The sequence below is a fragment of the Microbacterium cremeum genome (assembly GCF_015277855.1).
Classification (GTDB): domain Bacteria; phylum Actinomycetota; class Actinomycetes; order Actinomycetales; family Microbacteriaceae; genus Microbacterium; species Microbacterium cremeum.
This window is the reverse complement of the sequence record NZ_CP063812.1, coordinates 1,481,959-1,708,589: the sequence shown is the minus strand read 5'-3', so window position 1 is coordinate 1,708,589 and position 226,631 is coordinate 1,481,959. Positions and strand designations below refer to the sequence as shown.

The 226,631-nt window shown below is 70.8% G+C and carries 217 protein-coding genes, 7 tRNA genes and 1 other RNA gene (2 of these 225 only partly in view); 86 read left to right on the top strand and 139 right to left on the bottom strand.

From position 1 onward, the window contains the following. The 3 genes from pyrH to rpsB all read right to left on the bottom strand — a co-directional run. On the bottom strand, nt 1–76 hold the 5' portion of the coding sequence (pyrH, locus tag IM778_RS07670; RefSeq protein ID WP_194411426.1) for a UMP kinase. It extends 644 nt beyond the left edge of the window; only the first 76 of its 720 coding nucleotides appear in the window; the start codon lies at nt 74–76; its stop codon lies beyond the left edge, outside the window. Between the two features lie 82 nt (nt 77–158). Continuing rightward, nucleotides 159–992, bottom strand: a complete 834-nt coding sequence (tsf, locus tag IM778_RS07665; protein ID WP_194411425.1) for a translation elongation factor Ts — start codon at nt 990–992, stop codon at nt 159–161. A gap of 91 nt (nt 993–1,083) precedes the next feature. Beyond that, entirely contained in the window at nt 1,084–2,046 is a 963-nt protein-coding gene (gene rpsB, locus IM778_RS07660) for a 30S ribosomal protein S2 (RefSeq protein ID WP_194411424.1), read from the bottom strand. Nucleotides 2,047–2,344: 298 nt separating this feature from the next. Here rpsB and IM778_RS07655 point away from each other — a divergent pair, with 298 nt between their 5' ends. Then, nucleotides 2,345–2,896, top strand: coding sequence for a murein hydrolase activator EnvC family protein (locus tag IM778_RS07655; RefSeq protein ID WP_194411423.1), 552 nt, complete (start codon nt 2,345–2,347; stop codon nt 2,894–2,896). A gap of 6 nt (nt 2,897–2,902) precedes the next feature. On the opposite strand, the gene IM778_RS07650 is transcribed toward IM778_RS07655, so the two are convergent. After that, nucleotides 2,903–3,808: a tyrosine recombinase XerC gene (locus IM778_RS07650; RefSeq protein ID WP_194411422.1), complete on the bottom strand. Its 906-nt coding sequence runs from the start codon at nt 3,806–3,808 to the stop codon at nt 2,903–2,905. Nucleotides 3,809–3,977: 169 nt separating this feature from the next. On the opposite strand from IM778_RS07650, the gene IM778_RS07645 reads away from it, so the two are divergent. Beyond that, entirely contained in the window at nt 3,978–4,346 is a 369-nt protein-coding gene (locus IM778_RS07645; RefSeq protein ID WP_194411421.1) for a YraN family protein, read from the top strand. Continuing rightward, on the top strand, nt 4,343–5,803 hold the full coding sequence (locus tag IM778_RS07640; protein WP_194411420.1) for a YifB family Mg chelatase-like AAA ATPase: 1,461 nt from the start codon (nt 4,343–4,345) through the stop codon (nt 5,801–5,803). Before IM778_RS07645 ends, IM778_RS07640 begins: the two co-directional genes overlap by 4 nt. 187 nt (nt 5,804–5,990) lie before the next feature. Here the strand turns inward: IM778_RS07640 and IM778_RS07635 are convergent, their stop codons facing one another. The 12 genes from IM778_RS07635 to IM778_RS07585 all read right to left on the bottom strand — a co-directional run bounded on the left by IM778_RS07635 (nt 5,991) and on the right by IM778_RS07585 (nt 14,279). Next, nucleotides 5,991–6,542 carry a hypothetical protein gene (locus tag IM778_RS07635; RefSeq protein ID WP_194411419.1) on the bottom strand — a complete coding sequence of 184 codons (552 nt, stop codon included), beginning with the start codon at nt 6,540–6,542 and terminating at the stop codon, nt 5,991–5,993. Nucleotides 6,543–6,786: 244 nt separating this feature from the next. Continuing rightward, nucleotides 6,787–7,125, bottom strand: a complete 339-nt coding sequence (locus tag IM778_RS07630) for a hypothetical protein (protein WP_194411418.1) — start codon at nt 7,123–7,125, stop codon at nt 6,787–6,789. Then, nucleotides 7,122–7,406 carry a hypothetical protein gene (locus IM778_RS07625; RefSeq protein WP_194411417.1) on the bottom strand — a complete coding sequence of 95 codons (285 nt, stop codon included), beginning with the start codon at nt 7,404–7,406 and terminating at the stop codon, nt 7,122–7,124. Before IM778_RS07625 ends, IM778_RS07630 begins: the two co-directional genes overlap by 4 nt. Then, entirely contained in the window at nt 7,403–7,525 is a 123-nt protein-coding gene (locus IM778_RS17880) for a hypothetical protein (protein ID WP_273541858.1), read from the bottom strand. The genes IM778_RS07625 and IM778_RS17880 overlap by 4 nt, the downstream gene beginning before the upstream one ends. Before the next feature lie 62 nt (nt 7,526–7,587). Further along, nucleotides 7,588–8,160 (bottom strand): hypothetical protein, encoded by a 573-nt coding sequence (locus tag IM778_RS07620; protein WP_194411416.1) that lies wholly within the window; start codon nt 8,158–8,160, stop codon nt 7,588–7,590. Further along, the gene (locus tag IM778_RS07615) at nt 8,153–8,545 is read right to left on the bottom strand and encodes a hypothetical protein (protein ID WP_194411415.1); all 393 of its coding nucleotides are present in this window, start codon (nt 8,543–8,545) and stop codon (nt 8,153–8,155) included. The genes IM778_RS07620 and IM778_RS07615 overlap by 8 nt, the downstream gene beginning before the upstream one ends. After that, nucleotides 8,535–9,311: a hypothetical protein gene (locus IM778_RS07610; protein WP_194411414.1), complete on the bottom strand. Its 777-nt coding sequence runs from the start codon at nt 9,309–9,311 to the stop codon at nt 8,535–8,537. The genes IM778_RS07615 and IM778_RS07610 overlap by 11 nt, the downstream gene beginning before the upstream one ends. Further along, a complete protein-coding gene (locus tag IM778_RS07605) occupies nt 9,308–11,365 on the bottom strand; it encodes a bifunctional DNA primase/polymerase (RefSeq protein ID WP_194411413.1) in 2,058 nt (685 codons plus the stop codon). The genes IM778_RS07610 and IM778_RS07605 overlap by 4 nt, the downstream gene beginning before the upstream one ends. Next, a complete protein-coding gene (locus IM778_RS07600) occupies nt 11,362–11,712 on the bottom strand; it encodes a hypothetical protein (RefSeq protein WP_194411412.1) in 351 nt (116 codons plus the stop codon). The genes IM778_RS07605 and IM778_RS07600 overlap by 4 nt, the downstream gene beginning before the upstream one ends. Next, on the bottom strand, nt 11,709–11,855 hold the full coding sequence (locus IM778_RS07595; RefSeq protein ID WP_194411411.1) for a hypothetical protein: 147 nt from the start codon (nt 11,853–11,855) through the stop codon (nt 11,709–11,711). Before IM778_RS07595 ends, IM778_RS07600 begins: the two co-directional genes overlap by 4 nt. 623 nt (nt 11,856–12,478) lie before the next feature. Then, nucleotides 12,479–12,748: a hypothetical protein gene (locus IM778_RS07590; RefSeq protein ID WP_194411410.1), complete on the bottom strand. Its 270-nt coding sequence runs from the start codon at nt 12,746–12,748 to the stop codon at nt 12,479–12,481. A gap of 16 nt (nt 12,749–12,764) precedes the next feature. Then, a complete protein-coding gene (locus tag IM778_RS07585; protein ID WP_194411409.1) occupies nt 12,765–14,279 on the bottom strand; it encodes a recombinase family protein in 1,515 nt (504 codons plus the stop codon). 123 nt (nt 14,280–14,402) lie between these two features. Here IM778_RS07585 and dprA point away from each other — a divergent pair, with 123 nt between their 5' ends. After that, the gene (gene dprA / locus IM778_RS07580) at nt 14,403–15,587 is read left to right on the top strand and encodes a DNA-processing protein DprA (RefSeq protein ID WP_194411408.1); all 1,185 of its coding nucleotides are present in this window, start codon (nt 14,403–14,405) and stop codon (nt 15,585–15,587) included. A 53-nt stretch (nt 15,588–15,640) separates the two neighbouring features. Here dprA and IM778_RS07575 read toward each other — a convergent pair whose 3' ends face one another. The 5 genes from IM778_RS07575 to IM778_RS07555 form a co-directional block, all read right to left on the bottom strand. Next, on the bottom strand, nt 15,641–15,964 hold the full coding sequence (locus IM778_RS07575; RefSeq protein WP_127818250.1) for a DUF2469 family protein: 324 nt from the start codon (nt 15,962–15,964) through the stop codon (nt 15,641–15,643). Between the two features lie 65 nt (nt 15,965–16,029). Further along, nucleotides 16,030–16,689, bottom strand: a complete 660-nt coding sequence (locus IM778_RS07570) for a ribonuclease HII (RefSeq protein ID WP_194411407.1) — start codon at nt 16,687–16,689, stop codon at nt 16,030–16,032. Beyond that, the gene (lepB, locus tag IM778_RS07565; RefSeq protein ID WP_194411406.1) at nt 16,686–17,468 is read right to left on the bottom strand and encodes a signal peptidase I; all 783 of its coding nucleotides are present in this window, start codon (nt 17,466–17,468) and stop codon (nt 16,686–16,688) included. The genes IM778_RS07570 and lepB overlap by 4 nt, the downstream gene beginning before the upstream one ends. A 135-nt stretch (nt 17,469–17,603) precedes the next feature. Further along, complete coding sequence (rplS, locus tag IM778_RS07560) at nt 17,604–17,951, bottom strand: 50S ribosomal protein L19 (protein WP_194411405.1); 348 nt, start codon at nt 17,949–17,951, stop codon at nt 17,604–17,606. Between the two features lie 167 nt (nt 17,952–18,118). Further along, the gene (locus IM778_RS07555; protein WP_194411404.1) at nt 18,119–18,613 is read right to left on the bottom strand and encodes an MFS transporter permease; all 495 of its coding nucleotides are present in this window, start codon (nt 18,611–18,613) and stop codon (nt 18,119–18,121) included. 122 nt (nt 18,614–18,735) lie between these two features. On the opposite strand from IM778_RS07555, the gene map reads away from it, so the two are divergent. Then, entirely contained in the window at nt 18,736–19,518 is a 783-nt protein-coding gene (gene map, locus IM778_RS07550; RefSeq protein ID WP_194411403.1) for a type I methionyl aminopeptidase, read from the top strand. Between the two features lie 10 nt (nt 19,519–19,528). Here the strand turns inward: map and glgX are convergent, their stop codons facing one another. Next, complete coding sequence (gene glgX / locus IM778_RS07545; RefSeq protein ID WP_194411402.1) at nt 19,529–21,727, bottom strand: glycogen debranching protein GlgX; 2,199 nt, start codon at nt 21,725–21,727, stop codon at nt 19,529–19,531. A 293-nt stretch (nt 21,728–22,020) separates the two neighbouring features. Here glgX and nirB point away from each other — a divergent pair, with 293 nt between their 5' ends. From nirB to IM778_RS07525, 4 genes are read left to right on the top strand one after another with little or no spacing between them, the layout of a single operon-like run. Continuing rightward, on the top strand, nt 22,021–24,600 hold the full coding sequence (gene nirB / locus IM778_RS07540) for a nitrite reductase large subunit NirB (RefSeq protein WP_194411401.1): 2,580 nt from the start codon (nt 22,021–22,023) through the stop codon (nt 24,598–24,600). Further along, complete coding sequence (nirD, locus tag IM778_RS07535) at nt 24,597–24,980, top strand: nitrite reductase small subunit NirD (protein WP_194411400.1); 384 nt, start codon at nt 24,597–24,599, stop codon at nt 24,978–24,980. The genes nirB and nirD overlap by 4 nt, the downstream gene beginning before the upstream one ends. Further along, nucleotides 24,977–25,750, top strand: coding sequence for a uroporphyrinogen-III C-methyltransferase (gene cobA / locus IM778_RS07530; RefSeq protein WP_194411399.1), 774 nt, complete (start codon nt 24,977–24,979; stop codon nt 25,748–25,750). Before nirD ends, cobA begins: the two co-directional genes overlap by 4 nt. After that, the gene (locus IM778_RS07525; RefSeq protein ID WP_194411398.1) at nt 25,747–26,922 is read left to right on the top strand and encodes a uroporphyrinogen-III synthase; all 1,176 of its coding nucleotides are present in this window, start codon (nt 25,747–25,749) and stop codon (nt 26,920–26,922) included. Before cobA ends, IM778_RS07525 begins: the two co-directional genes overlap by 4 nt. Nucleotides 26,923–26,937: 15 nt before the next feature. On the opposite strand, the gene trmD is transcribed toward IM778_RS07525, so the two are convergent. Next, entirely contained in the window at nt 26,938–27,627 is a 690-nt protein-coding gene (gene trmD / locus IM778_RS07520) for a tRNA (guanosine(37)-N1)-methyltransferase TrmD (protein ID WP_194411397.1), read from the bottom strand. Between the two features lie 182 nt (nt 27,628–27,809). Between trmD and IM778_RS07515 the strand changes: the two genes are divergently transcribed. Next, nucleotides 27,810–29,237, top strand: coding sequence for an MFS transporter (locus IM778_RS07515; protein WP_194411396.1), 1,428 nt, complete (start codon nt 27,810–27,812; stop codon nt 29,235–29,237). Nucleotides 29,238–29,375: 138 nt separating this feature from the next. Here IM778_RS07515 and IM778_RS07510 read toward each other — a convergent pair whose 3' ends face one another. From IM778_RS07510 to rpsP, 4 genes are all read right to left on the bottom strand, one after another. Then, complete coding sequence (locus tag IM778_RS07510; RefSeq protein ID WP_194411395.1) at nt 29,376–33,461, bottom strand: bifunctional nitrate reductase/sulfite reductase flavoprotein subunit alpha; 4,086 nt, start codon at nt 33,459–33,461, stop codon at nt 29,376–29,378. A 104-nt stretch (nt 33,462–33,565) separates the two neighbouring features. Next, on the bottom strand, nt 33,566–34,234 hold the full coding sequence (gene rimM / locus IM778_RS07505) for a ribosome maturation factor RimM (RefSeq protein ID WP_194411394.1): 669 nt from the start codon (nt 34,232–34,234) through the stop codon (nt 33,566–33,568). A gap of 1 nt (nt 34,235) precedes the next feature. Further along, complete coding sequence (locus IM778_RS07500; RefSeq protein ID WP_127819708.1) at nt 34,236–34,466, bottom strand: RNA-binding protein; 231 nt, start codon at nt 34,464–34,466, stop codon at nt 34,236–34,238. Between the two features lie 4 nt (nt 34,467–34,470). Then, nucleotides 34,471–34,899, bottom strand: coding sequence for a 30S ribosomal protein S16 (gene rpsP, locus IM778_RS07495; RefSeq protein WP_194411393.1), 429 nt, complete (start codon nt 34,897–34,899; stop codon nt 34,471–34,473). A gap of 192 nt (nt 34,900–35,091) precedes the next feature. On the opposite strand from rpsP, the gene IM778_RS07490 reads away from it, so the two are divergent. Continuing rightward, the gene (locus tag IM778_RS07490) at nt 35,092–36,252 is read left to right on the top strand and encodes a glutamate--cysteine ligase (protein ID WP_194411392.1); all 1,161 of its coding nucleotides are present in this window, start codon (nt 35,092–35,094) and stop codon (nt 36,250–36,252) included. 63 nt (nt 36,253–36,315) lie between these two features. Here the strand turns inward: IM778_RS07490 and ffh are convergent, their stop codons facing one another. From ffh to IM778_RS07470, 4 genes are all read right to left on the bottom strand, one after another. After that, nucleotides 36,316–37,881: a signal recognition particle protein gene (gene ffh / locus IM778_RS07485; protein WP_194411391.1), complete on the bottom strand. Its 1,566-nt coding sequence runs from the start codon at nt 37,879–37,881 to the stop codon at nt 36,316–36,318. A gap of 338 nt (nt 37,882–38,219) precedes the next feature. After that, entirely contained in the window at nt 38,220–38,726 is a 507-nt protein-coding gene (locus tag IM778_RS07480; protein ID WP_194411390.1) for an RNA polymerase sigma factor, read from the bottom strand. Continuing rightward, nucleotides 38,723–39,331 carry a hypothetical protein gene (locus tag IM778_RS07475; RefSeq protein ID WP_194411389.1) on the bottom strand — a complete coding sequence of 203 codons (609 nt, stop codon included), beginning with the start codon at nt 39,329–39,331 and terminating at the stop codon, nt 38,723–38,725. Before IM778_RS07475 ends, IM778_RS07480 begins: the two co-directional genes overlap by 4 nt. A gap of 185 nt (nt 39,332–39,516) precedes the next feature. Beyond that, a complete protein-coding gene (locus IM778_RS07470; protein ID WP_194411388.1) occupies nt 39,517–40,509 on the bottom strand; it encodes a TetR family transcriptional regulator in 993 nt (330 codons plus the stop codon). A 100-nt stretch (nt 40,510–40,609) separates the two neighbouring features. On the opposite strand from IM778_RS07470, the gene lipB reads away from it, so the two are divergent. Together lipB and lipA are read left to right on the top strand one after the other, a co-directional pair. Then, nucleotides 40,610–41,248, top strand: coding sequence for a lipoyl(octanoyl) transferase LipB (lipB, locus tag IM778_RS07465; protein ID WP_194411387.1), 639 nt, complete (start codon nt 40,610–40,612; stop codon nt 41,246–41,248). Continuing rightward, nucleotides 41,245–42,273: a lipoyl synthase gene (gene lipA, locus IM778_RS07460; protein ID WP_194411386.1), complete on the top strand. Its 1,029-nt coding sequence runs from the start codon at nt 41,245–41,247 to the stop codon at nt 42,271–42,273. The genes lipB and lipA overlap by 4 nt, the downstream gene beginning before the upstream one ends. A 78-nt stretch (nt 42,274–42,351) precedes the next feature. On the opposite strand, the gene IM778_RS07455 is transcribed toward lipA, so the two are convergent. The 3 genes from IM778_RS07455 to smc form a co-directional block, all read right to left on the bottom strand. Then, nucleotides 42,352–42,852 (bottom strand): DUF2004 domain-containing protein, encoded by a 501-nt coding sequence (locus tag IM778_RS07455; RefSeq protein WP_194411385.1) that lies wholly within the window; start codon nt 42,850–42,852, stop codon nt 42,352–42,354. Between the two features lie 130 nt (nt 42,853–42,982). Beyond that, entirely contained in the window at nt 42,983–43,855 is an 873-nt protein-coding gene (ftsY, locus tag IM778_RS07450; RefSeq protein ID WP_194411384.1) for a signal recognition particle-docking protein FtsY, read from the bottom strand. A 21-nt stretch (nt 43,856–43,876) separates the two neighbouring features. Further along, nucleotides 43,877–47,425 carry a chromosome segregation protein SMC gene (gene smc, locus IM778_RS07445; protein ID WP_194411383.1) on the bottom strand — a complete coding sequence of 1,183 codons (3,549 nt, stop codon included), beginning with the start codon at nt 47,423–47,425 and terminating at the stop codon, nt 43,877–43,879. Between the two features lie 522 nt (nt 47,426–47,947). Here smc and IM778_RS07440 point away from each other — a divergent pair. The 3 genes from IM778_RS07440 to IM778_RS07430 all read left to right on the top strand — a co-directional run bounded on the left by IM778_RS07440 (nt 47,948) and on the right by IM778_RS07430 (nt 50,484). Next, a complete protein-coding gene (locus tag IM778_RS07440; RefSeq protein WP_194411382.1) occupies nt 47,948–48,226 on the top strand; it encodes a hypothetical protein in 279 nt (92 codons plus the stop codon). Nucleotides 48,227–48,308: 82 nt separating this feature from the next. Next, a complete protein-coding gene (locus IM778_RS07435) occupies nt 48,309–49,391 on the top strand; it encodes a GNAT family N-acetyltransferase (RefSeq protein WP_194411381.1) in 1,083 nt (360 codons plus the stop codon). Then, nucleotides 49,384–50,484: a GNAT family N-acetyltransferase gene (locus IM778_RS07430; protein ID WP_194411380.1), complete on the top strand. Its 1,101-nt coding sequence runs from the start codon at nt 49,384–49,386 to the stop codon at nt 50,482–50,484. The genes IM778_RS07435 and IM778_RS07430 overlap by 8 nt, the downstream gene beginning before the upstream one ends. A gap of 22 nt (nt 50,485–50,506) precedes the next feature. Here the strand turns inward: IM778_RS07430 and mutM are convergent, their stop codons facing one another. The 6 genes from mutM to IM778_RS07400 form a co-directional block, all read right to left on the bottom strand. Further along, the gene (gene mutM, locus IM778_RS07425; RefSeq protein ID WP_194411379.1) at nt 50,507–51,424 is read right to left on the bottom strand and encodes a bifunctional DNA-formamidopyrimidine glycosylase/DNA-(apurinic or apyrimidinic site) lyase; all 918 of its coding nucleotides are present in this window, start codon (nt 51,422–51,424) and stop codon (nt 50,507–50,509) included. Then, complete coding sequence (rnc, locus tag IM778_RS07420; protein WP_194411378.1) at nt 51,417–52,118, bottom strand: ribonuclease III; 702 nt, start codon at nt 52,116–52,118, stop codon at nt 51,417–51,419. The genes mutM and rnc overlap by 8 nt, the downstream gene beginning before the upstream one ends. A gap of 16 nt (nt 52,119–52,134) precedes the next feature. Further along, nucleotides 52,135–52,344: a 50S ribosomal protein L32 gene (gene rpmF, locus IM778_RS07415; RefSeq protein WP_194411377.1), complete on the bottom strand. Its 210-nt coding sequence runs from the start codon at nt 52,342–52,344 to the stop codon at nt 52,135–52,137. A 32-nt stretch (nt 52,345–52,376) separates the two neighbouring features. After that, a complete protein-coding gene (locus IM778_RS07410) occupies nt 52,377–52,859 on the bottom strand; it encodes a YceD family protein (RefSeq protein WP_420488856.1) in 483 nt (160 codons plus the stop codon). Nucleotides 52,860–52,975: 116 nt separating this feature from the next. Further along, nucleotides 52,976–53,473 carry a pantetheine-phosphate adenylyltransferase gene (gene coaD, locus IM778_RS07405; protein ID WP_194411376.1) on the bottom strand — a complete coding sequence of 166 codons (498 nt, stop codon included), beginning with the start codon at nt 53,471–53,473 and terminating at the stop codon, nt 52,976–52,978. A gap of 41 nt (nt 53,474–53,514) precedes the next feature. Next, a complete protein-coding gene (locus IM778_RS07400; RefSeq protein WP_194411375.1) occupies nt 53,515–55,677 on the bottom strand; it encodes an ATP-dependent DNA helicase RecG in 2,163 nt (720 codons plus the stop codon). 44 nt (nt 55,678–55,721) lie between these two features. On the opposite strand from IM778_RS07400, the gene rsmD reads away from it, so the two are divergent. Beyond that, the gene (gene rsmD, locus IM778_RS07395; RefSeq protein WP_194411374.1) at nt 55,722–56,294 is read left to right on the top strand and encodes a 16S rRNA (guanine(966)-N(2))-methyltransferase RsmD; all 573 of its coding nucleotides are present in this window, start codon (nt 55,722–55,724) and stop codon (nt 56,292–56,294) included. A gap of 1 nt (nt 56,295) precedes the next feature. Here rsmD and thiL read toward each other — a convergent pair whose 3' ends face one another. After that, nucleotides 56,296–57,291: a thiamine-phosphate kinase gene (thiL, locus tag IM778_RS07390; protein WP_194411373.1), complete on the bottom strand. Its 996-nt coding sequence runs from the start codon at nt 57,289–57,291 to the stop codon at nt 56,296–56,298. Nucleotides 57,292–57,345: 54 nt separating this feature from the next. Between thiL and IM778_RS07385 the strand changes: the two genes are divergently transcribed. Continuing rightward, nucleotides 57,346–57,828 (top strand): DUF3515 family protein, encoded by a 483-nt coding sequence (locus tag IM778_RS07385; RefSeq protein ID WP_194411372.1) that lies wholly within the window; start codon nt 57,346–57,348, stop codon nt 57,826–57,828. Between the two features lie 7 nt (nt 57,829–57,835). Here the strand turns inward: IM778_RS07385 and IM778_RS07380 are convergent, their stop codons facing one another. From IM778_RS07380 to IM778_RS07350, 7 genes are all read right to left on the bottom strand, one after another. Next, a complete protein-coding gene (locus IM778_RS07380) occupies nt 57,836–58,930 on the bottom strand; it encodes a D-alanine--D-alanine ligase family protein (protein WP_194411371.1) in 1,095 nt (364 codons plus the stop codon). After that, entirely contained in the window at nt 58,830–59,966 is a 1,137-nt protein-coding gene (locus IM778_RS07375) for an NAD(P)H-dependent glycerol-3-phosphate dehydrogenase (protein WP_194411370.1), read from the bottom strand. Before IM778_RS07375 ends, IM778_RS07380 begins: the two co-directional genes overlap by 101 nt. Then, nucleotides 59,956–60,705 carry a lysophospholipid acyltransferase family protein gene (locus IM778_RS07370; RefSeq protein ID WP_194411772.1) on the bottom strand — a complete coding sequence of 250 codons (750 nt, stop codon included), beginning with the start codon at nt 60,703–60,705 and terminating at the stop codon, nt 59,956–59,958. The genes IM778_RS07375 and IM778_RS07370 overlap by 11 nt, the downstream gene beginning before the upstream one ends. A 22-nt stretch (nt 60,706–60,727) precedes the next feature. Next, complete coding sequence (murA, locus tag IM778_RS07365) at nt 60,728–62,110, bottom strand: UDP-N-acetylglucosamine 1-carboxyvinyltransferase (RefSeq protein WP_194411369.1); 1,383 nt, start codon at nt 62,108–62,110, stop codon at nt 60,728–60,730. A gap of 71 nt (nt 62,111–62,181) precedes the next feature. Next, nucleotides 62,182–62,778: a 3-isopropylmalate dehydratase small subunit gene (gene leuD, locus IM778_RS07360; protein ID WP_194411368.1), complete on the bottom strand. Its 597-nt coding sequence runs from the start codon at nt 62,776–62,778 to the stop codon at nt 62,182–62,184. Nucleotide 62,779: 1 nt separating this feature from the next. Further along, the gene (gene leuC / locus IM778_RS07355) at nt 62,780–64,252 is read right to left on the bottom strand and encodes a 3-isopropylmalate dehydratase large subunit (RefSeq protein ID WP_194411367.1); all 1,473 of its coding nucleotides are present in this window, start codon (nt 64,250–64,252) and stop codon (nt 62,780–62,782) included. A gap of 248 nt (nt 64,253–64,500) precedes the next feature. Then, complete coding sequence (locus tag IM778_RS07350) at nt 64,501–65,532, bottom strand: TerC family protein (RefSeq protein ID WP_194411366.1); 1,032 nt, start codon at nt 65,530–65,532, stop codon at nt 64,501–64,503. Nucleotides 65,533–65,789: 257 nt separating this feature from the next. Here IM778_RS07350 and IM778_RS07345 point away from each other — a divergent pair, with 257 nt between their 5' ends. Genes IM778_RS07345 through IM778_RS07330 form a run of 4 tightly spaced genes read left to right on the top strand, consistent with a single transcriptional unit; the run spans nt 65,790 to nt 68,334 of the window. After that, on the top strand, nt 65,790–66,359 hold the full coding sequence (locus IM778_RS07345) for an RNA polymerase sigma factor (RefSeq protein ID WP_194411365.1): 570 nt from the start codon (nt 65,790–65,792) through the stop codon (nt 66,357–66,359). Further along, a complete protein-coding gene (locus tag IM778_RS07340) occupies nt 66,356–67,582 on the top strand; it encodes a DUF4349 domain-containing protein (RefSeq protein ID WP_228484801.1) in 1,227 nt (408 codons plus the stop codon). The genes IM778_RS07345 and IM778_RS07340 overlap by 4 nt, the downstream gene beginning before the upstream one ends. 36 nt (nt 67,583–67,618) lie before the next feature. Further along, complete coding sequence (locus IM778_RS07335; protein WP_194411364.1) at nt 67,619–67,981, top strand: YidH family protein; 363 nt, start codon at nt 67,619–67,621, stop codon at nt 67,979–67,981. Beyond that, nucleotides 67,978–68,334 carry a DUF202 domain-containing protein gene (locus IM778_RS07330; protein ID WP_194411363.1) on the top strand — a complete coding sequence of 119 codons (357 nt, stop codon included), beginning with the start codon at nt 67,978–67,980 and terminating at the stop codon, nt 68,332–68,334. The genes IM778_RS07335 and IM778_RS07330 overlap by 4 nt, the downstream gene beginning before the upstream one ends. A gap of 52 nt (nt 68,335–68,386) precedes the next feature. Here IM778_RS07330 and IM778_RS07325 read toward each other — a convergent pair. Both IM778_RS07325 and IM778_RS07320 read right to left on the bottom strand, forming a co-directional pair. Next, nucleotides 68,387–68,459, bottom strand: a tRNA-Glu gene (locus IM778_RS07325). Nucleotides 68,460–68,499: 40 nt separating this feature from the next. Then, nucleotides 68,500–68,575, bottom strand: a tRNA-Glu gene (locus tag IM778_RS07320). A gap of 118 nt (nt 68,576–68,693) precedes the next feature. Between IM778_RS07320 and IM778_RS07315 the strand changes: the two genes are divergently transcribed. After that, nucleotides 68,694–69,332, top strand: coding sequence for an MBL fold metallo-hydrolase (locus tag IM778_RS07315; protein ID WP_194411362.1), 639 nt, complete (start codon nt 68,694–68,696; stop codon nt 69,330–69,332). A gap of 81 nt (nt 69,333–69,413) precedes the next feature. Here IM778_RS07315 and IM778_RS07310 read toward each other — a convergent pair whose 3' ends face one another. The 4 genes from IM778_RS07310 to IM778_RS07295 are packed head-to-tail and all read right to left on the bottom strand — an operon-like array spanning nt 69,414 to nt 73,523. After that, entirely contained in the window at nt 69,414–69,683 is a 270-nt protein-coding gene (locus IM778_RS07310) for an HPr family phosphocarrier protein (protein WP_194411361.1), read from the bottom strand. A gap of 47 nt (nt 69,684–69,730) precedes the next feature. After that, nucleotides 69,731–71,773, bottom strand: a complete 2,043-nt coding sequence (locus IM778_RS07305; protein WP_194411360.1) for a PTS fructose transporter subunit IIABC — start codon at nt 71,771–71,773, stop codon at nt 69,731–69,733. Nucleotides 71,774–71,805: 32 nt separating this feature from the next. Next, a complete protein-coding gene (locus IM778_RS07300; RefSeq protein ID WP_194411359.1) occupies nt 71,806–72,747 on the bottom strand; it encodes a 1-phosphofructokinase family hexose kinase in 942 nt (313 codons plus the stop codon). After that, nucleotides 72,744–73,523, bottom strand: a complete 780-nt coding sequence (locus tag IM778_RS07295) for a DeoR/GlpR family DNA-binding transcription regulator (protein ID WP_194411358.1) — start codon at nt 73,521–73,523, stop codon at nt 72,744–72,746. Before IM778_RS07295 ends, IM778_RS07300 begins: the two co-directional genes overlap by 4 nt. Before the next feature lie 95 nt (nt 73,524–73,618). Here IM778_RS07295 and IM778_RS07290 point away from each other — a divergent pair, with 95 nt between their 5' ends. Together IM778_RS07290 and IM778_RS07285 are read left to right on the top strand one after the other, a co-directional pair. Further along, a complete protein-coding gene (locus IM778_RS07290) occupies nt 73,619–74,542 on the top strand; it encodes an aminoglycoside phosphotransferase family protein (protein WP_194411357.1) in 924 nt (307 codons plus the stop codon). 61 nt (nt 74,543–74,603) lie between these two features. Next, nucleotides 74,604–75,551, top strand: coding sequence for a proline dehydrogenase family protein (locus tag IM778_RS07285; RefSeq protein WP_228484800.1), 948 nt, complete (start codon nt 74,604–74,606; stop codon nt 75,549–75,551). 260 nt (nt 75,552–75,811) lie between these two features. Here the strand turns inward: IM778_RS07285 and IM778_RS07280 are convergent. From IM778_RS07280 to IM778_RS07270, 3 genes are all read right to left on the bottom strand, one after another. Continuing rightward, a tRNA-Gln gene (locus IM778_RS07280) sits at nt 75,812–75,883 on the bottom strand. A 69-nt stretch (nt 75,884–75,952) separates the two neighbouring features. After that, nucleotides 75,953–77,482, bottom strand: a complete 1,530-nt coding sequence (gltX, locus tag IM778_RS07275; protein WP_194411355.1) for a glutamate--tRNA ligase — start codon at nt 77,480–77,482, stop codon at nt 75,953–75,955. Nucleotides 77,483–77,570: 88 nt separating this feature from the next. Then, the gene (locus IM778_RS07270; RefSeq protein WP_194411354.1) at nt 77,571–78,515 is read right to left on the bottom strand and encodes a LysR family transcriptional regulator; all 945 of its coding nucleotides are present in this window, start codon (nt 78,513–78,515) and stop codon (nt 77,571–77,573) included. Between the two features lie 81 nt (nt 78,516–78,596). Between IM778_RS07270 and IM778_RS07265 the strand changes: the two genes are divergently transcribed. Further along, nucleotides 78,597–79,667 (top strand): aminotransferase class V-fold PLP-dependent enzyme, encoded by a 1,071-nt coding sequence (locus tag IM778_RS07265; protein WP_194411353.1) that lies wholly within the window; start codon nt 78,597–78,599, stop codon nt 79,665–79,667. A 27-nt stretch (nt 79,668–79,694) separates the two neighbouring features. Here the strand turns inward: IM778_RS07265 and IM778_RS07260 are convergent, their stop codons facing one another. The 5 genes from IM778_RS07260 to IM778_RS07240 form a co-directional block, all read right to left on the bottom strand. Then, complete coding sequence (locus IM778_RS07260) at nt 79,695–80,954, bottom strand: MFS transporter (RefSeq protein WP_194411352.1); 1,260 nt, start codon at nt 80,952–80,954, stop codon at nt 79,695–79,697. Beyond that, entirely contained in the window at nt 80,947–81,714 is a 768-nt protein-coding gene (locus tag IM778_RS07255; RefSeq protein WP_194411351.1) for a fumarylacetoacetate hydrolase family protein, read from the bottom strand. The genes IM778_RS07260 and IM778_RS07255 overlap by 8 nt, the downstream gene beginning before the upstream one ends. A gap of 108 nt (nt 81,715–81,822) precedes the next feature. After that, nucleotides 81,823–82,929 (bottom strand): branched-chain amino acid aminotransferase, encoded by a 1,107-nt coding sequence (locus tag IM778_RS07250; protein WP_194411350.1) that lies wholly within the window; start codon nt 82,927–82,929, stop codon nt 81,823–81,825. 66 nt (nt 82,930–82,995) lie between these two features. Then, nucleotides 82,996–84,048, bottom strand: a complete 1,053-nt coding sequence (locus IM778_RS07245) for a 3-isopropylmalate dehydrogenase (protein ID WP_194411349.1) — start codon at nt 84,046–84,048, stop codon at nt 82,996–82,998. A 7-nt stretch (nt 84,049–84,055) separates the two neighbouring features. Beyond that, the gene (locus IM778_RS07240; RefSeq protein ID WP_420488847.1) at nt 84,056–85,597 is read right to left on the bottom strand and encodes an MFS transporter; all 1,542 of its coding nucleotides are present in this window, start codon (nt 85,595–85,597) and stop codon (nt 84,056–84,058) included. A 63-nt stretch (nt 85,598–85,660) separates the two neighbouring features. Here IM778_RS07240 and IM778_RS07235 point away from each other — a divergent pair, with 63 nt between their 5' ends. Then, complete coding sequence (locus IM778_RS07235; protein WP_194411348.1) at nt 85,661–86,206, top strand: TetR/AcrR family transcriptional regulator; 546 nt, start codon at nt 85,661–85,663, stop codon at nt 86,204–86,206. Nucleotides 86,207–86,236: 30 nt separating this feature from the next. On the opposite strand, the gene IM778_RS07230 is transcribed toward IM778_RS07235, so the two are convergent. The 6 genes from IM778_RS07230 to IM778_RS07205 all read right to left on the bottom strand — a co-directional run bounded on the left by IM778_RS07230 (nt 86,237) and on the right by IM778_RS07205 (nt 91,143). After that, nucleotides 86,237–86,749, bottom strand: a complete 513-nt coding sequence (locus IM778_RS07230) for a DUF2867 domain-containing protein (RefSeq protein WP_194411347.1) — start codon at nt 86,747–86,749, stop codon at nt 86,237–86,239. A 3-nt stretch (nt 86,750–86,752) separates the two neighbouring features. Further along, on the bottom strand, nt 86,753–88,357 hold the full coding sequence (gene serA, locus IM778_RS07225; RefSeq protein WP_194411346.1) for a phosphoglycerate dehydrogenase: 1,605 nt from the start codon (nt 88,355–88,357) through the stop codon (nt 86,753–86,755). Nucleotides 88,358–88,485: 128 nt separating this feature from the next. After that, the gene (locus IM778_RS07220) at nt 88,486–88,860 is read right to left on the bottom strand and encodes a bacitracin resistance protein (RefSeq protein ID WP_194411345.1); all 375 of its coding nucleotides are present in this window, start codon (nt 88,858–88,860) and stop codon (nt 88,486–88,488) included. Beyond that, nucleotides 88,857–89,459, bottom strand: coding sequence for a DNA polymerase III subunit gamma/tau (locus IM778_RS07215; protein ID WP_194411344.1), 603 nt, complete (start codon nt 89,457–89,459; stop codon nt 88,857–88,859). Before IM778_RS07215 ends, IM778_RS07220 begins: the two co-directional genes overlap by 4 nt. A 49-nt stretch (nt 89,460–89,508) precedes the next feature. Next, nucleotides 89,509–90,348, bottom strand: coding sequence for a peptidoglycan-binding domain-containing protein (locus tag IM778_RS07210; RefSeq protein WP_194411343.1), 840 nt, complete (start codon nt 90,346–90,348; stop codon nt 89,509–89,511). A 78-nt stretch (nt 90,349–90,426) separates the two neighbouring features. After that, entirely contained in the window at nt 90,427–91,143 is a 717-nt protein-coding gene (locus tag IM778_RS07205) for a copper homeostasis protein CutC (RefSeq protein WP_194411342.1), read from the bottom strand. 67 nt (nt 91,144–91,210) lie between these two features. On the opposite strand from IM778_RS07205, the gene IM778_RS07200 reads away from it, so the two are divergent. Then, the gene (locus IM778_RS07200; protein WP_194411341.1) at nt 91,211–92,596 is read left to right on the top strand and encodes a pyridine nucleotide-disulfide oxidoreductase; all 1,386 of its coding nucleotides are present in this window, start codon (nt 91,211–91,213) and stop codon (nt 92,594–92,596) included. 100 nt (nt 92,597–92,696) lie between these two features. Here the strand turns inward: IM778_RS07200 and ilvC are convergent, their stop codons facing one another. Genes ilvC through IM778_RS17735 form a run of 6 tightly spaced genes read right to left on the bottom strand, consistent with a single transcriptional unit; the run spans nt 92,697 to nt 100,138 of the window. Then, a complete protein-coding gene (ilvC, locus tag IM778_RS07195; RefSeq protein WP_194411340.1) occupies nt 92,697–93,722 on the bottom strand; it encodes a ketol-acid reductoisomerase in 1,026 nt (341 codons plus the stop codon). Between the two features lie 50 nt (nt 93,723–93,772). Further along, nucleotides 93,773–94,282 (bottom strand): acetolactate synthase small subunit, encoded by a 510-nt coding sequence (gene ilvN, locus IM778_RS07190; RefSeq protein ID WP_194411339.1) that lies wholly within the window; start codon nt 94,280–94,282, stop codon nt 93,773–93,775. Between the two features lie 17 nt (nt 94,283–94,299). After that, nucleotides 94,300–96,102 (bottom strand): acetolactate synthase large subunit, encoded by a 1,803-nt coding sequence (locus tag IM778_RS07185; RefSeq protein WP_194411338.1) that lies wholly within the window; start codon nt 96,100–96,102, stop codon nt 94,300–94,302. A 44-nt stretch (nt 96,103–96,146) separates the two neighbouring features. Beyond that, nucleotides 96,147–97,853 carry a dihydroxy-acid dehydratase gene (ilvD, locus tag IM778_RS07180; RefSeq protein ID WP_194411337.1) on the bottom strand — a complete coding sequence of 569 codons (1,707 nt, stop codon included), beginning with the start codon at nt 97,851–97,853 and terminating at the stop codon, nt 96,147–96,149. A 48-nt stretch (nt 97,854–97,901) separates the two neighbouring features. Continuing rightward, nucleotides 97,902–98,696 carry a trehalose-phosphatase gene (otsB, locus tag IM778_RS17740; protein ID WP_228484799.1) on the bottom strand — a complete coding sequence of 265 codons (795 nt, stop codon included), beginning with the start codon at nt 98,694–98,696 and terminating at the stop codon, nt 97,902–97,904. After that, complete coding sequence (locus IM778_RS17735; protein ID WP_228484798.1) at nt 98,693–100,138, bottom strand: alpha,alpha-trehalose-phosphate synthase (UDP-forming); 1,446 nt, start codon at nt 100,136–100,138, stop codon at nt 98,693–98,695. The genes otsB and IM778_RS17735 overlap by 4 nt, the downstream gene beginning before the upstream one ends. 135 nt (nt 100,139–100,273) lie before the next feature. Here IM778_RS17735 and IM778_RS07170 point away from each other — a divergent pair, with 135 nt between their 5' ends. Then, nucleotides 100,274–100,528 (top strand): cytochrome c-type biogenesis protein, encoded by a 255-nt coding sequence (locus IM778_RS07170; protein ID WP_194411336.1) that lies wholly within the window; start codon nt 100,274–100,276, stop codon nt 100,526–100,528. Nucleotides 100,529–100,547: 19 nt separating this feature from the next. Here the strand turns inward: IM778_RS07170 and IM778_RS07165 are convergent, their stop codons facing one another. Genes IM778_RS07165 through IM778_RS07155 form a run of 3 tightly spaced genes read right to left on the bottom strand, consistent with a single transcriptional unit; the run spans nt 100,548 to nt 103,155 of the window. After that, nucleotides 100,548–101,732 (bottom strand): acetyl-CoA C-acetyltransferase, encoded by a 1,185-nt coding sequence (locus IM778_RS07165; protein ID WP_194411335.1) that lies wholly within the window; start codon nt 101,730–101,732, stop codon nt 100,548–100,550. Continuing rightward, nucleotides 101,729–102,382 carry a CoA transferase subunit B gene (locus IM778_RS07160; protein ID WP_194411334.1) on the bottom strand — a complete coding sequence of 218 codons (654 nt, stop codon included), beginning with the start codon at nt 102,380–102,382 and terminating at the stop codon, nt 101,729–101,731. Before IM778_RS07160 ends, IM778_RS07165 begins: the two co-directional genes overlap by 4 nt. Next, the gene (locus tag IM778_RS07155) at nt 102,382–103,155 is read right to left on the bottom strand and encodes a CoA transferase subunit A (RefSeq protein WP_194411333.1); all 774 of its coding nucleotides are present in this window, start codon (nt 103,153–103,155) and stop codon (nt 102,382–102,384) included. Before IM778_RS07155 ends, IM778_RS07160 begins: the two co-directional genes overlap by 1 nt. Nucleotides 103,156–103,280: 125 nt before the next feature. Between IM778_RS07155 and IM778_RS07150 the strand changes: the two genes are divergently transcribed. After that, a complete protein-coding gene (locus IM778_RS07150) occupies nt 103,281–104,069 on the top strand; it encodes an IclR family transcriptional regulator (RefSeq protein WP_194411332.1) in 789 nt (262 codons plus the stop codon). 20 nt (nt 104,070–104,089) lie between these two features. Here IM778_RS07150 and IM778_RS07145 read toward each other — a convergent pair whose 3' ends face one another. The 10 genes from IM778_RS07145 to IM778_RS07100 all read right to left on the bottom strand — a co-directional run bounded on the left by IM778_RS07145 (nt 104,090) and on the right by IM778_RS07100 (nt 113,154). After that, nucleotides 104,090–105,034, bottom strand: coding sequence for an alpha/beta fold hydrolase (locus IM778_RS07145; protein WP_194411331.1), 945 nt, complete (start codon nt 105,032–105,034; stop codon nt 104,090–104,092). Continuing rightward, entirely contained in the window at nt 105,031–105,783 is a 753-nt protein-coding gene (locus tag IM778_RS07140) for a 3-hydroxybutyrate dehydrogenase (protein ID WP_194411330.1), read from the bottom strand. Before IM778_RS07140 ends, IM778_RS07145 begins: the two co-directional genes overlap by 4 nt. Then, the gene (locus IM778_RS07135) at nt 105,780–106,475 is read right to left on the bottom strand and encodes a TetR/AcrR family transcriptional regulator (protein WP_194411329.1); all 696 of its coding nucleotides are present in this window, start codon (nt 106,473–106,475) and stop codon (nt 105,780–105,782) included. Before IM778_RS07135 ends, IM778_RS07140 begins: the two co-directional genes overlap by 4 nt. Next, a complete protein-coding gene (locus tag IM778_RS07130) occupies nt 106,472–108,100 on the bottom strand; it encodes a class I adenylate-forming enzyme family protein (protein WP_194411328.1) in 1,629 nt (542 codons plus the stop codon). Before IM778_RS07130 ends, IM778_RS07135 begins: the two co-directional genes overlap by 4 nt. Continuing rightward, nucleotides 108,097–109,227, bottom strand: coding sequence for a branched-chain amino acid ABC transporter permease (locus IM778_RS07125; RefSeq protein WP_194411327.1), 1,131 nt, complete (start codon nt 109,225–109,227; stop codon nt 108,097–108,099). The genes IM778_RS07130 and IM778_RS07125 overlap by 4 nt, the downstream gene beginning before the upstream one ends. Beyond that, entirely contained in the window at nt 109,224–110,099 is an 876-nt protein-coding gene (locus IM778_RS07120) for a branched-chain amino acid ABC transporter permease (RefSeq protein ID WP_194411326.1), read from the bottom strand. The genes IM778_RS07125 and IM778_RS07120 overlap by 4 nt, the downstream gene beginning before the upstream one ends. Beyond that, entirely contained in the window at nt 110,096–110,845 is a 750-nt protein-coding gene (locus IM778_RS07115) for an ABC transporter ATP-binding protein (protein ID WP_194411325.1), read from the bottom strand. The genes IM778_RS07120 and IM778_RS07115 overlap by 4 nt, the downstream gene beginning before the upstream one ends. After that, nucleotides 110,842–111,657 carry an ABC transporter ATP-binding protein gene (locus IM778_RS07110; RefSeq protein ID WP_194411324.1) on the bottom strand — a complete coding sequence of 272 codons (816 nt, stop codon included), beginning with the start codon at nt 111,655–111,657 and terminating at the stop codon, nt 110,842–110,844. The genes IM778_RS07115 and IM778_RS07110 overlap by 4 nt, the downstream gene beginning before the upstream one ends. Before the next feature lie 19 nt (nt 111,658–111,676). Continuing rightward, a complete protein-coding gene (locus IM778_RS07105) occupies nt 111,677–112,876 on the bottom strand; it encodes a substrate-binding domain-containing protein (RefSeq protein WP_194411323.1) in 1,200 nt (399 codons plus the stop codon). A 202-nt stretch (nt 112,877–113,078) separates the two neighbouring features. Further along, nucleotides 113,079–113,154: transfer RNA gene (locus IM778_RS07100), tRNA-Lys, on the bottom strand. A gap of 94 nt (nt 113,155–113,248) precedes the next feature. Between IM778_RS07100 and IM778_RS07095 the strand changes: the two genes are divergently transcribed. The 4 genes from IM778_RS07095 to IM778_RS07080 are packed head-to-tail and all read left to right on the top strand — an operon-like array spanning nt 113,249 to nt 116,620. Continuing rightward, entirely contained in the window at nt 113,249–114,076 is an 828-nt protein-coding gene (locus IM778_RS07095) for an inositol monophosphatase family protein (RefSeq protein ID WP_194411322.1), read from the top strand. Between the two features lie 37 nt (nt 114,077–114,113). Then, a complete protein-coding gene (locus IM778_RS07090; protein WP_194411321.1) occupies nt 114,114–114,689 on the top strand; it encodes a hypothetical protein in 576 nt (191 codons plus the stop codon). 28 nt (nt 114,690–114,717) lie between these two features. Then, the gene (locus IM778_RS07085) at nt 114,718–115,257 is read left to right on the top strand and encodes a YaeQ family protein (RefSeq protein ID WP_194411320.1); all 540 of its coding nucleotides are present in this window, start codon (nt 114,718–114,720) and stop codon (nt 115,255–115,257) included. Nucleotides 115,258–115,267: 10 nt separating this feature from the next. Next, entirely contained in the window at nt 115,268–116,620 is a 1,353-nt protein-coding gene (locus IM778_RS07080; protein ID WP_420488846.1) for a flavin monoamine oxidase family protein, read from the top strand. Between the two features lie 7 nt (nt 116,621–116,627). On the opposite strand, the gene IM778_RS07075 is transcribed toward IM778_RS07080, so the two are convergent. Both IM778_RS07075 and IM778_RS07070 read right to left on the bottom strand, forming a co-directional pair. Continuing rightward, on the bottom strand, nt 116,628–117,095 hold the full coding sequence (locus IM778_RS07075) for an SRPBCC family protein (RefSeq protein WP_228484834.1): 468 nt from the start codon (nt 117,093–117,095) through the stop codon (nt 116,628–116,630). Nucleotides 117,096–117,100: 5 nt separating this feature from the next. After that, nucleotides 117,101–117,835, bottom strand: coding sequence for a hemerythrin domain-containing protein (locus IM778_RS07070; RefSeq protein ID WP_194411318.1), 735 nt, complete (start codon nt 117,833–117,835; stop codon nt 117,101–117,103). Between the two features lie 358 nt (nt 117,836–118,193). Here IM778_RS07070 and IM778_RS07065 point away from each other — a divergent pair, with 358 nt between their 5' ends. After that, nucleotides 118,194–118,757: an RNA polymerase sigma factor gene (locus IM778_RS07065; protein ID WP_194411317.1), complete on the top strand. Its 564-nt coding sequence runs from the start codon at nt 118,194–118,196 to the stop codon at nt 118,755–118,757. Continuing rightward, the gene (locus IM778_RS07060; RefSeq protein WP_194411316.1) at nt 118,750–119,550 is read left to right on the top strand and encodes a hypothetical protein; all 801 of its coding nucleotides are present in this window, start codon (nt 118,750–118,752) and stop codon (nt 119,548–119,550) included. Before IM778_RS07065 ends, IM778_RS07060 begins: the two co-directional genes overlap by 8 nt. 413 nt (nt 119,551–119,963) lie before the next feature. On the opposite strand, the gene IM778_RS07055 is transcribed toward IM778_RS07060, so the two are convergent. After that, nucleotides 119,964–120,626: a DUF4304 domain-containing protein gene (locus tag IM778_RS07055; RefSeq protein WP_194411315.1), complete on the bottom strand. Its 663-nt coding sequence runs from the start codon at nt 120,624–120,626 to the stop codon at nt 119,964–119,966. Nucleotides 120,627–120,809: 183 nt separating this feature from the next. Beyond that, a complete protein-coding gene (locus tag IM778_RS07050) occupies nt 120,810–121,052 on the bottom strand; it encodes a hypothetical protein (RefSeq protein ID WP_194411314.1) in 243 nt (80 codons plus the stop codon). 290 nt (nt 121,053–121,342) lie between these two features. Here IM778_RS07050 and IM778_RS07045 point away from each other — a divergent pair, with 290 nt between their 5' ends. Both IM778_RS07045 and IM778_RS07040 read left to right on the top strand, forming a co-directional pair. Next, nucleotides 121,343–122,047, top strand: coding sequence for a hypothetical protein (locus tag IM778_RS07045; RefSeq protein WP_194411313.1), 705 nt, complete (start codon nt 121,343–121,345; stop codon nt 122,045–122,047). Between the two features lie 555 nt (nt 122,048–122,602). Next, nucleotides 122,603–123,181 (top strand): site-specific integrase, encoded by a 579-nt coding sequence (locus IM778_RS07040; RefSeq protein ID WP_237684672.1) that lies wholly within the window; start codon nt 122,603–122,605, stop codon nt 123,179–123,181. On the opposite strand, the gene ssrA is transcribed toward IM778_RS07040, so the two are convergent. Further along, nucleotides 123,142–123,512: a transfer-messenger RNA gene (gene ssrA / locus IM778_RS07035) on the bottom strand. The two genes, IM778_RS07040 and ssrA, sit on opposite strands and share 40 nt — an antisense overlap. Before the next feature lie 287 nt (nt 123,513–123,799). On the opposite strand from ssrA, the gene IM778_RS07030 reads away from it, so the two are divergent. Together IM778_RS07030 and IM778_RS07025 are read left to right on the top strand one after the other, a co-directional pair. Beyond that, nucleotides 123,800–124,405, top strand: a complete 606-nt coding sequence (locus tag IM778_RS07030; RefSeq protein WP_194411312.1) for a hypothetical protein — start codon at nt 123,800–123,802, stop codon at nt 124,403–124,405. Between the two features lie 10 nt (nt 124,406–124,415). Continuing rightward, entirely contained in the window at nt 124,416–125,087 is a 672-nt protein-coding gene (locus IM778_RS07025; RefSeq protein WP_194411311.1) for an SIMPL domain-containing protein, read from the top strand. 67 nt (nt 125,088–125,154) lie between these two features. Here IM778_RS07025 and smpB read toward each other — a convergent pair whose 3' ends face one another. The 4 genes from smpB to prfB all read right to left on the bottom strand — a co-directional run bounded on the left by smpB (nt 125,155) and on the right by prfB (nt 129,018). Continuing rightward, the gene (smpB, locus tag IM778_RS07020) at nt 125,155–125,631 is read right to left on the bottom strand and encodes an SsrA-binding protein SmpB (RefSeq protein ID WP_194411310.1); all 477 of its coding nucleotides are present in this window, start codon (nt 125,629–125,631) and stop codon (nt 125,155–125,157) included. A gap of 98 nt (nt 125,632–125,729) precedes the next feature. Further along, nucleotides 125,730–126,644, bottom strand: a complete 915-nt coding sequence (gene ftsX, locus IM778_RS07015) for a permease-like cell division protein FtsX (protein WP_194411309.1) — start codon at nt 126,642–126,644, stop codon at nt 125,730–125,732. Continuing rightward, nucleotides 126,641–127,777: a cell division ATP-binding protein FtsE gene (gene ftsE / locus IM778_RS07010; protein WP_194411308.1), complete on the bottom strand. Its 1,137-nt coding sequence runs from the start codon at nt 127,775–127,777 to the stop codon at nt 126,641–126,643. The genes ftsX and ftsE overlap by 4 nt, the downstream gene beginning before the upstream one ends. 131 nt (nt 127,778–127,908) lie before the next feature. After that, nucleotides 127,909–129,018 carry a peptide chain release factor 2 gene (gene prfB, locus IM778_RS07005; RefSeq protein WP_194411307.1) on the bottom strand — a complete coding sequence of 370 codons (1,110 nt, stop codon included), beginning with the start codon at nt 129,016–129,018 and terminating at the stop codon, nt 127,909–127,911. Nucleotides 129,019–129,101: 83 nt separating this feature from the next. On the opposite strand from prfB, the gene IM778_RS07000 reads away from it, so the two are divergent. After that, nucleotides 129,102–130,322, top strand: a complete 1,221-nt coding sequence (locus IM778_RS07000) for an MFS transporter (protein WP_194411767.1) — start codon at nt 129,102–129,104, stop codon at nt 130,320–130,322. Nucleotides 130,323–130,326: 4 nt separating this feature from the next. Here IM778_RS07000 and IM778_RS06995 read toward each other — a convergent pair whose 3' ends face one another. Next, nucleotides 130,327–131,346, bottom strand: a complete 1,020-nt coding sequence (locus IM778_RS06995) for a transcriptional regulator TrmB (RefSeq protein WP_228484796.1) — start codon at nt 131,344–131,346, stop codon at nt 130,327–130,329. A 79-nt stretch (nt 131,347–131,425) separates the two neighbouring features. Between IM778_RS06995 and IM778_RS06990 the strand changes: the two genes are divergently transcribed. The 5 genes from IM778_RS06990 (at nt 131,426) to IM778_RS06970 (ending at nt 140,635) form a co-directional block, all read left to right on the top strand. Further along, entirely contained in the window at nt 131,426–135,277 is a 3,852-nt protein-coding gene (locus IM778_RS06990) for a S8 family serine peptidase (RefSeq protein WP_194411306.1), read from the top strand. Between the two features lie 105 nt (nt 135,278–135,382). Next, nucleotides 135,383–135,733, top strand: coding sequence for a hypothetical protein (locus tag IM778_RS06985; RefSeq protein WP_194411305.1), 351 nt, complete (start codon nt 135,383–135,385; stop codon nt 135,731–135,733). A 144-nt stretch (nt 135,734–135,877) separates the two neighbouring features. Beyond that, nucleotides 135,878–138,967: an NPCBM/NEW2 domain-containing protein gene (locus IM778_RS06980; RefSeq protein ID WP_194411304.1), complete on the top strand. Its 3,090-nt coding sequence runs from the start codon at nt 135,878–135,880 to the stop codon at nt 138,965–138,967. Nucleotides 138,968–139,076: 109 nt separating this feature from the next. Beyond that, nucleotides 139,077–140,147 (top strand): substrate-binding domain-containing protein, encoded by a 1,071-nt coding sequence (locus IM778_RS06975; RefSeq protein WP_194411303.1) that lies wholly within the window; start codon nt 139,077–139,079, stop codon nt 140,145–140,147. 248 nt (nt 140,148–140,395) lie between these two features. Next, nucleotides 140,396–140,635, top strand: a complete 240-nt coding sequence (locus IM778_RS06970) for a response regulator transcription factor (RefSeq protein WP_228484795.1) — start codon at nt 140,396–140,398, stop codon at nt 140,633–140,635. Between the two features lie 9 nt (nt 140,636–140,644). Here the strand turns inward: IM778_RS06970 and IM778_RS06965 are convergent, their stop codons facing one another. The 4 genes from IM778_RS06965 to IM778_RS06950 are packed head-to-tail and all read right to left on the bottom strand — an operon-like array spanning nt 140,645 to nt 142,187. Continuing rightward, nucleotides 140,645–141,082 carry a pilus assembly protein TadG-related protein gene (locus IM778_RS06965; protein ID WP_337905424.1) on the bottom strand — a complete coding sequence of 146 codons (438 nt, stop codon included), beginning with the start codon at nt 141,080–141,082 and terminating at the stop codon, nt 140,645–140,647. Beyond that, on the bottom strand, nt 141,079–141,603 hold the full coding sequence (locus IM778_RS06960) for a TadE/TadG family type IV pilus assembly protein (RefSeq protein ID WP_194411301.1): 525 nt from the start codon (nt 141,601–141,603) through the stop codon (nt 141,079–141,081). The genes IM778_RS06965 and IM778_RS06960 overlap by 4 nt, the downstream gene beginning before the upstream one ends. Continuing rightward, nucleotides 141,578–141,988: a TadE/TadG family type IV pilus assembly protein gene (locus IM778_RS06955; protein ID WP_228484794.1), complete on the bottom strand. Its 411-nt coding sequence runs from the start codon at nt 141,986–141,988 to the stop codon at nt 141,578–141,580. The genes IM778_RS06960 and IM778_RS06955 overlap by 26 nt, the downstream gene beginning before the upstream one ends. Before the next feature lie 4 nt (nt 141,989–141,992). Further along, nucleotides 141,993–142,187, bottom strand: a complete 195-nt coding sequence (locus IM778_RS06950) for a hypothetical protein (protein ID WP_194411763.1) — start codon at nt 142,185–142,187, stop codon at nt 141,993–141,995. Nucleotides 142,188–142,325: 138 nt separating this feature from the next. Between IM778_RS06950 and IM778_RS06945 the strand changes: the two genes are divergently transcribed. The 7 genes from IM778_RS06945 to IM778_RS06915 all read left to right on the top strand — a co-directional run bounded on the left by IM778_RS06945 (nt 142,326) and on the right by IM778_RS06915 (nt 149,258). Next, a complete protein-coding gene (locus tag IM778_RS06945) occupies nt 142,326–143,771 on the top strand; it encodes a recombinase family protein (RefSeq protein ID WP_194411300.1) in 1,446 nt (481 codons plus the stop codon). A 100-nt stretch (nt 143,772–143,871) separates the two neighbouring features. Then, nucleotides 143,872–144,252 carry a helix-turn-helix domain-containing protein gene (locus tag IM778_RS06940; protein ID WP_194411299.1) on the top strand — a complete coding sequence of 127 codons (381 nt, stop codon included), beginning with the start codon at nt 143,872–143,874 and terminating at the stop codon, nt 144,250–144,252. 14 nt (nt 144,253–144,266) lie between these two features. Further along, nucleotides 144,267–144,338 (top strand) — tRNA-Arg (locus IM778_RS06935). A gap of 402 nt (nt 144,339–144,740) precedes the next feature. Then, on the top strand, nt 144,741–145,274 hold the full coding sequence (locus tag IM778_RS06930; RefSeq protein ID WP_194411298.1) for a sigma factor-like helix-turn-helix DNA-binding protein: 534 nt from the start codon (nt 144,741–144,743) through the stop codon (nt 145,272–145,274). A gap of 73 nt (nt 145,275–145,347) precedes the next feature. Then, a complete protein-coding gene (locus IM778_RS06925) occupies nt 145,348–147,171 on the top strand; it encodes an ATP-binding protein (RefSeq protein ID WP_194411297.1) in 1,824 nt (607 codons plus the stop codon). Between the two features lies 1 nt (nt 147,172). Next, complete coding sequence (locus IM778_RS06920) at nt 147,173–149,065, top strand: Druantia anti-phage system protein DruA (RefSeq protein WP_194411296.1); 1,893 nt, start codon at nt 147,173–147,175, stop codon at nt 149,063–149,065. After that, the gene (locus tag IM778_RS06915) at nt 149,037–149,258 is read left to right on the top strand and encodes an HNH endonuclease (protein WP_194411295.1); all 222 of its coding nucleotides are present in this window, start codon (nt 149,037–149,039) and stop codon (nt 149,256–149,258) included. The genes IM778_RS06920 and IM778_RS06915 overlap by 29 nt, the downstream gene beginning before the upstream one ends. Here the strand turns inward: IM778_RS06915 and IM778_RS17980 are convergent. From IM778_RS17980 to IM778_RS06870, 11 genes are all read right to left on the bottom strand, one after another. Then, complete coding sequence (locus IM778_RS17980) at nt 149,249–149,707, bottom strand: XF1762 family protein (protein ID WP_420488845.1); 459 nt, start codon at nt 149,705–149,707, stop codon at nt 149,249–149,251. The genes IM778_RS06915 and IM778_RS17980 overlap by 10 nt on opposite strands. After that, nucleotides 149,704–150,363 (bottom strand): recombinase family protein, encoded by a 660-nt coding sequence (locus IM778_RS06910; protein WP_194411294.1) that lies wholly within the window; start codon nt 150,361–150,363, stop codon nt 149,704–149,706. Before IM778_RS06910 ends, IM778_RS17980 begins: the two co-directional genes overlap by 4 nt. Nucleotides 150,364–150,811: 448 nt before the next feature. Next, nucleotides 150,812–151,378, bottom strand: coding sequence for a hypothetical protein (locus IM778_RS06905; protein ID WP_194411293.1), 567 nt, complete (start codon nt 151,376–151,378; stop codon nt 150,812–150,814). After that, nucleotides 151,375–151,674 carry a WhiB family transcriptional regulator gene (locus IM778_RS18015; protein ID WP_475587846.1) on the bottom strand — a complete coding sequence of 100 codons (300 nt, stop codon included), beginning with the start codon at nt 151,672–151,674 and terminating at the stop codon, nt 151,375–151,377. The genes IM778_RS06905 and IM778_RS18015 overlap by 4 nt, the downstream gene beginning before the upstream one ends. 159 nt (nt 151,675–151,833) lie before the next feature. Next, nucleotides 151,834–153,786 (bottom strand): bifunctional DNA primase/polymerase, encoded by a 1,953-nt coding sequence (locus IM778_RS06900; protein ID WP_194411292.1) that lies wholly within the window; start codon nt 153,784–153,786, stop codon nt 151,834–151,836. After that, complete coding sequence (locus IM778_RS06895) at nt 153,783–154,187, bottom strand: hypothetical protein (RefSeq protein WP_194411291.1); 405 nt, start codon at nt 154,185–154,187, stop codon at nt 153,783–153,785. Before IM778_RS06895 ends, IM778_RS06900 begins: the two co-directional genes overlap by 4 nt. Further along, entirely contained in the window at nt 154,184–154,327 is a 144-nt protein-coding gene (locus IM778_RS06890; RefSeq protein WP_194411290.1) for a hypothetical protein, read from the bottom strand. Before IM778_RS06890 ends, IM778_RS06895 begins: the two co-directional genes overlap by 4 nt. Then, the gene (locus tag IM778_RS06885) at nt 154,324–154,542 is read right to left on the bottom strand and encodes a hypothetical protein (RefSeq protein WP_228484793.1); all 219 of its coding nucleotides are present in this window, start codon (nt 154,540–154,542) and stop codon (nt 154,324–154,326) included. The genes IM778_RS06890 and IM778_RS06885 overlap by 4 nt, the downstream gene beginning before the upstream one ends. A gap of 612 nt (nt 154,543–155,154) precedes the next feature. Beyond that, nucleotides 155,155–156,078, bottom strand: a complete 924-nt coding sequence (locus IM778_RS06880) for a type II secretion system F family protein (RefSeq protein WP_228484792.1) — start codon at nt 156,076–156,078, stop codon at nt 155,155–155,157. A 5-nt stretch (nt 156,079–156,083) separates the two neighbouring features. After that, on the bottom strand, nt 156,084–156,941 hold the full coding sequence (locus IM778_RS06875; protein ID WP_194411288.1) for a type II secretion system F family protein: 858 nt from the start codon (nt 156,939–156,941) through the stop codon (nt 156,084–156,086). Continuing rightward, the gene (locus tag IM778_RS06870; protein WP_194411287.1) at nt 156,938–158,086 is read right to left on the bottom strand and encodes a TadA family conjugal transfer-associated ATPase; all 1,149 of its coding nucleotides are present in this window, start codon (nt 158,084–158,086) and stop codon (nt 156,938–156,940) included. Before IM778_RS06870 ends, IM778_RS06875 begins: the two co-directional genes overlap by 4 nt. A 103-nt stretch (nt 158,087–158,189) precedes the next feature. Here IM778_RS06870 and IM778_RS06865 point away from each other — a divergent pair, with 103 nt between their 5' ends. Beyond that, nucleotides 158,190–158,402 carry a PLDc N-terminal domain-containing protein gene (locus IM778_RS06865; RefSeq protein ID WP_228484791.1) on the top strand — a complete coding sequence of 71 codons (213 nt, stop codon included), beginning with the start codon at nt 158,190–158,192 and terminating at the stop codon, nt 158,400–158,402. 63 nt (nt 158,403–158,465) lie between these two features. Further along, nucleotides 158,466–158,547 (top strand) — tRNA-Leu (locus tag IM778_RS06860). A gap of 213 nt (nt 158,548–158,760) precedes the next feature. Here IM778_RS06860 and IM778_RS06855 read toward each other — a convergent pair. Then, nucleotides 158,761–160,230, bottom strand: a complete 1,470-nt coding sequence (locus tag IM778_RS06855) for an ATP-dependent nuclease (RefSeq protein ID WP_194411285.1) — start codon at nt 160,228–160,230, stop codon at nt 158,761–158,763. Nucleotides 160,231–160,491: 261 nt separating this feature from the next. On the opposite strand from IM778_RS06855, the gene IM778_RS06850 reads away from it, so the two are divergent. Then, nucleotides 160,492–161,277, top strand: coding sequence for a DedA family protein (locus IM778_RS06850; protein WP_194411284.1), 786 nt, complete (start codon nt 160,492–160,494; stop codon nt 161,275–161,277). Between the two features lie 29 nt (nt 161,278–161,306). Here IM778_RS06850 and ku read toward each other — a convergent pair whose 3' ends face one another. Continuing rightward, nucleotides 161,307–162,221, bottom strand: coding sequence for a non-homologous end joining protein Ku (ku, locus tag IM778_RS06845; protein WP_194411283.1), 915 nt, complete (start codon nt 162,219–162,221; stop codon nt 161,307–161,309). Between the two features lie 63 nt (nt 162,222–162,284). On the opposite strand from ku, the gene IM778_RS06840 reads away from it, so the two are divergent. Continuing rightward, nucleotides 162,285–164,945: an ATP-dependent DNA ligase gene (locus IM778_RS06840; RefSeq protein ID WP_194411282.1), complete on the top strand. Its 2,661-nt coding sequence runs from the start codon at nt 162,285–162,287 to the stop codon at nt 164,943–164,945. Between the two features lie 137 nt (nt 164,946–165,082). Here IM778_RS06840 and IM778_RS06835 read toward each other — a convergent pair whose 3' ends face one another. Then, a complete protein-coding gene (locus tag IM778_RS06835; protein ID WP_194411281.1) occupies nt 165,083–165,994 on the bottom strand; it encodes a cation diffusion facilitator family transporter in 912 nt (303 codons plus the stop codon). Nucleotides 165,995–166,097: 103 nt separating this feature from the next. Here IM778_RS06835 and IM778_RS06830 point away from each other — a divergent pair, with 103 nt between their 5' ends. Next, complete coding sequence (locus IM778_RS06830; RefSeq protein WP_228484790.1) at nt 166,098–167,726, top strand: CocE/NonD family hydrolase; 1,629 nt, start codon at nt 166,098–166,100, stop codon at nt 167,724–167,726. Between the two features lie 12 nt (nt 167,727–167,738). Here the strand turns inward: IM778_RS06830 and rdgB are convergent, their stop codons facing one another. Genes rdgB through murI form a run of 3 tightly spaced genes read right to left on the bottom strand, consistent with a single transcriptional unit; the run spans nt 167,739 to nt 170,024 of the window. Next, entirely contained in the window at nt 167,739–168,371 is a 633-nt protein-coding gene (rdgB, locus tag IM778_RS06825; RefSeq protein WP_194411280.1) for an RdgB/HAM1 family non-canonical purine NTP pyrophosphatase, read from the bottom strand. A 16-nt stretch (nt 168,372–168,387) separates the two neighbouring features. Then, nucleotides 168,388–169,143: a ribonuclease PH gene (gene rph / locus IM778_RS06820; protein WP_194411279.1), complete on the bottom strand. Its 756-nt coding sequence runs from the start codon at nt 169,141–169,143 to the stop codon at nt 168,388–168,390. 29 nt (nt 169,144–169,172) lie between these two features. Next, nucleotides 169,173–170,024 (bottom strand): glutamate racemase, encoded by an 852-nt coding sequence (gene murI / locus IM778_RS06815; RefSeq protein ID WP_194411278.1) that lies wholly within the window; start codon nt 170,022–170,024, stop codon nt 169,173–169,175. 41 nt (nt 170,025–170,065) lie between these two features. Here murI and IM778_RS06810 point away from each other — a divergent pair, with 41 nt between their 5' ends. Beyond that, nucleotides 170,066–171,508: a nicotinate phosphoribosyltransferase gene (locus tag IM778_RS06810; protein ID WP_194411277.1), complete on the top strand. Its 1,443-nt coding sequence runs from the start codon at nt 170,066–170,068 to the stop codon at nt 171,506–171,508. Between the two features lie 36 nt (nt 171,509–171,544). Here the strand turns inward: IM778_RS06810 and IM778_RS06805 are convergent, their stop codons facing one another. The 3 genes from IM778_RS06805 to IM778_RS06795 are packed head-to-tail and all read right to left on the bottom strand — an operon-like array spanning nt 171,545 to nt 174,513. Then, nucleotides 171,545–171,811 (bottom strand): DUF3039 domain-containing protein, encoded by a 267-nt coding sequence (locus tag IM778_RS06805; RefSeq protein WP_194411276.1) that lies wholly within the window; start codon nt 171,809–171,811, stop codon nt 171,545–171,547. Between the two features lie 51 nt (nt 171,812–171,862). After that, a complete protein-coding gene (locus IM778_RS06800; RefSeq protein WP_194411275.1) occupies nt 171,863–173,428 on the bottom strand; it encodes a hypothetical protein in 1,566 nt (521 codons plus the stop codon). After that, complete coding sequence (locus tag IM778_RS06795; RefSeq protein ID WP_194411760.1) at nt 173,404–174,513, bottom strand: ABC transporter ATP-binding protein; 1,110 nt, start codon at nt 174,511–174,513, stop codon at nt 173,404–173,406. Before IM778_RS06795 ends, IM778_RS06800 begins: the two co-directional genes overlap by 25 nt. Before the next feature lie 426 nt (nt 174,514–174,939). Between IM778_RS06795 and IM778_RS06790 the strand changes: the two genes are divergently transcribed. The 6 genes from IM778_RS06790 (at nt 174,940) to IM778_RS06765 (ending at nt 180,507) form a co-directional block, all read left to right on the top strand. Then, nucleotides 174,940–175,632: a phosphocholine cytidylyltransferase family protein gene (locus IM778_RS06790; RefSeq protein WP_194411274.1), complete on the top strand. Its 693-nt coding sequence runs from the start codon at nt 174,940–174,942 to the stop codon at nt 175,630–175,632. A gap of 64 nt (nt 175,633–175,696) precedes the next feature. Then, a complete protein-coding gene (locus IM778_RS06785) occupies nt 175,697–176,647 on the top strand; it encodes a hypothetical protein (RefSeq protein WP_194411273.1) in 951 nt (316 codons plus the stop codon). Nucleotides 176,648–176,750: 103 nt separating this feature from the next. After that, complete coding sequence (locus IM778_RS06780) at nt 176,751–177,053, top strand: hypothetical protein (protein ID WP_194411272.1); 303 nt, start codon at nt 176,751–176,753, stop codon at nt 177,051–177,053. Between the two features lie 30 nt (nt 177,054–177,083). Next, complete coding sequence (locus tag IM778_RS06775) at nt 177,084–177,311, top strand: hypothetical protein (protein WP_194411271.1); 228 nt, start codon at nt 177,084–177,086, stop codon at nt 177,309–177,311. A gap of 238 nt (nt 177,312–177,549) precedes the next feature. Next, a complete protein-coding gene (locus IM778_RS06770) occupies nt 177,550–178,992 on the top strand; it encodes an HNH endonuclease signature motif containing protein (protein ID WP_194411270.1) in 1,443 nt (480 codons plus the stop codon). Between the two features lie 99 nt (nt 178,993–179,091). Next, nucleotides 179,092–180,507, top strand: coding sequence for a maltokinase N-terminal cap-like domain-containing protein (locus IM778_RS06765; protein WP_194411269.1), 1,416 nt, complete (start codon nt 179,092–179,094; stop codon nt 180,505–180,507). A gap of 19 nt (nt 180,508–180,526) precedes the next feature. On the opposite strand, the gene IM778_RS06760 is transcribed toward IM778_RS06765, so the two are convergent. Then, the gene (locus IM778_RS06760) at nt 180,527–181,807 is read right to left on the bottom strand and encodes a CDP-glycerol glycerophosphotransferase family protein (protein ID WP_194411268.1); all 1,281 of its coding nucleotides are present in this window, start codon (nt 181,805–181,807) and stop codon (nt 180,527–180,529) included. A gap of 129 nt (nt 181,808–181,936) precedes the next feature. Here IM778_RS06760 and IM778_RS06755 point away from each other — a divergent pair, with 129 nt between their 5' ends. Next, nucleotides 181,937–182,962: a glycosyltransferase gene (locus tag IM778_RS06755; RefSeq protein ID WP_194411267.1), complete on the top strand. Its 1,026-nt coding sequence runs from the start codon at nt 181,937–181,939 to the stop codon at nt 182,960–182,962. 23 nt (nt 182,963–182,985) lie between these two features. Here the strand turns inward: IM778_RS06755 and IM778_RS06750 are convergent, their stop codons facing one another. From IM778_RS06750 to IM778_RS06740, 3 genes are all read right to left on the bottom strand, one after another. After that, nucleotides 182,986–184,437, bottom strand: coding sequence for a CDP-glycerol glycerophosphotransferase family protein (locus tag IM778_RS06750; protein WP_194411266.1), 1,452 nt, complete (start codon nt 184,435–184,437; stop codon nt 182,986–182,988). Continuing rightward, entirely contained in the window at nt 184,434–185,732 is a 1,299-nt protein-coding gene (locus IM778_RS06745; RefSeq protein WP_194411265.1) for a CDP-glycerol glycerophosphotransferase family protein, read from the bottom strand. Before IM778_RS06745 ends, IM778_RS06750 begins: the two co-directional genes overlap by 4 nt. 63 nt (nt 185,733–185,795) lie before the next feature. Then, the gene (locus IM778_RS06740; protein WP_194411264.1) at nt 185,796–187,424 is read right to left on the bottom strand and encodes a S1C family serine protease; all 1,629 of its coding nucleotides are present in this window, start codon (nt 187,422–187,424) and stop codon (nt 185,796–185,798) included. A gap of 118 nt (nt 187,425–187,542) precedes the next feature. Between IM778_RS06740 and IM778_RS06735 the strand changes: the two genes are divergently transcribed. Then, the gene (locus IM778_RS06735; RefSeq protein ID WP_194411263.1) at nt 187,543–188,742 is read left to right on the top strand and encodes an aminotransferase class I/II-fold pyridoxal phosphate-dependent enzyme; all 1,200 of its coding nucleotides are present in this window, start codon (nt 187,543–187,545) and stop codon (nt 188,740–188,742) included. A gap of 7 nt (nt 188,743–188,749) precedes the next feature. Here IM778_RS06735 and IM778_RS06730 read toward each other — a convergent pair whose 3' ends face one another. Both IM778_RS06730 and IM778_RS06725 read right to left on the bottom strand, forming a co-directional pair. Beyond that, nucleotides 188,750–189,556, bottom strand: coding sequence for a carbon-nitrogen hydrolase family protein (locus IM778_RS06730; protein ID WP_194411262.1), 807 nt, complete (start codon nt 189,554–189,556; stop codon nt 188,750–188,752). Continuing rightward, a complete protein-coding gene (locus IM778_RS06725; protein WP_194411261.1) occupies nt 189,553–190,074 on the bottom strand; it encodes a DUF6328 family protein in 522 nt (173 codons plus the stop codon). Before IM778_RS06725 ends, IM778_RS06730 begins: the two co-directional genes overlap by 4 nt. A 93-nt stretch (nt 190,075–190,167) precedes the next feature. On the opposite strand from IM778_RS06725, the gene IM778_RS06720 reads away from it, so the two are divergent. Continuing rightward, nucleotides 190,168–190,241: transfer RNA gene (locus tag IM778_RS06720), tRNA-Met, on the top strand. Between the two features lie 55 nt (nt 190,242–190,296). Here the strand turns inward: IM778_RS06720 and IM778_RS06715 are convergent. Continuing rightward, nucleotides 190,297–190,725 carry a MarR family winged helix-turn-helix transcriptional regulator gene (locus IM778_RS06715; RefSeq protein WP_228484788.1) on the bottom strand — a complete coding sequence of 143 codons (429 nt, stop codon included), beginning with the start codon at nt 190,723–190,725 and terminating at the stop codon, nt 190,297–190,299. Between the two features lie 125 nt (nt 190,726–190,850). Between IM778_RS06715 and idi the strand changes: the two genes are divergently transcribed. From idi to IM778_RS06680, 7 genes are read left to right on the top strand one after another with little or no spacing between them, the layout of a single operon-like run. After that, nucleotides 190,851–191,402, top strand: coding sequence for an isopentenyl-diphosphate Delta-isomerase (gene idi / locus IM778_RS06710; RefSeq protein ID WP_194411259.1), 552 nt, complete (start codon nt 190,851–190,853; stop codon nt 191,400–191,402). Then, complete coding sequence (locus IM778_RS06705) at nt 191,399–192,454, top strand: polyprenyl synthetase family protein (protein ID WP_194411258.1); 1,056 nt, start codon at nt 191,399–191,401, stop codon at nt 192,452–192,454. Before idi ends, IM778_RS06705 begins: the two co-directional genes overlap by 4 nt. Then, on the top strand, nt 192,451–193,332 hold the full coding sequence (locus IM778_RS06700) for a phytoene/squalene synthase family protein (RefSeq protein WP_194411257.1): 882 nt from the start codon (nt 192,451–192,453) through the stop codon (nt 193,330–193,332). Before IM778_RS06705 ends, IM778_RS06700 begins: the two co-directional genes overlap by 4 nt. Beyond that, complete coding sequence (gene crtI / locus IM778_RS06695) at nt 193,329–194,894, top strand: phytoene desaturase family protein (protein ID WP_194411256.1); 1,566 nt, start codon at nt 193,329–193,331, stop codon at nt 194,892–194,894. The genes IM778_RS06700 and crtI overlap by 4 nt, the downstream gene beginning before the upstream one ends. Before the next feature lies 1 nt (nt 194,895). Continuing rightward, on the top strand, nt 194,896–195,249 hold the full coding sequence (locus IM778_RS06690; RefSeq protein ID WP_194411255.1) for a lycopene cyclase domain-containing protein: 354 nt from the start codon (nt 194,896–194,898) through the stop codon (nt 195,247–195,249). Next, nucleotides 195,246–195,563: a lycopene cyclase domain-containing protein gene (locus IM778_RS06685; RefSeq protein WP_194411254.1), complete on the top strand. Its 318-nt coding sequence runs from the start codon at nt 195,246–195,248 to the stop codon at nt 195,561–195,563. Before IM778_RS06690 ends, IM778_RS06685 begins: the two co-directional genes overlap by 4 nt. Continuing rightward, nucleotides 195,560–196,450, top strand: a complete 891-nt coding sequence (locus IM778_RS06680) for a prenyltransferase (RefSeq protein WP_228484787.1) — start codon at nt 195,560–195,562, stop codon at nt 196,448–196,450. Before IM778_RS06685 ends, IM778_RS06680 begins: the two co-directional genes overlap by 4 nt. 92 nt (nt 196,451–196,542) lie before the next feature. On the opposite strand, the gene IM778_RS06675 is transcribed toward IM778_RS06680, so the two are convergent. Then, nucleotides 196,543–197,133: a hypothetical protein gene (locus IM778_RS06675; RefSeq protein WP_194411253.1), complete on the bottom strand. Its 591-nt coding sequence runs from the start codon at nt 197,131–197,133 to the stop codon at nt 196,543–196,545. Nucleotides 197,134–197,259: 126 nt separating this feature from the next. On the opposite strand from IM778_RS06675, the gene IM778_RS06670 reads away from it, so the two are divergent. Further along, nucleotides 197,260–198,273, top strand: a complete 1,014-nt coding sequence (locus IM778_RS06670) for an AraC family transcriptional regulator (protein WP_194411252.1) — start codon at nt 197,260–197,262, stop codon at nt 198,271–198,273. 40 nt (nt 198,274–198,313) lie between these two features. On the opposite strand, the gene IM778_RS06665 is transcribed toward IM778_RS06670, so the two are convergent. Both IM778_RS06665 and IM778_RS06660 read right to left on the bottom strand, forming a co-directional pair. Further along, the gene (locus tag IM778_RS06665; protein ID WP_194411251.1) at nt 198,314–201,238 is read right to left on the bottom strand and encodes a UPF0182 family membrane protein; all 2,925 of its coding nucleotides are present in this window, start codon (nt 201,236–201,238) and stop codon (nt 198,314–198,316) included. A gap of 79 nt (nt 201,239–201,317) precedes the next feature. Then, nucleotides 201,318–202,442, bottom strand: coding sequence for a YlbL family protein (locus IM778_RS06660; RefSeq protein WP_194411250.1), 1,125 nt, complete (start codon nt 202,440–202,442; stop codon nt 201,318–201,320). Between the two features lie 214 nt (nt 202,443–202,656). Between IM778_RS06660 and IM778_RS06655 the strand changes: the two genes are divergently transcribed. Then, nucleotides 202,657–204,030 carry a zinc-dependent metalloprotease gene (locus tag IM778_RS06655; protein WP_420488855.1) on the top strand — a complete coding sequence of 458 codons (1,374 nt, stop codon included), beginning with the start codon at nt 202,657–202,659 and terminating at the stop codon, nt 204,028–204,030. A gap of 762 nt (nt 204,031–204,792) precedes the next feature. On the opposite strand, the gene IM778_RS06650 is transcribed toward IM778_RS06655, so the two are convergent. Then, nucleotides 204,793–206,580: an ATP-dependent helicase gene (locus tag IM778_RS06650; protein ID WP_194411249.1), complete on the bottom strand. Its 1,788-nt coding sequence runs from the start codon at nt 206,578–206,580 to the stop codon at nt 204,793–204,795. Then, nucleotides 206,577–207,491, bottom strand: a complete 915-nt coding sequence (gene nudC / locus IM778_RS06645) for an NAD(+) diphosphatase (RefSeq protein ID WP_194411248.1) — start codon at nt 207,489–207,491, stop codon at nt 206,577–206,579. Before nudC ends, IM778_RS06650 begins: the two co-directional genes overlap by 4 nt. A gap of 76 nt (nt 207,492–207,567) precedes the next feature. Between nudC and IM778_RS06640 the strand changes: the two genes are divergently transcribed. Further along, nucleotides 207,568–208,899, top strand: a complete 1,332-nt coding sequence (locus tag IM778_RS06640) for a phosphotransferase (protein WP_194411247.1) — start codon at nt 207,568–207,570, stop codon at nt 208,897–208,899. A 5-nt stretch (nt 208,900–208,904) separates the two neighbouring features. On the opposite strand, the gene IM778_RS06635 is transcribed toward IM778_RS06640, so the two are convergent. Further along, nucleotides 208,905–212,222, bottom strand: a complete 3,318-nt coding sequence (locus IM778_RS06635) for an ATP-dependent DNA helicase (protein ID WP_194411246.1) — start codon at nt 212,220–212,222, stop codon at nt 208,905–208,907. Next, nucleotides 212,219–215,413, bottom strand: coding sequence for an ATP-dependent helicase (locus tag IM778_RS06630; protein ID WP_228484785.1), 3,195 nt, complete (start codon nt 215,411–215,413; stop codon nt 212,219–212,221). The genes IM778_RS06635 and IM778_RS06630 overlap by 4 nt, the downstream gene beginning before the upstream one ends. 190 nt (nt 215,414–215,603) lie before the next feature. Between IM778_RS06630 and IM778_RS06625 the strand changes: the two genes are divergently transcribed. Together IM778_RS06625 and IM778_RS06620 are read left to right on the top strand one after the other, a co-directional pair. Then, entirely contained in the window at nt 215,604–215,828 is a 225-nt protein-coding gene (locus IM778_RS06625) for a DUF3107 domain-containing protein (RefSeq protein ID WP_127820200.1), read from the top strand. Nucleotides 215,829–215,835: 7 nt separating this feature from the next. Further along, entirely contained in the window at nt 215,836–216,126 is a 291-nt protein-coding gene (locus IM778_RS06620; protein WP_194411244.1) for a hypothetical protein, read from the top strand. 25 nt (nt 216,127–216,151) lie between these two features. Here the strand turns inward: IM778_RS06620 and IM778_RS06615 are convergent, their stop codons facing one another. Continuing rightward, on the bottom strand, nt 216,152–216,862 hold the full coding sequence (locus tag IM778_RS06615; RefSeq protein ID WP_194411243.1) for a ferritin-like fold-containing protein: 711 nt from the start codon (nt 216,860–216,862) through the stop codon (nt 216,152–216,154). 174 nt (nt 216,863–217,036) lie between these two features. Here IM778_RS06615 and IM778_RS06610 point away from each other — a divergent pair, with 174 nt between their 5' ends. Beyond that, entirely contained in the window at nt 217,037–218,557 is a 1,521-nt protein-coding gene (locus tag IM778_RS06610) for a DEAD/DEAH box helicase (protein WP_194411242.1), read from the top strand. Nucleotides 218,558–218,682: 125 nt separating this feature from the next. After that, complete coding sequence (locus tag IM778_RS06605) at nt 218,683–219,102, top strand: SHOCT domain-containing protein (RefSeq protein WP_194411757.1); 420 nt, start codon at nt 218,683–218,685, stop codon at nt 219,100–219,102. Nucleotides 219,103–219,134: 32 nt separating this feature from the next. Here IM778_RS06605 and IM778_RS06600 read toward each other — a convergent pair whose 3' ends face one another. Next, a complete protein-coding gene (locus IM778_RS06600; protein WP_194411241.1) occupies nt 219,135–219,998 on the bottom strand; it encodes a PHP domain-containing protein in 864 nt (287 codons plus the stop codon). A gap of 74 nt (nt 219,999–220,072) precedes the next feature. On the opposite strand from IM778_RS06600, the gene IM778_RS06595 reads away from it, so the two are divergent. From IM778_RS06595 to IM778_RS06585, 3 genes are all read left to right on the top strand, one after another. Then, complete coding sequence (locus IM778_RS06595; protein WP_194411240.1) at nt 220,073–221,095, top strand: endonuclease/exonuclease/phosphatase family protein; 1,023 nt, start codon at nt 220,073–220,075, stop codon at nt 221,093–221,095. Nucleotides 221,096–221,134: 39 nt separating this feature from the next. Next, a complete protein-coding gene (locus tag IM778_RS06590) occupies nt 221,135–222,586 on the top strand; it encodes an aminopeptidase P family protein (protein ID WP_194411239.1) in 1,452 nt (483 codons plus the stop codon). Nucleotides 222,587–222,669: 83 nt separating this feature from the next. Further along, nucleotides 222,670–224,430 (top strand): gamma-glutamyltransferase family protein, encoded by a 1,761-nt coding sequence (locus IM778_RS06585; RefSeq protein WP_194411756.1) that lies wholly within the window; start codon nt 222,670–222,672, stop codon nt 224,428–224,430. A gap of 24 nt (nt 224,431–224,454) precedes the next feature. Here the strand turns inward: IM778_RS06585 and IM778_RS06580 are convergent, their stop codons facing one another. Together IM778_RS06580 and IM778_RS06575 are read right to left on the bottom strand one after the other, a co-directional pair. Further along, complete coding sequence (locus IM778_RS06580) at nt 224,455–225,135, bottom strand: alpha/beta hydrolase family protein (RefSeq protein WP_194411238.1); 681 nt, start codon at nt 225,133–225,135, stop codon at nt 224,455–224,457. Next, nucleotides 225,132–225,806, bottom strand: a complete 675-nt coding sequence (locus tag IM778_RS06575; protein WP_228484783.1) for a YflT domain-containing protein — start codon at nt 225,804–225,806, stop codon at nt 225,132–225,134. Before IM778_RS06575 ends, IM778_RS06580 begins: the two co-directional genes overlap by 4 nt. Nucleotides 225,807–225,846: 40 nt before the next feature. Here IM778_RS06575 and IM778_RS06570 point away from each other — a divergent pair, with 40 nt between their 5' ends. After that, on the top strand, nt 225,847–226,631 hold the 5' portion of the coding sequence (locus IM778_RS06570) for a magnesium transporter MgtE N-terminal domain-containing protein (RefSeq protein ID WP_194411237.1). The gene runs 511 nt beyond the window's last position; the window shows 785 of its 1,296 coding nt (coding positions 1–785); the start codon lies at nt 225,847–225,849; its stop codon lies off the right edge, out of view.

The window sequence follows — 226,631 nt, the reverse complement described above, 5'->3', positions numbered from 1 at the left end:
CGAGCTGTCCTCCGCCGAACGCCTCGCCCGACAGCTTCAGGAGGACGCGGCGGCGTCCGGTGTTCTCATTGATCACGACGATCCTCTCGTTGACGACAAACTACCGAAGGGCATGAGAAAAGGCCCGCACCATGAGCGGTGCGGGCCTTCTCGGCCTGTCAGGCGCCGACCTTGAAGCGGGCGAAGCCCGTCAGCGTCAGACCGGCGTCCGCGGCGACCTTGGCCACCGACAGCTTGTTGTCCTTCGCGTAGTCCTGGTCCAGGAGCGCGACCTGCTTGAAGAACGCGTTGACGCGGCCCTCGACGATCTTCGGGAGCGCGGCTTCCGGCTTGCCCTCGTTGCGCGAGATCTCGGTGACGATCTCGCGCTCCTTGTCGACCTCGGCCTCGGGGACCTCGTCGCGGGAGAGGTACGTCGGGTTGGCGAACGAGATGTGCTGCGCGAGGCTGCGGGCGGTCTCGGCGTCGTCACCCGTGTAGGCCAGCACCACGCCGACCTGCGGGGGCAGGTCCTTGCTGGTCTTGTGCAGGTAGATCTCGAACTTGTCGCCCGAGAGGGTGCGCACGCGACGCAGCTCGACCTTCTCGCCGATGATCGCGGCCTCGTCCGAGATGAGCTCGGCGACGGTCTGCCCGGCCTCGCCCGACGGGGCGGCCAGGGCGGCCTCCGCCGAGTCGGCGCCCGCCGCAGCGGCGGCGTCGAGCACCTTGCCGGCGAGGGCGATGAACCGCTCGTTCTTGGCGACGAAGTCGGTCTCGGTGTTCAGCTCGATGATCGTGACCGCGCCGTTGTGCTCCTTGGCGGCGACCAGGCCCTCGCTCGTGGAGCGGTCGGCGCGCTTGGCGTTGCCCTTCGCGCCCTTCAGGCGCAGGATCTCGACGGCCTTCTCGAGGTCGCCGTCGGCCTCCTCGAGCGCCTTCTTGGTGTCGACCATGCCCGTGCCGAGCTGCTCGCGCAGCGCCTTGATGTCGGCGATCGTGAAGTTTGCCATGGGTGGCGGCTCCTTGATTGTGATGAATTCCGGGATGCCTCGGCGGGGCCGCGTCGCGACCCCGCCGAGGCGTTGCTGTGGAGGAGACCCGTTACTTGTCGGCGTCCGACGCCTCGGCGGCGTCGGCGACGGCCTCGGCGTCGACGGCGGAAGCCTCGGCCTCGGCCTCGGCGACGGCCTCGGCGGTCGTGCCGGCGGCGTCGGCGACGGCCTCGTCGTGAGCGGCGGCGCCGGCGGCGTCGGCCTCGGTCACGGTCGCGGCCTCGGAGACGGCGGCGTCACCGGTGACGGCAGCGCCCTGCTCGAGCAGCTCGCGCTCCCAGTCGGCCAGGGGCTCGGCGTCGGCCGCCTCGTCGGTCGGCTGGTGACGCTGGATGAGGCCCTCGGCGGCGGCGTCGGCGATGATGCGGGTGAGCAGGCTCACCGAGCGGATCGCGTCGTCGTTGCCGGGGATCGGGTACTGGAACTCGTCGGGGTCGGCGTTGGTGTCGAGGATGCCGATCACCGGGATGCCGAGCTTCGAGGCCTCGTCGATCGCGAGGTGCTCGCGCTTGGCGTCGACCACCCAGATCGCCGACGGCGTCTTCTGGAGGTTGCGGATGCCGCCGAGCGACTTGTGGAGCTTGTCGAGCTCGCGCTTCTTCAGCAGGAGCTCCTTCTTGGTGAAGCCGCTCGCCGCCGGGTCGTCGAAGTTGAGCTCCTCGAGCTCCTTCATGCGCGCGAGGCGCTTGGACACCGTCTGGAAGTTGGTGAGGAGGCCACCGAGCCAGCGCTGGTTGACGTAGGGCTGGCCCACGCGCGTCGCCTGCTCGGCGATGACTTCCTGGGCCTGCTTCTTGGTGCCGACGAAGAGCACGGTGCCGCCGTGGGCGACCGTCTCCTTGACGAACTCGTACGCCTTGTCGATGTACGTCAGCGACTGCTGCAGGTCGATGATGTGGATGCCGCTGCGCTCGGTGAGGATGAAGCGCTTGACTTTCGGGTTCCACCGGCGGGTCTGGTGTCCGAAGTGGACGCCGCTGTCGAGCAGCTGGCGAATGGTGACGACGGCCATGGCCGTTCTCCTGTTCCGGCGCGTTCGCGCCTGTTCCGGTTGTTCGGCCGGCGGGTTGCCGGCGAGCCTGGTGCCCGGCGCACGCCCGCCCCTCGCTCGTGACGGACGAGAGGACCGATGGGAGTGGATGCCGCGCTGCAACTGCAGCGCTCTGGGCACGCGGAGTCACCCCGACGAGCGGAGTGCAGGCTCCAGTGTACCAGCCGCGCCTCCTCCCCCGCGCGATGTGGCGCCCGCTTGTCCACCGATGCGACCGTCTCGCCGCCGCGGGGACGCCGGGGCGCGGCAGGCTCGGACGATGACACATGCTCGTCCGGCACGACGAGGTCGCCGAGCCCGGGCGGTCGCCCTCGGTGCGGTGCTCGCGGCATCCGTCCTCCTCCTCGCCGGCGCGGCGCACGCGAGCGCGGCGACGGCTTCCACGGCGCCGCCGGACCTCGCCGCCGCGGGCTGGATATGGCCGGTGCGCGAGTTCCGCATCGATCGCCCGTTCGTGGCGCCCGCGCACGACTACGGGCCCGGGCACCGCGGCATCGACGTCCGTCCTCTCGCCTCGCCCGAGGTGCGCGCCCCGGCGTCGGGGGTCGTGGCCTTCGCGGGGCAGGTCGCGGGGCGCGGCATCCTGACGATCGATCACGGCGGCGGGCTCGTGACCACGCTCGAGCCGATCGCGTCGGAGCTCGTCGCCGGCACGCCCGTCGACCGCGGTGCCACGGTCGGGTCGGTTGCTCTCGGAGGGCATGCGGAGCCGGGCGTGCTGCACTTCGGGGTGCGCCTGGACGGCCGGTACATCAACCCGATGCTGCTCCTGGGCGGGGTGCCGCGGGCCGTGCTGCTGCCCTGCTGCTGACGCGCGTCACGCGCGGGGATGCGCCAGGCGGTAGGCGGCCGCCAGCCGCTCGCTCGACACGTGCGTGTAGATCTGCGTCGTGCCGAGGCTCGCGTGGCCCAGGATCTCCTGCACGGCGCGCAGGTCGGCGCCGCCGTCGAGGAGGTGCGTCGCGGCGGAGTGCCGCAGCGCGTGCGGCCCGGCCGCGCCGCCGAGCTCCGGGCCGAGTTCGCGTGCCACCAGGTCGTACACGGCGCGGGTGCCGAGGCGCGCCCCGCGCACTCCCAGGAACACCGCGCGCCCCGGACTCCGGCCCTCGCCCCGCGCGGCCAGCACAGGACGCCCGCGCACCAGGTAGGCGTCGATGGACCGCAGCGCGGGACCGCCGAAGGGCACCACGCGCTCCTTCGCACCCTTGCCGACCACCCGGGCGGTGCGCCGGTCGCGGTCCAGATCGTCGAGGTCGAGGCCGCACAGCTCCGACACGCGGACCGCGGCGCCGTACAGCAGCTCGAGGATGGCGTGGTCGCGCAGCGCCACCGGGTCACCGTCGGCGGCGGCGTGCTCGAGCCGCGCGAGCACCGCGCCCAGCGTGTCGGCGGTGGCCACCTGCGGCAGCGTGCGTCCGCGCTTGGGCGCGACCAGACGCAGGCTCGGGTCGGCCGTGACGCGTCCGCTCTCGAGCGCCCACGCGAAGAAGCCGCGCACCGCCGCCGTGCGGCGGGCGATCGTCGCCCGGCTGTCGCCGCGCTGCACGGCCTGCCACAGCCAATCGCGCAGGTGCTCGAGGTCGACGTCGGCGAGCCCGGTCCCCTCGCACGCCCGGGCGAGGCTCGCGAGGTCGGACCGGTATGCCCGCACCGTCGCCGGCGACAGGCGCCTGACCTCGGCCAGGTGCTGCGCGTACGCGCCCGCCGCGTCGTCGATCCTCACCGCTCCAGCATGCGCCGGAACGGGCGCGGCGAGCACACGACGCTCCGGGGCGGGCGGACGTCGTGCCGGCTCCTCCCCAGCCCCGGGAACCTGCGCGTCCCGATCGGAGTTTGCACGGATGCCGCCCCCGGCGCTCCGCGACGTGCCTCATCCGCCCGACGATGCCGTCATGGCAGACAAGGACGAACTGGGTCGCGCCGGCGAGGAACGGGCGGCGCGCTACCTCGAGCGCCTCGGGTTCACGGTGCTCGACCGCAACTGGCGCTGTCGCGCGGGCGAGATCGATCTGGTCGTCGCCGACGCGCGCTCGGTGGTGGTCGTCGAGGTCAAGACGCGCCGCGACGAGGGTTTCGGGCATCCGTTCGAGGCGATCGACGCGCGCAAGCGCGCGCGACTGTGGCGGTTGGCGGTGGCATGGGCCGCCGAGCACCGCGACCGCGTGCAGGGCCGGCGCCTGCGCATCGACGCGATCGGCCTGACCGGGCGAGATCCCGGCACCGCCCGGCTCGAGCACCTCGTCGACGTGGAGGTGCCGTGAGCGTCGCCCGCACGTGGTCGGTCGCGCTCGTGGGAGCCGAGGGCGAATGCGTCGAGATCGAGGCCGACCTGTCGAACCAGACGCCGGAGTTCCGCATCATCGGGCTCCCCGACAAGGCCCTCGCCGAGGCCGTGCAGCGCGTGCACAACGCGTGCGCCAACAGCTCCACGCCGCTCCCCCGCCGGCGGCTCACGGTGAACCTGTCCCCGGCAAGCCTCCCGAAGCAGGGCTCCGGCTTCGACGTCGGCATCGCGATCGCGTCGCTCGCCACCGAGGTGGGGATGGATGCCGCCTCCGTCGCGCGGACGGTCCACCTGGGTGAACTGGGGCTCGATGGCCGCCTGCGACCGGTTCCGGGGGTGCTTCCCGCCGTGGTGGCGGCGCGGCGCGCCGGTCACCGCCGCACCGTCGTCCCGCACGCGAACGGACCCGAGGCGGCACTCGTCGAGGGCGTGGAGGTGCTGGCGGCGGTGAACCTCGCCCAGGTGGTCGCCTGGCACGGCGGGGTCGTCGAAGTGCCGGACGAGGCACCCGTCGCGCTGGCGGACGAGGAGGCGGCTCCTCCCGAGGCGCTGGACCTCGTGGACGTGATCGGACAGCGGGAGGCCGTCGAGGCGCTCATCGTCGCCGCGGCAGGCGGCCACCACCTGATGATGTGCGGTCCGCCCGGAGCGGGGAAGACGATGCTGGCCCGCCGGCTGCCCGGGATCCTCCCCGCGCTGGACGACCAGGCGGCGCTGGCGAGCGCCTCGATCCGCAGCCTTGCGGGCGCGCGCGTCGTCGAGCTCTCGCGCACGCCGCCGTTCGAGGCCCCGCATCACAGCGCGAGCGTCGCGGCCCTCGTGGGCGGCGGCTCGCGCGTACTGCGCCCGGGCGCCATCGCGCGGGCGAGCGAGGGCGTTCTGTTCCTCGACGAGGCCGGCGAGTTCCCGGCGAGCGCGCTGGACGCACTGCGACAGCCGCTCGAGACGGGATCCATCACGATCCACCGGGCGGGCGCCAGAGCCGAGTATCCGGCCCGCTTCCAGCTCGTGCTCGCGACCAACCCGTGTCCGTGCGGCGACTACGGCATCCGCGGCGGAACGTGCACGTGCCCGCCGGCGGCGATCCGCCGATACCTGGGTCGGCTGTCGGGACCGCTGCTGGATCGCATGGACATCGAGCTCACCCTGTCGCGCGTCTCGGTGGCGCAGCGCGACTCCGGTCCCGCCACCACCACCGCTGCGGCTCGCCACCGCGTGGCCGAAGCCCGCGCTCGCGCGTCCAGGCGGCTCCACGACACGCCGTGGGCCCGGAACGCCGAGGTGCCGGGCACCTGGCTGCGCGAGGGACCGGCGGCACCGTCGCCGGTGGTGCGGCGACCGCTCGATGCCGCGCTCCACCGTGGCGCGCTGACGCTGCGCGGCTACGACCGGGTGCTTCGCGTCAAGAAGAGGGGGCTAGAACGTATCTCATAGCCGCACGTAGTCGCACGATGGGCAGTACCAGCGCGCGTGCGGGCCGCGGCCTTCCACCTCGAGCGAAACGAGGCAGCGCGGGCATTTCGGCGTCGCGTCGTCGAGCACATCGTCTTCCACGCTTCGAGCGTGCCACAACGTGAGACGCCGCCCCGCGGATTGTCCACAGGGCGGCGTCTCGCTGCGCTCATCTCAGGAAGAGCACCGATCCGGCGACCGCGGCCCGTGGAAGCGTGTACGTACCGGGGAAGCTCACGCGCGCGGCGACGCTGATCGACGAGCCCGCGGTGAGCCCGTCGAGCACGACAGCACCGGGGGCGGACGCGCCGCCGTACTTCTGCCCGTCGATGCTTGCCCATTGGTTATAGAAGCTCGCCCCGCCCGAGGGCGTCACGATCGCCGCGACGTTCATCAACGCCCAGCCGCCGGCGGCATCATTGGACCGCAGCGTCGCTGACGCTGTGACGTCGACGATCGCGCGTGTGTACCCCTCTGGCACCACGACGGAAACGGTCGCGAAGTCGCCCGCGACTGACGTGATTGCGGGTGCCGTGTCGAGCCGGTAGATCGAGACGGGGCTCACCGCGTTGGCGACGAGCGCTTGCAGTTTCGCGACCGTCGACGCCAGGCTCTCGCCTGAAGGCGCCTCGAGAATGCGGAGTCGACGGAAGATGTCGTCGAGATCGTCGATCAGTTCGCCGATCTCGCTCGGGATGGCGCCGACTCGTGAGCTACGCATCGCGCACCTCGCGCCATCCGCTCGTGCGTCGCGCCAGGGACGCGGCCTGTCGCTCCGACGCGCTCATTTCGGCCTCGTCACGCTCCTCGTCTGCCGCAGCGCGCGCTCGGCGTCGCTTGTCCGCTCGGATGATTGATCCGGCCTGTCGGCTCGAGTGCGCCGACGCGTCCGACCGCATCGACCGCCGTTCGAGCTCCGCCTCGATCTCGGCCGCGCGGTCTTCATCTCGTGTACTCATGGTTGGCTATTTCCCTTCTTCGGTGGTTGTCGCGGGGGTCGGTCGCTTCTTGCCGTGGGCGACGAGCCACACGGCGGCGGCGGCGCGGTCGGCGCCGAGCATGTAGCCGTGCTCGTACAGGTCGCATCCGTCGACGTCACAGTCGGGATAGACGGCGTCATGGCTCGCGGCGCCCTCTCTGCAGCGACCACACACCATCGGCCCGGTCTTCGCCGCGCGCTCCTCGCTGCTCGCGCGCTTGAGGGCTGAGATGGCCGTCAAGACGACATGAGTTCGACGGGCGGCGATCTCCTTCTCGCACACGACGCAGAGGAAGGGCGCGTGCGCGTACGGGTTCGTCTTCATCGGGTCGCCTCCTTGCGCTGCCTCTCGGCGCGGTATGCGGCCATGAGCTCGTCGACTTCGCGCTCTTCGTCCGGCGTCCAGGCGCGCTCGAGCTCGATCAGCTCGACGATGCGGGCGCGAAGGGCGCCCATGTCGCTCAGGAGCTCGATGCGTCGCCAGGCGGCGACCCGTTCGCGGACGGCCGACCGCGCCGGCCACAGCGCGTCGAGGTGCTCCGCGCAAGCCCGCCACCATTCGACGTCGCTCCCGAAGTCATCGCGGCGAGGGTGGTTCTCGCTCATGGCTTCATCCCTTCTTCGATTCGGCGGTCAAGTTCGCCGAGCTTGTGGTCGATCTCCGCGCAGCGACGGTCGATCTCGTCGCAACGTCGGACGGCTTCGGCATACTGGCTGGTGGTCACTTCGGTGCCTTTCCGCCGCCGGCTCTTCTGGTTCGCCCCTCGGAGCCGGCGGCATTCTTCGTCTATCTCTCGTCGTCGTCGTAGATGGGTGCGCGCATCGTGCCGTCGGGCATTCGCACGGCGACAACGCCGTACCGCGGCCCGCTGCGCCTCTTACGTCGCCTCGGCGGCTCGTCGGGCGCCGCCGGCGCTTCCGGGGCGGGAACGGGCGCCGTGGCGCGGCGCGTCGCACGTTCTGCGGCGGCCCCTGCGGCCCGCTGCGCCTCGGCTTCCGCTCGCTTCGCGCTCTCGCGCTTCCACGTCTTGGCCCGCTTCGCGTTGTCCTTCTCGCAGACGGTGACGACCGCGTAGAGGCCCGGGAGCTCAGACTGCTTCGGCATCTGCGCGTTTGGGTTGTAGCCTCTGCGCTCCTCCGCGAGGTAGGCGTCTGCCCACGCCTTCCGCTCGAGCACCGGCATCACGCGCCACGCCGCCTCGGCCTTCGCCAGGCGTCGCAGGAACTTCTCGCGGTGACGCTCGCTCTCCGCGACTTGCTCCGGTGTCTTCGGCGGCATCCGCCGCCGCATCTCGTCGAGTTCTTCGCGCACCGGGTCGTAGACCGGGCCGTCGTCGATCTGTCGCCTGACCCTAGGCATCGTCGCCACCTTTGAAGTTCAGCCCTAGAAGCCGCGCCCGCTGCGCCTCGACGCTCGCGAGGAAGCGATACAAGCCGGTCCGCTCGCCCTGCGACTCGGTCATCGCCAGGTCGACGTGCGCCTTCCGCACGAGCGCGTCGAGCCGGTCTTCGACCTCGACGCGGAGTTGGTCGGCTTCGGCCTCGCCGAGCCGCGCGTACGCGACGCGCGCAAGCTCCTCGGCCTCGATCTGCGAGACGCCGAGCCGATGCGCGATGTCGCCCCACGACAGCCCCTCGCGACGCATCACGACGGCGCGCAGCGCCCGCTCGACCGCGCGGTCGGCCTCGACCTCGGCGGCGACGGTCGCCCGTTCGAGCTCGGCGGCCTTCTTCTTACCGCCCATCGTCGCCGCCGTCCGTGTCATCGTCGTCGTCGTCGAGGTCCGGTGACGCTTCGACCTCGGCATCGAACTTCTCCCGCTTCGCCGCTTCGGCTTCGGCGGCCTTGAGGTCGCCCAGGATCCGTGTCGCGTATGCGATGGCTTTTGAGAGGTTGGTGCGGGCGATTGCGACATAGACGCCCGGCACGCCACCCTCGCCGAAGTCATCGGCCATCTCGCGACGCGCCTTCTGCGGCTTCGGCGTGAACTCGCCGCCTGCCTTCGTCTCGGCGAGAGCGGCGAGGATCGCGAGGGAGTTCGTCACCTGAGTCTCTGCGCGCTTCGCCGTCTGCGACGCGCTGGCGAGTGCAAGGATGCTCGCGTCTGCGGCGCCCTTCGCCTCGGCGGCGAGTGCCGGCACGTGGTGCTCCACGGCCGCGAGATACGACAGGCGGCGGCTGCGGAGCTTGCCGTTCGCGGCCTCCCACTCGAGGTCGAGCTCTTCGAGATGCTCCTCGGCCTCCCTCACCTTCTTGCGCAGCTTCTTCGTGTCGACCGTCTTCCCGGCGCGGCCCGCTTCCTTTGCAGCGACCTTCGCTTCGTGCGCGAGACGCCGCGGGTCGTCCTGCGCGGCGGTGCGCTCGCGGTTGATCGCCTTGAACTCGGCGTGCGCTTCGATAAGTTCCTGGCCTGCCGCGGCGATCGCCTTGACCTCGGTCGTCTCCGGGTCGATGACGTGCACGCGGTTGTGTCCGTTGCCGTCGGACCATGTCAGTTCGTTCGTAATCACTTCTTCGTCTCCTTCGTGTTGGTGATGGTGGTGGGGGTGGGTGCCGCGATCGACGAGACATCGATCCCGTCGGCGAGCGTGTAGCGCCATGTCGTCGTCTCTTTGAGCGCGAGGCCGACCGTGGCGACCTCTTCGTCGACCGTCAGGAGGCCGAGAAGGTGGAGCGCCTGCAGTTGCCGATCGACAGTGCTGCGCGGCTTCTGCACGCGCTTGACGACATCGCGGAGCGGTGTCCACGGATTCATGGCAACGTCTTCGAGAATTTCGAGACGCAGCGGCGGCATGGAGTCGCGTGCGACGCGGATCGCCAGGGCGAGCGCCGCTTCGCGGGAGAGTCCGATAGCGACACCGCCGCGGAAGACCTGCGCGAGTTGCTTCGCGAAGCGAGTCGGCATCTCGGGCGCGTGGGAGTCGACGACGTTCCCGCGATAGTCGACGTCGACGGCCGTTCGCGCGAGCGTCACGAGATCAGCCGCCGCAAGGATGCGCGCCGTCTCCTCGCCGTTCGGACCGTCGGCGGCCAGGTTCGCGCCGGCGAGGACGCCCGCCGCGGCGGCGGCGAGCTCGGTCCGCATCGCCTCTTCGCTGCCGGTGTTTCCGATCGCCTTCCAGCCCGCGGCGATGCGCCCTGTCGTCGAGTCCATGCGGACGACGACGAATCGATCACCGAAGGCCGAGATCGTGTCGGCGTGCGCTCGGTCCCACGCGGTCGTTACGGCGCCGATGATGACGAGGCGCCCGGCCCATTCGATCGAGCGACCTCCATCGGTGCCGACGCTGCGCGTCCACGAGCCGTCATGCACCTCACGCAGCGCCGCGAGAACCTCGGTTCGAGCTTCGCGACTCATCGAGAGGACCGACGTCACGTCCTTGAGCACCATGACGCCGCGGGTGCCGATCTCGTGGAGAAGGCCGCCGGTCGCGTTGGCCGAGCGCTCGCCCTTCGACGTGCCGGACAGGAGAGCGCCGGCCGATGCGATCTGCGACACGACGCGAGCGCCGGCACCGGCGAGCGACTGCACGGTCTCCGTCTTCGCGTTGCCACTGCCCGAGATGAGCAGGAGCCACGCCGGATCGCCGTCCATCCGCTCGATGACGGCGGCGGCGAGAACGGCGTTCAGCGCGCCGAGGTCGTAGTCGACGCCGAGCCACCCACGGAACGCCTCGTGACAGGCGGTCAGGCTAATCGGCGTGATAGACGCCTTGCGCCGGTCCGCGCGCTCGCGGATACGGCGGCGGGCGGCTTTCGAGAGCTTGAACGTCACCGGGGGAAGGCCGAGGCGCCGGATCGAGCCGGCGAGCGCGAGATCCCAGTCGCGAGGACGGTCGGGGTGGTCGCCGACGTAGCGCTCGCGCGTCTCGTCGAGAAGGCGGCCGATACCGCGTTCGCCGCGGATGCCGTAGCCGACGAGCTTCGTAACCGTCTCGAGCATCGGCTCGTGTGCGGCGCCGGCGGGGAACTTCACGGAGCGGATCTCGCGCCGGATGCTCTTCCGCGGCTTGCCGTCGCTGAGTCGAGACCGGAAGGTCCCCTCATCGGCGCCGGGTGCTCGGTCGCTGCGTGGCGACCGGGCCGTCTCGCTCGACACGAGCCAGTCGGGAGCGGGTGCGAGCTCGTCGAGGGATACGGGCGGGTGGTCGTAGAGAACGGCGTACGACTCGCCGGTGCGGCGGTCGATGCCGCTGCCCTTGTCGAAGAGGTCTGCTACGCCGTTCGGCATGTCAACGCCCGCGGGCGCGGCGTAGAACGCGTGCGTGCCGTTGTTCTGCGTGCGCTGTTGCCAAGTCGTCGGCAGCGAGTACCCGAGCCGGTCGAGCGCCGCGAGGCCGTCCTTGTCGCCCTTCACGTCGAAGTCTGCGATCGCGAGGCCCGACGGTCCGGCGACCACCGCGGCGAGCGCGGCGGGATGCTTCTTCCACCACGCGCGGATCTGTGCGGGATCGGTCGTCGCATCCTTGAGGCCGTGCTTCGTGAGCGGACGCTTATCGGCGCTGCACGGGATGACATGCCAGCCGAGATCCGCGGCGGCGAGTGCGTGATCGAGGGCGCTCATGCGCTGCCGCCGCTCGTGCGACGCATAGCGTCGGCGATCGTCTCGGCCAGCGCGGCGCGGTAAAGGATGATCGCTTGGCGCCGGCGCGCTTCTCGGTGCGGCCACTCGCGATCGGGGAAGCGACGATCGGTCTCTTCCAACCACGGCTCGAGCTCCTCAGCGGAGGGCTCGGGTAGGTGCTTCTTCGTCGGCGGGAGCCCTGCGGCGGCACGGCGCTCATTCTCGCGGCGCCAGCGCTCCTCGGCAGCGGCACGGCCGCGCGCGCTGCGCGCCTCTGGCGACATGCCCGCGGCGGCGCGAAGACCGCCGAGAGAGGACGCGGAGCGGTTCGGCTGGCGGTCGCTCACGACGCACCGCCGAAGATCGCGGCGAGCTCGGCGACGAGCGCCGGGCGCAGCGGGGGAGCGGAATCGACGACGCGCGAGATGACTACGCGCTCATCGACGGAGAGAGGCGGAACGGGTGCGGCAGAAGCCGGGGTATCGAGCATGACGGCAAGTCCTCAAGTAGAGGTCTTGGTCGATTTGGCTCGATACCACGGCTTCTTCGAGAGGCCGCCGCGCTTCTAACGCTCTGCCGGCACCTTCGCCCGACGGTTCCTTACGGCCTGTCGGATCAGGGGAGGGTTGCCATCCCGGTACTCCTTGAGAGGCAATCTAGCACGCGGCTTAGCATTTAGCAAGCACTAAACCGGTGCTGATCTGCGCTTTTCACCTAGTGGTCGAGAGAGGCTAACCAGATTTGTCAGAAGGGGTGCAAGGTCCGCTCGACGCTTCTTCGTGGGGGTAGGGGGGTACTGACATTTCTGGTGAAGATCGGGGACGCTATTTCGACTCGCGAGGCTCGCTAAGGGCGTTACGGCGTTCACTTCTTCGTGGGGGTAGGGGGTACTGACATTTCTGGTGAAGATCTAGAGCCTTAGATCGCCGAGCGGCTCGACTTAGCAATGACGGCGCAGCGCGCCGGGGCGAGAGGGGAAAGAGAGAGCCGCCCGCCGATACGACTGTCGCAGCCACCGCCGCCGGCCACGATCAGCGCAGCGCGCCGCGTCTTATCAGCGGAGTTACGCCCCGCTAATGCACGCGAGCCGCTGCGCTCGACACGAGGCATAGCTCACGGGATGAGGAGAAGGCTCGCGATCGCCGCGAGCGCGACGCCGAGCCCAATGAGGACGAGCTCTCCCGCTCTCCACCACGCGTCGCCGCGCAGTCGGCGACGCACCTCATCGGCGTCGTTGTTGCGGTCGAACCAGTCGAAAGTACCGGCGTCGCCCTTTTCGCGGTTGTACCGCATGAAGGCGCGGATCACGGCGACGAATGGGCCAGCGACGGCGAAGAGCGCCCCGAGCACGAACAGAAGTCGCGCCAGATCGTTAGTCGTCACGCGTCGAGACTAAGGCTCAGAGCCAGGTCAGCGCGAGAGTCGCCTCGGTGTGCGCGAGCCGTCCCGCCGCGTCGCGAGGCGCTCGCGAGCCCTTACCCGGTGACCGCATCTCGACGGCGAGGAGCTTCCGCACGATGGCGCGCTGTCGGTCGATGTCGAGCGCGGCCCACGCCTCGGCGACCGCCGCCCACCGCGCGTCGTAGGCGTCGCCGGCCGCCTCTGCCTCGGCCACGAGGTCGCCGAACACGTCGACCCGCCCCGCGTCGCTGAGCGCCGCCTCGAGCCCCCCGATCCGCTCCCGTACGTCGCGCAGTGTCGCGGCTGCCTTGTCGACGGTCGTCAGCCCGCGCCCGACGAGGCTGAGCACGCTCTCTTCGGCTTGCTGCGCTTCGAGGAGCTCGGCGCGCAGCTTGCCGACGTCAGGCGCGTCGTCGCGGCGCAGGAGCGCGGCGGCGTCCGGTTGTGAGAGGCGTTCGAGCACGACGTGCGTGATGAAGTGGTCGGCGTCGTCGCGTTTGCGGCTGAGGTGCGCCGACTCACTACAGCGATACGACCGAATGTCGCGGATGACGCCCGCTTTCATGGCGCCGCCGCAGATCCCGCACGTCGCGATGCCCGACAGGAGCGACCGCGGCGCGGCTCCGGGCGATGAGCGTCGCACGGGGTCGGCGAGGAGGTCGCGCGCCGCCGCCCATGTCTCGGGCGCGACCAGCGGTTCCCACGAGCCGACGGGGAGGTCGCCGAGGCCGAGATTGTGCGTCGTCATGACGTCGGTCGCGGATCGCGGGGGAGCGACGAGTCCCGCGTTGCGCGGGTTCGCGAGCACGGCGCGCACGCTGTACGCCTCCCACTCGTGCCCGACGGTCGTCGTCAGGCCTTCGGCGTTCCATGCTCGCGCGATCGACCGCAGAGTCGCCCCGGCGAGAAGCATCGCGTATCCGCGGCGTACGGCGGATGCCTCGGGCTCCTTCGGCTCGTGGCCGTAGTCGGGCCATTCGCGGCCGTCCGCCCCGACCCGCTTCGGCCAGTCCGCCGACGCGCCCGCCTTGAGTCGCGTGTACCCGAACGCGCGCCGGCCTCCCGCGGGCAAGCCGCCTTCGCGTCGGTGCGCGTTCGCCCGCCTTTGCCGCTCGCTCTTGCGCTGAACCTCGAACCGAGCGAGCCCCGCGGCCAGGGTCGCCCTGAACTCGCCGTCAGCGGTCGTGAGGTCGAGCTCGCCGTCGACGGTCGCGATCCGTGCGCCGACGTCGAGGAGCGTCACGAGGTCGCGGATGCCGCGGAGGATGCGGTCTTGATCCACGGCGACGACGACATCGACGCGTCCGGCCTTCGTGTCCTCGATCATGCGATGCCACGCCGTGCCGACCCCGCGCGGCTTGGAGGCGCTGACGTCGTTGTCGACGTACTCCTCGACGATCGTCCATCCTCGCCGCTCGACCTCGGCGCGGCATCGCGCCCGCTGTCGATCGATGCCTTCCTGACGGTGGTCGCGGTCGAGCGACTGGCGGAGGTAGAGCGCTGCGCGGGTCATTCCATAAGTATGTTCCAAAGCTATGCAATAGGTGGCGTGGTCGCTGGCCGACCTCGAGGGGTGCACCCAATTGGGCGTCGAGCACATCGGCCGCGCCCTGTACCTGAAGAAGGGAATCGCCCTGTGACCGCGATCGATCTGTCGCCGAAAGCCGCCCGGAGCGGGCTCGGGCCACTGGCGCCTCCCTCGGGAGATGACGCGATCGTGGAGCGGTTCGCGACGGTCGTCTGGTCGCACCTCATCGAGCCCGGGGACTCCGTCGCGGGGAGGATGATCGCCACGCTCGGGGCCGCCGAGGGCCTCCGCGCCTTCCTGGAGGACCGGCGGCCCGCCGACCTCACGCCCAAGGAGTTCGCAGACGCCCGCAAGCGCTGGACGCCGCGCGTCTCGGCCCAGGCGATCGGCGACGCCCTGCGTGTCGCCCGCGCGCGGGGCGTGTCGCTCGTCACCCGCGCCGATCCCGCCTGGCCGGCACAGGTGGACGACCTCGGGCCCCATGCCCCGGTGTGCCTCTGGGTGCGGGGTCGTCCCTCCGCGCTGCAGGAGCTGCGGCCGTCGGTGGCGATCGTCGGTGCCCGCGCGGCGACCCGCTACGGCGATCACGTCGCGATGGAACTCGCCGCGGATCTGGCCGGAGGGGGCACGCCGGTCGTCTCGGGCGGTGCGTACGGCATCGACGGCGCGGCCCATCGCGCGGCGCTGACCGTCGGCGGCCTGACGGTCGCGCTGCTGGCAGGCGGCGCCGATCGTGCCTACCCGGCCGGGCACACGCAGCTGATCGACGACATCGCGCAGCACGGCGCCGTCGTGAGCGAGGTGCCGTGCGGGTCGGCCCCCACGAAGTGGCGGTTCCTCCAGCGCAACCGGCTCATCGCGGCCATGACCGACGCCACTGTCGTGGTCGAAGCCGGATGGCGCAGCGGATCGCTCAACACCGCCGGCCACGCCGCCGCGCTCTCGCGCGGGCTCGGGGCGGTGCCCGGTCCGGTCACCTCGGCCGCGTCGGCCGGAAGCCATCGCCTCCTGCGCGAGTGCGGCGCGGAGTGCATCACGAGCGCCCAGGATGTGCGCGAACTCCTCGGCGTGACGGTCTCCTCGGGCGCGTCGGCCGACAACGCGCCCGCGACGGACGATGCCACACGCGTGCGGGACGCCCTCAGCACCCGCGCGTGGCGGATTCCGGCCGACGTCGCACGCCGCGCGGGCATGGCTCTCGACGAGGTCGAGGCGATCCTCGGTCTGCTCCGTCTGGAGGGCGCCGTGGAACGCGCCGACGGAGAGTGGAGACTCACGAGGTCCCCGGCGTGAGGGGCTCGTGCCCGCCTCCCGCCGACGCGGTGCCGACGGCACCGCCGAGCGCCTCAGGTGTCGAGCGAGAGCTCTTCGGGGAGATGGAAATCGCGGCGTGAGAGCTCTTCGACGTTGACGTCCTTGAAGGTCAGCACGCGCACGGCCTTGACGAAGCGGTCGGCTCGGTAGATGTCCCACACCCAGACGTCGGACATCGAGATCTCGAAGTAAAAGTCGTGCTCGGTGTCGCGGCGCACGACGTTCACCTCGTTGGCGAGGTAGAACCGGCGCTCGGTCTCGATCACGTACTGGAACTGCGAGACGACGTCTCGGTACTCGCGGTACAGAGCGAGCTCGAGCTCACGGTCGTAGTCTTCGAACACGTCGTCGTCCATGGTGGTTCCATCCTACGGGCGCGGGCGGATGCCGAGACCAGGGCGTGGTCCGGCCCGGCGCCGCCTCAGAACAGCGTCGGAGCGTCGGCGATCGACCACGAAGCGCGGTGATGCCTGCTGATGCCGTGCTCGCGGATCGCCTCGCGGTGGTCCGGGCTGGCGTACCCCTTGTTGCGTGCCCAGTTGTAGGCGGGCAGCTCGTCGTGGAGCTCGGTCATCAGCCGGTCGCGCGCGACCTTCGCGATGACGGATGCCGCCGAGGCCGACGCGCAGTCGCGATCGGCCTTGATGATCGGCCGCACGTGCAGGCCCCACCCTCCGGCGGGAGTGATGTAGTCGTGGTTGCCGTCGAGGATGACGATCGCGTCCTCCGGCACGACGCCGTGCGCTCGCAGATCGGCCAGCGCGCGCAGCGACGCCAGGCCCAGCGCCCGGATGATGCCGACCTCGTCGATCTCGGCCGAGCTCGCCCAGCCGACGGCGCTCGCGGCCACCCACGCGGCCGCGCGTGACGCGACGTCGGCGCGCTTGGGCTCGGGGACGAGCTTGGAGTCGCGCAGCCCCGCGGGGACGCGCTTGCGCGATCGCGGCGCGTCGATCACGGCGGCGCCGACGGCCACCGGGCCGGCGAGGGCTCCTCGCCCCACCTCGTCGCACGCGATGACGAGCGCGTGCTCGCGCAGGAGTCGACGCTCGAGCGTGAGCTTCGGCTCCGCGACGGTCATCGCGACGCGTCCTGCGGCTCGGGCGACGGGACGCTGCCGAAGACGTCGTGGTGGAAGTCGAGCATCCCGAAGCGGTCGAGGGGCCACGTCACGAGGAACGCGCGGCCGACGACGTTGTCGAGCGGGACGAATCCCTTGCCCGGCTGGTCGGTGTTGTACCGCGAGTCCTTCGAGCGGTAGCGGTTGTCGCCGAGCACCCAGAGGCTCCCGTCGGGAACGACGACGTCGAAAGGGTCGCCGGATGCCGCGGCATCCGTCGACGGGACCTCGATGTAGTCGCTCTCGTCGACGGGAACGTCGTTGACGGTGATCTGGCCGGCGGCGTTGCAGCAGACGACGTGGTCGCCGGGCAGCCCGATGATCCTCTTGACCAGGTGGTCGTCGCTGTCGGGGGCCGCCAGGCCCACGAGCGAGAGCACCCATTCCCCCGCTTCCACGATGGGCGGGCGCGGGGGCGCGGGGTTCGGCGGGAGCCAGCCGCCCGGGTCCTGGAACACGACGATGTCGCCGCGCTCGTAGCCTCCGAAGCGGGGCGTGATCTCGTCGACGAGGATGCGGTCGTTGATGAGGAGCGTGTCCTCCATCGAGCCCGACGGGATGTAGAACGAGCGCACCAGGAACGTCTTGACGAGGAACGACACGACCACCGCGATGAGGATGATGACGACGACGTCGCGCAGGAACACGACCCATCCCCGCTTGCGGGGCTGGATGGCGGCCGCGCCCCCGGACCGGGGAGTGGGCGCCGACTCGGCGGGGGCCGACTTCTCGGTCGTCATGCGGGATCCTTCACAGGCCCTCCGGCGGTCGGCGAGCCTGCCTTCAAGGGTCGCACATTCCGGGCCGCCACGAGAACGACGAAGCCCCGGACCATCGGGTCCGGGGCTTCGGTGGTGCAGGCGTGCGCGAGCGCGTCAGTTGTCGCGCTTCTCCTTGATCTTGGCCTTCTTGCCACGGAGGTTGCGCAGGTAGTAGAGCTTGGCGCGGCGCACGTCACCGCGCGTGACGACCTCGATGTGGTCGATCACCGGGGAGTGCACCGGGAAGGTGCGCTCGACGCCGACCTGGAAGCTGATCTTGCGGACCGTGAAGGTCTCGCGCACACCGTCGCCGGAGCGGCCCAGGACGACGCCCTGGAAGACCTGGATGCGCGAGCGGTTTCCTTCGGTGATGTTGACGTGCACCTTGACGGTGTCACCGGGACCGAAGTCGGGGATGTCGGAGCGGAGCGAAGCCGCGTCGACGGCGTCGAGGATCTGCATGATCGTCTCTCTCTGCGGCCGCCACAGGTCGACCGCGGGAATGGATTCTGAAGGATGGTGTGCCGAAGGCCTCCGGCGTGACGCCGTACAGCTGGTTCCCCTGAGGCAGAACCGGTCAGGGCACAAATGTCCATTCTGCCATGGATGGCGCACCCGGCCAAAACGGGTCAGCTCGCGGGCGGCACCTGCTTCTCGGTGACCACGATGACCTCCGGGTCGGCGGCCTGGCGCTGCTCGGTCGGCGGCGGGATGTACGCGAAACCGTCGGTGGACTGCAGGAGGAAGCGGGACGGACGCGCCTCGCTCCACAGCTGCCACAGCGCGAGCCAGAACAGGCCCACGCCGGCGAGGATCGCGAGCACCATGACCGGCGCCCACCACGCCTCGGCGAAGAAGCCCAGCGAGATCACCAGCAGGTGCCACACCGTGAAGCCCAGCACGTCCCACCACGACACCGCGCGGTGCGCCCGCACGGTGCCGCGGGCGCGCACCAGCAGGGTCAGCAGCAACTGCCAGAGGAACACCCCGGGGATCGCGAGGAAGAGCACCCACAGGAACGCCCAGCCGCCGGCGTTGAAGACCGCCCAGCCGACGAGGAGCCACAGGGGCAGGACGAACGCGGCCGGGATGAGCCAGCCGAAGAACGCGCGACGCAGCCACATGCCTCCGATGCTACGCCGTGCCGGCCGCGCGCGGACCGGTTCGAGGTGCGGCGCGGAGCATGTTCACAGCCGCGTGGCGGATGGTCCGACAGAATGGATCCGGACGAGAGGATTTCCTTCACATGATCGAGCTGCGCACCCCTGCCGAGATCGACGCGATGAGGCCTGCCGGGCGATTCGTGGCCGAGACGCTCGCGACGCTGCGCGACGAGACCAAGGTGGGCACGAACCTCCTCGCGATCGACCGCCGCGCACACGATCTCATCCGCCGCGCCGGTGCCGAGTCCTGCTACATCGACTATCACCCGTCGTTCGGTGCGCGCCCGTTCGGCAAGGTGCTGTGCACGTCGGTCAACGATGCGGTGCTGCACGGCCTGCCCTTCGACTATGCGCTCCGCGACGGCGACCTCGTCTCGCTCGACTTCGCGGTCTCGGTCGACGGCTGGGTGGCGGACTCCGCGCTCTCGTTCGTCGTCGGCACGCCTCGCGACGAGGACCTCGCGCTCATCGAGACCACCGAGCGCGCGCTCGATACCGCGATCGCCGCCGCCACGGTCGGCAATCGCATCGGCGACATCTCGGCCGCGATCGCCGGCGTGGCGCACGGCCGCGGCTACTCCATCAACACCGACTTCGGCGGGCACGGCGTGGGGCGCGTCATGCACGGCGACCCGCACGTGCCCAACGACGGGAAGGCCGGGCGAGGCTATCCGCTGCGTGCCGGACTCGTGGTCGCACTCGAGCCGTGGTTCCTGCAGACGACCGACCAGCTCGTGACCGACCCGGACGGCTGGACCCTGCGTTCGGCCGACGGCTCGCGGGGCGCCCACTCCGAGCACACGGTGGCCGTCACCGAGTCGGGGCCGATCGTGCTCACCGACCGTTCGTGGCTCGGCGTCGACTGACCCGCCGGTCCTAGCCGCGCGCCTCGGCGCGCGGCGCGTGCGCGGGTTCCGCCGACAGCGCGGTCAGCGAGGCCGCCACCGAGTGGTCGAGCTCCTGCGGCACGCGGGGATGCTCGCTCAGCACGAAGAGGGACTTCGCGGCGAGCCTGACGACGTCGCCGGGCTTGACCGGTCCGGTGTCGGCGCGCTCCCCCGCCGTGTCGATGACCACCTCCCAGTCCGGACTCGATTCCACGACCGGGATGTGGAAGTCGATGATGTCGTCGCCGGCGTTGAACAGCACGATGAAGTGGCGGTCGACGATCTGGTCGCCCCGGCGGTCGCGCTCGCGGATGCCGGCGCCGTTGAGGAAGACCCCGATGGCACGCCCGAACCCGGAATCCCAGTCCTCGGGCTGCATGAGTGTGCCGTCCGGCCGCAGCCACGCGATGTCGGGCAGCGGCGTGCCGCTGTCGCGACGGACGGGCCGTCCGTCGAAGAACCGCCGACGGCGGAACGTCGGGTGGCTCCGCCGCAGCCGCGCCAGAGCCGCCGTGAACTCCAGGAGCGGCAGGTCGGCGGCATCCCAGTCGATCCAGGTCGTCTCGTTGTCCTGCGCGTAGCCGTTGTTGTTGCCGTGCTGGGTGCGGCCGAGCTCGTCGCCGTGCAGCAGCATCGGCACCCCCTGCGACAGCAGCAGCGTCGCGAGGAAGTTGCGCTGCTGGCGTGCCCGCAGCGTCAGCACCGCCCGGTCATCGGTCGGCCCTTCGACGCCGAAGTTGTCGGAGCGGTTGTCGTCGGCGCCGTCGCGCCCGTCCTCGCCGTTGGCCTCGTTGTGCTTGTCGTTGTACGACACCAGGTCGCGCAGCGTGAACCCGTCGTGGGCGGTGACGAAGTTGACGGATGCCACGGGCCGGCGCCCGGAGTGCTCGTAGAGGTCGGCCGACCCGGTGAGCCGGGACGCGAACTCGCCGAGGGCCTGCGGCTCGCCGCGCCAGAAGTCGCGCACGGTGTCGCGGTACTTCCCGTTCCACTCCGTCCACTGCGGCGGGAAGTTGCCCACCTGGTAGCCCCCGGGACCCACGTCCCACGGCTCGGCGATGAGCTTGACCTGCGAGACCACCGGATCCTGCTGGACGAGCTCGAAGAAGGCCGACAGGCGGTCGACGTCGTAGAACTCGCGCGCCAGCGCGGCCGCGAGGTCGAACCGGAAGCCGTCCACATGCATCTCGAGCACCCAGTAGCGCAGCGAGTCCATGATCAGCTGCAGGGCGTGCGGATTGCTGACGTTGAGGCTGTTGCCGGTGCCCGTGTAGTCGGTGTAGTACCGCAGGTCGTCGGCCTCGAGCTTGTAGTACGCGGCATTGTCGATCCCGCGCATCGAGAGCGTGGGACCCAGGTGATTGCCCTCCGCGGTGTGGTTGTAGACGACATCGAGGATGACCTCGATCCCGGCGGCGTGCAGCGCCCGCACCATGCCCTTGAACTCCTGCACCTGCTGGCCGCGGTCGCCCGAGGCGGAGTAACGGTTGTGCGGGGCGAAGAACGACACGGTGTTGTAGCCCCAGTAGTTCGACAGCCCCTTCTCCTGCAGGACGGCGTCGTCGACGAACTGGTGCACCGGCATGAGCTCGATCGCGGTCACCCCCAGCTTCGTGAGATGGTCGATGATCGCGGGGTGTGCGAGCGCACTGTAGGTGCCGCGCATCGCGGCGGGGATCGCGGGATGCCGCGCGGTGAGCCCGCGCACGTGGGCTTCGTAGATGAGCGTCTCGGAGTACGGAGTGCGGGGACGGCGGTCGCCCGCCCAGTCGAAGTACGGGTTGACCACGACGCCCTTCATCATGGCCGCCGCCGAATCGTCGTCGTTACGGGAATCCGGGTCGCCGAAGTCGTAGCCGTAGACCGGCTGGCCCCACTGGACCTCCCCTTCGACCGCCTTGGCGTAGGGGTCCAGCAGCAGCTTCGCCGGGTTGAACCGCCGTCCGCTCGCGGGGTCGTACGGTCCGTGCACGCGGTACCCGTAGCGCTGCCCCGGCTGCACGCCGGGCACGTACACGTGCCACACGTACGCATCGACCTCGGCCACCTCGACGCGCGTCTCTGCTCCGCGCTCCCCGAACAGGCACAGCTCCACGCGCTCGGCGCCCTCGCTGAACAGCGCGAAGTTCGTGCCGCTCCCGTCGAACGTCGCCCCGAGCGGATAAGCCGATCCCGGCCACGTGTGCATCGCCGACCCCCATGTGCTTGTGGCATCACCCTAACGGGACGGATGCCGCCGGCTCCGGCATCCGCCCTCACATATGCCGCCGGACCGGTGTGAGCGAAACGTTCGCTCGAGGTAACCGGACGCGATGCGGGGGTGAAACACCGCGCTCGTAGCGTCGCACGCACCGAGAGACCTCTCGTCGATCAGGAGAAGCCATGACGCACCGCGACAGCAGCGAAAGCCGACAGAGCAGTGTCAAGAGCCCGAAACATGGCGCTGACGCCCCCGCAACATCGCCCGCGTACGGTGACGGCATGAGCACCACCCCTGCCCTCGGCACGCATGTCGTGGTCGTGGGCGCGGGAATGGTGGCGCATCGCTTCGTCGAGAGCCTGCTGAGCCGTGCCGGCGACCAGTGGCGCGTGACGCTCATCGGCGAGGAGGACCGGCACCCGTACGACCGGGTCGGTCTCACCGGGTTCTTCGGCGGGGCCTCCCCCGACGACCTGACGCTCGAGCAGAGCGTGCTGGCGGACGACCGCGTGCGGTTCCTGCGCGGCGATGCCGTGTCGCGCATCGACCGGTCGGCTCGGCGCGTCACGACCCGCAGCGGCGTCAGCGTCCCCTACGACCGCCTCGTCCTCGCGACGGGATCGTACGCCGCCCGGCTCGCGGTCGACGGGTTCGGGCTCGAGGGCTGCTTCGTGTACCGCACACTCGACGACGTCGAGAAGCTCCAGGAGTTCGTGCGCCGCCGCGAGGCGGAGCTCGGCCGCCCGCTCACCGGCACCGTGATCGGCGGCGGGCTCCTCGGGCTGGAGGCCGCGGGCGCCCTGCAGGGGCTGGACGTGGACTGCACCGTCGTGCAGTCGTCGGACCGGCTGATGTCGGCGCAGCTGGACCTCCCTGCGGGGAACGCCCTGCGTCGCCTCATCGAATCACGCGGCATCGCGGTCAAGACCCAGACCATCACGACGCGGCTCGATCCCGACCGCACCGGACAGGTGACCGGGCTGGAGTTCCGTGACGGCAGCTACGAGCGCACCGACGTGGTGGTCTTCACCGTCGGGGTGCGGCCCCGCGACGAGCTCGCCCGCAGCGCGGAGCTCGACGTGCACGAGCGCGGCGGCGTGCTGATCGACTCGGGGTGCCAGACCTCCGACCCGCGCATCCTCGCGATCGGCGAGGTGGCCAACTACGACGGGATGTGCGTGGGTCTGGTCGCGCCCGGCTACGCGATGGCGGAGGTCGCCGCGACGCGGCTGCTCGGGGGCGAGGCATCCTTCCCCGGCTACGACCTGTCGACCAAGCTCAAGCTCTCGGGCGTCGACGTCGCGAGCTTCGGCGACGCGTTCGCCGAGACGCCGGGAGCCCTCGACGTCACGTACGCCGACCCGGTCGCGGGCGTCTACAAGAAGCTCGTCCTCTCCGACGACGCCAAGACGCTCCTCGGCGGCATCCTCGTCGGCGACGCGTCGGCATACGGCTCGCTGCGCCCGCTCGTCGGCGGAGCTCTCGGCGGCGACCCGGCCGCCTACCTCATGCCCGAGGGCGGCGTGGCGGCGCCGACCGGCGACCTGCCCGATGAGGCGCTGGTGTGCTCGTGCAACAGCGTCACCGCCGGCAGGATCCGCCACGCCGTGCACGAAGAGGGATGCACCGATGTCGCCGGCATCAAGGCATGCACCAAGGCCGGCGCCGCCTGCGGCTCGTGCGTCACGATGGTCAAGAAGATCGTGGGCACCGAGCTCGCCAAGTCCGGCACTGCCCTCAGCGACGCGCTGTGCGAGCACTTCGGGATGTCGCGCCGGCAGCTCTTCGACGCCGTCCGCGTGTCGGGACTCACCACCTTCAGCGCGGTGATCGAGCGATTCGGCACCGGTCGCGGCTGCGACATCTGCAAGCCCGCGCTCGCGAGCATCCTCTCGACCCTGGTGCGCGGCCACGTGCTCGACGGTGAGAACGCCACGCTGCAGGACACCAACGACCACGTGATGGCGAACCTGCAGAAGGACGGCAGCTACTCCGTCGTGCCGCGCATCCCCGGCGGCGAGATCACGCCCGAGGGGTTGCTCGTGATCGGCCAGGTCGCCAAGGACTTCGGCCTGTACACCAAGATCACCGGCGGCCAGCGCATCGACATGTTCGGCGCCCGCCTCGAGCAGCTGCCCGACATCTGGAAGCGCCTGGTGGACGCCGGCTTCGAGTCGGGTCACGCCTACGGCAAGTCGCTGCGCACGGTGAAGTCGTGCGTGGGGTCGACGTGGTGCCGCTACGGCGTGCAGGATTCCGTCGGCATGGCGGTGCGCCTCGAACTGCGCTATCGAGGACTGCGGTCGCCCCACAAGCTGAAGCTCGGCGTGTCGGGCTGCGCGCGCGAATGCGCCGAGGCCCGCGGCAAGGACGTCGGCGTCATCGCGACCGAGGCGGGGTGGAACATGTACGTCGGCGGCAACGGCGGATTCACGCCGCGGCATGCGGTGCTGCTGGCCGAGGGACTCAGCGACGACGAGCTTCTGACGGCCATCGACCGCTTTCTGATGTACTACATCTTCACGGCCGACCGCCTGCAGCGCACGGCCCCGTGGTTCGAGGACCTCGACGGCGGCATCGACGGCCTCCGCGCGGTGATCTTCGACGACGGTCTCGGCATCTGCGCCGACCTCGACGCCGCGATGGCGGCGCACCTGGACTCGTACGAGGACGAGTGGAAGGCGACCCTCGAGGACCCCGACAAGCTGCGCCGCTTCGCGTCGTTCGTCAACGCCCCGAGCACCCCCGACCCCTCGCTCGCGTACACCGCCGAGCGCGGGCAGCCCCGACCCGCCACCGAGGCCGAGCGCGCCGATTCCGGCGTGCTCATCGCCGGAACCACCCTGGAGGTGCGCCGATGACGATCGCCGACCCGCAGACGACCGAGTACGTCGCCCCCGACGGCTGGGTGCGCGTGTGCGCGCTCGACGACCTCGAGGTCGAGCGCGGACGTGCCGCCCTGCTCGGCGGAACGCAGATCGCGCTCTTCCTGCTCGACACGGGGCGCGTCCACGCGGTCTCCAACTTCGATCCGTACAGCCGCGCGAACGTCATCTCGCGAGGGATCGTCGGGACGAAGCTGGACGCTCCGACGGTGGCGTCGCCCATGTACAAGCAGGTGTTCGACCTGCGCACGGGCGTGTGCCTCGACACGCAGGGCAAGGACCCGATGTCGCTGCACGTGTGGCCTGTGACGGTGGACGACGGCGCAGTGCTCGTGCGATGGGACGGCCGGTCATGAGCGCCGCCGTGACCGGCCGTGTCGACCTCGTGGGCGGCGGGCCCGGGCCCGTCGACCTCATGACGCTGCGCGCATGGCGCCTGCTCATGCGCGCGGACGTCGTGGTGATGGACCGGCTCGGCCCCGACATCCGTCCTCACCTGGCGCCCGATGTCGAGGTCCTCGATGTCGGAAAGCTCCCGGGGCACCACCCGGTGCCGCAGGACGAGATCAACGCGCTGCTGGTCGATCGCGCGCGGAGCGGCAAGCGCGTCGTCCGGCTCAAGGGCGGCGACCCGTTCGTGTTCGGCCGCGGCGGCGAGGAGGTCGTCGCGTGCGTCGCAGCCGGTGTCCCCGTCGAGGTCGTGCCGGGCGTCACCAGCGCCGTCGCCGTGCCGGAGGCTGCCGGCATCCCGGTGACCCACCGCGCCGTCGCGTCGGCCGTCCACATCGTCAACGGACAGTCCGAACTGACGCCGGCCACGCTGGCCGCCCTCGGCGACCCCGACGTGACGACCGTCGTGCTCATGGGCGTCGGGGCGCTGCCGCGCCTGGTCTCGGATGCCCTCCACGCGGGGGTGCCGGCCGATCGCCCCGTGGCGATCGTCGAGCGCGGCCACCACCCCGATCAGCGCACGACGCGCACGACCCTCGGCGCCGTCGTGCTCGAGGCCGGCCGTATCGGCGTGCGCAACCCCGCCGTGATCGTCGTGGGCGACGTCGCCCGCGCGGGCCTGCTCATGCCCGACCTGCTCTCGGCCGACACGTCGATCGGCGGCGCGCTCCGGTGAACGAGCCCTCGCGTCCCGCCCGCACCGCGGATCCGCCTCGCGCGCAGCTCTCGGCGGCGCTCGACGGCTGCACGGTCGTGATCGCGGTCGACCGGCGCTCCCTCGAACTGGCCGCGGCACTCGAGCGCCACGGTGCGCAGGTGCGCCACGCCCCGGCGCTCACGATCGTGCCGCACATCGATGACGACGCCCTCGTCGCCGCGACGCACGAACTCATCGCCCACCCGCCCGAGGTGGTCGTGGCCACGACGGGCGTCGGCTTCCGCGGGTGGATGGAGGCAGCCGACGAGGCAGGGCTCCTCGACGAGCTCCACGCGGCGCTGTCGCGCGCCCAGATCGTCGCCCGCGGACCCAAGGCGCGCGGGGCGATCCAGCAGGCCGGACTCACCGCCGACTGGGTGGCCGAGTCCGAGACCTCGGCCGAGCTCGGCGAGTACCTGCTCGCCGAGGGCCTGGACGGCCGGCGCGTCGCCGTCCAGCACCACGGCTCCGGCGCCGACGGGCTGGACGAGCTGTTCCAGGCGGCCGGCGCGGACGTCGTGAGCCTCACCGTCTACCGCTGGGGGCCGCCGCCGGATCCCGCCGCGGTCTCGCGGTCCGTCCTCGCCACCGCTCAGGGCGAGGTGGATGCCGTGCTGTTCACGTCGGCGCCCGGCGCCGCGGAATGGATCGCCGCCGCCCAGCGCGAGGGTGTGCTGGAGGCGATCGTGGAGCTCTCCGCGCAGGGACGCCTGCTCCTCGCGGCCGTCGGTCCGATCACGGCCGGGCCGCTGCGCGATGCCGGCATCGCCCCTCTCGTCGCCGAACGCGGCCGCCTCGGCTCGCTGGTGCGCGCGGTCGTGACGCACTTCGGCGGCGGGCACGCCGCCTCGCTCCCCACGATCGCCGGGCGCCTCGAGCTGCGCAGCAACGGGATCGTCCTCGACGGACGCCACGTGCCGCTGTCGCGCACCGGCGCCGACCTGCTCGCCGCCCTCTTCGCGGCGGGCGGCGGCGTCGTCTCGCGGCAGCGGCTGCAGGGTGCGCTCCCCCGCTCGGGCGAGAACACCCACGCCGTCGAGATGGCGGTCGCGCGGCTCCGCGAGGCGATCGGCGTGCCGGACCTCATCAAGACGGTCGTCAAGCGCGGGTACCGCCTCAACGTGCTCGACCCGGCGGAGGCGTCCGCGTGACGCGGCGAGCCCGGCTCAGGCCTCCGCGCCGTCGAGGAGATCAGGACGGTGCGCCCGCGTGCGCTCGAGGCTCTGCTCACGCCGCCACGCCGCGATCGCGCCATGGTTGCCGCTGAGGAGCACGGGTGGCACCTCCCGCCCCCGCCACACCGCCGGCTTGGTGTAGCTCGGATACTCGAGCAGACCGAGCTCGTGCGATTCCTCCACGAGGCTCTCGGGGTTGCCGACGACCCCCGGGATCAGACGCGAGACCGCCTCGATGACGGCCATCGCCGCGACCTCACCGCCGTTGAGCACGTAGTCGCCGAGGCTGACGAGGCGCACGCGCCCCCGTTCGGAGTAGTGGTCGACCACGCGCTGGTCGATGCCCTCGTACCGCCCGCACGCGAACACGAGGTGGCTCTCCTCGGCGAGCGCGCGCGCCATGGGTTGCGAGAACAGCTCGCCGGCGGGCGAGGGCACCAGCAGCACGGCGTCGTCGGTGAGCACGGCATCCAGCGCCTCGCCCCACGGCTCCGGCTTCATGACCATCCCGGCCCCGCCGCCGTACGGCGTGTCGTCGACGGTGCGGTGGCGGTCGTGGGTCCAGTCGCGCAGATCGTGCACCCGCACGTCGAGCAGGCCGCGGTCGCGGGCCTTGCCGATCAGCGAGACGCCGAGCACGTCGAAGAACGTCGGGAAGATCGTGACGATGTCGACGCGCATGCGTTCGAGTCTAGGCATCCGTCGTGTTTCCGACGTGTGACGGGGCACCAACGTCACCCGGCGCCGGGCCGTGATGCAGAAGTGATCGAGAAGTAACAGCCCGGGTCGGCGGGCGGAAACACCCGCTTCCTAGCGTGGAGGCACACTCACCCCCGCAGTGCAGGCCCACCCCTGGAGGCGTCATGACCACGACCGTCACTCCGTCCACGACGGATGCCGCAGCTCCACCCCCCACGACCGGCACCGCGCCGGTCACCCTCACCCGCCGGCCCGGCCGCTGGATCGACGGCTGGAACCCCGAGGACACCGCGTTCTGGGCGACCGAGGGCCGCGCCATCGCGCGCCGCAACCTCGGCTGGTCGATCTTCGCCGAGTTCCTGGGCTTCATCATCTGGCAGCTGTGGAGCATCGTCGTCGTGATGCTGCCCGACGCGGGCTTCGCGCTGACGAGCTCGGAGTCGTTCTGGCTCATCTCGCTGCCGAGCCTCGTCGGCGCGACGCTGCGGTTCCCGTACACGTTCATGGTCGCGATCTTCGGCGGCCGCAACTGGACGATCGTCTCGGCCGCGCTGCTGCTGATCCCCGCCGTGCTCCTCGGCGTCGTCGTCTCCAACCCCGAGACGCCGTTCGGCGTGCTTCTGCTGGTCGCGGCACTCGGCGGCGTCGGCGGCGGCAACTTCGCGAGCTCCATGGCCAACATCACGTACTTCTTCCCGCAGAAGGAGAAGGGCTGGGCGCTCGGGCTCAACGCCGCCGGCGGCAACCTCGGCACCTCGGTGGCCCAGTTCGCCGTGCCGATCGTGGTGACCCTCGGCGCCGCCGCGACCATGAACATCTCGCTCGCCGGCTGGATGTGGATCCCGCTCATCCTCGTGGCGATGTGGGGCGCATGGCGCTACATGGACAACCTGTCGTCCGCGAAGGCGGACTTCGCCGGATCGGCCGCGGCGCTTCGCGAACCGCACCTGTGGCTCATGGCCCTGCTGTACATCGGCACCTTCGGCTCGTTCATCGGCTTCGCGAGCGTCTTCCCCAAGCTCATCGCCGACCAGTTCCCGGCCTTCTCGACGCTGCAGGTGGGTCAGACCGCCGTCTCGCTCGCCTTCCTCGGCGCGCTCATCGGCTCGCTCGCCCGTCCCTACGGCGGCAAGCTCGCCGATCGCTTCGGCGGCGCCATCGTCACCGTCGGCGCGTTCGCGGTCATGGCTCTCGGTGCGCTGGGACTCATCTGGACCCTGCCGCTGCAGAGCTTCTGGGTGTTCCTCGGGTGCTTCCTCGTGCTCTTCGCCGCGACCGGCATGGGCAACGGCTCCACCTACCGCATGATCCCCAGCATCTTCGCGGCGCGCGCCCTCGCCCGGGGCATCGAGCCGGGCAGCGCCGACGCCGTCAAGATGCAGCGCAAGGCGGCCGCGGCGCTCGGCATCATCTCGGCGATCGGGGCATACGGCGGGTTCCTCATCCCCCAGGTGCTGAACGCGTCGCAGCTCGCCACCGGCGGTTACACCGCGGCGTTCTACGGCTTCGTCGCCGGGTACGCCGCGCTCCTCCTGGTGACGGTGCTGGTGTACGTCATCCCGCGCGCCTCGCTCGCGAAGCAGCGCATCTGACCCCGCGAAACGAAGAAGCGGATGCCTCGTCTCGAGGCATCCGCTTCTTCGTGCGCCGTGGGGCGGGGGAACAGGTGCGGCGCGGTCGTGCGGGCGCCGTGTCGGCACCGGCCTGGAAAGGGACTGGGCGTCGGGGTCTCAGTACACGTCGCGCGCGTAGCGCCCGTCGGCGGCGAGCCGGTGCTTGTACTCGAGGGCGTCGTCCTCCGACAGTCCGCCGTGCTGCTGTGCGATCGTCACGAGCGTCGCGTCGACGTCCCTGGCCATGCGCGCCGCGTCGCCGCACACGTACACGTGAGCGCCCTCCTCGATCCAGCGCCAGACCTGCGCGCCGTGCTCGATCATGCGGTCCTGCACGTAGATCTTCTGGCGCTGGTCGCGGGAGAACGCGAGATCGAGACGCGTGAGGAACCCGTCCTCCCGCATCTGGAGCAGCTCATCGCGGTAGTAGAAGTCGCTCGCCTCGTGCTGCTCGCCGAAGAAGAGCCAGTTGCGGCCGGTGTGGCCGTCGGCACGACGATCGTGCAGGAACCCGCGGAAGGGCGCGACGCCGGTTCCCGGGCCGATCATGATCATGGGCGCATCGGGCGACGGGGGCGGCCGGAATCCTGGTGTGCGCTGCAGGTAGACCGGGGCGGCATCGCCCAGCCCGCCGGCGAGGAACGTCGAGCAGACCCCGCCGCGCGCGCGGCCCGTCTCGGTCTCGAAGCGCACCACCGACACCGTCAGCTCGACCGTGTCGGGGTCGGTCTTGGGGCTCGACGAGATGGAGTACTGCCGCGGCTGAAGCCGCTTGAGGACCTGCACCCACTCGGCCGCGGTGGCCTGCACGGGGTGGTCGCGCACGAGGTCGACGGCCTGCTGGCTCCACAGGAACTGCTCCAGCCGGCCCTTGTTCTCGCGTCGCAGGAGCGCGGCGAGGGTGGTGTCGTCGCTGCGTTCGGCGATGAAGCGCACGAGGTCGGTCGGGGTCTTCGTGATGTCGAGGCGCCTGCGCAGAGCCTCGCCGAACGTGCGCTCCTCGCCGTCGATCTCGACGATCGTCGCCGCCGGGATGCCGGTGGCCTCGAGCCACTCGGCCACGACGCCGGGACTGTTCGAGCACACCACGCCGAGGGAGTCGCCGGCCTCGTAGGCCGCCCCGGAGTCGGAGAGGTCGAACGCGAAGCGGCGCACCTCCTTCTTCGAGCCCGGTCCGCTCAGCAGCTCATCGCGCACCAGGGCTGCGCGCACGGGATTGGACCGGGTGAACAGGCGGCGCATCGGTGCCACCGCGACCGCCGCCGGTGCGGCGGCCGCGGCATCCGTCCCCTCCGAGAGCAGCTCGACCACCTGGGCGAGCCAGGCGGCGGCGGGCTGGTCGAAGTCCGGCTCCAGGTCGACGCGCTCCAGCAGCGCCGTCGCGCCGAGCTCGCCGAGGCGGTCGTCGATGCGGCGGCCGTGTCCGCAGAAGTCGTCGTAGTTGGAGTCGCCCATCGCGAGCACCGCGTACTGCAGGCCGGAGAGCGCGGGCGCGCCGTCGGCACTCAGCTCGCGCCAGAGGTCGGCGCCGTTGTCGGGTGGGCCGCCGTCGCCGAAGGTCGAGGTGATCACGAGCACGCGCCGCATCGCGGCGAGCTCGGCGGCCTTCACGTCCGACATGCTGCGGGTGCGCGCCGGGATGCCGCGTTCCGCGAGCGCGCCTGCGGCACTCGTCGCGAAGTCCTCGGCGTTGCCGGTCTGCGATCCCCACAGCACCACGACCTCGTCCGGAGGCGCGACCGCCGCGCCGCCGCCTCCTGTCGTGGTACGCGAGTATGCGCCGGCGAGGATCCCGTCGAACCACGCCTTCGCTACCGCGCCGAGCGGGGACTCCGCGGGAAGGACGGGAACCTCGCCCGGTGCGGGAGGGCGCGACCGCACCGTCGAGAGGAACCCCGCGATATATGCGCTCTCGCGGTCCGAGAGCGTCGGGACCATGCCGAGGCCGACCCCCGCGCGTGCGAGCGCCTCCTCGGCCGCGGTGATGTCGCCCGAAGACGCCTCGACGCCCGCGGGCGCGGCTGCGGGCGACACGCGCCGCAGCGTGACCGCCGCGAACTTCAGCTCGGGTTGCGCGGAGTGCTCGTCGACCGCGTCGTTCGTCACGGCGTTGACGGTGACGTACTCGCCGTGCTCGTCGTTCCAGTGGAACGGGGCGAAGACGTCTCCCGGCCGCACCCGGTCGGTCACGATCACCGGAGCGACGAAGCGCCCCCGGCGCGACGACACCTCGATCTGGTCGCCGGCGGCGATGCCGTGGGCCTCGGCATCGACCGGATTCACCTCGACGAACGGGCCCGGGTTGAGCCTGTTGAGCTTGGCGACCTTGCCGGTCTTGGTCATCGTGTGCCATTGGTGCTGCACGCGCCCGGTGTTGAGCACCCACGGGAAGTCGTCGTCGGGAAGCTCGGCGGGATCCATGTGCGGCCGCGCGAGGAACTGCGCGCGCCGCGACGCTGTCGGGAACGCGAGCGCCGGAGCGGTGCCGTCCGCCTCGACGCGCAGCGACTGGCTGACCCCGTCGTTGACGTAGCGGATCGGATGCCGCGACGCGTCGTCGTCCGGGGGTGCGGGCCACTGCACCGGCGTCCGGCGCAGGCGCTCGTACGTGATGCCGCGCACGTCCCACCCGGTCTGCGGGTTCCAGAAGCGGCGGATCTCGTCGAAGACCTCCTCGCTCGTGGCGAAGTCGAAGCCTTCGGCATACCCCATCGCCTGCGCGACCTGGCAGATCGTGAGCCAGTCCGGCTGCGCGTCCCCCGGCGCCTCGACGACCTGCTGCACCAGGGTGAGCGTGCGGTCGCTGTTGACCGTGACGCCGTCCGACTCGACCCACAGGGTCGCGGGGAGCAGGATGTCGGCGTACGCGTTGGTGGCGGTCTCGGTGTAGACGTCCTGGGCGATCACGAGCTCCGCGGTCTCGAGCGCTTCGATGACCGTCCTGCGATTCGCGACCGATGCGACCGGGTTGGAGCAGATGATCCAGGCGGCCTTGATCTCGCCCGCGGCCATCCGGCGGTACATGTCGATCGTTCCGGAGCCCGCGTCGGTGCGGATGGCGCCGGGCGCCAGGCCCCAGGCCTCCTCGACGAACGCCCGGTCGGCGGGGCTGAAGACGGCGCGCTGCCCGGGCAGGCCGGGACCCATGTAGCCCATCTCCCGCCCGCCCATCGCGTTCGGCTGGCCCGTGAGCGAGAACGGCCCGCTGCCCGGACGGCAGATCGCGCCGGTCGCGAGGTGCAGGTTGCAGATCGCGTTGGTGCTCCAGGTGCCGTGCGTCGACTGGTTGAGGCCCATCGTCCACAGCGTCATCCACTCGCCGGCCTCGCCGATCCATCGCGCCGCGGTGCGGATGTCGTCCTCCGCAAGCCCCGTGATCTCGGCCACGCGGGCGGGCGGGTACTCCGCGAGGAACGCCGGCATGGCGTCCCAGCCCTCGGTGTGCGCGGCGATGAAGTCCTCGTCGATGTCGCCCGCTTCGACGAGCACGTGGAGCAGGCCGTTCAGCAGGGCCAGGTCGGTGCCGGGCGCGATCTGCAGGAACAGGTCGGCGCGGTCGGCCGTCGCCGTCCGGCGGGGGTCCACGACGATCAGCCGCGCCCCCTGCTTCAGGCGGTCCGCCATGCGCAGGAAGAGGATGGGGTGGCAGTCGGCGGTGTTCGACCCGATGACGAAGAACAGGTCCGCCCGATCGAAGTCCTCGTACGACCCGGGCGGGCCGTCCGCGCCGAGCGACTGCTTGTAGCCGGTGCCGGCCGATGCCATGCACAGTCGCGAGTTCGACTCGATGTGGATGCCGCGCACGTACCCCTTCACGAGCTTGTTCGCGAGGTACTGCGCCTCGAGGCTCATCTGCCCCGACACGTACACGGCGACGGCGTCGGGTCCGTGCTCGTCGACGATCGCGCGGAGCCGACGTCCGGCATCCGTCACCGCCTGCGTGAGCGGCACCGGCACTGCCGCCTCCCCGCGCGCCGGCCGCACGTGCGCGGACGTCATGCGACCCGGCGCCGCCATCAGTTCGGCGTGCGTCGCACCCTTCGTGCACAGTCGGCCCGCGTTGGTCGGGTGCGTCGCGTCACCGGCGACCTTCGAGATGGCGACCCGATGCCCCGCCTCGGCGCGCGACGTCGTGACGGCGATGCCGCAGCCCACGCCGCAGTACGAGCACACCGTGCGGACCACGGACCCGAGTTCGGCCATGCCTCCGAGGATCCCCCACGGAGGTTCCGGAGGCTTTCCCGCCGTGTTTCCCGCAGATCACATCTGCTGCACTCGGGTGGCGCGGCGGAAGTGAGAGCGCCGGCTCAGGGCGTGTCGTCGCCCTCGTCGGCCGTTTCCGGGGCGGCGTCATCGTCGGCGGGAAGCTCTTCGAACAGGCCGGGCGGCGGGGTCACGACGACTCGACCGCCGGGGACGTCCACTTCGGGCACGATCGCCTTCACGAACGGCACGAGCACCTCGTCGGCGTCGCCGGTCGCAGGCTTGACGATGAGGAGGTCCTGGGCGGGGAGGTGATCGACGCGCACCACGCGCCCGACCACGTCGCCGTCACGGACGACGTCGAGCCCGACCAGCTGGTGGTCGAACCACGCGTCGTCCTCGGCCGGAGTGGACTGAGGGTCTTCGTCGATCCAGAGGATCGCGCGCACGAGGGCCTCGGCGGCGGTCCGGTCGTCGACGCCTTCGAAGAAGGCGACGGGGTGGCTGTTCATCCACCGGAACTCGCGCACCGTCAGGGGCTTGCCGTGCCACGGGGAGGACTCCGGCACCTGCAGGGTGAACGTCGCACCCGGGACGAATCGTCCCTCGGGGTCGTCGGTGTACAGCTCGAGCTTGAGGGCGCCCTTCAGACCGTGCGCCTTCACCAGGCGGCCGACGCGCAGCTGCGTCTTGCCGGCCTTGCCTGCGGGCACCGCGGGCGTCTGGGGCCGGTCCGCAGCCTCCGGCTGCTCGGCCCTGTCTTCGCCTGCCATCTCAGTCGTCCGCGACGTCGACGCGGACTCGGCGTCCGTCGGCGAGTGCGCTGATGAGAGTGCGCAGGGCTTTGGCCGTGCGGCCGCCGCGCCCGATCACGCGACCCCGGTCGTCGGGGTGGACGTGCACCTCGAGCACGTCGCCGCGAGACGACGTGGACGAGTCGATGCGGACGTCGTCGGGGTGATCCACGATCCCCTTGACGACGTGCTCGAGCGCGGCGGCGAGCAACGGATTACTCTGCGGACTCGGCGGCCTCGGCCGCGTCGGTCGTCTCGTCGGCCGGAGCCTCGGCGGGCTCTTCGGCCTTCTTCTCGGCCTTGGGCTTGACGACGGACTTCTTGGCGGAGTCGATCTCGAAGGCGGCCTTCTCCTCCTTGACCCGGACGGTCGAGACCGCGTTGGGGTCGCCCTGGAACTTGCCCCAGTCGCCGGTCAGCTTGAGGAGGGCGAGCACCTGCTCGGTCGGCTGCGCGCCGACGCCCAGCCAGTACTGCGCACGCTCGGAGTCGACCTCGATGAACGAGGGCTCCTCGGTGGGGTGGTACTTGCCGATCTCCTCGATGACACGACCGTCGCGCTTGGTGCGCGAGTCGGCCACGACGATGCGGTAGTAGGGCGCACGGATCTTGCCGAGGCGCTTGAGACGGATCTTGACAGCCACGATTCTCCTGAATGTGTGGGAAGCGAACGAACCTGTCGCCTGGAGCGTGGGGTGCACACCCGGCGGGAGCTCAGAGGAGGACCGAGGCGCTGGATAGAGGGTCGAGCGGCCGGTCCGACCCTTTATTCTGCCAGATGACGACGCATGCCGCGAACCACCTCCGTCGCGGCATCCGCGTGTCAGACTGTGCGAATGACGGTGCCCTTCGCGACGTCCGCCCGCTCGTCGGTCGGCTTGGAGTGGGAGATCATGCTCGCGGACGGCGAGTCCGGCGACCTCCTCCCCCGCGCCCCCGAGGTGCTGGCCGCGCTCGAGGACGACTCGACGCTGGAGCGGTACACCGTGACCGGCGAGCTGCTGACGAACACCGTCGAGGTGACCAGCGGCGTGGGCGACACGGTCGCCGCCGCCGTCGACGACATCGCCGACGCGATCGCGGCCGTACGGACGTTCACCGATCCGGCCGGAATCGATCTGCTGTGCGCCGGCAGTCACCCGTTCGCGCAGTGGTATCACCAGAGCGTCACCGACAAGACCCGCTATCACAAGCTCATCGAGCGCACGCAGTGGTGGGGCCGCAACATGATGATCTGGGGCATCCACGTGCACGTCGGCGTCGAAGACGTCAACAAGGTCTTCCCGATCATCAACGCCCTCTCGGTGTACCTCCCGCACCTACAGGCGCTGTCGGCCTCGAGTCCGTTCTGGGCGGGCGACCGCACCGGCTACGCGTCCAATCGCGCCCTGGTGTTCCAGCAGCTGCCGACCGCGGGGCTCCCCTGGCCCCTCGAGGACTGGACCCAGTTCGAGGGGTACCTCGACGACATGGTCGGGACCGGGGTCATGGAGGACGCCACCGAGGTGCGGTGGGACATCCGTCCGGCGCCGCGCTGGGGCACGATCGAGGTGCGGGCGTGCGACGGCATGTCGACGCTGCCCGAGCTCGCGGCGGTGGGGGCGCTCGTGCAGGTGCTCGTCGAGCACCTCTCGCGTCGCCTCGACGAAGGCCTGCCGCTGGAGACGATCCAGCCGTGGTTCACGCGTGAGAACAAGTGGCGCGCCGCACGCTACGGCCTCGACGCCCGCATCATCGTCGACCACCTGGGCACCCAGCGTCTGGTCTCCGAGCATCTGCGCGAGACCCTCGACGAGGTCGCCGACATCGCCGTCGAGCTCAAGTGCGCACGCGAGCTCGAGGGCATCGACACGATCCTGACGCAGGGCGCGAGCTATGCTCGCCAGCTCGCGGTGGCCGACGCCGCCGACGGCGACCTGCGCGAGGTCGTCCGGCACCTCGTCGGCGAGTTCCGCTCCGGCCCGACGCTGCGCGAGCACCTCGCCTCCGCCCCCTGACGCGGGATCGGGATCGGGAACGGATGCCGCGGCCTCCGCACGAGCGCAGCGGCCCGGTCCGGATCAGCCGCGGCCGAGGAGCTTCTGCAGTTCGGCGAGGTCGGCCTCGCTCGGCTGACCCTGCGCGCCCGCGCCGGCGCCGAGGCCGAAGCCCGAGCCGGTGGGTGCCTGCGCCTGGGCAGCGATGCCGGCATTCTCGGCGGCGCGCTTGGCCGGGTTTCCCGATCGCGAGCCCTTCGCCTTCTGCTGCTTGCCGCGCTTCGACGACGCGCCCGGGCGGCCGGCTCCGGGGATCGGGCCCATGCCGGGGATGTTCGGCACGCCACCGCGGGCGACGGTCTTCATCATCTTCGCGGCCTGCTCGAAGCGCTGCACGAGCTGGTTCACATCGGTGACGGTCATGCCCGAGCCGCGCGCGATGCGAAGGCGGCGCGAGCCGTTGAGCACCTTCGGGTTGCGCCGCTCGGTCGGGGTCATCGAGCGGATGATCGCCTCCGTGCGGTCGATCTCGCGCTCGTCGAAGTTCTCGAGTTGATCCTTCATGGACCCCATGCCCGGGAGCATCCCGAGCATCTTCTTCATCGAGCCCATCTTCTTCATCTGCTGCATCTGCTCGAGGAAGTCCTCGAGCGTGAAGGTCTCGCTCGCCAGCTTCTCGGCGACCTTCAGCGCCTCCTGCTCGTCGAACGCCTGCTGGGCCTGCTCGATCAGCGTGAGGATGTCGCCCAGGTCGAGGATGCGCGACGCCATGCGGTCGGGGTGGAACGCCTCGAGGTCGTCGAGGCCCTCACCGGTCGACGCGAAGATGATCGGCCGCCCGGTCACCGAGGCGACCGACAGCGCCGCGCCACCGCGGGCGTCGCCGTCGAGCTTCGAGAGCACGACGCCGGTGAAGTCGACCCCGTCCTGGAAGGCCTTCGCCGTATTGACGGCATCCTGACCGATCATCGCGTCGATGACGAACAGCACCTCGTCGGGATCCGTCGCGGTGCGGATGTCGGCGGCCTGCTTCATCAGCTCGGCGTCGACGCCGAGGCGTCCGGCCGTGTCGATGATGACGACGTCGTGCTGCTGGCGGCGGGCGAGCTCGACGCCGTCGCGGGCGACCTTCACCGGGTCGCCGACGCCGTTGCCCGGCTCGGGCGCGTAGATCGCGGCGCCTGCCCGCTCGGCGACCACCTGGAGCTGGTTCACCGCGTTGGGGCGCTGCAGGTCGGCCGCGATGAGCAGGGGCGTGTGGCCGTCCTTCTCGAGCTGGCGGGCGAGCTTGCCGGCGAACGTCGTCTTGCCGGAGCCCTGGAGGCCGGCGAGCATGATGACGGTCGGCGGGTTCTTGGCGAACTGCAGCCGGCGCTGCTCGCCGCCCAGGATCGCGACGAGCTCCTCGTTGACGATCTGCACCACCTGCTGCGCCGGGTTGAGGGCGCGGTTGACCTCGTCGCCGAGGGCGCGCTCGCGCACCTTGGCGGTGAAGTCCTTGACGACCGGCAGCGCGACGTCCGCGTCCAGCAGCGCACGACGGATCTCGCGGACGGTGCCGTCGACGTCTGCAGGTGTGAGCTGCCCCTTCTTGCGGAGGTTGCGGAAGGTCTCGGTGAGCCGGTCGGAGAGGGTGCCGAAAGTCGCCATGATCCCCCGATTCTACGCGAGCGGATGCCGCTCCCCGGTTGCGTGCCCGGATCCGCCGAAGCGGGCATGCCGAAGCGTTTCGTCTCGCTTCGCTCGCTCAACGACCGGGGATCCCGCTTCCGGACCCACCCCGGTCGTTGAGCGACCAGACCACCCCGGTCGTTGAGCGAGGGAGCGCAGCGACCGAGACGAAACGCCTCGGACCCACCCCGGTCGTTGAGCGAGGGAGCGCAGCGACCGAGACGAAACGCGTCGGACCCACCCCGGTCGTTGAGCGAGGGAGCGCAGCGACCGAGACGAAACGCGTCGACTCTCCGAGAGACGTCTTTCGTCCCGCCTCACCGGGCCGGAGGGACGGCTTCCACGCCGAGAGCGGCGCGCAGCTCCTCCTTGGCCTTCGCGTAGCGTCCTCGCGCCGTCGACGCCGGAATGCCGAGCACCTGTGCCGCCTCCGCCAGCGTGAAGCCGTCCCAGTGCACCAGTCGCACGAGCTCGGCGAGATCGGGGGCCAGACGTGCGATGGCGTCGCGCACCTCGGTTCCCTCGTCGGCCGCCGGGTGCGAGGCATCCGTCATCGCTTCGCCGCGGATGCGGTCGGCCAGCGCCCACCGGCGGCGCTCTCCCCTCGCGTGGTTGAGCAGCGTGCCCCGTGCGATGCCGAACAGCCACATGCGCGCCCGCTCGGGGTCGCGCGGGAGCTCTCGCACCCGTCGCCACGCCACCACCATCGTCTCGCCGAGGAGGTCGGGCGCATCGTCCAGTCCGACGCGCCGCTGGAGGTACGCGAGCAGATCCGGTGCCGAGGACTCGAGTGCGGTGGTCAGGCGTGCGCGATCGCCGATCATCGCCACTGCTCGCCTTCGCAGTGGACCTGGCTCGATCCCGAGACCACACCCCCGCCGGGCGCGTCGTTGAAGCCGTGCTCGCCCAGCTCGTCGTGCAGCAGCTCGCCGACGGACTGATCCACCGCCATCCAGTAGTCGAGATCGCGTGTCCGAGGATCCGTGTCCGGCTCCGGGTCCGACGCGCGACTCTCTTCGAAGACGCGGAGATACTTGGGGATCAACGGCGCCATCGCCGCCTCGATGTCGGTCGTGGCGAACCACTCGTCGATGACCCTGTCGACGGCGAGCTGATCGAACGGATTCGCGGCGACGAAGTTGCCCACGCGCAGCTCGCACTCGCCCCACGTCGGCGAGGTGTAGCTCACGCTGCGCTGCGGGTTCTCGAGCCCCTGCCCCCACCCCCAGTCGGAGTTCGCGGTGGCCACGCCCGCGCCTCCGAGGAGCACCACGGCGAACGCCCCCGCCGTGATGGCCAGGCGCCGGCGGCGGGCCGGCCGCCCCTCCCGCCGGGCCGCCGTGCTCATCGCGGCGAGGTCGGCGCCGTCCGCGGCCCGGGTCGGCGGTGACGAGCGGTCGAGCAGGGCGTCGAGAGAGTCCGGGGTCATGATGCCTCCAGTGTCGAGGGTTCCTACCTCGTACCTGTCCATCCGGCCGCGATCCGTCCGCCCCTCCCGCCCGGCCCCTTCCCGGTTCCGCTCCGCGGTCACTTTCTGCTCTCCTCGGCCCCCCGGTGCGCGCATCTTGTGACTGCGGAGCACCGGTGGGTCGGGGGCGCGGGGGACGCGGAGAGTCAGGGGGTCGGATCGAGCTCCTGGAAGAGCGTCAGCTGCAGACCGGCCGGGCCGCGCAGGCGCGCGTTGAGCGAGCGCCAGGGCGTCTCACGGGCGGATGCCTCGACCTCGGCGCCGGCGGCCGCGAGCCGCGGCACCGCCGCCGCCGTGTCGTCGACCTCGAGGGCGACGCGCAGTCGCTCGCTCGGCGCGTCGCCGTCGGTCTCGACGCGGTCGATGTACGCGACCTGCGCGGGGTTCGACAGCTCGAGCGTCGCGCGGCCGGCCTCCAGGATCGCGACGCGCGCCCCGCCCTCGGCCTCGTACGCCTCGGACTGCGGCATCCCCACGACATCGCGGTAGAACTCCAGCGCCTCCTCGAAGTCGGGCGCCGACACGACGAGCCGCAGCTGCCGGACCTCGCCCCCGCGCGCGGTCGACACCGACCGGGCGGCATCAGCGGCCCGCGCGAGGAAGCGTGCCAGCGACGTGCGACCCGCGCCGTCATGAGCCCAGGCCTCGATCGCCGCGAGCACGGCGCCGCCCCACGCGGCACCGGCGACGTCGGCGCGCAGGCGGTCCGCCCCGCCGCGCACGAGGCGTGCGGCGACGGCCCGCGCGATGCGCGAGCGCCGCAGCGCGGCCTCGCGGTCGAGCTCGTCCTCGAGGCCCATCGCCTGCGCGTTCACGACGCCGAGGGCGAGGCTGTCGGGGGTGAAGGAGTCTGCGATCGCGAGCACCTGGGTGCGCACGGCCTCCGAGGCATCCGTCGCGTCGTCGCTCGCGAGGCGGCCCTCGATCGCGGCGATGCGCTCATCGAGACCTGCCCACAGGATGTCGGACTTCGACGAGAAGTAGTTGAAGAAGCTCGAACGGCTCACGCCCGCGCGTGTCGTGATGTCGGCGATCGATGTCGCCTCGAACCCCTTCTCGAGGAAGAGCTCGCACGCCGCCTCGGCGAGGGTCTCGCGCGACGACGCCTTCGGTCTGCCCACCCGGCCGCTGCTGTTCACGACGACACGCTATCGGGCAACCCCGGCCCGCGGCACCCGGGATGACGTCTGAGGCGTATTGTTGGACACGATCCAGCAATTGCACGAGCGAAGGAGCGCGATGCTCGAGATCCAGACCGTCGGCCTCTCCCCCGACGTGATCCCCTACCTCGACGGCTGGGAGCTCCAGCGCCGCGTGCACGCCGACGTGGTCGCCGGCGACCGCCCCGACACGCTTCTCCTGCTCGAGCACGAGGCGGTCTATACCGCTGGCAAGCGCACCGAGCCGCACGAACGACCGACCGACGGCACCCCGGTGATCGACGTCGACCGCGGCGGCAAGATCACGTGGCACGGCCCGGGCCAGCTCGTCGGCTACCCGATCGTTCGCCTCCCCGAGCCGGTGGACGTCGTCGCGCACGTGCGCCGCATCGAGCGGCTGCTCATCGCCGCGCTCCGCGAGCACGGCCTCGACGGCTACCAGGTCGAGGGCCGCAGCGGCGTGTGGGTGCGCCGGCCGCTCTCCGAAGACAAGGTCGCGGCCATCGGCGTGCGCGTCGAGAAGGGCGTGACGATGCACGGCTTCGCCATCAACTGCGACAACACGCTCGCCGGCTTCCGCGGGATCATCCCCTGCGGGATCACGGATGCCGGAGTCACCACCGTCAGCGAGGTCGTGGGGGCTCACATCGCGCCCCGCGACCTCCTCGAGTCGGTGTCGCGCGTCTTCGCCGACGAGTACGCGGGGGTCGCGGCGTGAGCGCGTGCGGCACCGGCTCTGCGGCGGCACCCGCCACCGGACCCGACGGACGCCGGCTGCTGCGCCTCGAGGTGCGCAACGCCCAGACGCCCATCGAGCGCAAGCCGGAGTGGATCAAGACCAAGGCGAAGATGGGGCCGGAGTACCAGGCGCTGCACGCGCTGGTGAAGACCGAAGAGCTGCACACGGTCTGCCAGGAGGCCGGCTGCCCCAACATCTACGAGTGCTGGGAGGATCGCGAGGCCACCTTCCTCATCGGCGGCTCGCAGTGCACGCGCCGCTGCGACTTCTGCCAGATCGACACCGGCAAGCCGGCCGACTACGACGTCGACGAGCCGCGCCGGGTCGCCGAGAGCGTCACGCGCATGCAGCTGCGCTACGCGACCGTCACCGGCGTCGCGCGGGACGACCTGCCCGACGGGGGCGCGTGGCTGCACGCCGAGACCGTCCGGCAGATCCACGCGCAGAACCCCAGCACGGGGGTCGAGATCCTCGCGACCGACTTCAACGGCGACCCCGCCCTGCTGGGCGAGGTGTTCGACAGCCGCCCCGAGGTCTTCGCCCACAACGTCGAGACCGTCCCGCGCATCTTCAAGCGCATCCGCCCGGCGTTCCGCTACGAACGCTCGCTCGACGTGCTCACGCAGGCGCGCGCGGCCGGCCTCATCACGAAGTCGAACCTGATCCTCGGCATGGGCGAGGAGCCGGAGGAGGTCGTCCAGGCGCTGCGCGACCTGCACGAGGCCGGCACCGACATCATCACGATCACGCAGTATCTGCGGCCGTCGCCGCGCCATCTGCCGGTGGCCCGCTGGGTCAAGCCGCAGGAGTTCGTCGAGTTCAAGGACGAAGCGGAGCGCATCGGCTTCCTCGGCGTGCTCGCCGGGCCGCTCGTGCGATCGTCGTACCGCGCGGGGCGCCTGTGGGCCCAGTCGATGATGTCGAAGGGGCGCGAGATCCCGCCGCACCTGGCGCACATCGCCGAGTCCGTGCACGCCGAGCGCGGGTTCGCGCAGGCCGTCTGACGGGCTGCACGGAGCCGGTCGCCGAGGAGCGAGCGCCGGCGATCGTGTCGAGACACGCCCAGGCCGTGCGTCGGCGGGCTACTCCGCGCTCGTGACCGACAGCACGGCGCCGTCCGAGTCGAGGTTGACCAGGAGCACGTCATCGGTCGCGTCGGGGTCGAGCGCGTACTCGAGCACGGCGAACGGATCGGCCCCACCGTGCTCGTCGGCGAGGATCGTCATGCTCATCAGCTGCAGCGAGCGGATGACGTCGATGTGCACATCGCCCGAGATGTCCACGAGCACCTGCTCGAGCTCGTGCCCCATGGCCTCCTGCTGCTGCAGGATGTACTCCGTCACCTCGCTCGTCCGGTCACTGAGCTCGTTGACCATGGCGTTGCGGGCGCTGCGGTCGATGTCCTCGATCGACGAGATCAGCGCGGCCGCGACGTCCAGCGCCGCCTCCGACACGTCGTCCTGATCGGGCGCGGTGAGGTCGACCGTGACCGACTGGTCGCCGAGTTCGACGTTCTCCGACCAGAAGATCGATCCGTCAGGCCCCGATTCGAGGAGTCCGAAGTAGTCGTGCTCGATCGCCATGTCCCCATGAAACCGCAACCTGCCCATCCGCGATAGCCCGAACCGGGCGTGGCGCCGAACCCGGGTCGTCGCGGGTCGCGCGGCAGCCCGCGCGAGCGCTCGCGGAAGGCACCGCGGCGGGTCGCCGGCGTCAGTCGACGAGGGATGCCGCGAACACGTGCGGCGTGAATCCGGTGAGGTCGCCGATGCCCTCGCCCTGGCCCAGCAGCTTCACCGGGATGCCGGTGCGCTCCTGCACCGCGAGCACGAATCCGCCCTTCGCCGAGCCGTCGAGCTTCGTGATCACGAGGCCGGTGACGCCGGCGTGCTCGAGGAACGCCTGCGCCTGCATCACGCCGTTCTGACCGGTCGTGGCGTCGAGGACCAGCAGCACCTCGCTGATCGGCGCCTGCTTCTCGATGACGCGGCGGATCTTGCCGAGCTCGTCCATGAGGCCGCCCTTGGTGTGAAGACGGCCGGCGGTGTCGACGAGCACGATCTCGGTGCCGGTGCGCTTGGCGTAGTCGATGGTCTGGAAGGCGACGGATGCCGGATCCTGCCCTTCCTGCTGGGGACGCACGATCGCGGCTCCGCCCCGCTCCGCCCACGTCGCGAGCTGGTCGACGGCGGCCGCGCGGAAGGTGTCGGCGGCACCGACGACGACAGAGCGGCCGTAGCGCTGCAGGAACTTCGCGAACTTGCCGATCGTCGTGGTCTTGCCCACGCCGTTGACGCCCACCACGAGCACGACCGCGGGGCGCTCGGTGAGCCGCAGCGTCGTGTCGAACTTCGCGAAGTGCTCTTCGAGCGTCTCCTTCAGCATGCGCTGGAGGTCGCGCGGGTCGGTGGTGCGGAAACGCTCGACCTTCTCGCGCAGCTCGTCGACGATGCGCTCGGTGATGTCGGGGCCGAAGTCGGCTGTCAGCAGCGCCGTCTCGAGGTCTTCCCACGTGCTCTCGTCGATCGTGGGCTTGACGAACATGCCGCGCAGTGCGCGACCGAGCGACCAGGAGCTGTCTGCCATGGCACCCAGCCTACGGTCCGCTCAGCTGGCGACGCGTTCGACGATGCGCTGCCCGACGACCGCCGACACGCCGTCCTGGCGCATCGAGACGCCGTAGAGCGCGTCGGCGATCTCCATCGTGCGCTTCTGATGCGTGATGACGATCAGCTGGCTCGATTCCCGCAGCTGCTCGAACACCCCGAGCAGCCGGCCCAGGTTCGCGTCGTCGAGCGCCGCCTCCACCTCGTCGAGGATGTAGAACGGGCTCGGCCTCGCCTTGAAGATCGCGGTGAGCAGCGCCACGGCGGCAAGGGAACGCTCGCCGCCCGACAGCAGCGAGAGTCGCTCGATCTTCTTGCCGACCGGCCGCACGCTGACCTCGATGCCCGTGGTGAGCGGCGAGTCCGGGTCGGTGAGTGTGATCGATCCGCTGCCACCCGGGAAGAGGATCGGGAAGACCTCGCCGAACGCCGTCTTGGTGTCTTCGAACGCCGCGAGGAAGATCTCCTGCATGCGCTCGTCGAGCTCTTCGATGATCGTGAGAAGGTCCTTGCGCGTCTGGCTGAGGTCGGCCAGCTGCTCCGTCATGAACTTGTGCCGCTGCTCGAGCGCCTCGAACTCCTCGAGCGCGAGCGGATTCACACGGCCGAGTTGCGTCAGCTTGCGCTCGGCCTCCTGGAGGCGGCGTCGCTGCTGCGTCCGGTCGTACGGCACGCTCGGGGGATCCGCGGCGTCGTCGTCCGTGTCGGATCCGGCCGGCGCCGACTCGACGGGAACGGGCTGATCCGGTCCATATTCCGATACGAGAATGTTCTCGTCGAGCCCGAGTTCCGACTGCACGCGTTCGAGCAGTCCGGTGGCGTGCAGCCGCTTCTCGTGGATCTGCAGCTCCAGCGTGTGCACGCTCTCGGTGAGACCGGCGAGCCGTTCGCGCACCGACGCCTCCTGCACGCGCAGCTCGGAGAGCTCGGCCGTGAGAGCCGTCCGCTCCGACTCCGCGGCGGCGAGGTCGGCGCGCGCCTGCGCGAGCGAACGGTCCACCGAGTCGACCACGGCAGGAAGCTGCGCGGCGACGCCTGCCGCGATCTCGCGCTGCGCCCGGCGCACCACGGCGCGACGTGCCGCTTCGGCGGCGGCTTCGCGCTCGCGCTCCCGCTGGCGCTCGAGCGCCACCACGCGTGCCTCGCCCGCGCGGATGCGCTCGCGGAGGGTCTCGACCTCCAGTCGCGAGCGCATCTCGGCGTCGCGTGCCTGTTCGAGCGCGGCGAGCATCTCGTCGCGCGCCGACGCGTCCAGGATCGGCCTCGGCGCCTCGAGCGCCGCGGTGAGCTGCTCCTCGGCCACGCGCGCGGAGGCCTCGGCGTCGACGACGGCCGCCTCGGCCTGCGCGAGACCGGCGGCGAGCCGCTCGCATTCGGCGACGGCGGCCTCGTGCCGCACCGTCGCCCGGTTCACCTTCTCGGCGTGGGCGGCCAGCGCCGCATCGTGCTCGCGCAGCGTCGCAAGTGCAGCCTTCGTACGGTGTCGCGCGGTCTCGAGCTCACGCGTGGCGTCGGTGAGCGCCTCTCGCAGCGAGTCCGCCACCACCGCGATCTCGTCGCGGCGCTCGGCTGCGGCATCCCGCTCGGCCGAGAGCTCGAGCCGCGACCGCGACGCGCCGGCCCCGGCGCGCAGCGAGTGCGCGGTGTAGACCTCGCCGCCGCGCGTGACGATCGTGACCGAGCCGCCGAGCTCGGCGTCCGCGAGTGCCGGTCCCGCCGAGCGGACGGCGTCCAGGTCGTCGGCGACGAGCACGTGCGAAAGCACGCCGAGCACCCCCTCGGGGGCCGTCACGACATCGCGGGCCGGCAGCAGTCCGGCGATGCGCGGCAGCTGCATGCGCGTCGCGGCGCCCGCGGCGATGACGATGTCCACGACGCCCGCGTCGCCGCCGCGGAGGTCCTCGGCCAGAGCGAACGCATCGGCGCGGTCATCGACGAGCACGCCTTCGGCGACCGGCCCGAGCACGGCGGCGATCGCGGCCTCGTACCCGGCCTTCACCTGCACCGCATCGGCCACCAGCCCCCGGACCCCGGCGCGGCCCTCGGCGATCAGCGCCGACGCACCGTTCTTGACATCCAAGGCGCGCCCGAGCGCCGCGGTCTGCGCCGTGAGCGCCTCGCGTTCCCGCTCGGCGGCGTGGAGCCGTTCGCGAAGGGACGCGACCGTCGACTCGGCATCAGCGGCGTCGCGCTGCGCCCGCTCGTACGCGGCGGCGTGATCTGCCGACGACGCGTCGGGAACGAGCCCCGGGTCGACCCCGGCGAGGATCTCCTCGGCCTCGGTACGCCGGCCGACGGCCGCGTCCAGCGCCTTCTGCTGGCGTTCGACGGCGGTGCGGACGGCGGCGAGGGCCGATGCCGCGGCCTCGGCGGTGCCGCGCAGCGCGGTGATGCGCATGTCGTGCTCCGACACGAGAGCGCTCTGCGCCGCGATGTCGGCGTCGAGGGCGTCGAGCTCGGCCCGCGCGCGGATCACGTCCCGCGCGGCCTCGGCGGCGGCATCCTGCGCCTCTCCCAGGCCGTCGCCGATCGTGCCGATCTCGGTGCGCGCCTCGTCGATCATGGCCTGCGACACCGTGGTCAGCTCGATGCGCTCCTCGTCCTCGGCCTCACCCAGGAGTGCCAGACGCTGCCCCGCGAGCGCGTAAAGGCTGCGCAGCCGCTCCTGCACCCGCTCGAGCGCGTGTGCCACGCGGCGCGCGCGGTCGACGGTCTCGGAGCGCTGGTCGTTCTCGAGCTGCTCGATGCGCACCCGGGCGTTGTCGAGCCGTTCCTGCAGCACCATCCGCTCGGCGTGACGCTCCTGCTCGCTCTGCGCGTACGAGGCGAGCTCCGCACGAAGGGCGACGATCTCGTCCGCGAAGAGCCGGGCTTTCGCGTCGCGCACCACCGCCGCGATCGTGGCCGCCTCGCGTGCGATCTCGGCCTGACGGCCCAGCGGCTTCAGCTGACGGCGCAGCTCCCCCGCGAGGTCGCTCAAGCGCGTGAGGTTCGCCTCCATCGCCTCGAGCTTGCGGAGCGTCTTCTCCTTGCGGCGTCGGTGCTTGAGGATGCCGGCGGCCTCCTCGATGAAGCCGCGGCGATCCTCGGGCGTCGCCTGCAGGACGCTGTCGAGCCGGCCCTGACCCACGATGACGTGCATCTCTCGACCGAGACCCGAGTCGCTCAGCAGCTCCTGCACGTCGAGCAGCCGGCACGTCTCGCCGTTGATCGCGTATTCGCTCGTGCCGTTGCGGAACAGCGTGCGGCTGATCGTGACCTCGGAGTACTCGATCGGGAGCGCGCCGTCGCTGTTGTCGATCGTCAGCTGCACCTCGGCACGGCCGAGCGGGCCGCGCGTCGCCGTGCCGGCGAAGATGACGTCCTCCATCTTGCCGCCGCGGAGCGTCTTCGCCCCCTGCTCGCCCATCACCCAGGCGAGGGCGTCCACGACGTTGGACTTGCCCGAGCCGTTGGGGCCGACGATGCAGGTCACTCCGGGTTCGAGCGCGAAGGTCGTCGGCTGGGCGAACGACTTGAACCCTTTGAGCGTCACGCTCTTCAGGTGCATGGATGCGCCCTCCACCCCGGTCGATTACCCGCCTACGCTACCCGAGGACGCCCGTGCGCCCGCGAAGGCGGGCCGGGGTGCGGGCGGATGCCGCGACACGCCCGTCGTCCCCCGAATCTGCGAGAACGCTTGACGCCGGTCTCAGGTTCGCGGTACTGTCACTTTTCGCGTCTGAAGTCGAGAAAGGAGGTCCCCGCGATGATGCACATGAACACCACTGGATTCGCCATCGCAGGCGGAGCGATTCGTTCGCGCGCACTGGGGACCCTCTCCTTCGGCGCCACGCTGAGCGGCCGCTTCCCCGCCGCCATCTGACCCGCGCAGGGGAGGACTCTGCCCTTCTTCGGGCATCCTCGCTTCGCGCCGCTCCGGTTCCCGGACGCCGTCCCCTCTGACGACGCCGTCCTCGACCATCCGGACGACCGCGCGCCCCTGCCTCCCGCCCGTCGTGCTGCGGCACGGCATCTCCGCCTCGGGCGCCTGCCCGCGGCATCCCACCACCCATCCGGAAAGAGAACAACCATGAACACCCTTCTCGCGCCGCAGCGCCGCGACGAGCCGTACCAACGTGACGACCTGCTGTCGGACACGCTGCGACTCTCGAGCCGCGACACGCGCACCACGCTCCTCGATCGCGTCGCACTCCGCGTGGGTCTTCGCCTGCTGCTGTGGAGCACCCGCACCCCGCGACTCGCGGACGACCGCCGCCGGCACGCGCACGCGAGCCGGCACGACGAGGCGACTGCGCAGCGCGCACGCGCCTTCCAGCGCGAGGCGCTCCTGCTCGCGCCTCGCCAGTGATCGCAGACGGGTCCGTCACCCGGCACCGGGTGACGGACCCCCTGGGTCCCCCTCCGAAACCGACTGCGAAAGACGCACCACAATGAAGACACTCACCGGGATCGAGTTCCGCCCTCTCATCGTGCCCGACTCGATCGACTCCCCCGACGCCGCCGACTTCGTGGAGATGGTCCGCGTGCGCAACGCCATCTACCGCGAGATCTCGGGCCACGACGACCACCGCATCAGCGCCGACGAGGCGCTCCCCCACTACCGCGAGACCCCGTACGAGCGACGCCTCGCCTGGGTGATCCTCGACGGCGGCGCCATCGTGGGCCGCATCGGCCTCGACCTGCCGAACGAGAAGGGCTCGAAAGTCGCGTTCTGGCTCATCGAGTTGCTGCGTGATTCGTGGGGACGCGGCATCGGCTCGTCCGCGTACGACCTCGTGGAGCGCACCGCGCGCGACAACGGCCGCTCCGTGCTGCAGGCCTGGGCCGAGCATCCGGCGGCTCCCGGGCCGCGGCTCGCACCGCCGACCGGGTTCGGCGAGATCCCGCACGATCACATCGCCCGGTTCTTCCTGCGCCACGGGTACACGCTCGAGCAGGTCGAGCGCAACAGCGCGTTCGACCTCACCGGCTCGTTCGAGGATGTCGAACGGCTGCTCGCCGAGGCCCGCGCGGCGTCGACCGGCTATCGCGTGGTGCAGTGGTTCGTTCCGACGCCCCCGGAGTACGTCGACGGCTATGCGTGGATGAAGTCGCGCATGTCGACGGACGCCCCGTCCGCCGCGCTCGAATTCGACGAGGAGACGTGGGATGCCGCGCGCATCGCCGTGCACGATGCGCGGTACACCGACGCCGGCCGCACGCGGCAGGTCACGGCCGCGCAGCACATCGAGACGGGCGAACTGTGCGCCTTCAACGAGCTCGTGGTCGGCAAGGACCGCACCGAGGTCACGCACCAGGAGGACACGCTCGTGCTCAAGGAGCACCGGGGCCACAAGCTCGGCACCCTCGTCAAGTGCGCGGCGCTCCTGTCGTGGCGGGATGTCGCGCCGCAGTCCCCGCGGGTGATGACGTACAACGCAGAAGAGAATCGCCCGATGCTCGACATCAACGAGGCGATCGGATTCGCGCCCATCGCGTATGAGGGCGCGTGGAAGAAGGTGCTCGATGACTGATCTCGCACGAGCCGGAGTGCTCACCGTCCAGCGTGTCGTCGTGCCGGACTCGCTGGCGTCGCCCGACGCCGGCATCTTCGTCGAGATGGTCCGCATCGCGAACGCGGTGTGCCGTCACGACGCCGGCCACGACTACCTGCACGAGGAGCCGGAGGAGATGCTCGGCTTCTGGCAGGACCAGTCGGACTGGACGCAGCTCGGCTATGCCGTCCTGCGCGACGAGGTCGTGCTGGGCGCGGCGAAGCTGATGGTCTCGAACGATCCGGGCGCCAGCGCGCTCGAGTTCGATGTCATGGTCGACCCTCCGCATTGGGGCGCCGGCGTGGAGGAGCTGCTCCTCGCCGAGGTCGAGCGCGAGGCGCGAGAGCGCGGTCTCGCGACGATCCAGACCTGGACGCTCCACCGCCCCAGCACGCCGGGCCCTCGCTTGAGCCCGTCGACCGGCTGGGGCGAGGTCCCCGCCGAGGACCGCCAGACCGTGTTCCACGTGTCGAACGGGTTCACGCTGGAACAGGTCGAGCGCAACAGCGTTCTCGACCTCACCGGGGACTTCGCGCTCGTCGAACGCATGCTCGCCGACGCCGTCACTGCGGCCGGACCCGACTACCGTCAGATCGCGTGGACCGCGCCGACGCCGCCCGAGCACCAGGACGGCTTCGCCTATGCGCTCTCGCGGATGTCGACGGATGCACCGCAGGGCGGCCTGGTCGTCGACGAGCAGCGCTGGGATGCTGCGCGCGTGCGGCGGCGCGACGCGCGGCAGCAGTCCCAGGGGCTGACGGTGTCGGTGGCCGCGGTGCTGCACGAGCCGACCCAGACGATCGCGGCGTACAACGAGCTCGTCATCGCGGAGGACCACGGCGGCGCCACGCAGCAGTACGGCACGCTCGTCCTGAAGGAGCACCGCGGACACCGTCTCGGCACGATCGTCAAGTGCGCGAACCTGCTGCGATGGCGGCAGCTCGTGCCCGAATCGCCGCGGGTGTCGACGTTCAACGCCGAGGAGAACCGCCACATGCTCGACATCAACGAGGCGATCGGGTTCGTCCCGGCCTCGTACGCGGGAGCGTGGAAGAAGGTCCTCGACGTGTGAGGCGACAGCGGTCTCCGCGGGCTCAGGCCCGCGGGGACCGCTGACAGCGCGGGCAGAAGTGGCTCGATCTGTTCGTGAACGACACCCGCACGATCGGTCGGCCGCACCGGGGGCACGGCTCTCCGGTGCGGCCGTACGCGTTGAGCGAGTGGGCGAAGTACCCGGCCTGACCGTTGACGTTCACGTACTGCGCGTCGAAGCTCGTGCCGCCTTCGGCCAGCGCCTTCTCGAGCACGTGGCGCACCTCTGCCAGCACGCGTCCGACGGCGCGCGCCGACAGCGTCCGCGCCGGGGTCTCGGGATGGATGCGGGCGGCCCAGAGGGATTCGTCGGCGTAGATGTTGCCGATGCCGCTGACCACGGTCTGATCGAGCAGCACGCGCTTGATCGCCGAGTCCTTGCGCGAGAGCGCGCGCCGGAATCCTGCCTCGGAGAACGCGGGATCGAGAGGGTCCCGGGCGATGTGGGCGACCTGTGACGGGGCCAGTGCCGCGTCGACGCCGAATCCGCCGGGCGCCCCGTCGCCGGTGGGCACGAGCTCGTCCAGTGCGAGCGATCCGAACGTCCGCTGATCCGCGAAGACGACCGCGAGCTCGCCGTGCTGCGGGTGCGCGATGTCGAAGCGCACCCGCTCGTGGCGCTCGGGGGCCGCACCCGGAGCGCGCAGCAACAGCTGCCCGCTCATGCCGAGGTGACCGACGAGAGCCTCGGTCGGGGCCGCGGCGGCGGCGACGGGTTCGAGCGGCAGCCACAGGAACTTCCCGCGTCGTGCCGCCCCGCCGATGACGCGCCCGGTGACCGCCGCTTCGAAGTGCGCGCCGTCGCCGGAGTGGCGCGTCAGCGCGCGTTCGTCGAGCACCGTGACGCCCAGCACCGTCGCGCCGGTGACCGCCGGCGCGAGGCCGGCGCGGACGACCTCGACCTCGGGGAGCTCAGGCACGCCCGCTGAGTTCGCGCCAGGCGCGGAGGGCGGCCGCCATCTCGGCGTGCTTCTTGCTCGTCCCGGCGCCCTCGGCGGCGAGATCGCCGATCAGCACGGTCGCGGTGAATCTGCGGTCGTGGTCGGGACCGGTCGAGGTCACCGAGTACGCCGGCGGCTCGAAGCCGCCGCGCGCCGCGAGCTCTTGCAGCGCCGTCTTGGGATCCATCGCGGCGCCGTAGCGCTCGGGATCGGCCAGCAGCGGCTCGACGAGCCGCAGGACGAGGCCGGTCGCGGCATCCGGTCCCACCGACAGATACGCAGCACCGAAGACAGCCTCCATGGTGTCGGCGAGGATCGAGTCCTTGTCGCGGCCCCCGGTGAGGTCTTCGCCACGACCGAGCAGCAGGTGCTCGCCCAGGCCGATGCCGCGTGCGATCTCGGCGAGTGCCACGGTCGAGACGACGCTTGCGCGGCGCTTGGCGAGTGCCCCCTCGTCGAGGTCGGGGTGTCCTGTGAACAGGCGCACGGTCACCGCGAGCCCGAGCACCGAGTCGCCCAGGAACTCGAGACGCTCGTTGTGCGGACCCTGGCCGTTCTCGTACGCCCACGACCGGTGCGTGAGCGCAAGCGACAGAAGCTCGGGGTCGATTTCGACTCCGAGCTTCTGCGTGAGCTCTGCGAGCGCGGTGCGCTCGGCAGCAACGTCGGTCACGTCAGGTGCGCGACGATCAGGCGTCGGCGACCTTGCGGCCCTTGTACTCGAGGAACAGCTCCGTGCCCTGCGAGTCGGTGACGACCTTCGCGTGGTGCGGACGGCTGTAGACGACCTTGCCGTTCTCGACGGTCTTGACGAGCGTGGGGGCCTCGGCCTTCCACTGCGCGCGGCGCGAGCGCGTGTTGGAACGGGAGACCTTCCGCTTCGGGGGGTTGCCTGCCATTGCTTGCTCTCTTCTGTGTTCTCGACGCCGGCTCAGCCGCGGGAGCGCGGTGATTCGTCGTCGTGGCTCGTGGTGAAGTCCTGGAGCGCAGCCCATCGTGGATCGAGGGGTTCACGCTGCTCTGACCCGGCGTTCTCGGTCAGCCGCTCGCCCGTGACCGGATCGAGGCCGGGGCAATCCGGCTGACACACCGGTTGAAACGGAAGCGCCAGGACGACGGCTTCCCTGACCAGAGTTTCAAGATCCACGTGGTCGTCTTGAACCTCGAAGTCAGTTTCTTCGTCCCCAGGATACGCGAAAAGCTCCTGAAACTCGACTTCGAGCCCTTCGGCGATGTCGGTGAGGCAACGGCTGCACACCCCGGTGTACTCGGTGCCGACCTCGCCCGAGGCCAGGATCCCCTCGTGGACCGACTCGAGGCGGACGTCGATCGCGATCGGTTCGCCCTCGTCGACAGCCACCAGGCCCTCGCCCCACTTGGCGGGTGCCGGCACGTCGAGCGAGTGCTCGCGCATCTCGCCGGGATGGTGCACCAGATCTCGAACGGGGAAGACGAACGGACCCGTCACATGCTTTCTGACCACGATCCCCCATCGTAGCCGCGCTGAGTCGACGCGGCGCCGGCGTCGGATCAGATGCCGCGGGCTCCGGTGTCGAGGAACCGCGCGACCGCAGCAGGCACGAACGGCGAGACGTCTCCGCCCAGCGACGCGACCTGCCGCACCAGCGAGCTCGAGACGAGCGCGTGGGCGGGGTCGGGCAGCAGGAACACCGTCTCGATGTGGGCGAGATGGCGGTTGACGATCGCCATCGGGGTCTCGTAGGCGACGTCGACCTGCGAGCGGATGCCCTTCACGAGCACGCTCGCCCCGACATCCGTGGCGTAATCGACGAGCAGGCCCATGCTCCACGAGGCGACGACGACCTCGCCGTCGATGTCGCTCTCGGCGATGGACTGCTCCAGCAGCGCCTGGCGCTGCGCGATGGGCAGCATCGCCTCCTTGCCGGGGTTGTGCACGACGAGAACGTGGAGCTCGTCGTACAGCGACGCGGCGCGACGGATGACATCGAGATGACCGAGGGTCGGCGGATCGAACGATCCCGGGACGACGGCGATCCGGCTGCTCATACGACCAGCCTACTGGGCGGGCCAGGGGTTCCCGGGCGCGGTCAGTTCTTGGCGAGGGCGGCGCGCTCGGCCATGCCGACGTTGCGCTCGAGCGCCGCGGCGAGCCCGGGATGGCGGTCCAGCGCCGGATCGTCGGCGAGGACGTGCTCGGCGGCGATGCGCGCCTCGGCGATGATGTCGGCGTCCTTCACGACCCGCAGCAGCCGCAGCGAGGACCGCGCACCGGACTGCGCGTCTCCGAGCACATCGCCCTCGCCCCGCAGCTCGAGGTCGACCTCGGCGAGGGCGAACCCGTCGAGGGTCGACGCCACCGCCTCTACCCGTGCCCGCGCGGGACTGCCCGCGGCGGCCTCGGTCACGAGCAGGCACAGCCCCGGCACGCCGCCGCGCCCGACGCGACCGCGCAGCTGGTGCAGCTGCGACACGCCGAACCGATCCGCCTCGAGGATCGCCATCGTCGACGCGTTGGGCACATCGACACCCACCTCGACGACCGTCGTCGCGACGAGCACGTCGACGTCGCCGCGCGCGAACGCCTGCATCACGGCATCCTTCTCGTCGGAGGGCATCTTGCCGTGCAGGATCTCGACTCGGATGCTCTCGAACGACGGATGCCTCGACAGCAGGTCGGCGACCTGCACGACGCCCCAGCGGGTGCGGGGCGCCTCGCCCGCGGCATCCGCGACCGGCTCGTCGGCGGTGTCGTCCTTCGTCAGCGCTTCGGCGTCGATCGCCGCGCACACCACGAACGCCTGCCGGCCCTGGCCGACCTCCTCGGCGATGCGCTCCCAGACGCGCCCGAACCACCCGGGTCGTTCGCCCAGCGGGGCGACGAACGTCTCGATCCCCGCCCGGCCGGCGGGCATCGTGCGGATCGTCGACACGTCGAGATCGCCGAAGACCGTCATCGCGACGGTGCGCGGGATCGGCGTCGCGGTGAGCACCAGGGCATGCGGTGACGAGCCCTTCGCACGCAGCGACTCGCGCTGGTCGACGCCGAACCGATGCTGCTCGTCGACCACGACGAGCCCGAGGTCGGCGAAGGTCGTGCTCTCGCTGAGCAGCGCGTGCGTGCCGACGACGATGCGCGCCTGGCCCGACGCCACGCGCAACGCGGCCTTGCGCCGCTCGGCCGCCGAGAGCTGCCCGGTCAGCAGGGTGGGCATGAGCTCGGGCGCGAGCTGGGGTCCCAGCATCCGTGCGATCGATCGCAGATGCTGCGCGGCGAGCACCTCGGTGGGCGCGATGAGAGCCGACTGGCCGCCGTCCTGCGCGACCTGGAGCATGGCCCGCAGGGCGACGAGGGTCTTGCCGGATCCGACCTCGCCCTGCACCAGGCGGTTCATCGGCCAGTCGCCCTGCAGGTCGCGCTCGATCTCGTCGCCGACGCTGATCTGATCGGGCGTGCGCGGGAAGGGCAGCGTCGCATCGAACCGCTCCAGGAGCGGGCCGGGCCGTCGCTTCGTGGCCGACATCGCCCGCACGAAAGCGCGCTGCTGCAGGAGCGCCGCCTGCAGCACGAACGCCTCCTGCATCCGCAGCGTCGCGCGCGCAGGCTCGATCTCGTCGAAGGTCGCCGGCCGGTGGATGCGCTCGATGGCCTCGCGCGCCGGACGGAGCGCGTGCCGCGCGCGCAGTTCGTCGGGCAGCGGCTCGGGCACCTCGCCCAGGCCGTCGAGCACGAGGTCGACGATCTTCTGCAGCTGCCAGCTCGCCACCGTGCTCGTGGCCGGGTAGATCGGGATGGGGAGGTTCGCGTTCGCCTCCGCCGTGATGCGCGCCGTCTCTTCGTCGGCGAAGAGTTCGTAGTCCGGGTGCGCGAGCTGCTTCGCCCCGCGATACTCCCCCACCTTGCCGGCGAAGATCCCGCGCCGCCCGGGCCTGAGGTCCTTCACCCGCCAGGTCTGATTGAAGAACGTCAGGGAGAGATCCCCGTGGCCGTCGCTGATGACGACCTCCAGGATCGAACCGCTGCGGTTCTTCATGCGGCGCTCGTTGACCCGGCGCACCTCCGCGACGATCGTCACGGCCTCGCCGACCGGCAGCGACGAGATGGGGGTGAGCTCGCCGCGACGCGCGTACCGGCGCGGGTAGTGCGCGAGCAGTTCGCCCACGGTCGTCATGCCGAACGCCCGCTCCAGCGCCGCCGCCGTCTTGCCGCCGATCGCGCCGCCCAGCCGCGACTCGAGGGTGAAGGACGCCATGGCTTCGAGGTTAGCGCGAAGGGCCGACGGGCTATCGTGAGGGGGTGACGCGCATCATCGCGGGCCGTGCCGGCTCCCTTGTGCTCGACGTCCCCGACGCCGGCACGCGACCCACCAGCGACCGCGTACGGGAGTCGCTGTTCGGCGCCCTCGAGGCGGCCGACGCGCTGCGAGGCGCCGCCGTGCTCGACCTCTACGCCGGGTCGGGGGCGCTCGCCCTCGAGGCGGTGAGCCGCGGAGCGGCATCGGCCGATCTCGTCGAGAAGTCGCCGCGTGCGGCATCCGTCGCGCAGCGCAACGCCGGACGGGTCGCCAAGGCGTTGGCCGCGGACGTCGCGATCCGCGTGCACCGCAGCACGGCCGATGCGTTCCTGAGGTCGTCCGCCGCGACGTACGACCTCGTGTTCCTCGACCCGCCGTACGACGTCGGCGAGGCCGAGCTGTCGGCGACACTCGCCCTGCTCGTGCCGCGTCTGGCCGAGGGCGCGGATGTCGTCATCGAGCGCGCGGCGCGCTCCCCCGAGCCGGCTCTGCCCGACGGGCTCACGCCGACGAGGTCCAAGCGCTACGGCGACACGGCGCTGTGGTGGGCGGCGGCCGGAGCCGCGACCCGCTGAATCACCCGGTGCGCTCGTCCCAGTCGCGGTAGGGGTCCCAGCCGGGACGCCCCGCGTGCGGGCGTCCGTCCACGAGCACGCCGTGCTCGCCGCGCCTGTGAACCGACCCGATGCGGCGGAATCCCTGCGGCAGCGCCTGCTCGGAGGGGAAGGTCGCCAGGAGGGCATGGTCCTCGCCGCCGGTGAGCGCCGACGCGGGGTCGGCGCCGAGAGACGCGGACTCGATCGAGAGCGTGACCCCGGATGCCTCGGCGAGGCGCGACGCGTCCAGCACGAGCCCGTCCGACACGTCCATCATCGCGGTGGCGCCTGAGTCGGCGGCCACGGGGCCGAGCGCCACGGGCGGGGCCGGACGCAGCTGCGCGGCGAGGTCGTCGCGCTCCTCGGGGGTGAGCAGGCGCTCGTCGATGGGCGACGGCCGGCCCTCGGCATCCGTGAACCGCTCGAACAGCACGCGCAGTCCGCGACCGGCGCGTCCGAGGGAGCCGGCCACGGCCACGACATCGCCCGCCCGGGCGCCCGAGCGCAGCACGGGCGCACGCCCGGCGAGCGCGCCCAGCGCCGTCACCGCGACGGTGAGCGTGTCCGACACGGTGAGGTCGCCGCCCTCCACGGCACACCCCGGCGCCAGCTCGTCGCACGCGGCGCGCAGCCCGTCGGCGAGAGCGGTCACGAACGACATGCGCGTGCTGTCGGGCATCGCGAGCGCGACCAGCAGCGCCGTGGGCGTCGCTCCCATCGCCGCGATGTCGGCGAGATTGACCGCCGCCGCCTTGTAGCCGAGGTCGAAGCCGGTCGACCACGCCAGCCGGAAGTCCGGGCCGTGCACGAGCGTGTCGACCGTCGCGACCACGCGGCGGTCGGCCGCCGCCAGCACCGCGGCGTCGTCGCCCGGACCCACGAGCGCGTCCGAGTCCCCGAGCCGGTCGAGGATGCGCCGGAGGATCTCGCCTTCGCTCAACTCGCCGACGCTCCGATCGGCCTGCTCGTCCACCACGCGTCCACGCTACCGTCGCACAGCCGGGCCGTCGTGCCGGGTTAGCCTGGAACGGTGCGCCTCCTCCCCTCCGCTGCCGCCGCCCTCCTGCTCGTCGCGGCGGCGGCGCTGGCCGGATGCACGTCGACCGTCGACATGCAGCCGGCCGACGGCGCGAACGACCCCGCGTGCGCCGAGGTGACCGTGCGGCTGCCCGACCACATCGCCGACCAGCCGCGTCGGTGGACCGACGCGCAGGCGTCCGGGGCGTGGGGCGACCCGTCCGCGGTGCTGCTGCGGTGCGGCGTCACAGCCCCGGGACCGACCGAGGCGAAGTGCATCACCCTCGGCGGCGTCGACTGGATCGTCGACGAGAGCCGCGCGCCGAACTACCTCGTCACGACGTACGGCCGCGTCCCCGCGATCGAGGTCTTCATCGACAACGAGATCGTCTCGCCCAACGATGTGCTCACCGAGCTGGGCGAACGGGTCGTCGGCGTCGCCACCACGGCCGAGGGCGCATGCACGCTGACCGAGACGCTGCTGCCCGAGCGCTGACCGCCGGTCAGGCCTTCGCGCGCTCCAGCGCCGTGTCGACGAGCTCGGTGATGAGCTCGGCGTAGCTCATTCCCGACGCGATCCAGCACTTCGGGAACATCGAGATCGGCGTGAAGCCGGGCATCGTGTTGAGCTCGTTGACGTAGAGGCCGTCGTCGGTGAGGAAGAAGTCGACGCGCGCGAGACCTCGGCCGTCCACGGCGTCGAACGAGCGGATGCCGAGCTCCTGGATCGCGGCGATCTCGGTGCCGTCCAGGTCGGCCGGGCACACCACCTCGGCGCCGTCGCCGCCGAGGTACTTGCCCTCGAAGTCGTAGAACTCGCGGGTCGTCAGCACGATCTCGCCCGGGAGCGACGCCCGTGCGCCGGCGCCGTCGCGACCCTCGAGGATCGCGACCTCGACCTCACGCCCGACGATCGCCGCCTCGACGAGCACCTTGTCGTCCTCCGCGAAGGCCAGCGCGAGCGCCTCGTCGAGCTCGGAGGCGTCGTGGACCTTCGACACGCCGACGCTCGACCCTGCGCGCGCAGGCTTGACGAATACGGGCTCGCCGAGGGTCGCGGCATCCGCTCGCACACCGGCCGGGTCGCGATCCCACCGCGCGCGGGTGACGGTGACCCACGGCGCCACCGGCACGCCGGCGGCCTCGAGCACGATCTTCATGAAGTGCTTGTCCATGCACAGCGCCGAGTCGAGCACGCCACCGCCCGCGTACGGGATGCCGAGCGTGTCGAGGAACCCCTGGACCGTGCCGTCCTCGCCGTGCACGCCGTGCAGGATCGGCAGCACGACGTCGAGCTCGCCGAGGTCCTGGACCGAGCCGTCGGCACGCCGCGCGCGCAGCGTGCGGTCCGCGCCGCCCTCGGGCCACAGCACGCGCGTGCCGTTGTCGACCACCTCGGGCAGACGCTCGGCGTCCAGCGCGAACTTGCCGGGATCGTCGTCCTCAAGGACGAACACGCCGTCGCGGGTGATCCCGACCGGGATCACCCGGTAGCGGTCACGATCGATCGCCCGCAGCACCCCGCCCGCCGTTGCGGAACTGATCGAGTGCTCGCTGGATCGACCGCCAAAGAGCACCGCCACCGCCGGCTTGTCCATTCTGCGTCCTCTCGCCCTTCGGGGTGTCATCGTCTGTCGTCAAGTGGGGCGCGATGTCGCGCGGGTTCATCGTGCCGTCGAGCACCATCTTCACCTGCTCGACGATCGGCATCTCGACGCCGACCTCGCGCGCGAGCTGCAGGATCGGCGCGACCGACGCCAGGCCCTCGGCGGTCTGGTTCATCTGCTTCACGACGTCGTCGAACCGGTACCCCTGCCCCAACAGGCGCCCGGCCGTGTTGTTGCGGCTCAGCGGCGACTGGCACGTCGCGATGAGGTCGCCGAGGCCGGCGAGGCCCTGCAGCGTCTCGGGCTGCGCGCCGAACGCGACGGCGAAGTCGGTCATCTCGACGAGCCCGCGCGTGATGATCGACGCCTTGGTGTTCTCGCCGTAGCCGACCCCGTCGACGATGCCGATCGCGACGGCGATGAGGTTCTTGAGCACGCCGCCGAACTCGGTGCCGATGACGTCGGTGTTCACGAAGGTGCGGAAGTAGCGGTTGCGCGCCCGGCGCGCCACGGCGTCGGCGGTCTCCTGGCTCGTCGACGAGATGACCGCCGCCGTCGGCTGCTCGCGGGCGATCTCGAGGGCGAGGTTCGGCCCGGAGGCGACGGCGATACGTGACGGATCGCAGTGCAGCTCCTGCTCGATGACCTGGCTCATGCGCAGGCCCGTGCGTCGTTCGACCCCCTTCATCAGCGACACGATCGGCGCATCGGTGCGCGAGATCAGCGGACGGATCGCCTTGAGGTTCTGGCGCACCGCCTGGCTCGGGATCGACAGGTAGATCTGCTCGGCGCCCTCGACGGCCTCCGAGAGGTGGTGCGTGGCGTGCATCCCGCGCGGCAGGTTGATGCCGGGGAGGTACTCGCTGTTGCGCTTGGCCTCCTGGATCTCGCTGGCGAGCTCCGGGCGGCGCGCCCACATCGTCACGTGAGCGCCGCCGTCGGCGAGGATCTTGCCGAAGGTCGTGCCCCAGCTGCCGGCTCCGATCACCGCGACGCGCGGACGGGCGGCGTCGTGTCTACGGCTCAAGGCGACCCGTCTCCTTCTGACCGTGGTCGGCGGGGTTCCACCGTTCGGCGGGCGCCGGCTCGCCGCGCAGCTGCGACAGCAGTCCGGCGATGTCGGCCATCACTTTGTCGGTCGCGCCGGTGAGGCTCGCCGTCTGCCCGTCCGCCTGGAACGCCGACAGGTCGACCGGATCGCCGAACAGCACCGTCACGCGGCGGCGCAGCGGCCACAGGCGCAGCTTGCCGTAGCGCGGCATCACCTGTTGCACGCCCCACTGCGCCATCGGGATCACCGGGATGCCGGCGGCCAGCGCCAGCCGGACGGCGCCCGTCTTGCCGCGCATGGGCCACAGATCGGGCTCGCGCGTGAGCGTCCCCTCGGGGTAGACGATCACCCCGCGACCGAGCCGTACGAGCGTCTCGGAGGTCTCGAGCGTCTGGCGTGCGGAGGACGCCGAGGACGACCGCGCCACCGGGACCATGCCCGTGCTGCGCAGGATCCACCCGAGCACGGGCACGCGGAACAGGCTCTCCTTGGCCATGAACCGCGGCGCACGGCCGGCCTTCCACACCGCGAGCGCGACGGCGAGCGGGTCGGCCTCCGAGTAGTGGTTCGGGGCGAGCACGTACGCGCCTTCGCGCGGCAGCTTCTCGGCCCCGTGGATCTCGAGCTTGAACAGCAGCGCGATGAGCGGAGCGGCGACGGCCGCGAGCGGCCAGAACACGCTCGGCCTGGTCTTCTCCTGGGAAGCCCGCGGCATCGGCGACGAGGGACTCACCGGATCACCCGATGACGTCGAAATCGGCGCCGAGGGTCTCGAGCTTGGTGAGGAACTTCTCGTACCCGCGGCGGATGATCCCGATGTTGCGGACGACGGACTCGCCCTCGGCCGCGAGTGCGGCGATCACATAGCTGTACCCGCCGCGGAGGTCGGGCACGACGACGTCGGCGCCGTGCAGCGGAGTCGGTCCGTTGATGACCGCGGCCTGCTCGAGCGCGCGTCGGGCGACGCGACGGTCGGGGGCGTCGATGCCGTGCGGGTGCACGACGATGTCGGCGCCCATCTGGTTGAGGGCGTGGGTGAAGCCCAGACGGTTCTCGTACACGGTCTCGTGTACCACCGACTGGCCCTCGGCCTGGGTCAGCGCGACGATGAGCGGCTGCTGCCAGTCGGTCATGAACCCGGGGTGCACGTCGGTCTCGACGATCACCGGCTTGAGCGCACCGCCGCGGCGGAACTGGATGCCGTCCTCGCGCACGTCGAACCAGCCGCCCACCTTGCGGAAGACGTTGAGGAAGGTCAGCATCTCCTGCTGGCGCGCGCCGCCGACGAAGATGTCGCCGTCGGTCGCGAGCGCCGCGCACGCCCACGACGCGGCCTCGTTGCGATCGAAGATCGCGCGGTGGTCGTAGCCGCGGAGCGTCTCGACGCCCTCGATCAGGATCACGCGATTGGGCTCGTACGAGATGATCGCGCCCATCTTCTGCAGCACCGCGATCAGGTCCATGATCTCGGGCTCGATCGCGGCCCCGCGCAGCTCGGTCGTGCCCTTCGCCCGCACCGCGGTCAGGAGCACCTGCTCGGTGGCGCCGACGCTCGGGTAGGGCAGCTCGATGTTCGCGCCGTGCAGGCCGTTGGGCGCGGTGATGCGAATGCCCTCGTAGCTCTTGTCGACGACGGCGCCGAACGCGCGCAGCGCGTCCATGTGGAAGTTGATCGGGCGGTCGCCGATGCGGCATCCGCCGAGGTCGGGGATGAGCGCCTCGCCGAGAAGGTGCAGGAGCGGTCCGCAGAACAGGATCGGGATGCGGGATGCCCCGGCATGCGCGTCGATCTCCTCGAAGTGCGCGGTGACCGCGCCGCTGGGGTCGAGGTGCAGAGTGCCCTCTTCCTCGCCGTCCTCGACGCGCACGCCGTGGACCTCGAGGAGCGATCGCACGACCTGGACGTCGCTGATGTCGGGGACGTCGCGCAGCGTGCTGGACGTCTCGCCGAGGAGGGCGGCGACCATCGCCTTGGTGACGAGGTTCTTCGCCCCCTTGACCTCGACGCGGCCGGTCAGAGGGCGTCCGCCCCGGATCGCGAGGATCTCTCCCGCCACTTCCTTCTCTCCCGGCTTCGGGGTCGCGGTCTCACCCGCGGCGACGTTCAGAAGCGACTTCATCCGGTTGTCCTCACTTGGTTCTTCGAGGGGCTTGCGGGGGGCGGACGCCATGGTGTGGCGCCCGACCCGACTCACGGAACAGGGAGCGTCCGCGGCCGCCACGCCTCGCGGCGCGCCTCGAACTGCGAGATCTTGTCTGCTTCGCGCAGCGTCAGCCCGATGTCGTCGAGCCCTTCGAGAAGCCGCCACCTAGTGTAATCGTCGATGTCGAAAGCGACCTGGAGCGCGCCGACGCTCGCCGTGCGGGCCTGGAGGTCGACGGTCATGGAGGCGCCGGGCTCGGCCTCGAGAGCGGCCCAGATCGCCTCGACGTCGGACTCGGAGACGACGCCGGTGACGAGTCCCTGCTTGCCGGCGTTGCCGCGGAAGATGTCGGCGAACTTGGCGCTCAGCACGACCTTGAAGCCGAAGTCGCGCAGCGCCCACACCGCGTGCTCGCGGCTCGAGCCGGTGCCGAAGTCGGGACCGGCGACGAGGATGCTCGCACCCGCGTACGCCGGCTGATTCAGGACGAACTCCGGATCCTGGCGCCAGTTGGCGAACAGGGCGTCTTCGAAGCCGGTCTTGGTGACGCGCTTCAGGTAGACGGCCGGGATGATCTGGTCGGTGTCGACGGCGGAGCGCTTCAGCGGTGCCGCGATGCCGGTGTGGGTCGTGAACTTGTCCATGTCAGGCCTCCACTCCGGCCGATTCGTGTGCCGGCAGATCGCTGGGGCTCGCGAGGCGCCCCATCACCGCCGTCGCAGCCGCGACGAGGGGCGACACGAGGTGCGTGCGTCCGCCCTTGCCCTGGCGGCCCTCGAAGTTGCGGTTGCTCGTGGAGGCGCAGCGCTCCCCCGGCGCCAGCTGGTCGGGATTCATGCCCAGGCACATCGAGCAGCCGGCGAAGCGCCACTCGGCGCCGAACTCGGTGAAGACCTTGTCGAGGCCCTCGGCCTCGGCCTCCAGGCGCACGCGCGCGGAGCCGGGAACGACCATCACCCGCACGCCGTCGGCCTTCTTGCGGCCCTCGATCACGGAGGCGAAGGCGCGCAGGTCCTCGATGCGACTGTTGGTGCACGAGCCCATGAAGACGGCGTCGACGGCGACGTCCTTGAGCGGCGTGCCGGGCGAGAGGTCCATGTACTCGAGCGCGCGCTCGGCGGCGGCGCGCTCGTTCGGGTCGGCGAAGTCCTCCGGCGACGGCACGACGTCGCTCAGCGACACGCCCTGGCCGGGGTTCGTCCCCCACGTCACGAACGGCTCGAGCTCGTTCGCGTCGAGGAACACCTCGGCGTCGTAGACGGCGCCCTCGTCGCTGGGCAGCGTCCGCCAGTAGGCGACGGCATCCTCCCAATCCCGTCCCTGAGGTGCGTGATCACGGCCCTTCACGTACTCGAACGTGATGTCGTCGGGAGCGATCATCCCGGCACGTGCACCGGCCTCGATGGACATGTTGCACATCGTCATGCGCCCCTCCATCGAGAGGGAGCGGATGGCGCTGCCGCGGAACTCGAGCACGTAGCCCTGCCCCCCGTTCGCGCCGATCTTCGCGATGATGGCGAGGATGACGTCCTTCGCGGTGACGCCGGGCTTGAGCTCGCCCTCGACGGTGATCGCCATCGTCTTGAACGGCTTCAGCGGCAGCGTCTGCGTGGCCAGGACGTGCTCGACCTCGCTGGTGCCGATGCCGAACGCCATCGCGCCGAAGGCGCCGTGGGTCGACGTGTGGGAGTCGCCGCACACGACCGTGATGCCGGGCATCGTGAGGCCGAGCTGCGGCCCCACGACATGGACGATTCCCTGCTCCTTGTCACCGAGCGAGTGCAGGCGAACGCCGAACTCCTCGGCGTTGCGGCGCAGCGTCTCGATCTGCGTGCGGCTGGTGAGGTCGGCGATCGGCTTGTCGATGTCGAGCGTCGGGGTGTTGTGGTCCTCGGTGGCGATGGTGAGGTCGAGCCGGCGGACCGGGCGGCCCTCCGCCCGCAGCCCGTCGAAGGCCTGCGGGCTGGTCACCTCGTGCACCAGATGCAGGTCGATGTAGATGAGATCGGGCTGGCCGTCCTCGCCCTTGACCACGAGGTGGTCGTCCCACACCTTCTCGGCGAGAGTGCGCGGACGGTCGGGGATTCCGGCGATCGGGGATGCGTCGGTCGTGCTCATGTGCTCTGTCGTTCTCCTCGGAATGGGGGCTTCGCCCACCGGTGATTCGGGCCCGCGACGAAACTCCGCGACGAGGGAGGCCTGGAACTAGGACTCGTCGCGGCCGCTAAGGAGGAGGCGAGCGATCCGCACGAGGTTAGGTTACCACCGGCGCGCTGAACGCCGGCCCGGGCGCGGTCATGCGACGACGCGGGCAGCGGAGGCGGGTCCGTGCCCGCCCCCGCTGCCGTGCCGACGGCGCGGCCCGGTCAGTCCTGTCGTTCGGCGGCGGCGGCGGATGCGGCATCCGTCGCCTCGCGGCGCTTGTCGCGCGACGACGCGAGAAGGCTCGCGACCGTGGCAACGGTCATCGCGACGATGATCACGCCGAGCGACATCCAGGTCGAGATCTCGGGCGCCCACTCAATGTGCTCGCCGCCGTTGATGAACCACAGTTCGTTCACGTGCATCGCATGGAAGACGAGCTTCACGCCGATGAACGCCAGGATGAACGCGATGCCGTAGTGGAGGTAGCGCAGGCGGTCCAGCAGGTCGCCCAGCAGGAAGTACAGCTGCCGCAGGCCCATGAGGGCGAAGAGGTTCGCGGTGAAGACGATGAACGGGCTCTGCGTGATGCCGAAGATCGCCGGGATCGAGTCGATCGCGAACAGCAGATCCGTCACGCCGATCGCCGCGAACACGATGACCATCGGCGTCCACATCTTCTTGCCGTCGACGACCGTGCGGATCTTGGAGCCGTCGTAGCTGTCGCTGATGTCGATGGTGCGGCGCAGCACGCGCACGACGAACGCCTCCTGCTTGACCTCGTCGTCGTGGTCGCCGCCGGGGAACGCCTGGCGGATCGCGGTCCACACCAGGAAGGCGCCGAAGATGTAGAACACCCAGCTGAACTGCTCGATGATCGCGGCGCCGGCCAGGATGAACAGGCCGCGCAGCACGAGCGCGATGATGATCCCCACCATCAGCACCTCCTGCTGGTAGCGGCGCGGCACGGCGAACTGCGTCATGATCAGCACGAACACGAACAGGTTGTCGATCGACAGGCTGTACTCGGTGAGCCAGCCCGCGACGAACTGCCCGGCGTACTCGCCGCCGGCGAAGATCCACATGAGTCCCGCGAAGATCAGCGCGAGCGTCACGTAGAACACCACCCACAGCGTCGACTCCCGGGTCGAGGGGATGTGGGGGCGCTTCAGGATGAGGAGGAGATCGCCCAGGAGGATGAGCGAGAGGATCACGAGGGATCCGATTTCGAACCACAGGGGAAGCGTGAGGTCCATTCAGGGCCTTTCGGAGGAACGAGGGTCGGTCGATGCCGAAAGTCTCTCCCCGCGGCCGGACGGGTCCGGTCGTTCCGCGTCGCACACCCGGGGTCACTCTGTCGGGACCCGTGATGACGGATGCGCGCAGTGGGGATACTCCCTCTCGCTCGCCTCAGAATACAGGGACGGATGCCGAAACCGCCCATGTTGAGACGATGAGGGCGCTGCAGACACCCCCAGAGTGAGAGACAATTCGAAGCGAGCGGAGGATGGGCATGGCATACGACCACCCGCGCGGCGAGTCATCAGGCGACGCTGCGCTCGTGGCCCTCGCGGCCGGCGGGAGCGAACACGCGTTCCGCACGCTGTACCGCGCGTACGTCCGGCCCGTCTACTGGCTCGCGCACGGTCTGGTCGGCAACCCGGCCGACGCCGAGGAGGTGACGCAGGAGACCTTCCTGGTCGCCTGGCGCAAGCTGCCCGGCCTCGACCTCGCGGGCGACTCGCTGCTGCCCTGGCTCGCCACGGTGTGCCGCTTCCAGGCGGCGAACCGCATCCGCAAGCAGAAGCGCGATCGCGAGCACACCGCCGGCGCGGCGGACGAGAACCTGGTCGCGACCGTCGACGTCGAGCAGCAGGTGGTCGACGGCGCACTCGCCGAGGCCATCCTGCGCGAGGTCGAAGGACTGGGCGAGCTGGACCGTGCCATCTTCCGGCTGTGCGCCGTCGATGGCTACGCGTATCAGGCGGCCGCCGACGAGCTCGGCGTCACCCAGGGCGTCGTCCGCAATCGTCTCTCCCGCATCCGCACGCGACTGCGGACCGTCGTGAAGGAGAGCACATGAGCATGCAGCACCTGGAGCCGGCGACGCCGGTGACCCTTCCGGAGCTCTCGCGCGATCGCGTCGACGAGATCGAAGAGGCGCTGTTCTCCGAGATCGCCCGCGACCGCTCGCGGCAGGCGGCGCGCCGTACCCGCCGCGGCCGACTCTGGATCGCGGGCGGCGCCGCCGCCGCGATCGTGGCCGTCGCCGCGGTCATCGCGCCGAGCGTCGGCTCGCTCGTCTCGGGGACGGGCGGCACGAGCGACGGCTCGGCGATCGCGCCCGTCGCGCCGGCCGATGACGCCTGGGGCGGCATGGACTCGGGTGTGGCGCTGGATTCGCGCGAGGCGATGCCGGGTCTGGCCGAGCAGGAAGCGGCCGACCAGAGTATGGGCGCGGGCTCCGCGGCCGACCGCGACATCATCACGACCGCCTCGGCGACCGTGTCGGTGGACGATGTCGAGGCCGCGGCCCGCACGGTCGGCGAGTCGGCGGTCGCCCACGGCGGCTACGTCGAGTCGATGAGCATCGGCACCGACGGCAGGGTGTACCCGGTCGACCCCATGGACGGCGGGGTGGTGGACTCCACGATGCCCGTGCCGTACACGCCGGACGGCGCGTGGGTGACCGTGCGGGTGCCCGCCGACGAGCTCCCGGCGCTCGTGGACGAGCTCGCCGACACCGGCGAGGTCACCGCGACCTCGATCAACCGCTACGACGTCACCGAGCAGACGGTCGACCTCGAAGCGCGCATCGACGCCGCGCAGGCCTCGGTCGATCGGCTCACCGAGCTGATGGCGCAGGCGGAGAGCGTCGCGGACCTCATCGCAGCGGAGTCGGCCCTGTCGGAGCGGCAGGCGCTCCTGGAGTCGTACCAGCAGCAGCTCGAGATGCTCGAGACCCAGGTGGCGATGTCGACGCTGACGGTCACGATCGTCCCCGCCATCAAGACCGTGGACGCGGACCCCGCGGGCTTCGCGGACGGAGTCGTGGCCGGCTGGAACGGTCTGGTGGCGACCCTCAACGGAATCGTCATCGCACTCGGCTTCCTGCTGCCGTGGCTCGTGGTCGTCGGTGTCGCCGCACTCATCGTGTGGGGCATCGTGCGAGTGCTGCGCCGTCGCCGCGTACGGCGGGAGGATGCCGCGATGGGCGCCGGGGCGAGGCACGCGCAGGCGGAGACTACGGGAGACGCTCCGGCGGCACCCGAAGAAGACACGGGGACGACCGACGAGAAGCGGTGACGAGGCGCGACGCCGCGTCGCCGATACTGTGGAGCGGTGACGCGCACGAGATTCCCGCAGTCGGTCTACCGGATCGGCGACGAGCCCGACGCGCGGTTCAGCCTCGCCAACGAGCGCACGTTCCTCGCGTGGAACCGCACCGCGCTGGCGCTCATCGCCGGCGGCGTCGCGCTCGAGGCGCTCGGCCTCGACCTCCAGCCGGGCCTGCGGCTCGCGGCATCCCTCGTCCTCATCGCGGCGGGTCTGGTCGTGCCGGTGCTCGCGTGGCTCGAATGGGGCCGCACCGAGCGCGCCCTGCGCTCGGCCTCGCCGCTGCCGGGCTCCACCGCGAGCATCGCGCTGGCCGCCACCATCGTGCTGGTCGGGACGCTCGTGCTGCTCGGCGTCGTGCTGCGATGAGCGAACGCCTCCTGTTCGATCCGGGGCTGCAGCCCGAGCGCACCGAGCTCGCCTGGCGCCGGACGGCCCTCGCGATCGGCGTCGGATCGCTCATCGCGCTGCGCGTGCTCCCCGCGATCGCCCCCACGCCCGACGCACGGCAGGCCTGGCTGGTGCCGGGCATCCTCGGCGTCGGCTTCGCCGTGATGCTGTGGGTGCGGGCACGGGCCCGCCACGCGCGCCTCAACCGCGCGCTCCTCGACGACCGCGCGGACCGCCTGCCCGGCGCCGACTTGCTGCTGCTGCTCACGGTCTTCGTCGTCGGGTGCGGCCTGCTCTCGGCCGCCCTGGTGCTGCTGCCGTTCGCGCTGTAGCCGGTGAAGACGACGAACGCCCGGTCCTGGCGGACCGGGCGTTCGACTTCGGTGACCCCAGCGGGATTCGAACCCGCGTTACCGCCGTGAGAGGGCGGCGTACTAGGCCGCTATACGATGGGGCCGTACAGCGATCACAGCGTGATGCTGCGCCTGTTGCCTGACTGGTGACCCCAGCGGGATTCGAACCCGCGTTACCGCCGTGAGAGGGCGGCGTACTAGGCCGCTATACGATGGGGCCGTTCAGGCAACCGTTCGATTATGCCATGCGGCAGAGGGTCGCTCCAAATCCGCGCCACGCCCGGGCGCACCTCGTGCGCGGCCTTGCCGCCGCGCGCGGCGGACGCTTGACTCGACACATGCGAGTCACCAAGTTCGAGCACGCCACGCTGACCGTCGTCGACTCCGGGAAGACGCTCGTGATCGATCCTGGATCGTTCACCGCACCGCTCGGCGACCTCGACGACGTGGTGGCGATCGTGCTGACCCATGAGCACCCCGATCACTGGACGCCCGATCACCTGGATCGCCTCCTCGGCGCGTTCCCCGGCACGCCGATCCTCGGCCCCGAGGGAGTTGCGAGGGCTGCGGCAGGCTACGACATCACCGTGGTCCGCCCCGGTGACACCGTCGACGTCGACCCGTTCCACCTGGAGTTCTTCGGCGGGCGTCACGCGGTGATCCACGAGTCGATCCCCGTCATCGACAACGTCGGCGTGCTCGTCAACGACGAGCTGTACTACCCCGGCGACTCGTACGCCGTGCCCGCGGGCCGCAAGATATCGCTGCTGGCGGCGCCGGTGGGGGCGCCGTGGCTCAAGATCGGCGAGGCGATGGACTTCGTGCTCGCCGTCGCGCCACGCCAGGCGTTCGGCACGCACGACATGACGCTGTCGGTGGTCGGACGCGATATGGGCCGCGCGCGCCTGCGGTGGGCCACCGAGCAGGGCGGCGGCGAGTTCCTCGCCCTCGACCCGGGCGACGCCGCCGACACGTAAGGCGAGCGCCGTCGTGGAAGAGCAGACGAGGATGCCGCGACGGCTTCGATCCGCAGCATCCTCGTCTCGTCTCTTCTCGTCCTATTCGGCGTCGAGATCCGTCTCGAGCAGCGCGACCAGCTCGTCGAGCGCCTGATCGGCGCCGTCGCCCTCGGCCTTGAGGGTCACCACGGTGCCGTGCGAGGCGCCCAATCCCATGAGCGACAGGATGCTGCCGGCGTTGAGGTCGGGACCGCCGTCCACCGCGATGGTGACGGGCACGGGCTTCGACTGGACCGCCTGAACGAACAGCTTCGCGGGACGCGCGTGCAGCCCGGAGCTGCTGGCGATGGTGGCCTGACGTTGTGCCATCTTCTTCTCTCTCCTTCTCGGGGTCGCAGACTCTGCGGAGGTCGTTCTCACGCCGCCACGGCGACGGCGGCCTCCGCCTGCTCGAGCTCTTTGCGGCCGACCCACTTCTTCAGGGCGACGACGGCGAGCGCCGAGACGACCGTACCGGCCGCGAGCGCCACGAGGAAGCCCCAGATCGGATCGATCGCGAAGAGCACGAAGATGCCGCCGTGCGGAGCGAGTGATTCCACGCCGAACACCATGATGAGCGCACCGGTGACCGCGCCGCCCGCCATCGAGGCGGGGATGACGCGCAGCGGGTCGGCGGCGGCGAACGGGATCGCCCCCTCGCTGATGAACGACGCGCCCAGCAGCCACGCCGCCTTGCCGTTCTCGCGTTCGACCGGCGGGAAGAGGTTGCGCGCCATCACGGTCGAGGCGAGCGCCATCGCCAGCGGCGGGACCATGCCCGACGCCATGACCGCCGCCATGATGAGGTATGGCGTGGGGTTCTCGGCGGAACCGGCGGCGAGGCCCGCGACGGCGAACGCATACGCGACCTTGTTGACCGGTCCGCCCAGGTCGAAGCACATCATGAGGCCGAGGATGATGCCCACCACGACGATGGCACCGGTCCCGGCGAGTTCGGTGAGCCAGGCGTTCAGGCCTTCCATGAGGGTCGCGATGGGGCGCCCGAGGAAGAGGATCATGAGCCCGGATGCCACGATCGAGGCGAGCAGCGGGATGATGGCGACCGGCATGAGGCCGCGCAGCCATCGCGGCACCTGGAACCGGCCGATCCACCAGGCGACCGTGCCCGCGAGCAGACCGCCGACGATGCCGCCGATGAACCCGGCGTTCATGAACACCGCGACGGCGCCCGCGACGAATCCGGGCGCGATCCCGGGGCGGTCGGCGATCGCGAACGCGATATAGCCGGCGAGTGCCGACACCAGGAATCCCATCGAAGTCGCGCCGATGATGAACGCGACCGAGCCGAGGTACTGCCCGAGGCCGCCCTCGGGGAGATTCCACAGCGCGTTCTCGATGACGACCGTGCCGGCGTTCTCGTTGACGTCGTACCCGCCGAGCAGGAAGCCGAGCGCGATGAGCAGCCCGCCGCCCGCGACGAACGGGATCATGTAGCTCACGCCGGTGAGGAGGATCCGCTGGATCCGCGCGCCCCACGACAGCTTCTCGGTGGAGGTCGCGGCGACAGCGGCGGCGTCGCCGCCGACGCGCGTGGCCGACGGGTCGTTGGCTGCGGCGACGGCCTCGGCCACCAGCTGGTCGGACTGCTCGATGCCCCGCTTGACGCCGGAGCGGATCACCGGCTTGCCCGCGAAACGCTGCGGCTCGCGGACGTCCACGTCGGTGGCGAAGATCACCGCGTCGGCGGCCTGGATGACATCGCTCGGGAGCGCCTGGTAGCCGCTCGAGCCCTGCGGCTCGACGACGACGTCGACACCCGCCTTCCTGCCGGCCGCCGTGAGCGCGTCGGCGGCCATGAATGTGTGCGCGATGCCGGTCGCGCACGCGGTGACCGCGACGATGCGAGCCGGGCGTCCGCCGACCGTGAGCCCGCCCTCCGCTGCCATGACCGGCGGCGCGGCCGGGGTCGCGGCCGGGGTCGCGGCGGGGGCGGCGGGCGCGGCATCCCCCTCGCCGATCGCGGTGCGCACGATCGACACCACGTCCTCGTCGGTGGCGGCAGCGCGCAGGGCGGCGGTGAAGTCCTCCTGCATGAGGCTGCGCGCAAGCTTGGACAGCACGGCGAGGTGCGCCTCGGCGGCGTCGGCGGGCGCCGCGATCAGGAAGACGAGGTCGGCCGCGCCGTCGGGAGCGCCGAAGTCGACGCCCGGTGCGAGGCGCGCGAATGCGAGGGACGGCGTCGTGACGGCCTCGCTCTTGGCGTGCGGGATCGCGATGCCGCCGGGCAGGCCGGTCTCGTCCTTCTCTTCGCGCGCCCACGCGTCGGCGTAGAGCGCCTCGGCATCGGTCGCTCGCCCCTGAGCGACGACGCGTTCGGCGAGAGCGCGGATGACGGCGGACTTGTCGTCGCCCAGACGGGCGTCGAGGCTGACCAGGCCGGGTGTGATGGTGTCGGACACGGTGACCTCCTGCGGTCGTGTGGGGTGGCGGTTCAGGCGAGGCGGACGACGGGCACGTCGCCCGCGGGTAGATCGGCGGGCGCCGGCGGCTGGGTTCCGGGAAGGGATGCCGCCGCCGCTCCGTAGCGGACGGCATGGCGCAGGCGCTCCTCGGGCCCGGCGCCCGAAGTGTGCGCCAAGAGGTATCCGGCGAGCGAGCTGTCACCGGCGCCCACGGTGCTCGCCGCGCGGATCGGCGGTGGAGTCGCCGCCCAGGCTCCGTCGGGTTCGACCAGCACGGCGCCGGCGGCGCCGAGCGTGACCAGCGCGGCGCCGACCTTGACGGGCACGAGGGAGCGAGCGACCCCGAGCACCGCCGAGACGGCGTCGGCACCGTCCAGCGGCAGGCCCGCCAGCTCGGCGAGCTCATCGTCGTTGGGCTTGATGAGGTCGGGCCGGGCGTGCGCGACGGCGGCCGCGAGCGGCCCGCCCGATGCGTCGACGGCGATCATCGGCTGCGCGTGGTGCGCACGGCGCACCGCATGGATCACCCGGACGTAGAAGTCGTCGTCGACGCCGGGCGGCAGCGAGCCGGCGAGCACGAGCCATCGCGCGCCCGCGGATGCCGCGACCACGGCGTCGACGAGCGCGGACGCCTCGTCGGGCGACAGGCTCGCGCCGGGCAGGTTGAGCTTGGTGGTCACGCCGGCGGGATCGGTGATCGCGAGATTCGCACGCACGTGACCCCGCACGGGGACGCGCACGGTGCGCACTCCGCCGTCGCGCAGGGCGGACTCGAAGGGGTCGTCGAGGGCGAGCGGCAGCACCGCCGCGCACTCCGCTCCCCCGACCGAGACGACGCGGGCGACGTTGATGCCCTTGCCACCGGCGTCCTCTCGCGCCGAGCTCGCCGCCTGCACCTCGCCCGGTCGGAGGGCGGCGGGCAGGGTCATCGTGCGGTCGAGCGACGGGTTGGCGGTGAGCGTGACGATCATGCGTGCCACACCTCCACGCCGGCCTCGTCCAGCGCGGCGGAAAGCTCGGCGCCGGGCGCGGCATCCGTCACCAGCACGTCGATGTCGGAAAGCGCGGCGAAGCCGACGAGGAGCTCGGCGTCGAGCTTCTCGGCGTCGGCGACCACGACGACCCGTCGCGCCGCCTGGACGATGGCCCGCTTGACCGCGGCCTCGTCGGGATCGGGGGTGCTGAGCCCGAAGACCGCCGAGACCCCGTTCGTGCCGACGAAGGCGACATCGGGCCGGAGACCCTGGATCGTGCGAACCGTGTCGGCGCCGACGGCCGCGGCGGTCAGACCGCGCACGCGGCCGCCGATGAACGAGAGCGACGCTCCCGGCACGCCCGCGAGCGCGTGCCCGAGCGTGAGCGAGTGCGTCACCACCTCGACATGCGACTGCGCGAGTGACGGGGCGAGCGCGGCCGCGACCGCCCCGGTCGTGGTGCCGGCATCGAGGAACACCGAGCCGCGGAAGCCGTCGCCGAGGGCGTCGAGGGCGCGACGGCCGATCGCTTCCTTGGCGGCGCCGTGATGCTGCAGCCGCTCGGCGATCGACGGCTCTCGCGTGCTCGCCCGGTCGGTCGGGACGGCGCCCCCGTGCACTCGGCGAAGAACCCCGATCGATTCGAGGTGGTCGAGATCGCGGCGGATCGTCTCGGTGGTGACGTCGAAGCGCTCGGCGAGCGAGACGACGCTCACGCGTCCGTCTGCGATCAGCAGGCGTTCGATCTGCTCGTGGCGCTCCGTTGCGTACACCGGTTCTCACCCTTCGTCGGATTCCCACACAATACAACACATATCAACACATACACAAGCAAAACCACGTGATCCCGCCTGGGTAGGGTCGAACGGTGCCCGACAAGCCCGCCGCCGAGATCGCCATCGATGCCGCCCTCGTCCGCTCGCTCGTGGCGTCGCAGGCGTCCCACGCCATCCCCGCCGCCGAGACCCTGCCGCTCGAGAAGGTGGCCGAAGGCTGGGACAGCGAGGTGTGGCGACTCGGCGACCACGCCGCCGTGCGTCTCCCCCGCCGCGCGCTCGCCGCGCCGCTGGTGCTTCACGAGCAGCGCGCGCTCCCCGGCATCGCGCAGCGGCTGTCGGCGACCGGGGTGCGCGTGCCGGATCCGATCGTCGCGGGGCGCCCCACTGCGGGCTACCCCTGGGCGTGGTCGGTCGTGCCGTGGATCGACGGCACGCGCGGACTCGACGTGCCACGGCGTTCGCGCGCAGGCTGGGCGGCGACCCTCGCCGGTGCGCTGCAGGCCCTCCACGTCGAGGCCCCGGCCGATCATCCCGTCAATCCGGTTCGCGGGCGGCCGCTCGAAACCCGCGACGCGGTGTTCCACGAGCGCCTCGAGGGCCTGCGCCGCGCCGCGACGCTGGACGAGCACGCGGCGGACGACCTGCGACGGATCTGGCAGGCGGGCGTCACGGCTCCGGCCTGGAGTCGTCGCCCGGTGTGGATCCACGGCGACCTCCACCCCGGCAACCTCGTCGCCCAGAGCGGCCGGCTGCGCGGAATCATCGACTTCGGCGACGTGACCGCGGGCGATCCCGCCTACGACCTCGCGGTGGTCTGGCTCGCCTTCGACGGTCGCGGCAGGGAGGCGTTCCGCGCGTCGACAAGCCAGGCGTACGACGCCGACACGTGGCAGCGCGCCCACGCCTGGGCCGCCGCCGTCGTGGTGATGCTGCTCACCCACAGCGACGACGCGCCGGACTATGCGGCCCTCGCCCGCGACGCGATCCCCGAGATCCTCGGCACCGCCCGCTGACGAGGGCAGGCGATCCGGCAGCGGCCGCTCGGGCATCGCCCGCGCCGGTACCGTGAGATCCGTGAACATCGATCAGACGGACTGGGAGCGCACGGCCGACGTGCTGCGGGGTTGGGCGCTCGACGAAGACCTCAAGAAGCGAATGCTCGCCGACCCGCGGATCGCGGCAGTGGCCCGGCGCCTCTCGCAGCGGTACATTGCCGGCGAGAGTCCGGACGACGCGCTCGCGGCGGTGCGCAGCGCCGCCGCCCGAGGACACCTCGGCAGCATCGAGTACGTCGGCGAGAGCATCCGCTCGGCCGATGTCGCCGCGGCCGAGACGGCCGTGTTCGTCGGCCTCGCCCACGCGATCGCCGCAGCGGGCCTTCCCGCGACAGTGTCGTTCGACCTGTCGCACGTCGGCTCGATCATCGACCCCGAGCTGGGCTTCGCGAACGCGGCCGAGCTCGCCCGCGCCACGGCACCGCTGGACAGGGCGCTGATGATCTCGGCGGAGGGATCGGATCGCACCGATCTCGTGCTCGACCTCTACGAGCGCCTGGCCGTCGAGCACCCGCACGTCGGCATCACGCTTCAGGCCCGGCTGCGCCGGACTCCCGCCGACCTGGAGCGCGTGCTCGCCCTTCCCGGCCGCATCCGGCTCGTGAAGGGCGCCTTCCTCGAGACTGACGATGTCGCCTACCGCCGCGACAGCGAAGAGATGTACGACGCGTACCTGTCGCTCGCCGGCCGCCTGGTCTCGTCACGCCACGCGGTGTCGCTTGCGACGCACGACGCGTCGCTCGTACAACGACTGGTCGCTCACCACGGTGACGCACTTCGCGCCGACCACGTGGAGTTCGAGATGCTGATGGGCCTCGGCACGCGCTTGCTCGACCGGCTGAGCGCCGAAGGCTACCGAACGCGCGAGTACGTGCTGTTCGGCCGCGAATGGTGGCTGTACGTCCTCAACCGTATCGCCGAGGACCCGCACCGGCTCTTCGCCGCGGTCGCCGATCTCGGCCGCTGACACCGACGCTCAGCCTTCACTCGCTCGAGCGCATTCAGGAGCGGTTCGCCGCTTCCCGTGCATCCCAAGGCCAACGTCCTCACCCGAGAGCTCGAACCTGTCAGGTGCCTCTTCGATGGCGGGCAGGCGAGCTGACCGCTTGCCACCCGACCGCGGCTCAGCCGAGCCGGAGGGATTCCGGGGAGGTCGCCTGATCCGCCCATGAACGCAAGAGCCCCGGTGGTCCGCTTTGCTGCGGATTTCCGGGGCTTTTCGTCTTGCTGGGGTACCTGGACTCGAACCAAGAACAACTGAACCAGAATCAGCCGTGTTGCCAATTACACCATACCCCAAGGCTGTCAGCCGAAGCCGTGCCGAGGATCAAGTCTACGCGACCGCGGCACGTGCTCCAAACCGAGCAGTCACCCGCGCGCGTCGGCGAGGGCGGCGAGCCGGCGGATCGTCTCGGCCTTGCCGAGCAGCTCCATCGACTCGAACAGCGGGGGCGATACCCGGCGGCCGCTCAGTGCGACGCGCAGCGGTCCGTATGCGATCCGCGGCTTGAGCCCGAGCCCGCCGTCCTCAGCCGGCGCGACGAGGGCTCCCGCGAGGGCCTCCTGCACGGCCGCCGTCGTGAACTCCGGCTCGGGCAGCAGCTCGAGGGCGGCGACCGACGCCACGAGCACCTCGCCGGCGTTCGCCGGCAGCGCGGCGAGAGCGTCCTCCTGATACGACACGGAGTCGGTGAAGAGGAACCCGAGCAGCGCCGGCGCGTCGCCGAGCAGCTGCATGCGCTCCTGCACGAGAGGCGCGGCGGCCGCGAGCATGGCGCCTTCCACCGGCGTCGGCGGGTCGGCGATCACGCCGGCACCGGCGAGATAGGGAACCAGGCGCCCCGCGAAGTCGTCGGGATCCAGCATCCGGATGTGATCGCCGTTGATGGACTCGGCCTTCTTCTGGTCGAAGCGAGCCGGGTTGGGGTTGACGTCGACGATGTCGAACGCTGTGACGAGCTCGTCGAGCGAGAACACGTCGCGGTCGGGCGCGATCGACCAGCCCAGCAGGGCGAGGTAGTTGAGCAGTCCTTCGTGGATGAAGCCCTTCTCGCGCTGCAGGAAGAGGTCGGCCTTCGGGTCGCGCTTCGAGAGCTTCTTGTTGCCCTCCTCCCCGAGCACCAGCGGCATGTGGGCGAAGCGCGGGATGAAGGTCGTGACGCCGGCGTCGACGAGCGCCCGGTACAGCGCGAGCTGCCGCGCCGTCGACGGCATGAGGTCCTCGCCGCGGATGACGTGGGTGATGCCCATCAGCGCGTCGTCGACGGGGTTCACGAACGGGTACAGCGGCACGCCGCCGGCGCGCACGAGCACGAAGTCGGGGAACGAGCCGGCAGGGAACGTCACCTCGCCGCGGATGAGGTCGACATACGTGAGGTCTTCGTCGGGCACCCGCAGGCGCCACGCGGGCTCGCGGCCCTCGGCGCGGAACGCGGCCTTCTGCTCGTCGGTGAGATCGCGGTCGTAGTTGTCGTAGCCGAGCTGCTTCGCCCGGCCGTTGGCCTCGTTGCGCGCATCGATCTCTTCGGCGGTCGAGTAGCTCTCATAGACGGCGCCCGCCGCGATGAGCTTGTCGAGCACCTCGCGGTAGATGCCGTGCCGCTCCGACTGCCGGTACGGCGCGTGCGGGCCCCCGACCTCGACGCCCTCGTCCCAGTCGATCTCGAGCCACCGCAGCGCCTCGAGCAGCTGCAGATAGCTCTCTTCGCTGTCGCGCGCGGCGTCGGTGTCTTCGATGCGGAACACGAGCTTGCCGCCGTGGTGGCGCGCGTAGGCCCAGTTGAACAGCACGGTGCGGATCAGTCCGACGTGCGGGAGGCCGGTCGGCGACGGGCAGAACCGCACGCGGACGTCGGCCCCGGTCGCAGTCGTGGTGCGGGGATCAGGCGAAGAAGGCATCGCCTGCAAGTCTAGTTGCGGGATGCCTCGTGCCCGGGGTCGCCCGCTCCCCGACGGTCATTCGACCGCGGTGGCGACGCTGCCACAGTCAGTCGCCCGCCGGGCCGACGAGTCGCGTGAGCGCGGCCAGCGTGGCCTTCACGGCCGGCACCCGATCGGCGCCGCGGGCGGTCACGGTGTGGATCGTGCGCTGCTCGCCCGCCGGCAGCGGCACGATCGCGACGCCCGGAAGCTGCGGGAACGACTCCACCGCCATGCGCGGCAGCGTCGCGACGCCGATTCCCCGCGCCACGAACCCCTCGACCGCGACGAAGTTGTCGGTCTCGAACGCGATCCGCGGCGTGAATCCCGCGCGCCCGCACACCTCGAGCAGGTGCCCGCGGCAGCGCGGGCATCCTGCGATCCAGTCGTCGTCGGCGAGTTCGGCGACGTCGAGCGGGCCGGCGCCGGCGGACGGGTGCGACGCCGGCAGCACGGCGAGCAGCTCGTCGGTGCCCACCGATCGCACCGACAGCCCGTGGGCGCTCGACCCATGAGGGTCGTCGCGATCGCCGGGGTAGCTGAAGGTCAGCGCGATGTCGGTGCGGTCCTCCCGCACGGCGTCGACGGCTTCCGGCGGCTCGGCCTCGACGTAGGTGAGGGAGATCCCCGGATGCCGCTCGGCGAGCTCCGCGAGAAGTCGTGGCACGATCGTGGGCGAAGCCGAAGGGAACGCCGTGAGTCGCACCCGGGCGGCGCGCAGGCCCCGCAGCTCGGCGAGCTCGCCGGCGGCGGCATCCAGCGCGGTCGTCACGGCAGACGCGTGACGAGCCAGCACCCGTCCGGCGTCGGTGAGCCGTACGCTGCGGCCCACGCGCTCGACGATCGCGACCCCGAGGCGCTGCTCGAGCCGCTTGAGCTGCTGACTGACCGCGGGCTGGCTGTAGCCGAGCGCCGCGGCGGCCCCGGTGATCGAGCCCGCATCGGCGATCGCCTTCACGACGCGCAGCTCGCGCGCGCCGAACCCCGGGTCGTCGTCGGCATCGTCGGTCATGCGGGAATCATAAGCCCGCGTGATGAAAACCATCGAACACCTGCCGTAGACATGCGGCATCGGCGGCGAGACCCTGGGTTCATGGTCGCCACGCTCCCATCCTCACCCTCTGCGATCGATGCGCGCGCCGCCTTCACGGGCGGCCGCGGGTACCTTGCCGCGTGCACCGTCGGTCTGCCGTCGGTGGCGACGCAGCGGGCGCTCCGCGCCGACCTCGACGCCTCCGCCGCCGGACACCCCGACCTCGCCGCCTACAGCGCCGCGGTCGAGCGTTCGCGTGCTCTCTTCGCGGCGCTCGTCGGGATCGGCGCCGAGCGCGTCGCGATCGGCTCGCAGGTGTCGGTGGCGACGGGTGCGGTGGCCACCGCCCTTGCGGACGGAGCCGAGGTGCTCGTGCCCGAGGGCGAGTTCTCGTCGCTGGTGCTGCCCTTCGTGCACGCCGGGCGCGGCATCCGGGTGCGCACCGCTCCCCTGGACGAGCTGGCCGCGCACGTCACGCCGGCGACGAGCCTCGTGGCCTTCTCGATCGTGCAGTCTGCCACCGGCGAGGTCGCGGATGCCGTCGCGATCAGCGACGCCGCCGCCCGCTGCGGGGCTCTGACGCTGTGCGACGCCACTCAGGCCGTCGGCTGGCTGCCGGTCGACGCCTCCGCCTTCGACGCCGTCATCTGCCACGCGTACAAGTGGCTGTGCGCGCCGCGGGGCGTGTCGTTCCTCGCCCTGTCGGACCGCTTGATGGCGCGCATGTCGCCGACGTCTGCGGGCTGGTACGCGGGCGATGACCCGTGGTCGTCGTGCTATGGACCCGACATCGACTTCGCCCCCGACGCCCGCCGTTTCGACCTCTCCCCCGCCTGGCAGGCGTTCGTCGGCGCCGCGCCCGCGCTCGAGCTGTTCGCGTCGCTGGACGCCGCCGACGCGTACGCCCACACGACGGGACTGGCTGCGGCGTTCCGCGACGGCCTGGGACTCGCCGGTCCGGCACGACCATCTGCGATCGTGACGTGGGACGACCCCGACGGCACCGACCTGGCGCGCCTCACCACGGCCGGGATCACCGCGTCGGGGCGCGCCGGCCGGGCCCGGGTCGCCTTCCACGTCTTCAACGACGCGGAGGATGTCGAGCTCGCGCTCACCGCGCTCGGGCGCTGAGCCCTCCCGTCAGGGCCCGCCCTCCCGTCAGGGCTTGCCCGCGAGCCGCAGCCCGAGCGGCGCGAGGAGTGTGGCGGCGGCCACGAGAACCATCACGACGAGGGCGAGCCCGCCATAGCCGATCCAGCCGAGCAGGCCGCCTGCGGCGATCGCGCCGGCGGCGCCGACGATGCTCATCGTGAAGTCGCTGAACCCCTGGCGGCGCGTGCGTCGCTCCTCGGACGACGCTTCGGTGAGGAGAGTCGACCCCGCGACCGTCGAGGCGCTCCACCCCAGTCCGAGCAGGATGAGCGCGATCGTCACGGCGAGCGTCGACTGCTGCCCGAACGACGCCGTCAGCAGGGCCGCGGCGAGGAGAGCCTGGCCCACGAGGATCGTGGGCACACGGCCGATCCGGTCGGAGAGGATGCCGAACACCGGCGACAGCGCATACATCCCGGCGATGTGGAGGCTGATGGTGAGACCGATGACCGACAGCGTCGCCGCCTCGGAGGCGCCGTGCGTGAGATGCACGAGATGTACGGGCGTCATCGCCATCACCGACACCATCGTGCCGTGCGCCGCAGCGACGGCGAAGATCGCATAGCGGGCCGCCACCGGGCTGTCGGCCCGCGCGATCGGGCGCGATCCCGGTGCGGCCGCCGCGACCACGCGCTGCGCGAGCAGCAGCGGGTCGGGCCGCATCGCCGCGAGGTAGACGCCGATCGCGAGCAACTGCGCGACGATCGTGAACAGGTACGGCCCGGTCAGCGGCGGCATGCCGACCGCGCGACCGACCACCTCGCCCGGCCCGGTCAGGTTCGGGCCGAGGACGGCCCCGATGGTGGTCGCCCACACCACGATCGACAGGTCACGGCCGCGCGAGGCATCCGTGGCGAGATCGGCCGCGGCGAAGCGCGACTGGAGGTTCGCCGCCTGCCCTGCGCCGATGATGAGGAACGCTGCGAGCAGCAGCAGGAAGGCGCCGAGGGCGACGGCGGCGACCACCAGCACCACGCCGACGAGCGCCACCGCCATGCCGAGCGTCAGCGACAGCCGCCGCCCGCGCCGGCGCGCCACCATCGCGAGCGGAACCGCCGTCGCCGCGGTGCCGAGCGTGACCGCGGCGGCCGCGAGTCCGGAGAACGCCTCGTCTCCCGAGAGCTCGGCGGCGAGCACCGCTCCGAGCGACAGCGTGGCACCGAACGCGAGACCGCCCAGCACCTGCCCGAGAGAGAGCACCCACACGGTGCGCCGCTGGACGCGGGCGACCTCTTCGGGTGCGGTGGCGAGGACGGTGTCAGGCATTGCGGGCGTGATTGCGCAGGATGCCGAGGCCGGTGATCTCGACCTCGACGGTGTCGCCCGCGACGAAGGGCCCCACGCCGGCGGGCGTGCCGGTGAGGATGACATCCCCCGGCAGGAGCGTGAACGCCGCCGATGCGTAGGCGATGACGTCGGCCAGCGAGAAGATCATGTCGCTGATCGGTCCCTGCTGCCGCACCTCGCCGTTGACCCGCGTCGTGACGACGGCGTCGCCGGCGGGATCGAACTCGGTCTCGATGGCGGGGCCCAGCGGGCAGAACGTGTCGAAGCCCTTCGCACGGGCCCACTGCCCGTCGGTCTTCTGCAGATCGCGCGCCGTGACGTCGTTGGCGATCGTGTAGCCGAACACGTACTCGAGGGCGCGCTCGGCCGGCACGTTCTTGCCGATGCGGCCGATGACGGCCGCGAGCTCGCCCTCGAAGTCGACGCGCTCGGACTGCGGCGGCAGCACGATCGCGTCGCCGGGACCGACCACCGACGTGTTCGGCTTGAAGAACAGCATCGGCTCGGCGGGGACGTCGTTGCCGAGCTCGGCCGCGTGATCGCGGTAATTCCGCCCGACGCAGACCACTTTCGAACGCGGGATGACCGGCGCGAGCAGGGCGACGTCGGCCAGCGGCACCCGCTCCCCCGTCGTGTCGTACCCCGCGAACATCGGATCGCCTGCGAGGACGACCAGCTCGCCCTCGTCGACGATCCCGAACCTGATGGCGTCATTGTGGCTGAAGCGCGCGATCCTCACCGGATCAGCCTAGCCACCGGCTCGGACGCTGTGTCTCGTCTCGCTCGCTCGACGACCGGGTTCGGTCGTCGAGCGAGCGAAGCGAGACGAAACGCGGCGCTGAGGTGCTCAGGCGTCGAGCCGCAGCAGCCAGCCGTGCTTGTCTTCGCGGCGGCCGTACTGGATGTCGGTGAGCTCTTCGCGCAGCGACAGCGCGAGCTCGCCGGTGGGCTGCTCGTCGACGAAGTCCTTGCCCTTGAGCAGGCCGATCGGGGTGACGACGGCGGCGGTGCCGCAGGCGAACACCTCGACGATGTCGCCGGATGCGACACCCTGTCGCCACTCGTCGAACGAGACGGCGCGACCCTCCACCTTGTGGCCGCGATCCGCCGCGAGCTGCAGGATCGAGTCCCGCGTGATGCCCTCGAGGATCGAGTCGGACTGCGGCGTGACCAGCGTGCCGTCCTTGTACACGAACACCACGTTCATGCCGCCGAGCTCTTCGACGTTGCGGTCCTGGTCGAGGAAGACGACCTGGTCGCACTCGTTCTCGTACGCCTCGGACTGCGGGAGGAGGCTCGCGGCGTAGTTGCCCCCGGTCTTCGCGGCCCCCGTCCCGCCCTTGCCGGCGCGGGCGTAGTCCTCGCTGAGCCAGATCGACACCGGCTTCACGCCGCCCTTGAAGTACGCGCCCGCGGGCGAGGCGATGACGTAGTACGCGACCTTGTGCGCGGGGCGCACGCCGAGGAACGCCTCCTTGGCGAACATGAAGGGCCGCAGGTACAGGCTCTGGTCCTGACCCGAGGGCACCCAGTCGCCGTCGACCGCGACGAGCTCGCGCAGCGACTGGATGAAGTACGGCACCGGCAGCTCGGGCAGCGCGAGACGGCGGGCAGAACGCTGCAGGCGGCGTCCGTTCTGGTCGGGGCGGAAGGTGTGGACGGAGCCGTCCGCGTGCCGGTAGGCCTTGATGCCCTCGAAGATCTCCTGGCCGTAGTGCAGCACGGCGGCGGCCGGGTCGAGCGAGAGCGGACCGTACGGCTGCACGCGCGGCCGGTGCCAGCCGCCGCCGACCGACCAGCAGATGTCGACCATGTGGTCGGTGAAGTGCGTGCCGAAGCCGGGATTCGCGAGGACCTCTTCGCGCTGCTCGGCGGAGCGCGCCTGCAGGTTGCGGTGGACCGTGAACTCGAGCGGGGCGAGTCCGGTGTCGGGGTCGGAGTCGATGAGGGTCATGACGGGCCTGTACTTTCGTGCGGACGGGATCCGCGGGTCGGTGGCGGCGCTTGCTCTGGGTCCAGGTTACGCCTGGAGCCGGGCGGCGATGGCGTCGCCGATCTGCGCCGTGGTGCGGGCGGAGTCGCCCCGCTCGGCGAGATCCTCCTCGACGGCGGCGGTGACGCGCCGGGCTTCGTCGCGCTGCCCGAGGTGATCGAGCAGCAGCGCGACCGAGAGGATCGCGGCCGTGGGGTCGGCCTTCTGCTGTCCTGCGATGTCGGGCGCCGACCCGTGGACGGGCTCGAACATCGAGGGGAACGCGCCGTCGGGGTTGATGTTGCCCGAAGCGGCGAGGCCGATGCCACCGGTGACGGCGCCGGCCAGGTCGGTCAGGATGTCGCCGAAGAGGTTGTCGGTGACGATGACGTCGAACCGGCCGGGGTTCGTGACCAGGAAGATGGTGGCCGCGTCGACGTGCAGATAGTCTACGGCGACGTCGGGGTGCTCGAGCGAGATCTCGTCGACCAGGCGCTTCCAGATGCCGCCGGCGTGCACCAGCACGTTGGTCTTGTGCACGAGCGTCACGCGCTTCGAGCGGCGCTCGGCGAGATCGAACGCGTACCGCACGACCCGCTCCACGCCGTACGCGGTGTTCACGGACGTCTCGTTGGCGACCTCGTGCGGCGTGCCCTTGCGGATCGACCCTCCGTTGCCGACGTACGGCCCTTCGGTGCCCTCGCGGACCACGACGAAGTCGATGTCGCCCGGGCTCGCGAGCGGGCTCGCCACACCCGGGGAGAGCCTCGAGGGACGCAGGTTGACGTAGTGGTCCAGCTCGAACCGCAGTCTCAGCAGCAGTCCGCGCTCGATGTTGGCGTCCTTCAGACGCGTGTCGCCCGGTACTCCCCCGACGGCGCCGAGCAGGATGGCGTCGTGCTGGGCGATGGACGCGAGGTCGGCATCCGTCAGCGTGTCCCCGGTCTCGAGGAAGCGGGCGGCGCCCAGCGAGAATCGCGTCTTCTCGAAACGGATGCCGCTGCCCGCGGTCGCGGCATCCAGCACCTTCTCCGCCTCGGCGATGACCTCGGGACCGATGCCGTCACCTGGGATGACGGCCAGCTTCACGACACGCGACATGGTGCTCCTACGACTTCTGGCGGGACCCTCCCAGGGTAGTGGCCGCGATGACGCCCGCCGTGACGACGAGCGCCGCCCCGATGAGGGCCGTCACGGTGATGCCGGCGTCGAACGCGTGAGCGGCCGCCGCGTGCAGCGCGTCGCCGGTCGTCCCGCCGATCTCGTCGGCCGCGTGCACGGCGCCCGCGAGCGTCTCGGCTGCGGCGGCGGCCGCGGCATCCGGAACACCGTCCGGGATCACGAGGTTCGCGCGGTACAGCGCCGTCAGGATGCCGCCGAGCACGGTGGTGCCCAGCACCGCGCCGAGCTCGTACGCGGTCTCGGACACGGCGCTCGCGGCGCCGGCCTTGGCGGGAGGGGCGCTCGCCAGCACCAGCTCGTTCGACACGGTCTCGGCGCAGCCGATGCCGATCCCGAGCGAGATGAACGCGGCCACGAGTGCTCCGATGCTGTCGGGGCCGGTCGCGAAGGCGACCGTGACGTAGCCCAGCACCGAGAAGACGAGGGCGACCGGGATGACGACGCGAGCAGGCCACTTCTTCGAGATCGGCACGACCAGCAGCCCCGCTGCGATCATCGTCACCAGCCCCGGCACCAGCGCGAGTCCCGCCTGCAGCGGCGGCAGCCCGACGACCAGCTGCAGATGCTGCGCGACGAAGAACAGGAAGCCGACGAGCGCGATGACGCTGAGGAAGTTGATCGCGAGCGCCCCGCTGAAGGTGCCCTGGCGGAACAGCCGCATGTCGAGCATCGGGGTGCGGGCGCGCAGCTGACGACGGACGAAAAGGATGCCGAAGCCGGCGCCCGCGAGGATCGGCAGCCACGTCATGAGGCCGAAGCCGTGCACCGCGAGCTCTTTGATGCCGTACACGACGGGGATCATCGTCGCCATCGACAGCAGGATGCTCACCGGATCGATCCGCCCCGGGCTCGGGTCGCGGCTCTCGGGCACGAGGATCGGCGCGAGCACGAGAAGCGGCACCAGCACCGGCACCGCGAGCAGGAACACCGAGCCCCAGGCGAAGTGCTCGAGGAGCACTCCGCCGACGATCGGGCCCAGGGCGGAACCGGCCGAGAACATCGCGGCCCAGATCGCGATCGCGAGTCGCCGCTGGTCGCGGTCGGTGAAGACGCTTCGCAGCAGCGAGAGCGTCGACGGCATGAGCATGGCGCCGAAGACGCCCATGCCCGCGCGTGCGGCGATGAGCCAGGCGGCCGTCGGGGCGAACGCGGCCAGCGCCGACACCGCGGCGAATCCGGTCGCGCCGATCAGCAGCATCCGTCGCCGGCCGAAACGGTCGCCGAGGGTGCCCATCGTGACGAGCAGCCCGGCGAGCACCAGCGGGTAGGCGTCGATGATCCACAGCTGCTGCGTGCTCGTGGGCTCGAGGTCCAGCGCGATCCCGGGCAGCGCGAAGCTCAGCACCGTGTTGTCGACCGAGACCAGCAGCACCGGCAGCATGAGCACGACGAGCGCTGCCCAGCCGCGCCAGCCGACGCGGCGGGACTGCGCCTCGGCGAGGGAGAGTTCTTGCGTGAGTGTCATCATTTCTATACCGTCCAGCCGGTATAGTATCAGGATGCCGCTGCCCGTGTCGATACGATCGACGCCATGAGCCGCCCTCCCCTGGCACGCGAGAAGGTGCTCGACGCCTTCGAGCGCATCCTCATCGATGAGGGCGAGCGCGCCGCGACGATGGACGCCACGGCACGCGCCGCGGGCGTGTCGAAGGGCGGCCTGCTCTACCACTTCGGCACGAAGGAGGCCCTCGAGGCCGGACTCATCGTGCGGCTCGCCGAGCTCGTCGACGAGGACGTCGCCGCGATCGAGTCCGCGGCGGAAGGACCGGTGGCGTACTTCCTGCGCTCGTCGGTCATGGAGAACGCACCGCTGGATCGCGCGATCATCGCCGCCTCCCGCCTGGCTCAGTCCGGCAACGCGCCGGCGATCGCCGCGCTGCACGAGATGCGGGCGCGCTGGGAGGACGCCCTGCGGCCGCATACGCGCAGCACGGCCGCCCTCGACCTCGTCATGCTGGTCAGCGACGGCCTCTACTTCAACAACGCCCTCGGCGGGGATGCGCCACTCACGGTGGTGCCGCGCGGCGAGGCGCTCGAAGCCGTCATCGCGCTCGTGGAAGAGGCGATCCGGCTCTGATCGCCGCCCCGCGGCGTCCGACCGGCCGGCTCAGCGGCGGGCGGCGAGCCTGCGCCGCGTGCGCCGGAGCATCGCGTGCACCACGAGCGGGTGCAGCAGCGAGACCGGCGTGAAGTAGACGCGCCCTCGCCAGTCGTTGAACGTGACGACCGTCGTCACGCGCACAACAGACGCAGCGGCATCCACTCCCACGCCGCAGCGGAACGTCAGATGCGCATCGGCGTACTCGATGAGCGCCTCCTCACCCTCGACGCGTCGCACATCGAACACGCCTCGAGGCGCCGCCTCGAGGCGCAGCAGCGGAGCGAGCGCGATGCGCAGCCCCATGGCCGCCTTGACCCACAGCGGCGAGGACTTCGGGGCGAACAGCGTCTCGGCCCACTCGCGCGGATCGCCGGTCGTGCGCGGCGGCTTCGACGCCAGGATCACGTCGCCGTAGTCGAACCGGGAGAGCCCTTCGAACGCGAGACTGCGGAAGGCCGGAGATCCGGCACGGGCGGGCGAGGGCGCCGGTGCGGATGCGAGACCCTCGACCGGCGCCATCATTCAGTCCTCGGTGACCTCGATGCGGCGGAACAGGTCCGCGCCGACGGAGTCGCGCATCTCTTCGAGCAGCTCCTCGGGCACCGGCGAGTCCACGGTGAGCACCGACAGGGCACGCCCGCTCGCGTCGGCCTGCGCGACCTGCAGACCGGCGATGTTGATGCCCGCGTCGCCCAGCCTCTGGCCGTAGATCGCCACGATGCCCGGGCGGTCGGCGTACCGCATCACGAGGTGGTGGCGTTCGATCGGCACCTCGATCTCGTAGCCGTTGATGCCCACCACCTTGGGCACCATGCGCGTGCCGGCGAGCGTGCCGGCCACGGTGAGGACGGAGCCGTCCGCGAGTGTGCCGCGCAGGATGGTGATGTTGCGGTACAGCGGGCTCTCGGCCTCGACGATGAGCCGCGTCTCGATGCCGCGCTGCTCGGCGAACAGCGGCGCGTTCACGTACGAGACGTTCTCGCTGACGACGTTCGCGAGGATGCCCTTGAGCGCGGCCAGGCGGTACACGCTGACGTCGTAGGCCGCCAGCTCACCGCGCACCTCGATGTCGAGGCTGGTGAGCGCGCTGTGCGCGAGGCCCGTGAAGAACTGGCCGAGCTGCTCGACGAGCGCGATCCCGGGACGCACGAACGGGTCGATGACCCCGCCCGCCACGTTCACGGCGTCGGGCACGAGGTCGCCCTCGAGCGCGAGCTTCACGGACTTCGCGACCGAGACGCCCGCCTTCTCCTGCGCCTCGTCGGTCGAGGCGCCGAGGTGCGGCGTGACGACGACGTTGGGCAGAGCCAGGAGCGGGAAGGCCGTGCCGTCGGGCGCGGGCGGCTCGCTCGTGAACACGTCGAGGCCGGCACCCGCGATCTCGCCGCTGGTGAGCGCGGCGTGCAGCGCCTCCTCGTCGATGAGGCCGCCGCGCGCGACGTTGACGACGAAGGCCGTCGGCTTCATCAGACGGAACTGCTCGGCGCCGATCATGCCCGTCGTCTCGGGGGTCTTCGGCATGTGGATGGTGACGAAGTCGCTGGTCGCGAGCAGCTCGTCCAGTTCGAGCAGGGTCACGCCGAGCTGCTGGGCGCGCGCGGGCGTGACATAGGGGTCATACGCCACGACCGCCACACCGAACGCCTGCAGTCGCGCTGCGATGAGCGCGCCGATGCGACCCAGCCCGATGATTCCGACCGTCTTCTCGAAGAGCTCGGTGCCGGTGTACGCGCTGCGCTTCCACTGGCCGGCGGCGAGCGACGCGTGCGCGGCGGGGATGCGGCGGGCCAGGCTCAGGATGTGACCGACGGTCAGCTCGGCCGCCGAGATGATGTTGGAGGTGGGCGCGTTGACCACCATCACGCCCGCCGTGGTCGCCGTCTTGATGTCGACGTTGTCGAGCCCGACGCCCGCACGCGCGACGACCTTGAGCACGGGGGCCGCGGCGATCGCCTCGGCGTCGATCTTCGTCGCCGAGCGGATCAGCACCGCGTTCGCGTCGGCCAGCGCAGACAGCAGGGCGGGCCGGTCGGTGCCGTCGACGTAGCGCACATCGAAGTCTGGACCCAGTGCGTCGATCGTGGCGGGAGAGAGCTCTTCGGCGATGAGGACGACAGGCTTCGTCACGGGTGATTCCTTCGGGGGCGGTGCGCGACGGCGCAGAGCAGAGCGGATGCCGCGCCGCACGCCAGCGGGGGCGGGCCGTTGCCCAGCCTATCGTGGCGAGTCGCGGCGCCCTGACCGTGTGACGAACGTCACGACACCAGCGACGTCGTGTTGAGCGTGGTGTAGGCGACGACATTGAGCCAGAACACCGCGACGAGCGCGAGCCCGGTGATCATCACGAGGAGCAGCTCGTGCGCCGCGCGCCGGTGGGCCAGCGCGAACGCCGCGCCCCACACGAGCAGCGGGAAGACCGCCGCGAAGATCCAGACCAGCCAGCCCAGCGGGGTCAGCGACATGCCCGCCTCGCCGTAGAACCCGACCGTCTCGATGAGGTTGCCGATCGCGTTCCACACCGCGTAGGCGTAGAAGAGGCCGACGAGGCCCGAGATGGTCGCGACGAGCCAGGTCGGCGTCCTGCCCTTCGCGGGGACGGATGCCGCGGCATCCGGTGTCGTGTCGCTCATTGCCCCACCGCCCCGATCATGACGAAAGGCCACGGCACCAGCAGCACCACACCCGCGGCGAGCCACGCGAACCGCACCCACGAGCGCGACGCGCGCGTGAGCAGGAACACCGTCGCGAACCACAGCACCGGGGCGAGCACCGCGAGCCACAGGCTGCCCTGGTACATCGCGTCGGTCACCAGGAACGGACGCCAGCCCTGCAGGCGCAGGCCGCCGATCAGCCAGCCGACGGCGAAGAGCGCATACACGCCGCCGAGCACGCCGAGCACGATGAGCTCGGCGTTCCCCATCGGGGTCTTGGCGGCCGTTGCCTCGCCGTCCACGGCGACCGCGTCCGCCGGCGCGCCGGCCGGCCCGGCCGCCGCGTCGGCGGATGAGACACGCTCACTCCCCCTGCCGACCGCGGTGAACCCCTCGGGAAGCACCGCGGTCCCCGCGGCGGCGTCCGGTTCGGCGTCGGTCGGTTCGGTGTCGGTCGGTTCGGGGCTCGCGGCCTCTGCCGCCGGCACCTCACCGCCCGCATCGGACGCGCCGACGTCGAGGGTGGGGTCGTCGTCGCCGTCCCAGGTCAGGGCGTCGTCGTCGCGTCCGGTCGTCACGAGTTCAGCGTAGTGGGGCGCGTCTGCCGGCGGGGATGCCGTGCCGCGCTCAATCGAAGAGCCGCACTGTGAGCGCGTGCCACGTGACGGGTCCGACGATCCCGTCGGCCGGCGGAGCGAACATCGACTGGAACTCGCGGACGGCCGCGTCCGTGAGCGGACCGAAGGCACCGTCGACGGCCAGGTCCGCGAGCAGCGTCTGCAGCGCCCGGACCGCCTCTCCCGTGTCGCCGAGCCGCACCGTGACGATGAGGCTCGGCCAGTCGAGCTGCCCCAGCGTCGTCGAGATCTCGTCGGTGCGCAGCGTCTGCTGGAACGCCTGGACCGCGGCGCCGCTGGCCGGACCGAACGCGCCGTCCGCGGCGATGGCCGCGCCGTGGTGGCGCAGCAGGTGCTGCGCCGCGAGCGCGCGCCAGTTCGTGGCCTGCGACGAGCCCTGCTTCACGAGAGCCCAGGGCCGCGGTCCCGGCATGGCGGTGCTGAGGAACGACCACGTCTCGCGGCCCGCGACGCCGTCGAGCGTGAGCCCCCAGGACTCCTGGAAGAACTCGACGCGTTCCTTCGTCAGCGGACCGAACACGCCGTCGACGAGGAGCGGATCCTCCCCCGGAGAGCGGAGCAGCCCGAACTGCTGCACCGCGCGGACGGCGTCGCCCGTCGCCCCCGGCCCGCTCGGCACGACCAGTCGCGGCCACGTGACAGGTCCGACGACACCGTCCGCCGCGATCCCCTCCACCGCCTGGAACGCGGCGACCGCCGCCGCGGTCACGGGACCGTAGTCGCCGTCGACGACGACGGCGTGCCCCTGGGCGCGCAGCAGGTACTGGATGCCGGACACGACCGGACCCTCTGCTCCGGTCCCGACGGTGGTCCACGGTTCGATGTTCATGACGGCTCCTCTGTTTCGGTCTCCCCAGGGGGAGGCAGGGTCAGCGCGCCGTGATACGTGCGTCCGTGGGGCCCGCGTTCACGTCCGCGCGGCGGCGACCGCCTCCCGCACAAGCGCGGCGTCGGTCACGTCGTGACCGTCGGATCCCCCGCCCGGACCAGAGGGGGCGTCGAGCCCCGCGCGGGCGCGCGCCGAGAGGTGCACCGCGTCGACACCGGCGGCGAACAGCACCGGGATGTCGACGACGCGCACACCGCCTCCCGCCATCACCTCGACGCGCCCGGAGCGGGCCGCGAACTCGGCCAGTCGTCCGACGCCGTCGATCGACCGCGCCGCGCCGCCCGACGTGAGGACCCGGTCGACCCCCTCGGCGAGGAGCGCGTCGAACACCGCGGACGGATCCGGCGCGGCGTCGATCGCGCGATGGAACACCAGCGTCGCCGGGCCTGCGGCATCCCGCCACCGACGGACGGCCTCGCGATCGAGCCCGCCGGCCCCGTCGAGGGCCCCGATCACGACTCCGCCGGCGCCTCGCACGACGCACGCGCGGATGTCGGCCGCGACGAGGGCGACCTCGTCGGGGGTGTAGACGAAACCGCCGGGGCGGGGGCGGACGAGTACGTTCACCGCAGCCGGATCGACCGCGCCGAGCACCGCCTCGAGCATCGCGAGCGACGGGGTCAGCCCGCCGACATCGAGCGCCTGGCAGAGCTCGAGCCGCACGGCGCCCGCCGCGACCGCATCACGGGCGCCTGCGGGGTCCTGGACGGCGATCTCGACGGGGCGCACAGACATGCGAGGAAGCCTATCCGGCGTGGCGGGGCGCCTTGACGCTGTGCCGCGCCGGTGGTCGGATGAGCACGTGGAGGTCGCAGTCGACGCCGACTACCTCGTGCTGGGGGCAGGGGCCATGGGCATGGCGTTCACCGACGCGCTCACGGCCCGGGCCGACGTGTCGGTCGCGGTCGTCGATCGGCGATTCGGCGCGGGCGGGCACTGGCTCGACGACTACGCGTTCGTCCGGCTCCACCAGGCGTCGGCGTTCTACGGCGTCGCGTCCACGCGCCTCGGCGGCGGACGACTGCAGCAGGAGGGTCCCGAACGGGGCCTGCAGGAGCGCGCGTCGGCCGCCGAGGTCTGCGAGTACTACGCGCGCGTCGCCGAGCGGCTCTCGCAGAGCGGGAAGGTGACCTTCCACTGGAACAGCGAGTACGTCGGCGAGGGACGGTTCGTGTCGCGGCTGACGGGCACGCGGTTCGTCGCGCCCCGCGCTCGCCTGGTCGACGCGCGATACCTCTCGCCCGACATCCCCGCGCTCACACCTCCTCCCTTCGAATCGGACGGCGCCCACGTCATCCCGGTGAACGGGCTCGTGAAGATCGCCGCAGCGCCGGGACGGTTCGTGCTCGTCGGCGCGGGCAAGACCGCGATGGATGCGGCCGTCTGGCTCCTCCGCCAGGGTGTCGCCCCCGACGCCATCACGTGGGTGCGCCCGCGCGATCCGTGGCTGCTCAACCGCGCCGTGGTCCAGCCCGATCCCGCGATCTTCCTCGGCATGGCCGCCGACACCATGACGGCGGCGGCCGAGGCGTCGTCGGCGGACGATCTCTTCCTGCGCATGGAGGCCGCCGGCGTCATGCTGCGCATCGATCGCACGGCGACCCCGACGATGGCGAAGACCCCGACGCTCGCGACGTGGGAGCTCGAGCTGCTGCGTTCCATCGAGGACGTCGTGCGGCGAGGGCACCTGCGCGGCGTCGAACCGGGCCGGCTGCGCTTCGCCGAGGGAGACGTCCGGATTCCCCGCGACGCCGTGATCGTGCACTGCGCGGCGTCCGGGCTCAAGTACCCCGGGCTCGTGCCGATCTGGAGGCCCGGCGTGATCACGCCGCAGCCGGTCCGCGTCGGCTTCCCGTGCTTCGGCGCCGCGCTCACCGGCTACGTCGAGGCGACGCGCGACACCGATGAGGAGAAGAACGCGGTGTGCCGTCCCTCGCCGTACGCCGACACGCCGGCCGACTGGACGGCGATGCAGGTGATCGGCGGCGACGCGTCGCTCGCGATGGCGAACGAGGACGACATCCGCCAGTGGGCGAACGCCACGACCCTCAACCCGTCGCGGATCCCGCCGGAGCGCACGGACGACCCGGCCGTGATCGCCGCCGTGCGGCGGCTGCGCGAGTGCATCGGCGCCGGACGGCAGCGGCTCGCCGAGCTGGCCGCTGCCGGGCCGGTCCGCGCCGGGTGAGACGGATGACGGATGACGGAAGCCCGGCCCCTTGTGGGGACCGGGCTTCGCACGCCTCGCGCGATCGCGCGGGTTTCGATACGTGAGGGTCGGCGGGGCGTCAGCGCGCCGCGTTGCCCTCCACGTAGTCCTCGTCCTGCTGCTTCCATGCGAAGAGCGCGCGCAGGTCCTTGCCGACGGCCTCGATCGGGTGCTGGGCGGCCTTCTCGCGCAGCTCGAGGAACTCCGTCGCGCCGTTGTCCTGGTCGTCGATGAAGCGCTTCGCGAACGCGCCGGACTGGATGTCGGCGAGCACGGCCTGCATGTTCTCCTTGACGTGCGGGTCGATGACGCGCGGGCCCGACACGTAGTCGCCGTACTCGGCCGTGTCGGAGACCGACCAGCGCTGCTTGGCGATGCCGCCCTCCCACATCAGGTCGACGATGAGCTTCAGCTCGTGCAGCACCTCGAAGTACGCGATCTGCGGCTGGTAGCCGGCCTCGGTCAGCGTCTCGAACCCGTACTGCACCAGCTGGGAGACGCCGCCGCACAGCACGGCCTGCTCGCCGAACAGGTCGGTCTCGGTCTCTTCCGTGAAGGTCGTCTTGATGACGCCCGCGCGCGTGCCGCCGATGGCCTTCGCGTACGAGAGCGCGGTCTGCCACGCCGTGCCGGAGGCATCCTGCTCCACCGCGATGATGTCGGGGATGCCGCGGCCGGCGACGTACTCGCGACGCACGGTGTGGCCGGGCGCCTTGGGTGCGACGAGGATGACGTCGACCCCCTCGGGCGCCTGGATGTAGCCGAAGCGGATGTTGAAGCCGTGCGCGAACGCGAGCGTCTTGCCCGGGGTCAGCTTGTCCTTGATGCTCTCGCTGAAGATCGACCGCTGGTGCTGGTCGGGCGCGAGGATCATGATGAGGTCCGCCCACTCGGCGGCGTCCGCGACGGACTTGACCTCGAAGCCCTCGTCCTGCGCCTTCTCGGTCGACTTCGAGCCGTCCTTGAGCGCGATGACGACCTCGACGCCCGAGTCCCGCAGGTTCTGCGCGTGCGCGTGCCCCTGCGAGCCGTAGCCGACGATCGCGACCTTCTTGTTCTGGATGATGCTCAGGTCGGCATCGGCGTCGTAGAAGATCTCAGCCATCTTCGTGTTTCTCCTTGATGTTGTGGTTCGGAAAGGACGGATGCCGCGACTCAGCCGCGCAGCACTCGTTCGGTGATGCTCTTGCCGCCGCGGCCGATCGCGAGCAGGCCGGACTGGGCGAGCTCCTTGACGCCGAACGGCTCGAGTGCCCGCAGGAAGGCGTCGACCTTGCCCTTGTCGCCGGTGACCTCCACCACGACCGCATCGGGCGCGTAGTCGACGATCTGCGCGCGGAAGAGGTTCACGACCTCCAGCACGTTCGAGCGGGTCTGGTTGTCGGCGCGGACCTTGACCAGCATGTGCTCGCGCTGCACGGACGCCGCAGGATCGAGCTCGACGATCTTGATGACGTTGACGAGCTTGTTCAGCTGCTTGGTCACCTGCTCCAGCGGAAGCTCCTCCACATCGACGACGACGGTGATGCGCGACAGGCCCGGGACCTCGGTGACACCCACCGCCAGCGACTCGATGTTGAATCCGCGACGGGCGAAAAGACCCGCGACACGGGTGAGCAGACCGGGCTTGTTCTCGACGAGAAGACTCAGCACGTGGCTCGACATGTTCTCTTCCTCCCCGCTCAGTCTTCTTGCTCGAACGCCGGCGCGTGGTCGCGCGCGTACTGGACGTAGCTGTTGCTGACGCCCTGCGGGACCATCGGCCACACCATCGCGTCGGCGCTCACGACGAAGTCGATGACGACCGGACGATCGTTGGTCTCGAGCGCGGTCTGGATCGCGGCGTCCACGTCCTCTTCCTTCTCGACGCGGATCGCGAGGCAGCCGTACGCCTCGGCGAGCTTGACGAAGTCGGGGATGCGGACGGTGTCGTGACCGGTGTTGAGGTCGGTGTTCGAGTAACGGCCGTCGTAGAACAGCGTCTGCCACTGGCGCACCATGCCGAGCGAGGAGTTGTTGATGATCGCGACCTTGATCGGGATGTCGTTGATCGCGCAGGTGGCGAGCTCCTGGTTGGTCATCTGGAAGCAGCCGTCGCCGTCGATCGCCCACACGTGGCGTTCCGGCTGAGCGACCTTGGCTCCCATGGCGGCGGGGACCGCGTAGCCCATGGTGCCGGCGCCGCCCGAGTTCAGCCACGCGTTGGGCCGCTCGTACTTGATGAACTGCGCCGCCCACATCTGGTGCTGGCCGACGCCGGCGGCGAACACGCCTTCGGGTCCGGTCAGCTCGCCGATGCGCTGGATCACGTACTGCGGCGACATCAGACCGTCCGAGGGCTGGGTGTAGCCGAGGGGGAACTCGTCGCGCAGCCCCTCGAGGAACGACCACCATTCGGTGATGTCGGGCCTTCCCGCGCCGCTGACGGCGCGGTAGGCGACGTCGAGGTCGACGAGCACGTCTTTCAGGTCGCCCACGATCGGCACGTCGGCGGTGCGGATCTTCGAGATCTCGGCGGGGTCGATGTCGACGTGCACGACCTGCGCGTTCGGCGCGAACAGCGCCGCCTTGCCCGTCACGCGGTCGTCGAACCGCGAGCCGAGGGCGACGATGAGGTCGGCCTCCTGCAGCGCGAGGACGGCGGGCACGGTGCCGTGCATTCCGGGCATGCCCAGGTGCTGATGGTGCGAGTCGGGGAACGCGCCGCGGGCCATGAGCGTCGTCACGACGGGTGCGCCGGTCGTCTCGGCCAGCGTCCGCAGCTCGCGGGAGGCCTGCGCCCGCACGACGCCTCCGCCGACGTACAGCACCGGCTTCTTCGCTGCGGCGATCAGCTGCGCGGCCGCCTGGATCTGCTTGCCGTGCGCCTTGGTGACGGGGCGATACCCGGGCAGATCGATCTTCGGCGGCCACACGAACGGCGCCTCGGCCTGCTGCGCATCCTTGGTGATGTCGACGAGCACGGGGCCGGGGCGGCCGGTGGACGCGATCTCGAACGCGGCGGCGATCGCGCCGGGGATCTCGGAGGCGTCCTTCACGAGGAACGAGTGCTTGGTGATCGGCATCGTGATGCCCACGATGTCGGCCTCCTGGAAGGCATCCGTCCCCATCAGGGTCGAGAAGACCTGGCCGGTGATGCACACGATCGGCACCGAGTCCATGTAGGCGTCGGCGATGGCGGTCACGAGGTTGGTCGCGCCCGGGCCGGACGTCGCGATCGCGACGCCGACCTTGTTGGATGCCGCGGCGTAGCCTTCGGCCGCATGGCCGGCGCCCTGCTCGTGGCGGACCAGGATGTGGCGCAGCTCGCTCGCGTCCATGAGCGGGTCGTACACCGGGAGGATGGCGCCGCCCGGCAGCCCGAAGACGTCGGTGACGCCGAGCAGCTCGAGCGAGCGGACGACCGCCTCTGCGCCCGTGAGCACGGGCGCAGCGGCGGTGCGAGCGGGTGGCCGCGGAACGGCGGCAATGCTTTCGGCGGACATTTGTGATCCTCGAAATCGGTCGAAGGGATGTCGGAAAGCCGAGTTCAGCCGGTCGTCGCGCCCTCTGCAGCGGAGCGCACGAGTCGGGAGTACTTGGCAAGGACGCCACGGGTATAGCGCGGAGGAAGGGGCTCCCAGCCAGAGCGGCGGGAGCTCAGCTCTGCCTCGTCGACGAGTAGGTCGAGAGTGCGAGCCGCGATATCGACCCGTATCAGATCACCATCGCGCACGAAGGCGATAGGACCTGCGTCCACCGCTTCGGGTGCTATGTGGCCGATGCACAGGCCGGTTGTGCCGCCTGAGAATCGTCCGTCCGTCAAGAGTAGTACATCTTTTCCGAGCCCCGCGCCCTTGATGGCGGCGGTGATCGCGAGCATCTCGCGCATTCCCGGACCGCCCTTGGGTCCTTCGTAGCGGATCACGATGACGTCGCCCGGGTCGATCGCGCCCGCCTCGAGCGCGTCCATCGCGGCACGCTCGCGCTCGAACACGCGGGCGGGTCCCTCGAACACGGCGGCGTCGAAACCGGCGGTCTTCACGACCGCGCCCTCCGGCGCGAGAGAGCCGTGCAGGATCGTGATGCCGCCGGTGGCATGGATCGGGTCGTCGAAGCGATGGATGACGTCACCGTCGACCGGGTCGGGATCGAGGTCGGCGAGGTTCTCGGCCAGCGTCTTGCCGGTCACCGTGAGCGCGTCACCGTGCAGCAGCCCCTCGTCGAGCATCGCCTTCATGATGACCGGGATGCCGCCGTGACGGTCGACGTCGTTCATGACGTACTTGCCGAACGGCTTCATGTCGGCCACGTGCGGCACCTTGTCGCCGATGCGGTTGAAGTCGTGCAGGCTCAGCTCGATGTCGGCCTCGCGGGCGATCGCGAGCAGGTGCAGGACGACGTTGGTCGAGCCGCCGAGCGCCATCGCGAGGGCGATGGCGTTCTCGAACGCCTCCTTCGTGAGGATGTCGCGCGTCGTGATGCCCAGCCGGAGCAGGTTCACCACGGCCTCGCCGGAACGGTGGGCGAAGTAGTCGCGGCGGCGGTCGGCCGACGGCGGCGCGGCCGATCCGGGCAGGCTGAGGCCCAGGGCCTCGGCCACCGACGCCATGGTGTTCGCGGTGTACATGCCGCCGCACGCGCCTTCGCCCGGGGCGATCGCGCATTCGATGCGCTTGAGGTCCGCCTCGCTCATCTTGCCGGCCAGACACGCACCCACGGCCTCGAACGAGTCGATGATCGTGACGTCCTTCTCGGTGCCGTCGCTGAGCTTCACCCAGCCCGGTGCGATCGATCCCGCGTAGAGGAAGACGCTCGACAGGTCCAGGCGGGCCGACGCCATCAGCATGCCCGGGATCGACTTGTCGCACCCGGCGAGGAGCACCGTGCCGTCGAGGCGCTCGGCCATGACCACGGTCTCGACCGAGTCCGCGATCACCTCGCGCGAGACGAGCGAGAAGTGCATGCCCTCGTGGCCCATCGAGATGCCGTCCGAGACCGAGATCGTGCCGAACTGCAGCGGGTAGCCGCCGCCGGCGTGCACGCCCTCCTTGGCGCCCTGGGCGAGCCGGTCGAGGCTCAGGTTGCAGGGGGTGATCTCGTTCCAGCTGGACGCGATGCCGATCTGGGGCTTGTCCCAGTCCTCGTCGCCCATGCCGACCGCGCGCAGCATGCCGCGGGACGTGGTCGCTTCGATGCCGTCCGTGACGACCCGGCTGCGAGGCTTGATGTCTATGGAGTTCTCGGGCTGGGGCATGGCACCGAGTCTATTCCCGCCCAGCAGCCCCCTCGGCCCGCGTGACGGTCACCGCCGGGCGCTCGTGCGCTCGGCCGCGAGCAGCGCCAGGAGCTCGGCCAGCGCCGGGATGTCGGGCACCCGCACCGCGGCGGCGGTGTCTCCGTCACCGACCCTCACGCCGAGATCGGCGTCGCCGAGACTGCGGATCGCGTCCTCGTCGGTGACGTCGTCCCCGGCGAACAGGACGGCCGTCGCGCCGACGCGGTCGCGCAGCTCGGCGATCGCGGAGTCCTTCCCCTCGTGCCGGAACGCGAACTCGACGACGTTGTGACCGGTGCGGCGCCGCCAGTGCGGGGCATCGGCCTCGACGATCGCATCCACGAGCCGGTGCGCCTGGGCGGTCGCGTCGTCGTCGGCGAGGCGCGTGTGCACGGCGAACCCGAACGTCTTCGGCTCGACCCACACCCCGCGCAGGTGCACGACGGCGCGCTCGGCCCGCGCACGCAGCGTATCGCGCAGCGCCGCGGCGGCCGGATCGTCGCCGTGGCTCACCGGGCCTTCGCCGGGGATCCAGTACTCGGCGCCGTGCGAGCCGGCCAGCAGCACGCGCGACGCGTCGTCGTGCTCACCGATGGTGCGGAGGTCGGCGAGGCTGCGGCCCGAGACGAACGCGACGACCGTGGCGGGTGCCTGCAGCAGCGCCGTCACCGCGAAACGGGCGGCTGGCAGCATCCGCACGCTCATCGGGTCGTCGGCGAGGGGTGCCAGCGTGCCGTCGAAGTCGAGTGCGACCAGGAGCACCTCGGTCCCCGCGATGCGGGCGACGGCCGAGCGCAGGTCGTCGGCGATGGTGTCGGTCACGCGCGCGCCTTCCTGGCTCCGCGCAGGCGGCGCGCGTCCTCGAGCGCATCGAGGAAGGACTGCGACCACCGTGCGACGTCGCTCTCGATGACCTTCTTGCGCAGGGCACGCATGCGCCTGCCCTGCTCGGCAGCGGGCATCTCGATCGCGCGCATGATGGCGTCCTTCATGCCGTCGATGTCGTGCGGGTTGATGCGGACGGCGCTGGGCAGCTCGTCGGCGGCACCCGCGAACTCGCTCAGCACGAGCACGCCGCGGTTGTCGATGCGCGAGGCCACGTACTCCTTCGCGACGAGGTTCATGCCGTCGCGCAGCGCGGTGACGAGCATGACGTCGGCGGCGAGGAACAGCGCGACCATCTCTTCGCGCGGGTACGCCTGATGCAGGTAGCGGATGGCGGTGTGGTCCATCGTGTCGAAGTCGCCGTTGATGCGCCCGACCGTGAGCTCGATCTCGTCGCGCAGCTGCATGTAGGCGCCGACGCGCTCCCGGCTGGGGCTGGCCACCTGCACCAGGGTGACGTCCTCCACCGAGATCTTGCCGTCGTGGAGCAGCTCGCCGAACGCCTTCATGCGATGCCTGATGCCCTTGGTGTAGTCCAGCCGGTCGACGCCGAGGAGGATCTTCCGGGGATTGCCGAGGCTCTCGCGGATCTCGCGGGCCCGCGCCTGGACGTCCTCGCGACGTGCGAGCTCGATGTACGACGAGGCGTCGATCGAGATGGGGAACGCTCGGGCCAGCGCACGACGGTTGGTGCCGTCGGGGTTCGGGACGGTGATGCCGGACGCCTTCGTCTCGTAGCGCATCTGGCGCCGCACGGCACGCGCGAAGTTGCCGGCGTCCGCCACGCGCTGGAACCCGATGACGTCCGCGCCGAGCAGTCCCTCGAGCACCTGTCGTCGCCACGGCAGCTGCGAGTAGAGCCCGTATGCGGGGAACGGAATGTGGTGGAAGTAGCCGATGGTGAGGTCGGGCCGCGCCTCGCGCAGCATCTGCGGCACGAGCTGCAGCTGATAGTCCTGCACCCACACGGTGCCGCCCTGGGCGGCGACCGCGGCGGTGGCCTCGGCGAAGCGCCGGTTCACCTTGACGTACGAGTCCCACCACACGCGGCGGTACCGGGGCTCGGCGATCACGTCGTGGTACAGCGGCCAGAAGGTGTCGTTCGACATCCCCTCGTAGTACTTCTCGACCTCGTCGGCGCTCAGCGCAACGGGGACGAGGTAGGTTCCCTCGAACTCGAACGGGTCGACGTCGATGCCGGGCTGACCCGGCCATCCGACCCAGGCGCCGTCGGCTCGGCGCATGACCGGCTCGAGCGCCGTCACGAGACCTCCCGGCGAGCGGCGCCAGCCCGGCTCTCCTTGACCGTCGAAGACGCGGTCGACGGGAAGGCGGTTGGCGACGACGACGAGTTCGGCCAGGTGTTCGGGCTCTGTCACGCGGGCTCCTGACGGTTGCGGGCACTCGGCACGCTCAGGCTAACAGCGCGGCCGACGGCTTCCGCGCCCCTTGACGGGCGATCGACCCCATGTCAAGGGGAGCGAGCCCGGCGCGTGCCGCGCTAACGTGGGCCCATGCGCAAGTACCTCTTCGGCACCGGCATCATCACGGCGTTCACCGGAGGTATGACGCTGCTGCGGTCCCTGCGCGAGAACGAGCCGTTCACCTGGCGGACGGCTCTGGCATGGCTCAGCTGGGGGATCTCGCTGGCCCTCGCGATCGGCGCGATCGTCGACGTGCGCCGCGCATCGCGCGGACGCCTCATCGCGAACGACTCCCCCGTGCACGGCCGCGAGAAGAAGCTGCTGCGGCGGCGGCTGGAGCGCTGAGCGCCCCAGCCGGAATCCCTCAGCGCGTGAGGATGAGCGCGTCGCCCTGACCGCCGCCACCGCACAGCGCCACGGCCGCGGTGCCCCCACCGCGACGGACGAGCTCATGCACGGCGTGCACGACGAGACGGTTTCCGGATGCCCCGATCGGGTGTCCGATCGCGATCCCGCCGCCGTGGGGGTTCACGACGTCGTCCGAGAGCCCGAGCTCGGCCTGGGACCGTGCCACCACCGCACCGAACGCCTCGTTGATCTCGACGATGTCGAGATCCGACACCTCGACGCCCTGCTTCCGGCACGCCTTCTCGATCGCCCGCGCGGGCTGCGAGTGCAGCGAGTTGTCGGGACCGGCGACCTGACCGGATGCGCCGACGACCGCCAGCACCGGCCAGCCGCTCGCATCCGCGTGGGATCGGCTGGTGAGCACGACGGCCGATGCGCCGTCCGAGATCTGCGACGAGTTGCCGGCGGTGATCGAGCCGCCCTCGGCGAACGCCGGACGCAGGCGGGCGAGCGTCTCGACGGTGGTGTCGGGTCGCACGCCCTCGTCGGCGGTCACGACGAGCGGGTCGCCCTTGCGCTGCGGGATCTCGATCGTCACGATCTCGGCTTCGAACAGTCCCTCGGCGTGCGCGGCCGCGGCGCGCTGATGCGACCGCGCGGCGACGGCATCCTGCGCCTCGCGGGTGATCTCGAGCCGGCCGTTGTGACGCTCCGTCGATGCGCCCATGCTCTCGCGGTCGTACGCGTCGGTCAGCCCGTCGTAGGCCATGTGATCGAGCACCTCGATCGATCCGTACGCCCAGCCGTCGCGCGAGCCCATGAGCAGGTGCGGCGCGCGCGTCATCGACTCCATGCCCGCGGCCACGACGACCTTCGCGTCGCCGACGGCGATCATGCGGGCGCCGTCGATGATCGCGGTCAGGCCCGACAGACACACCTTGTTCACCGACCCGGAGTGCACGTCCCACGGGATGCCGGCGCCCACGGCCGCCTGGCGGGCGGGGTTCTGCCCCGATCCGGCCGGCAGCACCTGCCCGACCAGCACCGCGTCGACGGCATCCGCAGGGATGCCCGACTTCTCGAGCGCACCGCGGATCGCGGCGCTGCCCAGCTGCACGGCGGTCAGTGCCGCGAGCTGGCCCTTCAGTCGCCCCTGCGGCGTGCGCGCAGCGGCGACGATGACGACGTCGTCGTGGTTCATGCTTCGATTCTCTCCTCGATCGCGACGGTCAGGGGCGGTTCGGTCGCGGCGAGCACCTCGTCGACCGTGACGCCCGGGGCGAGCTCGACGAGCACGAGCCCGTTCTCGGTGACATCGATCACCGCGAGGTCGGTGATGATGCGGTCGACGACGCCCTTGCCGGTGAGCGGCAGCGAGCACTCGTCGACGATCTTGGCGCTGCCGTCCTTGGCGACGTGCTCCATCAGCACGATGACCCGGCCCGCGCCGTGCACGAGGTCCATCGCGCCACCGGGGCCCTTCACCATCTTGCCGGGGATCATCCAGTTCGCCAGGTCGCCGGACGCCGACACCTGCATCGCGCCGAGGATGGCGGCGTCGATCTTGCCGCCGCGGATCATGCCGAAGCTCGTCGCCGAGTCGAAGAACGCCGCCCCCGGGAGCGTGGTCACGGTCTCTTTGCCGGCGTTGATGAGGTCGGGGTCGACGTTCTCTTCCGTCGGGTACGGCCCGACGCCGAGGATGCCGTTCTCGGACTGCAGCACGACGGTCACGCCGTCGGGCACGAAGTTCGGCACCAGGGTCGGCAGACCGATGCCGAGGTTGACGTAGGCGCCGTCGGAGAGCTCGCGGGCGGCGCGGGCGGCCATCTCGTTGCGGGTCAGGGCCATCACGCCGCTCCTTCCGTGACCGTGCGCCGTTCGATGCGCTTCTCGATGCCGGACCCGACCTCCACGATGCGGTGCACGTAGATTCCGGGCAGGTGGATGCTGTCGGGATCGAGCTCGCCCGGGTCGACGAGCTCTTCGACCTGTGCGATGCACACGCGTCCGGCCATCGCGGCGAGCGGGTTGAAGTTGCGGGCGGCCTTGTTGAACACGAGGTTGCCGTGCCGGTCGCCCCGCAGCGCGTGCACGAGGGCGAAGTCGGTGACGATCGCCTCCTCGAGCACGTACTCGCCCGAGGCGCCGGAGACGTCGAAGGTGCGCACGTCCTTCCGCGGAGAGGCCACCGCGACGCCTCCCTGCCCGTCGTACCGGCGGGGCAGGCCTCCCTCGGCGACCTGGGTGCCGACGCCGGTCTGCGTGTAGAACGCGGCGATCCCCGATCCGCCGGCGCGCAGCTTCTCGGCGAGCGTCCCCTGCGGCGTCAGCTCGAGCTCGAGCTCGCCCGAGAGGAACTGGCGCTCGAACTCCTTGTTCTCGCCGACGTACGACGAGGTCATCTTGCGGATGCGCTTCGCGTTCAGCAGGATGCCGAGGCCCCAGTCATCGACTCCGCAGTTGTTGCTGACGATGCTGAGCTCGCCGGTCCCCTGCGCGAGCAGCGCCTCGATGAGCGCGATTGGGTTGCCGGACAAGCCGAATCCTCCCACCGCGAGAGACGCGCCGTCGGGGATGTCGGCGACCGCTTCGGCCGCCGAGCCCCAGGTCTTGTCGATCACGTGCCACTCCTTCGTGTCCTGAGCTACCGCGTCCTGAGCTACGCACACACATCGTCCGTCGCGCCGGGCCGAGACACCACACCCCCGCTTGCCATGTGGCCACTCCAGCGCCTAGCGTCCATATCGTGGACACCTCCGCCAAGGCCAGCATCCCCGGCGCACAGTCGATCGCGCGTGCCGCGCAGCTGCTGCGGCTCGTGACGTCGGGCGGGGCCGACGGCATGGCGGTCGCCGAGCTCTCGCGACGCGCCGACCTGACCCGCCCGACCACCCATCGGCTGCTGTCGGCGCTGCGCCATGAGGGCCTCGTCGATCAGGACGAGCGGACGGGACGGTGGATGCCGGGACCCGAGCTGTACCTGATGGGGACTGTTGCGGCATCCCGCTACGACATCACGGCGATCGCGCGCGACATCGTGCGCTCGCTCGCCGTCCGCACCGAGGAGAGCGCGTTCCTCTCGGTGCGCCGCGGCGACGAGACCGTGTGCCTGCTCCGGGAGGAGGGCAGCTTCCCGATCCGGTCGTTCGTGCTGTCGGAGGGCGTGCGGTTCCCGCTCGGCGTCGCCTCGGCGGGCCTCGCGATCCTGTCGTTCCTGCCGCCTCACGATGTGGACGCGTACTTCGAGCGTCACCCGGAGCTGCCGCGGGACTGGGGCGCGGCCCACGGCGAGGTGCGCCTGCGGGCACGCCTGCGCGACACGCAGGAGCGCGGCTACGCCGTGAACCCCGGGCTCATCGTCGAGGGCTCGTACGGCGTCGGCGCGGCGGTCTTCACGCGCGAGGGCCACCCGCAGTGGGCGCTCAGCCTGACGGGCGTCGAGTTCCGGTTCGGACCCGACCGGCTCCCCGAGCTCGGCCGCATCCTCCTCGCCCACGCCCACCAGCTGACCACGCGCATCGCCGCCGCCCGCTGACCCGCGCCGACGACCGCCGGTCACCCTTCGACGGCGGCGAGTTCCTCACGCACCACGGCGGCGACGACCTCCGCACCGGCGGGCGACAGCACGATCGTGTAGTGGTTGAAGCCGTCGACACGCTCGTGGACGATCGACGGCGCGGCTTCGAGCACCCGCTCGAGGTGCTCGGGCGCGTACAGCCCGGGCGGCTCGTCCTGCAGTCCGCGCGGAACCGTCAGCATGCGCGCCGGGTGGACGAGCCCGGCCAGTGCCTCGGGCAGCGACGTGCCGGTGTTCATATCGGCGGTGTCTTCGGCGGTCGTGGCATAGCTGGTCGCGGGCCGGAGGGCGCCGGCGCCGTCGTCGACGAGGTCGTACGCGAGGTAGTGCTCGAACTCTGGCGTCCAGTCCGTCTGGAACGCGGGATGCCGCCGCCAGAACCGGAGGTAGTCCCCGGTGTCGGCGAACCTCATCGAGAGCCGCGCGGCCGTCGGCCCGAGGATGCCGGCGACCAGCTCGTCGGCGGTGAGTCCGGCCGGGACATCGAGCGGAAGGCCGCCGTCCACCAGCACGAGCCGCGACACGCGCTCGGGATGCAGGTGCGCGAACACGACCGCGACGAACGCGCCCATGGAGTGGCCCACCACGACTGTCCGCTCGATCCCGAGCGCGTCGAGTGCGGCGGCGAGGTCGGCGGCGTGCGCGGCCATGCCGGCCGGCCCGTCGAGGCCGTTGCTCGCTCCGCGTCCGCGCAGATCGGGTGCGATCGCCCGGACTCCCGGCAGCCGGTCCACGACGAACGGCCATGCGAGGTGCGACGACGTCACCCCGTGGATCAGCAGCACGTCGGGCGCGTCCGGCACGGCGGGATCCGGGTCCCACACGCCCACGCGCAGGTCGCCGCCCTCGACCGGCACATCGATCGTCCGGTAGCGGTGACCCACCCGCGGGGTCTCCGCCACCCGTGTCGCGTCGGTCGTCATCGCGCCGTCCATCCGCCGTCCATCGTGTACGACGCCCCGGTCACCATGCCCGCCTTGTCCGACACGAGCCAGCCGGCGAGCGAGGCGACCTCGTCGGCCTCGACGAGGCGCTTGACCGCCGTCTCGGTGAGCATGATCTTCTCGACGACCTCGCTCTCCGGGATGCCGTGCACCTTCGCCTGGTCGGCGATCTGCTTCTCGACGAGCGGCGTGCGCACGTACGCCGGGTTGATGCAGTTGCTGGTGACGCCGTGCGGCGCTCCCTCGAGGGCGGTGACCTTCGACAGGCCCTCGAGCCCGTGCTTGGCCGAGACGTACGCGGACTTGAACGCGCTCGCCCGCAGGCCGTGCGCGCTCGAGATGTTGACGATGCGCCCCCACCCGCGCTCGTTCATCGCGGGCAGGGCCGCGCGGATGAGCAGGAACGGCGACTCGAGCATGAGCCGCAGCAGCAGCCGGAACGCGTCGGGGTCGAACTCGGTGATCGGCGAGACCCGCTGGATGCCGGCGTTGTTCACGAGGATGTCGACATCGAGGGTCAGGTTCTCGAGCGCGGCGGTGTCGGAGAGGTCGACGACCCACGGCTCTCCGCCGACGGCGGCAGCGGCATCCGTCGCCGCATCGGCGTTCAGGTCGGCGATGACGACGTGGGCGCCCCGCCGGGCGAACTCGTGCGCGCACGCGAGCCCGATGCCGCTGGCGCCACCCGTGACGAGGGCGCGCTTGCCCTCGAGGTCGTTGTCGGTCATGCGTCTTCCTTCTCACCCTCGCCGGCGGCCGCTCGCGGTGCCAGCGCGTTGTCGATGAACCGGGCCATCCCGGCGAACACCACCGGGTCCAGCTGCGCGGGCGGCTTGCCGTCGGCATCGCGCTCCCACAGCAGGAACCGCATGCCGATCAGCTCGCCCATGCCCATGAGCGCCCACGCCGTCGTCTCGGGGTCGAGCGCACGATCGACGTCGCCGGTCTCCTGCGCGGCGCGAAGCCCCGCCTCGTACCCCTCGACGATGCGCGTGTAGTGCAGCCGCAGCACCTCCGGCGAGACGAACTCGGCCTCGCGCACCACCCGGTACAGCGCGGGATGCTCGGCGGTGAAGCGGAAGAACCCCGAGAAGCCGGCCCGCTCGGCCTCGAGGCGCGTCGGCGCGCCGGTCATCGCCTCCGACATCGAATGCCGCACGCGCCGGTTGAGGTCGAGCACGAGCGCCTCGAAGATCGACTGCTTGCTGTCGAAGTAGAGATAGAACGTGCCGAGGCCGATGCCCGCGCGCTCGGTGATCTTGACGATGGATGCCTCGTGGTAGCCCTGTTCGGCGAACACCAGTTCCGCCGCCTCGAGCAGGCGCCGGCGGGTGGCCTCACCCCGCTTGGTGAGTGGCCGGCCGGTCGCCGGCGACACCAGGTTCTCGGCGTCGTCGGTGAGCTCCTCGGAAAGACTCATCGCGGCATCCCCTCCGTCGTGCGGTCGCGCTCCCCCGCGCGATCCGCGGCCATCAGCATGCGTGCTCGTGCCCGCAGGCGCGAGCGGGCGAGCTTCTCGATCGTCGAGCGCGGCAGCGCGTCGACGAACTCGACTCGCACCGGCACCTTGAAGGCCGCCAGGTTGCGGCGCGCGTGCGCGAGCACCTCGTCCGCCGAGAGCACGGCCCCGGCGACGGGCACGACGAACGCGACGCCGCGCTCGCCCCACACCGGGTCGGGGACGCCGACGACAGCGGCCTCCTCGACGAGCCGGTGCAGCGTCAGGGCGTGCTCGACCTCGGCCGGTGCGACGTTCTCACCGCCCGAGATGAAGATGTCCTTCAGCCGGTCGACGAGCCGGAAGACGCCGTCGGCGTCGCGCGCGACCAGGTCGCCGGTGCGCAGCCACTCGCCGCTCAGCGCACGTGCGGTCGCCGCGTCGTCGTCGAGGTAACCCGCGAACACGCTCGGCCCGCGCACCCACAGCTCGCCGGTCGCCTCTCCGTCGAGCGCGAGGCCGGACTCCGGATCGACGACGCGCACCGACACGTGCGGATACGGCCTGCCCACCGCGCCCGGCGCATCGGCCGCTTCGGACGCCGGCAGGTGCAGTACGTTCGGTGCGGCCTCGGTGAGCCCGTAGCCCTGCGTGAGCGGGATGCCCCGGGCCGACCACGTCTGCTGCAGCGGGGCGGGCATCGTCGCACCGCCGACCAGAGCGAGCCGCAGCGACGACGTGTCGGTCGTGGCCCACGCCCCGTCGGCGGCCAGCATGGCGTACTGGGTGGGCACGCCCATCATGGCGGTGACGCCGCGCTCGGCGATCAGCTGCAGCACCCGCGCCGGCTGGAACGAGCGCTCGAGCACGACCGTGGCACCGGTCCACCACGCGAGCAGGGGCTGGCAGTTCCACGCGGCCACGTGGAACTGCGGCAGCATCGCGAGCACGACGTCGTCGTGCGTGAGCGGCAGCGCCTGCGCGAGCGCGAGGTTGTTCCAGAAGCAGTTCGCGTGCGTCAGCACGACGCCCTTCGGCGCCGCCTCGCTGCCCGACGTGAAGATGATCAGCAGCGCGTCGTCATCGCGCACCGGTCGCGGTCGGCGCGTCTGCCGGGCCGGGGGCACCGACGCCTCCACGCCCGTGGTGCCGAGCACTCCGACCGGCGGCGGCCATCCCCCGGCCCTGAGCGATTCGTCGACGCGCTCGGGGCGCAGCGCCTCGCTGGCGAGCGCCGCGTGCTCGTCCTCGATGAGCACGAGGGCGGGCGCCGACCGTGCGAGGACGCCGGCGAGCTCCCGCGGCGTGAGGCGCCACGAGAGGGGCACGAAGGCGATGCCGGCGATCGCGCACGCGAAGAACGCCACCACATGGTCGGTGGAATTCCCCGAGACCGTCGCGATGCGGTCGCCGGGGCCGTATCCGGCCCGGCGCAGGCGCTCGGCGAGCGCGACGGCACGGCCCGCGAGGGTCGCGTAGTCGGTCGTCACGCCCCGGTCGTCGATCGCGATGCGGCGCGGCGACCGTGCGGCGCGGTCGAGGATCCACCGCCCGATCGTGTGCGGTTCGTCGTCGACGTCGGGATCGAGGTCGCCGTCCCAGGTCATGCGCGCACCTCGGCCGGCGTGTCGGCCAGTTCTCCCACGTCGTCGAGCTCCTGGAACGACCCGCGCACCTTCTCGCCACGACGACGGCGCACGGCGGCGTCGATCGTGCCGGCGATGCCGCCGGGGAGGAACATCACCACGAGGATGAACAGCACCCCGAACAGGAACAGCGGCTCGGAGAGGGGCACGCGCAGCACGTCGGGCAGACCCGCGATGGCGTCGGATCCGGCCAGCACGGTCAGTCGCTGGTCGAGCAGCGTGTAGAGCACACCGCCAACGATGGCACCCCACCGGAATCCGACGCCACCCAGCACGACCATGACGAGGACCGTGATCGTCAGGTCGGCCGACACCGAACGGGGCACCGTGCCGGACTGCAGCAGCATGTACGCGACGCCGGCGAGGCTGGCGAGCACCGCGGCGATGACGAACACGAGCAGCTTCACGCGGTACGGCGACAGTCCGAGCACGCGCACGCGCTGCTCGTTCTCGCGCGTCGCGCGCGCGAGGTGGCCGAGGCGCGAGGTGTCGACCCACAGTGTCACGAGGTACACGACCACGAGCACGACGAGCGTGAACCAGTACAGGTTGCGCGTGTTGACGACGCCGATGAGGAAGTCGGGCACCTGCGCGGTGTTCACGCTCAGGCCCTCCTCGCCGCCGGTCACCTGCGAGTTGCGGCGCACCAGCACCGACCCGGCTTGGGCGAACGCGAGCGTCACCATCGCGAACGGGATCCCCGACACGCGCATCGACACCGCGCCGGTGACGAGGGCGATCACCATGCCGCCGATCAGGGCGACGAAGATCCCGGGCCACAACGGCACCCCGAAGTGCTCGAGGGCGATGCCGAGCCCGTACGCGCCGGCCCCGAAGTACAGGGCGTGGCCGAACGACAGCATCCCGCTCGATCCGAGCAGCAGGTTGTACGACAGCGCGAGCGCGGCGAACACCATGCACAGCGACAGCAGCGCGAGCGTGCCCGGCATGTAGGTGGGAGTGGGGAGGATCCCCGGGATCGCGATGTTCAGCAGCGGCAGCACCGCCATGAGGATCACCAGGGCGACCCCGACGATGACCGGGACGAATCGACGGATGCCGGAGGCACCTGTTGCCTGCGGGGTCATGCCTTCCTCCCCAGAAGTCCGGCCGGGCGCACCAGCAGCACCAGGGCGAGCAGGATCACGACGATGAAGTCGCCGGTGCCGCCGAGGTAGAAGTTCGCGAACTGCTGCAGCACGGCCACCAGCACCGACGCCACGGCTGCTCCGGTGAGCGAGCCGAGGCCGCCGACGACGGTGACGATGAACGCGAAGATGAGCAGGGTCTGGCCGAGGTGGGCCGAGACGAACGTCGAGTAGTGCATCGCGAGGACTCCCCCGATGCCGGCCGCGGCGCCGCCGATCGCGAAGACCAGCGTGAAGGAGCGCCGCACGTCGATGCCGAGGGCCGTCACCATCGACCGGTTCTCGACGCCGGCCCGGATGATCATGCCGTAGCGCGTCCTCTGCAGGAACAGCACCAGGGCGGCGAGCACCAGCACGGCGGCGATCATGAGCACCCAGTACGTGTTCGGGATGCGGGCGCCCAGCACGTCGGTGGTCTGGCGCAGCCACGGGGGTCCGGCGATGTGGATGGGATCGGTGCCCCAGATGCCCTCGAACAGCGCCACCGCCGCGAACGACAGCCCGACCGTGACGAGCACCTGCTCGATGTGCCGCTCGTACAGCGGACGGATCAGCACCAGCTCGGTGAGCGTCGCGAACACGGCGCCCACGCCGGCGCCGACGAGGATCGAGAGCAGGAACGAGCCCCACGACTCGGTGCCGACGGCCTGCGCGACCATGAACCCCATGAATGCGCTCAGGGTGAGGAACGCGCCGTGGGCGAAGTTCAGCACGTGCATGAGCCCGTAGATGAGGCTGAGGCCGCTCGCCACGAGGAAGTAGAGGGCGCCGAGACCGACGCCGGTGATGAGGGTGAGGATGACGGTGCTCACTTGGATCCGCTCCTCTCGCTCAGGGTGTCGCCGGCGGCGTGGTCGGTGTGGACGCCGAGAAGACGTCGGGTGAGGTCTTCGTCGTCGAGGATGCCGTTCGCGGTGCCGACGTGGACCACGCGCCCGCCCGCGATGACGATCGCGTCGTGCGCGAGCCGGCGCACCACCTCGAGGTTCTGCTCGACGAGCAGGATCGGGACGGTCTTCGACGCCTCCTCGAGCGCGTCGGCGACCTGCGTGACGATGCGGGGCGCGAGGCCCTTGGTGGGCTCGTCGACCAGGAGCAGGCGGTTGTCGTTGAGGAGCGCCCGCGCGACCGAGACCATCTGCTGCTGCCCGCCCGAGAGCGTTCCGGCCTGCTGGTCGCGCCGTGCGACGAGATCGGGGAAGAGCTCGGCGACGAACTCGCGGCGGGGATTGCGCTGCCGCTCGGCGAGCGCGAGGTTCTCGGCGACGGTCAGCCTGCCGAACACCTCCCGGTCCTCGGGGACGTAGCCGACTCCGCGCTGCACGATGCGTTGCGTCGGCAGTCCGTCGATGCGCTCGCCCGCCAGCCTCACCTCGCCGCGGCGATGGATGAGACCGAGGATGCCGCGGAGCGTCGACGTCTTGCCCACGCCGTTGCGACCCAGCACGGCCGTGATGCCGGTCGCCGGCACCTCGAGCGACACGTCCTCGACGACCTGCTGGCCGGCGATCGTGCACCGCAGGCCCGACACGGTGAGGATGGGATCGGCCGCGCTCATGCCGCCTCCGTCCCCGCGGCGCCGGTGCCGAGGTACGCGCTCTGCACGATCGGGTCGTCCATGACGCGCTGCGGCGTGTCGTAGGCGATGATGCTGCCGAAGTACATTACGGCGACCTTCTCGACGAGTCCCATCAGCACGTCGATGTGGTGCTCGACCATGAGGAGCGTGCACCCCTTCTCGCGCTGCATGTCGCGGATGTTCTGGACGAGGCCCGGGACGTCGCCGGAAGCGACACCGGCCATGGGCTCGTCCAGCAGCACGATGCTCGCGTCCGTGGCGAGGAGCACGGCGATCTCGAGCTTGCGCTTGTCGCCGTGCGAGATGTCGCCCGCGTACGCGTCGCGCATGTGGGTGAGCCCCACCACATCGAGCATGTCGAGCGCCTGCCGGGTCGCGGCATCCGTCGGACTCGGGAATCGGAGCAGCGACGTCGAGCCGCCGAGCGACACCTGTGCCGCCAGGCGCACGTTCTCGAGCACCGTGAGCCTCGGGAAGAGGCTCGAGGTCTGGAACGTGCGCCCCAGCCCCGCCCGCGCCCGGGCGGGCACGGACGCCGTCGTGATGTCACGGCCGTCGAGGACGACGCGACCGGCGGTGGGCTTCATGAGCCCCGAGATCACGTTGAACAGCGTGGTCTTGCCGGCGCCGTTGGGCCCGATCACGCCGACCAGCGAGCCGGCGGCGACGTCGAGTGCGACATCCTTCAGAATCGTCGCGCCGCCGATCTGCAGGCCGAGGCCGTCGATCTTGAGCGGTGAGCCGCGGCGCGCAGCGGGCGCGTCCGGGGCGGACGGGGGTGGGGTGCTCATCGTGCGGTGCCGCTCCCGATCAGTCCGCTTCGGCGGGCGCGACTTCGTCGGCGTCCACCGTGTCGACCAGCTCGGGCACGAAGCTGTCGCCGTCGGCGACGAGGCGCACCTGGTACATCTCCTGGATGAGCGCGTGGTCGCTCTCGCGCACGGTCATGGCGCCCTTGGGTCCCTCGAACTCGAAGCCCTCGAGCGCTGCGACCATCGCGTCGACGTCGCCCTTGCCCTCCTTGATCGCCTGGACGATCATGATGGCCGCGTTGAAGCCGTCGGGGCTGAACAGGTCGGGCGTGCCGCCGGCCTCCTCGATCGCCTCGACCATCGCCGAGTTGACGTCGTTGTCGGGGGCTCCCGCGAAGTAGTGGTTCAGGAAGTCGATCTTCTCCGAGGCCTCGCCGTACGCGCCGAACGTCGCGGCGTCGCCGAGTCCGGTGACGACGGGGATCTCGTCGAGCACGCCCTGCTGGCTCATCGCCTGCCACATGGCACCCGAGGTCGCTCCGGCCCACGCGACGAACACGAGATCAGGAGAAGCGGCGAGCACCTGCTGCGCGAAGGGGGTGAACTCGGTCACGTCCTCCGCGACCAGCACCGGCGTGACAGTCGCTCCCTTGCCGCCGAGGATCGCGTCGACGGCGGCCACGTTGCCCTGGCCGAACGCGTTGTCCTGTGCGAAGACGGCGACGGTCTTGCCCTCGATGTCGTCGAGGAACGTACCGGCGGTCGCGACGTCCTGCGCACTCTGGCGCCCGGAGCGGAAGGTGTACTCGTTGATGCCGGTGATGGCGTCGGCGGCAGCCGGACCCGAGATGTAGAGCACCTGGTTCTGCGCGGCCTGCTCGGCCACGGCCAGTGCGACACCCGACGATGCCGTGCCCGCGATGATGTTGACGCCCTCGCCGATGAGCTCCTTGACGGCGGTGACCGCCTTGTCGGGGTCGCCGGCGTCGTCGCGGTACTCCACGGTGATCGTCGTGCCGTCGATCTCACCGGTGCCGTCGGTGGCGTAGTCGAGGCCAGCCTCGAACGCGTCGAGGTACTGCTTGCCGTAGCCCGCGAGCGGGCCCGACTCGCTCGTGACGATGCCGACGGTGACCTCCGTGGGCCCGTCGCCCTCGGTGGACTCCCCGCCCGGCGCCGTCGTCGGCGCGCACGCCGCCAGGGCGAGCGCTGCCGTGGCAACCACGGACCCCAGGAGCAACTTCTTCGTAACCCGCATGTGCGTGCCTTTCCCCATTGGAAGGATCTGATGCTTCGAGAGCATGAACCTGAAACGTGATTCAGGTTCTTGCAATGTAGGAAACGTACGCACCCGGGTCAAGTCGAGACGCGCCTCATGGCGGCGTCGTTACCGAATCGCGACGAAGCGGGCGGGGTTGCCGGAACGCAGAAGAGGGCGGCCCGCAGGCCGCCCTCTTCAGTGGTGCACCCCCTGGGACTCGAACCCAGAACCCACTGATTAAGAGTCAGTTGCTCTGCCGATTGAGCTAGAGGTGCGTGGTTCGCGACGAGGCGAACCGAGGATCAACATTACCATCACGATCGCGTCTCATGAAATCGAGATGGCAGGCGGCGCGACTATCCTGGTCACGTGACCGCCGCACCCCCCGATCCGACGTTCGATGCGCCGTTCGAGGGGGATCTCGAGGCCGATCTCGACCTGGCTCTGCGTCTCGCCGACGCGGCGGACGCGGCATCCATGTCACGCTTCGATGCTGCCGATCTCGATGTGCGCACCAAGGCCGACACCACCCACGTGACCGAGGCCGACCTGGCCACGGAGCGCGCCATCCGGGCCGTCCTCGAGACCGAGCGACCCGGTGACAGCGTCTTCGGCGAGGAGTACGGCATCAGCGGCGAGTCGTCGCGGCAGTGGATCATCGACCCGATCGACGGCACCGCCAACTATCTCAAGGGCATCCCGATGTGGACCACGCTGATCGCGCTGGCGATCGACGGGATCCCCCGGGTCGGCGTCGCGAGCCAGCCCGCGATCGGGCGCCGATGGTGGGCCGCGACCGGCCTCGGCGCCTGGACGAACACTCCGTCGGGCGAACCCGCACGGCTCGCGGTGTCGACGGTCGACTCGATCTCCGACTCGAGCGTGAGCTTCCAGAGCATCGCGCAATGGCGCGAGGCCGGGCGGCTCGACGCGCTCGAGCGCCTGACGTCCGCCGTGTGGCGCGACCGCGGGTACGGCGACGCGTGGCCGTACATGCTGCTCGCCGAAGGACGCCTCGAGTTCGTGGCCGAGTTCGGCGTCAAGGAGTACGACATCGCCGCGCTCGTCCCGATCGTCACCGAGGCGGGCGGTCGCTTCACCTCGTTCGAGGGCCGTGACTCGCTGTCGGAGCTGTCGTCGCTGGCCACGAACCGCGTGCTCCACGACGCGTACCTCCGTCTCCTCCACACCGACTGAACGCCCCACTCCCCATCCCCCACCGGAGTCCTCCCCCATGTCGTCCCTCCGCATCCTCGGCGCCGCCGCCGTCCTCGCGCTGAGCGCCCTCGTCATGAGCGCGTGCGCCGCATCCGACTCCCCCGACCCCGAGCCGACGACGACCGCCACGGCGGCGCCGCCGGCGACCGAGCCCTCGTCGACTCCCGAGCCCGAGCCGGCGTCCTCGGCGGACCCGACGTGCGAGACGCTCATCGGCGAGGCCGTGGTCGCCGACTTCGACAGCGTCGGATGGACGGTGCGTGCCGAGCCGTTCTACATCGGCAGCCTGGAGGTGCCGGACGGCCTGCGGTGCGTGTGGGCCGACTTCGACAGTCCTGCAGGCGACCACGGCCAGATGTTCGGGTGGGCCGAGATCTCCGACGAGGACGCCGCAGCGGCCCAGGCCGAGCTCGTGGATCAGGGCTGGCTGCGCGAAGAGGCCGGCGAGGGCGTCTACATCACCGAGAGCCCCGAGACCGCGATCGCGGCCGACGAGAACGGCTACGGCATGACCTACCTCTTCATCGGCGGCACCGTGAAGTTCGCCGACACGAAGCAGGGGATCCTGCTCATCGAGTGGCCCAAGAGCTGAGCACGCGAGACTGAGGCGGACTTCGACAATGGCGATCGGCGCGACGATCCACACCTTCGCGGTGCAGCTGGCCGACGTCGACCGCGGCGTCTACGAGGACCTCTCGCTGCGCGTCGCCCGCCACGCGTCCGAGACCGACGCCTTCATGGTCACGCGCGTGCTGGCGTACTGCCTCGAGTACACCGAGGGCATCGCGTTCAGCGAGGGCATCTCGGCGACCGATGAGCCGGCCGTCCTCGTCAAGGACGCCACGGGCCGCCTCACCGCGTGGATCGAGGTCGGAGCCCCGGATGCCGCGCGCCTTCACACCGGCAGCATGCTGGCCGAGCGCACCGTGGTGTACACCCACCGCGACCCGGCCAAGGTCACAGCTCCCTGGGCGGGCAAGCGGATCCACCGCGCGGAAGACATCGTGGTGTACACCTTCGACCCGGGGTTCATCGACGCGGCGGTCGCCCGCCTCGAGCGCCGCAACACGCTGACGCTGTCGATCACGGAGCGGCGCATCTACCTCGACGTGGACGGCGCGACGCTGGAGTCCGACATCCACGCCCGCGGGATCGTGTGAGACCGCCGCCATGACGGCAGAACAGGACGCAGGGGTGGATTCCTTCGACACGATCGTGGTCGGCGCCGGGGTGGCCGGGCTGACCACCGCCCGGCTCCTCGCGCAGGCAGGTGCGCGCGTGGTCGTGCTCGAGGCGCGCGACCGCGTCGGAGGCAGAGTCGTGACCGACCGCCGGTTCGGGCTCGCCACCGATCTCGGCGCCTCCTGGATCCATGGCATCGCGGATTCTCCCGTCGCCGCCGCCGCAGCGGCCCTCGGCATGCGCTCCGTCGAGTTCACCGTGGGCGGCTACCAGCCCGACAGCCGGCCGATCGCCTACTACGGACCTGACGGAAGCCGGCTGACGGATGCCGCGGCGCGGCGCTTCGCGGACGACATCCGCACCGTCGACGAGACCCTGGTCGACGTGATCGCCGATTCCGCGCCGGATGCCTCGTACCGTGACGTCACCGAGACGGCACTGGCCGCACAGGGGTGGCCCGATGAGCGCGCTCAACGGGTGCGGGAGTTCCTCGAGCACCGGTCCGAGGAGCAGTACGGCGCGTGGATCGAGGATCTCGCCGCCCACGGTCTCGACGACGACTCCATCGACGGCGATGAGGTGGTCTTCCCCGACGGGTACGACCACCTCCCCCGACGCCTCGCCGAGGGACTCGACGTGCGCCTCACCCATGTCGTCTCGCACGTGCACTGGTCGGCCGACGGCGTGGTCGTGACGACCGACCGGGGCCGCTTCACCGCGGGCGACGCCGTCCTGACCGTGCCGGTGGGGGTGCTGCAGTCCGACGACTTCACGATCGAGCCCCCGCTGCCCGCTCCCCACACGGGCGCCCTCGGCCGCCTGCGCATGAACGCGTTCGAGAAGGTGTTCCTGCGTTTCCCCACGAGGTTCTGGGACGACGGAGTGTACGCCATCCGGCAGCAGGGCGACGAGGGTCGCTGGTGGCACTCCTGGTACGACCTCACCCGCGTGCATGGTGTGCCGACGCTGCTGACGTTCGCCGCCGGGCCGGCGGCGGTGGGCACGCGCGACTGGAGCGAGGAGCAGATCGTCGAGTCGGTGCTCACGCAGCTGCGCCGGCTCTACGGCGACCGGGTGGAACGCCCGAGCCACGTGCACGTCACGGACTGGCAGGACGACCCGTACTCGCACGGCTCGTACGCCTACATGACCGTCGGATCGACGACGGCCGACCACGACGACCTCGCAGCGCCGATCGGCGGTGTCCTGCACCTCGCCGGCGAGGCGACCTGGACGGATGACCCCGCCACGGTCACCGCGGCCCTGCTGTCCGGACACCGGGCAGCCTCGAACGTCCTGCAGCGCGCGATTCCGATCGAGCGCGTCTGGACCGCCGGCTGAGGCCCGCCTACCTCTCGATCGGCGACCTCATGCTGCGGTCTTCCGCGGCGAGCACTCGAGTCAGGCCGCGGAAGTCCCGCATCAGGATGCGGGAGAGCACGAACGTGGGAAGAAGCGCCACGGCGCGGAGCCAGCCCGAGACGTCGCCTCCGTAGTCGGCGCGGACTCGCGTCCCCTCACCGTCCGCGTCGCAGATGTACTCCACACGGGAGTTCCAGGGCGAGGTCGAGTGCCAGACGACGCGACGCGGCGGCTCGATGCTCTCGAGCACGTCGGTGAACCGCACTCTGAAGGGGCCGATGATGCGGTCGACCGCGCTCCATCTACTGCCGACGTCGGGTGGCCCGTCACCGATCCGCTGACGGAACTCCACGGCCGGCGCGAACACCGGCCATCGTGCAGGATCGGCGAGGTACGGGAACACGCGCTCCGGTGGAAACGGGACGTGAACGTCGAGGTAGACGCGCCGCCACATGATCGTCACACCATCGCGGGAACGGGGCGGTCCGGGTAGAGCTCGCGCATCGCCCGGTCGTACTTCCTCTTCATCAGCAGCGCATACAGCAGTCGGATCGGTGCGGGGATGTTCGCCCGCTGCCACTCTTCGCGTTCGTCTTCCGGGACGCTCGCGATCAGCAGACCGATCTGCAACGCCATGACGTCCTTCCCCAGCTCCTTGCGGTGCGCCGCCAGAGTCGCGCGCGTGTGCTCTTCCATCCAGTCCCACTCCTGCTGCGAGAGGACAGCGCCGGCGACGGGCATGATCTCGTCCTCTTCTTGCACGAGATGCACCGACAGCGTGTCGCGCAGCATCTCGATGTCGGAGGCGAATCTGTCGCGGAGGCCGGGGTCGGCGCTCGCGACCCACGGCGCCAGTTGCGGCTCGATGCGAGCCAGCTGCGCGCTCACCTCGGCGTGCTGCGCCCGCATCTGATCGACGTGCAGCGCGCATGCGGGGTCTCGCGACGTGAGGCGATCCCACAGTGCGATGTCTTCGGTCTCGTGATGCATGTGCAATGCGAAGAAGTCGAGGTGCGCGTAGCGTCCGACGATCGCCGCACGCTCGACGTCGCCGGCCGCGACCTCGCGAACCAGCAGCGGCAACTCGCGGTAGAGCCATCGGAAGATGCGATGCACGAGGAGCAGGCCCGAGGTGTCGCATCCCGGATCCTGCCCTTCGGGCAGCGCTCCCGACGCCGGCAGTTTGGTAGCCATGTCGTACTCCCCATTCCCCCGTCGACACACCCTTCTCAATGGCATCGAGGGGTGCGGACAGCCGCACGATACACCCGCCGACCGGCTCCGCGCATCAGCCGGTGCCGCCAACCCTGCCGCCCGGCTAGCTTCTGTCCATGGAGCAGGTACCATCCGAGCGCCGCGTGATCCGGCTGTTCCCTGATACTGCACATCGTTGGCCGCTGGGAACAACGGGTGGGAGGGAGGCACGGACGTTCGTTGAACGACCACCGTGCGGAACCGACGGACCGCTCAGGAGTGCGCAGGAATCGTTCACGCCTCAGCGATCCGCGAGGAATGCCTGCAACGCTCCGGGCGGTCGCGGACACTTCATAGTGTGACCGACTCTGACGAGCATGACTGGGCGAGGGCGATCGCGGGCGAGGGCGAAGCCTTCGGGCGCGTGTTCGACCGCCATCGCGACCGTATCCGGCGGCACGCCACGGGGCTCGCACCGTCTCCAGGAGAGGCGGAGGACGTTGTGTCGATCACGTTTCTGGAGGCATGGCGCAAACGCGACAGCATCCGGTTCGTGGATCAGTCCATGCTCCCCTGGCTCCTACGCACAGCTACCTACACCTGCTTGAACATCGCCCGCGCCGAGCGGCGCTATCGCGCAGCGCTCACGCGACTCCCCGCCGCCGAATCCGCACCGGACCCGGCGGACCTCGTCGCGGACGGAGAGGTGTTCCGCGCAATGCGGCGTTTGTCGCTTCGTGACCAGGAGATCATCACGCTGTGCGTGCTCGAGGATCTCTCGGCAGCGGATGCCGCCCGCGTTCTGGGCGTGCGGCCTTCTTCCGCACGATCACGGCTGTCGCGCGCACACGCTCGCCTCCGGGAGGAGGCGCATCACCTGCGCCCGCGGGGCTTTCCCTCGGAAGGAGTCTCCAATGCCTGAGTCCACGACGAATCGCGATGAAGCACAGCGACGGATGCTCGTCGCTCTGGCCGATGCCGCACCACTCAGCCGTCGGCGCCCGCGCGGCGTACTGGCGCTGACGGTCTTCGCCATCTCGGGGATCCTGGCCGGCGCAGCGACTTCCGCAGCGGTGGCACTTACCGCGGAATCTCGCGCCGGCGCTAACGTCACCCGTGTCCCGCCTTCAGCCGCGCAGCTCGCCGCGACAGTGCCCGGTGACACTCAGTTGTTCGGCGACCACTTCTTCATCGAGCGCGCCGTAGGCCCGACGACGCTGGACGTCGGCGTCGCGCCCGAGGGCGCGACGGAACTCTTCGTCGCGTTCCGATGCCTCGGGGCCGGGGTCATGGTGATCAAGATCGACGGTAGCGAAATCGGTACCAGCTACTGCGAGGCATCCCACGGCGGGTTCGGCGGGGGTGAACGCGTGTCGGGCGACGGTCCTCACAGCGTGAGCGTCTCGGGCTCGGGGAGCTACATGCTGTGGGCATCGTGGTCCGCCCCTGTCGCCCTGCCGGAGCCGTCCGAGGAGCAGAGCGCGGCGATGGCGGACGGCAGCGTGACAGAGGCCGAGTATCGCGACGGCTTCGAGCGGTACTCGGCGTGCATGGCGGAGGCCGGCTACCCCGTCGATGTGATCGACGTCACACAGCCGGTCATCCGGTATGTCACCAGTGGCGCATCGGTTCACTCCGGGGTCGAGGGCCGCTGCTACGCCGCCGAGTTCGGATTGCTCGACGCCGCCTGGCAGAGCGCGAACCAAGGTCGCTGACCCTGCGTCGCGATGGGTCGGCAGCGCGAGATAGATTCGCCCGATGGAGACCTTTCGACGAGCGGAGCTCGACGATGAGTGCTCTGAGCCCGAGAAGGATGTCGTCCCGGCCGAGGGAAGACGTCACGGTAAAGTGCTCGCGAAGGTGTCACGCCACACGAGCACACCGCGCTCGGCGAACTCCTCAGGCACCTGCGACGCAGGCGGCATCGGGTCGGCCGGATCGATCTCAAGGGTGGCCGGCACCTCGAGGTATCGACTCGGATCATTCACCCACTCGGGTGCAGGCAGCCCCTCCTCATCCCGTGATCGCGCGGAGGTGCTGCATGGCTCTCCCACCCACAGCCAGCGCGGGTGCCCGCCACGCTCGGTACGCGACCGGCATGCGTTCACCAAGTACGCAGGAGCTGCATTCACCTACCGGTGATTGCAGCGGCGGCTTGATGGTGAACCCATTCTTCGAAGCTCTCCGCGTACGCGCGGCTGGGGGGTATCGCAGATCGACGGAGGGATTCGAGCGCGGCGTTGAGAGCGTCACTGGGACCGGCGTCCATAAGGAGCAAGGCTTGCGCCTTGGCGAAGGAGAACTCGTTGCCGTTGCGGCGCTTGAGGAATCCGAGGTCTCCGGCGATTGCGGCGGACAGTAGGGCGTCCTGGCTCAAGAGCGTGTCAAGTCGATCCCATGCGTGGGCGTGCAGTTGAGAGAGCATGTCCGCGATCGCGACGCCGGCACTCGCAGTGTCGTAAACGTCCCACCAGACTTCCACCAGATCATCAGTCCCCGTCGGTCGAAGCCGATCTTGGTAGATGCCTTCCGAGTAGTGCACCTGGCGCGGCTTACTGTACGGGCGGGATGCAAGCCACCGCTGAGCAGGTTCCGGGACGACTGCCATGTTGACGATGCACCTTACGTGCGAGGAGGTGCTGTAGGCGGATGACTGGACGTTCACGATCGCCACGTCACCGCGCTCGGTGGTCTTTCGCCAAGTTGGCGCCGACCCGCGATACCCGCGGGAACGAGCGGCCGGCCCGAATTCTTTCTTCAAGGCGTCGCGCAGAGCGTCCCGAGCAGTCACTCAGCGATTGTCACATGAGCGTCGCTACCCGGCCCGTTGAGTCTGGCCCGCAGGTCGATAATCGTGCGCGCGAAGTTGCGACGGACTGGCACGACGAGCGACCGCTAGCGTGCTGGCGCGTGCACAAGAGGTCTCAAATGCGCATGGTTCCCAAGCGGACCGACTATCGGCGCCGCCGCTAGGTCAAAGGCTGGCCACAGCGCTGAGGGCGAGGCCAGCGCCGGCTGCCGACAGAACGATGCCTCCTATGCGGCACAGCCAGAGATAGTAGCTTCGCGGCGCTGCCAGCAATCGCGAGTGTCGGGTAGCGCTCTCGTTTCGCGTCCACATCATGTCGGCGATCGAAGACGCCTTCGTGGCGAAGATGATGCCAAGCACCGCGATCCCGATGCCAAGCACGATTGACAGCGCGGGCAAGATCAGCACATGTCGACGATATGCGGTGGGACATGTCGACGGATGACCGACATCCTTGCGGCTGTACGCTGTTCTACTTGCCGCCCGCGAGTGAGTGGAGCGCGAAATGGGTGAAGACGGTGCGATCTGGCAACTCACGGTGGCAGCGGCGGCCGCCATGTCTGGTGAGCGCTTCGTCTCGCTCGCCGTCGACGGAGCAGTCAACGCGCTCGTCGTGGGCTTGGACGGGCCAGCATTGCGCGAGCTCGCAGGAATGTCGCGATCGACACCGAGCGAAGGCGTGCGTGATCTGCTAGCGGATGACGCCTCCTCATTCCCGGCTCGCCACCGCCGTCGCGGCGAGCCGGAGTTGGTACGACGATGTGATGGCGATGCACGGCGTGCCCGTCACCGTGACCGACGGACTCTGGGTCGCCGATGGCCGGGTGCCGCCGTTTCACTCGACCGTGCTCACAGTCCGGCCTGCCGTCGACGCGGACGCCGCGGCCGAGGCGATCAGAGCCCGCCAGCGAGGCGGACTCCCGGGCGGCGGCATCGCGGACTGCTTCGCCGATCTCGACCTCGCCGGGCGCGGGTTCGAGAAGCTGTTCGAGGCACGGTGGATCCACTGCGCAGCCCCGGAACCGGGCTTTGCCGACGGGTGGAGTGAACTCGCCGGTCCACGCGACCTGCGGCGGTGGAACGACCTGCACGACTATGTCGGGGTCCTGCCCGACACGGTGCTCGTGCATCCCCGCTTCCGAGTCCTCGCGCGGACGGCGGGCGGGCATCTCATCGGCGGCGCCGTGACGCATCAGCCCGAGAACGGGGACGTCGTGGGACTCTCCAACGTCTGGGAGCGCCCCGGCACCGACCCGGATTGGCTCGGATTGCTCGCCACGGTCGGCCGATTGCATCCGGGGCGCGCAGTCGTGGGATACGAGCGCGACAACGACCTCGCGCGGGCGCTCGCCGCGGGTTTCGCGCCCGTCGGCACCCATCGCGTGTGGGTGCCCGCCTCTTGATCTCCAGTTGGCTGGATGTACCTCGGCGCGGCGTTCGGGACGACCATCGGTCAGGGTCCGGCGCGCTCACACTTCTCGGCAACTTGACGCCCGAATGGGGATCCGCCAACGCGCTAGCGGAGTGAGCCCGGACGCATCGCGATCCCAGCAAGTCGTATCCGTGCCTTGAGCTACTCTGACTGCGGGGACAGCATGGGAAGCATCGCGGCGTATCAGGCAGCGGCGGGCCGCGGCTACCGCGTCCGAGAAGCCGCGACGGTATCTGACGCACGACGAGGTCGTGCGTCTCGCCGAAGCGGCGTCGACGCCGACCTTCCGGAGGTTGATCCTGGTGCTCGCGTACTCGGCCTGCGATGGAGCTAAGCGATCGGCATGCACGTGCGTGACATCAACTTCGAACGCCACCGGATCCAGGTCAATCGCGCGGCCGTCGAGGTCGAAGGACGCATCGTCGTCGGAGCGCCGAAGAACTGGGAGTGACGGATCGTCCCGTTCCCAGCGTTCCTGGAGACGCCGCTCCGTGAGCTCTGCCTCGGCAAGGAGCCGGATGACCTCGTGTTCACCGCCCCTGACGGCAATCACCTGCGACGCGCGAAGACCAGCGTCGGCGCGACGTCATGGTTCAACGCCGCGCTCGAGCGGTCGGGTATCGAACGACTCACACCACACGACCTTCGCCACACCGCCGCGAGCCTCGCGATCTCGTCGGGCGCGAACGTCAAGGCGGTGCAGCGGATGCTCGGCCACAAGTCCGCCGCGATGACCCTCGACACGTACGCGGACCTGTTCGAGGACGACCTTGTCCGCATGAAGCTGCGTTTCGTCTCGCTCCGCTCGCTCAACGACCGAGAGCCGGCGAGCTGCGTTTCGTCTCGCTCCGCCCGCTCAACGACCGAGAGCCGGCGAGCTGCGTTTCGTCTCGCTCCGCTCGCTCAACGACCGAGGGCCGGCGAGCTGCGTTTCGTCTCGCTCCGCTCGCTCAACGACCGAGGGCCGACGAGCTGCGAGACGGCGCGCCCATGCTCCACACCAACGAAAAGGGCCCGAGATCCGCGTGATTGCGCGGCTCTCGGGCCTTCTTCTGTGACAGCGGTTTGTGGAGATGGGGGGAATCGAACCCCCGTCCATCGCTGAGTAACTGCGGTTTCTCCGGGCGCAGTCTGTGTAGGCGTTCTACTCGGCTCCGACCTTTGTCACAGGCACCTAAGTCGACGAGCCCAGCCTGATAAGAGTCCCGCGTGACGCTCAGGCGTCGTCACGCAGCAAGATCCCTAAATGACGCCAATACCCGTGACGGGATCAGTCACGGATTGACGGCGTCGGGCTCGCTGCTCAGGCAGCGAGGGCGAACGCGGACTGCTTCTTTTCGGCAGTTATTGGTTTGCAAGGAGCGTTTACGAGATAACCCTGCATCCTCGGCCCGCTTCACGCAGATTCGCAGGCGATGTCGAAACCGATCATCCCCGTGTCCTCATTCGAGGGTTTCCTTCTGTCGAAGGGCCGCTGTCACACTGTGGAGTTGTCAACACTCAGATCTTCAGGAACGTCGCGCCGAAGCATCCGAGCACATCAGAATACAACGGATGCGTCGCCCACGCCATTCCCGGCGAGGTTGACGCGTGCGCTCTCGCTGCAATGATCACGCCTCGCGAGCTGTTATCAGGTCGTTGCGGCGAGAGCGCCTTCCCGTCCCGCGATCGCCCCCCTCCTGCCGTAGATTGATCGGACTTCGATCGCCCCCTAGGAGTCCCCTTGCCCCGCAGACACACCGCTGCGCTCGCTGCCGGCGCGCTCATCCTCCTCGCTGCGACTGGATGTACCGCCTCCGAGCAGGAGTCGGCGCCGACGCCGTCACCGAGCAAGCCGGCGAAGGCCACCCCGAGTCCGACGCCGACCTCGGCAGCCAACGTTGAGGCGACCTGCGACAACACGGCCACCGATGCGTTCCAGACGCTGATGGCCGAGCGCGAGTGGGTGTCGTGGCGCAGTGATGTGGGTATGGGCTCCATGTTCGACCAGTTCCCCGAAGGTGCCCCGAACGGCAGTCTGACCTGCACGTGGGGCGCAGATCCCGATCTCGCCACCGACAACGTGATCACACTTGCATGGGCTCCGCTCGACCCGGCCATCGCCGCGGCGACGCAGGAGCACCTCGTCAGCCTCGGGTATGAGCGCATTGAGGCGCGTGAGGGGGTCTACCTCGCCATGCCGGGCGACACCGACGACCCCGGTATGGCGCAGTGGCTGGACGATGACGGCTACGGACAGGCGTACCTGTTCACGGGCGACGACGTCCGCTGGGCGCTCTACCGCGACGAACTCGCCTTCATCAAGGCACCGCACGAACCCGTCACGTAGAGTCGGCGTCATGAGCGACGTCGTCATCACCGTCCGCGGGGAGCACGAGACCCGCCTCGCCCCGGAGCGCGCTGTCGCGCACCTCACGATCCGCGCTGAGGGCCCCGAGCGCGGCGCCGTGGTCGAGCGCATGGCGGCGCTCGCCGAGCCGGTGCGGGACGATCTCACCTCGCGCAAGACCGCGGGGACCCTCGCCGAGTGGTCGAGCCAGCGGGTCGCGGTCTGGTCGGAGCGGCCGTGGAACCAGGAGGGCAAGCGCCTCGCCCTCGTGCACTACGCAAGCGTCGACGTGAGCGCCACGTTCACCGACTTCGCCGTGCTGTCGTGGTGGGCGGGCGAAGTGGCCGAACGCGAGGGCGTGCAATTCGGGTGGATCGACTGGCAGCTCACACCCGAGACGCGCACCAGGGTCGAGAGAGAGGTCGCGACCGAGGCCGTGCGCGTCGCGGTCACGCGCGCCGATGCCTACGCGGCGGCGCTCGGGCTCGAGAAGGTGACACCGCTCGAGATCGCCGACGTCGGCCTGCTCTCACGCCGGGACCACCCCGAGGCGGGTCCGCGGCCGCTGATGGCGCGCGCCGCGTTCGCGGCCGATTCCGCCGGCTCGGCACCGGCGGTTCAGCTGCAGCCGGAAGACATCGTGGTCTCGGCCGGGGTCGAGGCCCGCTTCATGGCCCGCTGACGCCGCGCGCGGCATCCGTCGCCGTCGTCACGGCCCGCGCAGTGCCGCTGCGGGCTCTCTGACGGGGCTACTCGCCCAGGCGGTTGCGGCTGCGCATCGCGCGCTCCGCCTCGCGCTTGTCTTCGCGTTCGCGGATCGTCTGACGCTTCTCGAACTCGCGCTTGCCCTTCGCGACGGCGATCTCGACCTTCGCGCGGCCGTCCGAGAAGTACAGCTTCAACGGCACGAGCGTGTAACCGCCCGCCGAGACAGCGTGCGAGAGCTTGATGATCTCGTCCTTGTGCAACAGCAGCTTGCGCGTGCGCTTGGCGGAGTGGTTCGTCCAGTGCCCCTGCGAGTACTCGGGGATGTGCACCGCGTCGAGGAACGCCTCGCCGCCGTCGATGTACGCGTAGCCGTCGCTGAGGTTGGCGCGGCCTTCTCGCAGCGACTTGACCTCGGTGCCGGTGAGCACGAGACCCGCCTCGTACGTCTTCTCGATGGCGTACTCGTGGCGCGCGCGACGATTGGTCGCGACGACCTTCTCACCGCGTTCCCTGGGCATGGCCACTCCGTTCCGGGTCCTGAAAGCTTGTCGAAGCACACCGCGCGGGCGCACGGCAGCCTGTCAGTCTACCCCGCGATCGGCGTCACGCCGAGGCGTCACGCCCGCAGCCAGCGACGGATGGCGAAACCGGCCGACAGCGCCGCCAGCAGCACCCCGACGAGGATCAGCACCGGCACGACGAGCCAGGCGTCGCCGAGGTCGACCCACGTCGTCACGAACTCGACGCGATTGCGCAGATACCGGTCGACGCCGAAGAAGACGCCCGCGAGCACGGCCCCGCTGGCAAGGATCGAGCCCAAAAGCGCCGCGAAGACGCCCTCGAGGATGAACGGAGTCTGGATGAAGCGATTGGATGCCCCCACCAGGCGCATGATGCCCAGTTCCCGCCGTCGCGCGAACGCCGAGAGCCGGATCGTCGTCGCGATCAGCAGCACTGCCGCGATGAGCATGAGCACCGCGATGCCGACCGCGATGTAGGTGGCTATCGTGAGCGCCGAGAACAGCGGCTCGAGGTATTGCATCTGGTCTTCGACGGCCTCGACTCCTGCCGCACCCCGGAAGGCCTCGATGATCACTTCGGACTGCGAGGGATCGACGAGAGTGATGCGGAACGTCTCGTTCAGCTGATCGGGGGTGATGACGCTGGCGTTCTCCTCCCCTGCCAGCTGGAGCAGTTCGCGATAGGCCGCCTCGTGGTCGAGGAACACGACCTCGCGGATGTGGGGTCCCAGCGCCTCGCCGCCGAGCTTGGCGCGCACCTCCTCGACCTGCTCCGGCGACGCCTCGCCGTTGGCGCAGGTCGCGGCGGTCGAGATCGAGGTGCACATGAAGACCGCGACCTGCGCCCGCTCGACCCAGAAGTCGCGCATGGTGCCGATCTGCATCTGCATGAGCATCGCCGCGCCGACGAACGTCAGCGACACGAACGTCACGAGCACGACCGACACGACCATCGAGATGTTGCGACGCAGGCCCGTGAACGCCTCCGACAGGATGAGTCCGAACCTCATGACGTCGGCCCCACTTCATCGTCCGGATCGGTTTCGCCGAGGCCGAGCCGGTCGGCCAGGCCCAGCTCGGCCACATCGAGTTCGAGCGCATCCACGACGGGGATCGGGCTCGTCTGGGATGGGGCCGGGGCGGCCTCGGTCTGCGTGGGCTTCTCCCCCGCCGGCTCCTGCGGCAGCTCGGGCGACGGTGCGGCCGGTGGCGCCTCGGCCGGGGCGGGACCCGCATCGGCGGGTGCGGCATCCGTCGCCGACGACATCTGTTCCTGGATGACTGAATCGACGACCTCGGGCGGAGCGGCGCTGGCCGCGGCCTCGACCGCAGCGTCCACCGACTCGGGCTCGACGGAGCCTGTCTCGACGATCTCGCGGTGCAGCTCGAGCACGGCGGTGAGCGCGGCCACCGCCGCGGCCCCCCGCTCGGGCTCCGGCGCGAGGCTGGGGATCGCCGACGTGTCGCCGTAGCCGCCATGGCGCTCGTCTCGCACCATCTCGCCGTGACGCAGCTCGATCACGCGCCGCTGCATCTGGTCGACGAAGCCGGCCTCATGCGTGGCCATGACGACCGTCGTGCCGCCGGCGTTGATGCGGGCCAGCAGTTGCATGATGTCGACGGATGTCGCCGGGTCGAGGTTTCCGGTCGGCTCGTCGGCGAGCAGGATCTGCGGGCGGTTCGCCAGAGCGCGGGCGATCGCGACGCGCTGCTGCTCACCGCCGGAGAGCTCATGGGGGAACCGCTTCTCCTTGCCGGCGAGTCCGACCAGCGCCAGCACCTCGGGAACGGCCTGCTGGATGAAGGCACGGGACGAGCCGATCACCTGCAGCGTGAACGCCACGTTCTGGAAGACGGTCTTGGTCGGCAGCAGGCGGAAGTCCTGGAACACCGCGCCGACGTGCCGGCGGAAGTACGGCACCTTGCGGTTCGACAGCGTACGCAGATCGCGGCCGAGGACGACGACGCGGCCCTCACTGGGCGTCTCCTCGCGCAGGATCAGACGCAGGCACGACGACTTGCCCGACCCCGAGGCGCCGACCAGGAAGACGAACTCCCCGCGCAGCACTTCGAAGTCGACGTTGCTCAGGGCTGGTTTCGAAGTGCCGCGGAAGCGCTTCGTGACGTTCTCGAACCGGATCATGGCCTAACGAGCCTATGCGGATGCTCCGTCGTCGTGTCCAGCGACACCCGCCGTTCAGCAAGCGAGAGCACCGGCATCCGTCCGCCGGATCGAGTGCGACGCCCGACGAGGTCCGCCGACGCGGATCGAGATCAGTCGTCGTCCTTGCGCTTGCGCCACCGGATGCCCGCGGCGATGAAGCCGTCGAGGTCACCGTCGAACACGGTGGCGGGATTGCCGACCTCGTGGCCGGTGCGCAGATCCTTCACGAGCTGCTGACCGTAGAGGAAGTACGACCGCATCTGGTCGCCCCAGCTGGCCGTGATGGTGCCGGCGAGCTCCTTCTTCTTGGCGGCTTCTTCCTCGCGCTTGAGCAGGAGCAGGCGTGTCTGCAGCACCCGCATCGCGGCAGCGCGGTTCTGGATCTGCGACTTCTCGTTCTGCATCGACACGACGATGCCGGTCGGCAGGTGCGTAAGGCGCACGGCGGAGTCCGTCGTGTTGACCGACTGCCCGCCGGGGCCGGACGAGCGGAAGACATCGACCCGCAGGTCGTTCTCGGGGATGTCGACCTCGACGGCCTCCTCCATCACCGGGATGACCTCGACCGCCGCGAACGAGGTCTGGCGCTTGTCGGCGGAGCCGAACGGGCTGATCCGGGCGAGGCGGTGCGTGCCCGCCTCGACCGACAGCGTGCCGTAGGCGTAGGGAGCGTCGACCTCGAACGTGGCCGACTTGATGCCCGCGCCCTCCGCGTACGAGGTGTCCATGACCTTGACGGGGTACTTGTGGCGCTCCGCCCAGCGCAGGTACATGCGCATGAGCATCTCGGCGAAGTCGGTGGCGTCGTCGCCGCCCGCACCCGAGCGGATCGTCACGACGGCGGACCGCTCGTCGTACTCGCCGTCGAGGAGGGTCTGGACCTCGAGCTGGCTCATGATGTCTTCGAGTTCGGCGAGCTCGTGGCGAGCCTCTTCCGCCGCGTCCTCGTCGTCCATCTCGTTCGCGAGCTCGACCAGCACGTCGAGGTCGTCCAGGCGACGCTCGATCTCGGTGATGCGCTTCAGCTCGGTCTGGCGATGGCTGAGAGCGCTGGTGACCTTCTGCGCCTTCTCCACGTCGTCCCACAGATCGGGGGCGCCGGCCTCCTCGCTGAGGCGTGCGATGTCGGCAGTGAGCGCCTCGACGTCCACCACGGATTTGATGTCGGCGAACGTGGAACGCAGAGCCTGGATATCGGCGGACGGATCGAAGTCGAGCATGACAGTCCAGACTAACGTGGATAGACGTGACCGATGGCCGCGGATCCCCCACTGCGAAAGACGTGCTGCGGCGCTTCGGGCCGATGGTCTACGGCCCGACCGTGCTGTTCGCGCTGGGTGAGGGCGCCGTCATCCCGCTGATCCCGGTGATCGCTGCAGATCTGGGCGCCGATGTCGCCACGGCGGCGCTCGTCGCCTCGGCGCTGGTGGTCGGTCAGCTGTGCGGCAATCTCCCCGCCGGCTGGGCCGTCGCGCGCATCGGCGAACGGCTGACGATGGCCATTGGGGGCGCGATCGCGCTCGCCGGCGTCGTGGGGCTGGCGCTCGCGCCGTCGCTGGGCCTCTTCGCGCTCGCGGTGTTCCTCATCGGGTTCTGCGCGGCCGCGTTCGGACTCGCCCGTCACTCGTTCATGACCACGAGGGTGCCGCTGTCGTTCCGGGCCCGCGCGCTGTCGCTGCTGGGCGGCACGTTCCGGCTCGGCATGTTCGTGGGCCCGTTCGTGGCCGCGGGGCTGCTCGCCCTGTTCCAGGACGAGCACGCCACCATCTGGTTCTTCGCGGGATGCCTCGTGGCCACGGTCCTGCTGGTGCTGCTCGGTCCCGACCCCGAGCGGCGGTTCGTCACCGAAGGCAACGGCGACGAGTCCGTCGCAGAAGACACCGGCGAGCCCGTCACCGGTTCGATCCCTCTCCGCCGCGACCGCCGCGAAGGCGTGTTCCGCACGATGTGGCGCTTCCGAGGCGTGCTCTCGCGGCTGGGCCTCGCCGCGGCATCCCTGTCGGCCGTCCGCTCGGCACGACAGGTCGTACTGCCGCTGTGGGGCGTGTCGATCGGCCTCGACGCACAGACCATCGCGCTGGTCGTCGGCATCTCGGGTGCGATCGACTTCGCCCTGTTCTACGCGAGCGGCCAGGTCATGGACCGCTTCGGCAGGCTGTGGGCAGCTCTCCCGGCGATGCTGCTGATGGGGGCCGGGTTCATCGCGCTCGCCTTCACCCACGACTCCGCGCAGTCGTCGATGTGGTTCGCGATGTTCGCGGCGGTGCTCGGGGTCGGCAACGGCCTGTCCAGCGGCATCCTGCTCACTCTCGGCGCCGACGTCGCCCCCAAGGACGACCCAGCGCCCTTCCTCGGATCGTGGCGGACCCTCACCGATGCGGGCGGCGCCGTCTCGCCGCTGCTCGTCTCGGCCATCGCCGCCGCCACCACCCTCTCGGTCGCGACCGGGGTCGTCGGCGCGATCGGGCTGCTGGGGGCTCTCGCCTTCGTGCGGTGGGTCCCGAGGTTCGTGCCGCGGCTCTGACCGCTCACACCCACGCGCGCCGCACGGCCTCCGCGCCCAGCTGGATGCGCGTGGTGACCTCGGCACGCTGCATGAGCTCGGCGATCCGCCGCTGGATCGTCCGCAGCGAGACTCCGAGCTGGCTCGCCGCTGCGGCATCCGTCACTCCCAGCAGGAGCAGGCGCAGCAGGTCTCGGTCGATGTCGTCGTCGGTCGACCCCGTCGCGGCGATCGGCAGGAACTCGGCGGCCGATCGCCAGTACTCCTCGAAGATCGAGATCACGAGGTCGAGCAGGCCGCTCGGATGGATCAGCAGCGCCCCGAAGCCGCCGTCCTCCCCCTGCGAGTGCATCGGCACCAGCGCCATCTGGTCGTCGGCGATGAACATGCGCGTCGGGAGCGTCGGCAGCACCCGGATCTCTTCGCCGATCAGGGCCATCTCGCGTGCGGCGGTGAGGAAGCCGGGCCTTTCGAGCACGGCGTTCTCGACGATCACCCGGTAGCGCACGCCTCGGGCGAGCGCGCGGTCCTCCTCGATGTTCTCCTCGCCGCTGACCAGCGCGATCTCGTTGAGGACGAGCACCCGCACCTGCTCGGTCGACGCGGCCTGAAGCTGCGCGACCCGCTGACGCACCGACTCGTCGCCGATCACGACATCCACGACGTCCGCGACGCTGCGCTGCTCGGCCGACCGGCGGTACAGGTCGCTCAGCTCGACCAGTGCCTCGTGCGCGCGCGTGAGGCCGCGCTCGCGCTCGAGCAGCAGCGGACGCAGCGCCATCGACGGCGGGGATGCCACGAACCGATCGCTGCTCGACGCCTGCCGGGCGAGCAGCCCGAGCCGCTCGAGCTCGGCCACGATGGGCCGCACGCGCGGCAGCGACATGCTGAGCATGCCGGCGATGTCCGCGCTCGACGCAGAGGACTGCTGGAGGACGCACCGGTAGACGGCGGTGTGCGCCTCGTCCAGTCCCAGTGCCTCGAGCACGGTCGCCTTCCCCATGCCGACCATGATCGCCCGCGACCGCTGGCGGATGGTGGCCATGTCGTTTCTCCGCCACCACTCTAGGCGAGAGCCCGTGAGAGGTTCGTGGACGGACCCCCACACCCAGAGAGGCTCACGCATGCCAGGACCCCAGCCCTTCCGCCGGCGTCTGCGTCCGATCGTCGCCGCCACCAGCGGCCTCGCGATCGGGATCGCAGGGATCGGCGTCTCCGCCCTGCCGGCGACCGCGACCAGCGCACCCCAGGCGCCCCCCACCCCCTCGGAGGCGGTCGCCGGCAGCTCCCACTCGGTCACCCTCATCACCGGCGACCGCGTCACGGTCACCGACATGAGCGACGGCACGCATGCAGTCGAGATCGAAACCGCGGTCCCGGGTGCCGGCGCCCGCACCTACCAGGTGGGCGATGAGCTGCACGTGCTGCCCGAGCAGGCCCTGCCGTACCTGGCTTCCGGCGCGCTGGACCCGGATCTGTTCAACGTGTCGATGCTCATCGAGTACGGCTATGACGACGCCTCGGTCGACGCCACGCCGCTCATCGTCGAGCAGTCGGCGTCGGTGCAGACCTTCTCCGCTCCCCTCCCCGGCCTCGAGGTGACGGCGGCGCTGCCGAGCATCGACGGGGCGGCCGCGACTCTCGGCCACGCCGAGTCCGCCGCCGCGTGGGACGCGCTCACCGCGTCGGCACCCGGTGCGCGCAGCTTCTCGGCGAGCCCGGTTCTGGCGGGTGGGATCGAGGCCATCCACCTCGACGGCAAGGTCCGCGCGACGCTGGACTCCAGCGTCGACTTCATCGACGCCCCCGAGGCGTGGGCCGACGGCCACACCGGCGCCGGCGTCACGGTCGCCGTGCTCGACACCGGCTACGACGACACCCACCCCGACCTGCAGGGCCGCGTGCTCGACGGCTCGAAGAGCTTCGTGCCCGACGAAGAGGTCGCCTGGGACCCCAACGGTCACGGCACGCACGTCGCCTCGACGATCGCCGGCACCGGCGTCGCGAGCGAGGGCACCCATCGCGGTGTGGCCGACGGCGCTCAGCTGCTGGTCGGCAAGGTGCTCGACGCCTCCGGCTGGGGCCAAGACTCCTGGATCATCGAGGCCATGGAGTGGGCCGGACACAACGCCCCCATCGTGTCGATGAGCCTCGGGTCGCCGCAGCCGTCGGACGGCAAGGACGTGATGGCCGAGGCCCTCAACCGGATCTCGGAAGAGACCGGGTCCCTCTTCGTCGTCGCGGCCGGCAACGCCGGCTCCGCCGAGTCGATCGGCGCCCCCGGCTCCGCCGAGCAGGCGTTCACCGTGGGATCGGTGGACGACCCGTCGGGCGAGCTGTCGTACTTCACCAGCCAGGGACCCCTCGCCCGATCGGGCGCGCTCAAGCCCGATGTCATGGGCCCGGGCAACGACGTCACGGCGGCGCGCTCGGCCGACAGCGGCGGCGAAGGTGCCTACATCGGCATGAGCGGCACGTCGATGGCGACGCCGCATGTCGCCGGCGCGGCGGCGATCCTGCTCGGCGCGAACCCCGGCTTCACGACCGCTCAGCTCAAGGCGGCGCTCGCCAGCACCGCGGTGGGCGGCCCCTACACGCCGTATCAGGGCGGCACCGGCACGATCGACGTCGACGCTGCGCTGGAGTCGCCGGTCGTCGCCGCAGGATCGGGTGACTTCGGCATGCTGTCGTGGGGCGAGGAGCCCGTGCCGGTCGAGCGCGTCGTCGAGTACGCGAACCGGACGGATGCCGAGATCACGGTGGCGCTCACGGCCACGCTCGACGACACCACGCCCTCCGCGGGCGGCGGCGAACCGGGTCCCCTTTCGGCCGGCGAGATCGCGTACGACGCGCTGACGATGGACGCGACCGAGCTGACCATCCCCGCGGGCGAGACGCGCTCTGTGACGCTCACGGTCGACCCGGCAAAGGTGCCCGCGGGCACGCAGCTGTCGGGAGTGCTCGTGGGCACGGTCGCCGGCGAACCGGTCACGCGCACCGCGCTCGGCACGATCGCCGAGGCCGAGCGGTACGACCTGACGATCACCGCGACCGACTTCGCCGGCAACCCGACCAGCACCTACGCGATGCTCTGGAACGAGGAGCACCAGTTCGCCGAGCCGCTCTACGTCGAAGGCGAGACCACGCTGCGCCTCCTGAAGGGCGACTACGCGGTGCTGGCCTACATGGAGCTCAACCGCACCCCCGACACGATCGCGAACGTCGTCGTCGGCGACCCGGCGGTCGGTCTGTCGCAGGATCTGACCGTCGCGCTCGACGCCCGCACCGCGAAGCAGGTGACGGTGGATGTCGGCGACGACGGCGTCGAAGAGGTGTTCCGGCGCATGGACCTGAAGGTCGGGAACTTCGCGACGAGCGCGATGATGCGGGTCAACGTCGACGAGCTGTGGGCGCAGCCCATGGACGACGTCGCCGACTTCACCACGCGCTGGCGCCTGTGGGAGCCGATGCTGAGCGTCTCGAACGGCAAGCAGCCGCTCGACATCATCCAGCAGGTCGGTTCGGCGATGCTGAACGACGCGTTCACCGCGGTCGCGGTCGACGCCGGAACCGGCAGCGCGGAGGAGTTCGCGGGGATCGACGCCCAGGGTGCGGTCGCGGTCGTCACCCGCTCCGCCGAGGTGTCGCCCGGAACGCGTGCCGCCAACGCGGCAGCGGCCGGCGCTCGTCTGCTGCTGGTCGTCAACGACGCCGACGGCGAGCTGAGCGAGTGGGCGGGCTCGGACGACTGGGAGACGGACGCACCGCTGCCGGTCGCCGCCGTCAGCGGTGTCGAGGGTCGTGCGCTGCTCGAGCAGATCGCGTCGAAGAAGAAGGTGAAGCTCGCGGTCGCGGGCACCGAGTTCCCCGACACGACCTACGACGTCGCGTTCCACGTTCAGGGCGAGATCCCCTCCGACCTCACGTACCGGCCTGAGGATCTCGCGCGGGTCGACACGACCTACCACGGTCAGCAGGAGCTCATGGGCGAGTGGCGCGCGGACTTCGTGCCGGGCTCGGACTACAGCATCGGCTTGCCGCTGCGCGCGCAGCGCGGATCCGTCCGCACCGAGTGGGTGGACGCCGGCGACACCCGGTGGAACCAGAGCCTCATGGTGCAGTCCGTGCGGTGGGAGATGCGCGACCGGATGCGGACGTTCGAAGCGGGCGAGAAGACCACGGCGGAGTACTTCGGCGGCATCGTCCGGCCCAACCTGGGCATCGGCTACTGGTCGTCGTACCGCGCGTCGGGCTACAGCCAGGTGAACATCCCGAGCTGGGCCGACGGCGGTAACGCCGACCGCACCGGAACGTTCGACACCTGGATGGAGCCGGCGACGGTCCAGCAGTTGACCGACGTCTACATCGACGGTGAGCTCTTCAAGCACTCCGAACATCAGGGTGCCACCGTGCCCGATCTTCCCGACGGGGAGCAGGAGTGGCGCGTCGTGAACACGGCGACGCACGACGGCTCGCACCTGAAGGGCTCGACCCGGACGGTCAGCGAGTGGACGTTCCGCTCCGAGGGCTACGACGGCGACTGGACCTACTCGTTCTTCCCGATGATCACGGCGTACTACGACGTCGACGTCAATGCGCAGAACATCGTGGGTGAGGGCCGCCGCAAGGGCTCGGCGATCGCGTTCGGCCTGGAGCTCGGCCACGTGAACGGCACCGCTCCGGCGGGCGCCATCACCTCGGCGACCCTCGAGGCCCGCACCGCGGGCGGCGACTGGCAGCCGATCGGGCTCGAGACGGCGGCGACGGATGCCCCGGCCGGCCCGGTCGACGGACGTGACGGCATCTTCGCCACCTCGCGGGCGTGGGTCAGCGGCTTCTCGGCGCAGATCCCGGTGTCCGACCAGGGCGGCTGGGTCGACCTTCGGGTGACGGCCACCGACGCCGCGGGCAACACGTTCTCGCAGGAGATCGAGAAGGCGTTCGAGGTCGCCCCCGCCAAGGGCGCGCGTCGCTGACGTCGCATGGTGAACGGTGGGCCCATCCGCTTCGGCGGGTGGGCCCACCGCCGTCTGCGCGGGCGGCACGCCCCTCGATCGTGCACGCGCGCTAGGTTCGTCGGCATGGACGGTGCGGGCTCGGGCGTGGTGCGCTTCTGCCGCAGCCGCAGCCGCAGCGCGGGTCGCCGCTGCACGCGGCCGCTCGGCCATCCCGGCCTGCACCGGCACCGCACGATCATGTGGACGGATTCCGGTGCCGACGCCCCACGGTGTGCCGGTTCGGGCGAGCCCGGTGCGCCGGCGGAGCCGCTCGCCGACGGGTACCCCGGAGGCCGGGCGCTCTGCCCTGTGTGCCTGCGATTCATCCCCCTCGACGATGCCGGCGCGCTCGTCGAGCACGATACGACGGATGTGACCGAGACGGATGCCGAGGCCCGGCGCCGCGGCGAGTGGTTCAACGTGCACGGCTGGTAGCGGCATCCGTCGAGCCGGTCTGCATGTTCACTTGTGTTCAGTTCGATCGACCGAACACGCGAGGCCTGGAACGATGACGTGGGTCCGCACCGTCCAGGTGGCGGACACGAGATTCGAGGAGGAATCCCTTTGCCCAGGAATCGGATGAAGGTGCTCGTCGCGGCGGCAGTCGGCGCGCTCTGCCTGACCGGTATGCCCGCCGCCGCGACGGCCACGGACGGCCTCGCCGGCTCGGTCCACTTCGCGAGCGATCTGGACTGGGTCTCGGCTGAGAACGGCTGGGGGCCTGTCGAGCGCGACTACAACAACGGTGCCCGCGGGATACCCGACACCAGCCGCACGATCCAGTCCATCCGCGGCGTCGAGTACCCGAAGGGCCTCGGTACCCACGCCCCCGCACGAATCGTCTACGACGTCGCTCAGCAGTGCACGCAGCTGCTCGGCTACGTCGGCATCGACGACAGTCAGGCCGGCAAGGGGCGCGTCGACTTCGTGGTCAACGTGGACGGCGCAGAGAGGTTCCGCCTGGCGCGCACCGGCATCGACCCCGCCGGCCGGCTCAACCTCGACCTGCGCGGCGCCGGCGTCGTCGAGCTCATCGTCGAAGCGGGTCCGGAGGGCAACGGGAACGACCATGCGGACTGGGCGGACCTCCGCATCAACTGCACCGACGAGTACCTCGCCCAGCCGCTGACGATCACCCCGAACGACGTCGACGTGTCGCTGCTGGCCGTCGGCTCCCCTGTCGATGTCACGATCGAAGGCGCCAGTCCGCAGGTGCCCGTGACGGTCGGATTCGCCGGCACGGAGGTGGTCGTCAACTCCGACGACAGCGGGCGTGCACGGGCGTCGTTCGTCGTCCCCGCGGATACCGCAGCCGGGGAGCACCTGATCACCGCGCGGGCGGAGTCGCTCTTCGGTGCGACCGCCGAAGGGCGGCTCGCCGCGCACGTCGTGGCAGTATCCGACACCGTCTACTTCGTGGATTGCGCGGCGGCGGGCGCCGGCGACGGATCCGCAGCGTCGCCGTTCGACTCGCTCGGGCAGCTCGCGGCCGTCCAGCCGTTCCAGCCGGGACAGTCGGTGCGCTTCAAGCGCGGAGCCGAGTGCGTGGGCACGTTCGCCCCCACCGGATCGGGTCTCGCCACCGCCCCGATCACGGTCTCCCCCTACGGTGAGGGCGACGCACCCGCGACGATCAACGGCGGCGGCGCACTCGCCGGCATCCGTCTGCTCAATGTGAGCAACTGGACCATCGACGGTATGCACGTCATCAACCCGGGCACACCCGACCAGCGCCGTGTCGGCATCCTTTACGAGATCAACGACGGCACCAAGCGCAGCGGCGTCGTGCTCACGCGAAACCATGTCGAGCACGTCGCCGGATGGTCAGACAAGACCTCGCTCGGCAACGCCTTCTCGCGGTCGGCCGGCATCTCGGTCCTCGGCGACGGCATCGGCTGGTTCGACGGCATCACGGTGACCGACAACGTCGTGAACGACACGGCGGGCGGCGGCATCAAGCTGTCTGCACCCGACACCACACGGCACTACAACGAGCGCGTCTACGTCGCGCGCAACGACATCCGCGCGGTCGGTGGCGACGGCATCGTCATCCACAACTCCGATCAGCCGGTCATCGAGTACAACTCGGCCATCGACCTCGGACACGGCGCGTATCCGTTCCTCAAGGGGAACTTCGCAGGGATGTGGCCGTACAACTCGGCGGAGCCGCTGTTCCAGTACAACGTAGTGGGCAACAGCGTCGCCTCGACCTACGACTCGACAGCGTGGGACTGTGACATGAAGACCAAAGGCAGCTGCACCTTCCAGTACAACTACTCGTACGGCAACGCCGGCGGTTTCTATCTGGACTGCATCTCGGGTTGCGGCACGGCCTCGACAACGGCGACCGCGATCCTGCGCTACAACGTCTCGCAGGACGACTGCCGTCTGGCCGGAGCCAGCGGCGGACCTGGCAAGCACCTGATCTACAACAACACGTTCTCATGCCTGAACCGCCCGTTCGAAGACGACATGACCGCACCGCGTGAGGTGAAGAACAACATCATCATCGCGCCGGGCGGCACGCTCAAGACGACGAACGCGGTGTACGCGAACAATGCGTACTTCGGCGGCATTGAGCCACCCACGATCGAGACCGGCGCCATCGTCGGCGACCCGAAGCTCATCGCCGCAGGGAGCGGGCAGCTCACGCGGGCGCTTCCCGGGTACCGGTTGGCCGTCGGCTCGCCGCTGCTGGGCGCGGGCACGCCGATCGCGGATGCCGGTGCTCGCGACTTCTTCGGCAACCCGATTCCCACGACGCCCAACATCGGCGCCTACCAGGGCGGTGGCGTCGATGCCGGCCCGCTCCCCTTCGGCGCGCTGGTGAACCAGACGGCGGTCGCCTCGACGGCGAACCCGCGCAACGGTGCGGTGACGTCCGACTTCCGGGTGTTCTCCGCCGAAGCGCTGGCGAGTGCCGGACTCGCCGTCGGAGAGACGGCGACGGCGTTCGGCACCGAGATCGACTGGCATCCGACTGCGGTCGGCACCCCCGACGCGATCAAGGTGGCCGGGCAGCAGGTGGCTCTCGAGGGTGAGGGCGAAGAGCTCATCGTGGCCGGCTTCTCGGCGGGCACCGCGACATCGGGCACCGCGACGGTGCACTACCAGGACGGAACGAGCCAGCAGGTGCGCATCGCGCTTCCCCTCTGGGGCGACGCGTCGACGGATGCCGCCGACACGGCGCTGATCGGCAGCGCGGTATCGCACCTGCAGCGCTCGCGGCCATATCTCGGCGGGACGATCTCGACCGTGACGGCGCCGGCGTCGGTCTTCGCGCAGCGGATCCCTCTGTCGGGCAAGCCGGTCGCGAGCGTCACCCTGCCCGAGGGCAGCCCGGTCACCGGCGAGGGACTGAGCCTGTTCGCGATCGAGCTGGCGGGAAGCGCGGTGCCCACCGGGGTCGGTGTGCTCACCGAGTGCCGCGGACCGAACGCCTGGGTGCACGTCACCGTGACGAACGAGCACGACGCCCGCATCGCCGTCGCGGTCGACTCCGCGCTCGGCGAGGATGTGAAGGTCAACCTCGACCCTCGTAAGGACACGCGATCCTCCTTCAAGGTCGTCGACGTGCTCGAGGACGGGGAGGTGACGGTGGTCGCGACCGCCGGTGACGGCGCGCGCACCACCTCTGCGGTGCCGTACGCCGGGATCGTCTGCCGCTGATCCAGGCGTCGGCGGCGGGGGGCGGCGCGCGTGCGCCGCCCCCGCCGCCGGGCCGCCCATGGGGGTGCTGGCCGGGGGGTCCGTGAGAATGAGACATTAGGGTGAGCGGATGATCGCCGAGCAGCGCCGCGAGCGCATCTTGCGCGAGATCGTGCTGCGCGGCCGGATCGAGGTCGCCGACTTCGCGCGCCGCACCGAGCTCAGCGGCATGACGATCCGGCGGGATCTCGCGGTGCTCGCCGAACGGGGTCTGATCCGCCGCGTGCACGGCGGTGCGGTGCTGCCCGAGACCGCGGACGCTCCGGCCGCCGGGGCGCGCGGCATCGGGACGTCGTCGCGGCCGGTCGCCACGATCGGGCTCATCGTGCCGGACGCCGCCTACTACTTCCCGCCCGTGATCCGCGGTGTCGGCGAAGCGGCACGGGGCGTCGGCATCCGGATCGTGCTCGGCACGACGAACTACGACCCGCGAGAGGAACACCACCAGCTGGCTCGGCTGGATGCCGGGGGCGTGGACGCCATCATGCTGGTGACGGCGCGACCGGGGCTCGACGATGAGGCCACGTGGCAGGCGATCGGCGGCATCCGCACTCCGGTGGTTCTCGTCGAGCGCTCCGCCGACGGCGCCCCGACCACGCTGCGCGTCGACTCGGTGCGCTCGGATCACGCGTTCGGCGCGGAGCTCGCGGTGGATCACCTCGCCGCGCGCGGGCACCGGGGCGTCGGTCTTCTGATGCGCGAGACGGCGACCGCGCCCTGGGTCGCTCAGGGACACCTCCGCGCCTGTCGCCGACACGGCATGGTCGACGCGCCCGTCGCCACCGCACCGTCGCCGACCTGGGGCGACGGCTCGACATCGGATGTGCTGCGCGCCTTCCTCGACGACTGCGTCGCGTCAGGCGTCCGCGCGGCGGTGGTGCTGCCCGACGATCTCGCCGTGGGCCTTCTGGGGATCGTGGAGGGGCGTGGGATGCGCGTCCCGGAGGACTTCGCCCTCGTCGCCTACGACGACGAGATCGCATCCTTCGCGACTGTCCCGCTGACTGCGGTCGCACCGCCCAAGCTCGCCGTGGGTCGACGTGCTCTGGAGGCGTGCCTCATGCGCCTCGAGCAGCGCGAGCAAGCTCCGGCGGAGCGGATCCAGCTCACTCCGACGATCCACGTCCGCCAGTCCACGTGACAGCACGGGCGTCCCACCCCGACGGGTTGCAGGGTGGTGGCGGGGTCTGATCCGCCGGCGCCGCGGCGAGTGGTTCAACGTGCACGGCTGGTAGCGGCATCCGTCGCCCTCGGCGCATGGGGGCGGCCGCGGACGCGAACGTCCACGGCCGCCGTGAGGCGCTGCCACGCGCTGGGATCAGGAGCTGGTGACGGATGCCTCGGCGGCACTGCGCGATCACGCGCGTGCGTCGGCTGGTGGAACGCACCATGCCGGCCCGCAGCGCCACGGCCGATCTGCGCCGCCTCGCGGCCCTGACGCAGCGCGAGCGCGAGGTGCTGGCGCTGACGACGGACGGACTTTCGCAGAAGCAGGTGGCGGCTGCCCTGGGCATCAGCATCAAGACGGTCGGCGCGCACATGCAGAACCTGCTCGGCAAGCTCGGCGTGCACTCGCGCGTCGAGGCCGTCGCGCTCGCCCTGCGCGCGGGCGGGCTCGTCCGCGCGTGACCCGTGTAGCTAGCGCAACGCCGTGCGGCTGGTCGCCGTCGCCTCCAGAGCGAGCCCGTCGGGCACGAAGAAGGTCACGACCGGCGGATGCCACGCCCCGGCGACGGTGACGCGCGCCGAGACACCGTCGGGCGTCTCGGCCGAGACCAGGGTCGCTCCCCCGCCGATCTGGGCGACCATGAGCTCGGCCTGCGCGCGCACCTCCGCATCGCGCAGCGAGGCGACGGGCTCCCCGTCCGCGATCGTCAGCTCGAAGCCGTCCGCCGCGGCGAGCGCGGCGGCGTCCGCCACGGCGTCCAGACGCTTCTGCGTCAGGTAGAGGCTCGTCGCGGCGGTGCAGATGAGCACCGCCATCAGCGCCAGCACGGCATAGCCGAGCGTGAGGATGAGAACGCTGCCCTCGTCGTCGGCTTCGCCACGTGTGCGGGGACTCGGAGAGCGGATCACCGGGACCCCCAGAATCTCGACACCTTGTGCGCGGCGGTGGCCTCGACCGGGATCGCCGCGAGCTCGTCGAGGCCGAGCACGGGCGGAACGAGGGGCAGCGTGACACGGGTGGCGACGGTCACCGCGAGCGTGGCGCCTGCAGCCGGGCACCGGGCGCCGGACGGTGAGCACTCGATGGCGATGTCGACGTCGTCGAGCCCGTACTGCTCGGTGACCGACGCCAGCACGCGGTCGGCTCGCTGACGCGCGTCGTCGGCTCCGGTCGCCGTCGACATCGCCCGGGCGACGTGCCGCGCCGCCGCCTCGGCGCCGAGCGACTGCTCCTGGATCAACGCGAGGGAGACGATGAGGTACACCAGGGGCACGAGCATCAACAGGCCGACGAGGATGAATTCGAGCGCCGCCGAGCCGCGCTCGGCGTCGTGATCGGCGTCGTCATCTGCGCCGTTGCCGGGGTTCGGCGTGGCAGGACGCGCTGCGCGCGTCGCCCCGGGATCAGTCGAACGACTCGACCGGCGCATGCGCCGTCACCTCCATCGTGCGGGGAGCGCCGAGGAGCCCCACCAGCGGCAGCGTCGCCACCACGCGCACTTCGACCGCGGCGTGGCCCAGGTCGGTCGTCTCGATCGCCGCGACATCGGCGGCGTACGACGAGCCGACGGTACGCGACACGATGTCGCGCGTGCGGCGGGCGCCGTCCTCGAGCGATGTGTCGGCGAGCGCCGCGTGGTACGCGCCTTCGACGGCGGCGTCGTGCACCACGTTGCGCACGTACACCGCGAGCCCGAACTGCAGCACGCCGAGGGTGAGCAGCGTGAGCAGCGTCCCGACGAGCACGAACTCGACAGGACTCGAGCCTTCGTCGTCGTGGAGCGCCGCCTTCAGACGAGCCCGGATGCCGCGCACGTCGTCAGAAACCGGAGACCCGCTGGATCGCCTGCTCGAAGAGGCTGGCGAGCGCCGGACCGGCGAGCGCCCAGATCACGACGACGAGCCCGGCGGTCATGAGAGTGATGAGCACCCACCCCGGGACGTCGCCGCGCTCGTCGGCGGCGAGGTCGGCGGCGGAGCCGCGGAGCCTGCGGAGGATGCTCCGGATGCGCATGGTGGACATGTTTCTCCTTTCGACGTTCAGCCCAGCCCGAGGCGGAGCATGAAGATTCCCGGGAAGACCGCGAACAGGACGCTCAGCGGCAGGATCAGGAAGACCAGCGGACACAAGATTGGGTAGTAACCTTTTCCTATGAAGCTCATCCCCGCAGCGAGCTACGCACGCATCAGCGAGAAGGTCGCCACCCGCGACAAGGTGGCCGACCAGCACGTGCAGAACGAACGCCACGCCGCAGCGCGCGGCTACACAATCGTCGCGCGCTACACCGATGACGGCATCAGCGCCCTGGGCCACAAGGAGCGCCCGGACTTTGAGCGCATGCTTGCCGACGCTGAGACGGGCGCGTTCGCCGTCATCGTGGCCACCGAGGAAGAACGCCTGGCGCGCAACGTTGAGGAGAAGCTAGAGCTGCATGCCGCGTGCGAGGTAGCCGGTGTGGTGTGGGACACGGCGCGTGACGGGTACGTGGATCCGGCCACCGACTCGGGCGAGTTCATGTCAACCGTCCGGGCGGCTATGGGCCGCATTGAGTCCAAGCGCAAGGCGCGTCGCCAGCGGGCCGCATCAGATGCACGTGCAGCGGACGGGCTGCCCACCACGCGCCCCGGTTACGGCTACCGCCGCGAGGACAGGTGCGACGTCGTAGTCGAGGCTGAGGCAGCCGTCATCCGCGAGGCTGCGCGCCGGGTGCTGGCTGGGGAGTCGCTGCGGGGCATCGCCACTGACTTCAACGCGCGCGGTGTGCCGTCGCCTGCTGGTGCACCCTGGCAGGGCATCACGCTGCGGCAGCTCATCCGCCGCCCGTCGCTTGCTGGCCTCCGCACGCACCGAGGGAACGTGGTCGGCAAGTTCAACCCCGAGCTACACCCGGCAATCCTCGACGAGGACACGCACACACGGCTTGAGGCGCTGCTCACGGACCCGACCCGAGCGCAGGGCACAGGCGGGCGCACTCCGGTTCACCTGCTGTCGGGGCTGGCCGTGTGTGGCCGGTGTGACGGCACGCTGGATGAGGCTGGCGAGCTGGTGCCCTGCGGCGGCAGGATGGTCCGCGCCCCTGGCCGGATGACGACGACCAAGTCAGGCGGAGCCAAGCGTCAGCCGGCGAGCTACGTGTGTAGCGAGTGTCACCGCGTGCGCCGCAAGCAAGCTGATGTGGACGAGCTCGTGACGGAGGTCATCCTGAGCCGCCTTGAGCGGCCCGACGCCGCGCAGTTGTTCAGCCGGGGTGACGCGGGTGCTGCCCAGCAGGCGCGGGACGCTATGGACGTGATTGATGCCCGCCTCGCGACTGCAGCCGATCAGTTCGCGGACGGCGTGCTCACCGGCGACCAGCTACGCCGCATCACTGAGCGGCTGCGGGCTGACCGTGCAGCGCATGAGCGCACCGTGGCTGAGTCGATGCCTGCTCGGGTGCCGGTGGACGCGGTGGGGCCACTGGCTCGGCAGACGTGGGCCGGGCTACACATTGACAGTCAGCGAGCCATCATCGACGCGCTGGCGCAGGTCATCATCGACCCGTCAGGCAGCGGCAAGCCCTTTGATCCCGACCTGATCCGCATCGAGTGGAGGTCGTGAGGCCCGCGGCGTACGATCCAGTTAGGACGGAGCTGCTCGGGCCCTGGGGGCAACCCGGGGCCCACTTCCGTTTAGCCGGGGCGGTGGCACAGGAGGCACCGTGCGATTCAAGGTCGTGGTGACGAAAGTCGAAGTGGCCGAGCTATGGGTGCGGGCCACCGACGAGGAAGCCGCCGCGCAGAAGGTCAAGGACGAGCTGAAGACCACGTGGGCGTATGCGGGGCACTGGGAGCGGAAAGCCACTGAGGTCGACGTGATCGAGTCAGAATCCGAGTCCATCGGATCCGGACCTGCGACGGTAGCCCCCTCCGGCCCGATGTTGCTCAAGCTGAAAGATGCGGCAGCCGAACTCGGCATCTCGTACGGGACGTTGCACGCGCTGATGAAGGACGGCGGCATCGAATACACCGAAGTTGGCTCGGGCAAGTACATCTCGCGGGCGTCCCTCGTGGCATTCATCGAAGCGAACACCCACAGGTAGGATTGGGACCGCTGGCCTCCGTAGCTCAGTGGAAGAGCCACTCCGTCCTAAGGAGAGGGTCGGGGGTTCGAATCCCTCCGGGGGCACCGATCGTTCATCCGTGGAAGCGCCGGTGTTGTTGCGCGGCCTGCTGTGGTGTCGCGCTTCCGCACCGCCCGATGGACATCGGAGAGCGCGCTCACAGGGTCCCTAGTGGGCGCGAAGCCTGCTTCCCCTCTGGCGGGCGCTTGTGCGCGCGCTCGGCATCCGCGTTGAAGTTCTTGGCGAGGCGTGAACAGATCTGCCGGATCCGTCGCCTGGGAGGAAGTAGAGAGTCAAGCTGGACTGAAGTCAGGCCCCGCATGTACGCTCTCACTTACTAACTCAAGAACACGGGAGCTCCGGACCTGGTGTGGCCAAATGTGCCTTGCCAAATACCCTCCGTACTTACAGCCTCAGTTCGCATGACCTCACGGTCGTGGGGAGCTCTCCTTATCTCAGGATGGAGCATGACCATGACCGAACCCTTCTCACAGCGCGACCTGCGTGTCGTCCACGCCACCGTGCGTCGTACCGCAACTTCGCGCTACCTCACCCGCGACGACGTCGACGAAATCACCGGAGACGTGCTGCTCGCTGCTTCGCGCACCGCCCCGCGTGACGGAATCACGATTTTCGCAGCGGCGATCGCCAACACCCGTCGGCCGCGGTACATCGCCGACAAGGTCAAGGGCGCTGAGCCGTACGCGACCAGCTTCCGTTTCGGTGTCGAGTCTCGCGCGGAAGGCATGACGACCGAGGACTCGGACAACTACACGCTGTACCAGTCCGGTATCTACGAGCGCCCTTCCATCGGCGAACTGGAGATCCGCGACCTCATCCGTCGTCTTCCGTTCGCCCAGGCTCAGGCTTTCACCCTCTGCGGTGAGTACGACCTGACGTACCCGGAGGCAGCACTGATGCTGGGCGTCTCTGAGTCCACCGTGCGTCGCAACCTCGCGCTCGCTCGCGCCTCCCTGCAGGAGTCCCTGCGCAACCTCTAAAGCTTGGTCCGCCACCTGCGGACCAAACACGGCGCAAACGTCGCCGTGCAAACGAAAAGTAAGGAGGGCCATCATGGCCACCATCAAGAACACCGCCCAGGATCACCTCAAGCGGCAGCGTGCATACGTCAAGGAGCGTCAGCTCGACAGTCAGCGCGAAGCCGCGAAGAACGGCGCCGGGTCGGGGCTCGTTGACGAGCGCATGCTCGCACAGACGATGCGTTCGGTTCGCTACGAAGACGAGGCACACGCCGCAGGCGACATCATCGACAACGCCATCGAGGCTGGCGCGTCCCAGGTGCACATCATCGAGGCGACCGAGGGTAACGCGGTCTCGGAAATCGCATTCATCGACGACGCTTCGGGCATCGACGAGTCGTTCCTCCCCCACGCCACGAAGTGGGGCGGGTCATCCAATCAGGGTCAGCGCAACGTCTTCGGCCGGTTCGGCTTCGGACTCCCGAGCGCGTCCGTCAACCGCGGCCGCCAGTTCAGTGTCTACTCGCGCACCGAGGACGACGCCGAGTTCGCCCGCGTCACCGTCGATCTGGACAACCTGAACTTCCAGGGCAACTCGGCGCAGCTGCCGGAGGTTGTCCACGAGCCGCTCCCCAAGTGGATCGCGGACTACATCAACAAGTCGTTCCGCGGTGGCGCTGAGACGGTGCGCACCGTCGTCATCTGGTCGAAGCTGGACCGCCTCTCCTGGCCGAACAAGCAGCAGTCGACGAACGGCATCCGTCAGCATCTGGGTATCACATATGCGGGCTGGCTCGACGTCTGCAAGCTGTATGTGAACGGCGAGGAAGTCGAACCGGTCGACGTCCTGTTCACGACGCCGGGACACCGCTACTACGAAATCGAGGGCTATCCGAAGGCCGAGCCGCAGAGCCCTATCGAGTTCGAGGTGGCCGACGAGGACGGCAACCGCCATACCGTCACCGTTCGCTTCTCCTACATCGGAGTGGACGCCCACAACGCCGAGTGGTCGAGCGGTGGTCGAGGCCGTCCGGCCAAGGTGCGGCAGAAGATCCGTAAGGAGTTCAACGGATTCTTCGTGACGCGTCACGGACGCTTCATCGAGCTAGCCCGCCCGCCGATCCTCAACTGGAGTGTGTACGCACGCCAGGTCGGAGTCGCTATCGACTTCCCGCCGGAACTCGATGACCTGTTCGGTGTTACGCCGGACAAGCAGACGATCATCTTCACCGAGCGCATGAACCAGCTGCTTGAGCAGCACGGTGTGGTTCGCGCATTCAAGAAGCTGGTCGACGATGTCGCCGCCGAGCGTACGCGGCGCAAGGTCGAGGACGACGCCAAGGCCGAGGAGGGTGCCGGCGAGCGCCCTTCGGAGTCGATCATCGCGAAGACCCTGGAGCGCGATTACCGCCGTACGCGCAAGGCCAGCAAGGAGACGCAGGAGGAGGCGCAGAAGAACTTCAAGAAGCGCGTCGAGGATATCTCGAAGGACACAGGTGTGCCCGAGGAGGATGTCGCCGCCGCGCAGGAGAAGGTCGCCCGCGAGAAGCCTTACAAGGTCGAGTTCATCGAGCAGACGCCGGATGACCCCTTCTACACTCCGACCATGGTAGGTACGCAGGTCATCCTCCGTATCAACACGGGACACCCCTGGTATCGGGAGGTGTACAGCCGGACAGCTGCGGACCAGGCCGACCTGCGCGCCGGACTCGAACTGATGCTATGGATCCTCGCGACGAGCGAACTGGACTCGCCTACCGACACCAAGGGCTTCTACCGGGCCGAGCGTCGCGAATGGTCGCGGAAGCTCGCGGACGCGTTCGAGCTGCACCCGGCGATGTTCAACCGCGGGGGCGCGGAGTCGCGCGACGAGTACGACCACGACAACGGCTACGACGAGACCGACGAGGACAACTGACGTGACCATCGACCTGCCGGACGAGAGCAATGAGCGTCCGGCGGGTCGTTGGTCTGCAGACCACGACCCGCACTATGTCCGAGAACTCCGCAACCGGGTGCTCGATGAACTGTCCACCGTCCGCGGACGTGTGGACCTCGCTAACGGCGCACTCGACCCCGTCGCTGCCAAGGAGCAGTTGCGGCTAGCCCACAGCGGCCAGCGCCTGTCCATGCTGCAAGACAACGCCGCATGGCTCTGGGATCACGAGGCGAGCCTGCTCCGCCAGTTCGCCGACGGCAAGGACATCGATGCCGCCGCGATCGACCCGGTTCTGGTTCCGGTCCGCACACAGCAGGACGCCGACCTATTCAGGTACGCGACCTTCACCTGGTCTGTGCCAGTGTCTTCCGGGTATGGCCGCCGCTCTCGTTTTCTGGTCCGCGACCGCCAGAACGGGAAGCTCATGGCTGTCTTCGCCCTTGGCGACCCAGTGATTGCCCAGTCAGCCCGCGACGCGATGATCGGCTGGACGACGGAGCAGCGTAACGAGCGCCTATACAGCGTCTACGACGCCTTCGTACTCGGTGCCGTGGAGCCATACCGACAGTTGATCGCGGGCAAGCTTGTCGCCCTGCTCAGCCTCTCCAACGAGACGCGCGACTTCCTCACGCAGAAGTACCGGGGCAACATCACCGAGATTCGCGGCAAGGTCAAGGATCCGACACCGCTGCTCATCACGACGTCCTCAGCCCTAGGCCGCTCGTCCATCTATAACCGACTCGTCTACCGAGGCCAGACGATGTTCCGCTCGGTCGGATTCACGCGCGGTTACGGACACTTCCAGTTCTCCAACGCGCTGTTCGCCGAACTGCGAGACTTCGCGCTGGGCGGCTTCGAGGACCCCGACACCAAGGTCATGTCAACGAAGTACGGAAGCGGTCCAAACTGGCGGTTCCGGGTCATCCGCACGGCGCTCAAGGCCCTCGACATTCCGGAAGAGAGCCTGCAGCACAACATCCGCCGTGAGGTGTTCCTTGCGCCAACTGCATCCCGCTGGGATGAATACCTGCGAGGCGAGACGGACGACTACGAGCCGTTCGATCTCCCTGCAGCCGACATCGGTACCTTCTGGCGGGAGCGGTGGGCGGTTGGCCGGGCTGAACGACGACCCGACTTTGCCGACTGGTCGCACCTAGACAACCGTCTGACGGCAGAGCTTTCCCGTCCTCTCGTCACCAGCGGTCACGCTCTCCCGGCACGCCACGGGCGAATCTCGATGGGGCCATACTCGATCGCGATCGGCGTGTCGAAGGAGCGAATTCGCGGTCGAACGGCCAACGGCGTCGCGGACGAGGGCGAGGCGATCTTCCACAAGCTTGAAGGCGACGGCCTCGAACTCACCTTTGCCGATGTGCGGTGGGCCAACGGCGAGCGCGAGATCCGCGGCTGGGACCGTCACGGCTCCGGCGCGGAGTACGAAGCACTAGTTGGACGGCTGCGGGTCGGAATTCACCCGGCAGAACGGTATCGCGGCATGTCCATCGCGGAGATTCGGCTTGTGCGCGTTCCGGAAGCGGACCAGGGCGCACAGGTCTACAAGACGACCGACATGGAGCTGACCGCCCTATTCGGGTTCAGCGTCGCCGGCGCACTCGACAGCCTTACCGAGGCGTTGGTTGGCCCGCGGGGCGAACTCTTGCAAGACACTGGGTCGCGAAAGAACCAACTAGCCGTCGTGTTTGACCAAGGCGACCTGGTGACACCGGCGGTGGTGTGGGCGCTCACCCGCGGAGTCGCCTTCAAGCTCCAGGCGGACAAGGACGCGAAGTTGCCGAAGGCGCCGACTATGGCGACGCGCGCTCCCAAGGTGGACGAGATTCCTGATGGTCACTACTCGGCGTTCGACGTTTGATCTGCACCAGCGTCTCGCAGTCTTCCGACGCGACGAATATACGTGCGCTCACTGCGGCCAGGAATGCCGCCCGTGCGAGTTGGAGGTAGATCACATCGTGCCGTTCTCATGGACCGGCGATGACTCGTTTGAGAACCTACAGACGCTCTGTCGTTCCTGTAATAGACGGAAGGGAAACCGCTATCAGGGCTGACGTGGCTCCCAGAGGATCTTGTCTTCGAGCGGGTGCTGGTCCGTGCGGTGTCGGCTGGGCGCGGACCATGAGCGCCCACGGACGACATGAACTTGCTGCCAACCAGCTGCACGGAGGCTAATGCCCGGCTCGGACACGAGCGTGTAAGTCCCAAGCCGCGCGTAGCCGAGCGCCTTCGCCGCCCGCCAGGCAGCACCGTAAAGCGCCGAGCACGCGTTCGGGCAACCATCCGTGGCCACTCGCGTCACCTCAACTGTGGCCCCGTCATCCCGATGCCGCGCAACCGGACGTCCGACTGTGGCAACGCCCCGCACTCGGCCCTCGTCATCGACGACGGAAAGCGAGAACTTGTGTCCTGCGACCGGCTTGTGGTGACGGTGCACTAGATCAATGAAAGCATTCGCATCCCGAAGGCTGATGGTACGGATGTGAAGTCGTGGTTGCGTCATGCCTCGACAACCGCTTCCATCGCTGCGCTGATGCGCTTCTGCACTTTCGCGACGGTGTTCGCAGTCCAAGATGCGCCGGTTGCCGTAGTGAGCCCCTCGGCATTGAGCCGAGTCGCCGTGCACGCGAGCGTGTGCGTGGCGCGCAGTTTCAGGAGACGCTCCCCCGTGGTCTCCGGTAGCGCGGAGGGAAACCCAAACCGCTGCCCTCGACGCTTTGCTGCTTGCATGGCGGCGGATGTGCGCTCCCCGATCACCCGGCGCTCCCACTGCGCCACGCTCATCATGAGGTTGGCGACGAGCTCGCCGGTCGGGCTTGATGTGTCCACGCCGAGGTCGATAGCGACGAGCGCCCACCCCTGCGCGCGGGCGAGTTCAAGGACCGAGGCGAAGTCCACGACGCTGCGGCTCAGGCGGTCGAGCTTGGCGACCACGATCCCGGCAGCATCACGCTTCTTGGAGTGGAGCCTTGTGAGCGCGGCCTGTAGCTGGGGGCGGTCAAGCGACTTGGCGCTGAGCCCCGCGTCCTCGTACCAGATGACGTCCCACCCATGCGCGTCGGCATATCGCCGAATTGACTCACGCTGGGCTTCGAGACCGAGTCCGCTGCTCGCCTGCTCCTCGGTAGAAACCCGAAGGTACCCGATCATGGTGGTCATCGCATGGACTCCGGTGCTTCTGACACATGACGGTCCCCCGGGGTGCTCTCGGCCGAGGACTCGTCGACTGGCCACTCGTCGCGAGCGAGCTGCTGTATGGCATCGATGTGACGGCGGAGTGCGGCGTTCACGGTGGCTCCTTGGTAGATCGAACAAATGTTCTAACCCGTGAACTATGGCTCACTGGGGGCCTAGTGAGCAAATTGTTGACTTCTTGCACTCTGTACTGCGCAATACGCTGAGTGCGTTCGATGGTCCGTGCTAGCCGTGTGGCCGTGGTGCGCCCGTCCTGGCGAGCGCGTCTGAGCGCCCTTCTCGCGGCCTAGCCCCGCGCTTCCGCCCACATACACCGGAGACCCCCCTCGCAGCGCGAGAGAGGCCTCCGGGCGCTGGGATGCACCCCAGCAGGACGCGGTGAAAGGTCCACCAACCCGCGCCCAGTCTGTGATCAGTCGGTCGGTGCCGAGAAAGTCGCACTGTTGAACAGGTTGTACCCGGCCCCCGTGTTCTCATCGAGGTAGGCCAGCGCCTCCGCCGAACCGGCAGTCTCGGGGAAGGCTCCCTGGTAGACCTCAGCCACGCCGACCCACCCGTGGCTCCGGGAGCGGGTGCCGATCGCGTGGGCGAAGTCCGGGTCGTTGCCCGCGATCGCCTCCTGCAGCACTTCCATCGCCTCGCGCTCGTCGAGCTTGCGTGCGCGGTCGGCGGCGTCTCGCCGGCTCACCATGCTGGCGGCGTCGGCGGGCTGGTTTCCCCGGAACTCCTTCTCGACCTTGTCGCGCAGTCCCTTCACGAACGACTCTTGCTCGTCCTTCAGGGCGTCCAGCTTGGCGCGGGTGTCCTTGGACAGGGCGGCGAGGTCGTCCTTCTTCGCCTCGGCGGACAGCCGGGGGTTGTCCTTGATCGCCTGGCGAGCCTGGGCGTGCGCCGCCCTGACGGCTGCGGCCTGCTCCTGGGAGCTCTTCAGCTTGTCGTTGAACGCGTTCTGTACGGACAGCGGGGTTGACTTGCTCATGATGGTTCTTCCTTCTGTTGATGGTTGCCGGGTGTGACCGCCCCGGCGTCGGTGGTTGACCTGGCGCGCCTGCGCTTCGCTGATCGTTCGGCCCCTGCCCAGAAGCCCGAGTCGGCGGCTGCGGTGGCGTAGTGGTTACAGAGGTCACTGACCGCGCACCGCGCGCAGATTGACGCGCACTCGGCCCGTTGCTCGTCGGTCCGAGAATCGGCGGTGAAGGTGGCGTGGCCCGCGCACGGTGGGGCGTAGTGCTCCAACGCTGCGTTCAGGTCATTCCAAGCGTCATCGGCGCTCATCGGTGTCCTCCCCCGCAGCACGTGAAATGTCCACACAACCCGGAGCCAGTTGGCTCGCGCGCGCGGGGACCCGGCTGACTGCACCGACTGGCCCGACTGCACTGATTGCGACTGTTGGGCCAGTTGGGCCAGTTAGGCCAGTGGGGTTAGTTGGGCCAGTCATTTACTCTCCCCAGGGGTTGGCCCAGCAGCGGCACCACTCGAACCGTCTTCCTCACCGGGCAGGTACCAGAACGTCGTCCGCGGGAAACCCTCCGAACGGGTTTCGGCCTGGATACGACGTCGGGCGCGCTTCAGTGCCGACTCCGAGTGACCCGCCTTGCGGCCTTCCTCCTTGACGCGTGCCGACCCGACCACGCCCGTCATCGACAGGAAGTCATGCAGCCAGTCGGCGGCCTCCTTGATGGCCGTGCGGTCGGTGTTCTCGGCGCCCGAACGCTCCATGACGGCACCGATGGACTCGCTGATCTCCGCGCCCCACACGAGCCGTCCGGTATTGGCGGGACCCTCGTCGGTGTCCACAATGGCCTCCGCGATGGTGAACGACAGCGTCGGCAGGTTGGTGCGCCCCAGGTTGTTCTTCGGGGTGCCGAACAGCTTGCGCTCTTCGTCCTCGTCGTCCGGGTCGTTCACCACCGTGTGGACACTGCGCGCTACTGCGGTGAACGCCTTGGAGCCCATGATCAGTTGGAGTGGATCGGTGCTGCCCGACTTGTTGTGATGGATGAGCCCGAGCACCGACATGCCCACGCGGTCGGCAACGTCAACAATCGGCTCAAGTGCGACCCGAACCTCGGAGTCCTTGTGCGTGTCCTGATCACCGAGCCGGCTCATGAGCGGATCGAGCAGCAGCAGCCCCGCTTCGACCTGCACCGCAGCCTGTTCCAGCAGCTTCAGATCCTTGATCACGTTCATGCCGACGTAGACCTCATCGGCGCTGCGCACCGCGACCCGGAACACCATGTCGAGGTCGGCCCTGGCAGCGATCAGGCGCGGCACGATGGTGTACGCCCACGAGTCCTCCGTGGCGGCGATGAGCACCGCGCGGGGCTTGCCGTACGACTCACCCGGCAGCTTCCCGCGGGTGATCTGTGCGACGAGCCAGTACGCGAGCGTCGACTTGCCGATGCCCTCCCGACCCGCGAGCAGCGCCAACGTGCCGATAGCGATGCGGCCGTCCCACAGCCACTTGACCGGGCGTGGCTTGATAGCCGATGCCGGGGTGAGCTGAAGCGTGCGCATGCCGGACTGGGTCGCAGATTTGGCCGTGACCTCGTGCGACACCTTGCCCGCAGTAGTCTTCTTTCCGTCGGCCTCAACCCGCGTGATCGCCTTGGCCCAAGCCCGGTCGAACGCGATCAGGTACTTCGAGTCGGGGTAGTCGTTCGTGTATCGTGCCCGCGCCGCCTCGTACGCCTCGCGGCGACCGTCGCCCCACGTCAGCCCGGACACCAGCGGAGTGATCCTGTACAGCAGGTCGCCGTTGTCTACACCGCCCTCAGGGAAGATCGTTGCCATACGGCGCGCCTTGGCTGCGCGGGCCTCCTGCGTCGGGTCGTTGCTGCTGCCCTCGGCGTCGAGCCACGCCTCCAGGTCGGCCATGTCGTAGTCCCAGCCGTCCTTCTTGTGGACGAGCGCCCACTCAGGAGCCGGTGCCAGCCGGGGCTTCTTGGTCAGCTTTGGCCCGTTGTATGCGACCATCCCGATGCCCGAACGGACGTCCACACCGGGCATACCGTTGAGGTCGCGGTCGATGGTGAGCTGTTCCCCTGCCGGTGCGCGGTAGATGTGGTGCTCGCCCTGGCCGCTGCGGCTCGTGTAGCTGAACGTCCGCGGCAGTTCGAGGCCCGCAGCCTTCAGGCTCTTGAAGCCGTCCTTGCCGTGCTTACGATCCACGTCCACTGCGACGATGCCCGACCGTCCACAGTGGACACCGATACGCTGACGCGGGTCGCTGGCCCACCATTCCCGAATCTGCTCCCGGTCCCGCGAGGCGCCCCGGTCCCAGCTGAATCCCCGCAGGAACTTGCCGCTGGGGGTCATCGGGAACACGTAGAAGCCCGCACGAGCCAGACTGAGCGCGGTGCCGAGGTTGCTTCCGGCCGTGGTCATTCGTCGGCCTCCGAGTCATCCTCGTCCTGCTCGATGACCATGTGCAGGCGCGGGGCCTGGTCAGGCGTGAAGTACATGACGCCCCGGCAGTCCTCGCACTTCGGGTAGGTGAGGTCGCGCGGCCCCTGCCCTACGTGGTGACTGTGCAGGGCCTGGAGGCCCCAGCGGAGGCCCTCCTCGGTGTCCCACGCGGCGAAGTCGTAGTTGAACGACCCGTTGCCGTCGCTGTAGACGTGGAAGTATCCGTAGCTGTGGCTGGTCATCCGCGCGAGCATGACGCCGCGCTCTGCCCAACCCTCGAACCACTCAGGATGAGGACCGGAGCGCAGCAGCTCGGTCTGCTCGGATTCGCTGAGGCGCTTCTTGTTCGGGTAGTTGGCCCGGACCGTGCGGCGGCTCACTTCAGCACCCCCAGCGCAGCGAGCGCTACCAGAGCAACCATCGCCATAGCGCTCACGCCGACGATCACCCCGTACAGGGCCGCTTCGCGCCGGTCACGGTTGGCAGATTCGAGGACGCGGGTCCACTCTTCGGGGGTCATCGCTGGCCCCCTGCGCGCAGCAGCCCCGTCAGCGTGCGAATCTGCTGGGGGTTCAGGGGTGGCGCAGCTGCGAGCGTGCGCTCGATGTAGGCGGCGATCTTGGCTTCGGCCAGGTTGCGGCTGACCGCTGCGCGGCGCTCGGGATCGGGGGCAGTACGTGGTGCGAACGCCTGCGCCTTCTCCATCGCGAGGCGCTGTAGTTGTGATTTGGCCATTGGCCGGGACCCTTCAGCGGAAGGCACAAGAACGTGCCGGATGAAAGGTCCCCGCTGAGGGTCCTAGGGGTTGTTCAGTTAGAAGCCGACTTACCCGTCAAGCGGGTCGTGAGGGCCAAGTATTCGGGGAGTCAGGCGAGGCTGATCTCCGTGCGGCCGAGAGCGCGTGCCTCGTCCAATAGCGAGTGTAGCCGTGCCTGCGTGATCTCCGCCCCGCAAGGGAACTTGTAGCGCCCGTGCATCTCGCCCTTCGGGTCCGTGTCTGACGGACCCCAGACGATGGCATAGTCCTCACCGTAGGTGGGCGCGAATCCCGGGGCGGGCTTCCACTCACCGTTGCGCCTGTCGTCAAACCGCGACACAAGGCGCGCGTCGTGCCCGTGTCCTGCGACTCGACACACGAGGTTGACAGTAGCGGCCATGGGTACTATTATGTCAGCCCCTGCCAGATCCGCGCGTCAAGTATGGGCTGATTGGGACTAATGCCCTGGTCAGAGGAGCAATTTCTAGCAGCCCGCACCGGCGTGTTGCCCCTGCGCCCCCCCTACTGCGGTGGGTTGCCTGCCGGGTACTGCTGGGCAGCCGGGAGCAGTTAGACCGCTCAGACGGCGCTCAGAGCCAGCGAGCAGGCCCCCGAGCGTGGGCGCACGGGCCATGTGCAGTCCCCAGCAGAAAAGGTGTGAACCCACTCTTGCGTGGCACGAGCATGTAGATCTCTTTGCGTCCGGCTCGCTCGATGAGTCCTCGCTTGGCGTCCTCACGGGCATCGAGTGCCTGGGCGTGCAGCACGTGCGCGAGCGGGGCACCGCGGTCGAGGGCGGCGACGAGCTGGTCGACCGCGCGAGACAACGCGGGGACGTCGAGCCGGGCGGAGAGGCCGCTCAACGACTCCGACAGCGCCGAGCCGGTGCCGACGGCGACGACGACGCCGCGGAGCTCCGCGGTCAGATCGCCCGCGCCGATCTCGCTGACGCGGCGGAGGGAGTCCAGGATTCCCTCTCCGGCGGACAGGCAGAGCGCGAGGAACTCCAGGACCGTCGGGAGCTCGTCCTCGATGCGTGCGCTGCGCGCTCGAGCCGCACGCGTGAGCCATGCGTCGTATCCGAGCGCGGCGCCGACGGCTGCGAGCACCGGGACGAGACCGAGAGCGGGCGTGGCATTGCCTGCGAGCACGAGGATCACGACCAGCGCCCCGCCCGCGGCGAGACCGCCGATCGCCCAGGCGAGCTGGCGCGCGCGGAACTGCGCCGTGTCGATGGGCCAGGCGGCGCGGCGCAGGCGTCGGGTGAGTGCGTCGTCGCCACCGGCCATGCCTGCTAGCCGTCGCGCGACGGCGTGCCAGGTCGACCGCAGCTCGCGCCGGCCGCCCACGGTGACGTCGAGCCCCCGGCCGTCGGTCACGTCGCGGATGTACGGCGCGATGCGCCGGGCGAGACTGGGAGCGCCCCATCGCGGTGCGAGGGAGAAGAGCAGGCAGAGTCCGGCCCCGAGTGCCGTGCCGAGGACGACGGCATAGGCGACGTCGCTCGTGCCCATCGCGATCATCCGAACCACCGCCGCGGTTCGGGCAGCCGGCCGAGCCTGATCATGACGCGATAGGCGACGAACGACACTGCGGCGCCGGCCAGGATGAGCACGATTCCCGCGGGGCTGGCGTACGCCCGCGCCCCCTCGGGTCGCATCGCCAGGAGAGCGAGGATCACCCACGGGGCTGACACGCCCAGCACGGCAGCCCCGCGGATCCAGGACTGCCGCGACTCGACCTCGGCGCGCAGTGCGGCATCCGCGCGCACCGACGCTGCGAGCGCACGGAGGACCACGGTGATCTCGGTGCCGCCGACCTGTCGCGCCATCCGCAGAGTCTCGACGATGCGGTCGGCGATCGGGTCGGCCAGGGTCGCCTTCAGGCGCAGCGCAGACGAGTCGAAGTGGCCCGACGCGGTCATGTCTCGGGCGAACGCCGCGAACGCGGGCCGAAGCTCGGCGGGAGCCGAGTCGGCGAGGCTGCTCACCGCGTCGGGAAGCGACATCCCCGCCCGCACCGACGCGATCAGCAGATCGCACACGTCGGGCCACAGCCCGCGGCGGGTCCGCTGCAGCCGTGAACGGCGGGCTCGCAGCCACGCGAACGGCGCCGCGATGCCCGCGACGGCCGCGACAAGGCACAGGGCACCGACCGGCGCGATGAGCCACGCGACCGCGGCGGCCAGCGCACCGCAGCCGATGGCCACCGCGGTCACCGAGGTGACCGAGGAGCGCCCGAAGCCGGCCTCGGCTAGGAGCCGATGAACCCTCCCCGTGCTGCGCTCGGGGAGGCGGCGCGCACCGGCGGGCCAGAGCCACGGCGACGCCGTCAGCAGCAGCCCCGCAGCGAGGACCGCGCCCCACACGACGATCACGCGGCGTCCGCCCGGTAGATGGTCCGCGCCTCGATGACCCCGTCCGCCACGCCGGTGGGCGCGACGATCTCGACGACGCGGCGAGCGCCGGAGGGCGAGCGCTGGCAGTGTGCGACGAGTGACACCGATGACGCGACCGCCGGCAGCACGAAGGCGGCGTCGATGTTGCGTCCGGCCAGGAGAGGGAGCGCCGCGAGCTTGGCGAGCGCCTCGCGCGCCGAGTTGGCGTGGATGGTGGCGGCGCCGGGCACGCCGGTGTTGAGCGCGAGCAGCAGGTCGAGGGCCTCGGCGTCGCGCACCTCACCGACGACGAGGCGGTCGGGGCGCATGCGCAGCGCCTCCTTCACCAGCCGCCGCAGCGTGACCTCGCCCGTGCCCTCCAGGCTCGGCTGGCGGCCCTGCAGTGCGACCAGATCCGGCGCGGCCACCGCCAGCTCGAAGGTCTCCTCGACCGTGACGATGCGATGCTCGGGCGGGCAGGCGCCGATGAGCGCACCGAGAAGGGTGGTCTTGCCGGCATGCGTCGCGCCCGATACCAGCACCGAGCTGCCGGCAGCCATTGCGTCGCGGAGCAGCCGTGCCGCGTCGGGCGCGAGCGAGCCAGCTGCGACCAGCCGACCGAGGTCGCGATACGCGGGCAGGAACTTGCGGATGTTCACCGCCCAGTGCCGGCGTGTGATGTCGGGGATCACGACATGAAGACGAGACCCGTCGGGGAGCGACGCGTCGACGAACGGCTGCGAGAGGTCGACCCGGCGCCCCGTGGACTGCAGCATCCGCTCGACGAGGTCGCGCACGGCCGTGTCGGTGAGCACGAGCGGCGTCTGCTCCGGCACCCCGTCGCGCGCCACGAAGATGCGGTCGGGCGCGTTGATCCACAGCTCCTCGACCGTCGGATCGTCGAGGTAGGCCTGCAGCGGCCCGTACCCGACGACCGAGGCGAGCACCTCGCGCACGCACGCGGACTCGTCGTCGACCGGCGCCAGCCCTCGGGCGAGCGCGAAGTCGTTGTGCCGCCGCACCTCAGTCCGTGCGACCTGCGCCGCGAACTCGGGATCCCGCGACGGGTCCGACCGCTCCGCCCGCAGCCGCTCCCGTACGCGCTCGGCGACGATCGAGGCGACGGGCGCGGCGGAAAGGGACACCGAAGCATCCTCGCAACTCGGCGCTGCGGCATCCGGAAGTTATCCACAGATGCACAGGCCGGCCGTACGCGGCAGGATGGAGGGACCGACCGAAGGGACGACGATGACCAAGGCGAAGACCGACCTCTCCCCCGCGGCCAAGACCGGGCTGGGCCTGGCCGGCATCGTGCAGGTGGCGTTCGCGTTCCTGGCGTTCTGGGACCTCGCGCATCGCGACGCCCGGAGCGTGCGCGGCCCCAAGCCTGTGTGGATCCCGGTCATCCTCGTCAACTGGCTCGGACCCGCCAGCTACTTCCTGTTCGGCATCCGTCGCTGACACCCGTTCCGGGGGCTCACCCTACAGCTCCCGCGCAGGCGCGTCAGTAGACTGAACGGACTCGCGGGAGTGGTGAAACTGGCAGACACGCAGGATTTAGGTTCCTGTGCCTTCGGGCGTGTGGGTTCAAGTCCCACCTTCCGCACAGGTCATTTTCATTCCCTGATCAGGGATATTTTTCGACGGTCGCGCGTTTCTGGCCACATTTTGGACACATCTTCTGACGCTGGGAAGGTGGGATTTGTTCCCACATGCCCGAGCGCGTAGTTGGCAGCCCTAAGGGCGGGCCCCACTCAGGCGTCCTGCCGCCGGGTCGGCCGGCTACCGCGAACCTTGTACGGCATCTCTCTTCGAGCGATCAACTCTTCGCGGGGAGATGGTTAGCAATGGGTGCCAGGAATGACTCGATTTCATTCGGTCGCAGCTGGGCCCAAAGGCCGATGAACGCGTTCGCGACCACGAGTTCGGCGGTCAAATCAAGCTTCTCGCCGATCTGGCGGTAGATGATGTGCCGGTCCAAGTTCGTCAGGCCCGTTTCACGAACCACTTGCTTGACCCTGTCCTGTTGGTCCATGGGGAGATTCAGTGCCGCGGTCAGTTTTGCCGCCTGGTTGTCGAGATCACCGAGAACTACATCGAAGATGTGAGCTTCGGGGTCGCTATCCCCCGGCAATACGAAGATGAGCGAATCGGCGTCAACAGACTCCGCCTTGTCGCCGTCCAAGTACACGACGCTGGGGACGAGAGCGGTGGGATCGCCCCGTCTTGCTCGCTGAACTTTGATCGCCTGCTCCGCTCCTCCAAGCCCGTGGATCGCCACTGCGGCGAGGTCGACCCCTCGGTGACGCAAGCTCGTCGCGATTACAAGCTCAGCGAAGTTGTCCTCGGCGAAGATCGCGATCCGCGCCGGGATGGTCCCCGTGATTGCTCGCAAGGCTTCGATGTTGAGCGCGCCCTGCACTACCTCACCGTCGAAAGCCGCCCAGACCGCGCCTGGCGGGAGAGCCTCAAGCGCCTCTGAGGAGTGGGTAGTGAAGATCACCTGGCACTTCTTTCGGATAGCAACGCTCAGGAGGTAGTCGACAAGCCGCCGAATGGCTACCGGATGCAGGCCGTTCTCGATCTCCTCAATCAGAATCAGGCTGTTCTCCTCGGCTGCTTCAACCCCGGCCACGATGCGGATGATGCTTGCCTGGCCGGCTCCGAAGTGAAACTCGGTGTAGGACGTTCCCGTGTCGCTGTCCTGCGCCGCGTAGAGAGTCGCGCGAGTGGTTACGTCCAACTCGGAGTACCCATTCACCGCCTTACCAAGGATGGATTGCGTGGCTTCGATTACCTCAGGAGGCAGATTGGTCTCAGATACTGCTTTGAAGCTGCTCCCGCGCGCTAGCCGTAGATCGGACCGCTCGGTTGCCGGGACGGTGCGCGTAACGCCGAAGACCAACACATCGCGCGCGAAGGGCTTGCGATTCCACTTCGACGTTGGAAAGTTCACACTTCGGCGAATCTCCGACGCTGTGTCGACATCCTTGTCGATCACTCCGTGCTCGATCGACCACTTCACCATGCTTGAGTCGTAGCGGCCGCTCTTGGCGAAGAATCGCTCAGGCTTCACGTCCTTGTATGCGAGCGCCGCTGCCCCCAAGACCGTCGACTTGCCACCGCCGTTCGGTCCGATGATGGCAGTCACTGGGAAGTCGAAACGGACCTCCTTGTCGACGAACTGCCGCACCTTCCGAAGTACAACCCGGCGAAGATACTTGCCGTACGCCTGGCGGTTTACCTTGTCCGCGAGCCCCTGTAGGTCGTTCGGGCTGATCTCCGTCATGTGCCCGATGCTAGCGGGAAGGAGCTCCCCAACTCGGACGTCCGATCACACGACGCTGGGCAATGGTCGGCGTGGACACATTTTGGACACATCCGCACGCAAACCCACGTGATTCAGGGGTATCCATACGTATCCAACACCCTTGATTTTCCGCGAGTGTAGGCTATTTGCGCGGGCTGTAGTGGGGTTCAAGTCCCACCTTCCGCACGCGAGTTCTCGCATCCGCCGACCGCCGACGTACCGACCGACGGGAATCCCACCGTGCACGCAGTCCCCTCCGCCCTGATCCCCTGGCTCGACCCCGCCGCCATCATCGCGTGGGCCGGCCCCTGGGCGCTCGTCGTGGTGTGCTTCATCGTGTTCGCCGAGACCGGCCTGCTCGTCGGGTTCCTGCTTCCCGGTGACACGCTCCTGGTCATCGCGGGCCTGCTGTCGCACCCGCAGGACTACGCACCCAACGGGGTCTTCGGACTCAGCGTCTGGTGGGTCGCGCTGCTCATCGGGCTGGCGGCGTTCGTCGGGGGTGAGGTCGGCTACTACATCGGGCACAAGGGCGGTCCGGCGGTCTTCGAGCGCAAGGAGTCCGGGCTCTTCAGCGTCAAGAACGTCGAGCGCACCAACGCGTTCTTCGAGCGGTTCGGCGGCCTCACGATCATCCTGGCGCGCTTCGTGCCGATCGTCCGTACCTTCGCCCCCGTCGCTGCGGGCGTCGGCCACATGAACAAGTGGAAGTACACCCTCTACAACTTCATCGGCGCGGTCATCTGGGGCTTCGGCCTCACCATGTTCGGCTACGCCATCGGCTTCATCCCGCCCGTCGCCGACTTCGTCGAGAACTACATCGACCTGATCCTCCTCACCGCCGTCGGCGGCACCGCGATCGTGACGCTGTGGCACTACTTCCGCGAGCGCAGCAAGGCCAAGAAGGCGGCCGCGGCCGGTGAGGACGTCATCACCGACCACAGCGAGGCCGAGGCCCTGGTGCTCGACCCCGAGGTCTTCGACCGCGGCCCCGAGCACCACGAGGGCGGCGCGCCCAACGCCTGACCCGGTCGCGGCGGCCGGAGGAGCCTGCGTCAGGAGGCCTTCTTCTTCTTGGCGGCCGGCTTCTTGGCGGATGCCTTGCCCGTCGCCTTCTCGGCGGGCTCGGCATCCTTCTGCTTCGCGGTGCTCGTCGCGCCGCTCGTGCCACCGCCCTCGCGCGCCGCGCGGGACTTCTCGACGCTGGCGCGCAGCGCGGCCATGAGGTCGATGACCTCGCCGCCGGCCTCTTCCTCCTCGCGCTCGCCGAACGTCTCGGACGTGTCGACCGCGTCGCCCTTCTCGAGCTTCGCCTCGATGAGGGTGCGCAGCTCCTGCTGGTACTCGTCGGTGAACTCCTCCGGGTCGAAGTCGCTCGCGAAGCTCTCGACGAGGGATGCCGACAGCTCCAGCTCCTTCGCCGAGATGCGTACGCTCTCGTCGAGGGCGGGGAATGCCGCCTCGCGCACCTCGTCGGCCCACAGCAGCGTCTGGAGCACGAGCACATCGCCACGCACGCGCAGCGCGGCGAGGCGCGTCTTCTGCCGCAGCGAGAACCGCACGATCGCGGTGCGGTCGGTCTGCTCGAGCGTCTTGCGCAGCAGGACGTAGGCCTTGGGCGACGCGGAATCCGGTTCGAGGTAGTAGGCGCGGTCGAGCGTCAGCAGGTCGATCTGGTCGCTCGGCACGAACTCGACCACATCGATCTCGCGGCTGCGCTCCGCGGGGAGCGAGTCGAGGTCCTCCTTGGTGAGGACGACCGTGCGCTCACCGTCGTCGTACGCCTTGTCGATGTCTTGATAGGCGACCACCTCGCCGCAGACCTCGCACTTGCGCTGATAGCGGATGCGTCCGCCGTCCTTGTTGTGCACCTGATGCAATGACACGTCGTGGTCCTCGGTCGCGGCGTATACCTTGACCGGAACGTTCACGAGCCCGAACGTCAGTGCACCCTTCCAGATCGCCCTCACCACACCAGTACACACCTGTCACATGCCCCACGGCTACCCGGTGGCGGCTAATACTCTGGGCGCATGGCACGCGACGAGCAGCTGGTGCGGATCGGCGGCCGGCGTCTGCGCATCACGAACCTCGACAAGGTGCTGTATCCCGAGACCGGCACGACCAAGGGCGAGGTGATCGACTACTACACGCGCGCCGCCGAGGTACTCATCCCCCACGTGATCGGCCGGCCGGTCACCCGCAAGCGCTGGCCCGACGGCGTCGGCACCGCCGATGACCCCGGCATGGTCTTCTTCGCGAAGGACCTCGAGCGCGGGGCGCCCTCGTGGGTGCGACGGATGCCGATCCCCCACTCGACCGGCACCAAGGAGTATCCGCTGGTCGGCGACGTGCCGACGCTCGTCTACCTCGCCCAGGTCGCGAGTCTCGAGCTGCACGTCCCGCAGTGGCGGTTCGCCGCCGACGGCGGGCGCGGACCGGCCGACCGGCTCGTGCTCGACCTCGACCCGGGGCCCGGTGCGGGGCTGGCCGAATGCGCCGTCGTCGCCGGGTGGGCTCGCGCGATCCTGGAGGGCATGGGGCTCGAGCCGTATCCGGTCACGAGCGGTAGCAAAGGCATCCATCTGTACACCGCTCTTCCTCCCGGGCAGTCGACCGAGCAGGCGTCGGCGCTCGCGAACGAGCTCGCGCGGGCGATCGAGGCGGACCACCCCGACCTCGTCGTGAGCAGCATGAAGAAGGCCGAGCGCGGCGGCAAGGTGCTCATCGACTGGAGCCAGAACAACGGCTCGAAGACCACGATCGCGCCGTATTCGATGCGCGGGCGCCTGCACCCGACGGTGGCCGCACCCCGTACGTGGGACGAGCTCGACGACCCCGGCCTGCGGCACCTCGACTTCACCGAGGTGCTCGAGCGGATCGAGACCATCGGCGACCCGATGGCGGCGCTGGGCTTCCACGCCGGGGGCCGCGAGGCGGAGTCCGGGCCGCTGTCGGCATACATCGCCAAGCGCAGCGCCGACCGCACCCCCGAGCCGGTGCCCGCCAACCCGCTCGGCGCCACTCCGAGCGACGAGAGGCCGCGGTTCGTCATCCAGGAGCATCACGCGACGCGGCTGCACTGGGACTTCCGGCTCGAGCACGACGGCGTGCTGGTGAGCTGGGCGGTGCCGCGCGGAGTGCCGCACTCGTACAAGCGCAACAACCTCGCGGTGCAGACCGAGGACCACCCGATGGAGTACGCGACGTTCGAGGGCACGATCCCCGCCGGCGAGTACGGCGGCGGCACCGTGACGATCTGGGACGACGGGCGCTACGACCTCGAGAAGTGGCGCGACGACGAGATCATCGCGACGCTCGAGGGTCGCCCCGGCGGCCCGCTCGGACGCGTGCGGCTCGCGCTCATCCGCACCGAGGGCGAGGGCGAGAAGTCGAGCTGGCTGCTGCACCGCATGAAGACGGATGCCGAGGGCCGCTCCCAGCCCGACGGCATCCCCGTCGAGCCCAGCCCCCAGGCCGACGAGCCGCGGGGTCCCGCCGCCCGCCGCTCCGGCGCCGCAGGCCGCTCCGGCGCCGCAGGCCGCTCCGGCGCCGCAGGCCGCTCCGGCGCCGCAGGCCGCTCTCCGTCCTTTGTGAAAACAGGTGATCTGGCGGAGGCAGGACGATCCGGCGCCGATCGTCCTGCCTCCGCCAGATCTCCTGATCTCGACAACAGCGGGGCGACGGATGCCTCACCCCCTCGCACGGTGCTGGACCACGACTCGCTCCGCCCCATGCTGGCGACCTCGGCCGCTCCCGCCGGCGCGAAGGCGGCGGCCGCGCGGTGGGGCGAGCCGGCGTGGGTCGAGATGAAGTGGGACGGGATCCGCGCGGTCGGCGTGTGGGACGGCAGCCGGCTGCGGCTGTTCGCCCGCAGCGGCAACGAGGTCACCCATCGCTACCCCGAGCTGACCTCGGTCGACGCGGGCCTCGGGCACGAGCCGGCAGTCGTCGACGGCGAGCTCGTCGCGCTCGAGCCGGACGGGCGCCCGAGCTTCCCCCTGCTGCAGACCCGGATGAACCTCGAGCGTGCCGGCGACATCGCCCGCGAGGCGCGGCGCACGCCCGTGCGCTACTACCTCTTCGACGTGCTCTCGCACGACGGCGACGACCTCGCCGACCTGCCGCTGCGCGAGCGCCGGGATGTGCTCGAGGCGATCGCCGAGCCTGGGGGCGTGGGTGCCGTCGGCGTGCCGCCGGTCTTCGACGACGTGGATGCCGCGCTCGAGACCAGCTCGCAGCTGCGGCTGGAGGGAATCGTGGTGAAGGACCCGGCGTCGCGCTATCGACGGGGCGAGCGGTCGGAGTCCTGGCTCAAGGTCAAGCTCACGCGCACGCAGGAGGTCGTCATCGCGGGCATTCGACCCGGCAAGGGCGCGCGCAGCGGCACGTTGGGATCGCTGCTGCTGGGCATCCCCTCACCCGATGGGCTGCAGTACGCCGGGCGCGTGGGCAGCGGCTTCAGCGACTCGACCCTCGCCGCCCTCATGAAGAAGCTGCTGCCGCTGCGCACCGACGTGAATCCGCTGGTCGGCGTTCCGCCCCTCGACGCGCGCGACGCGCTGTGGGTCGAGCCGGCGCTCGTCGGCGAGGTGGAGTACGGCGAGTTCACGCCCGGCGGCATCCTCCGCCATCCCCGCTGGCGCGGCCTCCGCCCTGATAAGACCCCCGCCGACGTCCGCCGCGAGGACTGACGCCCCGCCCCTCCCCCGCCCCCACCGCCCTCCGGTCGTTGAGCGAGCGAAGCGAGACGAAACGCCCCCGCGCCGCCGATCGAGACGAAACGCCCCCCTCCCCGCCGATCGAGTAGCGAGGAACGAGCGTATCGAGATCACGCGTGCGCGTCGTGCTCGACGTGTCCGGCCGGTTCGAGCTGGAACGTCGAGTGCTCCACATCGAAATGCTGCGAGAGGCAGCTCTGCAGCTGGCTCAGGATGCCGGCCGCCCGGCCGTCACTGAGCGCGTCGGCGTCCACGACGACGTGCGCCGAGAACACCGGGGCACCGCGGGTCAGCTGCCACACGTGCACGTCGTGCACGTCGACGACGCCCGTGGTCGAGAGGATGTGGTCGCGGATCTCCTGCACGTGCGTGCCCTTCGGCGCCGACTCGGCGAGCACCGAGACCACTTCGCGCAGCAGTCCGATGGCACGCGGGATGATCATCGCGGCGATGAAGAGCGAGGCGATCGCGTCCGCCTGCGCCCACCCGGTCGCCACGATCACGATGGCGGCGACGATGACGGCCGCCGAGCCGATCAGGTCGCCCAGCACCTCCAGGTAGGCGCCGCGCACGTTGATGCTGTCGCGCTGCGCGGAACTGAGCAGCCACATCGCGACGGCGTTCGCGGTGAGACCGACGATCGCGACGATGAGCATGAGACCGCCGGCGACCTCGACATCGCCGGGGTCGATCAGCCGCATCACCGCCTCGATCGCGACCCACACCGAGAGCACGATGAGGATCACGCCGTTCACCAGTGCCCCGAAGACCTCGGCGCGCTGGTACCCGAAGGTGCGCCGGTCGTTGGCGGGCCGGGCCGCGACGATGCTCGCGAGGAGGGCGATCACGAGAGCCGCGGCATCCGTGAACATGTGCACGGCATCCGCCAGAAGCGCGAGCGATCCCGTCAGCAGCGCGCCGACGACCTGCACCACCATGACGACCGACGTGATCGCGAGAGAGATCGCGAGCAGCCGGCGGCTGCCGGCCGCGCGGATCCCGGATGGCGCGTGATCGTGCATGGGCCCAGGCTAAGCCCGCGATTCCCCGTCGCGGCGCCGATTGCGACACTCGGGAATGACTCTGATTCTCACTCGCGCCGCGGCGGGATGATAGCGTCGCGCCGTGACGGCGCCACCCCTCCGCATCGGCGCGACCGATCGCCCGTGGCGGCGCAGCGGATCGGTCGGGTACGCGATCGAGCGCGTTCGACGGATGCTGCGACCCCCGGTCACGGTGAACCCCATGAGCGCGGACATCCGCGTCGAGCGCGACGTCGAGATCCCGATGCGCGATGGCACGATCCTGCGCGCGAACGTGTACCTGCCGGCGGACGGCGCTCGGGTCCCGGCGATCCTGTGCGCTCATCCTTACGGCAAGGACGCGCTCCCCCGCCGCACCCGCTTCGGCTACCGCCTCAACCCCCAGTTCCGGATCCTGCGGCAGACGGCCCCCATCCGCATCTCGGACGAGACGGGCTGGGAGGCGCCCGATCCGGACTGGTGGGTGCGGCGCGGATTCGCGGTCGTCAACCTCGACGTCCGCGGCGCGGGCCGCTCCGACGGCGTCGGCTCGCTCCTGAGCGATGCCGAGGCCGAAGACGTCTACGACGCGATCGAGTGGCTCGCCGAGCGGGAATGGTGCACCGGCGCCGTCGGGATGCTCGGCGTGTCGTACCTCGCGATCTCGCAGTACAAGGTGGCCGCGATGCGGCCTCCCCACCTCGCCGCCATCGTGCCGTGGGAGGGCTTCACCGACGCGTACCGCGACTTCTTCTACCCAGGCGGGGTGCGCGAGATCGGGTTCTCACGACTGTGGACGACGCTGGTGCGCCGCTCGACCCGCATGTCGCCCGACCTCGGAGCGGAAGCGGCGGCGCGTCCCGACGACGACGCCTGGTGGCGCTCGCTGGCGCCCGATCTCGAGCGGATCGAGACGCCCCTGCTCGTGTGCGGCAGCTTCTCCGACGCCAACCTGCACACGCGGGGCAGCTTCCGCGCGTTCGCGCGTGCCGCCTCACCCGATCGTCATCTCTTCACGCACCGCGGCGGCAAGTGGGCGACGTTCTACGGCGAGGAGGCGAAAGCCGCCCAGCTCGCCTTCCTCAACACGCATCTCAAGGGCCGAGCGCACGACCTGCCGCGCGTGCGGCTCGAGGTGCGCGAGCGCGGCGACCGCATCGAGAGCGTGCGGCACGAGCAGCAGTGGCCTCCCCCAGGCCGGCGGATGGCTCTGCAGCTGCACGCGGACGGCCGGCTCGACGAGACCTCACCGACCCGCGAGAGCGCGGTGGCGTTCCGCAGCCGCCGGGCCGCCCGCTACTCGTGGACCTTCGAGGAAGACACCGAGATCAGCGGCGACGCAACGGTACAGCTGTGGGTGAGCGCCGCGTCGGCGGGGCCGGTGTCGCTGTTCGCAGGACTGTCGAAGTGGACCGCGGGCCGCTTCGTGCCGTTCGAGGGCTCGTACGGCTTCGGCCGCGACTTCGTCACGACAGGCTTCCAGCGGGTCGCCCTCGACGCGGAGCCGCGCCTCGTCGAGGTCGCCTTCGCGCCATCGGCGACGTTCTTCCGCGCCGGCGACGAGCTGCGGCTGCACGTGTCCGGCCGCCAGCTCTCGCCCCGGAACCCGCTGTGGGGCGCCTTCCCCGCGCTCTACCGGTCGAGTCGCCGCGTCACGTGCACGCTGCACTCCGGGCCCCGTCACCAGCAGGTGCTGGAGCTGCCGCGGGCGATCCGCGGCGAGGTGCGCTGACGCCGCCGGCGCTCAGAGCACCGCGAGGAGCGGCGCGAGCGCAGCGAACGCGCGGGACCGATGGGATGCCGCGTTCTTCTCGTCCGCGGTCCACTCTCCGACCGTGCGTTCGGCGCCTTCGGGCTGTCCGTCCGGGATGAAGACGGGGTCGTAGCCGAACCCGCCGCCGCCCGACGCGGCGGTCGCCAGGCGACCGGGCCAGACGCCCTGTACGACGTGCTCCTCGGCGCGCGAGCCCGCCGCAGGCGGCACGACGAGCGCGATCGTCGAGACGAACTGCGCGGTGCGATGCGGATCACGGATGTCGGCGAGCTGATCGAGCAGCAGATTCAGGTTCGCCGCGGCATCCTTCGCGTGACCGGCCCAGAATGCCGAGAAGACCCCCGGGGCGCCGCCGAGCACGTCCACGCAGATGCCCGAGTCGTCCGCGAGGGCGGGCAGGCCGGTGTGCGCCGCAGCCGCACGGGCCTTGATCAGCGCGTTCTCGGCGAAGGTCACACCGTCCTCGACCGGCTCCGGTCCGTCGTACCCGATCACCTCGAGGTCTGGCCGCGTCGCCGCGACGATCGCCTGGAACTCCTCGACCTTGTGGGGGTTGTGGGTCGCGAGCACGATGCGGCGTGCCGAGTCGCTACGCTCCGTCAAGACCGGCTCCCCTCCGTCACTGACCCGCGGAGTCGGAGGCAGGGGCGAGCGCGGCGGCCTGGTGGTCGCGCAGCTGCGCGCACCCGTTCACGCCGAGCTCCACCAGCGCGTCGAGCTCGCGCTTGTCGAACGGTGCGCCTTCGGCGGTGCCCTGCACCTCGACGAACAGACCGCGCCCGGTGACGACGACGTTCATGTCGGTCTCGGCGCGCACATCCTCGACGTACGCCAGGTCGAGCATCGGCTCGCCGTCGACGATGCCCACCGAGACCGCCGAGACCGAGTCGAAGAGCACCTGCGCCTTCTGCCCGATGAACTTCCTGCCCCGGCCCCATTCGATGGCGTCGGCGAGCGCGACGTACGCACCGGTGATCGCGGCCGTGCGCGTACCCCCGTCGGCCTGCAGCACATCGCAGTCGATGACGATGGTGTTCTCGCCCAGCGCCTTGGTGTCGACGACCGCGCGCAGCGCGCGCCCGATGAGCCGCGAGATCTCGTGGGTGCGGCCGCCGATGCGGCCCTTGACGCTCTCGCGGTCGTTGCGCTCATTCGTCGCGCGCGGCAGCATCGCGTACTCCGCGGTGACCCAGCCCTTGCCCTTGCCGACGAGCCAGCGCGGCACGCCGTTGGTGAACGACGCCGTGCAGAGCACCTTGGTGCCGCCGTACGAGATGAGGGCGGAGCCCTCGGCCTGACTCGACCATCCTCTCTCGATCGTGATGGGTCGCAGCTGGTCGACGCTGCGGCCGTCGGCGCGGACGATGTCGGTCATTCGGTTCTCCTCCGGGGGGGACGGATGCCTCAGCCGAGGCGGGACGGAAGGTCGATGGCTCCGGTCTGCACGAGCCGCACCGAGCTCACCTCGCGGCCCATGAGTCGGTGGGCCAGGTTCAGGAACTCGTCGGCGGACGCGCCGGTGGCTTCGTAGACGTGGCGGGCCTCGGCATCCGGACCCGCGAGGAGGTTGCGGGAGACCAGCTGACGGTAGACGTCCTTCGCCGTCTCGGTGTCACTCGAGACGAGGCTGACGTCGGGGCCCATGACATAGCTGATGGCGCCCTCGAGGAACGGGTAGTGGGTGCAGCCGAGCACGACCGTGTCGACGCCGGCGTGGCGGAGGGGTGCGAGGTACTCCTCGGCGACCGCGAGCACTTCGGGCGAGTCGGTGACGCCGTCCTCGACGAACTCGACGAACCTCGGGCACGCCTGCGCGAACACGGTGAGCCGCTCGTTCACGCCGAGCATGTCCTGGTACGCACCGGATCCGATCGTCCCCGCGGTGCCGATGACGCCCACGCGCCCGTTGCGCGTCGTCGACATCGCGGTGCGGACGGCGGGGCCGATCACCTCGACCACGGGCACGCTGTAACGCTCGCGCGCGTCGCGCAGCATCGCCGACGACGCCGTGTTGCACGCGATCACGAGCATCTTCACGCCCTGGTCGACGAGCGTGTCGAGGATCTCGAGCGAGTAGCGCCGGACGTCCGCGATGGGCTTCGGCCCGTAGGGCGAGCGCGCCGTGTCACCGATGTAGAGGATCGACTCGCGCGGCAGCTGGGCCGAGATCGCGCGTGCGACGGTGAGCCCGCCGACACCGGAGTCGAAGATCCCGATCGGCGCGTCGGCGCCGAATTGAGCCTGCCCCTGGGTCACGATGCCCCAGCCTACGCCAGCCGCTCACTAGGCTGACCCGCATGACCCTTCGACAGGCTCAGGACGGCGCCCTTCGACAGGCTCAGGACGGCGCCCTTCGACAGGCTCAGGACGGCGCCCTTCGACAGGCTCAGGACGGCGCCCCCGCGGGCGCGCGCGCCGGCTCGTCCACCGCTCTGCTCACCGACCGCTACGAGCTCACCATGGTGGACGCCGCGCTGCGGGACGGCACCGCCGAGCGCCGGTGCGTCTTCGAGCTGTTCGGACGCCGCCTCCCGGGCGGGCGTCGCTTCGGCGTCGTCGCCGGCACCGGCCGCCTTCTCGAGCTGATCCGCGACTTCCGCTTCGGCGACGACGAGCTCCGCTTCCTCCGCGACGAGCACGTGGTGGATGCCGCGACCCTCGACTTCCTGGAGGGCTATCGCTTCACCGGCTCGATCACCGGCTACCGCGAGGGCGAGCTGTACTTCCCGGGCTCCCCCATCCTCACCGTCGAGGGCACGTTCGCCGAGGCGGTGATCCTCGAGACGCTGGCGCTGAGCGTCCTCAACCACGACTCCGCGGTGGCCACCGCTGCGGCCCGCATGAGCATCGCCGCCGGCGACCGGCCGCTCGCCGAGATGGGCTCCCGCCGGGCCGCCGAGTCCTCGGCCGTCGCGGCCGCGCGTGCGGCGCACATCGCCGGCTTCGGAGCGACGTCGAATCTCGAGGCGGGAAGGCGCTGGGGCATCCCCACGATGGGGACCGCCGCGCACTCCTGGACGCTGCTCCACGACTCCGAGGAGTCGGCCTTTCGCGCCCAGGTCGTAGCCCTCGGCGTCGGGACCACGCTGCTCATCGACACGTACGACATCCGGACGGGCGTCGACACCGCCGTCCGCGTCGCCGGGACCGAGCTCGGCGGCGTCCGCATCGACTCGGGCGACCTTCCGACGGTGGCTGCCGAGGTCCGTGCGCGACTCGACGAGCTCGGCGCCACCGGTACGCGCATTACTGTGACGAGCGACCTGGACGAGTACGCGATCGCGGCGCTCGCGGCATCCCCCGTCGATTCGTACGGTGTGGGCACGTCGGTCGTGACGGGCTCGGGAGCCCCGACCGCGGGCATGGTCTACAAGCTGGTGGCACGCCAGGATGCGGCCGGCGGCTGGGTCGCCGTCGCGAAGGCCTCCACCGACAAGGGCTCGACGGGCGGCCGCAAGGCCGCGTTCCGCACGCTCGACCACGGGACCGCGACCAGTGAGCTGATCGTGGTGTCGGACGGCTTCGAAGAGCTCGACACCGCGGCCTCGCATCCGGAGGCACGTGGGCTGCAGGTGCCCCTCGTCGTCGACGGCGAGCCGGATGCCGCGTACGAGGGCACTGCGGGCGTCGAGGCCGCTCGGGCCCATCACGCACGCGTGCGCGAAGAACTGCCGGTGCGCGGACTCGCGCTCAGCCGCTCGGATCCCGCGATCCCCACCGTCTACGCCGACGCGGAGTGAGCCGGCGGAGTCAGGTGCGGGTCTGCGCGTCGGAGGTCAGGCGCCCAGCGACTCGTAGATCTCTTTGCAGGTGGGACAGACCGGGAACTTCTCGGGGTCGCGACCCGGCGTCCACTTCTTTCCGCACAGCGCGCGCACCGGCTTGCCGGTGATCGCCGACTCGAGGATCTTGTCCTTCTTCACGTAGTGCGAGAAACGCTCGTGGTCGCCCGGCTCGATGTTCTCCTCGCGGATGAGCTCTTCGAGCTCACGGTCGAGGGTCGCAAGGCCACCCTGATCCGGGCTGTCGAGAGGGGTGCTCATGGAGAGCCAGTGTAGTCGCGCGGCCGGCCTATCGGGCAGCTGCGGCGGGCATCAGGTGGACTCCGCGAACTCCATGAGCCGGCCTCCGCGCCGCTCGAACAGCACCGCCCCCACGACGACTCCCCCCACCAGCACGCCGCCGCCGATCGCGAGCCCGCCCCACAGTGCGGTGGACGCGGCGTCCGCGTCGCCCTGCAGCGCCTGCCAGGCCCACCACACCACGGGTGACGAAGCCACGAGGACGCCGAGCATCACGAGGCCTTGCGAGGCGGCGCCGCGCGAGGTGGTGCGCTGCGGCTGCTGGAACGGGCTCTCGCCCGGGCGCGACACCGCATACGGGGCGACCACGGACGAGATGCTCGACAGGCCGAGACCGGCGAGGAAGAGCGCCGCGCAGACACCGGCCAGGGCCGGCAGCATCGCCCAGCGCCCGTGAACCGTGATCGCGACAGGAGCCGCCACAGCCAGCAGCGGAACGCCGATGAGCAGCACCGGCACGAGCCGCCCCACGCGGTCGGAGACGCCCCGCGTGCCGCTGGCGATGTGCATCCAGATCGCCGTCGAGTCGTACGCGACGTCGTTGTGCGGCAGCCAGCCGAGGAACAGCGCCACGAACGGCACCGGAACGAGGGCCGCGAGCTCCAGCGGCACACCCGCGACGAGGAGCGGGATCACCGTGACGATCGCCGCGACCGGGATGATCAGCGCGTTCACGACATAACGGCGATCGCCGAACCAGTACATGAGGCTCCGCGCGGCGATCGCACCGCCGGGCGTCCCCGGTGCCACGGCGAACCATCCGAGCCCGCCGCGCTCGCGGACGGCCACGGGACGCTCGGTCGTGGTGAGCAGCCGCTTGACCGCCCAGGCCCACAGCAGCGCGAGCACCACGACGGTCGCGACGGCCACGACAGCGGGAAGCCCGGCGTCGGCACCGGCGGCCACGCGGCCCGGCAGCGCCCACGACGCGCCGAGCGGCGTGACCGCCAGGGCCGACACGGCTTCGAGCAGCTGCGGCGGCACCGCCCGCCGCCATTCGAGGGAGGCGAGGAACACGCCGACCGGCACCACGACGACGAGCATCACCAGCACGAACACACCCGAGAGCTCGCGCGAGCGGCGGTCGCGCAGGAAGAGGGCCGCAAGCGCCATGCACACGCGCGCAAGCAGGGAGCATGTCAGGATGCCGAGCACGATGCCGCTCGCCGCGACCGCCGGCGGCACGCCGTGATCCACCCAGACGATCGCGGCGCACACCGAGACCGCGCTCAGCACCATCATCGGGACGCTGATCAGACCGACCCCCGCGAGGACGCCCGCGAGGCGGCCCCGGCTCAGCCCGAACAGCGCGAACCGGCGCGGGTCGAGGGGGTCGTCGGCACCCGCGATGAGCGGCGCGAGGGCGAAGCCGAGGGTCACCGCGGAACCGCCGAGCACCGTCACGGCGAGGACCGCGTCGGGATCGGCATCCCGCATGCTCAGCAGCGCCCAGCAGGCGGCGACGGTGGCCGCCGCCAGCACCACGAGCGCGGCGGAGACGCGCACGACATGACGGACGCCGCCGCGAAGCGCGCCGAAGAGCAGCGCAAGCCTCAGTCGGAGAACGTGTGCAGCCACTCGAGCCCCTCCACGTCGCTGAGGCCGCCGGCCAGCTCCACGAAGCGCTGCTCGAGGGTCAGCTCGCCGCGGACCTCGTCGACCGTGCCTTCGGCGAGCACCTGGCCGGCGACGATCACCGCGACGCGCGAGCAGACGCGCTCGACGAGCTCCATGCCGTGGCTGGACAGGATCACCGTGCCCCCGTGCGCCACGTACGTCGAGAGGATGTCGAGGATGACGGCGCTCGACACCGGGTCGACCGCTTCGAACGGCTCGTCCAGCACCAGCAGCCGCGGGGAGTGGATGAGAGCACCCGCGAGCATGACCTTCTTGAGCATGCCCGCCGAGTAGTCCGAGACGCTCCGCCCGAGCGCCTCCTCGAGGTCGAAAGCCCGCGCGAGGTCGGCCGTGCGGCTCTCGACCACCGCCGGCGGCAGTCCGCGGAGCACGCCGTAGTAGTACAGCAGCTGCCGGCCGGTGAGCCGGTCGAACGTCCGCAGCCGGTCTGGCAGCACGCCCATGAGCTTCTTGGCCGCGCGCGGCGTCGCCGCCGTGTCGACCCCGCCGACGCGGATCGTGCCGCGGTCGGGGTCCAGCAGGCCCGCGATCATCGACAGCGTCGTCGTCTTTCCGGCACCGTTGGGCCCGACGAGGCCGTAGAACGTGCCCGCGGGCACCGTGAGGTCGATGCCTTCGACCGCGTGCGTGCTGCCGAACCGCTTGGTCACGCCGCGCAGCACCAGCGCGTCGCCCCCGGTGCCCGGTGACGGCGCAGGCACCGGCACGCGCACGGCGCGCGGCGCCGCCGCCCGGGGAGACTCCGGCGCCGCGACAGGCGTCTCGGGTTCGGCGACGGGGAACACGGTGACCAGAGCCTCGGGCTCGGCGACGGAGGCCTCGGATGCCGGGGCCTCAGGCTCGGCGACCCGGGCCTCAGGCTCGGCGACCGGGGCCTCAGGCTCGGCGGCGGGGGCCTCGGATGCCGGGGCCTCAGGCTCGGCGACGGGTTCAGCGGCCGCAGGCTCGGTGCGCGGCAGCGGCGGCTTGGGCGGAACGACGATGTCGGCGGCGACGCTGGCCACGACCTCGAGATCGCTCGGAATCGGAGGCGGCGGCCCGGGATCGGCCGACGATGCGGGTGACGTCTCGGACGCCTCGCCGCGCTGCGCAGCGGACGGGTCGGAGACGGGCTGCTTGGCCTTCGACTTGCGCGGCTGCCGGGGCTTCTTCGGCTTCGGCGACGGGGCCGGAGAGATCGGCACGACGCGCGGGCTCGCGTGACCGTCCGGCTCTTCCGGATCGATCTCGTTCGGCACCGGGAGGGAGGCTGTCACCAAACCAACGTACCAAGCGCCCCTCGACGCGACGTCGTCCGTACGGCTGAGTCTCAGCATCCGCGTTATGTCACGAAACGGCAACGCCGCCCCGATATCCTGCGCGTTCTCAGCCGTCATCGATACCATGAGGTCGGCACGAAGGGGTGTCTCGTCGGTGAATTGCCGGTGAACCACGCACTTCAGGAGCAGACTTTGACCCTTCAGACCGTCATCCTCGCGGCCGGAATGGGCTCGCGGCTGGGCCGTAGCCTCCCCAAGCCCTTGACCGAGCTCAGCGACGGCCGCAGCATCATGCAGCAGCAGCACGACAACATCCGTGCGGCGTTCGGCGACGACGCCCGCATCACCACCGTGGTGGGCTACCGCGCCGAGACGATCGTGGAGGCCTTCCCCGACGTCAGTTACGTCTACAACGACCGCTACGACCAGACGAACACGTCGAAGAGCCTCCTGCGCGCGCTGGCCAACACCGGCAAGGGCGGCGTGCTCTGGATGAACGGCGACGTCGTCTTCGACCCGCGCGTGCTCGGCCGTGCGATCGAGCTCATCGAGCGCGACCAGTCCTTCGTGACCGTCAACACCTCGAAGGTCAGCGACGAAGAGGTCAAGTACACCGTCACGCCGGGGGGCCACATCAAGGAGCTCTCGAAGACCGTCAAGGGCGGCATCGGCGAGGCTGTGGGCATCAACTACATCTCGAGCCGCGACAAGAAGGCGTTCATGCGCCAGCTGACGCGCGTCGACGACCAGGACTACTTCGAGCGCGGTCTCGAGCTCGCGATCGCCGAGGACGGCCTGCTGCTGGAGCCCCTCGACATCTCCGACCTCTACGCGGTCGAGGTCGACTTCGCCGAGGATCTCGAGCGCGCCAACCTGTTCGTCTGACCTGATCCGCACCTCCTGTCAACCCTGAGCGAGGCCTCAGGGTCGGGCGCATAGGATCGGCGCGATGGCCGACAAAGTGCACCGGATCCACACCCTGCCCGAGGGCGCGCCCTGGCAGGGCGGGCTTCCTCCTGCGGGTTCCGAAGAGCACCCGTTCACGATCCGGGCCCTCGACCGTGTGCTCGCGATCCAGCGTCCGGTCGTGATCGCGCACCTGCGCAGCATCCGCCTGAGGCATCCGGACGCCTCGCCCGCCGAAATCGTGCGGATCCTCGAGCGCCGCTATCTCGCCGCCGTCACGACGGGCGGTGCGGCGGTGGGGGCGACGGCAGTGGTCCCGGGCATCGGGACCGGCGTCACACTCGCCCTGAGCGGTGTCGAGACGGTGGCATTCCTCGAGGCGACCGCGCTGTTCACGCAGTCGGTCACCGAAGTGCACGGCATCCCCGTCGCCGATCCCGATCGCGCTCGCGCACTCGTCCTCACCTTGATGCTCGGCAAGGAGGGCGTCGATCTCGTGGCGCAACTGGCCGATCAGGCCGCAGGACGAGGTCCTGCGCGTTCGACCTATTGGGGCGAGCTCATCACCAAGACGCTTCCGCGCGCCGCCGTCGGACCCCTCGTCGACCGGCTCAAGTCGGCGTTCATCCGTCAGTTCGCGGCCCGCGGCGGCGCATCGTGGCTCGGCAAGGCCCTTCCGTTCGGAATCGGCGCCGCGATCGGCGGTGCCGGGAACAACATCCTCGGCCGACGCGTGCTCGTCGGCTCTCGGCGTGCGTTCGGAGCCACGCCGGAGTCGCTGCCGCCCGAGCTCGAGCCCCGGCCGGACGCCGAACGCCTGGAACGGCTCGCCGGACGCGGCCTCCGCCGCGCCGGCCAGGCGCTCGTCGGCGGCGTGACGCGAGGCGCCGCGACCGTGGGCAGGGTCGCCCGCCGCAAGAACCGTGAGATCGAGCCGGTGCCGGACGAGGCCCCCGAGGTCCCTGCCGCGGCCGGGCCCCCGCCCGAGGTCTGAGTCTCCTCCCCAGGAGGCGTCCGCGACGGAGTTCGCACAGGTCCGCCACGATGCCCGCGTGAGGGCGGTCTGCGCGTCCGACACCACGCCTAGCGTCTCGCGCATGCTCCGCGCGCTCGATCCCGACGAACCCCGCCCGCCCCTCGCCTATCGCGTGCCGTGGCGAGTCGATCGCATCTACGACCGGCATCCGCTCATCACGAATGCGAGCGCTCTGCCGCTCGACTTCGTGCGGGTGTTCGTCGACGGCGGCGGTGCGTCGACGACGGAGCACTGGGGTCAGATGACGCCCGGCGACACCGCGGAGGTCTGCTTGTGCGATGCCGATCCGGACGACGCCGTCGTGACGCTCGCGTGGTTTCACCCCGAGGACGGAAACGAGTACTTGTGGCGCTTCGTGATGTGACGACGCGCGCGGCGGGGCGACAATGGACCCATGGGTCTGTTCGTCCAGCGTCCTGAAGAGCCTGCCGAGTGGGCAGGGATCCCGTCCGAGCCGGCGCGCCCCGAGACCGCGGCAGAGCGTCTGGCGGATGCCGCGGCCGCCGATCTCGGTCTGCTGGGGAGCGGCGACCTCGGAGGTGGCGCCGTCGAGTCGATCGTCATCCCCGTGGCTCCGGTCGTCGAGATCGTGGAGTCGCAGGAGTCTCCCACGGGCGAGTAGTGGCCCGGTCTGGCGCCGTCGTGGGCACGCCTCGAATCTTCGAACATTTGCTCTTGTGTTCGCACCGATGCTCGCTGTAGAGTCTGGATCAGAGATTCGATGAGTGAGTGAGGCTCGGCCGTTCCGGACGAGTCGGTGGGCAGGATTGTCGCGGCGGAAGGCCGCAGCGTGAGGGTGGGAAGCGACCGCGATTCGCGGGGAGTCTCGAGTCCGCGTCCCCTCTTCGTCTGTGAGTCTCATGCCTGCCGATCCTGCGTTCGACCCGACGTCCGCTTTCGCGGCTGCGGGCCGGCTGGTGGACGGGTTCGAGACGGGGCGGCGCGCCCGTGCAGCGGCCGATGCTGCCGAGATCCGGTTGCTGGCGGATGCCGCAGCCGCGGTGTCCACGCCGGCCCACGCGAGTATCGAGCATCGGCGCCGGTCCGAACTGGCGCGGCGGGCGCTGGTGTCCGACCTCGCGACGTCGAGCCGGGTGTCGGAGCGGACGATCATCCGGCTGCTGTCGGAGTCGGCCGATCTGTGTGCGCGATTCGCGCCGGCGGTCGAGGCATTGGAGCGCGGCGACCTCTCGCGCCAGCACCTCGCGGTGATCCACGACATCGGAGACCCGATCGACGACGATCAAGCCCGCGACCGGTTCGTGAGGATCGCCGTGGACCGCGCGGCCACGCTCACGCCGGGAAGGCTCGCGCCGGTACTGAAGGTGATCGCCGAGCGATTCGTGGAGCGGTCCCTCGAGGAGCGACACGCCGCCGCGGTCGCGCGTCGCGACGTCCGTGTGATCGACCAGGCGGACGGCCTCGCGACCCTCGAGCTCACCCACGAGGCCGCCTTGATCCACGGCATCCATGACCGGCTCACCGCGCAAGCCCACTCGGTCGTCGCAGCGCGAGTCCCCGGCACCGGCACAGACGCCGACGCAGACACAGGCACCGACACCGAGGCCGACACCGCCACCGAGTTCGGCACGAGCGGCGAGACCGAGGGCGCCGAGACAGAGGGCGCCGAGCCCGTGGACGAACGGACGATGGATCAGCTGCGCGCCGACATCGCCACCGACCTGCTCCTGACCGCCGGTCCCGACGACTGCGTCGCCGGCACCGGACTGGACGCCATCCGCGCCACCGTGCAGGTCACGGTGCCCGTGCTCACGATGACCGGCGCCTCCACCGAACCCGCACTCCTGGCCGGCTACGGCCCCATCGACACCGAGACCGCTCGGGCGCTCGCGGCGGGCGCACCCGGGTGGGAACGCGTCATGACCTCCCCCGTCACCGGCGCGGTCCTCTGTGTCGACCGCTACCGCCCGGGCCCCGCCCTCGACCGGTTCCTCGCCGCCCGCGACGAGCGATGCCGGTTCCCCGGCTGCCGGATGCCGGTCTGGCGATGCGACGTGGATCACACTGTCGGTGCGGCCCAAGGCGGCCCCACCCACCACGCGAACCTCGCGCACCTCTGCCGACGTCACCACGTGCTCAAAACCGTCGAGGCGTGGACGGTCGCGCAGACCGCTCCCGGTGTCCTGGTGTGGACGAGCACCTCAGGCCGAAAGCACACCGACCGTCCCGATCCGGTCGTTCGATTCCTCACCGACCCCGAGATCCTCGATCGGCGCCGAGTCATGAAGGAACCGTGGCTGTTCGCCCCCGAAGACCCTCCCGGCACCAGCCCGCCCTTCTGAGGGGGCGAGTCTGCGGCACCGTGCGAGGGCGCGTCACAATGCAAGCGCTTGCAGTCCGATGCTCGACAGGCGCCGAGCCACGGGCATAACCTCACATGTATGGACAGCACCCTGGCGTGCCTGGCGGCGTGGATGCCGCGGCAGCGGTGGTACGCCGCGAAGGCGCGCCCACCGAGCCTGCGCCTCGTGTCGTGGTGGGAGCTGCCGCCCCCGACGGACGCCGACACGGCGGCCGACGAAGCTGCCGGCCCGTCGGCGAATTCCGATGCGCGCATACGCACCTACCTGGTCGCCGACGAAGGCTCCCTGCCGGCGGTGCTCTACCAGATCCCCGTCGTCGCGCGCGCGACCGAGACGGTCACCGCCGACCCCGACCATGTCATCGGCAGCCCGGAGCCCGGAACGACGTTCATCGACGGTCCGTTCGACCCCGCCTATGCGAGCGCGCTCCTGCGGCTGGTCGCGGGCGGCGGCACGGCGCAGGGGCCGCAGACCCGGGTCGCCGGTCATCCGGCCGCCGGCGCAGCGCCGGGCGACGTGGCGACCTCCCGTGTCGTCACGGGCGAGCAGTCCAACACCTCGCTGATCTACGAGGGCGGCGGAATGCCGGTCATCTGCAAGGTGTATCGGCAGGTGCATCCCGGACTCAATCCTGACATCGAGCTGCAGCTCGCCCTGGCTGAGGCGGGCTCGTCGCGCGTGCCGGAGCCGGTGGGGTGGGTGGAGGGCATCTGGCCGGATCTCGAGACCACCCACGGCTCAGTCCGCGGTTCGCTCGCGTTCGCGCAGCAGTTCCTCCCGGATGTCGAGGACGCGTGGCGTGTCGCCCTCCTCGCCGCAGCGCGCGGCGACGATTTCCGCGCCCAGGCTCGCGCGCTCGGAAGCGCCACCGCCGACGTGCATCTGGCGCTGGCCGGGTGCTTCCCCACACGCGCCGCCACCACGCACGACCGTGAAGCCACGGCGTCGACGTGGGCTCGCCGCCTGGCGATCGCGATGGCCGAGGTGCCCGAGATCTCGGAGCGGCGGGCCGCCGCCGAGGCGGTGTACCGGCGCGCGCTGGAGGTCTCGTGGCCGCCGCTGCAGCGCATCCACGGCGACTACCACCTCGGCCAGGTCATCCAGGCTCCCGGCCGCGGCTGGGTGCTGCTCGACTTCGAGGGTGAACCGCTGCGGCCCATGATCGAGCGGACGCAGCCCGACCTGGCCCTGCGCGACGTGGCCGGCATGCTGCGGTCGTTCGACTACGTGACGGGCTCGCTGCGCCTCGATGATCCCGACCGCTCCCCCGGGGCGGTTCGCAGCTGGGCACGCGACGCCCGCCAGGCGTTCGTCGAGGGATACGCCGACGTCTCCGGCGGCGACCTCGATCCGAGGCATCCGCTGCTGGCCGCCCTCGAACTCGACAAGGCCGTGTACGAGGCGATCTACGAGTCCCGCAACCGCCCCACCTGGGTGTCGATCCCGCTCGCCGCCATCTCGCGCCTGGTCGAGCGGCCCGCGGCGGTCGCCTGAGCTGCGCGCGGCGCGAGCGTCACGACTCGTCGTCGAGGTCGGCCTCTTCTTCGGGCTCCTCCTCGGCCTCGCCCTGAGACGTGCGCGCATACCACTCGTCCCATTCGCGCATGAGGCGCTCGATCGCGGCGTGGAAACGGGCCGTCGCCGCTCCGGGCGACGTGTCGCCGAAGTAGTGCGACACCCAGCGTTCGAGACGCGCGACGGCTTCCGGGTCGCCGAGCACGCGGTCGGTCTCGGCGACGATGTCGGGGGCCGACGACGCGTCGAGCCATTCGCACGCCGACAGGTACCCGTGGGTGTCGATCGCCGCCGCCGGGTCGGCCGGCCGCGTGATCAGGAGCGGCCTGTCGGCCGCGAGCCGGTCGTAGACCATCGCCGAGATGTCGACGATCGCGACATCCGCCGCCGACAGCTGCCAGCCGAGGTCCGGCGCGTGATCGTACACGTGCCGCGCGGCCGGATCCGCGGCGTTGGCCGCAGCGATCGCCGCGATGATGCGCCGGTTGGCGGCGCCGTACTCCGCGTCGACCACTCCCGACCGCGGGTGCGGCCGGTAGATCACGCGATGGCGGCCGGTCGCGAGCAGCGCCGACACGAGTGCCTCGCCGTGCGACGCCACCGAGCCGTAATGCGCGGACGGGCGGTCGCCCTCCCAGGTGGGCGCGTACAGCACGACCGTGCGATCGTCGGGCGGGTAGGGCAGCGTTCCCGAGTAGTGGTCCGCTTGCGGACGCCCGATCGGGATCGTCCGGTGATCGATGTCGTAGTCCCACAGCACCCGAGAAAGGCGCTCGCGCGCCGCGTCCCCGGCGACCAGGGCGTAGTCGTACGCCTTGTACTGGTTCGTGGTCATGTACATCTTGTCGGACTCGCCGTGGTTGATGAACACGTGCCAGCGGCGGCCGTAGCGGAACATCTGGAAGTTCCGCGTGTTCTGGTTCACGTACAGCACCACACGGATGTCCTGCGTCGCGATGAAGCGCTCGAGGTCGCGCACGGTGGGCACGAACGCGACCGGCGGCGCCTCCTCGGCGAGGAGTGCGCGGGCACCCGTCGCGGCGCGGCTCAGAACGACGACCGGCCAGGTCTTGGACAGTTCGGCGAGCGGCTTGTACCACTGCCGCATCTGGTACATGTTGACGTCACCGTCGGCGAAGTACACGGCGACGCGGTAGTGGAACGACGGATGCGGCGGGCGCTGCGCGAGCGCGCGCCGCACCTCGATGACGGCCGAGCGGTTGAGCACGGCTCTGCGGACGAGCGCGACCGCCTTCTTGGCATCCGAGACGAGACCCACCCGTCCAGCCTAACCGGGTCCTCAGCGGGCTCTCGGGGGCGTACATGACATGATCGACGCGTGCATGTCGAGCAACACGGGCGCAAGGACGCTCCAGCCGTCCCCCCAGATGCCGGCGTGAGCTTCGTCATGCCTGTCCTCAACGAGCACGGCTACCTGCGCCGAGCCGTCGAGACGGTTCTCGCGCAGGACGTCGACGGACCGACCGAGCTCATCCTCGCACTCGGACCCTCGACCGATGGCACGAGCGAGCTGGCGCGAGAGCTCGCCCGCACCGATGAGCGCCTCGTCCTGGTCGACAACCCGGCGGCCGACATCCCGGTCGGCCTCAACCTGGCGATCCGGACCGCGCGCCACCCCACCATCGTGCGGGTCGACGCCCACTCCGAGCTCGACCCCTCGTACACGCGCCGCGCCCTCGCGACGCTCGATCGCGTGCGCGCGGCCAACGTGGGCGGCGTCATGCGCGCCGAGGGCCGCACGCCCTTCCAGCGGGCGGTCGCGCGCGCCTACAACTCCCCCATCGGCCTCGGAGGAGGCGCCTATCACGGCGGCACGCAGGAGGGTGAGGCCGAGTCGGCGTACCTCGGCGTGATGCGCCGCGCGGTCCTGGACGAGGTGGGATTGTTCGACGAGACGATCCGCCGCGGCGAGGACTGGGAGCTGAACCTGCGCATCCGTCGCGCCGGGTACCTCGTGTGGTTCGACCCGACGCTCGATGTCACCTACTGGCCGCGCGAGAGCTGGACGCGCCTGGTGCGGCAGTTCTCGGCGACCGGCCGGTGGCGCGGCGAGCTCGTGCGCCGGTTCGGGCGCGGCAACTCGCTGCGCTTCTTCGCGCCGCCCGCGCTCGTGCTCGCCATCGCCGCGTCGATCATCGTCGGAGTGCTGCAGCTGGCCGGTGTGCTGCAGGGCTGGTGGGCGGTCGCGGCATCCGTCGTCTACGTGCCGGTGCTCGCCTACGCGGTGCTCGTCATCGGGGTCGCGATCGGGCGGGGCGGCGGCCACGGATGGCGAGACAAGCTGTGGACCGCCGCGGTGCTGCCCACGATGCACCTCGCGTGGGGCTGGGGGTTCCTGGTCGGTGTCGTCCGCGGCGCGCACGACACCGTCGACACCTCGCGGCTCGGCAGCCGCAACACGCCGCTGCCGTAGCCCGGGCACCACCGCCCCGCAGGTCAGCCGGCGCCGACGAAGCCCTGGTCGAGGAGGCGTGCGACCACGCGCTCGGCGGCGCGCCCGTCGTCGCGCGCGTTGAACCTCGCGCGCCAGGCCGCGTACTTCGCGGCGTGGGCGTCGGGATCGGGCTCGGCGATCGCGCGCACCAGCTCCTGCTCCGACCGCACCACCGGACCCGGCGCGTGCGCGGCCAGATCGAAGTAGAAGCCGCGCAGCTCGCCGCGGAAATGCTCCATGTCGGGCACCAGGAAGTACATCGGCTTGCCGGTCACCGAGAAGTCGAACATGACCGACGAGTAGTCGGTGATGAGGGCGTCGGCGACCAGCAGCAGCTGCGACGTGTCGGGGAAGCCGGTGACGTCGATGACGCGGGGGCCCTCGGCGTCCTTCCCCGGAAGCAGGGTCCGCGAGTGCCCGCGCACGAGCACGACCGAGTCGGTCGCGGCCGCCAGCCGCACCGGGTCGACGAAGTCGACGATCTGGTCCCGGTCGTCGCGCCACGTCGGCGCGTACAGCAGCACGCGCTCCCCCGGACGGATGCCGAGCGCGTGCCGTGTGGCCGTGCCGTCGCCGGTCGTGAGCACGTCGTTGCGCGGATACCCCTCGACCCAGATCGGCCGGGTGAGGAACGCGTAGGCCTTGCCGAGGATCGTCGCGGCGTACGGGTTCTGGGCGAGGAGGATGTTCCACCGGCGCGACTCGCGGATGACGGCGACCGCGCGGCGCGGATCGAAACCCGGCCGGTGCAGCGCGAGGCGCTTGAGCGGCGTGCCGTGCCACGTCTGCAGCACGACCTGCCCGCGGCGCCGCACGAATCGACGCCGAAGCCAGTCGTTCACGACCAGCAGCCGGGCCGCCCCCCGGGCGCGCCACCACTCCGGGCTGCCCTCGACCACCGGGACGGCACCCTCGGGCACCGCGACCGACAGGTCGACCACGCTCCAGTAGCGCGTCACTCCCGGGAGACGCCGCGACAGCTCCCGATCGATCGCAAGCGGGTTGCAGCTGGCGTTGCGGCCGTAGAAGCTCTCGAAGAACACCGCGTTCTCGAATCCCGTCGGCCGCGTCGCGTATCGCCGCTCGAGCGCGTCCTGGCCCTCCCCCGAGTCGTACGCAGGGTCCATCGGCGGACCGATGACCAGGGTCCAGCCGTCCAGCTGTGCGCGCAGTGTGCCCAGCTGCGTCAGCGGAATGGCGTCGGGCGGACGGATGCCACGCGCCTCGGCCTCCGCGATGCGCACCTCGTACGACCCGCTGGGAAGCGGAAGGTCCGGCCCGCCCCAGCGGGCGGCGCGCAGCGGCACGACGGCGCGCCACGTCTTGCCCCGGCCGGTGAGCGTCGCCGTGCTGCGGGCACGCGGACCGACGACTTCGACCGAAGCGGGACGCTCGCCGGAGCCGCTGAGTACCAGCGCTGCTCCCCCGTCGGTCGTCAAGCGCGCCTCGGTCATCGGTCTCCTTCCGTCGGGCGTGCGGCCCCTTGCGGCCCGGGCGCGTGGTCGTGCAGTCCGGCCAGGATCGCACGGTACACCCTCTCGGCGTTGCGACCGTCGCGATAGGCGTGGACACGCTCGCTCAGCGCTCGCGCGCGGGCCACGCGGCGCTCGCGCACGGCGGCGTCGCCGAGGAGGGCGTCCAGCTGCGCGGCCGCGTCGTCCCAGTCGGCGGCCCAGTCGTCGCCGGCGACGTCTTCGTAGCGTCCGTAGAACCCGCGGCGCCGGGAGTACTCGGTCACGTCGGGAGCGAGGAAGACGACGGGAAGGGGTACCAGCGCCGCGTCGAACGCGAGCGAGGAGAAGTCGGTCACGAGCGCGTCGAGCGCGGGCAGGAGCGGAGTCACGTCGGGCGCGACGTCGCTGCCGAGCTCTTGGATGCGGTCCGTCGGGAGCGGGGGCACGTACTCGCCGGCCCCGAGCGGATGCGAGCGCACGAGCATCGTCGCCCCGTGCCGGGTGAGCACCTCGAGGATCCTTCGCCATTCGCCGTCGCTCGGCACGGCGGGGTCGGCTGCTCCGTCGCGCCAGGTCGGCGCGTAGAGCACGATCCGGCTCGACGGGTCCAGGCGCGGCACCGCCTCGCTCAGCGCCGAACGCGCGGCGGAGCGACGATCCGCACCCGTTCCCGACGACAGCACGTCCACGCGCGGCTCGCCCGTCACCGGGACGCGCGAATCGGCGAGCGCGAACGCCGACTCGAGGCGGCCGCGCACGAGGTGCGACGCGGCCGGCAGCAGCCGGATCCGGCGTGCCGCGGAGCGGAACATGGTGCGCAGGAGCGCGCGCACCGGCCGCGCGAGCGGCGTGCGCGCGAGCGCTGCAGGCACGCGCAGCGTCTCGGGCGAATCGAGCCCGATCCGCTTGAGTGGGATCCCGTGCCACAGCTGCACCACGAAGGCGCCCGACACGGCGTAGCGGTTGACGTCTCCGAAGCCATGGGTGACGACGACCACCCGCGCACGCGCGGTGCGCCACAGCCCGCGCACGGATCGCTTCGGAACCGTCGGGATGCCGCGTGCGGCGGCATCCTTCGCCTCTCGCGCCGAGCCGGTCAGCCACACCGCCGGGCGTCCGTCGGCGGCGGCCTCGTGCCACAGCGCCAGTGCGCCGTCGCCGATGCCGACGGCGCAGCCGAACACCCACTCGTCGGACGACCGCGGCACGATCGCCGTCAGCAGACGCCCCAGTGCGTACAGCGGGATGGTCGCGAGCTTCTTCGCATTTCCCGCGCCGAACGAGAAGGACGCCACCCCGCGAGCCTACCGTCCGCGTTGCGGAGGTGCTCGCAGGGTGGCGTCCTGCGCGATGGCGGGTTACTGCTCGAGCGCCCCCAGGGTCACCTCGAGGGTGCGGGTCTTGCCGTCCCGGACGTAGGTGACCTCGGCCTCGCTGCCCGCGGCGACCGCGCGCACCTGTGCGGTGAGGTCGGTCGCGTCGGTGATCGGCACGCCGTTGAAGGCGGTCACGATGTCGCCGGCCCGCAGGCCCGCCGCCTCTGCCGGACCACCCTCGGTGACCTGGTCGAGGTAGGCGCCCGAGATCGTGGCGTCCTCGACGGACGCCGCAGGCATCACCATCGCGCCGAGCAGACCGTGCGTCGCCTCGCCGTTCTCGATGATCTCGCCGGTGACGCGTTCGACGACCTCGGACGGGATCGAGAAGCCCACGCCGATCGATCCGGACCCGTCGCTCGAGCCGCCGGCCGTCGCGATCGCGACGTTGATGCCGATGAGCTTGCCCTCCGAGTCGACCAGCGCACCGCCCGAGTTGCCGGGGTTGATCGCGGCATCGGTCTGGATCACGGCGATCGAGATGGTCTCAGTGGGCGTCCGCTGCTGCGGGCCCTGGCCGAAGTCGAAGCGGAACGGACCGCCCTCGCCGTTCTCGCCCTCCTCCTCCTGCGGCTGCTGGTCCTCGCCGCCGGTGTCGGGGACGGCCGACGACGCGATCTGGATGGAGCGGTTCAGTGCGCTCACGATGCCGGTGGTGACGGTGTTGGCAAGGCCCAGCGGAGCCCCCACCGCGATCGTCTCGTCGCCGACGTTCAGCTTGCCCGAGTCGCCGAACTCGATCGGGGTCAGACCCTCGGCGCCCTTCAGCTTGATGACCGCGAGGTCGTACATCGGGTCGAGGCCGACCACCTCGGCGTCGTAGACGCGGCCGTCCGACGTGGTGACGCGGATCGTGGCGTCGCCGGTCGCACCGTCGAGGGTCACGACGTGGGTGTTCGTCACGACGTAGCCGTCCTCGGTCAGCACGACACCGGATCCGGTGCCGCCGCCGGCATTGCTGGTCGCCGCGATCGTGACGACGCTCGGCACCACCTTGGCGGCGATCGCCGTGGTCTGGTTGACCGAGTCGGTGTCGTTGACGGTCACCGTGTTCGGCCCCGCGGCCGGGGCGGTGCTCTCGGACGCGAACCAGTTCAGACCCGCGTAGGTTCCGCCCAGCCCCGCGGCGCCGCCCACGATGGCGGCGGCGACCATGAGGCCCACGACCTTCCCGGCGCCCGAGGGCTTCTTCGGGGCGTTCGTCGGCGCGGGCGCCGTGACCTGCGGCGCACCGCTGATCGGGGCCGTGGGCTGAGTCTCGGCGGCGGCAGCTCCGAACGCAGCCCCCGGCGCGGTCGCGTGGTGCGGCGGCACGCCGTGCGTCTGGCCCGCGTAGGAGTTCGGGTGGCTCGCGGGCTGACCCGCGTACCCCTGCGGCCGGGCATAGGCCTGCGGACCGGCAGGGTATCCGGCGGGGTATCCGGCGGGGGGCTGGAACGTCGCCGCGGGAGCCGCGGGAGTCGTGGGGGTCGCCGCGGGAGTCGCCGGAGTCGCGGGAGTCGCGGGAGTCGCGGGGGTCGCCGCAGGAGTCGCGGGGGTCGCCGGCACCGGCGGAACCGGCGGTACGTCGGGTGTCTGGTCTTCGGGGCGCTCGCCCTGGGTGTCGGTCATGATTGCTCCTTCTGCCAAGCACTCACCACATTGCCCACCGATGCTGTGCGTTTCTTATGTCGTGAATGGGACTCGCCTATGCAATGGACCTGAACGAGCCGGAGTACCGTGAAGCGCTATGCGACCGATCTCTGGAGCGTGGCACCGCACCGCCGCCGGCGCCGGACTCGTCGGTGCCGACGGATCCATCCGTCCCACCATCTTCGCCGAGATGTCGGCCCTCGCGGCGCGAACCGGCGCGATCAACCTCGGGCAGGGTTTTCCCGATGAGGACGGTCCGGCCGAGGTGCTCGACGCCGCGCGCGCCGCGATCGCGAACGGCGCCAATCAGTACCCGCCGGGTCGCGGCATCCCGGATCTGCTTCTCGCCGTCGCCGAGCACCAGGAGCGCTTCTACGGCCTCCGCATCGATCCGGCCCGCGAGGCTCTCGTGACCGCGGGCGCGACCGAGGCGCTGGCGGCGACGCTGCTGGCCCTCCTCGATGGGGCGGACGACGAGGTCGTGGTGTTCGAGCCGCACTACGACGCGTACGCGGCCGTCGCCGCGCTCGCCGGCGCGCGGCTGGTCACGGTGCCGCTGCGCTGGCCGGACTTCCAGCCCGACCTCGACGAGCTGCGTGCCGCCGTGACGGACCGCACGCGCGTCATCCTCGTCAACGACCCGCACAACCCGACCGGTGCCGTCTTCGGCGCCGAGGTGCGCGACGAGTTGGTACGCCTCGCCGAGCGTCACGACGCGGTCCTGGTCACCGACGAGGTGTACGAGCACCTCGTGTTCGCCGAGCGCCACGTTCCCCTCGCGACGCTCCCCGGCGCCTGGGAGCGCACGCTCACGATCTCGTCCGGGGGCAAGACCTTCTCCACCACCGGGTGGAAGATCGGGTGGGTCACCGGCCCGGCGCCGCTCGTGGACGCGGTGCTGGCGGTCAAGCAGTTCCTCACGTACGTCAACGGCAGCCCTTTCCAGCCCGCGATCGCGACGGGGCTGCGCCTGGGCGACGAGTTCTTCCACACCATCGCCGGCACGCTGCGCGCCAAGCGCGACCTGCTGGGCGCCGGCCTGCGCGCGGCAGGGTTCGACGTGTCGACTCCCGCCGGCTCGTACTTCACGGTGGCCGACGCCGCGGCGCTGGGGGCGACGGATGCCGCGGCCTTCTGCCGCGAGCTCCCCGAGCGCGCGGGGGTCGTCGCGATCCCGCTCACCGCGTTCACCACCGACGCGCGCCGCACCGAGTACGCCACGCTCGTGCGATTCGCCGCCTGCAAGCGGGAAGACGTCCTCGAGGAGGCGGCGGCCCGCCTCGCCGCGCTCGCCTGACGCCGCGTCAGGACTCGCGCACGACGACGCCGAGACGCCGAAGGCGCAGTGACGGGTTCACGCGCCGAACACGCTCGAGGGCGCCGATGTCGAGGTGGGCGACCGCGACGTCGGTCGCGGTGCCGACCGCCGCGAGCTCGACGCCCTGCGGATCGACCACGAGCGAGTGCCCCACGCCCAGCGGAGGCGGGTGATCCGCAGCCGCCACGAACACGGTGTTCTCGATCGCGCGCGCGTGCAGCAGCGTTCGCCAGTGGTGCTCCTTCAGCGGTCCGCGCACCCACTCGGCCGGCACGAGGAAGACGTCGGCTCCGGCATCGACGAGGAGGCGCCCGACCTCGGGGAACCGCACGTCGTAGCAGGTCATGAGCCCGAACGTCAGACCGCCGTGCTCGAACGTCTGCGGGGGTGCGAGCTCGCCGGGCTGCACCCAGTCCGACTCGCGCTGGCCGAACGCGTCGTACAGATGCAGCTTGCGATAGTGCGCGAGCAGCCCGTCGGCCGACACCGCCACCACGGTGTTGCGGATCCGCCGGTCGTCGCCGCTCTCGAGCAGTCCCGCCACCACCACGACGTCATGCCGCCTCGCGATCTGCGAGAGCGACTGCACGAACGGCCCGTCGAGGGGTTGCGCGTTCTGAGCGAGGGACGCGTCGAAGGGGTCGACGAAGTAGCTCGAGTACTCGGGGAAGACGATGACGCGCGCGCCGCGGGAGGATGCCGTCGCCACGAGCTCGGCGATCGCCTCCAGGTTCGCCGCGGTGTCGGCGGTCGGCGCGAACTGCGCGACTCCGATCGCGAGTGTCTCGGTCATCGCGGTGCTCCCCCGTTCGCTCGCAGGCGTGCACGGATGATCGCCGGCACGATGAGCCACAGTACGACGATCAGCATCGCGAGCGCGAGCAGCACCCACCAGACGGTCGCGCCGCCCACCACGACGTCGAAAACGAAGGCGACGACGCCAACGACCAGCAACGAGACGGTCAGCAGTGCGATGACGAGTGCGACGTGACCGAACCGCACGACCTCGGGCTTCGCACCCTGCTGGAACAGGCGGCGGTGCAGTGCGACCGGGGCGAGCGCCACGATCGAGCTCAACGCCGCCAGCACGACCAGCGTCAGGTACGCGACCCGCTGCCCCGTCGACAGGTCGGAGAACGCGGGCTGGAAGGCGAGCGCGAGCAGGAAGCCGGTGAGGATCTGCGTGCCGGTCTGGAGCACTCGCAGCTCTTGGAGCACCTCATTCCAGTTCCGGTCCGCGCGCTCCTGCGGAGTCTCGTCGCGACCCTCGACGCGATCGTCCCGCGGTTCGCGCTCGCGGTCGGAAGACATGCGCTCATCCTCCCCTCCGACACGCGAGCGGAGCAAGCGGGGGCGGCTCAGGTCGAGACCCCTCCGAAAGCGTGCTAGGCTAAGTTCTCGTGCCGCGGGGTGGAGCAGCTCGGTAGCTCGCTGGGCTCATAACCCAGAGGTCGCAGGTTCAAATCCTGTCCCCGCAACAGAAGAACGAAGAAGAGGGCGTCCCGGAAGGGGCGCCCTCTTCTTCGTCGTCGATCAGACGGGCGGGTCCATCGCGGCGCTCAGGTCGTCGAGGAAGCGGGCGATGACGGCGAGTTCGGGCTCGTCGTAGTCGGCGGCCACCGTGCGCATCGCCTGAAGACGTTCGCCGAACACGCGGAAGAACGCGTGCCGCGATTCCTCGGTGAGCACGACCACACGGGCGCGACGATCCCGCGGGTGGGGCCGGCGCTCGACATGCCCCGACGCCGAGAGGCGATCGAGCAGCTTCGTGGTCGACGCGGTGGTGATGCGGAGGTGGTCCGCGATGTCACGAGGGCTGACCGTCCGGTCCTGCTGTTCGCGGATGATGAGCAGGCGCAGCGCCGCCAGGTCGGTGGCGTTCATGTCCATGTCGCCCTTCATGCCGCTGTGCATGCGCTCCATGGCGTCGGTGAGCGCGCGGATCGACTTGAGGACACGCATGATCGCGTGCTCCTTAGGCGTCTGCGGTATCCACCGGTGCGACATGTTGTACGACCCTTCCGACTCGTTGTAGCATCGCACAAGACAAATTGCTAGATAAGCTAGCGATATTCGAAGGCGGGGTCATGACCGACATCGACGAAGTGGTGCTGCTCGACGACGACGGCCGCGCGATCGGGACCGCACCCAAGAGCAGCGTGCACGGCACCGACACGGCCCTGCACCTCGCCTTCTCCTGTCATGTGCGCAACCGGGACGGTCACGTGCTCGTCACCCGGCGAGCGCTCGGCAAGAAGACGTGGCCGGGAGTGTGGACGAACTCGTTCTGCGGGCATCCGCGTCCGGCCGAGCCGGTGCTGAGTGCCGTGAGGCGACGCGCCGACTTCGAACTGGGACTGTCGCTGACCGACATCGACCTGGCACTGCCGCTCTTCCGCTACCGCGCGACCGATGCCAACGGCATCGTCGAGCACGAACTGTGCCCGGTCTACACGGCGTACACGGATGAGGAGCCGACGCTCAATCCCCTCGAGGTCATCGACTCGCGCTGGGTCGCGCCCGAAGACCTCGCCGCGTCGATCGCGACCACCCCCTGGGCGTTCAGCCCGTGGCTGGTCCTGCAGGCCGAGCAGCTCAGACTGTTCGAAGTGGCCGGCGAGCGGCAGCCGACGACATGAACGTCACGGCACCGGACCCGGCCCTCGACATCGCGATCGACGGGTCGCTCGCCCGCATTCGCGACCGCGCGGTGGATCTCGGGCCCGGGTTCGCCGCCCTCGGCGCCGCGATCTCGCGGGCGGCGCGGGGAGGCAAGCGTCTGCGACCGGCGCTCGTCCTCGCATCGTTCCGCGCATTCGGAGGCGGCGAGCCCCACGCGTCGGCCGTGTTGTCGGTGGGCGCGGCGTTCGAGCTCCTCCACGCCGCGTTCCTCGTGCATGACGACGTGATCGACCACGACACCGTGCGGCGCGGGGTCCCCAACGTCTCAGGGGAGTTCCGAAGCCGCGGTCTCGACCAGGGGGCCGACCCCGACGGGGCCGCGCTGCTGGGCGACGCCGCCGCGATCCTCGCCGGGGATCTCCTGCTGCACGAGGCCTTCCGCCTGATCGCCATGGCGGATGTCGCCGCGGGCACTCGGGAACACCTGCTCGCACTGCTCGACGACGCGATCTTCGTCTCCGCCGCGGGCGAGCTCTCCGATGTGGAGCAGAGCGTGTCGGCCCGCGCTGCGACGCGCGAAGACGCCCTCGCCACGGCGTACCGCAAGACGGCCGTCTACTCCTTCAGCGCGCCTCTCCAGGCCGGCGCGCTCCTGGGCGGCGCCACCGCAGACTCCCAGCGGGTGCTCGCGCACGCCGGCGGGTGGCTCGGACTGGCCTTCCAACTGGTCGACGATCTCATCGGCACCTTCGGCTCATCCGATCAGGCGGGCCGAGAGGCCGGCGTCGATCTGCGGGAGGGCAAGCGCACGCCGCTTGTGGCGATCGCCCGCGAGACGATGGGCGGGACTCGCGTCGACGACGTGCTCGTGCGCGCGCGCACGGGGCCGGTCGCCGTGCGCGTCGCCCAGCGCGAGCTGGAATCCTCGGGTGCCCGCCGTCGTCTGATCGCCCTGATCGACGAGACCCTCGGCGACGTGCGGTCCGCGTCGCGCGACGCTCAGCTGCCCGGCCCCGCCGGCGCGCTGCTGCGTGAACTCGCCGACCAGGTGGAACGGCGGATCCCGTGACCGGCAGAACCCCGGCGGCGGACGCGCTCGAGCTCTACGACCGCACCGCGCGCGATGCCGCGGCGACCGTCATCGCGCGCTACTCGACGTCGTTCGCGATCGCCTGCCGGCTGCTGGGTCCGCGTCCTCGCCCCCACGTGCGCACGGTCTACGCCCTCGTCCGGGTCGCCGACGAGGTCGTGGACGGCCCGGCCGCCTCGGCCGGCCTCTCGACTGACGCGACGCGCGCGGTGCTCGACGACCTGGAGCGCGAGACGATCGCCGCGATCGAGCGCGGGTTCAGCGCCAACCTCGTCGTCCACGCGTTCGCGCGGACCGCGCGCGAGTGCGGAATCGGCGAGTCGCTCATCACGCCGTTCTTCGCCTCCATGCGCACCGACCTCGCCGTGCGCCGGCACGACGAGGACTCCCACTCCGCGTACGTGTACGGCTCGGCCGAAGCGGTGGGGCTGATGTGCCTGCAGGTGTTCGTCAACGCCGGTGCCCGACGGATCGAGCAGCCGCCGCCCGCGCTCGCCGATGGCGCGCGCCGGCTCGGCGCCGCCTTCCAGGAGGTCAACTTCCTGCGCGACGTCGAGCACGATACGCGAGCGCTGGGCCGCGACTACCTCGGACTCTCCCCCGGGGGCCTCTCCCGCGACGACGTGCTGGACCGCATCGACGACGACCTCGCGGCCGCGGCCGCGGTCATCCCGGACCTGCCGCGGGACTGCCGGCGCGCCGTCACGGCCGCTCACGACCTGTTCGCGGAGCTGGCGAGGCGACTGCGCGACGGCGGCACGGCGGGCGGGCGGGTGCGCGTTCCCGACATCGTGAAGGCCCGGCTCGCTGCCCGGGCGTGGGCAGGCCTCTCGCCGCTGCGGGAGCGCCGACGGTGACGCCGCAGAAACCGGGCCGGGCGGTGGTGATCGGCGGCGGCATCGGCGGGCTCGCCACCGCCGCCCTCCTCGGCGCCGACGGCTGGTCGGTCTCGCTGTTCGAGGCGCGCGACGAGCTCGGCGGACGCGCGGGCTCCTGGGATCGGGACGGGTTCCGGTTCGACACCGGCCCGAGCTGGTACCTCATGCCCGAGGTCTTCGACCACTTCTTCCGCCTGCTGGGCACGAGCGCGGAGCAGGAGGTCGACCTCGTTCGGCTGGATCCGGCGTACCGGGTGTACTCAGACCCTCGCACCGCCGAGCCACCGCTCGACGTGCGATCCGGGCGCGGTGCGGCCATGGCCCTCTTCGAGGACGTCGAACCTGGGGCGGGGGCGCGCCTGGAGGGATACCTCGACTCGGCCGGCGATGCGTACGACCTGGCGGTGTCGCGCTTCCTCTACGACACGTACGAGTCGACCGCGGGTCTGCGCGACCCCGAGGTGCTGCGCCGGCTTCCGCAACTCGCCCCGCTGCTGACGCGCAGCCTCGCATCTCACGTCGATCGCCGGTTCCGCGACGCTCGGCTGCGACGGATCCTCCAGTACCCCGCCGTCTTCCTCGGAGGCTCGCCCTACCGGGTTCCGAGCCTGTACCACCTCATGAGCCACCTCGACCTCGACGACGGGGTGCTCTACCCGCGGGGCGGATTCGTCGAGGTCGTCCGGGCCGTCACCCGCCTCGCGGAGGCGTCGGGAGCCGTGATCGAGACCGCTGCGCGCGTGGTCTCGATCACGACCGAGAACGCACGCGCCACCGGTGTGGCGCTCGAAGACGGGCGCCGCATCGCCGCCGATCTCGTCGTCTCGGGCGCCGACCTCCACCACACCGAGACCGCCCTCCTCCCCCGTCGCCTGCAGAGTCACCCGGAGCGTCGATGGCACCGCCGCACGCCCAGTCCGGGTGCGCTGCTCGTGCTGCTCGGAGTGCGGGGCCGGCTCCCCCAGCTCGCTCACCACACCCTGCTGTTCGCCGACGACTGGCGCGCGAACTTCCGCGACATCTTCGGCCCTCGCCCGCGCATCCCCGACCCCGCGTCGCTGTACGTGTGCCGGCCCAGTGCCACCGATCCCGGCGTCGCCCCGCCCGGGCACGAGAATCTCTTCGTGCTGGTTCCGATCCCGGCCGATCCGGCACTCGGCCGCGGCGGCGTCGGCGGCGGCGGAGACGAGTCGGTCGAGCGGGCTGCGGACCGCGCGATCTCGCAGATCTCGCAGTGGTGCGGCATCCCGGATCTCGCCGAGCGCGTCGTGGTGCGGCGCACCATCGCCCCCGGCGACTTCGCCGCCGAGTTCGGCGCGTGGCGGGGGAACGCCCTGGGTCTTGCCCATACCCTCGGCCAGAGCGCGCTGTTCCGGCCGCGCAACGCCTCCGCCAAGGTGGCGGGCCTCGCGTACGTCGGCGCATCGACGCTCCCGGGCATCGGGCTGCCGATGTGCTTGATCTCGGCCGAGCTGGTACTCAAGCGCCTCCGCGGCGACCGGTCGCCCGGCCCGCTCCCCGAGCCGGTGCGGACGGCGTGAGATGCCGGGAGCGTACCTCGCCGCCATCCTCGTCTCCGCCGCAGGGATCGCGCTGCTCGACCGGCGATGGCGGCTCGCCTTCTGGAGCGAGCCGCGTGCAGCGGCGGGCGCGGTCGCGATCGGCACGGCGTTCTTCCTGGCATGGGATGCCGTCGGCATCGCCGCAGGCGTGTTCGTCGTCGGCGAGAGCCCGCTGCTCGTGGGCGTCGTGCTCGCCCCGCACCTGCCGATCGAGGAGCCGTTCTTCCTGGCGTTCCTGTGCTACCTCGCGCTGGTCGCGTTCCAGGGGGCGCGCCGGGTGATCGATCGGCGTCGGACGGATGCCGACCCGGCCCCTCGGGAGGAGGACCGATGACCTACCCGCTCATCGTCCTGCCGTTCGCCGTGCTCACGGTGGCCGCGGTGCTGCTGACACGAGCGAAGCCGCGGTTCGGCGCCCGGATGGCCGCGTCAGCCACGGCAGCGGTCGCCCTCGTGGTGCTGACCGCCGTGTTCGACAACGTCATGATCGCGGCCGGCCTGTTCGACTACCCCGCCGATCGCATCTCGGGGCTCAGGATCGGGCTCGCGCCGGTCGAGGACTTCGCGTACGCCGTCTGCGCGGCCTTCTTCGTTCCCGCGGTCTTCACGATGCTGACCGCCCGTGACAAGCGCAGGACGCGGACGTGACGACAGATCCCCCGCTCGGGCTGCGCGTCGTCGCGCGTCAGCTGCTCCTCGCCTCCCGGCCGGTGAGCTGGGTGAACACCGCCTTTCCGTTCGCGGCGGCCTACCTCCTCGCGACGCGCGAAGTCGACACCGCGCTCGTGGTGGGGACGCTGTTCTTCCTGGTCCCGTACAACCTGGCGATGTACGGCATCAACGACGTCTTCGACTACGAGTCCGACATCCGCAATCCGCGGAAGGGCGGCGCTCACGGCGCGGTGCTGGATCCTCGTGTGCACCGGCTCACCCTGTGGGCCGCAGGGCTGGCGTGCGCGCCGTTCATCGTCTTCCTCGTGTCGATCGGTTCACCCGCCTCGTGGGTCGTCCTGGGCGTCAGCCTGCTCGCCGTGGTCTTCTACAGCGCCCCGCCGCTGCGCCTCAAGGAACGGCCGTTCGCTGACTCGGTCACCAGCAGCATCCACTTCTTCTCGCCGGCGGTGTACGGGCTGGTCCTCGCGGGTGCCGTGTGGACGTGGCAGCTGATCGCCGTGATCGGCGCGTTCGCCCTGTGGGGCATCGCGTCGCACGCGTTCGGCGCGGTGCAGGACATCGTGGCCGACCGCGAGGCGGGGATCTCGTCGATCGCGACGGTGCTGGGCGCCCGCAGGACGGTGCTCTTCTCGCTCTGGTGCTACGCGGGAGCCGGCATCACGATGCTGCTCACCGCGTGGCCGGGTCCTCTCGCCGCCGTCGTCGCCGTGGCGTACCTCGCGACGGTGTGGCCGTACCGGGCGCTCCGCGATTCCGAGGCGGCCTCGGCGACCGCGGGCTGGCGCCGCTTCCTCTGGCTGAATCAGCTCTCGGGCTTTCTCGTCACGCTCCTGCTCCTCTGGTACGCGGCCCTCACCTGAGACCGCGCACCCCGCACCGGGAGGAAAGGGCGCACCCTCTCGCCTCGGGCTGGGATCCGAGGCGAGAGGGTGCGGGGTGGGGAGGATCCGTCTCAGAAGGGACGGGTGGGGAGGGGCTTGATGAGCGGGTTCAGCAGCTGAGCCGACTGCTCGACGGTGAGCACTTCCTCGGGCGCGAGGGGGATGATCTGCCGCTTCGACTCGTCGATCTCCCACACGTCCTCGCCGATCAGGCGGCCCTCGTCGTCGTACGGCCAGATCATGTGCTCCACGTTGGCCACCAGGTAGTGGGCGTTCGGATCGACCGGGGCGCCGGCCTCGGCCAGGACGATGCCGGGGGTCTGCTGGTAGATGGTGGCCGTCGAGACGATCATGTTGTCGCCGACGGCGAGCTTCTCGTCGTCGGTGTAGAAGATGCACTGCGCCGAGCGCGACCACTCGCTGTAGACGGACTTGACCGCGTCGGCGCCGTCGAGAACCGTGTTGATGCCGAAGACGTTGAAGTGGTACACCGGGTGCTCCACCGTCATCTCGGGCGCGAAGATCTCCTCCCAGCGACCGGCCATCTCGAGGTTGCGGTGGCGATCGTACGCGTGCAGCAGCCAGCGGTGGCGCGGGTTCTCGGTGGTCTCGATCAGTCGCCGGACGGCGAGGTTGGTGCGGGTGATGTCGAAGCGGCTCATGCCCTGCTCTCTTCTTCGAGGATTCGTGGGGTGCGCGTCTGGTCGAGACGCGGGCCGGATCCACTGTCGCCCACGAGAGGGGGCTCGGTCTTGACTTGATGCGACAAGTTCTTGACCATGGGTGACATGTCCTTGATCCGCGGCACGTCCTTGCTCGGGTTCGCGGAGCTCGTCGAGGAACTCGGCGCGGACGCCGACGAGCTCCTCGCACGCGCCCACCTCACGTGCGGGGCCCTCGGCGACCACGACACGTTCGTCGACTATCGCAGCGTCGTGGCGGTGCTCGAGGCCGCGTCGGTCGCCACGGGCGCGGGCGATTTCGGGCGGCGGCTGGGCGAACGGCAGGGAATCGAGATCCTGGGTCCGCTCGGCGTCGCGGCGCGCACCGCTCCGACGGTGGGCGAAGCGCTCCATGCGATCGAGCACTACATGACCGTCTACAGCCCCGCCCTCGCGGTGCGGGTCGTTCCGGGTGCCGCTGCCACGGTCGCGACGTTCGAGTGGCGGATCCTCGCCGAGCGCCCGCCGTCGCACCGGCAGGCGGCCGAGCTCGCGCTGGGGGTGACCTGTCGCGTCTTCCGTCTGCTCGCGGGGCCCGACTTCCTGCCGTCGACCGTGCTGCTGCGCCACGAGCCCCTCGTCGAGCGATCCGACTACGTGCGCTACTTCGGCTCCCCCGTCGAGTTCTCGGCGCCGGTGTACGGGTTCCGCTTCCCCGCGGCGCTGCTGGGCCGGCCGCTGGGATCCGACAGCGCCGTGCACGCGGTGGTGCAGGACTACTTGAACACGATCGCGGTGCCGACGGCGTCGACGACGACGGACGCGGTCGTCGCGCTGATCCGACGGATGCTGCCGACCGGGGCTCTCGACCTCGACCTGGTCGCCGCGCACCTGGCGCAGCACCGGCGCAGCCTGCAGCGACAGCTCGCCGCGCACGGCACGACGTTCGCGCGGCTCCTCGACGACGTGCGGCGAGACGAGGCGGTGCGCTACCTGCGCGACACCGACATGCCCCTCGGGCAGCTCGCGGGCGTACTGGGCCTCAGTGAGCAGAGCGCGCTGACGCGCGCATGCCGTCGCTGGTTCGGGGCGACCCCGTCGGAGATCCGCAGGCGAGCGGCGACCGCCCCGCGCGCGTGAGGCGCGCGGGGCGGTCCGGGCTCGTCGTGGAACGCTCGCGTTACTGCTGGGCGCCGAGCTCGATGAGCTTCTCGACCGCGGCGGTGAGGCGCTCATCGGCCTCGCCGTACGCGGCCCAGTCGCCGGCCTGCAGCGCCTCCTGGCGCTCCATCATCGCCTCCTGGGCTTCTTCCAGCGCGGCCTGATACTCGTCCGTCGGCACTTCGGGGTCAGGCGTCCCGCCCTCCTCCGGAGGCTCGGTCGGCTCGGGCTGGGGTGTCTCCCCCGGCGTCGGAGTGACCTCGCCGTCTCCGCCCTCGGCTCCCGAGTCGCCGCCGAACAGCACGTCGAGCGCTTCGCTCAGCGTGTCTTCGAACGCGATCTGGTCGCCGAACGCCACGAGCACCTTGCGCAGCTGGGGCAGCTGGGTGCCCTCCGCCGCCTGGACGAAGACCGGCTGCACGTACAGCAGCCCGCCGCCGACCGGGAGCGTCAGCAGGTTGCCGTTGATCACCTCGGACTGGCCGATCGTGAGCACGTTGATCTGCTGTGACACGACCGGATCGGAATCGAACCGGTTCTGCACCTGGCCAGGACCGGGGACGGTCGTCTCGGCATCGATCTCGAGCAGCCGCAGCTTGCCGTAGTCCTCGCCCTTGATGCCGGCCTCGGCGCCCGCGTTCGAGTCGGCCGCGAGGTAGCCCATCAGCACGTTGCGGCTCTCGGCTCCCGTCGACGACGACGGGATGAACGTCGTGAACATCGAGAACGACGGACTCGCCTGACCGGGCATCTGCATCGTCAGGTAGTACGGCGGCTGCAGCGCGTTGGGGTTCTGCGGGTCTTCGGGCGTCGCCCACGCGTTGTCGCGCTCGTAGAACGACTGCGCGTCGTCGACGTGGTACACCTGCAGCATCGCGCGCTGGACCTTGAACAGGTCGGTCGGGTAGCGCACGTGGCTCATCAGGTCGGCCGACATCTCGCTGAACGGCTCGAGCGTCGACGGGTACACGTTCTGCCATGCCTGCAGCAGCGGGTCCTCGGGCTCCCACGCGTACAGCGTGACCGAGCCGTCGTACGCGTCGACGGTCGCCTTCACCGAGTTGCGGATGTAGTTGATGTCATCCAGCGCGAAGCGCGGCTGCGTGTTGGTCGAGTCGGCGATCGCCGCCGACAGCGGCACCGTCTTGGAGTACGGGTAGTTGGCGCTCAGCGTGTACCCGTCGACGACCCACTTGATGCGGCCGTCCACGACCGTCGGGTACGGGTCGCTGTCGAGCTCGAGGTACGGGGCCACCTTCCTCACGCGCGAGAGCGGGTCGCGGTCGTAGAGGATCTGCGAGTCCTCGTTCACGCCGTCGGCGAACAGGATCTGCTCGGACTGGAACTTCAGCGCGTAGATGAGACGGTTGAAGGCGTTGCCGACGGACGGACCGCCGTCGCCCTCGAACGTCGTGCGCGGTCCCGCGCTGCCGTCCGAACCCGACGGGTAGTCGAGCTCGATCGGGGGGGTACCCTCGGGCGCGCCGACGATCGAGTACTCGGGCGACTTCTCGCCGAAGTAGACGCGCGGCTGGAAGTCCGGGTTCTCCGACAGGAACCCGGTCGCGGGGATGCCCCGTTCGAGGAACACCGGGTTGCCGTCGACAGTGCGCTCATTGCCCGCGGCGGCGACCATCCCGTAGCCGTGCGTGTACACGAGCGTCTCGTTGACCCACGACGCACCGGCTCCCAGCTGGTCGACGTTCAGCTCGCGCACCGAGACGATGGTGTCCTGCATCGCACCGTCGATCTCGTAGCGGTCGACGTCGAGCGGATTGCCGAACTGGTAGTACGGGCGGTACTGCTCGAGCTGGCGGATGGTGGGGCCGATCACGGCGGGGTCCATGATGCGGATCTGCGTCGTCGTCGCCGCGTCGCTGCGCAGCTGACCGGCGTCGGCGGTCGTCGTGGCGGTGAACTCGGTCTTCTCGAGACCGTCGATGCCGTAGGCCGCCTTCGTGCCGTCGATGTTGCGCTGGAAGTACTCCCGCTCGTACACGTCCTGGTTGGGCTGCACCTGGAAGGTGTTCACCACCCACGGATAGCCGACGCCGAGCACGATCGCCGAGACGACCAGCAGCGCGGTGGCGATGAGCGGATAGCGCCAGCGGCCGATGACGGCGGTGACGAAGAACAGGATCGCGACGATGACCGCGGCGAACGCGAGGATCGTCTGGCCCTGGATGATGGCGTTCGCCTCGGTGTAGCCGGGGCCGGTGATGCGTCCGCCCGCGCCCGGCTCGACCAGCGTCTTGTAGCGATCGAGCCACAGGCTCACGCCCTGGACGAGCAGGTACAGGCCTGCGATCACGGCGAGCTGGATGCGCGCGGACTTCGAGATGCGCAGCTCGCGCTGACCGATCCGCACCGAGCCGTACAGGTACGAGACCAGCGCCGTCACGAGCAGGCAGACCAGGAGCACCGCCGACACGAAGCCGACCAGGGCGCCCCAGAACGGCATGGCGAAGAGGTAGAAGCCGGTGTCGAGGTGGAACTCGGGGTCGGTCGTGTCGGTGGCGACGCCGTTGAGCCACAGCCACGTGGTCTCCCACTGCGCCGACGCCGCGAACCCGGCGAAGAAGCCGAAGAAGACGGGGATGCCCCACATCGCGAGGCGCCGCAGCGGCTCGACGACCTCCTGATAGCGGTCCAGCTGCGAGCTGAGCCGCGCGTACACGGGACGGAGGCGATAGGCGAGCTGGATCGACAGCCACACCGGGACGGCCATCCCGAGGAAGCCGATCACGAACATCACGACGCGCGCGACCCATTGGGTGAGCAGGACCGACTCGAACCCGAGCTGCTCGTACCAGAGCCAGTCCGCGTACAGGCTGGCGAAGACGAAGAACGCCACCACCAGGGCGGCGATGACCGCGAGGGTGATGGCGATGACGCGTCGGGAGCGGGAGGGTGTGGCCGTATTCGGCGCCGAGGTCGTGGTCACGGTCCCATCCTAGGCGGCGGCTGCTGGGCGACCGCCTAGTCCGCGCTGAGCGAAATCCCCGAGGCCCCGCGCCGGCGGCTCATCCCGCCGCGCACGTGGGCAGCGCGTCGAGGTCGCCGTCCTCGCGGACGGCGTCCAGCACCGCCAGCGCGTCGTCGAGGTCTTCGACGGCGAACACGCGCAGATCGCCGGGAACGTTGCCGACGACCTCGTCGCAGTTCGCCTCGGGCGCGAGGAACCACTCGGCCCCGGCATCCAGCGCTCCCCACATCTTCTGACGGATCCCGCCGATCGGGCCGACGTCGCCGTCTGCGGTGATCGTGCCGGTGCCGGCGACCTGATCGCCGCCGTTGAGGGCCCCCGGCGTGAGGGTGTCGATGATGCCGAGGGCGAACATCATGCCGGCGCTCGGGCCGCCCACGTTGTTGAGCTGGATGGTCACGTCGATCGGGAACTCGTAGTCCGTGATCAGGTTCACCCCGATCAGCCACGTCGACTCGCCGTCGATCGTGGACTCCTTCGGCGTCACCTCGACCGTCAGCTCCTCGCCCGCCCGCTCGATGAGCAGTTCGACGGGTGCGCCGTCGGCCTCGTTGATGATCGCGCGCAGGGATGCGGCATCCGTCGCGGTCTCGCCGTCGGCCTCCAGGATGATGTCGCCCGCCTCGAGCACGCCCTCCGCGGCGGAGCCGTCGAGGAGGGAGTGGACCGACAGCTGCGCCCCGACGTCGTACCCCAGCTCGGTGAGGGCCGCAGCCGTGGCCTCCTGCTGGGAGTCGACCATCATCGCGGCGCTCTCCTCGTTGCGCTCCTCGGTGCTCTGCCCCTCGGGGAAGACCGCGTCGATCGGCAGCACCGCCTTGCTCGGGTCGAACCACGCCGTCGCCAGTTCGAACCACGAGGGGGTCCGCTCGCGGTTGCCCTGCACCTGCACGGTCAGCAGGTCCAGCGCGCCGTCGGTCGGGTAGGTCTCGGCCCCCTCGATCGAGATCAGCGGAACCTCCTCGCCGTCGGCGGACTCGGCACTGCCGAGCGTGTTGTACACCGGACCCGGTCGCTGGATCACGTACGACGTCGGCACGAACGTGATGACGAGCAGCACCACCATCGCCACGACGAGCGCCCACACTCCGGCGGCGGTGCGCCGCGAGATGCGCTGCCGGGGCGCGGGCTCGATCGTGGTGTTCTCGTCGAACAGGGCCACGCGGGACCTCTCTTCCGTGCCTTGTCGTTCGTATGCCTGGTCGTTCGCGACCGGCGTAAGGCGTTCGGGTCCTGGCCGGGGAGTGCGACGGATGCTGCGACTAGCGTAGAGCGCGAGGGTCCCGACCTGCTGAAAGGCGGCTGAAGTGCCAGACGATGCGACCGGTGGCGACGAGTACGGAGACGGGCGCAGCCCCGAGGAGGAGTTCCAGGAGCTGATCCGGCAGCTCTTCGGCGGCGGGACCGGCGGCGATCTGGATGCGGAGCAGCTCTCGCGGCTGTCGGGCATGAACATCGACCCCGCGATGATGCAGGCGGTGATGCGCCAGTTGCAGGGCGCGTTCGCCGGCGGTGACGAAGGCGGCATCTCGTGGGAGATGGCCACGCGCCAGGCGCTGCACATCGCCAACCAGGACGGCCTCGGCGTGACGAGCGGCCAGCGCACCGACCTCGATCAGGCGTTCGCCCTCGCGGCGCTGTGGCTGAGCGAGGCCACCACGATCTCGGAGCTGGCCGCGCCGCCCCAGGTGATCACGCGCGGCACGTGGGTCGAGGCGACCCTGCCGGTGTGGCAGGAGCTCGCCGAGCCCGTCGCCACGAGCATCGCCGATGCCCTGACGTCGGCGCTCAGCGAGCAGGCCCCCGAAGACATGCAGGGGCTCGTGCAGGGCGCCGGGCGCCTCATGCGCACGGTGGGCGGATCGCTGTTCGCGTCGCAGCTGGGCCAGGTCGTCGGCAACCTCTCGAAGGAGGTCATCAGCGGCGGTGATGTCGGCATCCCCCTCATGCCCGACGGGCAGGCGGCGATCCTCCCCCAGAACTTCGCGGACTTCGGCCAGGGACTGGAAGTGCCCGAAGACCAGCTCGCGCTGTACGCCGCGACGCGCGAGCTCGCGCACGCGCGTCTGTTCCGCCACGCCCGCTGGCTGCGTCTGCATGTGATCTCGCAGGTGACCGACTTCGCCCGCGGCGTCCACGTCGACACCGAGGCGCTCGACGACCTCGCGTCGCGCTTCGATCCCTCGCAGCCCGACGAACTGCGGCGCGCGCTCGAGAGCGGCGCGCTGCTGCCCGCCCGCTCCGAGGCGCAGAACGCCGCGCTCTCGCGCCTCGAGCACCTCCTGGCGACGATCGAGGGCTGGGTCGAGATCGTGACCGAGGACGCCACGTCCCGGCTCCCGTCCGCCGTGCGGATCGCCGAGGCGGTCCGTCGCCGCCGCGCCGTGGGCGGCCCGGCTGAGCGCGCGCTGGGGTCGCTCGTGGGCCTCGAGCTGCGGCCGCGCCGCATGCGCGAGGCCGCCGCGATGTGGCGCGCCGTGACGGATGCCGTGGGCCCGGCCGCACGCGACGCGCTGTGGGACTACCCCGACCTCATGCCGTCGGCTTCCGACATCGACGATCCGGCGGCCCTCGTCGCCCGGCTGCAGGCCCGCGCTCGGGGCGAGGAGCCGGTCCGCGACGAGATGGACGATGCGCTCGCCCGGCTGCTGGCCGGCGACGACGTCGGCAACAGCGGGAAGGACGGCACGGAGGACGGCACGGAGGACGGCACGGACGGCAGCGCGCCGGACGATCACCGCCCGGTGTGACGCCGGCTCCTCCCCAGGGGCGCGTGCCCGGCATCCGCACGGCGTGATCTGTGGATAGCGCGACTCCGACGTCGTCGCGGCGGCAGGATCGAGCCATGCTGCGCCTCGATCCCTCCCATCCGCCGGTATGGCGGTCGCCGACCGCGATCCAGTTCGGCGCCGAGCCGGTCGCGATCCTGGACGAGCCGCAGCCGTGGCAGCTGCGCGTCCTGCGCGAGCTGGAGCGCGGCATCCCCGACGGCGCGTTCGTGCCGTTCGCGCAGGCGCTGGGCGCTCCGTCCGCCGAAGACGCCGCACGGCTGCTCGCGCGCCTGCGGCGCGCGCTCGCCGCCGACCGCCCGCAGCGGCGACGGCTGACGGTCCAGGCGGTGCCCGACGTGCCCGACGCCCACGCCAGGTCGATCGCGACGGGACTCGAGGCGGCCGGCTACGACGTGCACACGCGGCATCCGTTCGAACGGCTCGGCACGCTCGATCCCGGATCCGTCGCGCTGGTGCTCGTCGCACACCGGGTGGCGCCGCCGGCCACGGTCGCCTCGCTCATGGCCGAGGACGTCCCGCACGTTCCCGTCGTGCTCACCGGATCCGGAGCCGAGGTCGGCCCTGTCGTCGCTCCGGGCGTGACGGCGTGCCTGTCGTGCGTCGCGGCGCACCGCCGGGACGCCGACCCCGCGTGGCCCGCCGTCGCCGCTCAGCTGATCGGGCGCCCCGTCGACGCCCACGACGCGGTCACGTGGGAGGCCGGGATCGTCGCAGGACGGCTCATCGAGGAGCGCGGGCGGAACCCCTCCCAGCCGAGGAACCGCTCGGTGACCCTGCGCGCCGGCTCGCTGCACCGGAGCGTGCGGGTGCACCGGCCGCACGCAGAGTGCCGCTGCCGATCTCTCGCAGAAAGCGCGACGGCGACCGCTCCCGTCCCCCTCGCGACCACGTCAGCGACAGCGTTCGCCCGGCCCGCGTGATCCCCACGTAGGCGAGCCGGCGCTCCTCGTCGACCTGCTCGAAGGTCGTCGCGTACGAGATCGGCAGGAGGCCCTCGGCCACGCCGACGAGGTGGACGTGCCCCCACTCCAGCCCCTTCGCCGCGTGGAGGGTCGCGAGCGTCACGGTGCGCCGCGCGGGTTCGTCGTGGGTCTTCGCCCGAGCGGCGAGGTCGTCCGTGAAGGCACGGAGGGTCGTGCCCTCCGGCGCCTCCTGAGCCAGGCGCAGCAGCGCCGCACGAGCCTCCCAAGCGTCGCGCAGTGCTCCCCCGGCCTGCGGCGGGTCGTCGGTCAGCCCGAGCGAGCGGAGCACGTCGCGAACGGTGTCGACGAGGCCGCCGTCGATCGGCGCGACCGAGGCACCGCGCAGCGCCATGATCCCCTGGCGCACCTCGGGCAGGTCGAAGAAGCGCTTGCCCCCGAGGACGGTCGCCGCGATCCCCTCGTCGGCGAGAGCCGAGAGCAACTCGGCCGACTGCGCGTGGGATCGGTACAGCACCGCGATCTCGCGCGGGTCGATCCCGTCCGCGATCTGCGCCGAGATGCGCGCGGCCACCGCCCGGGCCTCGGCGCGGTCGTCGTCGAAGGCCGTCACCGTCGGCACGGCCGTCGCCGCGTCGGCGCCGTCGGCGGGAGCGGCGCTGCCGGCGGCGGAGAGGTGCAGCGCGCCCGGCCGGCCCCGCATGAGCTCGTTGGCGACCGCCAGGATCGGGGAGTCCGAACGGTAGTTCGTCTCGAGGCGCACCAGCCGCGCCTCCTCGTACTTCTTGTCGAAATCCAGCAGGAAGCGCGCATCGGCGCCGGCGAAGGAGTAGATCGTCTGACTCGCGTCACCCACCACGCACAGGTCGCGCCGGTCGCCGAGCCACAGTTCGAGCAGGCGGTTCTGCAGAGGCGACACATCCTGGAATTCGTCCACGGTGAAGTGGCGGTACTGCTCCCGCACGGCCTTCGCCACTTGGGGCTCGGCCTCGAGCATGCCGGCGCACGCGAGGAGGACGTCCTCGAAGTCGAGCTGGCGGCGTTCGTCCTTCAGCTTCTCGTACGCGCGCTGCAGCGCCACCACGCGGTCGACGCCGAGGCGTCCGACGCCTCCCGGACGCGCGGCAGCGTACTCGTCGATGCCGAGCATCGAGACCTTGCGCCATTCGATCTGAGACGCGACATCCCGCAGCGTCGCGACATCCGGGCCGAGTCCGATGCCGTCGGCGGCATGCGCCAGCAGACGCACCTTGTTGTCGACGATGCTCGGTGCCGTGTCGCCCGCGAGCGTCGGCCAGAAGAAGTTGAGCTGAGCCAGCGCGGCGGCGTGGAAGGTGCGTGCGGCCACACCCTCGACACCCAGCGCCCGCAGGCGCCCGCGCATCTCGCCCGCCGCCTTGGCGGTGAACGTCACGGCCATGACGCGACCGGGCGAGTACGCACCGGTGTCGACGCCGTGCGCGATGCGATGGGTGATGACGCGGGTCTTGCCGGTGCCGGCACCCGCGAGCACCGCCACGGGGCCGCGCAGCGCGGTCACCGCCTCCAGCTGCCGGTCGTCGAGCCCGGCGAGGGCGTGACCGCTCACGGCTCCTCCGCGTGCCAGTCCGCGATGAGGCGGTGCGCGATCGACGCGCGGCCGGGGAGCACGACATCGCCCTCGCCCGCGAGCGCGCTGCCGATCTCGTCGCGGGTGAACCAGCGCACCTCCGCGATCTCCTCGCCGTCGGCGCGCGCCGCGGCGTCGTCCAGCGACGACGCGAGGAAGCCGAGCATGAGCGACCGCGGGTAGGGCCATGCCTGCGACCCGCGGTAGGTCACGTCGCCCACGGCGATGCCGGACTCCTCCTCGACTTCGCGGCGCACCGAGGCCTCGAGCGACTCGCCCGCCTCGACGAATCCCGCGAAGCACGAGTACCGGTGCGCGCCCCACAGCGCGTTCGACCCGAGCAGCAGCCGGTCGGGGTCGTGCGCGCTCGTGATCGCGACGATGACCGCCGGGTCGGTGCGGGGGAAGTGCTGCCGCGAGCACGATGGGCACACGCGGGACCACCCGGCGTCGGTGATCGCCGTACGCGCCCCGCACGCCGGGCAGAAGGGGGCGTCCAGCAGCCACCGCCCGAGGCTGAGCGCCTCGACGAACGCGCCGGCGTCGAAGTCCGACAGCACGCCGCCGACCTTGCGCAGTCCTGCCCATCCCGCGGGCGCGCCGAACGGCTCCTGCGACCCCGCGGGGAGCACCGCCGCCAGCGCCGCGGCGCCGTCGTCGTCGCGCCCGAGGAACGCCCATTCGGCACCGTCGGGCACATCGGCAGGCGAGACCCACCACAGCTCGGCGGGCGAGGCGAGCGGCGCGGCGTCATCGGCGAGCACGAGCACGCGGCTGGCGGCATCCGCCCGCGCCGCCTCGACGAGACCCGTCGTGCTGCGCTCGGCGGCCGCGCGATCCAGCGCCGCACGCGCGAGCGGAGGGAGACGCGTGCTGTCGGGCGCCGTCATCGAGGATGCTCCGCTTCGTGGATGGGGCCGGGCGTGGCGCGGGGACGGACGAGCACTGCCGACCTACCCTGGGCACATGGCACGCTCACCCCTCACTCTAGCCGCGTCGGTCACGTCGGCTCTCCCGCGGGTCGGGGTCGTCGGAGTCGGTGCGCTCACCGAGGGCTCCACCGGCCGCTACGACGCCGCCGTCGCCGAACTCGACGACGGCCGGCGCGTCGTCGTACGGGTGCCGGCCGACGCCACCGCGGCGCCGGAGCTCGCCGCCGAGGTGCGCGCGCTGCGCGCGCTGACCCCGGGCGTGCGGGGGCTGCTGCCCTTCCGGGCGCCCGAGCTGCTCGGCGAGGCGGGACTCGGCGACTCGCGCGCCGTCGTCGTCGACTTCCTTCCGGGCTACCGGGTCGACGCGGCGCACCTGCCGCCGGGACGGGGGGCTGCGACCTCGCTCGGCACGGCCCTGGCCGCCCTGCACGCGCTCCCCCAGTCGGTCGTACGCGCCGAGGGACTCCCCGCGCGCACGCCGCAGCAGGTGCGCGCCGATGTCGTCCGCCTGATCGATCGGGCGAGCACCACGCGGCGCCTGCCCTCGTCGCTCGAGACGCGGTGGCGTCGCGCTGCCGACGCCGATGAGCTGTGGCGCTTCGAGTCGTCCGTCGTCCTCGGGGGTGCGGGCACCGCGTCGTTCCTCTTCGAGGACATCGAGGGCGTCCCCACGGTCACCGGCCTCCTCGACTGGCACGGGCTCTCGATCGGCGATCCGGCGACCGACCTGCAGTGGCTCGCCTCGGCGCCCGACGCCGCCGACGACGTGTACGCGGCGTACGTGGCCGACAGCGGACGCGCGCCCGACGCCCGCACGCGCGAACGCGCCCGGCTGTACGCCGAGCTCGAGTTCGCGCAGTGGCTGGTGCACGGTCACGACTCCGCGCGCGACGACATCGTCGCCGACGCGGTCGAGTTGCTCGAGTCGCTCGCGGCCGGCGTCGCGGGCGACGAGCTCGTGCCCCACGCCGCCCTCGACGTCGACGACGCGATCGCCCTCCTCGACCGCGTGCCCGGCGCCACGCCGCCGGAGATCGACACCTCGATGCAGACCGACGCGTACGACCCGGCGGAGCTCGCGCAGTGGGTGGCCGACGGGTTCGACGACGAGCCGGAGGCGACGGATGCCGAGACCGGCGCCGCGGAGAGCGACCCGGATGAGGTCGATCCGGCGGCCGGGGCCACCCTCTTCGACGACACGTCGACGGCACCCATCGAGCCCCTCACCGCCCCGGAGCCGCGCAGTCCTGCGGCCCGCGACGGCGCTCGCGCCGCCTTCGGCGCGCACGGCGCGGCCGACACGGATGCCGCCGCCGACGCGGAGCGGGCGTCCGAGGCCGCGCTGCGGCGCTGGCTCGCCGACTGACGTCCTCAGCCGCGCAGGATGACGTTTTCGCCGACGTAGTACAGCGCGACGTCGATCTCGTCGAGCGGGACGCCGTGCTTGGCGTGGTACGCCCGCCGATACAGCTCGAGCTGCAGCATCCGCTCCTGCTCCTCGGCCGGCGTGCGCGGCGCCGCGCCGGTCTTCCAGTCGACGATCTCGATGCGCCCGTCGCGGTCTTCCCGGCGGTAGACCGCGTCGAGCTTGCAGATCACGATGTGGGGCAGACCGTCCGGCCCCACCGTGGTGAAGTCGATCTCGGTCTCGACCTCGATCGGCTGCAGGGACGCCCACTCCGAAGCGAGGAACCGCTCGCGCAGCGCAGCGAGGGCGGCGGCGTCCTCGGTCGACGCCTCCGTGCCGGGCGCGTCGTCGTCGAGCTCCCACAGCGCGTCGTCGAGCGAGCCGCCCAGTCCCGGGCGGCCGGAACGCTGCTCGACCCACGCGTGGAAGAGCGTGCCCAGACGGGTCTGCCGGAACGGGCGCTCCGGGAGCGGCCGCGCGATCCGCGCGAGCGTGCCCTCGAGGTCGGCGACGTACTCCTTGTAGCGCGACGCGGCGATGCGGGTGGGCGCGGTGCGGGCCGGACGCGCGCGGCGGGCATCGCGCTCGGCACAGCAGCGCCGCCTGCCGGTCGAGCTCGGGCCGTGGGGCGGCGAGGGCGCCGTCGACGGTCGCGGCCGCCCGCTCGACCGCTCCCGCCGCGCGCCGAGCGGGTCGATGGGCCACTGCAGCACCCGGCGCTCCCCCTGATACGGGTCGTCGCCCGGCTCGTCGTCGGCGAGCGCGACCCCGAGTGCGTCGGCGATCTCGGCGAAGAAGACGCTGCGCGGGCGCGGCCGCTTGGTGCCCGACCAGTGCGAGCCGGTGAGCAGGAGGTGCTCTCTCGCCCGCGTCACCGCGACGTAGGCGAGCCGTCGATCCTCCTCGAGCTGACGCTGCCGGTTCGCATCGACGAAAGCCTCGATCGCGGCCTTGAGGTCCTGCTGGGTCTCGGCCGAGTGCCACGCCAGCGCAGGAAGCCACGCCGAGTCGCCGCGGAACGCATACGGGAGCACGCCGAACCCGAGCCACGCGCGGGTGTCGCGCGGGGCGCTCGGCAGCTCGTCCTTCACCAGGCGCACCACCGCGACCGCGTCCCACTCGAGGCCCTTCGAGCCGTGGATGGTGAGCAGCTGCACGACGTCGTCTTCCGGAGGCTCGGTGCGCGGCGCGAACTCGTCGAGCTGCTCGGCGTGCTCGAGCCATGCGAGCAGGCTCGACAGGGATCCGGTCTCGTCGGCGGCGAGGAAGGCATGCACCTCGTCGACGAACGCGCGCAGCTGGGCCGAAGCGACGCGCGCCGGCCCGCGGGCCTCGTTGGCCGCCAGCTCGACGTCGAGCCGCAGCTCGAGCTCGACCAGGCGCACGAGATCGGGGATCGGCATCCCGCTCGCCTGACGAAGACCGGCGAACACGGCGGCCGCGTCGCGCAGCCGCTCCCGCGCATCGGGAGTGAAGGCGGCGAGCCAGCCGTGGTCGGGGCTGTGCCGCAGCACGAAATCGAGCGCGTCGACGAGCGACCCGTCGTCGTCGCCCGCGCTGCCGCGGATGCGCTCGACCACCTCGGGCGCGAGCGGCTGCAGCGACGAGTCGTGCCGCGCGATCCGGCGCGCCAGGGCCGCGAGCTCGCGCAGGTCCGGCAGCCCGATGCTCCATCGAGGCCCCGCCAGCAGCCGGATGAGCGACGATCCGGCGGACGGGTCGCTGATCACCCGCAGCGCGCACACCACGTCGACGACCTCCGGCGTCGACAGCAGCCCGCCGAGCCCGAGGATGCGGTGAGGGATGCCGCGACGGCCCAGCGCATCGCCGAAGCGCACCATGTGCTTCTTGCTGCGGAACAGGATCGCGCCGGTCGTCGCGAGGCCCTGCCGCGCTCGTTCGGAGCGGACGCGGGCGAACCACGAGGCGACGCGATCGGCTTCGGTGTCGAGGTCTGCGTCGAACCCCAGCTCGACGACTCCCGCCGGCGCGCCGGGGCGCGGGCGCAGCTCCTGCACCGGCACGGCGGCCGACGCCGCGAGCGGGGCGAGCACCGCGTTGGCGGCGGTGAGCACGGACTCGCTGTTGCGCCAGCTCGTCAGGAGCGAGTACTGCGCGCACGCGCCACCGGGCGCGAAGGCGGCCGCGAACCCGCCGAGGTTGCCGGCGCTCGCGCCGCGCCAGCCGTAGATCGCCTGATGAGGGTCGCCGACGGCCATCACCCCGGTGCCGGCGAAGAGCGCCGCCAGCAGGTCGGTCTGGACGACGGAGGTGTCCTGGTACTCGTCGAGAAGCACGACGCGGTACCGGTCGCGCAGCTCCTCGGCGACGGAGCGGTGGCTCGCGACCACCTCGAGGGCCCCGGCGACCTGGTCCGAGAAGTCGATGACGCCGAGCCGGCGCTTCTCGGCGTCGTACTCGCGAGCGAGGTCGGACAGCAGTGCGAGCGCCGCGACCTTGTCGACCGCGTCGGTCACCTCGGCGTAGACGACCGTGCCCTTCCGAGTCGAGGGCAGCTCGAGCACGGAGCGGAAGCGATCCGGGAACGCCGCGAGCACATCGAAGTCCACGAGGTTGTCGACGCCGTCGCGTGCGATCCGCAGCGCCGCGTCGATGATCGAGCGCACCGCCTCGCCGCGCGTCTCCAGCCGCGGATCGTCGGACGCGAAGACGACCCTCCTCATGAGCAGCCACGCCGCGGACTCCGAGAGCACTGCGGCCTCGGCATCCCGCCCGATGCGCACGGCGTGCTCGCGGACGATCTGGTCGGCGAAGCTGTTGTACGTCGCGACCGCCGGACGATGCAGCAGCGCGTCGTCGTCCGACGGCTGCGGCACGGCGCCGACGGCGCGGGCGAGCGCGTCCATCGCTTCGTGCCGCGCCGCGCCCCCGCGGTCGGCTTCGGCGCCTGCCCGCTCCAGCTCACCGAAGACCTCGAGGCGTCCCTGCTCGGCCAGCGACGTCAGCCAGGGCAGCAGGCCGCGCTTCTCGAACTCGGCGAGCCGCGCCAGACGCCGCTGGATGCGCTCGGCCAGCTCTCCGGCCGCCTTGCGCGTGAAAGTGAGGCCCAGCACCTCGTCGCGGCGGACGAGGCCGTTCGCGACGAGCCACACCACCCGTGACGCCATCGTCTCGGTCTTTCCGCTGCCGGCCCCGGCGACGACGAGCGCCGGCTCCAGCGGCGCCTCGATGACGGCGGTCTGCTCTTCGGTCGGCGGGAACTGGCCGAGCGCCGCGGCGATCACCCGCGCCGGCAGCGCGGGCAGAGGCACGGCGGTCATGAGGCGCTCACCGCGCCGATCGTGTGGATGCGGCAGAGCCCGTACGAGTGGTCGTCGCGGCAGTGCTCCTCGTACGGTGCGGTGAAGCGCGTTCCGCGCATGACCGCCACAGCGGCACGGATACGCGAGAGGAACGCCTCGCGACGCTCGTCGTCGAACGGCGGCTGCCACGGCGTCGCGTAATCGGACTTGGTCGCGGTCGGCCGCAGGACGAGCAGCTTGGCGCCACCGGGAGCATGGCCGACCGCCTCGGGGATCGCACCGGCCTCGAACGCCAGCTGATACGCGGCGAGCTGCGGATTGTCGAGCACCTTGGGGTCGGTCTGCGGCTCGCGCTTGCCCGTCTTCAGATCCATGATCACGACCGTGCCCTCGGGGGTGAGCTCGACCCGATCGATGTAGCCCGACAGCAGCACGCGGTGCGGCGGGCCTTCGTCGGCGGAATCGTCGAGCGCTTCCGTCGCTCCCACCGCCGCTGCCACCACGGCGCCCTCCAGCGGGATCGCGACCTCGAAGTGCGGCTCGGCCCCGATCAGCCGCCCGCCGGCCTGCTCGAAGCGGTGCAGGTACAGGTGCAGGCGCCGCACCAGGTCGCGCGCGCGCGTCTGCTCGGCACGATCGCGCCAGGCGGCCTCGAACACGAGCTCGCCCCAGCGCGCCTCCACCTCCGCCCACAGCGAGGCCTCGTCCGAGTCCCGGGCGTGCTCCAGCGCGGCGTGGATGATCGTGCCCAGCCCCGCGGTCGTGCTGCCGGGATCGCCGCCCAGGTCGCCGATCACCCAGTTGAGCTCGCATTCCTCGAGCGCATGCAGACGTGAGGGCGAGACCCGCACGTCCTCGCGCGACAGGTCGCGCAGCGGGCCTGCCGACGTCGGCGGCAGCACGCCGTACCAGTCCCGCGGCGCCGCACCCGCGACACCGGCATCCGCCAGCAGCGCCAGCTGGCCGGCGGCCCGATCGACCGCGGGACGCGGCGCGGCAGGCTCGGTGAGCGTCCGGCGGTGGCGGGCGACCAGCCCGCGAAGCGACAGCGGGTGGTCCAGCGGGAAGGGCTCGGGGTCGGGCAGCAGCTCGAAGAACACGCTCGGACCGGTGTCGTCGTCGTTGACCGCGGTCACCACGACCTGGTCGGTCGCGCGGGAGAGCGCACGGGCCAGGAGCCTGAGCTCGTCGTGCATCGCCGCCCGCCGCCGGTCGAACGCGGCCGCGGTCTCGCCGCCGGCCCGGCTCGCGGCATCCGGCAGCCGCCACGTGTCGAGCAGGCTCCCTCGCAGCCGGGTGTTGGGCCACACCCCCTCCTGCACCCCGGCGACGATCACGGTGTCGAACTCGAGCCCCAGCGCGCCGGCCGGCGTGAGGATGCGGACGCTGTCGTCGCGCGTCGGCGCATCGAGGCGGTCCTCGGCGACACCGGTGTCGAGGATCGACCGCACGAAGACCCGCGGGTCGGCGTCGAGCGAGCGCTCGACGAACCGCTTGGCCGCCTGGAACAGCGCCACGAGGGCGTCGAGATCGCGATTCGCCTGGTCGGCGAGCGGTCCGGTGCCGTGGGCGAGCTCGGTCCATGTGCGCTGCAGTCCGCTGCGATCCCAGGCCGTCCACAGCAACTCATGGACGGTCGCGCCGCGGTCGAGCCCCTCGCGCAACGCCGCCACGGTGTGGGCGAGGCTCGCCGCGCGGCGAGCCTCGCGGGTGTCGACGAGGTCGAACTCGAGCGGCTCGCGCATGGCCGACACGATGAGCTCGCGGCCCGAGCGCTCGTGGTCCGCCCTGCTCTCGTTCGTCGCGCGCAGCTCGGCGTGACGGAGGGCGGAGCGCAGCCGCCGGAGCTCGATCGCATCGAGGCGGCCGAACGTCCCGACCAGCGCGGCCGACACCTCCTCGAACGTCCACTCGTCGCGCGCGGCGAGGTCGATGAGGCGCAGGATGTCGGCGACCGGCCGCAGCGTTCCCAGCGCGCGCCCGGGCCCGCTCGATCGCGCCGGCACCTCCCGCGCCGACAGCTCGGCCTCCAGCGCCGCGACCTGGCGCGTATCGTGCGCGATCACCGCGCAGCCCGACCACGGCACCCCGCCGTGCACGTGCCGCTCACGCAGCAGGCGGGCGATCGCGTCGTACTCCTCGGCGGCGGAACGCAGCGTGAGCGCGCGCACCGAGGCGTCCGGCTCGACCTCGGCCGGCGGCATCCGGTGCGCGACGACGCCCACCGCGCCGATGCGCTGCGTGATCCCCCGCACGAGCTCGCGCTGCCACGGCGTCCCGCGGTGCACGCCGGGCAGGACGTGCACGGCACCGAGCGTCGCGGCCAGGCGCGCGAAGTTCTCGGGGGTCGCACCGCGGAAGGCGCCCGAGCCGACGTCGGGGTCGCCGAACGCGAGCACCGCCGCGCCGCGCGCATGCGCGGCCTCGAGCAGCTCGACGCCGCCCAGCGTCAGTTCCTGCGCGTCGTCGACCACGACGACGCGCACGCGATCGAGCGCGGGGATGCCGGCCGGAGCGTTGCGCACCAGACCGACCGCCTCGCGCACCAGACCCGCGGCATCCCGGTGGGCGCCGCGCATTCCCGCACGCACCTGGAGGTACTCCGCGAAGAAGGACGCCAGCGCGGTCCACACCGGGATGTCGTCACGCTCCCCCAGCTCGCGCAGCCGGGCCGGCTCGATGCCGAGCGTGGTGCACTCGGCCAGGAACGTGCGCACCTCGGTGCGGAAGCCCGTCGTGGCGCGGATGCCGGGGCCGAGCCAGTCCGGCCATCGCCCGGCACCGGCCGCCTCGTCTTCGGCATCGCCCCCGAGGAGGTCGCGGATGATCTGATCCTCGTCGCCGCCGGTGAGCAGCTGCGGCGGGTCGGCATCGGCTGCCACGGCGTGCGCACGGACCAGCTGGAACGCGAACGACGCGACCGAACGGGCGAGCGGTCCGGCCGTCGCGCGGTCGATCGCCAGTCCGAGCCGGTCGCGCAGCGCCGTCGCCGTCTGCCGCGACGGCGTCAGCACCAGGATCGCGTCGGCATCGACGCCCGCCTCGACCAGCGCGGCCACGCGGGAGACGAGCGTCGCGGTCTTCCCCGAACCGGGCGAGCCGACGACGACCCCGGATGCCTCGGCGCCGAGCCCGATGACGGCCCGCTGCGCCGCATCCGGCGCGTACGTCGAGGCTCGCTCCGGAGCAAGTCCCGCGTCAGCCAGCATGCATTCGACGGTAGCGCGCGGCGGCGACATCGGCGTCCGCGGGCCGCCGTCGCGCGTTCGCCCAGAGCGTTCCGGGCGGTGCCGCCGGACGGGCGGTGCGCCCGGTGGCGTGTCGTAGAGTTGCCATGCGCCCGGGGAGCCCTCAGCCTTTCGGCACACACACCGTCGCCCCGCGCAGGAGGTCAGTCACGTGGAGATCCGCATCGGCATCGCGAACACCGGCCGCGAGCTCAACTTCGAGACGAACGAGCCGGCAGCCGACGTCAAGAAGTCCATCGCCGCCGCACTCGACGCGGGCGCCACGCACGTGACCTTCGCAGACGCGAAGGGCAACTCCTACATCGTCCCCACCGCGGGCCTGGCCTACATCGAGCTGGGCACCGAGGAGTCCCGCCGCGTGGGCTTCGTGGCCTGAGCCGAAGATGCAGATCCTGCTCGCGTTCATCATCGGCGCCGTCATCGGCGTCGGCATCCACTTCCAGCTGCACCAGCGCCTCACGCGCGGCGTGGTCCTCGCGCCGATGATCGGCGCCGCGTCGGCCGGGCTCGCGTGGACGATCCTCACGTGGCTGGGCATCGGCGTCGACACGCCGTGGCCGTGGCTGGCGGCGCTCGTGGTCCCGATCGTCGTCACGTACCCCGCGATCCTCCTCACCTCGCGCGTGCGCGTGGCGCACGACGCCCGCGAGCGCGAGCGGCTCGGAATCGGCTGACGCCTGCGGCACGGCTGCCGCGGTCTCAGGCGGCGAGGCCCATCGCGTCCATGCGGCGCGAGTGCGCGGCCATCAGCTCGGTGAACACCGGCTCGACCTTCTCGCGCGCCGTGCCCCGCGTCGCCGGACGCAGCGCCGCGCGCGCGATGAGCAGCGTGTCGCCCACGAGCCGGCGCCCCCACAGGGCGAGGAGCGACTTGAGTTCGGGATCGCCCGAGATCGCGTGGGCGACGAGGTCGACGATGGCCTGGCGGTCGTCGTCGGCCTGGAGGATCTGCGCGACCCGGTCCCCCGTCTCGGCGTAGCTGGCCGACAGCGCGAGGTAGAAGTCGTCGAGCATGCCGGCCGTGATGTGCACCGACAGCATCGTCTCCTGCGAGCGGACGCCGTGCGTCGCGGTGCGGAACGCGTCGAGGGGCTCGCGGAACGGCGCCATCACCGCGGTGGGGTCTTCGCCCCGCTCGCGGATGAGCGCGACGAGGGCCTCGTGCTTGGTGAGCGCCGCGCCTGCCGCACGGGAGACCGCCTCCTTCTCGGCGAGCTCGGGGGTGGTCTGGATGAGCTCGCTCAGCGTCTCGAAGAACCCGAGCTGGAGGTAGGCGGCCTGGCCGAGGAACGTGCCGATGTCGGGCGCGAGCTCTTCGAAGTCGACGCGGTTCGCGCCGTTCAGCTCGTCGCGTGACCGGAGCTGGAGCTTGCGCCCCCGCTCACGCCGCTGCCAGAACCACTTCACCACGCATGACAGCCTAGGGCGTCCGGTATCGTGGAACCCGGCCCCGGCGTCGGATCGGGGCGCCCGCGCCTGTGGCTGAGAGAAGGGCGTGGATCGCACTTCCGCCCGCGCAGGGGCATTCGTCACCGCGCCAGGGCACGGACCAGGCAGCATCTCACTGCCGGACAGGCTTATATCGTGACGACCTTCGCCGATCTCGGCGTCGATCAGGACATCATCGATGCGCTCTCCGCCAAGGGCATCATCGACGCGTTCCCCATCCAGGAGCAGACCATCCCCCTCGGCCTTCCCGGCCAGGACATCATCGGGCAGGCCAAGACCGGAACCGGCAAGACGTTCGGCTTCGGCATCCCCGTCGTGCAGCGCCTGGGCGTGGCGCCGGCGCACGGCGTGAAGGCGCTCATCGTGGTGCCGACCCGCGAGCTCGCCGTGCAGGTGTACGAAGACATGGACATGCTGACCTCGAACCGCTCGACGAGCGTCGTGGCCATCTACGGCGGCAAGGCGTACGAAGGCCAGATCGATCAGCTGAAGGCCGGCGCGCAGATCGTCGTGGGGACCCCCGGCCGCCTCATCGACCTCAACAACCAGCGCCTGCTGGACCTGTCGAATGCGACCGAGGTGGTGCTCGACGAGGCCGACAAGATGCTCGACCTCGGGTTCCTGCCCGACATCGAGAAGATCTTCTCGAAGCTGCCGACGGCACGTCACACGCAGCTCTTCTCGGCCACCATGCCGGGGCCGATCGTCGCCCTCGCGCGCCGGTTCATGTCGAACCCGATCCACATCCGCGCCAACGACCCCGACGAGGGCCTCACGCAGGCGAACATCCGTCACCTCGTGTACCGCGCGCACTCGCTCGACAAGGACGAGGTCATCGCGCGCATCCTGCAGGCCGACGGCCGCGGCAAGACCGTGATCTTCACGCGCACCAAGCGCGCCGCGCAGAAGCTCGTCGACGAGCTCAACGACCGCGGATTCAACGCGGGCGCCGTCCACGGCGACATGAGCCAGGAGGCGCGCGAGCGCTCGATGGCCGGGTTCAAGGCGGGCAAGAAGGACGTCCTGATCGCCACCGACGTCGCCGCCCGCGGCATCGACGTCGACGACGTCACCCACGTGATCAACCACACCATCCCCGACGACGAGAAGGCGTATCTGCACCGAGCGGGCCGCACCGGCCGCGCCGGCAAGACCGGCATCGCGGTGACGTTCGTCGACTGGGACGACCTGCACAAGTGGGCGCTCATCAACCGCGCGCTCGAGTTCGGCCAGCCGGAGCCGGTCGAGACGTACTCGTCGAGCCCGCACCTGTTCACCGACCTCGACATCCCCGCGGGGACCAAGGGCCGCATCGCGACGGCACCCAAGACGCAGGCGGTGCGCGTCCAGCCCGAGAAGGCGTCGGATGCCGCGGCCGAGGCGGCTGCGGCCGCTCCGGGTCGCAGCCGCCGGCGCCGCCGCGGCTCCGGGGGCTCGGGCGACCGCGTCGGCTCGACGTTCGCCGAGGGCGCCCCGGCGACGGTCTCTCCCGACGGCTCGCACCCGGCTGCCGACAGCGCGGCGCGCCCGGCCGACGGACGCGGGACCCACGACGGCGGAGGCAAGGAGCACCACGACGGCAAGCCCGCGCCCCGTCGGCGCCGTCGCCGTCGCGGCGGTGCGGCTCCCGCCGGGGGCGCCGCGGTCGGCGCCTGAGCGGCGGATTTCACGCGATCTGCGCCCCACGGGCGCGCAGGACGGCGCTATCGTGAGCGCAAGCGGTGCGGATCCGCGCCGTCACCTCGCATCAAGAAAGGCCGATCGTGCAGTTCATCGAAGTCATGAACACCGGGTATCAGTACCAGGGCTTCTGGGGCTCGTTCTGGGACATCATCTGGTGGTTCCTGTGGGCGTTCTTCTTCGTCGCCTACCTGTTCGCGCTCTTCGCCGTCATCGGCGACCTGTTCCGCGACCACAAGCTGAACGGCTGGCTCAAGGCGGTCTGGATCATCTTCTTGATCTTCGTGCCGTTCCTGACGCTGCTGGTCTACCTCATCTCCCGGGGCAGGGGGATGGCCGAGCGCAGCGCCAAGGAGGCGCAGCAGATCCAGCAGGCGCAGGACGCCTACATCAAGTCGGTCGCCGGCGGCGCCTCGGGCGCGAGCCCGGCCGACGAGATCGCCAAGGCGAAGTCGCTCCTCGACGCGGGCACCATCTCGCAGGCCGAGTACGACGCTCTCAAGGCGAAGGCCCTCGGCTGACGCCGGAGTGACCTGCAGCGCCCTCGTCTCCCTCACGGGTAGACGGGGGCGTTGCCGCTCGCGCGCTCGATGATGCGGGCGACCATGACGTCGTCCGTCGTGTTCTCGCCCGGCTGGTTGGGCTTGCCGAGTCCGTGGTAGTCGCTCGACCCCGTCACGATGAGATCCCGCGTCCGGGCCATCTCGCGGAGCGTGCGCAGTCCCGGTTCGCGGTTCTCGCGGTGACCGAGCTCGAACCCGGCGAGGCCGGCATCCAGCATCCGCTCCAGCAGCTTCGCGGGCAGCAGGCCCGCACGGCCGGCGGGATGCGCGATCACCGGCACTCCCCCGGCGCCGACCACGAGCTCCACGGCCGTGACGGGGTCCGGCGCGTAGAGCGCGACGTAGTAGTCGCCGGCGGGACTGAGGATGCCCGCAAACGCCTCGGCGCGGTCGCGCACGAGGCCCCGCGCGACGAGCGCGTCGGCGATGTGGGGGCGGCCGACCGTCGCGTCGTCCCCGGTCTGCGCGAGGATGTCGTCCCACACCAGGTCGTAGTCGCGCGCGATGCGATCGGCCATGAGTCGCGCGCGATCGAGCCTCGACGAGCGGATGCGGGCGGTCTCGGCGCGCAGCGCCGGCTCATCGGGGTCCGGCAGGTACGCCAGCACGTGGACGCTGCGCCATTCGTGCCGCGCCGACAGCTCCATCCCCGGCAGGAAGGTCATGCCGAGGGATGCCGACGCCTCGGCCGCCTCCGCCCAGCCCGAGGTCGTGTCGTGGTCGGTGAGCGCCACCGTGCGCAGCCCGTGCGCGTGCGCGGAGGCCATCACCTCGGCGGGAGGCTGCGTGCCGTCGGAGTAGGCCGAATGCAGGTGCAGGTCGCTCGGCCCTTCGAAGCGATGCGTGCCCGGCATCCTCCGAGCGTATCGCTGCGACGCGCGTGGTCGTGCTGACCGATCTCCCAGCCTGCTCGCATAGGCTCGCCGACGTGCTTCGCCTGCTCGGGATCCTCGTGACCGTGCTCTGCGCGATCGCGGCGGCGGTCGTCACGTGGCCCGGGTTCTTCCGCGTGGAGCGCCTCTTCCCGATCGCGCAGATCGTCTCGTTCCGCGGGGTCGTGGTCCTCTTCTTCGCCGCCGCCCTCGTGCTGGCGCTGCTGCTGGCCCTGGCGCGGCCCGTGCGCGGCTTCGCCCTCGCGCTCGCCCTCGTGGCCGGGCTCGCGGCGGTCGCGAACGGCGGCATCATCGTGCTGCGGGGCAGCACCGGCACCGAACCGCTCCCCGTCAAGACCGAGACGAGCGTGCGGGTGATGACGTGGAACACCGCCGGCCCGGCCACCTCTCCCGACACGATCGCCAAGATCGCGGTGGCGATGGATGCCGACATCGTGGCGCTCCCCGAGACCACCATCGAGACGGGGGAACGGGTCGCCGTCGCGATGCGCGATCTCGGGCACCGGATGTGGGCGCATCACGCCGAAGACCCCTCCACCGAGTGGGATGCGGGCTCCACGACGCTGCTGATCTCGCCGGAGCTCGGCGACTACGCCGTCATCGAGTCCTCCCTCGACGGCAGCAGCAACACCTCCACCGTCCCCAGCGCGGTGGCGATGCCCACCACCGGCGACGGGCCGATCGTCGTCGCCGTCCATGCGGTCGCTCCCCGGCCGAGCTACATGGAGAGCTGGCGCGACGACCTGCGCTGGCTCGCCGACCAGTGCGGCGACGCGAACGTCATCATGGCCGGCGACTTCAACGCGACGGTCGACCACATGTCGGGCCTCGGCATCGGCGACGCCACGCTCGGGCACTGCACCGACGGGGCGCTGGCCACCGGCAACGGAGCGCTCGGGACCTGGTCGGTCGACCTTCCCCCGCTCCTCGGCGCCCCGATCGACCACGTGATGGCGTCGCGGCACTGGCGCCCGTCCGGCTCGGTCGTGCTGCGCTCGCTCGACGAATCGGGGTCGGACCATCGGCCCCTCATCGTGCAGTACGAGCCGGCCGGCTGACGCCTGCCCGCCGGTTCCGCGGCGTGCCAGACTTGTCGTATGAGCAGCGCAGCCGACCGGACCACGGGCACCGCGGGCGACACGATCGCCGCACCCGAAGCCGGCTCCTCCACGACCGAGCCCACGACCACCACCAACCGGCGTCAGCCCTACGGGCAGGGATTCCTCGACACCATCTCGACCGGCTGGGCGGAACGCCCCGACTCCACGCCGCCCGCACGCGCCCAGGCGGCCTTCGCGGCGGCACGCCGCGACGCGGTCTCGGCGGCGTTCCCCGGCCGACGGCTCGTCATCCCCGCCGGTGAGCTCAAGCAGCGCAGCAACGACACCGACTACCCGTTCCGGGCGCACTCCGCGTTCTCTCACCTCACCGGGTGGGCCTCCGACTCCGAGCCCGGCGCGGTGCTGGTGTTCGAACCGAGCACCGAGGGCGGCCACGACGTCACGCTCTACTTCCGTGAGCGTGCCGACCGCACGACGAGCGAGTTCTACTCGGATGCCTCGATCGGCGAGTTCTGGATCGGCCCGCGGCCGGCGCTGGCCGGCGTCGCCGCCGACCTGGGGCTCGCCACCGCGCACGTGGACGACTTCGAGTCGCGTGACGGCGATGTCGTCCTCGACGAGGACGACGAGCTCACGCGTTTCGTGTCGGAGCTGCGCCTGGTCAAGGACGCGTACGAGATCGAGCAGATGAGGCTCGCGGTCGAGGTGACGGCGAACGGCTTCGACGACATCGTCGCCAACCTGGCGGGCATCGCCGCGCATCCTCGCGGCGAGCGCGTCGTCGAGGGCGTGTTCCACCAGCGGGCACGCAGCGACGGCAACGCCGTCGGCTACGACACGATCGCCGCATCCGGGCCGCACGCCTGCTACCTGCACTGGACGCGCAACGACGGTGCGGTGATGCCGGGCGACCTCATCCTCATCGACGCAGGCGCCGAGGTCGACAGCCTCTACACCGCCGACATCACGCGGACGCTTCCCGTCAGCGGGCGCTTCACCGATATCCAGCGCAAGATCTACGAGACGGTGCGCGAGGCCGCCGACGCGGCGTTCGCCGCGGCGAAGCCCGGCGTTCGGTTCCGGTCGGTGCACGAGGCGGCGATGCGCGTCATCGCGACCCGGGTCGCCGAGTGGGGGCTCCTGCCCGTCACCGCCGACGAGGCGCTCGACGCGGACCGCGGCGGCCATCACCGCCGGTACATGGTGCACGGCACGAGCCACCACCTCGGCATCGACGTGCACGACTGCGCGCAGGCGCGCCGGGACATGTACTACGACGGCCTCCTCGAGCCCGGCATGGTCTTCACGATCGAGCCGGGGCTGTACTTCCAGATCGACGACCTCACCGTGCCCGAGGAGTACCGCGGCATCGGCGTGCGCATCGAGGACGACATCCTCATGACGGAGGAGGGCGCGGTGAACCTGTCGGCCGGCATTCCGCGCACCGCCGACGAGGTGGAGGCCTGGATCGCCCGCGGCGGTCGTTGAGCGAGCGGACCGGGACCAGACGCGTGCCCTACACGTCGCCCTCCGCGTTCACCACGCGCCCCACGCTCTCGGGCACGTTCGGCATGTCGGCGTCGACGCACTGGCTGGCGACCGGAACGGCGCAGTCCGTGCTCGAGCGCGGCGGCAACGCGTTCGATGCCGCCGTGGCGGCCGCGTTCGTGCTGCACGTGGCGGAGCCGCACCTGAACGGGCCGGGCGGCGACCTGGTGGCGATCTTCCAGGAACGGGATGCCGCGGCCCCGACCGTGCTGATGGGTCAGGGGCCGGCGCCGGCCGGCGCCACGATCGAGCACTACCGCAGCGAGGGCCTGGATCTCGTCCCGGGCGCGGGAGCCCTCGCGGCGGCCGTCCCGGGCGCGGTCGACGCGTGGCTGCTGCTGCTGCGCGACAAGGGCACGTGGGAGCTCGCCGACGTCCTGGATTACGCGATCGGCTACGCCCGCGACGGGCACCCGCTCGTCGCGGGCGCCGCGGCGACGATCGCGCGCGTCGCCGACCTGTTCCGCGACCATTGGCCGACCTCCGCCGCACTGTGGATGCCCGATGGCGAGCCGCCCGCAACGGGGACCGTCGTGCGCAACCCGGCGTACGCCGCCGTGCTCGACGGGCTCGTCCACGCGTCGTGCGCGGTGCGCGACGACGGCCCGGTGGGGCGTGCGGCCCGTATCGAGGCGGCGCGCCGGGAGTGGCGCACCGGCATCGTTGCCCACGAGGCCACCGCGTTCGGAGCGACCCCCCACCGCCACTCCGACGGCGCGGTCCACGGCGGTGTCATGGACCTCGAGGACTTCGCGGCGTTCGAGGCCGGATACGAGCCGGCGGTGACGCGCGACTTCCGCGGCCGCACCATCGCCAAGGCGGGCGCGTGGACGCAGGGACCCGCGCTGCTGCAGACACTCGCCCTCCTCGAGCCGCTCGCCGACGACCTGCTCGATCCCTCCCACGAGGCCGGTGCCCACACGATCCTCGAGGCGCAGAAGCTCGCGCTCGCCGATCGCGACGCGTGGTTCGGCGACGCGGAGGTCGACCTCGAGGCGCTCCTCGCCGACGACTACCTCGCGGCGCGGCGCGACCTCATCGGCGAACGCGCGTCCGCGCAGTTCCGCCCCGGCACGGTCGACGGCCGCCGCGGCTTCCAGCCGCCGCTGCGCACGACGTACGGCCCGGGCGTCGCAGGTACGGGCGAGCCCACGGTCGCGCGCGGCGAAGCCCGCATCGGGCGCAACGGCGAGACGCGCGGCGACACGTGCCACCTGGACGTGATCGATCGCTGGGGCAACATCGTGTCGGCGACGCCGTCGGGCGGCTGGCTGCAGTCGTCCCCCGCGATCCCCGCCCTGGGCTTCTGCCTCGGCACCCGGCTGCAGATGACGTGGCTCGAACCGGGGCATCCGTCATCCCTCGTCCCGGGCCGCCGTCCGCGCACGACGCTCACCCCGACGCTCGTGCTGCGAGACGGCGCACCCGAGTTCGCCATCGGGTCGCCCGGAGGAGACCAGCAGGATCAGTGGCAGCTTCTCGCGCTGCTGCGGATCATCGTGGGCGGCTACGCGCCGCAGCAGGCGATCGACGCCCCCGCCCTGCACACCACGGCGATGCCCGAGTCGTTCTGGCCGCGCACCTGGACACCGGCCGGCGCCGTCGTCGAGGACCGCCTCGGCGACGACGTCATCGAGGGCCTCGAGCGCCGGGGCCATGTCGTGACGCGCGCCGGCGACTGGTCGCTCGGTCGCGTGTCGGCGGTCGGCCGCGACGCCGCGTCGGGCGTGTTGTGGGCGGCGGCGAACCCGCGCGGCATGCAGGGCTACGCGGCAGGCCGCTGACGCGATGGCCCGCGGCCGACGCGCCTAGACGAGTCCGCGCATCCATGCCGCGACGAGGGGGGCGAGCTCCGCCCCGACCTCGTCCGCGGGGCGCTTGCGCCCCTTGATCTCGAAGGAGTGCCCGCCGCCTTCGACCCACGCGATCTGCGCCCGCCGGCACGATGCCACGGCCCGCTCCAGCTGCTCGTGCGGATCAATGAACGGATCCGTCGTGCCCTCGACGAACAGCTGCGGCTGCGGCACGTCGGGCAGGTGCGCGGTGCGCGCCTTCTCGGGGTTTCCGGGCGGATGCAGCGGGTACCCGAGGTACACGAGCCCCGCGGGTGCGATGACCCCCTCCGCGGCGGCCATGGACGCCATGCGCCCTCCGTACGACTTCCCCGCGGCGAACACCGGGACTCCGCCGGCCCGCTCGCCCGCCGCGGCATGGACCGCCGCCCACGTGGCGACCGCGTGAGCCGCGGGTCCCGGCATCCGTCGCCCCGCCTCGACGTAGGGGAAGTTGAACCGCAGCGTCGCGACTCCCTCGCCGGCCAGCCCCCGGGCGAATCCCACGAGGAACGGATGCCGGTACCCGGCCCCCGCGCCGTGTGCGAGTGCGACGCACGCCCACGAGTCCCCGGGCTGCGTGACGTCGGCCGAGACCTCGACCTGGGCGCTGGGCAGCGCCACGGGAATGCGCAGCTCGCGGACCGCGCCGGTCATGACACGGGGCCGCCGGACGCGCGGGAACCGCCGTCGTCGTCCTGTGTGCCCGCAGGCTCGTGGTCGGGAGCCGGCTCGGCTGCGGGCCGTGCGGGCCCTGCCGGCGCCGAGGACGAATCGGGGGACGACACCCGCTCACCGTACTTCGGCGGTTCGGTCGCCGCTTCGGCAGGACGGACGACCTCCGCGGGCGGCGTCGCCGACTGCGGCCCCAGCACCTGGCGCGCCCGGTGGACGCTGGCCGAGGTGACGGTGACCTCGTAGTGATCGGCGACCACCTGCATGACCGACGCGTAGTCACGGCGACGGCGCACGAACGAGTAGGTGACGAGGCTCATCAGCATGCCGATGGCGATGCCCACGAACAGCACGCCGACGAACGCCTGGATCGGCACGGAAGGCGACCCGATGACCAGGATCGCCGAGAACAGCAGGCCCAGCAGCAGGCCGTTGATGGCACCCGAGCGCGCGGCCGACGCATAGCCGAGGCGACCCGTGACCCGTTCGATCGAGCGCAGCCCCTGCCCGACGATGGCGATCTCGCGCGCCGGGATGTCGGCGGCGATCAGCGACGACACGGCCTTCTGTGCGGCCTCGTACGTGGGAAAGCTCGCCACTGTCTGGCCGACCTCGTCGGAGCCCTGGGGGAAACGCCCTCCCATCATGGTCATGTCCCCATCCTCCCATGGCACGCGGACTACGCTGAGACGTGTGAGCACGCAGAGGGTTTTCGTCGCGCGCCTGGCCGGGTGTTCGGTCTTCGACCCCGCCGGCGACCGTCTCGGCAAGGTCCGCGACGTCGTCGTCATCTACCGCAAGGACGATCCCCCGCGCGTCATCGGACTGGTGGTCGAGATCCCCGGCCGCCGCAACGTCTTCGTCTCGATCGGCCGCGTCACCTCGATCGCGCCGGGCCAGGTCATCACGACCGGCCTCATCAACGTGCGCCGCTTCCAGCAGCGCGGCGGCGAGGTGCGTGTCATGGCCGAGATGCTCGGGCGGAAGGTGTACTTCTCGGATGGCTCGGGCACGGGCGTCATCGAGGACGTCGCGATCGAGCGCAACCGCCTCGGCGAGTGGGACATCGGCCAGCTCTTCCTGCGCAAGCCCAAGACGAGCGCCTCGCCCTTCGCGAAGGGTCCGACGACGTTCGCGAACTGGGCGGACGTGCGCGAACGGAACATCCCCGGCGAGGCCCAGTCGGCCGAGCAGCTCGTCGCGTCGTACTCCGAGCTGCGGCCCGCCGACCTCGCGAACACCCTCCTCGACCTACCCGAGGAACGACTCCTGGAAGTCGTCGAAGAGCTTCCCGACGACCGCCTCGCCGACGCGCTCGAAGAGATGCCCGAAGACGATCAGGTCCACATCCTCGAGGCCCTCGACGACGAGCGCGCCGCCGACATCCTCGACGCGATGGAGCCCGACGACGCGGCCGACGTGCTCGCGCAGCTCCCCGAAGACCAGCGCGAGGAGCTGCTGGATCTCATGGAGCCCGA

Bases quoted from the DNA above. Each gene is read 5' to 3' on its own strand.
- tsf (WP_194411425.1), bottom strand. From the start codon at position 992: ATGGCAAACTTCACGATCGCCGACATCAAGGCGCTGCGCGAGCAGCTC.
- rpsB (WP_194411424.1), bottom strand. From the start codon at position 2,046: ATGGCCGTCGTCACCATTCGCCAGCTGCTCGACAGCGGCGTCCACTTC.
- IM778_RS07655 (WP_194411423.1), top strand. From the start codon at position 2,345: ATGACACATGCTCGTCCGGCACGACGAGGTCGCCGAGCCCGGGCGGTC.
- IM778_RS07645 (WP_194411421.1), top strand. From the start codon at position 3,978: ATGGCAGACAAGGACGAACTGGGTCGCGCCGGCGAGGAACGGGCGGCG.
- IM778_RS07635 (WP_194411419.1), bottom strand. From the start codon at position 6,542: ATGCGTAGCTCACGAGTCGGCGCCATCCCGAGCGAGATCGGCGAACTG.
- IM778_RS07630 (WP_194411418.1), bottom strand. From the start codon at position 7,125: ATGAAGACGAACCCGTACGCGCACGCGCCCTTCCTCTGCGTCGTGTGC.
- IM778_RS07625 (WP_194411417.1), bottom strand. From the start codon at position 7,406: ATGAGCGAGAACCACCCTCGCCGCGATGACTTCGGGAGCGACGTCGAA.
- IM778_RS07620 (WP_194411416.1), bottom strand. From the start codon at position 8,160: ATGCCTAGGGTCAGGCGACAGATCGACGACGGCCCGGTCTACGACCCG.
- IM778_RS07615 (WP_194411415.1), bottom strand. From the start codon at position 8,545: ATGGGCGGTAAGAAGAAGGCCGCCGAGCTCGAACGGGCGACCGTCGCC.
- IM778_RS07605 (WP_194411413.1), bottom strand. From the start codon at position 11,365: ATGAGCGCCCTCGATCACGCACTCGCCGCCGCGGATCTCGGCTGGCAT.
- IM778_RS07595 (WP_194411411.1), bottom strand. From the start codon at position 11,855: ATGCTCGATACCCCGGCTTCTGCCGCACCCGTTCCGCCTCTCTCCGTC.
- IM778_RS07585 (WP_194411409.1), bottom strand. From the start codon at position 14,279: ATGACCCGCGCAGCGCTCTACCTCCGCCAGTCGCTCGACCGCGACCAC.
- IM778_RS07575 (WP_127818250.1), bottom strand. From the start codon at position 15,964: ATGGACGACGACGTGTTCGAAGACTACGACCGTGAGCTCGAGCTCGCT.
- IM778_RS07570 (WP_194411407.1), bottom strand. From the start codon at position 16,689: ATGACCGTCGCGGAGCCGAAGCTCACGCTCGAGCGTCGACTCCTGCGC.
- lepB (WP_194411406.1), bottom strand. From the start codon at position 17,468: ATGACGACCGAGAAGTCGGCCCCCGCCGAGTCGGCGCCCACTCCCCGG.
- rplS (WP_194411405.1), bottom strand. From the start codon at position 17,951: ATGCAGATCCTCGACGCCGTCGACGCGGCTTCGCTCCGCTCCGACATC.
- IM778_RS07555 (WP_194411404.1), bottom strand. From the start codon at position 18,613: ATGTGGCTGCGTCGCGCGTTCTTCGGCTGGCTCATCCCGGCCGCGTTC.
- map (WP_194411403.1), top strand. From the start codon at position 18,736: ATGATCGAGCTGCGCACCCCTGCCGAGATCGACGCGATGAGGCCTGCC.
- glgX (WP_194411402.1), bottom strand. From the start codon at position 21,727: ATGCACACGTGGCCGGGATCGGCTTATCCGCTCGGGGCGACGTTCGAC.
- nirB (WP_194411401.1), top strand. From the start codon at position 22,021: ATGAGCACCACCCCTGCCCTCGGCACGCATGTCGTGGTCGTGGGCGCG.
- nirD (WP_194411400.1), top strand. From the start codon at position 24,597: ATGACGATCGCCGACCCGCAGACGACCGAGTACGTCGCCCCCGACGGC.
- cobA (WP_194411399.1), top strand. From the start codon at position 24,977: ATGAGCGCCGCCGTGACCGGCCGTGTCGACCTCGTGGGCGGCGGGCCC.
- trmD (WP_194411397.1), bottom strand. From the start codon at position 27,627: ATGCGCGTCGACATCGTCACGATCTTCCCGACGTTCTTCGACGTGCTC.
- IM778_RS07515 (WP_194411396.1), top strand. From the start codon at position 27,810: ATGACCACGACCGTCACTCCGTCCACGACGGATGCCGCAGCTCCACCC.
- IM778_RS07510 (WP_194411395.1), bottom strand. From the start codon at position 33,461: ATGGCCGAACTCGGGTCCGTGGTCCGCACGGTGTGCTCGTACTGCGGC.
- rimM (WP_194411394.1), bottom strand. From the start codon at position 34,234: ATGGCAGGCGAAGACAGGGCCGAGCAGCCGGAGGCTGCGGACCGGCCC.
- IM778_RS07490 (WP_194411392.1), top strand. From the start codon at position 35,092: ATGACGGTGCCCTTCGCGACGTCCGCCCGCTCGTCGGTCGGCTTGGAG.
- ffh (WP_194411391.1), bottom strand. From the start codon at position 37,881: ATGGCGACTTTCGGCACCCTCTCCGACCGGCTCACCGAGACCTTCCGC.
- IM778_RS07480 (WP_194411390.1), bottom strand. From the start codon at position 38,726: ATGATCGGCGATCGCGCACGCCTGACCACCGCACTCGAGTCCTCGGCA.
- IM778_RS07475 (WP_194411389.1), bottom strand. From the start codon at position 39,331: ATGACCCCGGACTCTCTCGACGCCCTGCTCGACCGCTCGTCACCGCCG.
- lipB (WP_194411387.1), top strand. From the start codon at position 40,610: ATGCTCGAGATCCAGACCGTCGGCCTCTCCCCCGACGTGATCCCCTAC.
- IM778_RS07455 (WP_194411385.1), bottom strand. From the start codon at position 42,852: ATGGCGATCGAGCACGACTACTTCGGACTCCTCGAATCGGGGCCTGAC.
- ftsY (WP_194411384.1), bottom strand. From the start codon at position 43,855: ATGGCAGACAGCTCCTGGTCGCTCGGTCGCGCACTGCGCGGCATGTTC.
- smc (WP_194411383.1), bottom strand. From the start codon at position 47,425: ATGCACCTGAAGAGCGTGACGCTCAAAGGGTTCAAGTCGTTCGCCCAG.
- IM778_RS07440 (WP_194411382.1), top strand. From the start codon at position 47,948: ATGAACACCCTTCTCGCGCCGCAGCGCCGCGACGAGCCGTACCAACGT.
- IM778_RS07435 (WP_194411381.1), top strand. From the start codon at position 48,309: ATGAAGACACTCACCGGGATCGAGTTCCGCCCTCTCATCGTGCCCGAC.
- IM778_RS07430 (WP_194411380.1), top strand. From the start codon at position 49,384: ATGACTGATCTCGCACGAGCCGGAGTGCTCACCGTCCAGCGTGTCGTC.
- rpmF (WP_194411377.1), bottom strand. From the start codon at position 52,344: ATGGCAGGCAACCCCCCGAAGCGGAAGGTCTCCCGTTCCAACACGCGC.
- IM778_RS07410 (WP_420488856.1), bottom strand. From the start codon at position 52,859: ATGCGCGAGCACTCGCTCGACGTGCCGGCACCCGCCAAGTGGGGCGAG.
- coaD (WP_194411376.1), bottom strand. From the start codon at position 53,473: ATGAGCAGCCGGATCGCCGTCGTCCCGGGATCGTTCGATCCGCCGACC.
- IM778_RS07400 (WP_194411375.1), bottom strand. From the start codon at position 55,677: ATGGCGTCCTTCACCCTCGAGTCGCGGCTGGGCGGCGCGATCGGCGGC.
- IM778_RS07380 (WP_194411371.1), bottom strand. From the start codon at position 58,930: ATGGACAAGCCGGCGGTGGCGGTGCTCTTTGGCGGTCGATCCAGCGAG.
- IM778_RS07370 (WP_194411772.1), bottom strand. From the start codon at position 60,705: ATGCCGCGGGCTTCCCAGGAGAAGACCAGGCCGAGCGTGTTCTGGCCG.
- murA (WP_194411369.1), bottom strand. From the start codon at position 62,110: ATGAAGTCGCTTCTGAACGTCGCCGCGGGTGAGACCGCGACCCCGAAG.
- leuD (WP_194411368.1), bottom strand. From the start codon at position 62,778: ATGGACAAGTTCACGACCCACACCGGCATCGCGGCACCGCTGAAGCGC.
- leuC (WP_194411367.1), bottom strand. From the start codon at position 64,252: ATGAGCACGACCGACGCATCCCCGATCGCCGGAATCCCCGACCGTCCG.
- IM778_RS07350 (WP_194411366.1), bottom strand. From the start codon at position 65,532: ATGGACCTCACGCTTCCCCTGTGGTTCGAAATCGGATCCCTCGTGATC.
- IM778_RS07345 (WP_194411365.1), top strand. From the start codon at position 65,790: ATGGCATACGACCACCCGCGCGGCGAGTCATCAGGCGACGCTGCGCTC.
- IM778_RS07340 (WP_228484801.1), top strand. From the start codon at position 66,356: ATGAGCATGCAGCACCTGGAGCCGGCGACGCCGGTGACCCTTCCGGAG.
- IM778_RS07330 (WP_194411363.1), top strand. From the start codon at position 67,978: ATGAGCGAACGCCTCCTGTTCGATCCGGGGCTGCAGCCCGAGCGCACC.
- IM778_RS07315 (WP_194411362.1), top strand. From the start codon at position 68,694: ATGCGAGTCACCAAGTTCGAGCACGCCACGCTGACCGTCGTCGACTCC.
- IM778_RS07310 (WP_194411361.1), bottom strand. From the start codon at position 69,683: ATGGCACAACGTCAGGCCACCATCGCCAGCAGCTCCGGGCTGCACGCG.
- IM778_RS07300 (WP_194411359.1), bottom strand. From the start codon at position 72,747: ATGATCGTCACGCTCACCGCCAACCCGTCGCTCGACCGCACGATGACC.
- gltX (WP_194411355.1), bottom strand. From the start codon at position 77,482: ATGCCTTCTTCGCCTGATCCCCGCACCACGACTGCGACCGGGGCCGAC.
- IM778_RS07270 (WP_194411354.1), bottom strand. From the start codon at position 78,515: ATGACCGACGATGCCGACGACGACCCGGGGTTCGGCGCGCGCGAGCTG.
- IM778_RS07265 (WP_194411353.1), top strand. From the start codon at position 78,597: ATGGTCGCCACGCTCCCATCCTCACCCTCTGCGATCGATGCGCGCGCC.
- IM778_RS07260 (WP_194411352.1), bottom strand. From the start codon at position 80,954: ATGCCTGACACCGTCCTCGCCACCGCACCCGAAGAGGTCGCCCGCGTC.
- IM778_RS07250 (WP_194411350.1), bottom strand. From the start codon at position 82,929: ATGACCCTCATCGACTCCGACCCCGACACCGGACTCGCCCCGCTCGAG.
- IM778_RS07245 (WP_194411349.1), bottom strand. From the start codon at position 84,048: ATGTCGCGTGTCGTGAAGCTGGCCGTCATCCCAGGTGACGGCATCGGT.
- IM778_RS07240 (WP_420488847.1), bottom strand. From the start codon at position 85,597: ATGATGACACTCACGCAAGAACTCTCCCTCGCCGAGGCGCAGTCCCGC.
- IM778_RS07235 (WP_194411348.1), top strand. From the start codon at position 85,661: ATGAGCCGCCCTCCCCTGGCACGCGAGAAGGTGCTCGACGCCTTCGAG.
- IM778_RS07230 (WP_194411347.1), bottom strand. From the start codon at position 86,749: ATGGCGCCGGTCGAGGGTCTCGCATCCGCACCGGCGCCCTCGCCCGCC.
- IM778_RS07220 (WP_194411345.1), bottom strand. From the start codon at position 88,860: ATGAGCGACACGACACCGGATGCCGCGGCATCCGTCCCCGCGAAGGGC.
- IM778_RS07210 (WP_194411343.1), bottom strand. From the start codon at position 90,348: ATGAACATCGAACCGTGGACCACCGTCGGGACCGGAGCAGAGGGTCCG.
- IM778_RS07205 (WP_194411342.1), bottom strand. From the start codon at position 91,143: ATGTCTGTGCGCCCCGTCGAGATCGCCGTCCAGGACCCCGCAGGCGCC.
- ilvC (WP_194411340.1), bottom strand. From the start codon at position 93,722: ATGGCTGAGATCTTCTACGACGCCGATGCCGACCTGAGCATCATCCAG.
- ilvN (WP_194411339.1), bottom strand. From the start codon at position 94,282: ATGTCGAGCCACGTGCTGAGTCTTCTCGTCGAGAACAAGCCCGGTCTG.
- IM778_RS07185 (WP_194411338.1), bottom strand. From the start codon at position 96,102: ATGTCCGCCGAAAGCATTGCCGCCGTTCCGCGGCCACCCGCTCGCACC.
- ilvD (WP_194411337.1), bottom strand. From the start codon at position 97,853: ATGCCCCAGCCCGAGAACTCCATAGACATCAAGCCTCGCAGCCGGGTC.
- IM778_RS07170 (WP_194411336.1), top strand. From the start codon at position 100,274: ATGCGCAAGTACCTCTTCGGCACCGGCATCATCACGGCGTTCACCGGA.
- IM778_RS07165 (WP_194411335.1), bottom strand. From the start codon at position 101,732: ATGAACCACGACGACGTCGTCATCGTCGCCGCTGCGCGCACGCCGCAG.
- IM778_RS07160 (WP_194411334.1), bottom strand. From the start codon at position 102,382: ATGGCCCTGACCCGCAACGAGATGGCCGCCCGCGCCGCCCGCGAGCTC.
- IM778_RS07145 (WP_194411331.1), bottom strand. From the start codon at position 105,034: ATGACGACCGACGCGACACGGGTGGCGGAGACCCCGCGGGTGGGTCAC.
- IM778_RS07140 (WP_194411330.1), bottom strand. From the start codon at position 105,783: ATGACCGACAACGACCTCGAGGGCAAGCGCGCCCTCGTCACGGGTGGC.
- IM778_RS07135 (WP_194411329.1), bottom strand. From the start codon at position 106,475: ATGAGTCTTTCCGAGGAGCTCACCGACGACGCCGAGAACCTGGTGTCG.
- IM778_RS07130 (WP_194411328.1), bottom strand. From the start codon at position 108,100: ATGACCTGGGACGGCGACCTCGATCCCGACGTCGACGACGAACCGCAC.
- IM778_RS07125 (WP_194411327.1), bottom strand. From the start codon at position 109,227: ATGACCCCGCAGGCAACAGGTGCCTCCGGCATCCGTCGATTCGTCCCG.
- IM778_RS07115 (WP_194411325.1), bottom strand. From the start codon at position 110,845: ATGAGCGCGGCCGATCCCATCCTCACCGTGTCGGGCCTGCGGTGCACG.
- IM778_RS07110 (WP_194411324.1), bottom strand. From the start codon at position 111,657: ATGAGCACCCCACCCCCGTCCGCCCCGGACGCGCCCGCTGCGCGCCGC.
- IM778_RS07105 (WP_194411323.1), bottom strand. From the start codon at position 112,876: ATGCGGGTTACGAAGAAGTTGCTCCTGGGGTCCGTGGTTGCCACGGCA.
- IM778_RS07090 (WP_194411321.1), top strand. From the start codon at position 114,114: ATGTCGTCCCTCCGCATCCTCGGCGCCGCCGCCGTCCTCGCGCTGAGC.
- IM778_RS07085 (WP_194411320.1), top strand. From the start codon at position 114,718: ATGGCGATCGGCGCGACGATCCACACCTTCGCGGTGCAGCTGGCCGAC.
- IM778_RS07080 (WP_420488846.1), top strand. From the start codon at position 115,268: ATGACGGCAGAACAGGACGCAGGGGTGGATTCCTTCGACACGATCGTG.
- IM778_RS07075 (WP_228484834.1), bottom strand. From the start codon at position 117,095: ATGTGGCGGCGCGTCTACCTCGACGTTCACGTCCCGTTTCCACCGGAG.
- IM778_RS07070 (WP_194411318.1), bottom strand. From the start codon at position 117,835: ATGGCTACCAAACTGCCGGCGTCGGGAGCGCTGCCCGAAGGGCAGGAT.
- IM778_RS07060 (WP_194411316.1), top strand. From the start codon at position 118,750: ATGCCTGAGTCCACGACGAATCGCGATGAAGCACAGCGACGGATGCTC.
- IM778_RS07045 (WP_194411313.1), top strand. From the start codon at position 121,343: ATGACGCCTCCTCATTCCCGGCTCGCCACCGCCGTCGCGGCGAGCCGG.
- IM778_RS07025 (WP_194411311.1), top strand. From the start codon at position 124,416: ATGAGCGACGTCGTCATCACCGTCCGCGGGGAGCACGAGACCCGCCTC.
- smpB (WP_194411310.1), bottom strand. From the start codon at position 125,631: ATGCCCAGGGAACGCGGTGAGAAGGTCGTCGCGACCAATCGTCGCGCG.
- ftsX (WP_194411309.1), bottom strand. From the start codon at position 126,644: ATGAGGTTCGGACTCATCCTGTCGGAGGCGTTCACGGGCCTGCGTCGC.
- ftsE (WP_194411308.1), bottom strand. From the start codon at position 127,777: ATGATCCGGTTCGAGAACGTCACGAAGCGCTTCCGCGGCACTTCGAAA.
- prfB (WP_194411307.1), bottom strand. From the start codon at position 129,018: ATGCTCGACTTCGATCCGTCCGCCGATATCCAGGCTCTGCGTTCCACG.
- IM778_RS07000 (WP_194411767.1), top strand. From the start codon at position 129,102: ATGGTCTACGGCCCGACCGTGCTGTTCGCGCTGGGTGAGGGCGCCGTC.
- IM778_RS06995 (WP_228484796.1), bottom strand. From the start codon at position 131,346: ATGGCCACCATCCGCCAGCGGTCGCGGGCGATCATGGTCGGCATGGGG.
- IM778_RS06990 (WP_194411306.1), top strand. From the start codon at position 131,426: ATGCCAGGACCCCAGCCCTTCCGCCGGCGTCTGCGTCCGATCGTCGCC.
- IM778_RS06985 (WP_194411305.1), top strand. From the start codon at position 135,383: ATGGACGGTGCGGGCTCGGGCGTGGTGCGCTTCTGCCGCAGCCGCAGC.
- IM778_RS06980 (WP_194411304.1), top strand. From the start codon at position 135,878: ATGAAGGTGCTCGTCGCGGCGGCAGTCGGCGCGCTCTGCCTGACCGGT.
- IM778_RS06975 (WP_194411303.1), top strand. From the start codon at position 139,077: ATGATCGCCGAGCAGCGCCGCGAGCGCATCTTGCGCGAGATCGTGCTG.
- IM778_RS06970 (WP_228484795.1), top strand. From the start codon at position 140,396: ATGCCGGCCCGCAGCGCCACGGCCGATCTGCGCCGCCTCGCGGCCCTG.
- IM778_RS06960 (WP_194411301.1), bottom strand. From the start codon at position 141,603: ATGCGCCGGTCGAGTCGTTCGACTGATCCCGGGGCGACGCGCGCAGCG.
- IM778_RS06950 (WP_194411763.1), bottom strand. From the start codon at position 142,187: ATGCGCATCCGGAGCATCCTCCGCAGGCTCCGCGGCTCCGCCGCCGAC.
- IM778_RS06945 (WP_194411300.1), top strand. From the start codon at position 142,326: ATGAAGCTCATCCCCGCAGCGAGCTACGCACGCATCAGCGAGAAGGTC.
- IM778_RS06930 (WP_194411298.1), top strand. From the start codon at position 144,741: ATGACCATGACCGAACCCTTCTCACAGCGCGACCTGCGTGTCGTCCAC.
- IM778_RS06925 (WP_194411297.1), top strand. From the start codon at position 145,348: ATGGCCACCATCAAGAACACCGCCCAGGATCACCTCAAGCGGCAGCGT.
- IM778_RS06915 (WP_194411295.1), top strand. From the start codon at position 149,037: ATGGTCACTACTCGGCGTTCGACGTTTGATCTGCACCAGCGTCTCGCA.
- IM778_RS17980 (WP_420488845.1), bottom strand. From the start codon at position 149,707: ATGACGCAACCACGACTTCACATCCGTACCATCAGCCTTCGGGATGCG.
- IM778_RS06910 (WP_194411294.1), bottom strand. From the start codon at position 150,363: ATGACCACCATGATCGGGTACCTTCGGGTTTCTACCGAGGAGCAGGCG.
- IM778_RS06905 (WP_194411293.1), bottom strand. From the start codon at position 151,378: ATGAGCAAGTCAACCCCGCTGTCCGTACAGAACGCGTTCAACGACAAG.
- IM778_RS18015 (WP_475587846.1), bottom strand. From the start codon at position 151,674: ATGAGCGCCGATGACGCTTGGAATGACCTGAACGCAGCGTTGGAGCAC.
- IM778_RS06900 (WP_194411292.1), bottom strand. From the start codon at position 153,786: ATGACCACGGCCGGAAGCAACCTCGGCACCGCGCTCAGTCTGGCTCGT.
- IM778_RS06890 (WP_194411290.1), bottom strand. From the start codon at position 154,327: ATGACCCCCGAAGAGTGGACCCGCGTCCTCGAATCTGCCAACCGTGAC.
- IM778_RS06885 (WP_228484793.1), bottom strand. From the start codon at position 154,542: ATGGCCAAATCACAACTACAGCGCCTCGCGATGGAGAAGGCGCAGGCG.
- IM778_RS06880 (WP_228484792.1), bottom strand. From the start codon at position 156,078: ATGGGCACGAGCGACGTCGCCTATGCCGTCGTCCTCGGCACGGCACTC.
- IM778_RS06865 (WP_228484791.1), top strand. From the start codon at position 158,190: ATGACCAAGGCGAAGACCGACCTCTCCCCCGCGGCCAAGACCGGGCTG.
- IM778_RS06855 (WP_194411285.1), bottom strand. From the start codon at position 160,230: ATGACGGAGATCAGCCCGAACGACCTACAGGGGCTCGCGGACAAGGTA.
- IM778_RS06840 (WP_194411282.1), top strand. From the start codon at position 162,285: ATGGCACGCGACGAGCAGCTGGTGCGGATCGGCGGCCGGCGTCTGCGC.
- IM778_RS06835 (WP_194411281.1), bottom strand. From the start codon at position 165,994: ATGCACGATCACGCGCCATCCGGGATCCGCGCGGCCGGCAGCCGCCGG.
- rph (WP_194411279.1), bottom strand. From the start codon at position 169,143: ATGACCGACATCGTCCGCGCCGACGGCCGCAGCGTCGACCAGCTGCGA.
- IM778_RS06810 (WP_194411277.1), top strand. From the start codon at position 170,066: ATGACCCTTCGACAGGCTCAGGACGGCGCCCTTCGACAGGCTCAGGAC.
- IM778_RS06805 (WP_194411276.1), bottom strand. From the start codon at position 171,811: ATGAGCACCCCTCTCGACAGCCCGGATCAGGGTGGCCTTGCGACCCTC.
- IM778_RS06785 (WP_194411273.1), top strand. From the start codon at position 175,697: ATGGCCGACAAAGTGCACCGGATCCACACCCTGCCCGAGGGCGCGCCC.
- IM778_RS06780 (WP_194411272.1), top strand. From the start codon at position 176,751: ATGCTCCGCGCGCTCGATCCCGACGAACCCCGCCCGCCCCTCGCCTAT.
- IM778_RS06775 (WP_194411271.1), top strand. From the start codon at position 177,084: ATGGGTCTGTTCGTCCAGCGTCCTGAAGAGCCTGCCGAGTGGGCAGGG.
- IM778_RS06770 (WP_194411270.1), top strand. From the start codon at position 177,550: ATGCCTGCCGATCCTGCGTTCGACCCGACGTCCGCTTTCGCGGCTGCG.
- IM778_RS06765 (WP_194411269.1), top strand. From the start codon at position 179,092: ATGGACAGCACCCTGGCGTGCCTGGCGGCGTGGATGCCGCGGCAGCGG.
- IM778_RS06755 (WP_194411267.1), top strand. From the start codon at position 181,937: ATGCCTGTCCTCAACGAGCACGGCTACCTGCGCCGAGCCGTCGAGACG.
- IM778_RS06750 (WP_194411266.1), bottom strand. From the start codon at position 184,437: ATGACCGAGGCGCGCTTGACGACCGACGGGGGAGCAGCGCTGGTACTC.
- IM778_RS06740 (WP_194411264.1), bottom strand. From the start codon at position 187,424: ATGACCGACACCCAGGGCGAGCGCCCCGAAGACCAGACACCCGACGTA.
- IM778_RS06735 (WP_194411263.1), top strand. From the start codon at position 187,543: ATGCGACCGATCTCTGGAGCGTGGCACCGCACCGCCGCCGGCGCCGGA.
- IM778_RS06730 (WP_194411262.1), bottom strand. From the start codon at position 189,556: ATGACCGAGACACTCGCGATCGGAGTCGCGCAGTTCGCGCCGACCGCC.
- IM778_RS06725 (WP_194411261.1), bottom strand. From the start codon at position 190,074: ATGTCTTCCGACCGCGAGCGCGAACCGCGGGACGATCGCGTCGAGGGT.
- IM778_RS06715 (WP_228484788.1), bottom strand. From the start codon at position 190,725: ATGCGTGTCCTCAAGTCGATCCGCGCGCTCACCGACGCCATGGAGCGC.
- idi (WP_194411259.1), top strand. From the start codon at position 190,851: ATGACCGACATCGACGAAGTGGTGCTGCTCGACGACGACGGCCGCGCG.
- IM778_RS06705 (WP_194411258.1), top strand. From the start codon at position 191,399: ATGAACGTCACGGCACCGGACCCGGCCCTCGACATCGCGATCGACGGG.
- IM778_RS06690 (WP_194411255.1), top strand. From the start codon at position 194,896: ATGCCGGGAGCGTACCTCGCCGCCATCCTCGTCTCCGCCGCAGGGATC.
- IM778_RS06685 (WP_194411254.1), top strand. From the start codon at position 195,246: ATGACCTACCCGCTCATCGTCCTGCCGTTCGCCGTGCTCACGGTGGCC.
- IM778_RS06675 (WP_194411253.1), bottom strand. From the start codon at position 197,133: ATGAGCCGCTTCGACATCACCCGCACCAACCTCGCCGTCCGGCGACTG.
- IM778_RS06670 (WP_194411252.1), top strand. From the start codon at position 197,260: ATGTCCTTGATCCGCGGCACGTCCTTGCTCGGGTTCGCGGAGCTCGTC.
- nudC (WP_194411248.1), bottom strand. From the start codon at position 207,491: ATGACGGCGCCCGACAGCACGCGTCTCCCTCCGCTCGCGCGTGCGGCG.
- IM778_RS06640 (WP_194411247.1), top strand. From the start codon at position 207,568: ATGGCACGCTCACCCCTCACTCTAGCCGCGTCGGTCACGTCGGCTCTC.
- IM778_RS06635 (WP_194411246.1), bottom strand. From the start codon at position 212,222: ATGACCGCCGTGCCTCTGCCCGCGCTGCCGGCGCGGGTGATCGCCGCG.
- IM778_RS06630 (WP_228484785.1), bottom strand. From the start codon at position 215,413: ATGCTGGCTGACGCGGGACTTGCTCCGGAGCGAGCCTCGACGTACGCG.
- IM778_RS06620 (WP_194411244.1), top strand. From the start codon at position 215,836: ATGCAGATCCTGCTCGCGTTCATCATCGGCGCCGTCATCGGCGTCGGC.
- IM778_RS06605 (WP_194411757.1), top strand. From the start codon at position 218,683: ATGAACACCGGGTATCAGTACCAGGGCTTCTGGGGCTCGTTCTGGGAC.
- IM778_RS06600 (WP_194411241.1), bottom strand. From the start codon at position 219,998: ATGCCGGGCACGCATCGCTTCGAAGGGCCGAGCGACCTGCACCTGCAT.
- IM778_RS06590 (WP_194411239.1), top strand. From the start codon at position 221,135: ATGAGCAGCGCAGCCGACCGGACCACGGGCACCGCGGGCGACACGATC.
- IM778_RS06585 (WP_194411756.1), top strand. From the start codon at position 222,670: ATGTCGGCGTCGACGCACTGGCTGGCGACCGGAACGGCGCAGTCCGTG.
- IM778_RS06580 (WP_194411238.1), bottom strand. From the start codon at position 225,135: ATGACCGGCGCGGTCCGCGAGCTGCGCATTCCCGTGGCGCTGCCCAGC.
- IM778_RS06575 (WP_228484783.1), bottom strand. From the start codon at position 225,806: ATGACCATGATGGGAGGGCGTTTCCCCCAGGGCTCCGACGAGGTCGGC.